The sequence below is a fragment of the Flagellimonas algicida genome (assembly GCF_049629585.1).
Classification (GTDB): domain Bacteria; phylum Bacteroidota; class Bacteroidia; order Flavobacteriales; family Flavobacteriaceae; genus Flagellimonas.
In genome coordinates this window covers 1-230,686 of the sequence record NZ_JBMYIX010000003.1, presented here as the reverse complement: position 1 = coordinate 230,686, position 230,686 = coordinate 1, and the positions used below count along the sequence as shown (strand labels likewise).

The following is a 230,686-nucleotide window of genomic DNA, read 5'->3' as shown; positions in this document are numbered from 1 at the left end:
TCAAACAACTGTCGGATGGCAGGTTGCATTAAAGTATATTGTCCTTTTTTGAACTGCGCATCGCCCCAAGACTCCAAGTAATGGGAAGCAGCAGCTACATAACCAGCCGCTTGGGCGGTTTCGTCGTTATTGAACGCAAATGCCACGGAAACATCAACCTTTTCAAGTCCGGATACGAACTCCTCGGCATTGGGCAATGTGTACGCAGGATTCACCCCGTCCATGATCAAAGCGCCAACTCGACCGGCATTCATATCGGCAATCAACTTGCCCACTTTGGCCGTATCACCCTGACGAACATATCTTGGGTTTTCCGCATCAAAAGCCTCACTGGCCAATAATTTGTTGATGGCCAAAACAACGGTCTGTGCATTTACATCATTAAGCCCAGTGACCACAACGGCTTTGCTTCCGGCTTTTTTCAACTCGGAAGCAACCTTATCCACAGCCTCATCCACATCGGAAGTTCCTCCACCAACACTACTGCCGTTCAATTTGCCATACAACTTGGCCAAGGCAATTTTTTGCTGGGTCGGGGTCATGGGATAACGTTTATCCGCATTGGCTCCGGACAAAGACATATTGGACTCCAATTGAATATGCCTGGACATTTTCCCATGTTTGGGCACACGTCCTTTGGCGTATCCACTATCATAGCCTCCTCCTTGCCAATCTCCCAAGAAATCAGCCCCGAAGGAAACGATCAATTCCGCTTTTTCAAAATCGTAATCAGCCAAGGCACGTTCGCCATAGGCTTCATTGAATGCGTTGAGTGCAGCGTCTTCGGAAATGGCATCATAAACCACGTGGTTCACATTTTCACCATAAGCTTCCTTGAACTCGGCAATCAATTTATCGGTAGATGGACTTGCATAGGTCTGGGTCAACAAAACAATTTGTCGGTTAGACCCTTTTAAACTACCCAATTTCGCTTTTACCGTAGCATCCAACACTTTCCACTCCACAGGCTCACCATTAGCACTTGGCCCTTGAACCCGCTTGCTATCATACAGTGTCAACACAGAGGCCTGAACCCTTGCATTGGCACTTCCATTCACCTTGGCATCGGTGTTGTTTTCTATTTTTATAGGTCTTCCTTCCCTTGTTTTTACCAAAACACTGGCAAAATCAAAACCATCCGCAATAGTGGTTGCGTAATAGTTGGCCACACCTGGAACAATATTGTCCGGCTGCACCACGTAGGGTATGGACTTATGGACCGGTCCCTCACAAGCAGCAACAGCCGCCGCTGCCGTACTGAACCCAACATATTTTAGAAAGTCCCTTCTGTTGGTATTTGAAGCGGACAGGTTCTCCTTGTCCCCCAAAAACTCATCAACGGGAATCTGTTCTGTAAATTCGTTCTGTCTTAGCGTCTCAACAATGGAATCGTTCGGATTCAACTCCGCTTCACTTTTCCAATATTTTTTGTTTGATGCCATACGATATATCTGAGATTATCTTCCTTTAATTCTTAATAGTGACACTTACCACATTCTATACCACCCATCATGGCCGCGGTCAACTGCTCAACGCCATACTTTTTGGACAATTCCTCATGAATGGCCTCATAGTAAGCATTACCCTCTATCTTCACATTGGTCTCCCTGTGACAGTTCACACACCAACCCATGGTCAATGGTGCAAATTGCTCCACAACTTCCATCTCTTCCACAGGACCGTGACAGGTCTGACAGGCAACGCCCGCAACAGAAACGTGCTGGGAGTGGTTGAAATAGGCAAAATCGGGCAGGTTATGGATTCTCACCCATTGTACCGGCTGTGTCTCGCCAGTGTAGGATTGATTTTCCTCATCCCACCCAACAGCTTTGTACAGCTTTTTGATCTCAGCCGTGTAGAACTCATTGGTGTGCCCTGCAGCCAAATCTTCAGCTGATGGCCCCTCGGGATTACCAGCATATTGGTAGATGGACTTGTGACAGTTCATACAAACATTCAAGGAAGGTATCCCCGATGTTTTTGAAACCCTTGCCGAAGAGTGGCAATATTTACAATCTATCTTATTGTCACCAGCGTGGATTTTATGAGAAAAGTGAATGGGCTGTACCGGAGCATATCCTTGATCGACACCCACCTGCATCATCCATCCATAAGCGAAATACGCACTGGCCAACAAAAGGAAAATGGCACTTACCAAGACCAAAAACTGGTTTTTGGCAAACGCTTTCCAAATGGGAAGACGTTTTTCTTTCTCTTGCTCCAACACAACTCCATTGGCCTCCGCGATGCGACGCAAGGTCTTGTTCACCAAAATCAACATCACGACCAACAGACCGAACACCAACGCCAAAGCCCCCAAAATCACTTCATTGGATATTCCACCAGACGCAACGGACCCTCCATCACCTCCACCTGACGCTGCCGGAGCAGCCGCAGGTTTCGCAGGCGGTGCGGCCGTATAGGCCAAAATATCATCGATGTCTTGATCGGACAAGGTTGGAAAAGGCGTCATTGCCGCCTGATTGTACTCGGCGTAAATTGCATTTGCATAGGAATCCCCCGAGCTTATCAACCCTGGACTGTTCTTGATCCAAGCATAAAGCCATTCCTTATCCAATCCCTCATCCTCCGACAAACGCGCTTCCACGTTAGCCAATGCAGGACCGGTCATTTTACGGTCCAGGGCGTGGCAAGCAGCACAGTTCTGGTTAAAGAGCTGTTTCCCTTTTGCCGGGTCGCCCCCACCTGCGTCGGCGGCAGCTTCTTCCTGCGCATAGAATGAAATGGAGAAAAATAGGAGAGAGAAACCTAAAATTTTAGAAAATAGATGGCGGTACAAAACCTTTTTCATATTAACGAAATTTCTATCGAAATCTTTGGCATGATTATTTCTATTGATATTGAGAACAATAGCTTCCAGTCCTACCAAAATTGGTCACAAAAGTACGACATAGCGCCATTTTTTGAAATGTTAAGGTATTTATAACTTCTAATTTATAAAGATTCTAAATAAAGTGGGTTCAGCGGGGTTAGACCATAAAAATTTACTTTTGCACCATGACCGCATGTCAAAACACTTGAATTATATGAAGACTCTTGTATTTATTGCTCTTTTTACAGGCTTTGCCCTACATATTTCCGCCCAGGAAGGAACCGTTTCCATACAGCAGGACCCTAAAATAGATGAGTTGGTGAAGCGCTATGCCGAAGTAAACTCAAAAGCTGAGTTTTATCAGATCCAAGTAGGTTTTGGCTCTTATCAAAAAGCACAGAACCTCAAGGCCCAGGTTGAAATTGATTTTCCGGGATGGGATTCCAAAATTGAATTTGAGTCACCCACCTACCGGGTTCGCCTTGGTCGGTTCAAGACCAAATTGGAGGCGGAACGAAAGTACCTTGAAGTCCGAAAAAAATATCCAGATGCCATGCTCCTCAAACCGGAGCATGATTCCAAATAAAAAAATCCCGTCTTGGACGGGATTTTTTGTTTCTATATAATTGGGTAACCTCTTAGAGTTTTTTCTTCACGGCCACCTCTTGGAAGGCTTCTACGATATCACCCTCCCGGATGTCGTTGTAGTTCTTGATCTGCAGACCACAATCGTAGCCTTTGGAGACTTCCTTCACATCGTCCTTAAATCGTTTCAAGGATGCCAGTTCGCCGGTAAAGACGACCACCCCGTCACGGATAAGTCTGATCTGTGAGTTTCTGAAAATCTTTCCACTAGTGACCATACAACCTGCAATGGTTCCGATCTTGGAGATCTTGAAGGTTTCCCTGATCTCGGCATTTCCGGTCACCTCTTCTTTCATCACTGGCGAAAGCATGCCTTCCATAGCGTCTTTCAAATCATTGATGGCATCGTAGATGATGGAATAGGTCCTGATATCGATTTCTTCTTTCTCTGCCACGATACGGGCGTTGCCCATTGGCCTAACGTTAAATCCTATAATGATCGCATCGGAGGCGCTGGCCAACAACACATCGGATTCCGTAATGGCACCCACACCTTTATGGATGATATTCACTTGGATCTCATCCGTTGACAGTTTTTGGAAGGAATCTGTCAAGGCCTCCACAGAACCATCCACATCTCCTTTAAGGATAATGTTGAGCTCTTTGAAATCGCCCAGCGCGATTCGTCTTCCAATTTCATCCAAGGTAATGTGTCGCTGTGTCCGTACAGACTGCTCACGCTGCAATTGCGAACGTTTGGCCGCAATCTGTTTTGCTTCCCGCTCATCCTCCAACACATTGAATCGATCCCCTGCTTGTGGTGCACCATCCAACCCTAAAATTGAGATTGGCGTTGCCGGTCCAGCCTTTTTCACATTCTTACCGCGCTCATCCTGCATGGCCTTTACCTTACCACTGCAAGTCCCGGCCAATACGTAGTCCCCAATCTTTAGGGTACCGGTCTGGACCAAGATTGTTGAAACATATCCTCGTCCTTTATCCAAAAAGGCCTCCACCACGGTACCTGAGGCCAATCGGTCTGGATTGGCTTTGAGTTCCAGTAGCTCTGCTTCCAACAATACTTTTTCCAACAATTCCTTGACACCTTGACCTGTCTTAGCAGATATGTCATGGGATTGGATCTTTCCTCCCCAATCTTCCACCAAAAGGTTCATCTGGGCAAGGCCTTCCTTGATCTTATCTGGATTGGCAGTCTGTTTATCCACCTTGTTTATGGCAAACACAATGGGCACCCCAGCCGCTTGGGCATGGCTAATGGCCTCCTTGGTCTGTGGCATGATATCGTCATCCGCAGCAATCACGATGATGGCAATATCGGTGACCTGGGCTCCACGTGCCCGCATTGCGGTAAATGCCTCGTGACCCGGTGTATCCAAAAAGGTAATCCGTTGTCCGTTTTCCAGCGTTACCCCGTAGGCACCAATGTGCTGGGTAATACCTCCACTTTCTCCGGCAATCACATTTTCTTCCCTGACATAATCCAACAAAGAGGTCTTACCATGGTCTACGTGACCCATAACGGTAACGATCGGCGCTCTTGCCACCATATCTTCCGGAGCATCTTCCACCTCCTCTATGGTCTCTTCGATTTCCGCAGTGACAAATTCCACTTCGTACCCAAATTCATCGGCAACAATGGAAAGGGTTTCTGCATCCAAACGTTGGTTCATGGTTACCATGATACCAAGGGACATACAAGCGGAGATAATCTGTGTTGTGGACACATCCATCATGGTGGCCACTTCGTTCACGGTAACAAACTCCGTTACCTTGAGGATTTTGCTCTCCAACTCTTGCTGTTCCAGGTCCTTTTCGGTCTGTTGACGGTGTTGATCCCTTTTCTCCCTTCTATATTTGGCTCCTTTGCCCTTGCTGGATTTCCCTTGGAGTTTTTCCAAGGTTTCCCGCACCTGCTTTTGTACTTCTTCCTCGGTAGGCTCCACTTTGGGAACAGCACCTCTTTGGGCACCTCTTCTACCGGGTCCGTTACCCCTATTCGGACGTCCTCCGCCAGACTGGGCATCGTTCTTTACAATTCGCTTCCTTCTCTTTCTTCTATCTGCGCTGCTATCAGATCCGTTGGCATCGGATTTTTTCTGATCTTCTTTCTTCTTTTTGGGCTTGTTGAATTGCGAAAGGTCTATCTTATCTCCCGTAATCTTTGGGCCGGACAGTTTCTTGTATTGGGTTTTGATGGTACCGGACTCCGCTGGCGCTTCTTCCTTCTCCTCTTTTACCTCTACCTTCTTGACCTCTTTTGGGGGAGCAGCCTCTTCTTTTTTGGGAGCTTCCACTTCCACTTTGGGAGCTTCCACCTTTTCTTCGGACTCCTTTTCCTTTTCTTTGGGCGTTTCCGGCTTTTTGTCCAAATCTATTTTACCCACAGTCTTGGGACCGGAAAGTTCAGCTTTGGCTTTTATCACCTGTTGTTCAGCCTCTCTCTTCTCCCTAGCCAGTCTGCGTTCTTCCTGTTCCTGCTCCATTTGGACCCTGATGGCTTCCTTCTCCTTGCGCTTTTCTTCACCAACCTCCTTGGAAGCTACCTTTTTACTCTTATCCGTCTGGAACTCATCCAACAGTACTTGATACACTTCGTCCGTAATCTTTGTAGTGGGACGGGCCTCTACCTCATGACCTTGTGAGGAAAGGTAGTCCACTGCTCGATCAAGTGAAATGTTCAATTCCCTGAGAACTTTGTTAAGTCGTATTGTTGGGTTTCCTGCCATAAATTGTTTTGCTTGCCCTAAAATTCGCTGCTAATATATAGTTTAATCTTCAAATTCTTCCTTGAGGATACGAACGACTTCCTGTACGGTTTCTTCTTCCAGGTCGGTTCGCTTCACCAAGTCACTTACATCTTGTTCCAAAACGCTTCGGGCGGTGTCCAATCCAATTTTCTTGAATTCCTCGATTACCCAGCTTTCTATCTCATCCGAGAATTCGGTCAATTCCACATCTTCCTCTACACCTTCACGGAATACATCAATCTCATAACCAGTCAATTGACCCGCCAATCGGATATTATGTCCTCCCCTACCGATAGCTTTGGAAACTTCTTCAGGTTTTAGGTAAACCTGTGCCGTCTTTTTCTCATCGTTCAACTTAACGGACGACACCCTCGCCGGACTCAACGCCCTTGTCACCATCAATTGTGCATTGTTGGTCCAGTTGATGACATCGATATTTTCATTGCCCAATTCACGGACAATTCCATGGATTCGGCTTCCTTTCATTCCCACACAGGCTCCTACGGGATCAATTCTATCGTCATAGGAGTCCACGGCAACCTTTGCTTTTTCGCCAGGGATACGAACCGCTTTTTTAATAGTGATCAATCCATCGAACACTTCCGGGATCTCTTGGAAGAACAATTGCTCCAAGAAAATAGGCGAAGTCCTTGACATGATGATGGTGGGCTTATTTCCCTTCAACTCCACACTCTCAATGATTCCCCTTACGTTATCACCTTTGCGGAAAAAGTCAGAAGGAATCTGCTTTTCCTTGGGAAGAATGATTTCATTCCCTTCATCATCCAACAAAATGATGGCCTTGTGGCGAATGTGGTGTACCTCGGCCGTGTAAATCTCACCCTCCAAGTCCTTAAATTGCTTGTAGATGGTGGTGTTATCGTGCTCATGGATCTTGGAAATAAGGTTTTGGCGCAAGGCCAAAATAGCCCTTCTTCCAAGGTCGATCAACTTCACTTCTTCGGAAACATCTTCCCCAACCTCAAAATCGGGCTCGATTTTTCTAGCTTCCGTAAGGGAGATTTCCTCGTTGGGATCTTCCACTTCACCGTCCTCTACCACAACTCGGTTTCTCCAAATCTCCAAATCCCCTTTATCTGGGTTGATGATGATATCAAAGTTATCATCGGAACCAAATTTCTTCTTGAGTGCATTTCGGAACACATCTTCCAAAATGGCCATAAGGGTCACCCTGTCAATAAACTTATCGTCCTTAAACTCCGAAAAGGATTCGATGAGCGCTAGGTTTTCCATTTTTTAACTACAATTAAAATTTTAAAATAACTTTTGCTTCTTGTATGTCAGAAAATGCAATTTCCTGCTTTTTCTGTACGGTAACTTTTCCTTTACCCACGGGTTTGGGCTCTCTGGCCTTCCACTCCAAGGTAATACTATTTTCCGAAGCCTGGACCAAGGTGCCTTCCAACTCTTCACCACCTGTCCTGACCTTTATTTTCCTACCAATATTCTTCGTATACTGACGTGGCAACTGCAATGGGGATGTAGCCCCTGCCGAAGTGACCTCCAAGGAAAAATCTTCTTCCTCACGATCCAAGTTGTGCTCTATGGCACGACTCACATTCATACAATCCTGAAGATCGACCCCTTGATCTCCGTCCAAAATCACCCTAATGGTGTTATCCCCCCCTACTGTAAAATCAATCAAAAACAAAGATGGGTTCTCTTCCAAGGCCTTGTTCAACAACGATTCCACTTTTTCTTTCAACATGAGCACATCAAATAAAGGTTGTCCCTTCACAAAAACTGAAGCGGTATCACTAGGCTTTTTTGGTGACCAAATAAGGGTTTTGCCAATAAAAGAGGGGACTCTAAGTCCCCTCATGAATACTTTTATATCCGTTCAGCTGCGCAAATATACGATAATTATATCAGTATGTGCAAACTAAGGCCACAAAACTGTTTTTGCGAATTGATTTCAAAAAAGCATACCGTTCCACACCGCATCAGTTCAATTCATTTTTCGAAACAAAAACCTCTTCAGGCATTCCTTATTTTTAGGGAATGCATGGGCATGACCCTGCAAATCCACACTAAACATCCATATTCCCCCATTTCACAACAAATATTTTCAACAGATTCCTCCGCGGTTAGTTTTGCACTCTTAAACATAAAAGCGGCTATGGGCTTAATCTTATACGGCAAACGGATAGCAAAAAGAGCACCGTCAAGGAACTATCTTTTCCTACTCCTTTTGTTGTTGGGCAGCTCATCCCTATCCTCACAAACCACACTTTGGAACGAAAATTTCACGTACAACAACAACACCCAAAGTGGAACCGCGACAGGCCCTTCTGCTTCGGATTGGACTACAGACCGAGGCAACAGACTATCCGTTAGGAACAATGCATTAAGAGGCAGAAACCTGGATTCCCAAGGCACTTGGCAAACCGACCCGATCGACATCACCGGATACGACTTCATAAGTTTCAGCATGGAAACCTGGGTGGATGATGAAGATGAAATGGACAATGGCAATGATTATTTCAGGGGAGCATACCGTATTGACGGAGGATCTTGGCAGCAATTTGTAAATGCCTCTGGATCGGATTCGGACCCACTGGACCCTTCTTATACGGTAAACCTATCCACTACCGGGAATTCCACCTTCGAAATCAGGGTGCAAATGCTCAACCAAAATAATGATGAGCAATATTATATTGATGATGTTTCGGTTGTTGGATATTCTGGAATATGCAACGGCGAGATTGATTTTGAATTTTATGATAGTGTCCCATCAGGTTACACCACAGACAATATCCCAACTTCCGGAGCCTTGGGAACAGGTGTGTTCTCCAGTTTTGATGTGGACGCCCTCCAAAATCAGGAAGATCCGGGGGATGCCGAAAGTTTTAGCATCAGATACTCTGGATATATCCAAATCAACACCGCAGGCTCCTATACTTTTTATACCTCATCGGATGATGGCTCCAAACTCTTCATTGATGGAACCCAAGTGGTGGACAACGATGGTCTGCACGGCACACAAGAAAGGTCGGGCTCCATATCACTTAGCGCAGGCTTGCATCTCATCACCGTCCTGTTTTTTGAAAATGGCGGTGGGGAAACCTTAAACGTCCAATACCAAGGCCCTTCCATTTCCAAACAAAACGTACCTTTTTCCATATTGTATTCCAATTGTAGCGTAGCCATAGCAGATTTGGATGGCGATGGCATTGAGGACAGTGTTGACGTTGATGACGACAACGATGGTATATTGGATACAGATGAATGTGGTGGATTGAGTGTAAATTATGCCATATCAGCTACCAATATCAGACACTTTAGCAATGACTCCAACGCCCAAGGAAATCCCGGGACAACATATGCCTCCAACTCGCCCACCACATATCCTGGAGCAAGCTCCATCCTACTTCTTCAGTTCCCAACGGCATTGCCCATAGGCACCAGTGTAAGTGTATTTTTAGGGGCAGATCCCGCAGTGACCGATACAGATATGCAATTACAACGTTCGGATGCCGCAGGAAACAGCAATGGCTGGATTGCCAATGCCGACAATACTGCACCGGGCTCCATACGGGAAGTTACCTTTACCGTAAGTGGAAGCTCCTTGGAGTATCTTCGTATTGAGGCCTACCAAATTGGAGCAAGAATCTATGGCGCCAGTTATAGTGGCACCGTGGATTGCACTACCGTAGATACCGATGGGGACGGCATCCCCAATTACCAAGACCTTGATAGCGATGGTGACGGCATTCCCGATAATGTGGAGGCCCAAACCTCTTTGGGATATACGGCCCCCACTGGCAGCGATTCAGACAATGATGGTCTGGACAACGCCTATGAAACAGGTGGGATTTCTTATGTGGATACTGATGGGGATGGCACGCCCGATTTTTTGGATACGGACAGCGACAATGACGGAACAAATGACACCACGGAAGCCGCCCTTTCCCTCTCCGGAACGGACAGCGACAATGATGGCTTGGATGATAATATGGATACTTCAACCGATTACGGTGACCCAGGTGGAACCATTGATGACCCCACCACAACCAGTGGAGGCAGCATTATGTTACCGGATTCCGACGGGGACGCTGCATCCGGTGGTGATTTGGATTTTAGGGACGATACCAATGATGGCAACCAACCGCCCTCCATTTCTGCTACCGGAGATCAGATATTCTGTCCCGGCAGTCCAATAGCCATTGCTGAAAGTGTATCCATTTCAGACCCAGATACCGCTACCTTGGATGCAGTCTATATACAGATTACTTCCAACTACGACAATTCGGGCGACCTCTTGAGCTTAACGGGTACACACCCCAATATCACAGCCAGCTGGAGCTCTTCGGAAGGAAGACTTACCTTGACCGGTCCAGCTACACTAGCAGAGTTTGAAACAGCTGTGGCTGCTGTCACATTCCAAACCACCGCAACAGTTACTTCTGGGGATACCCGAAGTTTTTCCATCGTATTGAATGAGGCCAATTACCTTGCCTCCACCGGACACTATTACGAATATGTGCCCGCTTTGGGCATCACATGGACCTCTGCCAGGGATGCCGCCACTCTCCGAACATTTTATGGACTCCAAGGATATTTGGCCACCATTTCCATTCAGGATGAATCCGACCTTTTGGGGTCGCAAGCTCCAGGAGCCGGGTGGATCGGGGCCAGCGACGCCGCCTTGGAAGGGGATTGGTATTGGGTAACCGGTCCAGAAGCCGGAACTTTGTTCTGGAGAGGAAATGCCTCAGGAACTGCCTTTGCCTACGAATTTTGGAACGGCGGGGAACCGAACAACTCAGGGAACGAAGATTATGCACACATCACAGCCCCGGGAGTTGGTCTTCCAGGTTCTTGGAATGACCTCTCCAATACAGGAGCCGCAAGCGGGGATTATCAACCTAAAGGATATTTGGTGGAATATGGAGGAATGCCCGGAGACCCACCTTACCCAAACCTTGCCGCAACCACAACCATTACCGTGGACAATGTTGCACCAACTGCCAGTAACCCGGCACCCCTAGCGGTGTATTGCACAGATGATATTCCAGTACCCGATGTCAACGTTGTTAATGACGAAGCCGATAATTGTGATGTGAACCCTACCGTAACTTTTATCAGCGATGTTAGTGATGGCGGGTCCAATCCAGAAGTCATTACACGTACCTATAGGATAACCGATGCTTCCGGGAATTTCTTGGATGTACAACAAACCATCACCGTTTCACCATTCAGCATTTCAAGTCAACCCACCGATCAAAATGTTGTTGCAGGGAATTCTGCCAACTTCTCCGTAACCGCCAGCAATGTTGACACCTACCAATGGGAGGTGAGCACTGACGGAGGCAGCAACTTTGTATCCCTTACCGATGGCCCGGAATACACCGGGACACAAACGGCCAATCTTTCCGTGGTCGGAGCTGGGACCGATAAAAACGGATACATCTTCCGAGTATTGGTTTCCAATTCCTCGGGGTCATGTAGCGCCCTTACTTCGGATGAAGCCACCCTGACGGTAAAAGTTGGGGCCGTGATTACCAATCGTAGGGTTACGTACCGGGTAAACAAGAATTGACCCAGTACTAAAACCGCTCCGTGTTGGACCAAGCCCTTGGCCAAAATCCAAGCGCTTTTTCATTCCAAATTCATGTTACCTTTACAGCATGAGGTTTTTTCAAAATCCGAAGACTGTATATTATTTTAAGCGGATTCTTCCTTTTGGAATCATTTGGCTGGTGCTCAGTTGGTTTATTTTGCTTATTGAATCCATGGCCACCGAATATAAAAATGTCCGTCCCGAAACGGACATAACGGTCACTTGGGGTGTTTTTCTGTTCGCCTCCCTTGCGGTCTTTGTAGTAGGTTTGGCCGTAGGCACCCTTGAGGTGTTTTGGCTGGGCAAACTATTTAAATTCAAAGGTTTTGGACAAAAGATCCTATATAAAATGGGGGTTTACCTCCTCTTCATGCTGGTCATCAACCTGATTGCCTATCCCATTGCGGCAAGTCTTGAACTAAATACCTCGTTGGGAAATCCGGAAGTATGGCAAAAGTTTTCAAATTATATGGTAAGTCGAACTTTTTTAAGCACCTTGATCTCATTGACCTTCAGCATTTTTGTGTCGCTGCTATATTCGGGAATCAGTGAACATCTTGGGCATGATGTACTGCTCAACTTTTTCTCTGGCAAATACCATCAACCCAAAGAAGAATCCCGTATTTTCATGTTTCTGGACATGAAATCCTCCACATCATGGGCAGAGCAATTGGGACACCAACAATACTTTCGTTTTTTAAGGGATTACTACAACCAACTTTCCAACGCCATCATTGCACACCGGGGTGAAGTGTACCAATATATAGGAGATGAAATTGTAATTACCTGGAAACAGGATAAGGGACTGTCCCAACAACATTGCGTACAGTGCTTTTACAGTATGAAAGAAGCGCTGGAGAAGAAGTCAGTCTTTTTCATTAAAACCTATGGGGCGGCCCCCTCGTTTAGGGCCGGACTGCATGTTGGCCATGTAACAACCGGGGAAATTGGGGCACTCAAAAAAGAAATATTTTTTACCGGGGATGTCCTGAACGTTACTGCCCGAATACAAAAGCTATGCAAATCACTTGATCAGGAACTTCTTCTCTCCGGGGAATTAAAAACCCTTTTGGAACCAACAGCCCCATTTAGCTTTAAAGCTCTGGGAACAATGGAACTGGAAGGCCGGAAAGAACAGGTATCGCTTTTTGCCCCACTTTGACCGGAACAAATTACCCTTCTTGAACTCCACTTACAAGCCTATAAAACTTCTACCTATACTTCGTTTGTTCTTACCAACTTTTTAACGAACCTGCGAGTGTTACTCAAATTTCACAAAAGAGTGTTAAATCCTTTGAATGTGTTTGAATTTCGTAACCCTTTTTTGACCAAATATTGATAATTTCATGCCAATCATTACAATTATGGCAAAACTCAATTTGAAAATCAACGGACAAGTAAAAGAGGTAGACGTAGATCCATCCACACCCGTACTGTGGGTATTACGAGATCATTTGAATCTTGTAGGCACCAAATACGGATGTGGCATCGCACAATGCGGGGCCTGCACTGTTCATTTGGATGGCACGGCCACCCGATCATGTATGCTCACCGTATCCATGGTAGGAAATTCCGAAATCACCACCATTGAGGGACTCTCCGAAAATGGGGACCATCCTGTACAAAAGGCATGGATGGATGTGGACGTACCCCAATGCGGCTATTGCCAAGCAGGCCAGATCATGACCGCGGCAGCCTTATTGGACAAGAATCCCAACCCAAACGACGAAGAAATAGAAATGGCCATGAACGGAAACATTTGTAGGTGCGGAACCTATTTGCGCATTAAAAAAGCTGTGAAAATAGCATCCGAAAACAGCTAGGTCTAACCAATAGTAAAAACAAACATCATGAACCAGATAGACAAACATATCGGGCGTAGAGCCTTTATACGAAATACCGGCCTTGCCAGTGGAGGACTGATCATTGGGTTTAGCTGGCTGAACTCTTGTAAACCCAAAAGCATTTCCGCCGAACAGGCTCTTGAAATGCCCAAAGAATGGTTTGAAATCAATGCCTATCTAAAAATTGGCGATAACGGAGTGGCCACCATTTACTGCCCAAACCCGGAATTTGGCCAAGGCGTCATGACCGCCATGCCCATGATCGTTGCCGAGGAATTGGACATCGCCTGGAAAGATGTATTGGTGGAACAGGCACCGTTCAACACTGAGTTATACGAACGCCAATTTACTGGAGGAAGCCAAGGGATCCGCCGCAGTTGGGAAGGTCTTCGAATGGCCGGGGCAACCGCCAAACAAATGCTCAAGCAAGCCGCCGCGGAGGCATGGCAAGTTCCCGTTTCCGAGATTTCGGTTTCCGATGGGGTATTGAGCCATGAAGCCTCAGGAAAAACCGCAGGGTTCGGGGAAATGGCCGCAGCAGCATCAAACATGGAGGTTCCCGAAAAGGTGGAAACCAAGGCTGTAAAAGATTTCAAGATCATCAGTCACTCAAAGAAAAATGTAGAAGGCAAACAGATTGTAACCGGCGAGCCCATGTTCGGCTTGGATTACCAATACGAGGGAACCCTGATCGCCATGGTCGCCCATCCACCTGCCTTTGGCTTGAAACTGAAATCATTTGACGATTCCGAAGTACGGAATATGCCCGGGATTGTGGATGTATTTCAAATCAATACCTACGATGACAATTTTGTACGGAATTTTTTTGACACCAATGCATTTCCCGATTTGGTGGCCATTGTGGGCAAGACCACTTGGGAGGTCATGAACGCCAAAAAGAAACTCAAGGCAGAATGGGAGCCCATATCGGAGAAAAAACTCACCATTGACCGTTTTGGAAGTATCAGCGAAATTACCGTTCCCAGTGGCTTGGAAAGCACCAATAAGCATAACGAACTCATGGAGAAGATGGCTTCCCAACCCGGGGAAATCGCCAGAAAGGATGGAGACCCGGAGTCCGCATTCAAAAATGCGGCCAAAGTATTGGAAAGATCCTATAGCTGCCCATTTTTGGCACACAACTGTATGGAACCCATGAATTTCTTTGCCCATGTGACCGATGAGGGAATTAAACTGGCCGGACCTTCGCAAGCCCCCAGTATCATTGAGTCCACCTTGGCGTCCCGTTTGGATGTACCTGCCGAAAAAATTGAGATAGAAATGACGCGAATGGGAGGCGGTTTTGGACGTAGGGCCTATGGGCATTACGCCATTGAGGCTGCCCTCATCTCAAAACAGGCCAAGGCACCCATCAAACTGGTGTACAGTAGGGAAGATGATATGACTTTTGGAATTTATCGTCCATCCTACCAAGCTACCTACCGCGCCGCATTGGATGAAAACAACAACCTCATAGCCTTCCACGTGAAATCTGGAGGCGTTCCTGAAAGTCCACTCTTCGCCAACCGTTTTCCAGCGGGTGCGGTGGACAATTATTTGGCGGAACAATGGGTCATCAATTCAAACATCACCATTGGTGCGTTCAGGGCACCCCGATCCAATTTTACCGCCGGCGTTGAACAGGCCTTCTTGGATGAAGTGGCCGAGGCGGCAGGAAAGGACCCCATCGATTTTAGATTGGAATTGCTCAAACGGGTCAAGGAAAATCCGGTAGGGGAAGAAAATGATTATGAACCGGACCGTATTGCCGGCGTATTGAAGCTGGTCAAGGAAAAATCCAATTGGGGACAAACCCCACCAGGAGTCCACCGAGGTGTTTCCGCTTATTTCTGCCATAATAGCTATGCCGCCCATGTAGTGGATGTGGTCATGGACGGGGACCAACCACGGGTTGAAAAGGTAACATGCGCCATTGATTGTGGTATTGTCATAAATCCGGATGCAGCCTCCCTCATGGCCGAAGGTGCCATTGTTGATGGCATTGGAAATGCCATGTACGGCAACATGTCCTTTACCGATGGGAAACCGGACCATTCCAATTTTGATACCTACAAGATGATACGACAAAACGAGGCTCCCAAAGAAATCGAGGTTCATTTCGTGCAAAACGAAATTGACCCGACCGGTTTGGGCGAACCACCATTCCCACCCGTATTTGGAGCTTTGGCCAATGCATTGTACAAAGCCACTGGAAGAAGATTTACCAAACAACCCTTTAGTACCGACAAACCACCTTTGGTGGGCTGACCCCTAAATCCCATACGCTCCAAGGACATACCAAATGACAGCTATAAAAACCAAAATCGGAAGACGCGCTTTTATCAAAAATACCAGTTTGGCCAGTGGCGGACTTGTTTTGGGCTTTAGCTGGCTGAATTCCTGTAAGCCAAAAGTAGGTCTGGACATAGCTGCCAAAGAACTGCCCAAAGAATGGTTTGAACTGAACGGATATTTAAAAATTGGAGAGAACGGTTTGGTCACCATCCTATCCCCCAACCCTGAAGCTGGTCAAAATGTAAAGACGTCCATGCCCATGATCATTGCCGATGAATTGGATGTGGACTGGAAAGATGTCATGGTTGAACAAGCCCCGTTGGACACAGGGGCCTTTACGCGACAATTTATTGGTGGGAGTCAAGCTTTACGTCAAGGATGGACCGGTCTGCGGATGGCAGGGGCAACGGCAAGGCAAATGCTAAAAATGGCCGCAGCCCAAGTCTGGAAGGTTCCTGCGGACGAAATAAAAACTTCCGGGGGAATGCTGAGTCATGAAGGTTCCGGTAATTCTGCTACATACGGTGACATGGCCTCCGCAGCGGCAAAAACGGAAGTCCCCGAGGAGGTTCAGCTCAAGGAGAAGAGCGAGTTTACCATCATTGGCACATCACAAAAGAATGTGGACGGTATGAATATCGTGACCGGCAAACCCCTTTTTGGTATCGACACCCACAAAGAGGGTATGCTCATCGCCATGATCGTGCATCCGACAGCTTTTGGATTACAACTAAAATCCATAGACGACTCAGAGGTAAGATCCATGCCAGGCATCCGGGATGTCTTTACGGTAAAAGTGTTCAATGATGATTATGTAAAGACCTTCTTTGACACCCGCACCTACAATGAAGTGGCCGTAATCGTAGGAGACTCCACCTGGGAGGTGATGCAAGCCAAAAAAGCCTTGAAAATAGAATGCGAACCCATCCAAAGTTCAACAGAAACCAGGGATAGATTCGGAACCACTTGGGAGCAACATACCCCAAAAGGCCTTGAAAACACGGAGGAACATTATATCCAAATGCTGAGTAGAGCCGAAAAAGGCGGGGAAGTCCGTCGTAGGGACGGAAATCCGGAACAAGCTTTCGCTACGGCAGCGAAAGTGATTGAACGCACCTATACCGCCCCATTTTTGGCACACAATTGCATGGAACCCATGAACTTCTTTGCCCATGTGAAAGACGGCAAAGCAGAATTGATAGGTCCCTTGCAAAAACCAGAGTTTACGGAGCAAACCCTTTCGGCCCGTACAGGTATCCCCTTGGAGAACATAGACATCAAAATGACACGCTTGGGCGGTGGTTACGGCAGGCGTTCTTATGCCCATTGGCTTGTGGAAGCCGCTCTGATCTCCCAAAGGATGGAAGCCCCCATAAAACTGATCTATACCCGTGAGGATGATATGACAGATGGCGTCTATCGTCCAACCTACCATGCAAAACTAAGGGCTGCGTTGGATGCAGACAACAACCTTATCGCCTACCATGTAAATGCCGGAGGTATTCCCGAATGTCCGCTTTATGAAAACCGATTCCCGGCTGGGACGGTAGACCATTATTTGGCAGAGGGCTGGACCATTGACAGTAATATTACCGTAGGCTCTTTTAGGGCCCCAAGTTCCAATTTCATGGCCTGCGCCGAACAATCCTTTTTGGACGAGGTAGCCGAAGTCGCTGGAAAAGACCCCATTGATTTTAGATTGGAACTGTTGGATAGGGTCATCAATAAACCTATGGAAGGCGTGACCAATGATTATGACCCAGCACGCTATGCAGGAGTTTTAAAGCTGGTCAAGGAAAAATCCGAATGGGGAAATCAAGATGCAAACATCAGTCGGGGTGTGGCAGCCTATTTTTGCCATAATTCCTATGCCGCCCAAGTCTTGGATATGGTCATGGAAGACGGGAAGCCCAAGGTACAGAAAGTGACCTGTGCGGTTGACTGCGGTTTAGTAGTGAATCCTGATGCCGCTACAAATTTGGCGGAAGGTGGTATTGTGGACGGGATTGGAAATGCACTTTTCGGCGAACTGACCTTTAAAGAAGGTATGCCCACCAAAAAGAATTTCGACACCTACCGAATGATCCGCATGCAAGAAGCCCCAAAGGAAATCGAGGTACATTTTGTAAAGAGCGATATAGACCCGACCGGATTGGGAGAGCCCACTTTTCCACCCATATTCCCAGCCTTGGCCAACGCCATCTACCAAGCAACAGGAAAACGTCTCTATAAACAACCTTTTTTTAAGAACGGAGCCATATAGTTTTAAAGCTATGGCAAGATGAAATGGAGAGAGCTAAAAGAACTAGCATCTCTTTTCTCGACCACAAAATCACCAAAGCTTAAGCTTGAAAGGGTTTATGTTTTCCCATACTGGAGAAATCCCCTCAATTATAAATTCAAGATGTCGAAGAAATTGGCCTTGTAGCTTTCACCTATCGGGATTCGGACATCATTGATCACAATTCTGTTCCTCTGTACTGTTTTAATGCAAGAAATATTGACCACAAAGGATTTATGCACTCTTAAAAACTGATGGGCCGGCAGCTTCTCCATGATCTCCTTGAAGCTCATCAAGGTCAGTATGGCCTTATTGGTTCCCTCCACATGTATTTTAAGATAATCCTTAAGCCCTTGGATATATTGCAAATCATTAAGATTGATCTTCACACTTTCATACTCTGCCTTTACAAAGATGTATTCCGAGGATTTTGTTCCTTCCCCGTGGGACGGAAAAACATTTTGGGGCTCAATGGGCCTTTTATAGCCCATAACTTCCTTGGCTCTTGAAATTGCTTTAATGAACCGATTGTACGGTATAGGCTTTACCAGATAATCAATGGCGTTCAAATTGAAACCCTCAACCGCATATTGCGAATAAGCCGTGGTGAAAATGAACATAGGGGTATTGTCCAAAGAGGAAATAAAATCAATTCCGTTGATCTGGGGCATTTCGATATCACAGAAAATTAGGTCCACCTTTTTTTCCTTGATTATGGAAATGGCATCCAGCGGATTGGTAAACGTACCTTCCAGTTCCACAAAGTCCAGCTTCTGGCAATATTCCATCAACAAATCTATTGCCAATGGTTCATCATCAATTATGATACATTTCATCCTTTACCAATTTACTACTCTTTAGGCCACAAGTCAAGAATAAGGGTCACTTCATAATTTTGGCCATCATTGACTATATCCAGGGTATGCCTGTTTGGATACAACAGGTTCAATCTATTTTTTATATTCTCCAGCCCCACTCCCGAGCTACCTTGTTCTGCCCTGTGTGTACCTATTCTATTCCTGACCTTGAACACAATTGACTCTTGTTCTATCTGAAGGTTTATTTCGACATGTGTTTTCCCTTTAAAATCCGTTCCGTACTTGAATGCATTTTCAATAAAGGAAATGAAGAGCAAAGGGGGCAATTCTTTCCCTTTTTCATCTCCGGACATTCGCAGTTTCACGTTGACACTATCGGACAAGCGCAACCTTTGTAACCTTACATAATTTTTAATATAGTCCATTTCTTTGCCCAAAGGCACTTTGTCCTTGTCCGCTTCATACAGCATATATCTCATAAGCTCGGAAAGGGTGATGATCGCTTCGGAGGTTATACTGGAATTCTTTACTGAAAGTGAATAAATGGCATTCAGTGAATTGAACAGAAAATGGGGGTTGAGCTGCGTTTTAAGGACTTGTAACTCTGAATGGACCTTTTCGTTTTCCACTTGGACCCGAAGCCCTTCGTTCTTTCTCCATTCCATATACAACCGAAGAAGCCCACTCACAAAAATCGGCGCGCTCAAATTAAGCATAGTGAATATCTGACGCATCGGAAAATCGGGGCCCCTCCCATGATCTTCAATAAATCGAGTAGGAACGCGAGGTCCAAAATCAAAACTTAAATTAATGACAAGTCCAATTCCCAAGACAATGGCCAAACAAGCAATAATGTAATAGGCCGTATGCCTTTTCAACAAAATCCGGGGTACAAGCAAATAATAGTTAATGTAAAAAAGGACAACCACAAAGGTAAGCCGCAAGGGAAGGTCTGGCGGAATCAGTCGGAACTGAAACAGAAATGGCAGCAAAAAAAGTCCATAAAGCAATATCCATAGTGATAAATGGATAATGAACGTTCTTATTTTTGGTCGCCCTAAAACCATACAATATTTGCTAAGGCGTTAAAATTACAACATCCAATGCTTTAATGTCTTCCAGGGAAAGCTCAGGGGATTGTTTCTCCATGATCTTTTCAACAACCAGTCCTGCCACGGAAGTGGCGTCTTCTGGACGTTGAAATGGGACGTTTCCCCTGAGCACTGGAATACACTCTTGTTGGATAAGCAGCCTATCCCCATAAAATATTTGATAGCCATACCCATTGCCAACCTTAATTACTTCTGTCCGAAATTGGGTTTTGTCTTTCTCTTCACTGCTCTCCTTAAAAAGGAAGCCCAAACCAATAATCGTAGCACCAATGAACATCAACAATACCATTGCCATGGTTTTCGTCATGGCATTGGACCCCATCCCCTTCATTCCCAAAAAATTTTCCTTGGACAAACCCCTATTATCACTTCCCATCCGGATCAATCCTCTTCATCATATTCCTCAAATGGCAAGAACTCATCCAAATCATCCAGATAAAGGGTTCCATTTCTACCCATCCCCACAAAAGCCCTTGTGGAATTGGAAAAGACAATGGCATCTTGCCGAGTGGAGCCTTCAAAACTGGTCTTGGATTCCCAGGTATCGGAAGATGCATCATACTCCCAAACACTGATGGTGGCCCCACTTCGTTCACCACAGGCAATGTATCCATAGCCATTCAATTCAAAACCAACAGCATTGCTTCTAGTGATCTCATACTCATCCTCCTCATCCAAATCTGTTTTTTTGGTCCAATCTTCGGTATCCGGGTCAAATGCCCAAAAGTCGTCCAGATATACCCCATTGGAAACCCCGGTCCCCATATATACGGTTCCATTTACCGTGAACGTGGTGGCGGCCCTTCTTTTGTCCCCACCAAATCCTTCCAGCTCGGTCCAAGTATCCGTAGAAGGATCATATTTCCAGAAATCCTTTCTATCGTTCTCTCCATCGTATCCAGTACCAAAATATCCATAACCGTTGGCCGAAAACGCCACCGCACTCCTCCGCTTTATACCAGGAAGCGAATCAATTTGTGTCCAACTATTGGTTGTTGGGTCGTAAGAATAAAAATCGCTCAGTTCGTCTACACCATCATAGCCAGAACCGATATAGCCTTTGCCATCAATATCGAATCCTACCGCAGCATTTCTGGGCGTTCCGGGAAAATCCGCTTTTTGGGACCAAAAATCGCCTTGAATATCATAGGCCCAAAACGAGTTGAGATAGTCATCCCCATCATAGCCAACCCCCATATACCCCATATTGTCAATTACAAATGCGGCGGCCCCACTTCTAGGGCTTCCATCAAATACGGATCGATCTATCCAATTACCCAAGTCTTCGACATCCTCATCGTTGGAACAACTTAAAAGAAACATCCCAAAAAGGATCACAACAAACATTTTACTTGTCACTTGTACTGTCTTGTCCATGTCAACCATTTAATTTTTGTCAAAAGTAATTTTAGGTCCCTTCTGGTTGAAAGAGAATATATGAACCCTACGTTTTAACCTTTCAATCCAAAAAAAACATCGACAAACGCTAACTATGGCCTTATAGGGAAAAAACAACGGCTTTGTCCCATAATTATCCAAGTTGGTCTATTCCCATTCCTAAGGGCTTTCGCAGCTTATACTTTTGGTGAAAACTAAATTTATGAGAAGATTATTGGGAATGATCACCCCTTTCATTCTACTGTTGACCTCCTGCACTTCCGAAAATTACAATTCTTCCGATTTCTTGGCAGGCGAGGCCTTTTCTGACAGCAATATGCGGGTTGTTTTAATCGACACCATGACGGTAGAAACCTCCACGATGAAATTTGACAGTATCCAAACCAGTCAATCCAATCGGATTCTGGTCGGGCAATATTCCGACCCCATTTTTGGAAAGGTCAAAGCCTCCAGCTATATGGGGTTGATTCCAAACTCATTCTCAATAGACAGTGAAGCGGAATATGACAGCATTGTCCTTTTTCTGAAACTGGACAACTACTATTACAATGATACCCTTGAGACCAATAACCTGCACATAAAGCGATTGACGAAGACCCTTAGACCCAATGAAGGTGATGCTCTTTACAATACGGCAAAGGCGTCCTACCTTGACGAGGACCTTGGGGTACTTTCCTATCAACCAAGGCCCATGGAATCTGACACTATTGCCATTAAAATCTCCGATGGGCTTGGTATGGAACTCTTCAACGGGCTTCAAGAAAAATTGATCACCAATACCGACCAGTTCAAAGACTATTTTAAGGGTATTGGGATACTTCCCGGAGACAATGACAATGGCTCTGTAGTCGGTTTTTCCAAAGATACCGGTGCCAGTTTTATGCGTTTGTACTATGGCATTTCAGAAGAGGATGAACGGGTTCAGGGCAACATCGACTTTGAGTTGGATCTTAGTGTTACCCCTGTGCCTTTTTTCAACCAAATTTTGGCTGAAAACCCTATTGAACAACTCCAAATGTTACAGGATAAGGAGTCCATACTTTCCAGTTCGGAAGCCGCCAATAGATGTTTTGTGCAATCCGGTGTTGGGGTAGCGGCCCGTATTCAGTTTCCGACCGTGAAGACCATTTACGATATAAGAGGGCAGGGTACCATACTGGACGCCGTTCTTAAAATTAAACCCGAACCGGGCAGCTTTGACGACAATCTCATACTTCGTGACACCCTATCCGTTTATGTGGTGGACCGTAACAATGACCTGATACAGCAATTGTTTTATCAAGAAGTATCCCCTGTACAAGCCACTCTCAACAGAGAAAAAGAAGAATTCAACGAAATATATTATGAAATCCAACTGGGCAGCTACATAGAACAGCTGTTACTGGCCGAAAGGGAAACCAATGAGGCATTGATCCTATTGCCCAATGACTACGACTCCACGGTGGACCGCTTTGTCCTGAACGGCATGGACAATTCAGATTTTAGAACAGTACTGGAACTTACCTACGCAATATATGATGAAGATGAAGAATAGATTTTGGATCCTTTGGCTCCCCGCCCTAATCGCCCAGAGTACCTTTTCACAGTCTGAAGGTTTAACCAGTTCACCCTATTCCCTTTATGGCCTAGGAACCATAAACCAAACCAGTATTGGTATCTCCAATGGTCTAGGGCATAGCGGAATTGGACTCAAACAGGAAACGGGGATAAACAACCTCAACCCAGCAAATTTTGCATTGGCTCCTAAAAATTCCTTTTTTTATGACATTGGAATCAAGGGTGAACTAAACCACTATAACAACCGAGGAGATGGCGAATCCAAAACAACCCTTAATTTCTCGAATTTGGCATTCGCCTTTCGAATCACGGAGGGCCTTGGGGCTGGAGTCACTATGATTCCCTACAGTGATGTTGGATACTCTCTTCTGGGATTATCCTCCAATATTGAAGGCTCCAATGAATCGTTTGAAAGCAATGTATATGGTCTTGGAGGGCTCAGTGACTTGAGCATAAATTTAGGGTATAGCCTTACAGAATCCTTAAGGCTCGGATTTACGGGTTCATTCTTATTTGGAAATATAGAGGAAACCGAATCCTTTGTGATAAGCCGGAGTTACTTGGAACTCACCGAAACCAACAATTATAGCGGATTTCGAATCGGATTTGGCACACATTGGGATATTGGTCAAAATATTACCTTGGGAGGTGTTTTGAAACTGCCCGTCACCCTGAATGGCAATCTCACACGGACGGTGGCCAAGATCCTCGATGGCGAGGAGATCGTTGTGGTGGACGCTGAAGCGGACAATGATGTTTCAGATTTTAAACTTCCCATGGAATTGGGGTTTGGAATAAGCGCCAGACTCAAGGATTCGTTTACCCTAACAGCCGATTATCGTAAAAGCTTTTGGGATGCCACCCATCAGTCCGAGCATATTGGAACCTACACGGACCAGGACACCTATGCCTTTGGCTTGCAATATCTCAATAATCAAAGGGCCTATAAATATTGGAAAAGGATTGGTTATCGCGCAGGGTTCAACTACGACAATGGGTATTTGGCACTTAATGACCAAAAGATAGATGGTTACACCTTTACTGCAGGACTGGGATTGCCTATTGGGGTGTTTTCCAACTCTATGATAAACTTATCGTATGGATACAGTTCCAAAGGGTATGTGCAAAATATATTGGTAAGGGAAAAATACCATACATTGGCCGTGAATTTAAGTCTGGAAGACCTTTGGTTCAAAAAAAGGAAAATAAATTAGTCCCCTCCTCTTTCACTAAACAAAAAAACCTGCATTACGAAAATGCAGGTTTTTTTGTTGGCCTACAAGGACTCGAACCTTGAACGACTGAACCAAAATCAGCTGTGTTACCAATTACACCATAGGCCAGTAAATAATTTAGCTGAACTTGATTCAGCTTTCGAGCGTGCAAATTTAAAACAAACTTTTGTTTCAACAAATATTTTGGGAAGATTACGAACTATTTTTCTGTATCGTGCTGTTAAAGCTTTTCCAAAAATGGGCAATCGTCTCTCCGATATTTACTAAATTCGCCCCAATCTGGTTAAGCACCATCCATTATGTTTGCAAAAGACTTCAAAAAATGGGACACCATCCTTGGGTGGGTTTCTTTCACCATAGCATTTATCGTTTATGCCCTAACCGTTGAACCCACTGGAAGTTTTTGGGATGCCGGGGAATACATTTCCACTTCAGCAAAACTGCAAGTGGGACACCCTCCAGGAGCACCGTTATTGCAAATGATCGGAGCCTTTTTTGCCATGTTCGCCTTTGGCGACACCTCCAAGATCGCACTGATGGTCAATGCGGTATCTATCGTATCCAGTGCCTTTACCGTACTGTTTACTTTTTGGACCATCACCAATTTAGTGAAAAAGATGGTGGCCAAGGGCAAACCCATCACCAATAGCAAGGCCATTGCCATTTTGGGAAGTGGTCTGGTAGGCGCTTTGGCCTTTACATTTTCAGACAGTTTTTGGTTCAATGCCGTGGAAACCGAGGTATATGCCATGGCCAGTTTGATCATGGCCCTACTACTTTGGTTGGGATTAAAATGGACCGACAACCTGGACGACCCAAGGGGACATCGTTGGTTATTGCTCATCTGCTTTTTGATCGGACTAACCTTTGGAATCCAGTTCATGGGCTTTTTGGCCATTCCATCCATAGGATTGCTCTATTATTTCAAAAAATACAAGCAGACCAATGTAAAAAACTTTCTTTTGGCCAATATGGCCGTTATCGGTGTTTTGATCCTGGTCTATAAATTCTCGCTCACCTACGTGCTCAAGCTTTTTGGATGGAGCGAGGTCTTTTTCATCAATGAAGTGGGCCTACCGTTCAATTCCGGGACCATCATCATGGCATTGCTCTTTATTGCAGCCTTCTATTTTGGGCTCCGATATACCCGAAAACACCATTTTTATACAGGCAACATCATTGTGCTGTGCCTCATGTTCATCTTCCTTGGTTTCTCCTCTTGGTTGATGTTACCCATTCGGGCCAATGCCAAAACCGTGGTAAACGAAAACAATCCGGCCGATGCCAGGGCCCTTTTGGCCTATTACAACCGGGAACAATACCCCGGTGTGGAAAGCCCATTTTATGGAGCCTACTACTCCGATACGTTTGCCCCTGCCGGCGAGGACAAGGATGAAAGCCCTAAATACGAGAAAGATCTTAAATTGGGCAAGTATGTCATTGTAAACCATTACGAAAATGCACTTCAGGGTCCCAATGAAAAGCATGTGGGCATCTTACCGCGTATGTGGAGTGATCAGCATGCCGAAAATTACATGCGCTATTTTGGCGCACTGGATTTCCGAATCAAATCCGAATACATCTCCAACAACGATCTCCGCGAAGCGGTAGGCCAATTTAAAACGGCATATGACCAAGGAGAGTTGGATACCGAACAATACATTCGCTTTTTACGTGAATTTGGGGAGTATATAGAAGTGGAGCCCCCTACTCTAGGCCAAAACCTACGATACCTTTTTGAGTTCCAATTTGGATATATGTACATGCGCTATTTCATGTGGAACTTTGTGGGCAAACAAAACGACGTCCAGGGCAGGTATGATGACAATGGGCATTGGCTCAGTGGCATTGGCTTTCTGGACAGCCTTCAATTGGGTAGCCAAGACAACCTCCCGAGCGAATGGAAGAACAACAAGGCGCGGAACACCTACTTCTTCCTTCCCCTGCTTTTGGGAATCATCGGCATTGTATTTCAGATTTCAAGGAATCCCAAGCATTTTTGGGTCTTGTTCGTGTTCTTCATGTTTACCGGACTGGCCATTCAGTTCTACACCAATCCATATATTTTTCAGCCTAGGGAACGAGACTATTCGCTCGTGGGGTCCTTCTACATCTTTTGCATTTGGATAGGTTTGGGTGTGTATGGTCTGTTCGAAGAATTTAAAAAATTGTTGTCCGCCAAGATAGCGGCCCCCTTGATCACATCCCTGTGCCTATTGGGCGTACCTCTCTTGATGGCTGCGGAGAATTGGGACGATCATGACCGTTCTGGGCGTTATACCGCACAATCCACGGCCAAGGCTTATTTGGATTCTTGTCAGGAAGATGCCGGGGCCATACTGTTCACTATTGGGGACAATGACACCTTTCCTTTGTGGTACGTTCAGGAAATTGAGCAGTACCGAACCGATGTCCGGGTAGTGAACACCAGTCTTTTTGCCACCGATTGGTACATCGACCAGATGAAACGCAAAGCCTATGAAAGTGAGGCCATCCCCTCCCAACTCACCCATGACAAATACCGTTATGGTTCCCGGGACGCCATCTATTATCAGAATGTTACCGATAGCCGTTGGAACATCAAGGATTTCATGAACTGGGTGGGAAGCGACAAGCCCCAGACCAAGTATAGGCACATTATGGAGAGTCGCGGAGCGGATATCAGTCAATACCCAGCAAGCACACTGGACATTGTATATTATCCCACCAACAAAATCCGTATCCCGGTCAACAAAAAAAACGTTTTGGAAAGTGGTTTGGTCAAGGAAAAGGATTCTGCCTTAATTTTGGATTATATCGATATAGACCTCCCACAAAGCGCCCTTCCCAAAAATAGGATCCTAATGCTGGACCTTATTGCCAACAACGATTGGAAACGACCCATCTATTTTTCCGGGGGTAGTTTTGACAGTGCCGAATATATCTGGATGAAGGATTACCTTCAATTGGATGGTCTGGTGTACAAATTGGTCCCCATCAAGACAAAAAGTCGAAATTCCTTTGAAATGGGACGCATTGACACCGACCTGATGTTTGATATTGTGAAGAAATGGGACTGGGGCAATTCGGGCAGTGATAAAATCTACCACGATCCCCAGACCCGTTCCCAAGGCCTTTCCTTTAGAGGGAATCTGGCCCGATTGATGGAAACCTTGATCGCGGAAAACAAAATAGACAAGGCCCGTGAGGTGATAGAAATTGCCATGACCAATATGCCGGTTGACAAATACGGTTTCTACGCCTTTGTGGAGCCTTTTGTGGATGGATATTACAAAGTGGGCGACACCGACAAGGCAAGGGCCCTATTTGAAAAACTGAAGAAAGTCTATCAAGAGCGATTGGAGTACTATGCCGGAACTCCCTTGGATGAACAATATGGCAAAATTGATGATATTCTGGCCGATATGCAGGCCTACAGAAGGAATATTGACATCCTTATTGAAAACCAGGACAGGGAACTGGCCGAATCCGAAACCCTCATTTTCAATGAGTATATCGACAAGTTTTCCCAATTTGTAGGTGATGAGGATGATACTTTTGAAGAACCGACCATGGAACCTAATCCAGATTTGGAAGACTCCATTCCCTTGGACACCTTGAATCCCGTAGAAGATTCCACAGCATTGGAATAACCATAAAAAAAGCGAGGTAAAAACCTCACTTTTTTATTAAATATATTCGTTGAGTATGCCGATGAGCGTATTGGCGTCCTGTTCGCCGCTCTGTCGCCAGACCATCTCTCCTTTTTTGTAGATCATCAATGTGGGCAATCCCTTTATTCTAAGGGCTTGTGACAATTCTTTGTTTTTGTCCACATCAATCTTAATTACTTTTCCCTTGTCGCCGAGGGCTGCCGCCACATCGCGCAAAACAGGATGCATGGAAGTGGATTGTTCGTTCCATTCTGCATAAAAGTCCAGTAGCACTGGAACCTTTAAATCTATGAGTTCACCAAATTTAGACATGTGTATTCTCTGGTTTACCAACCAAAAGTAAGAAAAATTGTTAAAGTTTTACATCAAGTCAAAGCTTTACCGCATTGACGCTCGTTAAATTCACGTTAAACCTTTCTCTGCTAAAGCATCAAGGAATACAAAGACCTATTCAAAAGTATAGAACCGCACCCAATCTATTTCCATTTCAACAGGCAATTCGGAGGGTTCCACCCCACCGACCCAACTGCCTCCCAATTGCATATCCAAAAGCAAATAATGATCTCCATCCGCATAGGGAAACTGTTCTGGTTGGTCCGTCTCGATCCTAGGATAGGCAAAGGTTCGTTTGTCGTTTACATAAAACACCACACTATCCTGATATTTTTCAACGGCATAGGTATTGTATTCATCTTTGTCGATGGGTGCCGTCCCGTAGTGTTTCGGATTGTCCTTGATCTTTAGATCGATCGTATATGTGGAATGGACCGTCTGGTAGACCGTGTCATCAAAATTAAGGTGCTCCATAATGTCGATTTCCCCCCCACCAGGGTATTTCTTCCCTTGGCCCAATAACCAAAATGCTGGCCAAGCCCCTGTGGCACTGTTTAATTTGGCGCGTATTTCCAACCTGCCCAGACCAAACCCCACCTTGTCCTTGGTATACACCCCTCCTGTGAGGTATTTGGAAGTATCTGTCGCAACGAAGGTGTTGTTGATCCCCCTCAGAACCAACTTCCCTTCCCGAAGGGCATAACAACTGTCATAATCACTCATATGGCGATTCCAATCCGCTCCACCTCTAGGGATTTTGGACCACTTTGTAGTGTCCAAGGATTCTTGATCAAAATTTTCTTCCCAGACCAATTTGGGATTTTGGGATGGGTTGTACCCTAAAAACGACCCGAACAATACAATTAGAAATAAAATGGCGGCAATCTTCAAAATCTTTAATGGCATTTCTTTTGGTTTAGACATTGCCCAAAGATAACCCATCAATTCTGCAATTGGATGTTAGGGTATTTCAATAAAAAATAAAGAAAGGTGTTTTGAAAAAGGGCTTTAGGACAATGCCTTTTTCTTCAAGGTTATTACGGAGATTTCGGGCCAAATACCAAAACGCCCCGGATATCCAATAAATCCAAAACCACGGTTCACATTGATAAACTGTCCCATTTCCTTATACAACCCTGCCCAATATTTGTAACGCCATTTAACAGGACTCCACTTTATCCACCCAGGGATCTCCACACCAAACTGCATACCGTGGGTGTGTCCACTTAAGGTCAAATGATAGTGATAGTCATCCTGCAAGGCCACATCTTCCCAATGGGAAGGGTCATGGCTCAACAGTATTTTAAAATCGTCCTTATCCACCCCTTCTTTGGCCATTTGGAGATCTCCGGCCTTTTTAAAGCCACCCCGGCCCCAGTTTTCCACACCCAAAAGGGCTATTTTTTGGCCGTCCTTTTCCAAATAGCGGTTGGAATTCAAGATAAGATCAAACCCCATTTCCTTTTGCATCACCTTAAGATCTTCCAAGTTTTGGGCCTTGGCCGCTTCGGATTCCCAAGAAGTGTAATCCCCATAATCATGGTTGCCCAAGATGGAAAACTTTCCATCCTTGGCTTCCAAACGGGAGAAGACCTCTTTCCAAGGTTCCATTTCAGAAGTCCTATCGTTCACCAAATCACCCGTAAAGAAAATCACATCACTTTGCTGGGCATTGATCAGGTCTATGCCATAGGCCACTTTTCTAAAATTATCAAAGCTCCCACTATGCACGTCGGAAATCTGGGTAATCTGATATCCATCAAAAGCATCTGGAAGGTCATCGAACTCTACCTCGTATTTGAGCACCTGATAATTATACTTTCCCCGGTACATGCCATAGAGCATAGCCCCAAACGGGATGGAGGCCAATCCCAGGGCCAAACCACTCAGGAACTTTCGCCTAGATGGAAAATAACCTGTCTCAGCTGGAGCACTCCCCACAATTTTGTTATAGCCGAATGCCACAATACGAACTACATCCTCAAGCAATAGAAAAAATCCAAGAACCAATGCCAAGAGGAAAAATGCCAAGAAAATCCCTGCGGATAAAGCTACCGCACCACGAATTCCATCACCGGGCACATAGGTGATGATCTTTATGGCCACAAACAACAGCGCGCCTAAAAACAGAATTCCATAGGCCCAATGCATCCACGGACTCTTAAACAACGTCCTGAAAGCCTGAAAGCCATAAATGGCAAAAACTATATAAAGAATTCCCAATAGGATAAAACGAGACATGCAATTTTTTTTACAAAATTATCGCTAAACTTCTAAAAAATAGGGTTTTTGGATTTATTTAACGGCTTGAATGATACGACGAACAACTGCTTCATTTGTTACCGCCACCTCATCCTCTGCTAAATGTTTGGAAGAATTCATACTGATTTTCCCAGCAACATCCGCTGGATTTCCAAAAGAAGTTCCCGAACAATGTATCGCACTCAGACCTATTGCTTTGAATATTGGTGCATTCTGTGGAGCCACCCCTCCCCCGGCCATAATGGTCATGGAGGTTTGTTGTTGCCATGCCTCAAGGTTCTTAATTCCTTTCTCAGCCGATGTCTTCCCGCCCGAGGTCAAAACGGTATCCACGCCCATGGCCTCCAATTCAGCCAAAGCCACAAGCGGATTGGGTATCCATTCAAAGGCACGGTGAAACGTAAAATGTAGCGGTTTGGCCAAGGTGACCAGTTCGCGGGTCCGTTCCACATCCAAAGTACCATCTTTCAAAAGCACTCCTGAGACAATACCTTTCACTCCCATTTTTTTGCATTGGACGATATCCGCCTTCATCACCTCAAACTCAGCATCGGAATAGGTAAAATGGGCACTTCGGGGACGGATGAGCACATGGACGGGAATCTTCAAGTCGCGTTGGACCAGCTCAAGCAAACCATGGGACGGGGTCACCCCGCCAACCCCCAGTTCCGAACATAATTCAATACGGTCCGCCCCTGCTTTTTGGGCATTCAATGCCGATTCCAACGAATTGGCACAAACTTCTACAAGCATATTCCTATCTTTAAAACCTAAAAATAAACAACCCTTCAATGCAAAGACGAAAATTCCTTAAAAATTCAAGCCTTACCACTGCAGGATTGCTGTCAGTTCCCGTATTGGCCTCATGCAAAGACGAAAATAAGACCCCCGAAGCCGTTCCCCCCATCCAAGCCGTAAAACCCATTGCGGTATGCACCTGGAACTTTGGCAACGCCACCGCCAAAGCTTGGGAAGTATTGAACAGCGGAGGTTCCGCTTTGGATGCCGTGGAACAGGGCGTCATGATAGAAGAAGCTGATGTGACCAACGAGACCGTAGGAAAAGGAGGCCGCCCCGACCGTGACGGCAACGTAACCTTGGATGCCTGCATCATGGACAAGGATGGTAATTGTGGTTCCGTGGTCTACCTTCAGAACATTGCCCACCCCGTTTCCGTGGCCCGAAAAGTAATGGAAGAAACCCCCCATATTATTTTAGCGGGCAAGGGTGCCGAAAAGTTTGCCTACGAACAGGGCTTTCAAAAAGAGGACCTGCTCACCGAAAGTACCCGGAAACAATATCAGGAATGGCTCAAGACTTCAAAGTACGAGACCACCATCAACATAGAAAACCACGATACCATTGGCATGTTGGCCATTGACGCCAACGGCGACATAGCCGGGGCCTGTACCACCAGTGGAATGGCCTACAAGGTGGCCGGTCGTGTGGGCGACTCCCCCATTATCGGTGCCGGATTGTATGTGGACAATGAAGTGGGTGGTGCTACGGCCACCGGTGTTGGTGAAGAAGTGATCCGTACCGTGGGCAGTTTTTTGATCGTGGAATTGATGCGACAAGGCATGAGCCCCCAAGAAGCCTGCGAGGTAGGTGTAAAACGCATCATGAAGAAAAATGAAGGCCGTAAGGATTTCCAAATTGGTTTCTTGGCTATCAACAAAAATGGGGAAACTGGAGGCTATTGTGTACATCCTGGGTTCACCTATCGCGAGTACAGTGAAAACGGCCACGAGAACAGGCAGGTGAGCAGTTTTTATCAAAAGTCGTAGGAGAAACAAGACCGCTGCGCTTCTAGATTTTAGAGCGCTTCGCTGTTAGATTTTTGGAACCAAGAAAGTTTGAATTGGACAATAAAATGCACAAATACCATTCTTCCTCCAGCTATTTTATTTTTGAAGCAATCTTTGCTTCGATAGCATGCATGGGAATTGGTTATACCATTTTCTCCACATCTGAATCAACATTTATTAAAACCATTACCGTTGGATTCTCATTATTGGCCATTGTACTAATTGTTCTGTATATCAGAAATATTGTTTTTGATATTTTTTTCAATGAAAATGAAATATTGATTGAATACCATTTGAAAAATCAAAAAATTAGATTGAACCATTCAGATTTGATTGGTATTGAATACATTTCAGCCCATAAACAGCCAGCCATGAACAGAATCAAGTTTAAAACTGAATCAGGTCTTAAATCCATAAAATTTCAAACTGTTGCATTTGATGATCAATTTGTTGAGTTTTTTAATTGGTTAAAGTCTAAAAATCCAAAAATCAAGATTTCTGTATTTCCTTCGGATCATTGTTTAAATGAAAAACTTTTTGGTCCCAAATACAGAAAATATGTTAAAGAAACACTTTGATCAACTCTTGGCTCCTGATTCTTTGTTCTTGAACTTGAAACTTGAACTTGACCCTTGATATTTTTAACCCACAATTCGTACTTTTAAAAACTGCCTATTGCTCATTGATAATTGCTTACTGAACATTGTTAATTGACCATTGAAAATAATATGTCCGAACAAAAACGACTTTTTCTACTTGACGCCTACGCCCTGATCTTTAGGGGTTATTACGCCCTCATTAAAAACCCACGGATCAATTCCAAAGGAATGGACACCTCCGCCATTATGGGGTTTGTGAACTCCCTTTTTGATGTGATCAAACGCGAACAGCCCGATCATTTGGCCGTGGCCTTTGACAAGGGTGGCAGTGTGGAGCGCACCGAACTTTTTGAGGATTACAAGGCCAACCGGGACGAGACCCCGGACGCCATCCGCATTGCGGTGCCCTATATCCAGGATATCCTCAAAGCCATGAAAATTCCCATTGTGGAGTTGGAAGGATATGAGGCCGATGACCTTATCGGGACGATAGCCAAACAAGCCGAAAAAGAGAACTACAAGGTCTTTATGGTGACCCCGGACAAGGATTTTGGGCAATTGGTGAGCGAGAACATTTTTATGTACCGCCCGGCGCGAATGGGCAACGGCATAGAAATCTGGGGCATCCCCGAAGTGCAGAAACGCTTCGGCGTGAAACGTCCGGAACAGGTAATCGATTATTTGGGAATGATGGGCGATGCCAGCGACAATATTCCCGGACTGCCCGGTGTGGGCGACAAGACCGCCAAAAAATTCTTGGAGCAGTTCGATTCTTTGGAAGGACTGTTGGCCAATACAGACCAGCTCAAGGGAAAAATGAAGGAAAAAGTGGAGGAAAACGCCGAGCTCGGCCGTTTGTCCCGCCAATTGGCCGAAATCAAAATTGATTGCGATGTACAGTTCCACGCCGAGGATTACGAAATGTGTCCCCCCGATGCCGAAAAAGTACAGGAAATCTTTGAGGAGCTTGAGTTCCGTAGGTTGAAGGAACAGTTCATTAAAATCTTCTCCGGGGAAACTGAGCCCAGCGCTCCCGTGACCAGCACCGAAACCGCCAAACAGGAGGCCAAAGTGGCCGGAAGCGGTCAATTTACCCTTTTTGGGGGCGACCCCGCCGAGGCTGCGGCCACCATCAAGGACCATAGCGGCCGAAAGACCGTTGCCGATGTGCCCCATTTTTATCAGACCGTGCAACATGGATTGGGCATGGAGCTGTTCTTGGAAATACTCCTGAAACAGCCCACCGTCTGTTTTGATACGGAGACCACCTCCATCAACCCCTTGGAGGCCGAGCTGGTGGGGATTGCCTTTAGCTGGTCGCCCGGAAAGGGATTTTACGTACCCTTTCCCGAAGGGAAAAACGATGCCATGCCCCTGATCGAAAAATTGCGTCCCTTCTTTGAATCGGAAAGCATTGAAAAGGTGGGGCAAAACCTCAAGTACGACATCAAGGTTATGCAGAACTATGGTGTGGAGGTCAAGGGCAAGCTGTTCGATACCATGCTGGCCCACTACCTCATCAACCCCGATATGCGCCACAACATGGACGTACTGGCAGAGACCTACCTCAACTACACCCCCGTTTCCATTACCGAACTTATCGGCAAAAAGGGCAAGAACCAGCTCAGCATGCGACAGGTGCCTTTGGAAAAACAAACGGAATATGCCGTGGAGGATGCCGACATCACCTTTCAATTGGGGCTGCACTTTGCTCCGGAACTGAAAGAGGCCCAAACGGACAAACTGTTCGAGGACATTGAAGTGCCCCTGCTCCGCGTCTTGGCCGATATGGAACGTGAAGGCATCAATCTGGATGAGGACTACCTAAAAGACCTCTCCACTGCCCTTGAAACGGACATTGCGGAATTGGAAAAGAACATCTACGAGCAGGCCGGGGAGCAATTCAACATTGCCTCTCCCAAACAGTTGGGCGACATCCTTTTTGACAAGCTGAAACTGGTGGACAAACCCAAAAAGACCAAAACGGGACAGTACTCCACCGCGGAGGACGTGCTCTCCTATCTGGCCAAGGACCATGAGATCATCCAAAATGTGTTGGACTACCGCGGACTGGCCAAACTCAAAAGTACTTATGTGGACGCCCTGCCCAACGAGGTACAGAAAGAAACGGGCCGCGTGCACACGGACTATATGCAGACCGTGGCTGCCACAGGCCGTTTGAGCAGCAACAACCCCAACCTGCAGAACATTCCCATCCGTACCGAACGGGGAAGGCAGGTGCGCAAGGCCTTTATCCCACGGGATGAAAACTACGTGCTGCTCGCTGCGGATTACTCCCAGATAGAGTTGCGCATCATTGCGGCCCTGAGCGAGGAGGACACCATGATTTCCGCTTTTAAACACGGGGAGGACATCCATGCCTCCACGGCATCCAAGGTATTCAATGTGCCGATTGGGGAGGTGACCCGCGAACAGCGTAGCAATGCCAAAACGGTGAACTTTGGGATCATTTATGGGGTATCGGCCTTTGGGTTGAGCAACCAAACGGACCTGAGCCGTACCGAGGCCAAGGACCTCATAGACACCTATTACAAGACCTATCCCAAACTGCGCAACTACATCAGTGAGCAGATAGATTTTGCCCGGGACCATGGCTATGTGCAGACCATTTTGGGCCGAAGACGCTATTTGAAGGACATCAACGCCGGCAACCAAGTGGTGCGTGGCGCTGCGGAGCGAAACGCCGTGAACGCGCCCATTCAGGGGAGTGCGGCGGACATCATCAAGATTGCCATGATCAACATCCACAAAAAGCTTTCCGAAGGAAAGTACAAGACCAAGATGTTGTTGCAGGTGCATGATGAATTGGTGTTCGATTGCTACAAACCCGAGCTGGAAGAGATGAAAAAACTCATTAAGGCCGAAATGGAAAACGCCTATAAACTCTCCGTGCCCTTGGATGTGGAAGTGGGCGTGGGCGAGAACTGGTTGGAGGCGCATTGATGAAAAATCGGCTTATTCTATGTTGAAAAAGTTTTTTTACATATCTCTTTTCATAATAATGGGATGCGAATCAAAAAATGATATTACCACCATATATTCAAGAGAACTTATTGTTTTTGATTTCGAGGAATTGGTTCGTGACAACTCGGTTGAACTGACCAAAATAGAGAATGATAGCTTAGTTCGATACAAGTACAAAAATCTGGCAGATTCGACAAAAAGCATGATTTTCAGTTATCTAAAAAATCAGGACAAGATATACTTTGGACCGGAGCAGTTTCATTTGAAAGAGAAAATATATCTTACAGAAGGATTGGTCTTTGATAAATATGAAACCGAGCCCATTCCAGATGGTATGGGCCCTCTACTTTTTAATAAAGATTATGGGGTTTTGGCTTTTGATAATGGTTGGGGATTGCAATTTCATTTTTTAACCGAAAACAATAAAGAAAACTTCCGTTTACCAATTATATATGATTACGCTGAAAAAATAGAGTAAAGCCATGTATTAGTAGAAGGCATATCTCCAGTCAAAAAATTATCCCCAAAGCCAAATCCTACAAAATGCTATCTTTAGCCTAGACACCAAAATCCTGAACAATTCTTCGTGGAAATTACCCGATCAGACATCATCCAATTAATCGAAGAAAGAAAAACCGATTCTTTTGAAACCCATTTCTGGAACATTTTAAAGAGAGATTTTCGACCATCCGGAGAAATTGGGAATCGAGAAATCAAAGTTTGGCGGATGAATTTTTGGAATGGATTTTTTTATCCCATTTTTCAGTTCGATCTAAACAAAGAAGGCCATTTGGTCAATATTTCGGATCGTATCAACCCAGTGGGCAGATTATTCCTGAGCCTATTCTGCCTTCTGACCTGTATTCCATGGTTTTATTGGATTTTCGACGATTTTGACGTATTGGAACACTGGCCACAAATCTTGATAGGCCTTATCTTTCTCGGAACTCTTATCCTGATTGGCTTCAAAATCTATAAAATGGAGATGAAAATGCAACTGAAAGAGATCTATGAACTTTTGGATATGGAAATCGAACATTCCGAAACCAAAAAAGAATGGGGCTGGAAAAAAATAATGGTTCGTTTGATCATGTACCCTCTTTCACTTTTTTTGATTCTTGTCTCTATTTTTTTCACCCTCCCCGCGAAAGGTTATTTTACAGTACTTGTCGTATTGATCATCGTAGGACTATACCTCTATTCCGATGTGAAAATCTTAATGCAAAAGAGACGGCGTAAATAATATCCAGTATATTTATTCTTATTGAAACCTCCCCAAACCCAAATCCTACAAAATGCTATCTTTAGAACATGGACATTAAACTCACTAAAGCCGAAAAGATCAAAATCCTCAACGCTTTCGATATTTATGGCATCATGCAGCGCATTCTGTTGCGTGAGGACAAGATAGACCAGGACCGCGAGCACTTTTGGGTCATCGGGCTGGCCAACAACAACCGCATCCTTTTTATAGAGCTGATCAGTCTGGGCACGGTGAACCGCGCCCTGGCCGAACCCATGGAGGTCTTTAGCCTGGCGCTCCAGAAAAGGGCCGTAAAGATCGTCCTGTGCCACAACCACCCATCGGGCGAGTTGGTGCCCACCGAGGTGGACAAGGACATCACCGACCGCCTTATACAAGTGGGCATTATTGTGAACACCGAGGTGCTGGACCACTTGATCATTACCACCGAGAGCTACGTGAGCTTTAAGAACATGGGGCTTATGGAAGAACTGGCCGAAAGCACCCAGTACGTGCCCAACTACGTGCTCAAGGAACGCTATAAAAAAGAGGCCGCCGCCCTAGCGCAACGGAAGGAAAAATTGGAAATCGCCCGGCAACTCAAGGCCAACGGAGTGGATGTGGAAACCATTGCCAACTCCACCGGCCTTACCGTAGAGGAAGTGAAAAAGTTGCGGGGGAAGCGGAAATAAATCCAAAATGGTTATCTTGAAGGCTTTTGTCCATTAAAACAAAAACTGTTCAACCTTAGCCTACATGAAGCCGATTATCCTCACCTTCCTTATTGCCTTTACTTTTTTTTCCTGTTCCAAAGACAGTTCCGATCCCATAGAAAACGAGACCCCGGTTGCCCTGCCCACGCTCACTACTTCAACGGTCTCGGAAATTGATGGGGAAACCGCCAGCAGTGGGGGCAATGTCACCAACGATGGTGGTGCCACGATTACGGCAAGGGGCGTTTGTTGGAGCACTTCGGCCAACCCTACCGTAGCGGACAGTAAGACCACCAATGGCACAGGGACAGGTAGTTTTACAAGCTCTTTGACCAATTTATCGGCAAACACGGAATACCATCTAAGGGCCTATGCCACCAACAGCAAGGGAACCGCATATGGCAACGAAGTGATCTTCACCACCGAAAAAGCTCCTTCCTTGGTTTATGAAGGGGATATCTATTTAAGCACCCAACAACAAGTCAATGATTTTGGAGATCAGGGCTACACAAGAGTTGCCGGTCATTTTGGAATTATTGCCCAAGAGAACAGTATATACAGTTTGGAGCCTTTAAAAAATCTGGAAACCGTAGATCAGAATTTCTATGTAAGAAGCGTATTTACCCTGACCAGTCTTGATGGCTTGGAGAATCTGACCAATATAGGAGGGAGCATTGAAATTCAATACAATACTGACTTGGCCGACCTAAAAGCTCTCCAAGGCATTCAAGAAATCGGAGGTTACTTGAGCATTGCTTCAAACCCTAAATTGAAGAACTTGGATGGGTTTGAAAATCTCACCACAATTGGTGGTTATTTGGCCGTTGATTTTAACGACATTCTAGAAAATATTGATGGGTTAAGCAGCTTGACATCCACTGGTTATGGACTTTATATTATTTCCAATCCTTTACTACAGAATATCAACGGACTTTCCAATCTGACTACGATAGGTTTAAACTTGACCATATACCTTAATCCGTCCTTGACCAATCTTGATGGATTGAGCAACCTCTCGACCGTTGGCACATTGGTTAGGATAAGCTCGAATGACATCCTTACAAGTATTGAGGGGCTCAACAAACTTGAGATAATCAATGGGGGATTGTTAATTTTCGAGAATCCATTATTGACCAGCTTGGAAGGGCTTAATAACGTTGTACAAATTGATGAGCAAGTAATGATTAACGATAATTCTTCATTGAGTGATCTCAGTGGGCTCAACAACCTTGAACAGATCATCGGCTCCCTAGTGATTTCCAGAAATTCTGCATTGACCAGCGTCGATGGACTCGAGAATATTGTGAGAATTGAAGCCGGATTAAAGATTGATGGCAATGACTCCTTGGCTAATTTGGATGGATTAAGTTCTTTAACCACCCTTAATGAGTCACTAACAATAGATGGAAACTCCACCCTAACCGATCTATGCGGAATTAAACCAATGATGGACAATGACTTTCCGGGTATTTATAGTATACAGTTTAATGCTTTCAACCCTAGCCTACAAGACCTAATTGATGGCAATTGTAGTCAGTAAGATGGATTCCTCAGCAACATTACCTGACAGCAATGAAATTTGACCCTAGCTGTTGGCTGATATATGGACATTAAAGACAACCTTCCCACCATGGAAACACAAAACATTGAACTCCTCTATTTTACCGGCAAAACCTGTGGGGTCTGCAAAGTGCTAAAACCAAAGTTGTTGGAAGCCGTTCAAGAAAATTTTCCCAAGGTAGCCATTCGTGTGGTGGATGTAGAGGAGGAAGTGGAGTTTACCGGGCAATCCATGGTCTTCACCCTCCCGGTCGTAATTCTCAAGGCAGACAGCAAAGAAATGTACCGCTTTGCCCGCAGCTTTTCAGTGTATGAAGTCTTGCAAAAACTCAAGCGCCTGAGTGGGGAATAGGATTTTTTACCCTAAAAAAATCACACAGTCACACCCCTAAAATTTCCATCAACGGATTGAACAATTTTATACCTTCAACTAAAAATTCAAGGATATAAAATGATTCATCCAGATACAGAATTAAAGTTTATCAGCAATGAGATCGGCTATGGCGTAGTGGCCACCAAGTTCATCCCTGCGGGCACCATCACATGGGTCTTGGACTGCTTGGACCGCGAGTTCACCCCTTTGGAGCTCCAACAAATGGACCCCATTTACCAAAACATCTTGGACACCTACACCTTTCGCAACAACAAGGGCAATTACATCCTCTGTTGGGACAACGGGCGGTACGTGAACCACAGTTTCAACTCCAATTGCCTGACCACGGCCTACGATTTTGAGATCGCCATCCGTGACATACAGCCCGGGGAACAACTGACGGACGACTATGGCTACCTCAACATTCCCCTGCCCTTTAGGGCAGCCGATGAGGGCACCCGCCGCAAAATCGTGTACCCGGACGACCTGCGGAAATACTACAAGGTGTGGGACAAAAAAATTGAAAAGGTGTTCGGGAACATCACCAAACGGCAACAGGCCCTTCGCCCCTTGCTCCCCGAAGCGCTTTGGGACAAAATTGAGGGCATTGTGGCCGGCAAGGAGGAACTGGAGTCCATCCTTTCCAATTTTTACAATGGGGAAAGTGTATAAACCACTTGTTTTGATTATGCAATAGTGTTTTGTACAATCCATCCCCAAAAAACAACAGTTGGGGTATTTACATTGCATAAACATGCTGGTCGGTTTTAGTTTTGGACCATAACACTAAATCAACCAACATGGAACAGGTCATTACCATTTTAATCTACATCCATGCCTTTTTTGGCGGGGTGGGACTGCTCACCGGCATTGGGAGCATTATTGTTAAAAAGGGAAGCTCCCTGCACAAAAAATTGGGTAGGGTGTTCTCCTATGCCATGATAACAAGTTCGTCCATGGCCATGTTCATTTCCCAAATGCCCAACCACAAAAACCTATTCCTGTTCCTCATTGGACTGTTCACCATTTATATGGTGCTGGCCGGGAACAGGGCCCTCACTTTTAAAGACAGGACCAAGAAAAAGGCAGATTTTCGGGATAAATCCATTTCTGGCTTGATGTTGGCCGCATCAGTGGTTATGATCGTAATCGGAAGCATTGGGGTATTCCAGCAATTGGACGGGGCCGTTCTCTATATTTTCTTTGGAGGGTTTGGGGCCTTTCTTTCGCTCAGTGATTTTTGGATGTTCCGAACCTTTTCCAAGAAGAAAAATGCTTGGCTCATCAGTCATTTAGGGCGAATGAACGGAGCTTTGATCGCATCTATAACGGCATTTCTGGTGGTGGGCACGGGCATACAATCGCTCATTGTATGGATTGCTCCTACCGTGTTGGGAACCCTTTACACCACCTATTGGAACATAAAAATCAGAAGGCCCAAAAGCAAATCTGCGCAAGCATAGGTCTTTGCAATCCCGATCATTAGTATCTTTAGGGCAGTTCATGAAAGAAGTGCTGCAACAGATATTGCCCAAGGACAAAGTGGAACAACTGCTCGCCATAGGTCAGGTGAAAACCCTACAAAAGGGCGATTACTTTGTCCGGGCAGGGGAAATCCCCAAAGGCTTTGCCTTTGTAAAATCGGGACTGTTCAGATATGTGTACATCACCCCCAAGGGGAACGAGTTCACCAAGGGCATCATCATGGAGCATGATTTTATCAGCTCCTACTCGGCCATGACCTCCAATACCCCTTCCCATTTTTTTATCGAGGCGATGGAAGATGCCGAAATTTTGGTCATTCCCTACCCAAAATGGCTCGCACTTTTTGAAACGGATGTGTTTTGGGTGAAATTCTTGTTGAAATCCATTGAAAAGGGATTTTCCAAAAAAGAAAAAAGGGAACGGGACCTCTTGCTCTTGAATGCCGAAACCCGATATCTGGATTTTTTAGAGGAATATCCCAACATCGACAAAAGGATCAACCAGACCATTATTGCCTCTTATCTGGGCATTCAGCCGGAAAGTCTCAGTCGAATCCGGAAAAATATGCAGACTTAACATACATCAATGCCGTGCCGGTTCCACCGATTTACTTTTGGTGCGTATCAACTGTAAATGCAAAAAACATGAAACTATCCGGCAACACCATTTTGATTACGGGCGGAAGTTCGGGCATTGGCCTTGAACTCAGCAAACGCCTGATCAACAACCAAAACAAGGTCATCATCTGTGGGCGTTCCCCACAAAAGTTGGAACGGGCCAAAGCAGAGCTTCCCCAACTGGAAACCATCCAATGCGACCTTTCCCAAAAAGAGCAATGCAAAGCATTGGCCCAAGAAGTGATGGAGAAGTACCCTGAAACCAATGTACTCATCAACAATGCGGCCTTGGTCCATAAGGTTGATTTTCTCACCACGGACCACATTATGGAAATGGCGGAACAGGAAGTGGAGACGAATTTTTTGGCCCCGCTTCGGCTGATCCATTTTCTGTATCCGCAATTGCAACAAAACGCAGATGCACACATCATCAATGTCACCACCGGCCTTATTTACACCCCTCGGGCAGATTATCCTTTTTACAATGCCACAAAAGCAGCCCTCCACTCCTTCACCCAAGTCTTCCGGAGCAAAACGGAAACTGGTAAGGTGCGGACCGTTGAGGTCATGTTCCCAGTGGTGAACACCCCATGGCACAAGGGTAATCCGCCCAAAATCGCCATCTCCACCGAAAAAGCTGTGGATGGAATGCTTGCAGGGCTACAAAAAGGCAGTCCCGAGGTGAGGATTGCAGGCGTAAAATTGCTTTACAAAATCTCAAGGATCGCCCCAAAGTTCGCTTTCAACAAAATAAACAGTCTTGCAAATGCGTGATTTCACATCCGTCCCAACCTCTAGAATCAAAAAAGGCACCTTAAAAGGTGCCTTTTTCATTTGCTCAAAACATGTTAGTTGCCAAAACTGTTGGCCAATCTGGGTTTGGGACTTTTGCTCCCTTTAAACAAATCCGATAACGGTTTAAAGTGTCGCTTCCACTGGTAGGGAGCAAAGTCAAACCATAATTTTGCCTCGGCCAATTCGTTTCCATCAATTTCAAAGCCATTTTCCACGGCAAAGTCCAAGCTGTCAAAAGAGTTGGCAGATTCTTCCACCCCATCCCTATAGATGAACTGGTTGCCCCAGCCGGCCAAATAAAAGCGTAGGGCGGTATATTTTCCCTTCGGCAGGGCTAGCAGGCTCTTGGAACGTAGGAAACATCCCGAAGAGATACCTTTTAGCACCACAGGATTCTGTCCTGGAAAATCCACGACCTGGTGTTCTTTCCCATCCATATCCACGGCTGCCAATTTTACAATGTTCAGGGTCATTTCAGAAACCTTGAGCGAGGTGGCCGCATTGTTTTTCATGATCAGCTCCTTGCTTCCGTTCTGTGGCGCGTACCAATCGGCCATGATGCTGGGCGTGAAAGGTACTGTGCTCCATATTGTTGGATAAAATCTTGTCTTTTTCATAATCCTGTATATTAAAATTATACAAGGGCAAAGTTGCGGTGGATTTGAAATGCGTGCGTCCATAGAATTCACCAGTTTCTATGCTGTATTACCCATATGATGGAATTTAGGCTTATTTTAGGTTAATATTTTGTAAACTATCCTTTCTTTGTGACGCAACAACCGACCAAAATCCCATGAAAGTCAATTATTTTTTTCTGCTTCTGGCCTTGGTTGCCGAAATCATTGGGACCATTGGTGGCTTTGGGTCTTCGGTCTTTTTTGTGCCCTTGGGCAACTTTTACTTTGATTTTTATTCGGTGTTGGGCATGACGGCCATTTTCCATCTATCCAGCAACCTGAGCAAGATCTTTTTGTTCAAGAAAGGGTTGGACAAAAAACTCTTGCTGTACATAGGGGTTCCCTCTGTATTTTTTGTGATTGTCGGCGGATTTCTCTCAAAACTGGTGGATGGCTATGCCCTTACCTTGGTTCTCGGTGTTTTCTTGGTGGTCTTTAGCCTATTGTTCCTCATTAAAAAAGAGATCGTGGTGCTGCCCAATAAACGGAATGCGGTCATCGGGGGGACACTTTCGGGCTTTTCCGCAGGGCTTTTGGGAACCGGCGGTGCCATACGGGGGTTGACGATGGCCGCTTTCAATCTGGAAAAGCATGCGTTTATTGCCACTTCGGCATTTATTGATTTTTTGATTGATTTTTCCCGAACCTTTGTCTACTATAACAACGGATATATCGGGAAACAGGAACTCACCTACCTCCCCTTTTTGTTCGCCATTGGGTTGATAGGGACCTATTTGGGCAAAAAGATACTGGCGTACATTCCACAAGACAAATTTAGGAGCTTGAGCCTGCTGTTCATTCTTCTAATCGGTCTGGCCACCTTGATACAGTTGATGGTGGCAAAGTGACCTTAACTTTGCTCGTAGTTCTCCCCTATTTGGTCCAAGACCTTTAAAAAGATCTCAAACTCATTTGGCCCCAGATTTTTTACTGCCAATTTCCGCAATTGGAGCGCGTGCGGCAATACGAGGTCAATCACCTCTTGACCTTTGGAGGTAAACTCCAGCTTAAATCGTTTTTGGTCGCCATCAAAACGGGTTTTGGCAATCCAGCCCTTTCGTTCCAACCCACCAATGACCCGTGAAGTTGTGGCCCTATTTCGGAAATTGCTACGTACAATGTCCCGTTGGCTGGCCTCATCGCCCAACTCATAGATGCGGTGCAAGATCACCCACTGTTCAATCGTCATTTCAACACCCAACTCCTCAAAGGTTCTCAAATAAGCGTCTTGAATCTTGCGAAGGACCAAATCCAAGTGCAATCCAATCCCCTGTATGTCATCTATATGGTTAAGCATCAGTTTTTATGTTCCAACAAAAATAGGGATTCCCTTTTTATGGGTCTTGCCCTTCCCTGTACCATGGCTCCCAATTTTAACCTAAAATTTAACGGAGAAAACGATTCCGTTCCATTTAAATAATTATTTTTGTTGCATTGACAACAAAATTATTTGAGAACTCAAAATATTCATCATCATGGAAACATCAACACTTCACAAAACATCCGATCAGGCAACAGATTTTATGCCGATAAACGGTACAGATTATATTGAGCTTTACGTAGGCAACTCCAAACAAGCCGCCCATTTCTACAAAACCGCCTTTGGTTTCCAATCTCTGGCCTATGCCGGGCTGGAAACTGGGTTAAAAGACCGTGAAAGCTATGTGGTGGTACAGGATAAAATCCGATTGATCCTTACCTCTCCCCTAAAAAGCGGGACCCAAATTGGAAAACATATTGACCAACATGGCGATGGGGTAAAAGTAGTAGCCCTGTGGGTAGACGATGCTACCTATGCCTATAATACTGCCATGGAACGTGGCGCCAAATCGTACATGGAGCCCAAAGTGGAAGAAGACGCTACGGGAAAAGTGGTACGCTCCGGTATATACACTTATGGTGAAACCGTGCATGTTTTTGTGGAACGCAAAGATTACGATGGGGTATTTCTTCCTGGCTTCAAAAAATGGGAAACCCCGGATTACAACCCTACTTCCACCGGTCTAAAATATGTTGATCACATGGTGGGCAATGTAGGTTGGAACAAGATGGACCATTGGGTAGGGTTCTACGAAAACGTCTTGGGCTTTAAGAACATCCTTTCTTTTGATGACAATGACATCTCTACAGAATACACTGCCTTGATGAGCAAGGTGATGAGCAATGGCAATGGCCGTATCAAATTCCCCATCAATGAACCTGCGGAAGGAAAGAAAAAATCACAGGTAGAGGAGTACCTCGATTTTTATGAAGGCGAAGGGGTACAGCACATCGCCGTGGCTACGGATGATATCATCCAAACCGTCCGAGATCTTAGAAGTCGCGGAGTTGAATTCCTACGTGTACCGGACACCTACTACGAGGCCGTGACCGACCGTGTGGGCAAAATAGATGAAGATATTGCCCCTTTGAAAGAGCTGGGTATTTTGGTAGACCGTGATGATGAGGGCTATTTGCTACAGATCTTCACCCGTCCCGTGGAACCCAGACCCACCATGTTCTTTGAAATCATTCAAAGAAAGGGTGCACAATCATTTGGAAAAGGTAACTTTAAGGCACTGTTCGAAGCCATTGAGCGCGAACAAGAGCTTCGGGGAACATTGCATTAATAGTTGTAAATTATAAATATTGAATTTTAAGTAGGGCAGTGTACCCACTATTCAACACTTAGCACTGATAACTTAAAACTTAAAAAATGCCTATCTATCATAAACTCGGGAAAATACCGCAAAAGCGACACACCCAATTCGAGAAACCCAAGGGTGGGCTCTATTATGAGCAATTATTTGGCACTATAGGTTTTGATGGGATGTCGTCCTTGCTCTACCATATCCATCGCCCTACGCAGGTCAAGGAGATTGGCCAGGCCGTGGATGTACGCCCAAAGATTGCTATGGACAAGAACATCACCAGCCGCAAGCTCATTGGTTTTGATGTGAAACCCAAGGACGATTTCTTGGAATCCCGTGAACCGCTTTTGGTCAACAATGATGTCCATATTGGACTGGCGGCTCCCAGAAAATCCCTTACGGCGTATTTCTATAAAAATGCCGATGCGGATGAAATGTTGTTCATTCACAAAGGTTCTGGGACCCTAAAGACCTTTTTGGGCAATATCCCTTTTGAATATGGGGATTACCTCATCATTCCCCGAGGAATGATCTATCAGATTGAGTTTGACACGGAGGACAATCGCATCCTCTATGCCGAATCTTTTCACCCCATGTACACACCAAAGCGCTATCGGAATTGGTTCGGTCAATTATTGGAGCATTCGCCTTTCTGCGAACGGGACTATAAATTGCCACAAGACTTGGAGTCCCATGATGAGACCGGGGAGTTTTTGATGAAAATCAAAAAGGAAGGCATGTTGCACCAGTTGGTCTACGCGACCCATCCTTTTGATGTTGTGGGTTGGGATGGCTACAATTATCCGTACGGTTTTTCCATTCATAATTTTGAACCCATCACGGGCCGGGTACATCAACCACCACCAGTGCACCAAACCTTTGAAACGAGTGCCTTTGTGGTATGCTCCTTCTGTCCACGGTTGTATGATTATCATCCAAAGGCCATTCCAGCACCTTATAACCACTCCAACATAGATTCTGATGAAGTGCTGTACTATGTGGATGGTGATTTTATGAGCCGTACCGGAATTGGACCAGGGTATATTTCATTGCACCCTGCCGGGATCCCACACGGACCACACCCCGGAACCTACGAAGCCAGTATTGGTAAAAAGGGCACTGAGGAACTCGCCGTGATGATAGACACTTTTAAACCATTAAAGATAACCGAGAATGCCCTCAAGATTGATGATGGCAAGTATTACAAATCTTGGGTAGAGTAAAATTAAAGTACGGTCATTTCGAAATGAGTCCTGATAGCATCGGGACGATTGAGAAATCCCAATTTACAGATTTCTCACGTTCGTTCGAAATGACATAAATAGATTCCCACCTACGCGGGAATGATATAAACACCATTTATGATCATAGATATCCCTGAAAATTCAGACTTTTCAATCCATAATATCCCATTTGGGATTTTTTCCACCAAAAACCGAAGCCCACGGGCCGGAGTTGCCATAGGAGACCATATTTTGGATTTGGTCGCAGTCGCGGAATTGGACGTTTTTGATTTCAACGTGGCCGTTTTGGAGCGGGAAGACCTCAATGATTTTATCTCCTTGGGAAAGGAAATCACTTCAAGGGTCAGAAAGAAAATCCAATATTGGCTCAAGGACGATACTTCCCCATTGGCAGGTAAACCTGAATTGTTCGTAAAACAATCCGAAGCGCAAATGCACATGCCGGTCTGCGTTGGTGATTATACCGACTTTTATTCCAGCATTGAGCATGCCACCAATGTGGGCAAAATGTTCCGTGATCCGGAAAATGCCCTGTTGCCCAACTGGAAGCACATTCCTGTGGGCTATCATGGCCGGGCCAGTTCCATTGTGGTGAGCGGCCAACCCATTCACAGACCTAAAGGGCAAACCCTGCCAAAAGACGCCAACACTCCTGTTTTTGGACCCTCCCAACGACTGGACTTTGAACTGGAGATGGGATTTGTGGTGGGCAAGAACACCAATTTGGGCGAAAGTGTATCCACCAAGGAAGCGGAAGACTACATTTTTGGACTGGTGTTGTTCAATGATTGGTCTGCACGGGATATTCAAAAATGGGAATATGTACCATTGGGTCCATTCTTGGCCAAGAACTTCGCTTCTTCCATTTCCCCCTGGATCGTTACTTTGGATGCTTTGGATCCATTCCGGGTGGCCGGACCTGAACAAGAGCCCAAAGTGCTTCCCTATTTGGAGTACGAAGGAGAAAAAAACTACGACATCAACCTTGAAGTGGGCATCACCCCGGATGGAGGTGATGAAACCACTGTTTGCCATAGCAATTTCAAATACATGTATTGGAATATGGCACAACAATTGGCGCATCACACCGTGAATGGTTGCAACATCCATGTGGGTGATATGATGGCCTCCGGCACTATTTCCGGAAAAGATGAAAACTCCTATGGTTCCATGTTGGAGCTGGCCTGGATGGGTACCAAACCTGTACAACTGAACGATGGTTCCGAGCGCAAGTTCATCAATGATGGCGATACCGTGACCCTTCGCGGTTATGCACAAAAAGAAGCCATACGGGTTGGTTTTGGAGCCGTTTCCACTAAAGTATTGCCTGCAAAATGACCAAGACCGTAGACCCAAACCAAATTTCGCAACCTGAGCTCCACAGTATCATGCTGACTGCAGTGGCGCCAAGGCCCATCTGTTTTGCCAGTACCGTGGATAAAGAGGGCAATGTAAACCTGAGCCCGTTCAGTTTTTTCAATGTATTCAGTTCCAATCCACCCGTGATGATCTTTTCACCTGCACGCAGCGGTAGGGACAATAGCCTGAAACATACCCACGAGAATGTCAAGGAGGTCCCCGAAGTGGTCATCAATATCGTCAACCACGACATGGTGGAACAAATGTCCTTGTCCAGCACAGCCTATGACAAAGGCGTGAACGAGTTCATAAAAGCTGGCTTCACCCAAGTGCCTAGTGAAAAAGTAAGACCTCCCCGTGTGGGCGAAGCCCCTGTTTCATTTGAATGTAGTGTAATGGAGGTCATTGAACTGGCCCAAACCCCGGGAGCTGGCAATTTGATTATGGCCAAGGTGGAACTGATCCATATCAACGAAGCCTATTTTACCAATGGTATTTTGGACACCGAAAAATTGGATTTGGTAGGCCGTATGGGAGGCAGTTGGTATATCAGGGCCTCGAAGGATGCCCTTTTTGAAATTCCCAAGCCACTTCGCACCAAAGGTATGGGCGTGGATGCGCTGCCCAAGGGTATTCGGGAAAGTGAAGTACTCACGGGAAACAATCTAGGGCGATTGGGAAATATGGAACAACTTCCTTCCAAGCAAGATGTGAAGAACATCTCCCAAGCACCTGAAGTAAAAACATTGTCCAAGATTGATTTGCACCGCTTGGCACAGCGAGTTTTGGAAGAAGGAAATGCCCAGAAGGCCATGTCCATTTTGTTGCATGCAGAAACACTATAATTCATGAAAAACGGAATAGAATCCATTTTCAAGGCCCATTTGGTGCCCAAAGACGTATATAAAGGGGGTAAGAACATCCCTCCTTCCAATAAAAAGATATATAAACTTTCCTCCAATGAAAATCCATTGGGGGCCTCACCCAAAGCGGTTGAGGCCATAAAAAAAGTCGCCAACCGGATTGATTTATATCCCGATCAGACCGATATCCGTCTCCGACAGGTCCTTGCCCAAGATTTTGATGACAAACTGAACGAAGACCAATTTCTTTGTGGTAATGGTGGTTCCGAAATCATAGATATGATTCTACGGGCCTTTATCAATGAAGGGGACGAGGTCATTTATTCCAATCCCTGCTTTTTGCCCTATTCGGTCTTTTCAAGGTGGTATGGCGCCAAACTGATTGATATTCCGTTACTTCAGCCCAATTACACCTTGGATGTGGAAGGAATCCTCAATGCCATTTCGGAACGGACCAAGGTCATTTTCCTGACCAGTCCCAATAATCCTACGGGAACCTATATCCCCAGACCGATCATGGACGACTTTATCTCCCGTATCCCCAAAAACATTGTGGTGGTGTTTGATGAGGTCTACCGTCATTTTGCCGATGCCGAAGACTATGTGACCGCGCTCCCCTATGTGTTGGGCGGTCATAATGTGATAGGCCTAAACAGCTTTTCAAAAACCTATGGATTGGCAGGCCAACGGGTAGGCTATTGCTACACCACAGCAACCATTGCGAACTACATTCGGTTGATCCACAAACCCTTTTTGTTGCCGCAGACCTCGTTGGAAGCAGCTCTCTGTGCTTTACATGACCATGTTTTTATCGAAAAAACCGTTCAAACCATACGTGAAGGCCGAAAGTTTTTGGCCAAAGCCTTTGACGAAATTGGAATTACCTACTGGCCCAGTCAGGCTAACTTTTTCATCATAGACCCCCCGCTTCCTGAAATGGAATTCACCGATAGAATGATGGACGAAGGCATCATGGTACGGCCGGTGTCCCAATTTGGGGCACCTGGAAAGGTCCGCATTACCATTGGGGACCATGAGGCCAATGTGGCCTTGACCAATGCGCTTAAGAAGGTTATTTAGCTTTCAATCATAATACAAAACGGTAGGTAGCCTTCAACAGGAAGATATTCTGCGGTTTCTGTCCAAAAATGTTATCGTTCAAACTGGGCAATAATCCGTTTGTGGGATCTCCATCGCGGGACACGTCTTGGGACCATACCAAGAACAGTTCGGAACCTGGGATGTATTCCCATCGAATTACCAAATTGGAGCGGAACTGCACAAATGAAAAGTCTGGATTGTCAAAACTGAAATCTTCGGTACCGTCCAGATTTTCATCAACGGAATAGACATCATCCATTAAGGTAACCTGATCTTGACCATAGGTCATGATCCTATCTTCAAACCGTTTGGCCGTGGCATCGGTCACATGTTTAAAGTTCGTATACCTACCTCTGGAAATAAAAGGTTGCCCCCAATATTGAATGGTAAGGTTAGGGTTGATGGTATAGTTCAATCGGATGGACATACTCAAGGTGCGCTGGTCAATCTCACCATTTAGGTATCGGGGTGACCCGTTCACATCATCAAAATTGTCCACAAACTGGAGTTTATCATGGTTGATACGTAGCGAGGGAAAAGCCGAGACACTCAAGGCATTGATCGGTTGATAGGTTACCCCTCCCTCCATATAATAGGACTTGTATGAATTATCCAGTGCCTTTTGGCCATTGTGGAAATAGAAAAACCGCATTTTCTTCCGGTTATCCGTCTCAATATTGTTCCAAAAGCTCACCCAGGGCGATAGCCGTAGTCTAGGGCCTCCCCGCAAGGCAAAGTTGGAATATTCAAGAGGTGCATAATTCAAACCAATATTACTGAACCAATTGCCTTTCCAGTTTTGCCAGCTGTTGGTATTGAATTGCAAATAATTGTGATTGCCCCCATAGTCCCAAGCGGTGTAATGGTTGTAATTGATGCCCAATTGTCGAAACGTGTTGTCCGGTTTCAAGGTGCGATAGCCTATCCAGGTGTAATGCCGAATATCATCGGACTGGCGTTGAAAGCCAATATCGTTGAGTTCGAGTTCCGGGGAACGCCAGGTTGCCCCACTTTCAAATCTAAAATTACCTTTACCGAGCTTCCCTATCTGAAGATTACCTCCTGTACCGGTCAAGGAAGTCCTGGTTGAATCCAGCTCCAAGTAGTCGGCATCAACACGGTGAAACAGGTGGGTGATGGATTCTTGGGTATTCTTGATGGCAGCTTCACCCCCTTTTACATGGCTAAAAGTGATGTTTCCCTCCAAGTACCAATCCCTATTGTTCCATTGGTGCTTAAAATCGACTCCTCCTGTAAACGCAGATCGATGTAAAAAGTCAAGGGCTTGGGGCAATTCTTCCCGATGGGTAGCCGTAAAGATACCTCCTATATATGAGTTCCGGTCATTGAAGTCTTTCTGCAATCTTCCCACAAAATAATTGGTCATGGGCTCTACCATCTCCTTTCTACGATCACCGTTCACTCCCGAAACGGTGGCCCGTCTTTGGGCGGTGACACTTTCCAAAACACCAATGGCCCAACCATTCTTGGTCTTACCACTGAACTTGGCCGCTCCTATGATCGGGGTATTGGCCGGTTGGTCCACAAACTCACCATCTTCGGTATCGGGGCTTCCCTGTGGGCTTCTACCGATACGCCTCGAATAAAATATATTGTCGGAACCAAACGTGTTGCCGGCCTCGGATTGGGAAACATTAAAATCAAAAATGTTTTTGTTCTCGACAAAAAAGGGTCGCCTTTCTTGAAAGAAAATTTGGAATCCATCCAGAGCAATGGCCGAAGGGTCCGCTTCCACTTGCCCAAAGTCGGGGTTGACGGTCAAATCCAAGGTAAGGTCATTGGTCACCCCTATCTTGGCATCCAGCCCTACGGTAATATTGCTATCGCTGCCATCCTCAAAGGGATTCCCCTCCTCTGCTTCAAAGGTCTCGGTCTTGGCAACCGTGTAAGGTTGAATTTCCACTTGCCTTTGGGGTTCAATGTTCTTAAGTCCATGCAATTCTCCAAACTCACTGGTCCATCCAGCAACATCCCTAGGCAAACGCTGCCACACGGAGCGCTCCTCGTTCCTAAAATACCTTCGCATCACCTGAAATCCCCAGACCTGATCTTCGGCATGGCCAAACTTGATTTGACTGAGCGGTATTCGCATTTCGGCGGTCCATCCTTCTTCATCCGTCTGTGTTTTTACATACCATATGGGATTCCAACTATCGTCTTCATTGGCCCCATTGTTGGATCCAAAAACATCTCCTTTTACCCCTGCTGCGGTGACAATGAAGCCAAAAGAGGTCCGCTTGTCCAAATAACTATCTATAAAAACACCGATCCAATCCCCTTCAAAACCATCCCTTCGGGACAGACGTTTTACAATTTTCCCCGGCTCGTCATCAAAACATCGGATACCTATATATAATGACTTGCTATCATAGAGTACTTTAAATGTGGTCTGTTGGCTGGGCGGTGTGTTCTCATCTGGGCGCTGTTCAATAAAATTATCCCCCCACTCCACCAGATTCCATGAAGGATCATCCAAGACACCATCAATAATGGGTGCTCCCTCCATACCCAATGCTTGGGTCCTATATCTCTTTTTGGGAACTACGGTAGTTGAATCCTGGGCTTGTAGAATTTGGATAAGGAAGATACATACAAGGGAAAGGCATGCTTGTTTCACTATATTATTTTTTGATTGATTGAGGTAAAGACCCATGAAGAAAGCACCAGTTACAGTTTGAGATGACTTTATATTTTTTTTAACAAAAGATGGTGGATTTAGCCGTTGTTTTGCCTCTTTCCCATATAAAATGGAAAAAGCAAAAAAATATTCCCAATCAACCATTTGTAATTCAATCTAATAATTGTACATTTGCAGCCCGTTTATCGGGATAGGTTATTAAATCAATACTATTAGAGAAGTGGACACATTAAGTTATAAGACTATTTCCGCCAATAAATCTACCGTTGACAAGCAATGGTTATTGGTTGATGCTGAAGGACAGACATTGGGAAGATTGGCGTCAAAGGTAGCCAAATTGCTTAGGGGAAAATACAAGACCAACTTTACTCCCCATGTGGATTGTGGTGATAATGTCATTGTGATCAATGCCGAGAAAATCAACTTGACCGGCAACAAATTGGATGACAAAGTATATTTAAGATATACTGGATATCCTGGAGGACAGCGTTCTGCTTCCGCCAAAGAGGTATTGGAAAAGCATCCTGAGCGTATTATCGAAAATTCGGTAAAAGGAATGTTGCCCAAGAACAGACTTGGAGCCGACCTTTTCCGAAACCTTAAGGTATATGCCGGATCTGAGCATGGCCAAGAAGCACAAAAACCCAAAGCAATAAACTTAAACGACTACAAATAATGGAAGTGGTTCATAAGATTGGTAGAAGAAAGACTGCAGTAGCAAGAGTGTATGTTTCCGAAGGAAAAGGGAACATCACCATCAATAAAAGAGATTTGAACGACTACTTCTCCACAGCTACATTGCAGTATAAGGTAAAGCAACCTTTTGCTTTGACCGAAACTGAAGACACCTACGATGTAAAAGTAAATGTTTACGGCGGTGGAATCACTGGTCAAGCAGAGGCCGTTCGTTTGGCTTTGTCCAGAGCCATGTGCGAAATCAACGAAGAAAACAGAACTGTTCTTAAACCAGAAGGACTCTTGACAAGAGATCCAAGAATGGTGGAAAGGAAGAAATTCGGTCAGAAGAAAGCCCGTAAGAAATTCCAGTTCTCCAAACGTTAATATTTCGGTGCAATTGCACCTATATATAAAGTTCATTGAAAACCCTGGAATCCATTTTTCAGGGTTAAATTTTTAACCAAGTTGTCGTTGTTCCAAAAAGGAAAAAAATGGCTTTTTGGAATTTAGTTTAGCATCTAAATGGAGAGGGCGAACTTTTGTGACCACCTTTCTATTGCTACTACAACGGAACGTAAACTAAGTACAAAAAATGGCAAGTAAAATCGAAGTCAAAGACTTATTGGAAGCAGGTGTACACTTTGGACACCTTACCAGAAAGTGGAATCCCAACATGGCGCCCTACATCTACATGGAGCGTAACGGAATCCACGTCATCAACCTTTACAAAACAGTTGCAAAAATTGAAGAGGCCAACGAAGCCCTTAAGAAAATTGCAGCTTCTGGACGAAAAATCCTTTTCGTAGCCACAAAAAAACAAGCCAAGGATATTGTTGCAGACAAAGTATCCAAGGTAAACATGCCCTACATCACTGAAAGATGGCCCGGTGGTATGTTGACCAACTTTGTCACTATCCGTAAAGCCGTTAAAAAAATGGCTTCCATCGACCGCATGAAAAAGGACGGTACCTTTAACACCCTTTCCAAAAAAGAAAGATTGCAAGTAGACCGTTTGCGTGCCAAGTTGGAGAAAAACTTGGGTTCCATTGCAGACATGACCCGTTTGCCCGGTGCCATCTTTATTGTGGACACCATGCGTGAGCACATTGCTGTAAAAGAGGCCCAAAAATTGAACATCCCCATTTTTGCCATGGTGGATACCAACTCAGACCCAAGACCCATCGATTATGTTATCCCTGCCAATGATGATGCCGGGAAATCCATCGAAGCCATCTTGTCACACGTAACCGATGCCGTAGCCGAAGGTTTGGCCGAGCGCAAGAACGATAAGCAAGACGACAAGGAAGAAACCGAAGCTCCAAAAAAGGAGAAAAAAGCAGAATCCAAAAAAGAGGAAACTGTCGAGGCTCCAAAGAAAGAGAAAAAAGCTACAGCCGTTGAGGCCGAAGATTTGACCAAAATTGAAGGTGTTGGACCTAAAGCCGCCGAAGCATTGGTAAACAGCGGTGTTGCCACCTATGCCGATTTGGCAAAGGCAGACCCTGAGAAAATCAAGGAAGTTTTGACCGAAGCCAGTTCCAACTTGGCCCATCTAGACCCAACCTCTTGGCCAAAACAGGCTAAAATGGCCGCTGATGGTAAGTGGGACGAACTAAAGGAATGGCAAGACAGCGTTAAAGGTGGGGTTGAATAATCCAAAACCTGATTTAACATTGAGCTAAAACGAAACACTTTTTTTGTGTTTTACTTTACATAAATTTTTAAAAAAGCAAAGAAAATGGCTAAGATTACCGCCGCAGAAGTAAATAAACTAAGACAGACCACCGGAGCTGGTATGATGGATTGCAAAAAAGCTTTGGTTGAAGCTGAAGGTGATTTTGAAAAAGCAATTGAAATCCTTAGAAAAAAAGGTCAGAAAGTTGCTGCCAACAGAGCCGACAGAGAGTCTTCTGAAGGTGCTGCCATCGCAAAAGTAAATGCCGATGCCACAGAAGGTGTTGTGATTTCATTGAACTGCGAGACCGACTTCGTTGCCAAAAACGAAAGTTTTGTCAAGCTTGCCACCGATTTGGCCGATTTGGCCTTGGGTTATGGCAGCAAAGATGATTTCCTTGCCGCTTCATTTGAGGGCATGACCGTTGCTGAAAAATTGACGGAGCAAACTGGTGTAATCGGTGAGAAAATCGAGATTGCAAGTTTCGAAAAATTGAGCGCTCCTTTCGTAGGTTCATACATCCACGCAGGAAACAAAATCGCTACTTTGGTAGGACTTTCCGCCAATGTGGATGGTGCAACAGAAGCCGCCAAGGACGTTGCCATGCAGGCAGCCGCCATGAACCCGGTTGCGCTTAACGAAGAAGGTGTTGACCAATCCGTTATCGACAAAGAAATCGAGATTGCAAAAGACCAATTGCGTCAAGAAGGAAAGCCCGAAGCCATGTTGGACAATATCGCCAAAGGTAAATTGAAGCGTTTCTTCAAAGACAACACCTTGGTGAACCAAGATTTCATCAAAGACAGCAAACAGAGTGTTGCCCAATACGTAAAATCGGTAAATGCTGATTTGCAGGTTACTGCATTTAAAAGGGTAGCCTTGGGTTAATACACCCAATACAATAATTAAAAAACCGCTTCTTCAGGAAGCGGTTTTTTTGTTTCTATTCTCTTTATCCATCCTATTTTCTCTTCGTTCCCCATAAATTTTTTTGATTATTTTTGTCCGAACTTCAAGACACCCTCAATGCAATACAAAAGAATCCTGTTAAAACTTAGTGGCGAAGCGCTCATGGGCGAGCAACAATATGGTATCGACGCAAAGCGTTTGGCCGAATATGCCGAAGATATCAAAGCCGTAGTGGAAAAGGGTGTTGAAGTGGCCATTGTCATTGGCGGCGGGAACATTTTTAGAGGACTTTCCGGAACCAGTCAGGGTATGGATCGTGTCCAAGGAGACCATATGGGCATGTTGGCCACCGTAATCAATGGATTGGCCCTGCAAAGTGCCTTGGAACATCAAGGCGTGGAAACCCGCTTGCAATCCGCCATCAAAATCAATGAAGTGGCCGAGCCTTTTATTAGAAGAAGGGCCATCCGCCATTTGGAGAAAGGAAGAGTGGTCATTTTTGGTGGAGGTACTGGAAATCCCTATTTCACCACCGACTCTGCCGCAGTATTGCGCGCCATTGAGATTGATGCCAATGTTATCCTTAAGGGAACCCGGGTAGATGGAATATACACTTCGGACCCCGAAAAAGACAAGAATGCCACCAAGTTCGATTCCCTTTCCTTCAAGGAGGTACTCTCCAAAGGATTAAAGGTAATGGACACCACTGCCTTTACGCTGAGTCAGGAAAACGAACTTCCCATTGTGGTCTTTGATATGAACACAAGGGGCAACCTTATGAAAATAGTTTCCGGTGAAAATATTGGAACCGTGGTCAATATTTAAATTGGCACACGCTTTGATTTGAGACAATTAAACTTAAAAAATTATGGACGAAGAAGTAAAATTTGTACTTGATAGCGCTAAGGAAAGCATGGATGGAAGTATTTCCCATTTGGAAAAAGCCCTCGTAAAAATCCGTGCCGGAAAGGCAAGTCCAGTAATGCTTTCCACTGTAATGGTGGAATATTATGGTTCCAAAACCCCACTTTCACAGGTGTCCAACATCAATACCCCAGATGCCAGGACCATTTCGGTACAACCTTGGGAAAAAAACCTTCTTGGAGAAATCGAAACGGCCATCATGAATGCCAATTTGGGCTTCAATCCCATGAACAATGGTGAAATGATCATCATCAATGTCCCCCCCTTGACCGAGGAAAGAAGGATTCAGCTTTCCAAACAAGCCAAGAGCGAAGCGGAAGATGCCAAAGTAAGTATTAGAAGCGCCCGACAGGAAGCCAACAAGGAGCTTAAGGCCTTGGATATTTCCGAAGACTTATTGAGCAATGCCGAGGTCGATGTACAGGAACTGACCGATTCATACAGCAAAAAAGTAGACGCTATTTTATCCGTCAAGGAAGCAGAAATCATGAAGGTGTAAAACCAAGGTATAGATTGCCTGCTTTCCTAGGAACACAGCCGATCATTTTCTACCTTTGCGCCCAACAAAACCCAAATGGTAGCAAAGCTCACTAAAGGATTTTGGCCTAAGGTCGCACGGATTATTCTTCGCAATAGGATTCTGATTCTTATCGCCATTGCCGCATTCACGGTCTTTTTGGGATTCCAGTGGAAAAACATGCAGTTTTCCAATACGGAGGCCAACATTCTTCCGGACGACCATCCTGCCACCGTTCAGTACAAAGCCTTTACCAAAATTTTTGGGGAAGAAGGCAATGCCATAGTATTGGCCATTCGGGATACCGCTTTGTTCACACCCCAAAATTTTAACCGATGGAATAAGCTCAGTAAGCAACTGGAGGCTTTCCCAGAGATTGATTTTGTTTTATCCACAGATAACCTTAAAGTTCTGGTCAAGGATGATGAAACCCAGGCTTTTATCATGGAGCCTTTCCTTAAAAACCCTCCAGAGACCAAGCAGGAGATTGATTCCCTGACCCATCACTTGTTCAATGAATTGCCTTTTTACGACAATCTAATTTACAATCCCAAAAGCGGTACTATACAGACCATTGCCTATTTGGACAAGGACATCATGAACACCGCGGTACGTAATGAGTTTATCCTGAACGACCTCGGTGATTTGGTAAAGAGCTTTGAAGATGAGACCCAGTTGGATGTAAGGGTCTCCGGCATGCCCTACATACGCACTTGGAACACCAAATCCATTGTGGACGAAATCGGGATATTTATCGTGGCGGCCCTTTTGGTCACTTCGATTATCTTTTTCTTTTTCTTCCGCAGTTTCCGAGCCACATTCATTTCCATGTGCGTGGTAATCATTGGAGTGATGTGGGCCTTTGGCTTTTTGGGGCTCTTGCAGTATGAGATTACCATCTTGACCGCACTGATTCCCCCACTCATCATTGTTATCGGAATCCCGAACTGTATCTTCTTGATCAACAAATATCAACAAGAGGTCAATAAGCACGGTAATCAGGCCTTATCCCTTCAACGGGTCATTTCAAAAATTGGAAATGCCACCTTAATGACCAACATCACTACCGCATCAGGGTTTGCCACCTTCATTATTTTGGATAGTGACCTCCTTAAGGAATTTGGCATCGTGGCCTCCATCAATATTGTAGGGATTTTTATCCTTTCCCTATTGATCATACCCATCATTTACAGTTTTATGCCGCTTCCCAAAACCAAGCATTTAAAGCATCTCAACAAAAAATGGATGGACTTTTTTGTCAATTGGATGGAACGCATGGTACGGCACCATAGAATAGCAGTTTATATCACCACGGTAGCAGTTTTGGTCTTGAGCATCATTGGTATTTACCAAATCAAGATTACGGGTAGTCGGATTGAGGATCTTCCAAAAAACACGCATTTTTATAAAGACATACAGTTTTTTGAACAGGAGTTCGATGGAATCATGCCTATGGAAATTGTTGTCGATACCGAACGTAAAAATGGGGTAATAAAACCGGCCACCCTAAAGCGGATGGATGAATTGGGCATGACTATCAACGAAATTCCCGAACTATCCAGACCCATTTCGGTTGTAGACCTGATCAAATATTCCAAACAAGCTTTTTATAACGGAATTCCAAAATACTATCAGCTGCCCACTTCCCAAGAGAACACCTTTATTATGGATGCCGCCCGGAAATCTTCGGGCAATGACAACCTATTGGAGAGTTTTGTGGACAGCACGGGGCAAACGGCAAGGCTGACCACCTACATGCAGGATGTAAAGATTGACCGTATGGAAGAGATTGAACGGGATGTACAGCAGGCCATCAACAAGTTTTTTCCATCCGAACGATACAAAGTCTTTATGACCGGAAAGGCGCTCTTATTTTTAAAGGGCACCAAATATCTGGTCAAAAATTTATTGCTTTCATTGGCCTTGGCCATTGGGCTGATTTCGCTCTTTATGGCCTATCTGTTCCGCTCATTTCGGATGGTGATCATCTCTTTGGTCCCCAACCTACTGCCCTTGGTCATAACCGCCGGGGTGATGGGGTATTTGGGCGTCCCCATAAAGCCTTCCACCATTTTGGTGTTCAGTATTGCCTTTGGTATTTCGGTTGATGACACCATTCACTTTTTGGCCAAGTACCGGCAAGAATTGGCCGCACACAAATGGCATATCAAAAGATCGGTCTATGCCGCCTTGCGTGAAACCGGGGTAAGTATGTTCTACACCTCCATTGTGTTGTTTTTTGGCTTTTCCGTATTTATCATTTCCAGTTTTGGAGGCACTAAGGCTTTGGGAGGACTGGTATCGGCCACCTTGTTGTTCGCCATGCTTTCCAACCTGATCTTGTTGCCCTCATTGCTGCTATCATTGGAAAGGAGCATTGCCAACAAGCAGGTCCTTAAAAAGCCTCAAATTGATATTCTGCCCAAGGAAGAGGACGGCCCCAAGGACAAATAATCCACGGAACAGCTATAAATTAGGCCGTTCCATTGCTTTCATTTTTTATCAAAAACCTATCTTTACGGCTTAAATTACGATAGCCTTACAATGAAGTCTTATTCCATAAAAGAATTGCTAGAAAAGCAACCCGTAGGAGAACCTGTTGAAGTAAATGGATGGGTAAAAACATTTAGGAGCAACCGATTTATTGCCTTGAACGATGGTTCAACCATACATAATCTGCAGTGCGTTGTCGATTTTGAGAATTTTGACGAAGCCTTACTCAAACAAATCAGCACTGGAGCAGCCTTAAAAATATCCGGCACCTTGGTGGAAAGCCAAGGAAAGGGACAAAGTGTGGAAATCCAATCTACCGATGTCTTTGTACATGGTACTGCCGACCCGGAGATCTACCCTATTCAACCCAAAAAACACTCCTTGGAGTTTTTACGGGAAAAAGCTCATTTACGGGTACGCACCAACACCTTTTCGGCGGTAATGCGGGTGCGCTCTGCGCTATCATTTGCCATTCACAGCTATTTTCAGCAGAATGGTTTTTACTATATGCATGCCCCTATCATTACGGGTTCCGATGCGGAAGGGGCCGGGGAAATGTTCCGGGTCACCACCCTTGACGACAAAAATCCTCCTGTTGATGAACAGGGCAAGGTGGACTATTCCGAAGATTTCTTTGGAAAGGAGACCAACCTTACCGTTTCAGGACAGTTAGAGGCCGAAACCTATGCCATGGCCTTGGGTAAAGTATACACCTTTGGCCCCACATTTAGGGCCGAGAACTCCAATACCTCCAGACATTTGGCGGAGTTTTGGATGATCGAGCCCGAAGTGGCCTTCAATGACTTGGATGCCAACATGGATTTGGCCGAAGATTTCATCAAATGGATCATCCAATATGTATTGGACAACTGTGGTGATGATCTTGAGTTCTTGGAAAAACGTTTGTTGGATGAGGAGAAATCCAAACCCCAAGCCGAGCGCTCTGAAATGAGCCTGACCGAGAAACTGAAGTTTGTGGTCGAGAACAACTTTAAGAGGGTTTCCTATACCGAAGCCATCGATATTTTGCGAAACAGCAAGCCCAACAAGAAGAAAAAATTCCAATATCCCATTGATGAGTGGGGTGCCGATTTACAGAGCGAGCACGAACGCTTCTTGGTGGAAAAGCATTTTAAGTGCCCCGTAATCCTTTTTGATTATCCGGCCAACATCAAGGCGTTCTATATGCGTTTGAACGAAGATGGCAAAACTGTACGCGCCATGGACGTGCTTTTCCCAGGTATTGGGGAAATTGTTGGAGGCTCCCAAAGGGAAGAACGTTTAGATGTACTTCAAGACAAAATCAAAGCGTTGAATATTGATGAAAAAGAACTTTGGTGGTACTTGGACCTGAGACGATTTGGTACGGCCACACACAGTGGTTTTGGGCTTGGTTTTGAGCGAATGGTACAATTTGCCACAGGCATGGGCAACATCAGGGACGTGATTCCCTACCCTAGAACTCCACAGAGCGCTGAGTTTTAAAAGGAATTCTTAAATTTATAAGTAGGAAGATTGTAAATCAATCCCCATGCTAAAACAACATCTACAGTTTAAGCTTTCCCAGAAACTGTCTCCACAGCAGATTCAGCTCATGAAGCTCATTCAATTGCCCACGCAGGCATTTGAGCAACGATTGAAGCAGGAACTGGAGGAGAATCCCGCCCTTGAGAGTGGAAAGGCGGAGAGCGACGCCATGGATGATGTTTATGAGGATACCTATGATGATTCTTCGGACAACGAGACCATTTCCGCAGAGGATATCAATATTGATGATTATCTGAGCGATGATGAAATCCCAGATTACAGGACCCGTACCAACAACTACAGCTCAGACGATGAGGAAAAAAGTATTCCGTATGCGGCCGGCACTTCTTTCAACCAACACTTGATCAACCAACTTAACACGGTTTATTTGGATGATGAGGAATGGGCGATTGCGGAGTTCTTGGTGGGAAGTGTGGATGAAAGCGGGTATATAAGACGTCCCATTGCCGATATTATGGATGATTTGGCCTTTACGCAAAACATCTATGTGGACGAGAAAAAGATTCAATCCGTGCTTAAAGTGGTCCAAGAGTTGGACCCTCCGGGGGTGGGCGCAAGATCGTTGGACGAGTGCCTGATCATCCAACTCAAGCGCAAGGAGCAAAAGCCTTCCGTTGAGCTGGCCATCAACATCTTGGAAAAATCGTTTGATCAATTCACCAAAAAGCACTATGCCAAGCTCATTCAAAAACACCACATCAGTGAAGAAGAGCTCAAGGCCGCCATTTCCGAGATTGAAAGACTGAATCCCAAACCAGGAGGCTCCTATTCGGGCAACACCCGGATGATAGAACACATTGTCCCCGACTTTTCCATTCGAATCGTGGATGGGGAACTGGAACTCACCCTGAACGGAAGAAATGCCCCTGAACTGCATGTTTCCAAAGAGTACAACAACATGCTCCAAGGGTATAAGGATTCCAAGGAAAAATCAAAATCGCAGAAGGATACCGTGCTCTTCATAAAGCAAAAGCTGGATGCGGCCAAATGGTTCATTGATGCGATCAAGCAACGGCAGCAAACCCTGTTTGTGACCATGAGTACCATCATGAACTATCAAAAGGAGTACTTTTTGACCGGTGACGAACGAAAATTGCGCCCCATGATCCTAAAGGACATTGCAGACCAAATAGACATGGACGTTTCCACGGTTTCGCGAGTGGCCAACAGCAAGTATGTGGATACCCCTTATGGGACCAAACTTATCAAGGACTACTTTTCCGAGGCCATGAAGAATGAGCAGGGAGAAGATGTATCCACCAAAGAAATCAAAAAAATATTGGAGACCGTTATTGGTGATGAGGAAAAGAAAAAGCCTTTGACGGATGATAAACTGGCAAAAATCCTGAAAGAGCGTGGCTATCCCATAGCTCGAAGAACCGTGGCCAAGTACAGGGAACAATTGGGCCTCCCGGTGGCCCGGTTAAGAAAGGAAATCTGATGCGCCACTTCTTCAACGTTGTCTCCTATCTTTTTCATCCACTGTTTATCCCTGTTGGAGGAACCATACTCTATTTTTTAGTGGCCCCCTACAGTACTTTGGAGATTCAAAGCGGGAACATCCTACCCATTTTCATCCTCACCGTGATCATCCCTATCATCTTTTTTCTAATCCTGAAAAACCTGGGGGTGATCCATTCCATTTTCCTGCCCACCCTCCAAGAACGCAAGTACCCGCTCTATATAAGCTGCGCTTTATTTTTGATGATATTGTACAAAGTCATCCCCAACAATTATGTACATGAGCTGTTCTACTTCTTTATAGGCTTGCTCACCGCCACGGCAACAGCCCTTATCCTCCTTTTCCTGAAATTTAAGACCAGTATGCACCTTTTGGGCATGGGAAGTGTTTTAATGTTCATGATCGGGCTTAGCATCCATTTTGAAGTGAACATTACCTTGGCCATTAGTATTTTCACCCTATGCACGGGATTGGTGGCCACTTCACGACTGTATCTGCAGGCCCACAACAAGGCTGAATTACTGATAGGGTTTCTGGTGGGCGTCTGCTCCCAACTTATCATCTTAAAGTATTGGTTATAGAATGTAGAAGATCAAACCAATGCGAAGCACCTTGGTATCTATCTTTTCACCGTTCTGCAGTTGAGCAGTTTCTTCCAATAAGGGGCTTAGGCCATAATACGTATGGATATTCCAGGTGTTGTACCCAAAGTTGAGCATTAGTCCGTATTGGAACGATTGGATATCGTCATTGGAAAAGCTGGTTGAGCCACCTTCCATAACCAATTTGGATCTCCCTGAAAACACATACCCCAACTTAACGCCAGCATAAATACGCCAGAACTTATATTCCTCAACCGTCGAGGTCCTCCATCTCAATTCCAAAGGAAATTCAACGGCATGGGTCTCCAATTTGCTACGGTTAAAATCAGCTTGGTCCATGACCTCATAGGAAACAACATTGTTTGTCTTGGTAGCCACAATGTTGCTGTAGTAGGAGTTTACCGCATACCCCACACCAATTCCTAAACCTACATTCCTACGGAAATTAAGAGGGATATCTTTGATGAAACCGGCCTGAAGGTTATAGGAAAGGTTACGCTGCACTGTGTTTTCCGGTCTATTGAACAGCACGTTGTACCCCAACCCGATATAAAATTGATCTTCCAGATAGCGCCTATCAACATCCACATTGGAATCCTGCACTTCCTGTGATTGTGCCACAAAAAGGGAAAATGATAATAGGACCAAAACTACATACTGCTTCATTACAATGCTCTCCAAAATAAAAACAACCCAAATTACACATTTGGATTGTTTTTGACTCTACTCTTTTCCTCAAAGTTTTCTTTATTGTGGATTTCCCTGGAAGACGGTATAGTTTACCTTAAGAAGGTTGACTTTACGGAGCTCTTCCTTTATATCTGACACCACCCCAACATTTACATTTTTATCTATTTTAAGGGAAACGGTGACCAGGTTTCGGATGGCATCGGGTTTTTGTGCCAGTTCCTGTAAAACATAGGGGCCCACTTCATTCATATGGGCAATTTTATTGTTCAACTGGATTCTGGGTTCTGACCCCAATACTTTTGCCAAATCTTGATTGGGCCTTCCAACATATATTTCAATCACCCTATCCTTTTTCTCAAGCTTTTTGACTTGGTTTGCCTGGGGTAAGTCATTGTCCACTAACAACGTTTCCGACTTGATCGTGGTGACCGTCATAAAAAAGAACAATAAAATAAAAACAATGTCCGGTAAAGCTGCCGTTGATATGGCTGGCTGTGCTTTTTTATTATTTCTAATGCTTTTCATGATGTCCTAGTTTAGTTTGGATATGGTCTCCGCTTCCGAAAGTTTCATGGGAAACATTTCCCTAATCGTTTCAATCTCGCGTTGTAGGGCCATCTTCTCCCCATCGGACATCTCACTGGAATAATACGATTCCTCCATATCCACATAATTCTTACCATAAAGCCTTTGCGATTCCCTGTTCCTCAATTCATTATATGCAGCGGTTAAGGCATCTTGCACACTCACATACATCCCATATGAAGCTTCACGGTCACTATTGAAAGATATGACGGCCTTTATAGGATTATCGGAAGCATCAGGGCTTCCAGCTCCCTTACAGTACCCACAATGATTCTCATTTCCTTTTGGAATGCCTCCATTATCCAAAAAAGCCATTGCAGCCATTTTAAGATCTTTCAACTCCATAATACCATCCTCAACGAAGAGTTCGTCATTTTTATTTAGGCTTACCCTAAATATATTACGTTCGTTTACAGGAGGAGGTGGAATGGTTTCCTTGGGAGGTAATTTTCTGTCCAGACCAACATCGGTCTGTATGGTTGCGGTAACCAAAAAAAAGATCAATAGCAGAAAAGCGATATCTGCCATTGAGCCCGCATTCACTTCGGGATTCTCTCTGTTTCTGTTCATAACTTAATGTTTAGCTGGGATTAATATTCCTTATTGGTTCTCAAGAACATACATCACAACAATTATTCCAAAACAGAGAAAGGAAAATCGTACACAAACAAAAAACGCCCCAAATCTTTCAATTTGGAGCGTTTCCCACTAAATCTAAGTTATTGTTTACTGCAAGTTATTAAACGCATCCCCTTCGTAGGTCGTATAATTGACCTTAAGGGCATTAACTTCTCTTAGTTGTTGTTTAATATCGGTAATAAGACCCATATTGGCATTCTTATCAACCTTTAGAGCAGTAGTCAATACATTTTGAAGTTCCTGTGGTTTCTTGGCGCGTTCGGCCAAGATGTATGATCCAACCTCGTCCACATTCGCAAACTTGTCATTCAATTGAATCCTTGGTTCAGTCCCAAAAACACTTTGGTATTCTTGGGTGGGCTTTCCAACGTAGATATAGATCACACGATCCTTTTTCTCCAACTTTTTGATTTCAGTTGCATTGGGAAGTGTATTCTCAACCAATAGGGAACTATCTTTCATGGTCGTTACCGTCATAAAAAAGAACAGCAACATAAAGACAATATCCGGAAGTGACGCGGTGGATACCGCAGGCAAATCCCCATCTTTCTTTTTTGTAAACTTAGCCATATTAAATTCTAGTTTTAATTGGTTGATGTTTCCGCTTCGGATAGTTTCTGTGGAAACATATCCTGAATACGTTTTACCTTATCCTTCAAATCGTCCCGCGTTGCAGTTGGAGTTTCTGGGTTAAGGTACTCAGATTCCATCTCAGTAAAGTCCCTGTTGTATAAACGTTGGGCCTCCCGGTTACGCAAATCGTTATAGGCACCTACCAACTCGTTCTGTACGGTAATGTAGGTACTGTATTTGGTCTCCCGGTCATTCTTCAAAGAGATGATCGCCTTTGTTGGATTATCGGATGAAGCTGCATCCTTTCTTCCTTTACAATAGTTACAAGATCCATCCGCGTTGTTCTCCAAGAATGCCGTTGCAGCCTTCCTCAAGTCCTTCAGGTTCATCAACTCATCTTCCACCAACAGTTGTCCATTTTTATTGATATTAACCGTAAAAATGTTCTTCTGTCTAATGATTACATCCGTTTCTGGCGGCTCTATGGGCGGTAACATACGATCCAAACCTGCATCTGTTTCAATGGTTGTGGTAACCAAGAAAAAGATCAGCAAGAGGAACGCAATATCCGCCATGGAACCGGCATTTACTTCCGGTGCTCCTTTTCTTCTAGGCATAATTCAGCTTTTTACTTGACGAACATTTTCTTCAACCCTGGCAACACCATAAGAAGTACGGCCACTACCGTTAGGATGAAGAAGACGTTAAGTCCCATTCCAATATTCTTTACAGTACCCTCGGTGGTCTCTATACCTCTTTCGGACATAGCTTCAACTACAGCCATGTTATCGGAGGAAAGTCCGTAAGATACTGCCACAACTATAGCCAGTCCACCAATGGCGAACAGGGCTTTCTTAATGCTTCCCGGTGTGGTAAACAGTTTTTTGAGTCCAAAAAATACCGCTGCCACCACCGCAATGGCCAACAAAATGTACATGATCACGAACATAAAGTTCATGGCACCACTATTGATGGCACTTGGGTCATCTGCAGAAGGTAAGGAGAACCAGAGAACGGCCGCTACCAACCCGATGACAATGAGTGCTATTTTTATTACTTTATTCATGATTCTCGATAGTTTTTAGTTTCGTAATTATTTCTTGTGCGCTGCCAACATATCAATCAATGATATGGAGGAATCTTCCATGTCGTTTACGATACTATCGATTTTAGCAATGATATAGTTATAGAAAATCTGAAGGATGATCGCAACAATAAGACCAAATACCGTGGTCAACAATGCTACCTGGATATCACCTGCGATCAAAGAGGCACTCAAGTTACCTACAGCTGCAATTTTCTGGAAGGCCTGAATCATACCGATTACCGTACCCATGAACCCAAGCATGGGAGCAATAGCGATAAAGAGCGACAACCAAGAAACGTTTTTCTCCAACTGTCCCATTTGAACACCTCCATAAGCTACAACAGCTTTCTCTGCAGATTCCAAACCTTCTCCTGCCCTATCCAAACCTTGGTAAAAGATGGAGGCAACAGGACCTTTTGTGTTTCTACATACTTCTTTGGCCGCTTCAACACCACCGGAAGCCAAGGCATCTTCAACCTGTTGCTTAAGTTTGGCGGAGTTTGTGGTAGCCAAATTCAAATAAATAATTCTTTCAATGGCAACAGCCAATCCCAATATCAAACAAAGCAATACGATACCCATAAAGGCAGGACCCCCTTGGATAAACTGTTCTTTCAACACTTGGGTGAAACCTTTGCTGGCTTCAGCAGCAGCTTCTTCTTGTAACATGGCAGCCGATGCAGTTGTTGTTCCCAAAACAAACATTCCGGCAGCAGCCAGAGTAAAGGATACTTTTTTCATTTTTCTCAAACTTAAATTTAGTTAGTTAATAATGTTAAAGATATAAAAATTTTATAATTGAAAAATTAAAATACCTAGCAGAGAGGAAGGGATTCGAACCCTCGATACACTTTTGGTGTATACACACTTTCCAGGCGTGCGCCTTCGACCACTCGGCCACCTCTCTATTTTCCCAATTGGGTCGACCAATAAACGAAAAAATAATCAGTTTTAGAAATTTGACGCGTTAATTTTACTGCATTTCACCGCGTAGTGAGGTTTCAAAAATCGTTTTAAACAATTTGCCCGAAACACCAGTCCCCAATAGGTACATGGCCTTGGTTATAGCTGCCTCCGTTGTAATATCCTTTCCATTAACCAGTTGCATTTCCCGAAGCTTTTCACTGGTCTCATAATGACCCATGGATACGCTGCCCCCGGAGCACTGAGTTACATTGATAACATGTAGACCTTTTTTTATGGCAATTCCCAATTCCTCCAAAAACCATGCATCCATTGGAGCATTTCCTGCCCCATAGGTTTCCAAAACAAGCGCTTTGAGACCGGGAATGTTCAAGACCGATTGCAGGACTTCCTTATTAAGTCCGGGGAATAGCTTCAAGATGGCCACATGATCATCCATGGCTTTATGGACCTGCAAAGCCTTATGCTTGGAAACTTTAGGCAATAGGTTGGCATAATGTACATTCAAGTGTACACCGGATTCCACCAAAGGCGGATGGTTCAAGGAAGCAAATGCCTCAAAATGTTCCGCATTGATCTTCGTGGTCCTATTGGCACGGTACAGCTTATATTCAAAATACAGCCCCACCTCCTGCACCACGGGCTTGCCATTCTCCCTTAAGGCCGCAATTTGGATGGAAGTGATCAAATTCTCCTTGGCATCTGTACGCAAATCCCCAATAGGCAATTGGGATCCCGTAAAAATCACGGGCTTGGCCAAATTCTCCAACATAAAGCTCAAAGCCGATGCGGTGTAGCTCATGGTATCACTGCCGTGGAGCACCACAAATCCATCATACGAAGTATAATGTTCCTCAATCATGGAAGCTATTTGCGCCCAATAAACAGGGTTCATATTGGAAGAATCAATGGGCTTCTCAAAGGATATGCTCTTTAGCGTACAATCCAACTGGTTAAGTTCGGGGATATTCTTGATCAGCTCATCAAAATTAAAAGCCCTCAAGGCCCCGGTCTTATAGTCCTTGACCATACCAATGGTACCCCCAGTATAAATTAGCAGAATATGGTTTCTTTCCTTCATGGTTATATGCCAAATATGTTTTTGGAATTCTCCGTGGTAATCTCTGCGATTTCTTCAATGGATTTCCCATATATAAGGGATAGCTTCTCCAGAACCTCAACAATATAAGCACTTTCATTCCGCTTTCCCCTATAGGGAACCGGGGCCAAATAAGGGGAGTCTGTCTCCAAAACGATGTGCTCCAAATCAACTTGATCCAAAAACTGGTCGATTTTTCCATTCTTGAAGGTGGCCACGCCCCCAATCCCCAATTTCATTCCGTAAGAAATAGCCTGATGTGCCTGTTCCAAAGTTCCCGTAAAACAATGGAAAATTCCATACAGACCATCCCCTTTTTCCTGTTCCAAAATCTCAAAGATTTCATCGAAAGCCTCACGGCAATGGATCACAATGGGCAACTGGTGTTTTTTGGCCAAACGGATTTGATATACAAATGCCTCTTGCTGTTGCTGCAAAAATGTCTTGTCCCAATACAGGTCGATGCCGATTTCACCCACAGCGTAAAACTTCCGCTTGGATATCCATTGCTCTACATGGGCCAATTCTTCCTTGAAGTTTTCCTTGACATGGGTGGGATGCAATCCCATCATCAAAAACACATTTTCGGGATAATTGGATTCCAAATCCAACATGGCTTGGGTATAGGTTGAATCGATGGCGGGTATAAAAAAACGTTCCACCCCGGCATCAAGGGCGCGTTGCATCATTTCATCCCTGTCCTCATCAAAGGCCTCACTATATAAATGGGTGTGGGTATCGGTTATGATCATATCGCAAAAATAGGTTTATCTTAGATGCTGTAAAACTTTTAAACACCCCTATCCTTTGACAGAGTTTATCTTGAGCGCAGTCGAAAGGCTCAGGACGACACCTTTCATTCAATACTATGGCATCACTCAACAAGTTTCTCAAAACCAAAAGCTACACCAAGGTGCCCTTAACGCTCACCGAGACCAACCATTTTGAAATTGCCGCCAAGATCAATGGGGTCACCGGCAGATTTATTTTGGATACAGGCGCCTCCAATACTTGTGTGGGAATGGACAAAACGGCCTTTTTCAATATGGTGTCCGAAGCTTCGGATGTAAAAGCTGCCGGGGCCGGGGCCACCGGAATGGAAACCTTGGTCTCCACCAAAAATAAAATCCAGATAGGGGATTGGAAAAAAAGCCGACTCAAGATAGTCCTCTTCGACCTGGTCCATGTAAACAAGGCCCTTACCTCACACAATGCATTGCCGGTGGACGGCATCATTGGGGCTGATATCCTTAAAAAAGGGAAAGCGGTGATTGATTACAACAAAAAATGCCTGTATTTGAAACTAAAGTAAATGCGTTTATCCCAACTTCTTTTCAAAAAAGCAAACATCGGCATTGTGATAATGGGAAGGCAAATCTGAGGTATTCTTTAGTTTTCGCACTCCCAAGAACTCAAATCCACATTTGGTATAGTGCTCTATTAGGCCATCATTTTTTCCACAAGTGTCCATCCGAACAAAGGTTTTACCTTTCCCTTTTGCAAAATCAATTGACCAATCCACAATCCTTTGCACAAAATTATTTCCTCTAAAATTAGGGTTGGTAGCGATTCTGTGAATATAAATGGAAGCATCATTCTCATCCTCTTCCCAAATTTGAGGGTCGCTATAGGTTATGGCCCAAACGCAGGCTATTTCACCATCCATCAACAATTTAAATTGTCGATTATCATCAACCTCCGTCAAAATCAAATCTTGACTAAACTCCGGCCACTGGTTTTCTGGAAATTTTACTTTCTGAAAATCTGTGGCCAGTTTATAAAGCCTAAAAATTTCGGGAATATCACTTCTGCTGCTGTTGGCAATCAACATTCCAATATTATTAAGTTACCCGAATACAGAGCATATGCATCAGCTCTATTGCAGATTAAAGCTCCAAAGCTTTCTTCACATCACCATCCATCAACAACTCCACTGGACTTTCCAAAGCTTCCTTGACCGCCACCAAGAAACCAACGGATTCTTTTCCGTCGATGATTCTATGGTCGTAGGATAGGGCCACATACATAATGGGCGCAATAACAATGGCGCCGTCCCTTACAATAGGGCGCTCCACAATGTTGTGCATCCCTAAGATTCCACTTTGGGGTGGGTTGATGATAGGCGTGGACAACATGGAACCGAACACCCCGCCATTGGTAATGGTAAAGGTTCCGCCGGTCATTTCATCCACAGTGATCTCGCCTTCCCTAGCTCGGATGGCCAAACGTTTCACTTCGGACTCAACACCTCTGAACGTTAGGTTTTCGGCATTTCTGATTACGGGAACCATAAGACCTTTGGGGCCGGAAACAGCGATACTGATATCACAGAAATCATACGTGATCATTTCCTTGCCATCAATCATGGAGTTTACGGCAGGATACATTTGCAATGCTCGGATAACCGCCTTGGTGAAGAAAGACATAAAGCCCAAACTAACACCATGTTTATCCTTGAATTCTTCTTTGTACTGCTTGCGCAATTCAAAGATGGGCGACATATCCACTTCATTGAAGGTGGTCAACATCGCGGTTTCGTTTTTGGCGGACACCAAACGCTCTGCTACTTTTCTACGTAGCATGGAAAGTTTGGAGCGGGTCTCCCCCCTACTTCCACCGGTTGGCGTACCCATGGATGGAACCGCTTGCACAGCATCTTCCTTGGTTATGCGACCATCCCTTCCCGAACCGGAAACGGATGAAGGCTCAATACCCTTTTCATCCAAAATCTTTTTGGCTGCTGGTGAAGGCGTTCCGGAAGCGTAGGTTTCCTTGGCAGGCTCTGCCTTTTTGGGTTCCGCTTTGGGCTCCTCCTTTTTAGGTTCTTCTTTCGCTTCCGCTTTTGGAGCGCTCCCTTCTGGTTTTTCGGCGCTGGTATCGATAAGACACACCACTTCACCTACGGCGACGGCATCCCCAACTTCAGCCTTTAGGGTTATAATCCCGCTTTCTTCCGCAGGAAGCTCCAATGTTGCCTTGTCCGAGTCAACCTCTGCAATGGCTTGATCCTTTTCCACATAATCTCCATCCTCGACCAACCATTCGGCTATCTCAACCTCTGTAATGGATTCCCCAGGAGAGGGAACTTTCATTTCTAATACCATGCTATACGCGTTTATACTTTATTATCGAATTAACATATTGTCCTTTCTCTTATCAAAGACATACTCCAACACCTGGGCATGACGTCTTTGGGAACGCACCGCACTTCCTGCCGCGGGAGCTCCATAAAATCTACGTGAGGCCACCCTAAATTGTTTGGCTTCCTCAAAATGCATCAGCATATGCCCCCAAGCTCCCATGTTCCTAGGTTCTTCCTGGGCCCAAACAATGTCGTCCGCATTTTTATATTTCTTGATGATGTTCCGCATTTCACCCGTTGGTAATGGGAACAATTGCTCCACACGTACCAAGGCCACATCATCCCTTTTCAACTCTTCCCGTTTGTCCAAAAGATCATAATAGAACTTTCCGGTACAGAACACCAATGTTTTGACTTTGGAAGCACTTGCTTCGGCATCATCAATCACCATTTGGAAACTTCCGTTGGCCATTTCCTCTTTGGTGGAAACCACTTTTGGATGTCGCAACAAACTCTTTGGTGTAAAAACTACCAAAGGTTTTCTGTAATCGGCCTTCATCTGCCTGCGAAGCAGGTGGAACAGGTTGGCCGGGGTGGTGACATCCGCCACGTACATATTGTCCTTGGCACACAACTGAAGATAGCGCTCCATACGTGCCGAAGAGTGCTCAGCACCCTGTCCTTCATATCCATGGGGCAGCAACAACACCAAACCGTTCTGCAGTTTCCACTTGTCCTCAGCTGAAGACAGGTATTGGTCTATAATAATCTGGGCCCCGTTACTGAAATCCCCAAATTGGGCTTCCCAAATGGTAAGGGTCTTTGGACTTGCCATGGAATACCCATAATCAAAGCCCATTACCGCATACTCCGACAGCAAGGAATTATAGATATGGAACTTTCCATTTTGGTTGTCCCCAAGTTCATTCAACAAAGTCACCTCTTCCTCATGCATCTCGGTTTTGATCACGGCATGACGGTGCGAAAAAGTTCCCCGCTCCACATCCTGACCGGTCATACGCACATCAAAACCTTCCTCGATCAACGAGCCGTAGGCCAGAAGTTCTCCCATGGCCCAATCCAACTGATTGTCCTCAAAGTACATCTTACGACGTGCTTCGACCAATCGCTCCAGTTTTCTCAGGAATTTTTTCCCTTCGGGAAGCGCAGTAATCCCCTTGGCGATTTCCGTCAATTTTTTGAGGTCGTACGAAGTATCCATGGTTTCCAACATGGTTTCTTCGGTCACTTGGCCAAACCCTTCCCATTCATCTTGCATGAAAGGGGTTATTCTTGTTTTCTCGATCTTTCTGGAATCCAAAAGATCTTCTTCCAAGTTCTTTTTATATTCTTCCTCCAGACTTTTTACGTAATCTTTATCAATGATGCCTTCGGCAATCAGTTTCTCTGCGTAGATATCCCTCGGGTTCTGGTGCTTGGATATGGACTTATATAGCAAAGGTTGGGTAAACTTTGGCTCATCCCCTTCGTTATGTCCATATTTTCGATAGCCCAATAGATCCAAGAAAATATCGCGCTTGTATCGCATCCTGTACTCCAATGCAAAAATGGAGGCATGCACCACAGCTTCTGCATCATCCGCATTAACGTGCAGTACGGGGGATAGGGTAACCTTGCCCACATCGGTACAATAGGTAGAGGAACGGGCGTCCAGATAGTTGGTGGTAAACCCGATCTGGTTGTTCACTACAATATGGATGGTCCCTCCGGTGGCATAGCCATCCAAGCGGGCCATTTGTATGATTTCATACACCACACCCTGAGCCGCAAAGGCAGCATCGCCATGCACCAAGATAGGCAACACTTCCGATACATTGTCGGTATGGTCACGGTCTTGTTTTGCACGGGTTATCCCTTCAACAATGGCATTTACGGTTTCCAAATGTGATGGGTTGGGTGCAATGTTCATGTTCACCATTTTCCCGGAATCGGTCTCCCTTGCGGAGGTCCATCCGAGGTGATACTTTACATCCCCATCAAAAATGGTCTCTTCGTAATCCTTTCCATCGAACTCACTGAAAATGTCCCTTGGGGATTTTCCGAAGATATTGGTCAACACGTTCAAACGACCACGGTGGGCCATTCCCATCACAAATTGTTTTACCCCACTGTCCGCAGCCTTTTCTATGATGACATCCAAAGCAGGAATCAAAGACTCGCCACCTTCAAGGGAGAATCGTTTCTGACCCACATATTTGGTATGTAAAAAGCTTTCAAAGGAAACGGCCTCATTCAATTTTCTAAGGATGGCCTTTTTTTCTTCCGGACTGAAATTGGGATGGTTATCGTTTACGTTGAGCCAATCCTGTATCCATTGAATGCGCTCCGGGGTACGGATATACATATACTCCACCCCAATGGAATCGCAATAGATACGCTCCAAATGGGCAATGATCTCCTTCAAAGAGGCAGACCCAATACCCAGAATCTTCCCGGCATCAAAAACGGTCTCCATATCCGCTTCGGACAAGCCAAAGTTGGCAATATCCAAAGTGGGCTCATATTTTCTTCTTTCCCTGACCGGATTGGTCTTGGTAAAAAGGTGGCCTCTGGAACGGTAGCCATCGATCAAACGGATGACCTGAAACTCCTTTTGCAGGGTCTCGGGCATTTCCACCTGTTTTCCATTGGCGAGGATTACCGTACCGGTATTGCCTGAATCAATCCCCAAATCTTCCAAGGAACTTTCCATTCCGAAATCAAATCCTTGAAAAAAAGCCCTCCAACTGGGCTCCACACTATCGGGGTTCGTAAGATATTTATCGTACAGCTCCGCAAAAAATGAGGTATGTGCTGCGTTTAAAAATGAATATTTGTCCATGGACAGCTAATAGCTAAAAACCTATCTAAAAATTTTATCAAAAATACAACAAATACAACAGTTGGCCTACAAAGTTGCATTTAATCAAAAAAAAGTTTTAGGTGTGATATTTATGTCTGTACCAAACTTTCTGCCATTCCCTTTTTAAAAGTAGGAACGATACTTCGGCGGACAGGTCGACCACATCGGAAAGGGGCATATTGCGAACCTGTTCTTCCGGGATATCCACTACATACAATAGATTGAGGTATTCCTGAAACTTTTCCACCATGAGCACATAGATTTTCTCATGCAGAAGGCTTTTCAGCTCGGAAGGCAATATATCTTTATGGAGCTTAAACGGCACATTGGCCAAGCCAAAATCCTTTTCCAGCTGCACCAAAAGATTCTGGTACAGCTGCTCCTTTTGGGCCACTTCCAATAATTCCAGACTGTTGTTAAAGTTGGACAGCATATGATATGTACGTCCAATCCGTTAAAAAGGATTTACTCGGACTTGAATATTTTCCCTTCTTTCATCACAAAAACCACATTCCTCAACGTATTCACATCATCCTCAGGGTTCTCGCCCACGGCCACGATATCAGCCAAAAAACCGGCTTTAAGCTGACCCAGATTGTCTCCCATTCCCAAAAGTTCGGCATTGGTGACGGTCGCGGACTTGATCGCCTCAACCACGGGCATCCCCGCCTCTACCATGTACACAAACTCCCTTGCATTTTCTCCATGTGGAAAAACGGCCGCATCGGTACCAAAGGCAATGGGCACTCCCTTTTTATAGGCTTTCTGGAAGGTAGCCTGAATCTTTGGTCCTATTTCACTGGCCTTTTTTGCTACTACCTCAGGAAAATACCCAGGTTTTTTGGCATTTTCGGTCACTTCCTTTCCAGCGGTGATCGTGGGCACCAAAAAGGTATTGTGTTTCACCATAAGGTCCATGGTTTCCTCACTCATCAGCGTGCCATGTTCTATGGTCTTTATACCTCCCAAAATAGCCCTTTGCATCCCTTCATCGCCATGGGCGTGGGCCGCAGTGAGCATATTGTAGTCTTTTGCCGTCTCTGTTATGGCCTTTATCTCTTCAATAGTAAATTGCGGATTCTGTCCACTCTTGGCGACACTGAGCACCCCTCCGGTAGCGGTGATCTTAATGACATCCGCCCCATCTTTATAGCGTTGCCTTACCGCTTTTTTCCCGTCTTCTTCCGAATTCACCACACCTTCTTTGGGACCTGGGTCTCCCATCAAATCTTTTTTCATGCCATTGGTAGGGTCTGCATGGCCACCGGTCGTACCTATGGCCTTACCTGCCGTGAAAATTCTGGGCCCTACAATAACTCCTTTGTTTATGGCATTTCGCAATGCAATGTTCACTCCGCTTCCACCTAAATCACGAACTGTGGTAAATCCTGCCATTAAAGTGTTCTTGGCATATACCGTGGATTGAAAGGCCACATCGGCATCGTTCAGGGTAAACCTTTGGATATAGGTATTGGGGCTGGATTGCCCTTCAATGTGCACATGCATATCTATGAATCCGGGAAGCACGGTCTTGTCTTTTAAGTCCACGACCACATCTTGAGAGCCACCCGTTTTGTATCCATTCTCAATGGATTTGATTGAATTTCCTGAAACCACTATGGTTTTTTCTGAGAGCATTTTACCTGATTTCACGTCCAATATGCGACCGCATTGGAGGTAGGTTTCCTGGGCCAATGCCACAGTACCAAAAAGTAAGAGAGAAAGGAAGATAAGTTTTTTCATTTTCAAAAAGTTTAGTCAATTAGTTTGACTAATGTAAGCATCCCTTCCATGATAACCTAAAAACGAAACCATTGGACCTTAACCAAAAAAAGCCCGTCAAAAGACAGGCTTTATTATTGAGATAAAATTTTTCAACTTCTGATTTTACACTCCCAATCCCATGCAGATTTCATGGCTTCATCCAATGTTGACTTGGCTTTCCAGCCCAAAACCTCATTCGCTTTTTGGGTGTTTGCATAAGCCTGTACCACATCACCAGACCTTCTGTCCTCTATTTTATAATTCAAGGACTTCCCTGACACACGCTCAAAACTTTGAATCACTTCCAACACTGAACTTCCTTTTCCAGTACCCAGATTAAAGACCTCATAATTTTTTTGGTTATCGCCTTGAATCAATCGCTGCAGGGCAATGACATGGGCCTTGGCCAAATCCACCACATGAATATAATCCCGGATACAGGTTCCATCCGGGGTTGGGTAATCATCCCCAAACACGGACAGTTGCTCCCTTAGTCCAACACCCGTTTGGGTAATGTAGGGCACCAAATTCTGGGGGACTCCAATGGGAAGTTCCCCTATTTGGGTAGACGGATGTGCTCCAATAGGGTTAAAATAACGGAGCGCTATAGCTTTCAAATTGGGGTTTACCCGACACGTGTCGGATATGATCTCCTCACCAACCTGCTTTGTGTTTCCATATGGTGACTCCGCCGATTTAATAGGAGCATCTTCCGTAATAGGCATCTCATCGGCTTCGCCATATACGGTACAAGAGGAACTGAAAATGAAACTGGTATTCTTCTTCTTGATCAATTCTTGCAAAATGTACACCAAAACCCCAAGATTGTTCTCGTAATAGAGTAAGGGTTTTTCCATACTTTCCCCAACAGCTTTGGACGCCGCAAAATGGATTACGCCTGCAATATCATTATGTCTTTTGAAAAAATCTTGGACTTTGGACTTCTCCCGAAGATCCAGCTCCTCAAAAACGGGCTTCTTTCCCGTAATGGCCTCGATACCATCCAAAACATTTAGGGAAGAATTGGAGAGGTTGTCTATCACCACCACCTCAAAACCTTCGTTCTGCAATTCAACAACAGTATGGGAACCTATGTATCCCAATCCCCCTGTTACCAGTATCTTCATGTTTAACGGTTTACGAAATCTATAACCAAATCGGTTATAAATTGGATTTGCTCATCATCCAGCTCGGTATGCATCGGAAGCGATATCACCTCATTGACCAATTGATTGGTGACTGGAAAATCAGCTTCATTGTACCGGGTATCCACATACGCCTTTTGCCTATGTAAGGGAACTGGATAATACACTCCACATGGAACGTTGTTATCGTTTAAATGTTGCACCAATCCATCTCTTTTACCGTTCAAGATTTTCAAGGTGTACTGATGGAACACATGACAATCGCATACATTTTGACTATCATCACATCCGCAGACAATCTTGGGGGCCACAATATGCTCTTGCCCCTGAAAGGCTTTGGAATACTTGGATGCGGCTTCCCAACGCCTCTTATTGTAAGTATCCAATTTTGGGAGTTTCGCCCTTAACACGGCCGCTTGGATGGAATCCAACCGCGAGTTCACCCCAACCACATCATGATAGTAACGCGTGTACATCCCGTGGTTTACCATACCCCTTAGTGTGTGGGCCAACTCATCATCATTGGTAAAGATCGCGCCACCATCACCATAACAGCCCAAATTCTTCGATGGAAAGAAAGAAGTCGATGCCACATGACCTATGGTTCCTGCCTTTTGTTTTTTACCATCCACAGAGGTATACGTAGCTCCAATGGCTTGGGCATTGTCCTCAATCACATATAAGTCGTGCTTTTGGGCCAAATCCATCAAGGCATCCATATTGGCACATTGGCCAAACAAATGTACCGGCACAATGGCTTTGGTCTTGGGAGTAATGGCCTTCTCCACAGCCTTGACATCAATATTGAAGGTATCAGGTTCCACATCCACCAAAACAGGCGTCAGGTTTAATAGGGCAATTACCTCAACGGTGGCCGCAAAGGTAAAATCGGCCGTGATCACTTCGTCACCGGGCTGCAACCCCAATCCCATCATACAAATTTGAAGGGCGTCCGTGCCATTGGCACATGGAATTACATGTTTTATTCCCAAGTATTCCTCCAATTCCTTTTGAAAGGCATGCACGTGCGGACCGTTGATAAATGCCGAAGAATCCAGGATTTCGGCTATGGAATCGTTGACCTCATTTTTGATGCCTTGGTATTGGCCTTGGAGGTCGACCATTTGTATTTTTTTCATGTTGATAAGTTATGGTTCAAAATTAAGAAATAAAGATCCCATAATGTGCTATTCCCGAAAGAATGTATTTTAGCAAAATATGTTGATCCTACGCTTTGTCTATAACCTCTTAATACATCTTTCTTGGTACATCTTGAAAGGCATTGCACTCTTCCAACCCAAGATGAAGCTATTTGTTTCGGGACGAAAAAGTACTTTTAAGCAATTACGGTCCTCCATACCTTCGGGTTCCAAATGCATTTGGATGCATGTGGCCTCATTGGGTGAATTTGAACAAGGATTGCCCATTTTGGAACAGTTGCGCCACCAGTACCCCGACCATAAACTGGTACTTTCCTTTTTTTCCCCTTCCGGTTATGAGGTAAAAAAGAACACTTCTGCAGCCGATGTGGTGGTATACCTTTCCATGGACACCCGTTCCAATGCATCACAATTTGTGGATTTGGTGAATCCTGCCATGGCCATTTTCATCAAATACGAAATTTGGCCCAACTACCTGCGCCAACTACAACAACGAAAGGTTCCCACTTTGTTGGTTTCTGCCATATTCTCCAAACGACAGGTCTTTTTTAAACCCTATGGCGGTTTTATGCGAAACAGTTTGCATAGTTTTTCCCATTTCTTTGTTCAGGATGAAAGCTCAAAAACCCTTTTGGAATCCATTGGCTTTACCAATAGTACCGTAAGTGGTGACACCCGTTTTGACCGAGTACATGAAATCCTGAAACGGAACAACCATCTGGATTTTATGGAACAATTCAAAGGAAGCCAACCTTGTTTGGTGGCAGGGAGCACTTGGCCGGAAGACGAGAAGATTTTGGCGGATTACATCAATTCCTCCAACAATGGGATGAAATTTGTGCTTGCTCCCCACAAAATAAAGCAAGACCATATTGACCGACTATCGGAATCCATTTCCAAAAAAACACTCTGCTATTCCAATATGGGCAATCAAGACCTTTTGGATTTTGATGTGTTGATCATTGACACCATTGGCCTGCTCACCAAAATTTACAGTTATGCCCAGATGGCCTATGTGGGAGGAGGTTTTGCAACGGGCCTGCACAATACTTTGGAACCCGCTGTTTACGGTATTCCGGTGGTCATTGGCCCCAACTACAAAGGCTTTAAAGAAGCCGAAGATCTTGTGGCATTGAAAGGGATAATTCCCATATCTAAAGCGAACGAACTCAAATCCGTATTGGATAACTTCATCGAAAATCCTGATGTCTTGGAAGAAACCGGAAAAATCAACTCCACTTACATTGCCCAAAACGTGGGAGCTACCCCATTGATTATGGAGCACATAGACCAAATACTTTAATTTTTTTTGGTTAGTTTTAGCTAAAACTGACCCTCATGGACAAACGTATTTTCAGGATTTCCTTGACCGCTGCCTTGGCGGGTTTTCTATTTGGATTTGACACTGTGGTCATTTCCGGGGCCAACCAACCCATAAAAGATCTTTGGGGCACCAATTGGTTTTTGGGGGACTCCATTTTTACCTTCCATGGTATTTTTATCATGTCCATGGCACTTTGGGGAACGGTCTTGGGTTCTCTTTTGGGCGGTATTCCCTGCGACCGGTTGGGACGTAAAAAAACCTTGTTCTGGGTCGGTGCACTTTATTTTATCTCCGCCATAGGTTCCGCCTTGGCTCCCGAAGCCTATAGTTTTTCCTTCTTTAGGTTTATTGGGGGCGTTGGTGTAGGTATCTCATCAGTAGCGGCTCCTGTGTATATTTCCGAAATATCGACCCCGGAAAACCGTGGAAGGCTTACCGCCCTTTATCAATTTAATATTGTCTTTGGAATCTTGATCGCGTTTGTCTCCAATTCTTTGATCGGGGCAATTTTCAACGAAGATGTTGCATGGCGATGGATGTTGGGCATTGAGGGACTTCCTGCGCTGATGTATACCCTTATGGTCCTTAAGATTCCCCATAGCCCCAGATGGCTTTTGCTCAAAGACCATAAAGAGGCCATCGTTCTGCGTTCTTTGACCTTATTGGGCATTGATCAAGATCAAGCCACTGTCCACCTCACCCAGATAAAGGTGGCCCTTCAGGAAACCGCACATAAGCAAAAGGACAACCTTTTTTCGGGCAAGTACAACCGACCACTTATTCTAGCCTTTTTGATTGCTGCCTTCAACCAGCTTTCGGGAATCAATTTTGTACTGTACTACGCTCCCGAAATATTGGAACGCGCCGGATTGGCTTCCGGGGAATCGCTTTTCAGCTCCATATCCATAGGCATCATCAACCTTATTTTCACTTTTGTGGGCATTTCCCTGATAGACAAACTGGGGCGCAAACAATTGCTATACATGGGTTCCATTGGCTACATCATTAGCCTTTCCATGGTGGCGTGGTGTTTTTATTCCGGTGCAAGCTCGGTCCTGCTCCTTATTTTCATTCTTGTTTTCATTGCATCGCATGCCGTTGGACAAGGGGCCGTGATATGGGTATTCATTTCCGAGATATTCCCGAACAAGGTACGGTCATACGGCCAGTCGTGGGGAACCGGAACCCATTGGGTGTTCGCAGCCCTTATCACCTTGATCACCCCAACGTTCCTTGATGCGGAGATCGGGATTTTCAAGGACAATCCTTGGCCCATTTTTATCTTCTTCGCCTTTATGATGGTCCTTCAATTTTTCTGGGTGATTTTTATGATGCCCGAGACCAAAGGGGCAAGTCTGGAGGAACTGGGAAAACTGCTCAGTGGAAAAAAGAACGGGACTCCTTAATTGGGATACGACACACACGAAAAACCATTCCGTTAATCGAATATAGATCCACAGAACGTGACAGTTACCTGAATAATTCCTTACCTTGATGGGAAATTACACTATTATGACTGATGAAGTTTCTTTTGGCAATAGACTCATGGTTGCTTTCTTGCGGTTCATGGTCTTTGTCCTGGTTATTATCTTGATTGCGATTCCCGTTTGTATTATCTTGGATATTTTAGGGGTACTGGATGCCCTTGGGCTGGCTTAATAAAAAATTATATCCTGCTTCTCCATCTCATCGGTGATCAGTTTAATGTAGGCATCAATGGTCTTTTCAACATTTGGGGATTCGGTCACGTCTATGTTTCCCCTCCAGATCAGTTCCCTTTCCTTTCCCACACAGATACAGTATAGGGAAGTCTCTAGATGATAAATGTTGAAGGAGTCATAGGATTCCGGATCATAATAAATGTCTTGATGTTCCAGATAATCGGTACTGAACCGCATGAACATCCTATCAATATTGTTTATTCTTTCCTTTAGGGTGCGCTTGCTATCGGCCTTAAGGATCTTGGTGAACAAGATGGCATCAAAATCTTTATCCAACAATTGCTGTTCCACTTCGGACAGTTCTTCTTCCGACTTTTGGGATGCCGTGAACTCCACATCAAAAAGGTCAATGCTGCGCATGGCCTCTACCCCTTTATCCTCCAACTTCTTGACCAATTTGCTCTCAAAGTCCATCCGTACATTTTCATCCTTGGCCATGCCCACTACGAGCACTTTATAGGCATCAAAGATGACATGGTCCGGATTCTTCCAGGTCCCCACCAGTTTCGCCGTGGAACAACCCGTGAGCAGTAGAAGACTTAAGGCAACATATTTAAATTTCATGGGAAGTGGTTTAGGATCATGCACAGCAAAGATCTAATTTCCATTTAATGTGACACAAACTTACCCTGTCTTTTTTCCAATTGTCTTTGCAATTCTTCAATGGTCTCTGCCAAGGATTTTTCAAAATCGTCCGTTTTGGCCTTGGCAAAAAGTCTAGGTCCGGGAGCACTCATTTCTATTTCGCATATTTTTCCTTCCCCAGCTTTGTCATTCTCCATTTTAAAGAGCACATTGGCCTTGATCAACCAGTTGTACTTTTTCTCCAGCCCATCCAACTTTTTCATCAAGATTTCGGTCAATGATTCGCTGGTCTGCATTTTTAGATATTGAACTTGTACTTCCATGATTCTTGTTTTGATTTTCTCCAAAGCTATGGAGTGAAATTAGGAAATTAAATGACAAATGTCAGCTTGGTCGATTATCCCCATGAAAAGGGCTGACCTGTACTCTGCAATACGGAAAACCAAAATTCGCCCTCCATATCTATTTTCTTTCTTTTTTGGGTCACCTCTGCAATGGGTACATACACATACTTGTTATTGACCTTGCTACTCACAAACCGGGTCTTTCCCGCCATGGCCCCATGAACGGCATGGTAGGCCAACCTACTACAATAGACACTATCGCTTGAGTTGGCGGGCGCACTCCGAATGATGTAACTGGGGTCTATGTATTTGATGGTAACGGAGGAGCCCTTAAAGTGTTCGCCTATTTTTTCCTTTAAAAAAAGGCCGATATCTTGATGTTTCACATTCCCCGATGCGTCCTTGACCCCGCTTTTCTCTTGGAACAAATGCTGCCCAGCGCCTTCAGCCACAACAATGACCGCATGTCTTTTCAGTTCCAACCTCTGTTCCAGGGCTTTTAGAAATCCATTTTCACCTTCAAGGGAAAAATCCATCTCGGGAACCAGCACAAAATTCACCACAGGCATGGCCAAGGCGGCAGAAGCTGCTATAAAACCACTGTCCCTTCCCATCAATTTCACAATGGAAATCCCATTGAAAGCCCCAGTAGCTTCATTGTGGGCATCGCGTAGAATGGGGCTTGCCACATCAAATGCCGTTTCAAACCCGAAAGATTCATCAATAAGATCAATATCGTTGTCTATGGTCTTGGGAATCCCCACCACGCTGATCTTGGCATTCCGTTTTTTGATTTCCTGCCCAATGGCATCCACTCCTTTTAGGGTACCGTCGCCCCCAATGGCAAAAAGGATGTCGATGTTGTTAGCCTGCAAGGTATCCACCATTTTGGACACATCTTGACTTCCTCGGGACGACCCTAAAAAAGTGCCCCCAAACTGATGGATATCCTTTACTTTGTCCGGAGTGAGTTCCACAAAGCCGTGTCCTTTCTCCGGATTAAGTCCTTCATACCCATAGGGTATGCCCAAAATTTTCTTCACCCCATAAAAATAGTGGAGCCCCATGACCACCCCACGAATCACATTGTTGATCCCTGGACACAAACCTCCACAGGTAACAATGGCAGCCGTGGTCTTTTGGGCATCGAAAAAAATATCCTGACGGGGGCCCGCCTTTTCCAAGCACAGGGGAGCATCACCCGTTTTGAGACAATGATTGTAATACTCCATCGAAAGGTCAAAGACCAATCGATCGGCATCGCTCACAAAATCAAAGATATTATCCCCTTTGACCGTACTAAGTTTCAAGGGCGATTTATGGTGTGGCGTTCCCAAACTTTCTATTTGGAATTTTCCCATAGGGTCCATATTAAATTGAGGATTTATACAATGCCATCAATCCAAAGCCAAAACCGGAATTTCGGAATGCAGGGTCAGCAGCTTTGTCAATCGGCCTTCAGAAGGGGTACTGTTCTGGGCATGGTTCCTTGGCAGGATAACCAAAAGGTCGATTTTCTTCTCGTTGATGTAGTTGAAAATACCTTCTTCCACATCCTGGTTTTTATTGAACGTATGCTCCACATAAAAGTGCTCCAAATAGTATTCCAATGAGTTTTCGGTACTATCGGCCGTGGAGTGCTCCTCATAAATGGATTCTTTATAGATGGTAAGTACGTGCACTCTTGAGTCAAAAGTGCGTGCTATGTCCAACAAAGTATCCAAAAGTTTTTTGTTGTCGATCAACTCCCCCCCCATGACCAGGGCAATATCCTTGGGCTCCTTGATACCACAGCCATAGGGAATGGAAATCACAGGGCAATCGGCATCCAAAACCAATCTTGAGGTATTGGTAATGGCCTCATCGGTGATTTTATCTCCCATGGTACCCATCATGATCAAGTCAGCATCACTGGATTTTTGTGCTGCCAAAATAGTACTGATCATCTTGCCTGTAGCGGTTTGGAATTCGGGTTCAATATTTAACCTAACGTCCATGCCTTTGAGGACGTTTGAAAAATCTTCCTTGAGTTCATCCTCTTCCGAAAGACTTATGGGCATTGCACTAACGTACATGGCCAAAATGGTTATGGGACGTTCGGGACCCACAAAATTGGCCACGTATTCCAATGCATTCAACGAGGCTTCCGAAAAATCAAAAGGAATCAATATTTTATGTATACTGCTCATACCAAAAAATTTAAAATGTCAACTAACTCTTGTCCCAAAATTAGATGGGGAGCATGAGCTAAAATATGATAGAAGTCATATTTGTGGCTTTTGCCCCACTGTTTACCGCCTTAAATCAGAACCAAGGGGTATTTTTATACATCTTGGTTTTTGAGGTTCTCTCCCTGTTTTTGACCACCAAATGGTCTTCATTGAACCTTCTAGCCCTATACCCCAACAAATGAAAAAACGATCGTGCCATATACCGGGCTATCCGCTGATTCACGACAAGGGTGTCCTTTTGATCGGATTTCCACCGCACCCCGGGCAACTTTGCCAACAGGTGATCTACCTTAAACCGCCTCAATTCCCGTGAAATCTGCAACCATATTTTAGGAATTACCCGGATAAAGTAAAATCCCTCACTGCCCTGATCTTGGTACAGGGGCATAAAAATCTGCTTATGCCTATTGGCCTTCACGATTTCACCGTTGTATACGGCTATTGACTCACCTTTGGGAACATGCTGAAAGTTAATGAATCCGGGGTACATTTTAAAATTATCCCCGGGAGCTATTTTATGCTCATGATAAATCTCATAAAACCGCTGCGCCACGGTTCCATTGGTTTGTTTGATATGGTTGAACAAATCCGCTTGCTCCTTTTCCGAAGCTTGGACCGAAGAAGTCAAATACAGCGAAAACCGAATAAAGTCCGCATGGTTCTGGATGGCTTTTATATCATTGTGCTGACCGCTTTCAAAACCCAGTGACACATAACCCAACTCATTGATGTAGCTCAACAAGGCCCCTTCCAAATATTCCTCTATCCCTAAAATTATGGGCAAAGGATAGTTTGCGGCGTAGTTACGGTTCAGCAGGCTATCGTTCAAAACCATGAAGGGCGTCGTATCACTGGAGGTAGTATGCAGGTCCATAAAATAAAAAGGGGACTTGCCCTCTTCAAGAATCCTGAAAAGTACTTTACGAATTTCCAAGAGTTCTTTCTCCTCATCGGAGCATTCCACCACATCGGAAAAACTGCAATCCATTCGCTCGGGAGTCCAGATACGGTTAAGGTCCTCCTTTTGGAAGCGTACATTCTTGCCAAGCGCCCCAAGGTTTCCTGCTATGGCGTATATTTCACCGTTTACTTTGGTCTTTTGAGCACTTATTTCATCCAAAACCTCTTTTAAGGCAAATACTCCCGCAGGTTCATTGCCATGGATTCCCGCAAAGAAGACCACTGTGGGACCACTGTCCGTCCCCTTGATATGGTCCATGATTCGGTCCACCTCCAAGGTCTGGCCCAGGGCTTCGCTGTACGCCACGGACTTACTCATAAGTCTACTTTACTGATGATTCCTACCAAGCTGCTCCCTTCGCAGACAGGCAAACAACCAATTTGATGGTCTTGCATCATCTTTTTAGCGGTCTCGATCTCCGTCTTTGGCGTCGCGGTAATTACTTTTTTGATCATAATGTCTGAAACCCGGGCCTCGGTTTTATCCAATGTTTTCATTTGGTCGATATGGCTCCATGTCAACAACCCCACCAATTCACCTTTGGTGTTCTCCACGGGAAGGTGGTGAATGTTGTTCCACTGCATAATGGAAAGCGCTAGATTGGCATAGTCATCCCCGTACATTTTCAGGAGCCGGGTCGACATGATCTGGCCTACCCGCTGAAACGACTCCCTTTTTTGTACAATTCCCTGCACCGGTCGCCATTGATGCACGGGAACATTGTTTTGTTGTTGCTCAAACTGGGCTTTTGTCAATTGTACCAAGGCACTGTCCAGCTTCATTTGTTTCCGCAATCGCCTAAAATTGTTTATTTGCCATTCAGCACCTGTGGGGCCATTTACCCTGGCCTCGATAATCCCCAAAAGCCTATTGATGTCATTTTCATTTATTTGATGCTTTTTTAATCCTTTATGGGCAATGGGCAATAGCTCATTCTTGATCAATTTCTTTAAAGTCATATTCTTTCCCTGCCAAGAAAACTGGGCCTGTCTTCCATTTCGTGCGGCATTTATAAAATTCTGCCGCACTTCTTTAAAATCCATAACATTGGGTAAATCATCATATGCCTTGGGCCTACCTTCCATCAATCCGACCCAGAAAGCAAAATTGGCCATTTGATCGATCATTGAAGGCCCTGCTGGAATGTACCTGTTCTCTATGCGAACATGGGGTTTGCCATTGCCTACGCCATAACAAGGACGGTTCCAGCGGTATACGGTCCCGTTGAACAGGTTCAACGCCTCGAGCTTGGGTATTTTTCCTTCCTCCAAGAGTTGCAATGCGCTTTTCCCAATCGGTTTGGTAAGAACAATACGGTGCGTGGAAATGTCCTCCTTAAAGATGTTGACCACCGAGCCTTTTTGCCAATGTTCCCCAAACCCTACCCGGGCCACTTGCTCCTTCACGGCATGGGACCACTTTCGGGTATCCAAACTCTGCTGAAAAAGGGCGATTCGGGTTTCCTTCCAAAGTTCCTTGCCCAACAGAAGGGGGGAATTGCAGGATATCCCTAATACAGGACCGGCAATGGCCTGCGACCAATTGTAGCTTTTGATGAAATCCTCAGGGGCCACTTGCAAGTGCAATTGAAAACTGGTGTTACAGGCTTCAAACAACACCGAATCATGATGGATGGACAGCTCATCCACTCCCCTGATCCTTACACTGAAATCATCGCCCCGCCACATCTTTAGGGTATCATTGAGCTTATAGTATCTGGGGATAGGCGTCATGTAATCCATACCAAGCTCTTCCTTACCAATGGTGGGAAGGATTCCCGTGAGTACAACTTTACTCTGATGTTCTTTAGACGCTGCCTTGGCCTTATCCAACAACTGACCCAACTGCCGTTCCACTTTTTGAAAACACTCCTTCTCCAAAGGAAATGGGTCGAGGTTGGCCTCCAAATTATAGTTCGCCAACTCCGTGGTAAAATGTGGATCATCTATGGTCTCAATGATGTCAAGCGATTTTGGGGAGGGTCTAAATTCATCATCCACCAAGCACATTTCCTGTTCCGCGCCAATTCGCACCACATCATCTTCCACCAAACCCCGCTCCAAGAGAATTTCGAGAGCCTTAACATCATCAATCAAATGCCGAACGAAGGCCTTCCGCTCTTCGCCGTCAAATACACTTTTGCTGATATGCTCTCCCATTACACTGAAAATTAACTCCTTCCGGATTCCCTAAAACTACAAAGGCCATAACGCACAAAATATGATGGTTGTCATGTTGGGATTTGGGGACAGACTGACATTTATCATGTTTTATCCCAAGGAGCACTTCTAATTTTGACCTATAATCCAAAGGTATGTAGTTATGTGTGAATTAGTTCAGAAGTATAATGTCCCCGGCCCCAGATACACCAGTTACCCCACGGTACCGTATTGGGATTTGGAGAGTTTTTCGGGCAAAAAATGGAAATCCAGCGTATTGAAGGCATTCCAGGAAAACCCTGAGGAAGGGATAAGCCTGTATATACACCTCCCCTTTTGTGAAAGCCTGTGCACCTTCTGCGGATGCCATAAACGCATCACCAAAAGACATGAAGTGGAATTGCCCTATATCAAATCGGTTTTAAAGGAATGGCAGTTGTATGTTGAACTTCTTGGAACCAAACCGACCATAAAAGAATTGCACTTGGGTGGAGGCACACCTACGTTTTTCTCACCCGAACATTTGACCCAGTTGGTCAAAGGCATTCTTTCACAGGCCAAAAAAGCAGCAGATGCCCAATTTAGTTTTGAGGGACATCCCAACAATACCACAAAAGCACATCTACAGGCCCTTTTTGATGTAGGGTTCAGAAGGGTCTGCTACGGTGTGCAGGATTACAACCTAACCGTGCAAAGGGCCATCAACAGGATTCAGCCTTTTGAAAATGTAAAGAACGTGACCGACTGGGCCCGGGAAATTGGCTACACCTCAGTAGGCCACGATATCATATACGGCCTTCCCTTTCAGGACTGTGCCCATGTGGAAGAGACCATCATTAAAACCAAGGCCTTACAACCTGATAGGATCGCCTTTTACAGCTATGCCCACGTGCCTTGGCTGAAAGGCAATGGACAGCGGGGCTATAAAGAGGAAGACCTGCCTTCATCCGTGGAGAAAAAAGCACAATACGAAATGGGCAAAAGAATGCTCACGGAGTTTGGATACAAAGATGTGGGTATGGACCACTTTGCCCTCGCTACGGACAATTTGTATACCGCCCTTACCAACGGCACCCTGCATAGAAACTTTATGGGCTACACCCCTTCCAAGACCAAATTAATGATTGGCCTAGGGGTTTCCAGCATCAGTGATAGCTGGTACGGATTTGCCCAAAATGTAAAAAGTGTTGAGGAGTACCAACATTTGGTATCCCACGGACTTATCCCTATTTTTAGGGGACATATCCTTAACCAAGAGGACGAGATTGTGAGACAGCATATCCTTAACCTTATGTGCCAGTTTGAGACCTCTTGGACCAAGGAGGAAGAAGAAGTGGTCGATTTCAAAAAAATCATTGAAAACCTGATGGAAATGGATGCTGACGGACTTATTGAAATCGGAAAAAACAGTATCCAAGTAACCCCAAAAGGACGACCCTTTATACGGAACATCAGCATGGCATTTGATGTAAAACTACACCGAAAACAGCCAGATACACGAGTATTTTCCATGACCGTTTAACCTAAAAAAGAAAAAAATGAAAAGCATAATCGTACCCATTGATTTTTCAAAACAGTCCGAGCGGGCACTCAAAGTAGCGGCCTCCCTCGCAAAGAAAAACGACGCAGAGCTATTGGTGCTGCATATGTTGGAACTATCCCCGGCCCTTATGACCGAATCCGGCTATATTTCCCAGGAACAGGTGGTCCATTTGATCAAAATAGGGGAGAAAAGGTTCGCCGAGTTCTTGGACAAACCCTATTTGAAGGGCGTTAAGGTCGTACCCGTGATCAAACATTACAAAGTTTTCAGCGAGGTGAACGAAGTCGCCGAAAAACACAATGCGGACCTCATCGTTATGGGATCGCACGGTACAGACGGTCTGGAAGAAATCTTTATCGGCTCCAATACGGAACGGGTAGTACGTACCGCTAATGTACCTGTTCTTGTCATCAAAGGCGAGGTTGAGGAGTTTCGCGCAGAGCGATTTGTCTTTGCCTGTGATTTTGCCGAGGAAAGTATTCCCGTGGTAAAAAAGGCCGCGGAAATGGCAAAATTGCTCAAATCCGAGCTTCTCTTGGTCTATGTAAACACACCCGGTGATGAGTTCCTGAGCACAGATGATGCCTATGCCAAAATCACCAAATTCCTTAAAGAAGCCAATTTGGGACTTCAGGTAGAGATCCACGATGACTACACCGTAGAAAAAGGGGTACTCAATTATAGTGAAAAGGTCTGTGCCGATTTGGTGGGCATCCCAACCCATGGAAGAAGAGGGCTTTCCCATTTCTTTATGGGAAGTATTGGAGAGGATATCGCCAACCATTCCAAAGCCCCCGTCATGACCTTTAAAATCTAACCGATTACATCACATAATTCCAAAAAAAAGAGGCTGATAAATTCAGCCTCTTTTTTTTATGGGGTTCCATGATCATCCATTAAACCGTTCGTATGCTGCCTTCTCCAATGCCTCCCTATGGTCTGGATGGGCAATGGAAATCAAGGCCTGTGCCCGTTGTTTCAAATTTTTACCATAGAGGTTCACCACCCCATGCTCCGTGGCCACATAATGCACGTGGGCGCGTGTGGTGGTCACTCCAGCTCCCTGCTTCAGGTAGGGCACAATCTTGGAAACCCCTTTATTTGTAATTGAGGGCATGGCAAAAATGGGTTTCCCCCCATCTGAAAGTGAAGCCCCCCGAATAAAATCCATTTGTCCTCCTACCCCGGAAAATTGTCTGCTTCCAATGGTATCTGCACAAATCTGTCCAGTAATATCAATCTCAATGGCACTGTTGATCGCTGTAACTTTTGGGTTCTTTCTGATTACGGCCGTGTCATTGGTATAGGCTGCCTCCTTAAAGTGGCACAAGGGATTGTCATCGATAAAATCATACAATTTCCTGGACCCCACGGCAAAACAGCTTACCACCTTGCCTTGTTTCACCTTTTTCTCCTCTCCCGTAACAATGCCTTGCTCTATTAGGGGCAAAACCCCATCGGAAAACATTTCGGTATGGATTCCCAATCGCTTATGATTACCCAGTTTGGACAACACGGCATTGGGAATGTTCCCTATCCCCATCTGCAAGGTGGCCCCATCTTCAATCAAAGAAGCCACATGCCCCCCTATTTGAAGCTCCAAGCCTGAAATCTTTGTTTGTTCATGCTCATGGATGGGTTGGTCCACCTCAACGGCCTGATCAATTTGGCTGATATGGATAATACCATCCCCATGCGTCCTAGGTACTCTTGGATTGATCTGCGCCACCACTTTTTTGGCCATTTCAATGGCGGGAAGGGTCACATCCACCGAAACCCCCAAAGAACAATATCCATGCTTGTCCGGCGGGGAAACCTGAATGAAGGCCACATCCAAATCGATGATATTCCTTCGGAACAACAAGTGGATCTCACTAAGGAAAATTGGGACATAATCCCCTTTAAAACCATTGACAAAGTTGCGGACATTACCTCCTACAAAAAGGCTGTTCAACCGAAAACTTTCATTGCAGGGGGCTTGGGTATACCTAGCCTCCCCTTCGGTATGGATGGACACTATTTCTACATCCTTGAGCTCTTCGTATCTATCGCAAAGGGCATCAATAAGTACATTGGGGGTCATGGCCGCGCCTTGAAAAAATACTTTGTCCCCCGATTTTATGATCTGTACCGCTTCTTCTGCAGATGTTATCTTCATATGATTGATTTATTAGGTTGGACAATTCTTGCCCAACCAAATTCTTATTCTTTATTGTTCTATGGATTTAAGGCTGATGGCACTCTATGGTGGCCGAAGCCAAGTTGGTGGGCACTGGCTTGGGGGAAACATAGGGAATGCCCAGCCCTAGTCCACGGATGATAAAAAGTACCCCTATGATCACCACAAATACCGGAATCAACTTTTGCACACGAAACTTGAACGAGTTTCCCATCCATCCTTTGGAAAAGACCACCAGACTCATCAAGGGCACCGTACCCAGTCCGAACAAGACCATGTACAGTCCACCTTGCAACGGACTTCCCAATGCAATGGCGCCCAATACGGCCATGTAAACCAATCCACAGGGTAAAAAACCATTTAGGAAACCTATGGTCAGAAAAGCATCGGGGGTCTTTTTCTTGAGTTCCGTACCCAACTTTGCTTTTACCTTGCCCAATAAGGAGTAGATAGGCCGTAAAAACTTATGCCCATTGAGATATCTTCCTGGAATCAGGACCAACAAAATCATGATGGCGCCTATGGCGATGGATAATTTTTGCTGCATACCAAACAGGGACAGTCCCTTGCCCAAAACCCCAAAGAGCATTCCAATGACCCCATAGGCCATGAGCCTTCCTGCATGGTAAATGGACAGTTGAGCTGTTTTCTTAACTGTGTTCTGCTGGTCCAAGGGCAACATAAAAGCTATGGGGCCGCACATGCCCAAGCAGTGCAGACTTCCCAACAACCCCAATACCAATGCAGATGACAACATAGCTTAATAGATCAATTTCTGTTTATGAAAAAAGGTGTCACCCTCGTACTGCCAATTTACGGTAATGTCCCATCGACCGCCCACCAAGCTGTTGTCAGGTATGAGCAAATGTGTTTTGGACAAACTTATGGGAAAGTCAGTATCCAAACGCTTGTTGGACGGTCTGTACAAGGACACTTTTCCTGTTATCTTTTGGGGGTCGAACTGCTCGGGAAAGAAAATCACAACCCCTTCAGGTGATTTTTCCACCCGTAGGACGGCATCCATTTGCTGAGCTGTTTTGGAAGCATCGATATCTTGCTGATAGCTAAGTTCTTTTTTGTAGTATTCCTCCGTGACCAGATCATGGTTGACCCTATCATCGGTACTCATCCGAAATACAAAGTATAGGATGAAAGTGATAAACCCTATAAAAGCCAATACAATTCCAGTTCCCCAATTTATCTTCATCTTTTTATCCTTTTAGGCTTACTATTCTATTCAACAACTCCCTAATTGTAACTTCTTGGTGCCAAAAACTGGGTGGTGGTGGTCTCAATGACCTCATCCCCACTATAGACCACTATCTTCAGTTTGTCTTTGTCCCCGGTCAGTTCCGAAGCATTGATCTCTATAAACAAAGTACCTTCGGTAAGTTCTTCCGCTGGCACCGTGAAGGTATCCTGGGACACCATTTTGATGGTTCCCCTGTGCGAAATCAATTTAAAGGATACATTCTCAATATCCTTGGTGGTCTTGTTCACCAACTTGTAGGTGTACACATTGCTGATCATATTGTTCTCCTTGCGCTCATACAATTGTCCGGGTAAGCGAAGTATGTTCGCTTCCACCTCGTTTCGAAGGAAGAGCATCCCAATCAATATTCCAATGAGTACGGCAAGAACGGCTGTATATCCTTTCATTCTGGGCGTGAACCTGAACTTGTTGTTGTTCACGATTTCATCCTCACTGGCATACCGAATCAAGCCTTTGGGCTTGTCTATGCTTTCCATGATATGATCGCACTCATCAATACAGGCGGTGCAGTTAACACATTCCAACTGGGTGCCATTACGGATATCTATTCCTGTGGGGCATACATTCACACATTGGAAGCAATCTATACAATCGCCATGGCCCAGCGCATTCCTATCTTCATTTTTTCGGAACTTTTTGCGGCCATTCTCGCCTTCCCCGCGTTTATGATCATAGGCCACAACAATGGATTTATCATCCAACAAAACACCTTGGAGTCTTCCATACGGACAGGCAATGATACAGACCTGTTCCCGGAACCACGCAAAAATAAAGTAGAACACTCCTGTAAAAATCAACAAGGGTACCATGGTGCTCAAATGGGCCATTGGACCTTCGGTGATATACTGAATCAATCTATCGCTACCGATCAAATAGGCCAAAAAGACGTTGGCTATCAAAAAAGAGATGATGAAAAAGATGATCCATTTCAACAAGCGTTTTCTAATTTTCCGGCCATTCCAGGGCGACTTGTCCAATCGCATCTGGGCTCCACGGTCACCATCAATCCAATACTCGATTCTCCGAAAGACCATTTCCAAAAAGATGGTCTGGGGGCACATCCATCCGCAAAAAATACGGCCATAGGCCACGGTAAAAAGTGCAATGAAGACCACTCCTATGATCATGGAGACCACCACCAGGTGAAAATCCTGGGGCCAAAATGGAAGTCCAAAGATATTGAAACGTCGTTCCAACACATTGAACATCAAAAATTGGTGTCCATTGATCTTGATAAAAGGGGCGGCCACCAAAAAGGCCAATAGCGCATAACTGACATACTTACGATAATCGTAATAGTGTCCACTTGGTTTTTTTGGGAAGACCCATGCCCTTTTACCCTCTTCGGAAATGGTTCCTATGGAGTCCCTAAAATTCTCTTCCATTGCATTTTTATTTGGCGAAAACCTATTGTTTTCCAGGCCCTGTTCTTACTCCATTACCACATTGGTGGAATCCAAAACCTGCTCCTCAGGTTGGGTCTGTGCAGGTTCCGGTGCATCCGGATCTACCCAAACATCGCCTTCAGGGGCTTTTGGATTGGCGGGAGTGGTTCCTCCCAAGCTTATCACATAACTGGCCACCTGGGCTATCTCTGCGGGCTTGAAGCTTTGCTTCCAGGCCACCATTCCCTTACCATCACGTCCTCCTTCTGAAATGGTATTGAACACATTCTTGATGCCTCCACCCAAAATCCAATGATCATCGGTCAGGTTGGGGCCAATTCCCCCACCACCATCAGCCATATGGCAAACCACACAGCTAGTGGTAAAAATCTTTTCCCCTGCACTTAAATCAGATGCGTCTGTCAACAATTCTACCGTACTGGCATCCACCAAATCCTTGGCATTTTTCTTGTACTCTTCAATCTCAATTTTGGCAGCGGCCACTTCTTGGTCATACTCCTCCGCTTGGGTATACTCCCCAACAACATGGAACCTGACCAGATAGATAACTCCAAAAACAATGGTACCATAGAAAAGGTATACCCACCAAGGTGGCAATACGTTGTCCAACTCCCGGATTCCATCATAGTTGTGGTCCATGATGATTTCCCCTTCACGCTCTATGGATTTGGTCTTGGTTAGGCGTTGATACAGGTTTTTGGCCCATTTCCACTCCAATTTCCTGTTCTTACTGGCGAGGTACTTCTCCTTACCTTCTTCACTAAGGGTCTGGAACATGATGTTCTCAATGGAACTCAGGATAAGTTCAATGGCGATGAGAATCATCAACACCAAAAGCAGGAAAAACTGCGTGATGGGGTATTCAATGATGGCTGGTTTATCACCAGAGTCTATAAAGTACTCCATCAATCCGAAGATTAGAAAGAAGAGTACGGGTACGCGTATCCACCAGGGTGTTCTTGTGCTCATAATATTATAGTTTGTTGTGTTGATCGTTATGGTCCAATGGCAATTCTCCCATCTCCTTCACATGCTCTTTGGAGGCGGTAAACACCCACCAAAAGAGAAGTACAAAAAACACGAAGAAGATCAAGAGGGAAATCATGGGGTAGTTGGCCACCCCTTCAATAGTTTCCATATGGTTCTTTACAAATTTCAACATGGTTATGTTAGATTATAGAGACAAGAATCAATACGTAAGACTTTAAAGTCATTTTAATTTTAGTCTTGCTTCTTGACTCTTGATTCATGATTTCTTTTTACTCTTTATTTTCTGATAACAGTTATTCTGCTTCCTTGATCTTGATATCCGTACCCAAACGTTGTAGGTAGGCTATGAGTGACACAATCTCACGATCTTTCATTTCCACAAAGTCCTCACCATTTTCCTCCGCATATTTCTTATCGGCCTCATAGGTCTTCACAAATTCAGGATCGGCATATAGATTTTTCTCTATCTGCTCTGCTTGTTCTGCCATGGATTGTGGAGCATTGGCAATATCCTCATCTGTATAAGGCACTCCCAATTTGACCATGGCCTCCATTTTGGATTGGACCCCACTACGATCGTGCTCGTTCTTCACCAACCACTGGTAGGCGGGCATAATGGACCCTGCGGAAGTACTTTGCGGATCGTACATATGGTTCAAGTGCCAGTTGTCCGAATACTTTCCACCGACCCTCAACAAATCGGGCCCTGTACGTTTACTTCCCCAAAGGAAAGGGTGATCATACACAAATTCTCCGGCCTTGGCATATTCACCATAGCGTTCCACCTCGCTTCTGAAGGGTCTTACCATTTGGGAGTGACAGCCCACACATCCTTCCCGGATATAGAGGTCACGTCCCTCCAACTCCAATGGGGTGTATGGTTTTACACTGGTAATGGTTGGGATGTTCGACTTCACCAAAATGGTTGGGACAATCTGTACGATACCACCGATCAAAATGGCAATGGTGGCCAAGATGGTCAATTGCACAGGTTTTCTCTCCAACCAGTTGTGGAAGGTTTCCCCGGCCACACGTTTTTTGGACACACGCTCCAAGGCGGGTGCTTCGGCCAATTCGTCCTCTACCTTGCTACCTGACCTGATGGTCTGTACCACATTGTACAGCAACACGAACATACCCAAAATGTACAAACTACCTCCTATGGCCCTCATCCAATACATGGGGATGATCTGGGTAACCGTCTCCAAGAAGTTACCGTATACCAAGGTTCCATCTGGGTTGAAATCTTTCCACATCAAGGCTTGGGTAAATCCAGCCACATACATGGGCAGTGCATAGAGCACAATACCCAAGGTACCTATCCAAAAATGGAAGTTGGCCAATCCTTTGGAGTATAGGGTGGTCTTGAACATTCTGGGAACCAACCAATAGATCATTCCAAAGGTCAAGAACCCGTTCCAGGCCAACGCCCCAACGTGTACGTGGGCAATAATCCAATCACTGAAGTGGGCAATGGCGTTCACATTTTTCAGGGAAAGCATGGGACCTTCAAAGGTGGCCATACCATATCCTGTAATGGCCACTACCATAAACTTCAGGGTGGCATCACTTCGAACCTTATCCCAAACACCTCTTAAGGTCAATAGTCCATTGATCATACCTCCCCAAGAAGGTGCTATCAACATTACAGAAAAGACCACACCAAGATTTTGGGCCCAATCGGGCAGTGAGGAATACAACAAGTGGTGAGGCCCAGCCCAGATATAAATGAATATCAACGACCAGAAGTGTACTATGGACAATCGATAGGAATAGATGGGTCTATTGGCCGCTTTGGGCACAAAGTAATACATCAATCCCAAGAAGGGCGTAGTCAAGAAAAAGGCCACCGCATTGTGTCCGTACCACCACTGTACCAAAGCATCCTGTACCCCGGCATAAACGGAGTAACTCTTCAATGCTGACACGGGCAGCTCCAAACTATTGAAAATATGTAATACCGCAACAGTTACAAAGGTGGCCAAGTAGAACCAGATGGCCACATACAGGTGTCGTTGTCTACGTCTTAGGATGGTCCCGATAAGGTTCCAACCAAAAACCACCCAAACCACGGCAATGGCCAAGTCAATGGGCCACTCGAGCTCAGCATACTCCTTGGAGGTAGTGTACCCCAACGGGAGCGTAATGGCCGCCGCCACAATGATCAATTGCCAGCCCCAGAAGTTGATATTGCTCAGGGCATCACTGAACATCCTGGCTTTTAGCAAACGCTGGGTGGAATAATAGACTCCAGCAAAAATGGCATTTCCCACAAAGGCAAAGATGACCGCATTGGTGTGCAACGGACGTAAACGCCCAAAGCTCAACCACGAAATGCCATCCGTGACATTGGGAAATAAAAACATGAAGGCCAATAAAAGCCCCACGGCCATACCTACAACGCCCCAAAGCATGGTGGCGTACAAGAACTTTTGCACGATTTTGTTATCGTAGCGAAACTGTTGAATTTCCATATTTATTGGTTTGTACTTTCTGTTTGTTTGATTTGTTTTTTATTCTGATCGGGATTGTCCGTATCCTTGCGAAGCTCATCATCAAAAAGCATCCGTACCGAAGGGGTATACACATCATCATACTGTCCTTTTTTCACCGAAAACACAAAAGCGGCAAAAAAGCAGACGGCAACCGAGATGCTGATGGCCAGTAAAACATAAATAACACTCATACCTTATCCTAATTTAGGCGTAAAACTACTATGGTGACGCTGCGCAAAAAATGACATATGTCAGCTTTCGTCTTATTTTAATCTTTTGCCCAAAATATTGGTGCAAACGGTTGTAAAAGCCACTATACTGATGGAACTCAACGGCATCAAAATAGCAGCTATCACAGGTTGTAATTGACCTGTTACGGCAAAGTACAGCCCTACAATATTGTAGCACAAAGAGAGCATAAAGCTCAACTTGATGACCTGAATGGATTTTTTGGACAGTTGCATAAAGGTGGGCAGCTTGCCCAAACTTGAGGCATCCATAATGCCATCACAGGCTGGCGAGAACACATTGACATTTTCCGAAACGGCCACCCCAACATTGCTCTGGGCCAGTGCCCCGGCGTCATTCAATCCGTCCCCAACCATGAGTACCTGATGGGATTTCTGCATTTTCCCGATATATTCCAATTTATCCTCCGGTTTCTGATTGAATAGCAGTTGCGCTTGGGATGGAAGTATCTTTTCCAGTTGCTCCCTTTCACCGTCATTGTCCCCAGAAAGGATTCCCACTTCCATGTAGGAGGCCAAGTCCGCAAAGATTTCCTTTACGCCATCCCGATAAGTGTTCTTGAATACAAATCGACCCTTAACATCCTCATCCGAGCTTACATAGACTGCCGTATTGGCCAATTCCGCGGTTGTTTCTTTTCCCACATAGGTGGCCGATCCCACTTTTATGGAATGCTGATTGGCCCTACCCTCGATACCCTTACCCGTATGTTCTTGGAACTCATCCAGGGTCATAATGGCGTTGGATTTCAGGATATCGTATAAAGAACGGCTCAACGGATGGTTGGAGGCCCTAAGTGTGGTCTTCAACAAGGCAGTCTCCTCCGTTGTCAATTCTACCCCTTCATACAAAATAGTTTCGCGCTTCGTGGTGGTCAAAGTCCCTGTCTTGTCAAAAATGGCCATGTCTATTTGGGCCAATCGCTCAATGACATTGGTGTTCTTTAGATAAAATCTGTGCTTTCCAAAGATGCGAAGCATATTCCCCAACGTAAAAGGGGCTGCCAGTGCAATGGCACAAGGACAGGCTATGATCAACACCGCTGTAAACACATTGAGTGCCATACTGGAATCATGGTACAACCAAAATGCCGTTGCCAAAAATGCGATGGTGAGCACAGCAATGGTAAAGCGTTTGCCAATGCGGTCCGTGAGGGTCTGGAACTGACTTGCTTTGTCTTTTGAGAAAACGGAATTTCCCCACAACTGGGTCAGGTAGCTTTGTGATACGGATTTGAGCACCTCCACTTCCAAAACTCCAGATAGTTGTTTGCCCCCGGCGAAAAGTTTTTCCCCAGATTCCTTGAAAACCGCTTGGGATTCCCCCGTCACAAAACTATAATCCACTTCGGCCGTGCCCTTGATCAAGATACAGTCCACAGGAATAATTTCCTGACTTCGGATCAGAATACGGTCACCCTTCTTTATTTTGTATATCTGGATATCCTCTTCCTTTCCATCCGTACCCAATCGGGTCACCGCAATGGGAAAGTAGGATTTGTAGTCCCGCTCAAAAGATAGGTAGGCATAGGTCTTTTGCTGAAAGAATTTCCCCAGCAACAAAAAGAAAACCAGACCCGTTAGGCTATCGAAGAAGCCAGAACCCAAATCCAAGGCCACATCCATGGTACTTCGCAGAAAAAGCACCAAGATTCCCAAGGCAATGGGCACATCTATGTTCAGCAGTTTGGAGCGAAGCCCTTTGTAGGCGGAAACAAAGTAATCCTGCGCCGCATAAAATACAACGGGCAGGGAGAAGGCGAACATCAACCAACGGAACACTCCCTTGTACTGATCCAACCAAAACTCCTCCACTTCAAAGTATTCAGGAAAGGAAAGTAGCATTACGTTGCCAAAGGCAAATCCGGCAACCCCCAATTTGTAGATAAGTGACCTGTCTACCGTATTCTTTTTACCCTCCAGAGTCTCCAAGGATATATTGGGTTCATACCCTATGCTCCCCAATAACAACACTAGGGCCTTTAATGAGAAATCCCCAGTTTTATAGGTAACCCGGATGGTTTTCTTGGGAAAGTCGACCTGCGATACCGTAATCGCGGGATGCAGACGGTTTAAGTTTTCCAGCACCCAGATACAGGAACTACAGTGTATGGAAGGAATCATCAGACTGACCACCTGTACCCCCTCTTCATTGAATTCCACCAGCTTTTCCACAATCTCCTGGTTGTCCAGAAAATTGTACTTACCGCGCAATTCATTGGGTGTGGTCCCGGCCTTGGCCTCTATCTCATAGAATGTGGACAGACCATTGGACGAAAATATTTCATAGACGGTCTTACAACCGTTGCAACAAAACTCCTTTTCGTCAAACTGCACCCCATTTTTTCCGCACTCATCCCCACAATGATAACAGGTTGTGTTTGCCATTTACATTTGCTTTACCTAGTGCAAATTTGTAATACTCTTCTTCCTAAAAATATGACATTTATCAGTAGCCTATAAAATTATAAGCCTTAAATTTGGGAGGTCAGGTAAATAATTTGGTATGGAAAGTAGATGTGAAAATTGTATCATAAGACAATTCAATTCGTTGCGCGCGATGAGCAAGGAAGAATTGAAACAAGTTTCCGATTCCAAAACCACCAAAATCCTGAAAAAAGGCGAATCTCTCTTTGAGGAGGGCGATAAGCTCAATGGGGTATACTGCGTCCGTAACGGAGTTTCCAAACTCTCCAAACTCAGCGCCAATGGCAAGGATCAGATTGTAAAACTGGCTTCGAAAGGGGAGGTCATTGGACAACGATCGGTCATTGCCCAGGAAAACACCAACCTTTCAGCCATTGCGGTCAGTGACATGGAGGTTTGCTTTATTCCAAAAGAGACCATTACCCATACGCTTCAAAAAAATCCAAACTTCACTTTGGAGGTTCTACGTCATATGGCCCATGATCTTAAAGAGGCTGATGATGTGATTGTGAACATCTCCCAAAAAACGGTAAAGCAACGCATTGCGGAGGCCATCCTATACTTGAAGAACAATTTTGGTGAGGACAAAGATGGGTTCTTGGCCCTGACCCTTTCCCGTGAGGATATTTCCAACGTGGTGGGAACGGCCACCGAATCTGCTATCCGTATTATTTCCGAATTCAAGAAAAAGGGACTCATCCATACGTCTGGAAAGAAAATCGGCATCAAGGACGAAAAAAAACTCCAGGATATGGTCGAAGGATTTTAAGCTCCTCTTAAAACCTGACAATTATCATAGTATCACCGAGGCTGCGAATATAATTTTACCTCACATTAATCGCTGCCCAGATGCAAAAGATTCTCATACCTACGGATTTTTCAGAAAACGCATGGAACGCCATAGTGTATGCCATGCAGTTGTTTCGCAACAAACCGTGCACATTTTATTTTTTGAATACCTATACCCCGGTGATTCCCAGCAGCCGATTTATGGCCAAAATGGTAGATGGTGTGCGCATTGAGGACGCCTTACGGGATTCCTCTGAAATGGGGTTGAAAAGAACCGTGGAGCGTATCCAAAAGAAATTCAACAATCCAAATCATGAGTTTGAGACCATTTCTTCCTTCAATCTTTTGACCGAAGAGATAAAGGAGATTGTGGATGCGTTCAGCATCAATTTGGTGATTACAGGCACCAAGGGAGCTTCCGGCGTAGATGAGGTGTTCATGGGAAGTAATACGGTACGCATTATAAAGAGCGTTAAAAAATGTCCCGTGTTGGCCATTCCCAGAAATTTTGGGTTTGTGGCCCCCACTGAAATTGCATTTGCAACGGATTTCAATCGATTTTACACCACTTCGGAACTGGCACCTTTGGTGGATATGGCCAAAATGTTCAGGGCCACCATACGGATTGTACACGTACAGTACGGCATCAAGGCTTTGTCCGAATTACAGCAATTCAACCTAAACATGCTCCGCCGCTACCTTAAAGATGTGGAACATTACGTACATACGGTATCCGAGCTCAATTCTGTTTCACAGACCTTGGAAATCTTCTCCAAAGAGCTGGACATCCATTTGTTGGCCATGCTAAATTACCAGCACAGCTATATGGAAAAAATGACCCGGGAACCTATCGTAAAAAGGACTGCTTTCCATACCCAAATCCCCTTGTTGGTCATTCCTGAATTGGGCATGGAAGGAAGTTCCCCAAGAACCAAGGCCAAAGAGCACTCGGTACCTTCTTCCTAAATTGCCTTCGCCTGCCTATATTTACCATTCGGTTTCCCTCTAAAGCAGTCGTATGGACCAAAAGCAACTTCAGGAGTGCCATGAACGGATAAAACCTTTTATCCATAATACTCCCGTTCTCACTTCCCGACTTATTGATCAAATGGTTGGGGCATCCGTTTTCTTCAAGTGTGAAAATTTTCAGCGAATGGGGGCCTTTAAGATGCGGGGTGCCGCCAATGCCATTATGCAACTTCCCAAAGCCCTGCAGCAAAAGGGTGTTGTGACGCATTCTTCGGGTAATTTTGCCCAAGCTTTGTCCTTAGCAGCTCAGAGTTTAGGGGTTAAAGCTTTTATTGTGATGCCAAAAAGCGCTCCCCAGGTCAAGAAAAATGCTGTGAAGGGGTATGGAGGCATCGTGGTTGAGTGCGAATCCACGTTGGAAGCCCGGGAAAAGGAAGCCCAAAAAATAGAAGAAGAACTAGGGGCTACTTTTATACACCCCTCCAATGACGATGCCGTAATCTTGGGGCAGGGAACCGCCTGCAAGGAACTCTTGGAAGAACAATCGGAGCTGGATTACGTATTTGCCCCTGTTGGTGGCGGTGGACTGATTGCCGGAACTGCTTTGGCCGCACATTATTTTGGAAATTCCTGTAAGGTGATTGGCGGGGAACCCTTGGAAGCCGATGATGCCTATCGTTCGCTAAAAAGTGGGACCATTGAAACCAATATCAGCACCAATACCATTGCAGATGGATTGAGGACACATCTGGGAGATAGAAATTTTCCCATTATCCAGCGTTATGTGGACCACATCACAAGGGTAACCGAAGATGAAATTGTTGCTGCCATGCAGATACTTTGGGAGCGACTAAAAATTGTCTGTGAGCCCTCAAGTGCCGTGGCCTTTGCGGCCACACTCAAGGAAAAAGAGTTGTTAAAAGGCAAAAAAATCGGAATCATCATCTCTGGCGGCAATGTGGATGTAAACCGCCTGCCTTTTTCCGGCATGAATTCCTAGGCTTATTTTTTAAAGTGGATGGCAAAGGTGGTTCCCACGTCTTTCTGGCTCCGTACCTCAATTTTCCCTTCCATGGCCTCCACTTGGGTCTTTACCAAATACAGTCCCAACCCTTTTCCTTCGGTAACGCCGCTCAACCTACCGTACAAATCAAAAATTTTCCTTTCACGCTCAGGGGTGAGTTCCATTCCAATACCATTGTCTGAAACCTGCAAAGTAATGGTATCATCTGTTTCCTTGGTATTGATTTCAATCACTGGGGAGACACCTTCCTTACCATAGTGGATGGCATTCAAGATTAGGTTGTACACAATATTGACCAAGTATCCCTTTAGCCCCAAAACCGTTCCAGCCTTGGAAAAATCTGTATGGATCATTGCTTTTGACTCGATTATCTCCTCGGCCAGAAGCCCATCCACGTCTTTCATAACATCAGTCAGTGCAATGTCCCTGAATTGTTCCTTTTCCGCATTCTTCAAGGAAAGGGAAAGGCTAAGGTCTTTTATGGTCTGGTCCAAAGCCTCGGTGGTCTGCTCTATTTTACGTACAATATCATCGTTCATTTCATCCTTGCCCCAATCGTAGATTTTGGACAGCATCAACAGGTTGGATATGGGCCCCCGGAGATTGTGGGAAATGATCCTGATAAAATTCTGCAACTCATTGTTCTGTTGCACAATTTGTTGGTTGGCCAATATATCCTTTGTCACATCACGGGTAATTCCCGCCATCCCTGTTGGATTGCCATTGGCATCATAAAAGGCTCGCCCTTTGTGCTGTACGTACCTAATCTCCCCATCGCCCACAATGATTCTATTGGTTGAGTCATGTGGCAGTTTTTCATTGATGCACCGATGTACATCTTCATTGAAGGCTTCGCGGTCTTCCGGATGGATCAATTCCACCAAGGCCGCGTAGGTAGCTTCGAACTTTCCGGGCACTTGACCATGGATACTAAAAATTTGGTCGGACCATGTGATTTCGTCCTTGATCATGTCCCAACTCCAGTGACCTACATTTCCAATGGCCTGGGTCTCTTTGTATTTTCGTTCACTTTCCTTTAGCCTCAGAATATTCTCGACCTCATGGGATAGACATTTTTGCCATATACAACATCCGGCAACCTCCCCAGATGTATCCATATAAGGTTGAAAGAAAAATTCAATGACCTCTGCATCTTCATTTACCCCAACAGATTGTCTTGCCGAAGTGGCATATCTGTCCAAAGCCCTCTCACAGCCCTTTTCACAAGTCCTGAAAAAAATGCTCTTTTTATAATAGGCCCTTAAATTGATACCTACATGGGGGTCCTCCTGAAATTCCTTTTTGAATCTTTCCTTGAACGCTTTGTTGAAAGCCGTTAATAGGAAGTTCTTATCCATGGCCCAAATAGCATCATTCTTTGCTTTTAAGGCTTCCTTGTCATTATTGATCCTAACCTGCTTTTCTTTCAAGGCTGCGTATTTTCACAGAGGGAACTGTGTCATTGGGCATTTCGGGTCATATTTTGCCGAACCGTTCAGGCATTGAACGAACCCTGTAGATATTCCTCCAAATGCTCAATACGCAAGGGCTTGGTAATAAATTCCTTTACGTATTTTTTATACTTATCGGCTTCTTCACGATCGGCATCGGATTCTGAAGAGGTAACCAAGAGCACCTCATTGGTATCCGGAAAGCTTTCCAGATCCATAAATTCCAAAAACTCAAAGCCGCTCATTTCTGGCATATTAATATCGAGGAGAATCAATGTTTTGATATTTGGGTTTTCCCTGTACCGAAGATCATCGAGAGCCAATTCTGGATTGGTAAAACTTTTGATCCTATCTTCCAATCCCAGTTTTCTAAAATGGATTGTATTCACGGTGTTCACTAGGTCTTCATCATCGACCAAATAAATTTCCTTGTACATGATTTGGTAGTAATAACAGTTAGTTTGGTTTTTTGGTAATTCATGTTAAATATCGTAAAAAAACGATAGCTCACGACTATGAGAACATTTTTTGAAGGGAATTATTGTCGATATGATGTAAGAAAAACAATGATACGAAATTGACAAATATCAATTTTCATAAGAAAACGTCCCCTTTCCTTTTTCTTTTTAAACCCTTTATCACCTCACATCCAATAACTAAGGTAAAAATCGTATCAACCTAAAGATACAAAACCACATTGATATGCAATGCCTACCCATGCATTTCCTGTAAGAATTTTTTCTTCATCTTTTTGCAACATCAATACCCAAACAGACCTTCTCTTTTACTTTTTAATGGAACTTTTCATCTGTTTCATCCGAAGGGAATCAATGACTTGAAGCACATCATTTCCATTCCATACGCTGTAGTCTAATCGCATTTAGAATGGCCAATAAGGCCACACCCACATCGGCAAAGACAGCTTCCCACATGGTGGCAAGTCCACCGGCACCCAAAATAAGGACCAATGCCTTCACACCAAATGCCAATGCAATGTTCTGCCAAACGATCTTGCGGGTGGATCGTCCAATTTTTATGGCCTTGGCTATCTTGCCGGGCTGATCGGTCTGGATGACCACATCGGCGGTTTCAATGGCTACATCACTGCCCAGACCGCCCATGGCCATCCCCACATCACTTGCAGCAAGCACGGGAGCATCATTGATGCCATCGCCCACAAAGGCCACCTTGGCATCTGGGTCTTTCTTGAGCTGTTCCACCTCTTTGAGTTTATCTTCGGGAAGCAATCCTCCCTTGGCCCAATCCAGTTGGAGTTCCTTGGCCAGTTTTTGGGTGATGGAATCTTTATCCCCGGAAAGCATCCCGATCTTTGGGACACCTGCCTTCCGTAGTTGTTGAATGGCCTCATGGGCATCCTGCTTAAGCTCATCGGCAATGATGACATATCCGGCAAAACGACCTTCAATGGCCACCAAGACCATGGACTCTACCACATCATCCATTTCCTGAGGCACCTCAATATGGCTTGAAACCATCAAAGCCCTGTTCCCAACCCATACGGATTCTCCATTCACCAAACCTTTCAAGCCCTTTCCTGCAATTTCGGCAACCTCGGTGGCGGTATATGCTTCACCTTTAAGCTTATATTCCATGATAGCTTTAGCAATGGGGTGGGTGGATTGCCTCTCCATGGCCATAAGGTATTTCATAAAATCATTTTCCTGCATTGGAGCATAGATCACCACCTCTTTTATTTTGAACACGCCTTTGGTCACGGTTCCGGTTTTATCCATCACCACGGTATTTACTTTTGTCACCGCATCCAAGAAAGAAGCCCCTTTAAAAAGAATACCATTTCGAGATGCAGCACCCAATCCGCCAAAATATCCCAAAGGGATGGATATGACCAATGCACAGGGACAGGACACCACCAGAAATATCAGAGCCCTGTACAACCAATCCCCAAACACATATTCGCCCACAAAAAAGTACGGCAGAAACGTAAGTCCAATGGCCAGAAAAACCACAATGGGGGTGTAGATTCGGGCAAACTTTCTGATGAAAAGTTCTGTTTTTGATTTTCGCGCGGTGGCATGTTGCACCATTTCCAAAATCCGTGCTATGGAGCTATCCTTGAACACTTTGGTTGCCCGAACTTCTATCACGCCATCCAAATTAATGCTTCCGGCATACACCTCTTCATCCTTTTGAAGCGTCTGGGGTTTGCTTTCACCGGTTATGGCCGCGGTATTCAAAGATGCCTTGGAAGATAGCAACACGCCATCCAAGGGCACTTTCTCCCCAACACGTACTTGAATGCGCTCCCCGATCTGCACCATTTCCGGGTTTACCGCAATAAAATTCCCATCCCGAAACACCAAGGCTTCATTGGGGCGCACATCCAACAAGGCCTTTATATTTCCCTTGGCACGTTTTACAGCGGCTTCCTGAAACAATTCCCCTACAGCATAGAACACCATGACCGCAACACCCTCTGGATATTCCCCAATGGCAAATGCCCCCAGCGTGGCTATGGACATCAGGAAAAACTCCGTGAAGAAGTTCCCTCTTTTGATACTGTTCCATCCTTGTTTTACTACCGGAAATCCTACGGGCAAATAGGCGATTACATACCAGACTATCCTCATCCATCCCTTAAAAAATGGAAAACTGTCAAAATAATCCGCGGTTATACCCAATAGGAGCATTACAAAACTGAAAAGTGCGGGCAGGTAGGTCCTAAAATCTGAGGTCTCCCCGGAACAACAGTGATCGTGATTATGGTCGTGGTCTAAATTTTGCGGTTGAATTTTTTTCTTTTGTGCCATATGGGTGCAAGTTCACCAAAATAGCCATGCAACGGAAGTGCATTTATTTTTCGCTGCATTTATCGCACAGACCTTTGAGCACCACATTGGCGTCCTCGGCCACAAAGCCTTCGGGAAGATTGATATGCGGTATCTTATGCTCTGTTAAGCAAACCGTCTCATTACAACGGGCGCAATGAAAGTGTAGATGAAGGTCCTGCTCCAATTCACAATTGCAGCCAGGTTCGCAAAGCGCGTATTTTTTGGTGCCCGTACCATCATCTATTTGGTGCACCACGCCCTTCTCCTCAAAAACCTTCAAGGTGCGGTATAAAGTGGTGCGATCTGCCTTATCAAAGGCATTTTCCACATGCGTCAATGAAACTGCTGCATCCTGGCCCATAAAGTATTGGTAGACCAACATCCGCATGGCCGTGGGGCGGACCAGTTTGTTTTCCAATATGTTTTCTATTTCTTCCATGGCAGACACCCAAAATTAACCATTTTCGGGGAGTGGTCTTTCAAGTTATGCTCGGAAATTCAGGGAATAAAAAAAGACCTAGACAATGTTTTCCATCGAATAGGCCTTAGCTTTCAGTGCGGGTGAAGGGAGTATAAACCCCACAATTGGCAAACCTCAACAATCACAATCAAACTAAGCATAAAGCCTATAAATACAATATTTACAATACTTTATAAGGAATATTAAAGGTTTAAAACAATCTAAAATGATATTATACTTAATTAAATTGGTTGACAAAACGTTGACAATTTAAAAAAATAAGGTTATTTTGGTAGTGTTCAAATGCAGACACAATGGCAACCATTAAATATTCCCTATCCGGCAAGCCCGAAAACTCATCCATCAGGATTTCACTTTCAGCAGGAAGGGGAACGACCCTAAAAGCCCCGACAGGATTTTACACACGAAAAGAATTTTGGTCTTTCACAAAGAAGAACGGGAAGGAAATAAACAATGGACAGTTTAAGCATTCCATACTTGCCCCTGAAAGAAAAATCAAGAACGACCTTATAAAACTCGAAAAGTATATCCTTGATGCCTTTAATGATACCCAATCCAATGGATCAAAAGTGAACAACGATTGGTTAAAGCATCAAATTGATAGATGTTTCGACAGGGTTTCCGCTTCTGGGCAAAGTGAATTTGTCATTGACTCCATTGAAAGCATCATTAAAGATGCTGAGGTGAGAAAGAACCAAAAGGGAGGTATTGGGTTGTCCAAATCAAGAATAAACGATTACAAGGCCTTAAAACGAATCTGGATGGAGTTTGAGGGCAATATCCAAATCAAAGTCAAAGAGGTCAATGTACCCCTATCCAAAAAGTTCCTTTCATTCATGTTGAAGGACAAAAAGTACGGCAAGGGGTACGCGCAAAGAATGATGGGAAACCTCAAGACGGTTTGTTATGATGCCCAACTTGCAGACATAAAGACCTCTCCCCAATTGAAGAAGATAGATGCAAGCCAACTAAAGAACGACCATATTATTTTCCTGGCCCCTGACGAACTTGACAAAATCAAAAAGGCCAACCTTTTGCACGATGGACAAAGGAACGCCCGTAAATGGCTTTTACTGGGTTGTTGGATCGGGCAAAGGGGCAATGACCTTTTGAACCTCACGGAAAACAACATCAAGGAAAAAGAGGGTTTTCGATATATTGAACTGGTACAACAAAAAACAGGCAAAAAGGTTGCCATCCCCATACTTCCAGAGGTTGAGGAAATCATTGAATCTGGGTGGCCTCGAAAAATATCCTTGGTCAAGTTCAACGACCATATCAAGACCATTGCGGAAAAGGCCAAATTACACCAACCAACAGAGGGCATTTTGAACGACCCGGAAACAAACCGTAAAAAATTAGGTTCATACCCAAAATGGCAACTATTGGCAAGCCATGTTTGCAGGCGTTCCTACTGTTCCAATATGTACGGAAAAATGCCGACCCCAATTATAATGCAAGTAACTGGCCATGCCACGGAAAAATCTTTCTTGAACTATATCGGCAAAAAGGGAACGGATTACAAGGATGAATGGATGAGGTTCATTGAACTTGAAAAGCAAAAGGCCAAGAAAGTGTCCAATCTGGAAATAGTCCCCAAGGCATCAAACGAGTAACATTAAAACCTTCTATATGAACACAGAACAGATTAACAAGTCCTTGGAAAAACTAAAGGATTATGGATCAACCCAAACCATCAAAAAGGAATTGAGAATCCTTGAAAGAGAAAACCTTCTGAAAAATGCCTACCTAATCGATTTACAGCGTAAACGCCGTCATTGCTATGACAAAAGCGGAAATATTGACCTAAAGGGAGTTAAAGGGTTTTTATCCTATTTGGAGGTAAATATCGATGGAGTAAATCAAGGCATAGGCGAACTGTATGATATTTCCTCAACGGTTGATATAGTATGCGAACATTTGGATTCACTACAATTAATATAAACTATTTGACATGGAAATAACTAAAGCAATCATTTTGATTAAATCCTACATTAAGCAATATGCACTACATAATAACTTGATGCAAATTGGATTTGGGCCGGAAAACTATGAACCAGACTATACAGATGTCCTATGTTCTATTTTTAATTTCGACATTGAGCGTATTGATGAGGTTGGTGATATTTTCTTTGATGAATCCAACAAATTACTTAGTGATCATAATTTCACAACTAGTATTCCAGACAGCAAACTAACTTCAACAGCATTAGAAATCTATTCAGGATTTAAGGCATTGAGGCGAAATTAACAGGCCAATACACCAACAAAGGGCTGCAATTGAGCAGCCTTTCTTATTTTTAGAACGGCAACGATTAAATAATGTTCAAATGGATTTTGAAGAATTAACAGAATATCTTGTTCAAAACTGCTTTATAGAATTAGAAGAAAATTCGGTAGATATTTTAGAGCATATTCATTTAAATTTTTGTCTATGTGAAACCGATGAAGAAAAGATGAATTTCTTAAAGGGGGAACTGAACAAAAGAAAAATTAATCTTGGGAAACAAAAGGGACTGATTGCTGCATCAATGTCTCAAATTTATACTCAATTTGAGAAATTCTCTGACTATAAACACTTCTATGATATGTTACACAATCTATATGAAGATTCCTTGGTTGAGTATATTTCATGGACAATAGACGAGACAAAAACCACTATCCCTAATAACAAAAACATTGACACAACGTCAAATGCAGCAGACAAGTATGAGTTATTAAACCCTTGGATTCTTGCCGCAACCGATTTACTTGCAATTTTGTATCTGAAGGATGATTTAGTGAGATTTGAGAATACGGGAGTATACGGACCTAATCCATTAGCACCAAGTAAACCATCTTCAAGATTTTTAAGGTTTAATGGGAAAAGGCCGTTAAACTTACGGGAACGGTATTACTTTATTGACCGTTTTACGGAACTTGAAAAAAACCTATTTACAGTAATAAAATCTTCCGAAAAACGTGAAGAGGTACTGGCGTTTATTTTGCATTGTAATCCTAAAAATGCTCAACAAATATTGAATGGCACATACGATGCCAAACTTCGAGATCAGGAAATACTTGATTACATTAAATCCTTTGAAAAGGAGTAGGTTTTTCTACACCTAATTTTACACCACCCTCTACATTGATTGAAATTGCACCAAGTTTAATTTAAAATACTTGGTAAAATGCAGCAATTACAATTCATCGGCACAACGCCGGAACAACTACAAAAGGCCATTACTGAAAACGTAAGAGGTCAATTAGAGGAACTTAAAAAGAGTTTCCAACCCAAGACCCCAGAGGAATATTTGACTCGCACACAAACCGCGGAACTACTTAACATCAACCTTAGTACTTTATACTTATGGACGAAGAAGCGCATACTCCAGTCCTATGGTATTTCAGGAAAAGTCTATTACAAACGTAGTGAAGTGGAATCTGCATTGATAGAACTCTAGGACTATGGCAACGATACCCATTCCCGTTGTCATGGAGTTTGAGCAGGACACGGACAAGTTATACAAAGAGGTGCGACATTATAACCTCATCAAGGGCAAAGACCTATTTTCCCAAAAATTGAACATAGGAGTTAACAGGGGCTTCTCAAAAGCCACCTATGACTATTCTTTGAAGATTAGACAGGGCAATAAGTGGTCAAAACAGATTACGGGGCTTTTCCCCACCTACGACCCCGACATTTATTACGGTGACACGAAGAACAAAACGAATCTCATCATTGTAAGGTTCATTAACGACCGCAGAAAGTTGAGGTTATATTTCTTCCAGAACTTCTATACAAGCCGTTTAACGGCCTTTCTAAATTCATTCAAGAAACATACTGAAATAAAAGAGGGGTGCGCCTAACACCCCTCAATTTTGTTCAAATGCTATCGGCAACGATAACACATCAAAAATAGCACTTTTTACCCCTAGTATAGTATAGGGTAAAAAAAGACAAAAAATTATCACTTTCTATCCTTTGTTCAGATAACATATCGGTGGCCATACCAAGGGACTATATCAAGGATATAAGACCGGGCTATTTCATTGAAGAAAAAGACCTATGGATAAAGAGCCAATGTAAGCCCAAGGGATTGAACAAACTGTTCACAAGGAAGGATTATTTGAGATTGGACGTGAACGCAAGGATATTGAACGAAAACTATAAAATGGGAATCAGTTTGAATACTCTTGATCAACTATTGGACACCTTGGACATAAAATGCGGTCTTCGATTGGATGCCTCTTTTGTAAAGGAATCAAAGGTAAGCACCATCCATGTAAAGAACGACCTCGATATTGAACCCCTGGACATATTTGATGAACTAATGTTGATTGGACATTGGTCAAGATACCAAAGGGTCAGAAGGGAAAACTCGGTCAGTTACGAATACCTGACCAAGCACGATAAAATGACCACTACTTTTTATGGCAAGAAATTCCATATGAACAAGTACAAGGAGGATTATGAAGGACTGGGGATTAATTTGAAGGAATTTGACGGTGTGACCAGAATGGAGACCAAATATGAGGGATGGAAAACGGTAAAAAGAAGATTGGGAACGAGAAACCTTGAATACATACTCAAACAAGGGAACATAAACTACATAACATTGACCAACATTCTAAAACAACAACCCATGCAAATTGAAAAAATCGATTTGGGCCAATTTAAGAGCCTTACACAGTACCAACACTACACAATGGTAAAAGACCTCAACGATAGATACAATGGCGATATAACAGCCATTAAATCATTCATTCGGGGCTATACAAAAAGACCCAAACATCAATATGAAATTGTAGATAGGTACTTACCCATGATAAAGGCCCCAAGGGGCAAAAATCTAACCGCGATCCAAACAGCAAAGGAGCAGTTAAAGAAATGACCAACGGCAAAAGATATTATCAGATAGGCTGTAAAGGTTCAGGGTCTGGAAAATCACAGGGAACTTCGATTTGCCTGTTACCACCCATCTGTTGGTTACCGTATAGTGTTTGGGTCTTGGTACAGTTATCATCATCCGAACAGGAAAAGCAAAATGCAAGTACCGCGATCAAAAGTATTTTTTGGGTCATTTTCAAAAAGTTTGGTCTTCAATAATAACAAATAACCTCATAATGTCCGACAAAAAAAGTTTACAAAAGGTAACAGAATTAGAACAAATAGTTGATAGGAAGTCCTTTGACGCCTACATGAAGAACAATGGCCCCTCAAATGAATTGATTGATCATATCTATTCACAAATGAGCAAAGCGTACATGGACGATGATATGGATGAATCAATCTATCATGATATTCTGGTTGACACTTTCTCCGAGTCTCCCGAACTCAAGCATAAGGCCGAAAGGGTCAGGAACCTTACCTATGAGGTAAACCAACAGATAATAAGTGCCTGCATACACAATTACGTAAGGGAAAAAGGGTGCTTCCCGCAAGTTACAGCAATAAGGGAAAAGACCGGGTTGAGCAGGACCACCATTTACAGACATCTGAAATTGGACGATTACACCCCTGCCAACAAATTGATCAAAGGCAAATTAGATGTAATGGCCACGATGGCACTAGAGCAACTGTATAAAATCGGTATCAATGAAAACAACCATACAGCCCTAAAGACTTTCATTGAATTGGTCAATGGCCCCAATGGGACAAGATGTGTAAACAACTATATCCAGATCAACAATCTTCAATTGACGAAGGAGGAGTTTGAACAATTGCCCGATGAGGTCATTCTTCAAATAGAAAGCATCATCTCAAAAAACAAGGTAGCACAATCAAACGTTTAACCCACCCGTAAAAATGAAATCAACATACGGTATAATACCAAGACCTAACATCAGGAAAAGAGAGTTTACAGGCAAGCCCATTGACAACACAAGGCGAGTGGAAAGGGTACTAAAGTTGATTGTACTACTCAATGACTTCACGACCATAAAGGAAATAAAGAACCATTTGGGAATCCACGAAAAGAGTGTGCAACGGTATTTGAATTTACTGGTACAACTTGGTTTTGACGTTGAGGTAAAATTTGGAAAGCATTACTCTTATCGGATAACCAACACCAAAGACTTTTTCAAAGTAGCATAGTCAAAGATTAATTTGGGGTCAATACGCGTACACGAAAGCGAAGTTGTTGGCGAACAATTAAAAGTTCACTTCAAGTATTCTTTCAATAGTTCACACTTAGAAGACTTCTTTAGACAAGTCAAGGCCCTTATTTTAATTTGTCTCACCCTTTCCGTCGTTAAATCCAAATCATTCGCAATCTGATTTACCGAAAGGGCTTCCTCCGTTCCAATCCCAAATAACATCCTAATGATATATGCTTCTCGGAGAGAAAGAATTTCCAATAATTCACTTATCTCATCCTTCAAAGAATCCTCAATAAGACTAGACTCGGGGTTGTTCAGGTCACCAGAACCCAATCTATCATAAAGAGTGGCACTTCCTTCATCCGGTTTAAGAGTCTCATCCATTGATAGTGGCCAAGACGAATGTTTCATACAGACTTTGATTTCGGACAAGGTAATATCGGTCATTTCGGAAACCTCTTCAGCAAACGGAGGTCTTTGGTGAACCTGCTCAAAATAGGCTGTGATAGTTTTTATTTTATTGATCACATTTATTTTGTTCAATGGCAATCTCACCATTCTTGAGTTTTCCGATAATGCTTGTAATATTCCTTGGCGAATCCACCAGACAGCATAAGAAATGAATTTAAACCCTCTTGTCTCATCAAACTTCATTGCTGCCCTGACCAATCCAAGATTCCCTTCATTGATGAGGTCATGTAGGGTCATTCCTCTTTGCTGATATTGCTTTGCCACGGATATGACAAACCGAAGATTGGCCGTCACCAATTTTTCCAATGCTTGGGAATCCCCGTTCCTGATACGGATCGCCAAACCCACCTCCTCATCCTCAGTGATCATGGGGATACGGCTCACATCTTTTAAATATCGGGAAAGGGCGGGGCTTTCCCGGTCTGTCAACTGCTTGGATATTGTAAGTGGTCTCATATGGATATATCTTTGACTTAGGACAAGGCCCTTACGTAAACAAGATTGCCGTTACCTTTAGGGTTGTTCCTTTGACCTATCTCTATTTTATCTATGGATTTGACCAATGGCATCAATTTTCTGAAACCATAGTTCCTTGCATCGAAATTGGGCTGTTTTTTCTGTAAAAGAGTGCCTACTTCCCCTAGAAAAGCCCACCCTTCTTCATCCTCGACATCGGCAATGGTGGCAAGGATCAGGTTTATGACCTTTGGGGTAACTCTATCTATTTTGGTTTTGGTTTCTTTTGATGAAGAAGGTGATTCCCCTGCATCGGTCTTCTGTAAAATCTCCAAGTATATGAACTTGTCACAGGCAACAATGAATGGATTGGGGGTCTTTCTCTCCCCTATTCCAAAAACGGTCATTCCCGCTTCCCTCAATCTTATTGCCAATCTTGTAAAGTCACTATCACTTGAAACCAATGAAAACCCATCTACCTTTCCTGAATAAAGGATATCCATGGCATCTATTATCATTGCACTATCAGTTGCATTTTTACCCGTGGTATAGCCATACTGTTGTACAGGGGTAATGGCATACTTAAGCAGTACATCTTTCCACTTTGCCAAACTTGGCTTGGTCCAGTCACCATAGATTCTTTTGACACTCGGATTTCCATACTTTGCAATTTCCTCCAACATTTCCTTTACATACTTTGAAGGTATATTGTCGCCGTCTATCAAAACGGCAAGGTTTAAATCTTTGTCCATAAAATCACTCCTCCATCTTTTTCAAATATTCATTTCGATATTTGGCCTTAGCAATCTTTTCCCTGTTCATTTTGGATTTTTTTGTAAATTCCTGATTGTCCCTAATCCGCTCCAACTGTCGGGTGTTCCTTACCTTACGCTTGTACCTTTTCAAGGCCCTTTCTATGTTCTCCCCTGGAACTATTTTTATTCTCAACATATATTTCAGTTTTTTTCTATCCCATACAGACACTTGCGGGCAAGTATCCACCATTCATTTTGAAATGAAACTGATGAAAATCGCAACTTTTGGTTTTGGCCTAAAAAGGCCATCAAAACCCAAACATTGGTACTAGTAAAAAATAATTAAGAAGTGGCCTCGAGGGTAATCGGAAATGAGAATTGAGAGGGCTGTCTTTTTTATTTAAGGACTGGTGTTATCTTCGTCCAAGGTCTGTAACGTTCAGTAAAGGAACACATTTTAATTGGATATAAACCGATTGAGGACATTTATTTTGTTCGAGCCACACAATGAAGGTTACCCCTTAACTCTCCATTAGCAAAGACTTTCTGTGAATGGATTGATACTTATGAGCAGAAAAGTAAAACTACACTCCCAAGGAAACAGATTCACATATATTCATCAATTAAGATATATCGGGATTGAATCGCCCCCGAAAATCCACGAATCAAAAATCATATCCAACTCCTAAAAAATACTCGAAATAACTCGAATCAAAATCATATCGCACTATCTGTTCATGTGTATAGGACTTAACAATACTTAACCTAAGAATACCTAAGATTGAAAGTGTATTGGGGTCATAACCCGTATAGTGGCTTCAAGTTTTCGAGCCATAGAAAGTAATATTTCCCTATCTGTTCGCGCGCAATGGTTCATTGGTATCTGTCGCGCATACTTAGACATCTTTTTACACATCTGGAACTTAGTAAAACCCAACTTTCATTATCAACCTTTCTTAACCCGGTAACCTCATAAAACCTAATTTACCAAATGTTAGCAATTGTTGGCATAGCACCACACAAAAATGATAAGTGCACTAAGTATTCGGAAGTCATAACACGCGTAAAAAAACAGTCGAAAGGAAAAGACCATTGAGAATCTTTGAATAATCAATTTTTTTCAAAATCCGACCAGTACGCGCGCCTAGTTGTTCAATTATTAATAATCTTTTTTAATTCATTAATGATTTTATTTGATTTTGGAATCAACTATTGATATGTATTGATTTACGAAGAAATACTCACAAATCATTTTCGAGCCACAAAAGAAAAAGTGACCAATACGCGCATGGGAAAATATATTCTTGCACGTCTTTAAGGCTTTCCCTACTTTTAGAACACTCCCCCTCTTTTATTGTAATTCAATTATCGTATTCTCATGGATTTATTCAACAAGAAAAAAATCAAATCTATTTCGGAGGAATTGGAGAAATGTAAAAATGACAGAGATTCTATTCTATCTGAAAAAGAAAGCCTACTATCTAAGTATTCTCCTATAATTGACCTTGAAAAAGAAGTTGATTTGATTACTTCCAGTATTGAAGATTTAAAAAATAAAAAAAACGATTTAGCACAAAAGTATGACTATGGAAAAAGGATTTATGATGAACTTGTTGAGGAAACAAAACTCTATGAAAGCAAACTAGATTTAATTTCTTATGGTCATTACGAACCAATATTCAGTTATGAAGATTCAGATGCTTACAAAGAAAATATTCTAGAGGTCAAAGAAACCCAAAGAGAATACATAAATTCCGATCTCGCTATAAAATGCAATACTACGTGGCATGTTGATGGAAGTTTAAGAAAAGGAAAGACCATGACCAATAGACAAATGAAATTGATGCTAAGGGCTTTCAACAATGAATGTGAAGCCCTTATTTCAAAAGTCAAGTGGAACAATATTGAGAGTCTAGAAAAGAGAGTAGAAAAATCATTTGAAGCAATGAACAGATTGGGCCAATCCAATCATATAGAAATCCAAAGGCCGTATCTGAGTTTAAAACTAAAAGAACTGAAATTAACCCATGAATATAATTTAAAGAAACACGAAGAGAAGGAGGCCCAAAGAGAAGAACGCGCAAGAATTAGAGAGGAGGAAAAAGCGCAACGAGATTTTGAAATTGCAAAGAGGAAGGCTGAAAGAGAAGAGGCCCTCTATAAAAAAGCACTTGAAAAGGCAAAGCAGGATTTAGGTCTTGTAAGTGGTGACGAATTAATCAAACTACAACACCAAATTTCCGATTTAGAAAACAACCTTAGAGAAGCATACGAACAAAAAGAAAGGGCATTGTCAATGGCCCAACAAACAAAATCTGGATATGTATATGTAATTTCCAATATTGGCTCATTCGGAGAGAACATTTACAAGATTGGATTGACAAGGAGGCTAGAACCTTTAGATAGAGTAAGGGAACTAGGGGATTCTTCTGTTCCATTTACATTTGATGTACACGCACTAATATTTTCTACTGACGCCCCAGCACTTGAATATCAACTTCATCAAGTCTTCAAAGACAGGAGCGTAAATCTTGTGAATTATAGAAAGGAGTTTTTTAGGGTCTCCCTAGAAGAAGTTGAAAAGGAGGTAAATAAAATACTCGATAAAAAAGTAGAGTTCATCAAACTTAGTGAGGCACAAGAATTTAAAGAGTCAATAAGCATAAGGGAATCTCTATTGGAGCAAAATCAAATAGAAGAAACTCAACATAAATTCCCAGAGCATTTATTTGAAGAAGAATAACAGACCTATGATCAATCCTATGAAACTGGCAATAAGAATCAGTAAGTCAAAAAGATTCCAAGAAGTCTTGTTTGCAAACTATATGGATTTTAGCAACGGAATTACATTAAACGAATACGCAGAAAATGAAAGAAAGATTTTGGCAATGGGCTTTTATGGGGTTGAAGACTTCCACATAAAAGTAAATGAGTATTTGAAGTTCTTGGATGAAATAATACTTCGCAACAAAATAACCAAATACCCTAAATAGTTGACAACGAGTTGACAATTGATGAAATAAAAAAGACCTAAACAATTGTTTATCAACTGAATAGGTCTTTAACTCGGTGCGGGTGAAGGGAGTCGAACCCCCACGCCTTGCGGCACTAGATCCTAAGTCTAGCGTGTCTACCAATTCCACCACACCCGCGAAATTGGAGTGCAAATATAGCTCAATTTTCCGATTTGCAAATGGACTACATGCAAAAACTTGTTTTTTGTACTTTTAGGGCACTTTTTAAATAAACTATGGAACAAATCAATACCTACATCAATACCCACAAAGACCGATTCATCAATGAGCTCAACGACCTGCTACGGCTTCCCTCCATTAGTGCCGACCCAGCTTATGCAGAGGACGTTTTGGCCACGGCAAAGGCTGTCGAGGAATCGCTCTTGGCCGCGGGTTGTGAAAACACCGAAATCTGCGAGACCAAAGGCTATCCTGTTGTTTATGGTGAAAAAATTATAGACCCAAACCTACCAACGGTATTGGTGTATGGGCACTACGATGTACAACCACCGGACCCCATGGACCTGTGGGACTCCCCTCCGTTTGAGCCTGTGATCAAACCTACCAAACTGCACCCTGATGGTGCCATTTTTGCCCGTGGGGCCTGTGATGACAAGGGACAGTTTTTTATGCATGTGAAAGCTGTGGAGTTCATGATCAAAAACAACCAATTGCCCTGCAATGTCAAGTTTATGATCGAAGGTGAGGAAGAAGTGGGCAGCGATAGTTTGGGCGATTTCCTAAAGGAAAACCGCGAAAAATTAAAGAACGACATTATTCTTATTTCCGATACCGGAATGATTGCCAACGATGTCCCATCCATCACCACGGGACTTCGGGGACTTAGCTATGTGGAAGTGGAAGTGACCGGGGCCAACCGCGACCTGCATTCGGGAATTTACGGAGGCGCGGCACCTAATCCCATCAATGTGCTAGCCAAAATGATCGCCACCTTGCACGATGAGAACAACCACATCACCATTCCCGGTTTCTATGATAAGGTTGAAGTCATTTCCGACGAGGAGCGGGCCGAGATGGCCAAAGCTCCTTTTAATCTTGAGGAATACAAAAAAGCCTTGGATATTGGCGATGTGCATGGCGAAAAAGGCTATACCACCACAGAACGTTTTGGCATTCGCCCTACACTGGATGTCAATGGCATTTGGGGTGGCTATACGGGCGAGGGAGCCAAAACCGTAATTGCCAGCAAGGCATACGCCAAGATTTCCATGCGCTTGGTCCCTGACCAGGATTGGCATGAAATTACGGACTTATTCACCAAATATTTTGAATCCATTGCCCCAAAAAGTGTCAAGGTAAAAGTAAAACCACACCACGGCGGTCAAGCTTATGTGACCCCCATAGACAGCATAGGATACCAAGCCGCCGCCAAGGCCATGGAAACCACTTTTGGAAAAACCCCTGTACCCCAACGTACCGGTGGAAGCATCCCCATTGTGGCACTTTTTGAAAAAGTATTGGAAAGCAAGACCATTTTGCTGGGGTTTGGGTTGGACAGTGATGCCATACACTCCCCTAACGAACATTTTGGTGTTTGGAATTTTCTAAAGGGAATTGAGACCATCCCTTACTTTTATAAGTACTTTACGGAAATGAACGCCTAAAGCTTCTTTACGTATTTGGTGATGATCACTATGTGCTGACCATCCACTTTTCCTTCAATATATTCGGCATTATCGCGATCCAGGGAAATCCGTCTAACGGCGGTTCCCTGTTTGGCGACCATGCTGGAGCCTTTTACTTTCAGGTCCTTGACCAACACTACACTGTCCCCGTTTTCCAGAATAACCCCGTTCACATCCCTGTGGATGACCTGTTCACTCTCTTCCTCTCCTTCGCCGGTAGCCTTGGCCCACTCCAGAACCTCATCTTCCAGATACATCATATCCAAGAGATCTTGGGGCCATCCTTCGGACTTTAACCGGTTCAGCATACGCCATACCACCACCTTTACGGCATCATGCTCGCTCCACATACTGTCGTTCAGACAACGCCAATGGTTGGCATCTGTGGTTTCCGGGTTTTCTATTTGGTTTTTGCACGTGGCACTTATCAAAATACTGCCATCCAATCCTCCAGTAGATATGGGCGGAACTTCATAAATAACCAAGTCATCGGTAGCACCACTTAGTTCACAAACGCCTCCACTTCTTTGTTGCAAATCCTCAAAAAGACCCATTTTATTTTGTTTATGATGCGCAAACTTAGGTTTTTAAAATGACCCCAACCAAAGGTTCATGCTCAATTTCCCGGTTGTTTGTGTAACAAATCACCACAAATCGCGTTCTAATACTCTATCAATCAAAGAGAACACAATCATGTTGCAACGTTTTTTTATTTTCTGCTCTGGGGCAGATACAGACCTTCTATCCACTTGTTCCAATGGGGAACAAAACAAATATGCCGGAATTGGCGCCACCGTATTCTTTACCGCCGTCATGGCATTCATCGCCAGTGGGTATGCCCTATACACCGTTTTTGACAATATCTACACTTCCCTATTCTTCGGATTGATTTGGGGACTGTTGATTTTCAACCTGGACCGATACATTGTATCGACCATAAAAAAGCGGGACCATATTAAAAGTGAACTGCTCCAAGCAGCCCCAAGAATCCTTTTGGCACTGATCATAGCAGTGGTCATCTCAAAACCTTTGGAGATGAAGATTTTTGAGAAAGAGATCAATCAAGTGCTCCTCGAGGAAAAAAATACGATGACCTTGGCCAATAAGGAACAATTGGCTTTGCAATTCACTCCAAAGATTGAAAGCTTGAATCAAGACATCGTCAAGTTGAAGGGTGAAATTGCCGCCAAGGAAGCCGAGACCAACCAACTCTACGACACCTATATCTCCGAAGCTGAAGGTACCGCAGGAACTGGTCTGTTGGGCAAAGGTCCCGTATACCAAGAGAAACGCGAAAAGCATGATGCCGCCTTAGCGGAATTGAACAGCTTGAAAGAAACCAACGCTTCCAAAATTGAAGATATAGAAGCCCAAATTGCGGCTTTGGAAACCGATTACAATACAGCGGTCTCCAACTCGCAGCCTATTATTGATGGTTTTGATGGGTTGATGGCCCGTATCAATGCTTTGGGCAAATTGCCATGGTTTCCCTCGTTCTTTATTTTCCTGTTGTTCCTGGCCATTGAAACGGCCCCCATCATCGCCAAACTATTGGCCCCAAGAGGCGAGTACGATTACAAATTTGAGGAACAGGAAAGTGTGGTGGCCACATGGGTGACCCAAAAAGTGGAACACCGAAAGTTACTGTTGTCCACCGATGGTGAAATCAACCAGCAGATTTACGCCGACATTAAAAATGAAGAGGAACTGTACCGATACAAAAAGGAAAAGGCAGAGGAATTGCTTCGTCTTCAGGCGGATTCTTTTCATAAAGTGCAGGTAAAAGGACTTTAATCCACTATTCCCATATTCTTGAGCAAGAACGAGGCATTCATATTTTGACAAATGCCCTCTTTAAATTGGTAGTCGAAGTAGAGTTGTCCATTTACAATCTGAGCATCAAAATATTTGTTTTCCACTTGTGAAAGTTGATCGGACAATGTGCATAAGCTCAAATCGTGGGTGGCCACCAAACCTGTGGCGCCAATCCGAACCAAACGCTCCACAAACTTTTTGGAGCCCTCGGCCTTGTCCACACTATTGGTGCCTTTCAAAATTTCATCGAGTACCACAAAACAATTCCCTCTCTGCAATTCTTCCACGATAAATTTCAAGCGCTTTAGTTCAGCGTAAAAATAGGAGGTTTCATCCGCCAACGAATCCGAAGAACGCATGCTCGTCAACAATCGGACGGGCGCATATTTTACCTCTTTTCCTTTTACGGGCAATCCCATGTTTGCCATAACAATTTGCAAGGCAACCGCCCTCAAAAAGGTACTCTTCCCCGCCATATTGGCTCCGGTAACGATACAAAAACGCCCCTTTCCTATTTCAAAATCGTTCAGTACATTCTTTTTTGGGTCTACCAGCGGATGTCCCACAGCTTTGGCGGTTAAAACAGTATCGCCTTCCACCAAATCGGGATAGGTATGATCGGGATGGTTAAAGGCATAATTCCCCAAACTGATGTACGCATCAAATTGCGCAATGGCAGCAAACCAATCCTCGATATCCTTGCCGTATTTTTCTATCCAAGATTCAACCTTATAGGTGTAGTAAAGACTCCATAAACCAAGGCCTTGTGCAAACATTGAAATGAGCAGGTTTTGCTGCTGTTCCAACATCATCATATCTTGATAGAAGCGTTTTACAATTTTGGAGGTCTTCTCCCCTTCTACCTCCAACTTCTTTTGAAGTTTCTTCAGCAATTCCGAAGTAAATTGCTGCCCTTCCAGTTCGGAAATCAGCCTTTGATGTTGCTGAATGGTTTCCTGTGCCTCCGAAACCTTTGTTGCAAAACTTAGAATCTTCTTGGCGTATCGCATCACAATTCCCAATCCCAAAAAATACCATACCAGCACCAAACTTTCGGGCACTTTTCCCAAGAAGGCCAAGATGATCCATAAAATGGAGAGCAATACAAAGATCGGGGCCACTATCCCAACCCATTTTGGCGTGAATGTTTTGTGGTCTTTCATCCATTTGGAAACCACGCTAGGCGATATTTTGGGCTTTGTTTCCCCGGCCAAGGCCAAAAAATGTTGCCTCCATTCAGGAAGCTCTGCCAATTCCTTGATGGCCTCCTGCTTTTTGAGAATATCCTTGGGTTTATCATCCAACAACAGTTGGGCCAGCACGCCGCTCCCCTGTTTCAAAACGGTTCGGTTGCTATACTGATAGAAAGACCCCCTACCGAACAAATCCAGATCTTGTGCATAGGGATGCTCGGGTTGCAAAAACTCCCTTCCATCTGGCAAATGATGAAACTTACGGTCCAGCACCTCCAATTCCGTCTCATTGAGGGCCACCAACCGTTCCAAATAGGCTTTTTCCTTTTTCAGGTTGACAAACCGGGCCACGAGATATAAAAACAACGTGACGCCAAACACAAAAATTCCAAATACAGCGGATTGCCCCCAAAAGAAATAGATGCCTGCCACTAGGGCCACAAAAATGGCGAGTCGGATGGTAGCCAAAAGGCCCAATCGTTTTTTTACTTGTTGAAGATGGGCAGTATGTTTATCCCGTTGTTGGGTATAGAACTGTTTTACTTTGCTCATTCAAAAATCAATCTAAATCCTCTAATTCCTGCTTTAGTTTTTTGGTAAGACTGGCCACTACCAAATCATAGGAATGGTCCAGCAATTCTTTGATCAACTGTGGCGGAAGATTGTCCAAAAACAAGGTATTCCAATGCTTTTTACTCATGTGGTAGCCTGGAATGATGTCCCCATCGTGTTCTTCCCGAAGTTCTATGGCTCTTTCCGGGTCGCATTTTAGGTTGCACTGGGCCGGAAGGCGTTCCAAGGCCACCAAGGCAAACATTTTTCCCATCACCTTGAATACCAAGGTGCTCTCGTCAAAAGGAAATTCCTCCGTAATCCCTTTTTTATTCAGGCACAGGTTGCGAAACTCTTCAATGTTCATGGTCTCACGCCTTCGGAATCATACACAATCACCTTTTCCCACAAGTCTTTGCACTCCTCAATAAAAATCAGATGGGCCTCCTCTTCCTGATAGGCTTCTTGGGCCTCTGCAGATTCAAAAGTCACGATAAGGGAATAGGTAAAGGAATCGTCCACCACATCCCTGACCGCTTTGGGCGGAGTGCCCATAAAATTGGTCTTCGCGTATTTGGAGTTGTCCAAAAACTTCTGCAACGAAGCTTCAAACTTGGTCCTCTCCGCATGACTGTCCGGATTCTTCAACCAGAAGTAAACGGTGTGTGCAAAAGCGTGGTCAAAATTTTCCTCGCCGTTTTTGATCTGTACGCAATTCGTAGCAAATACCCCAACCAAAAGCAGGGTCAAAATTTTTGTTTTCATACTGTTATTCTTCTAAAAAGTGTTTTTCCCTATTGGAGATTTCCAAAGCGGAGTAGTCCAATCTCCATCCGATGGTCTCCACAATTTTTTCCACCAAAAGAACGGCCTGCAACGCTTCTTTGCGAGCGGTATCCATCAATCCACTTTCCGGAATTTTCTGTTTGATGTGTTCCTTGGCCTCTTGATTGAGTTTGGTAAGATCATCTGGCGAAAAGCTGTTGAACAATCCATTTTTAATGTCATAAAACTGCAGGTCCGGCTCAATGGAAAGCACTTCGGGCTCTGGAAAATTATTTAAAATGATGCGCTTCTTCTCCGTATCGGCCTTCAGGTCCAATTTGGTCAAATCGTACCCAATATGTGCCTTTGCCTTGACCACGATCAGTGCCTTTTTTTTGCTTCGCAACAGGCTCATGAATCGGTCTTTGGTGTTTTCGTAATGGTAGATTTCGGCGAAATCCCCTTCCACCGAAACCAGTTTGCAGACGCTCCTGATCTTGTCCAGCAAGACGGTGGACTGCTGTTTGGTGAGTTCTTTACTTCTCTTCTTCCGGAATAGCGAGAACAGCCAATACATGAGTATGGCCCCCAGTATCAATCCAAGAAGTACGTCGATGATATCACCCATTCTTTTTTCCTATTTCACCCAAATGGGTAAACTTAAATCCCTTTTCATATTTTAATCCGTAGCCCAAGGCCCTGTCCAAGGCCGAATGGGAAAACAAGATGATCCCAATGAGCTGGCATAAAGGTATTGAAAAGTAACTTCCCAGCAGATATACCAAAACGGCCACTCCCTTATGGTGAAAGAAATTGTACGCAAACGTCCCTACCTTGTTCCCAAAAAGGTAGCCCAGCGCACCAATGTCCGGGGCCAGGATCAAGACCGGGAACCACCACCAAGCGTAATCCAAAAGGCTGAAAAGATAGATACCCAGAACGAACATCATCACCTCTTCCAATTTCAATGTTGTTTTCACTTGTCCTCGATTTTATATAAGATAGGCCTGCTGGGGCTGGCATCATTCTCGAAAGGGGCCACCTGAAGGTCTAAAAAATAGGTGCCGTCCAATACGGTGTTGGGCACATAGATGAACTCGGTAATGGTCGCCGCTTTTCTCTGCTTCCCATTCACATTCCAAAAGGCTTTATGGGCCAATAATTCCCCGTTGTCCCGTTCCTTGTCCACGGAAGGAAGGTCCACCAACAAGTGATCCACTCCTTTTTTCATCAAGTACTGCACCGCTTCTTCCAAAAGGTATGGCGGGTTGGTATCCGAATATTGTTTGGAACGCTTATCGCCAAGGTTGGGCAAGGTTCGGATGACCAGCGCTTCCCTTTTCTTGTTGCCCAAGGCGTATTTGAGCTGTTTTTCGGAAATGACAAAATCTTCTCCCTGTTGTTCCGGGGCCACGGTGATCACCTCGGCCAGAAAAAAAAACCGTTTCATTTTCTGGTTGATGGAATGGAACGCTTCGGTGATATGGCCCAGACACTCGGTATGGGTAATATGGGAATGCGGGTTGAACCAGATATCGTTAAAGTTCACTGGCGCCCCTTGGGCCACACTCCCCACAAAATCCCCTTCTTGATGTGCCTCAATCCTGGGTGGCCCCAAATACCAGGCGTTCACATTGGTTTTCTTCCCGGTCAAGGGAATGGAAATATCCAAAGGGCTGGCCAAATCTATCTTGTAATTCTTGGAATTGTGTTTTATGGTTGCAATCATCTACGCTGGACTTATTGTAGTAATTAAGTCAATTCCTTTGATAAATCCAATAAATACGGATTTTATATCAATTGAAAATAAGGTTCTGTCAACCCAAAACAGGCATCTGTCCAATTCAATCGGATTCTTGGTTGAAAAAAGCTTACTTCACTTATCGGTCGATATAATTCATTATGAACGAATCATATCTTAGAACGTTGTAACACATTTTGCAAAAAAATGAAAAATAAAATTTCCATAATAAATATTACTCTCATATTAATTTCTTTTTTTATTATTTATGGTTGGTCTTTTATACCTTATCCGAAATATTTACAACAGAATACAGGGATGCTAAATAATCAATACATATTAATGTATAATATTGCTTCCATAATTATTTCAATTAGTTTAATATCTATAGTTATTCCACAAATCGGAAATAAAAAGTGGATGAAAATTTTGACAATTTTAATTTCTACAATTGTGTTATTAACAAATTTTGGTTATTTAATTCTTTCACTTATATCACAAAAAATATTTGTAAATACCTCCCAAAAACTATGGATGATAAATATTTTGATTGTGAATATAATTGTTGGAGTATTATTTGTGAGAATTGGAATGAGATGGTGGAAAGAAAATGAAAGATATGAATCTCATTTGGACTGAAGCTGAAAAAACGAAATGCAACTAAAGAAAATCACAGATAAAGGAAAGACGGGAAACTTCTATGTTGGTAATTCTGAAATTCTGATTATAAGTTGGAATAACGGGACAAATCCCGACTTTTTTGCATTTGGTGAATCAAGAGAACTTCAACAAGTTGACAAAGGATATTTTGCAATCGAGACAGTCGGAGAGAACTATAGACTAATCGAAGAACAACTTCCCTCAAACATAGAAAGCTATAAATCGACAAAAGATGGAAAGGGAAATCAATACTTCTGTTTTTACCAAGAAGGAATAATTCACGGGTTTGACAAAAACGCTGAAAGAATACTTGAGTGGGGAGCTGATGAAATAGGACTAGGACACCCCATTTACGATATTGACTATCAATTTCCAGATTTTCTTTGGCTTGCATTTCCGACAGGACAGACAGTTGCTCAGGCTTCAATTTCCGAACAAAAAGAGACTTATAAAATTGGAGATTACACTTGGGAAGATAAGTACGACCCTTTGAGCTATCCTGAGAGTTTGTTTGTAAAGGGAAATTTCGTTTTTATCCCGAATATGGGAAACAACAAGCTATTCAGGTTTGACAATGAAGCTAAGAAACTTGAACTAATTGAAACCTTTGAAAAAAAGCTTTGGCAATACGAAGAAACTGACTTAGGAACATTTATCGTGACTGACACAGGAATTTATGAAATTGAAAAATAAAAAAGCTAGCCGCTAACAACGACTATAGTGCATGCCCTACGGGACCCGCAGCATAGCCAAACCGATAAGTGTACCTCACCCAATTGTTAGGATTGAACTGGATACCGTTACTTAACAAAAAACAGGTCACTGGCAATCCCATCCACCAAAAACTTGCTTTTTTTAGTGGCCAACAGTTTCCCTTCACTTTCAACCAATAGGCCATTATCCCTATATTTTTGGGATTGAAGGACCAAATACTCTACATATTTTTCACCAAAATCGGAGGCCACCCATTCCAAATCAACACCCCAAATGGTGCGCAGGCCTGTCATCACAGCCTCGTTGTACCTGTCGGATTGGGAAAGGGTCTCAATTTCCATGGGCAATATCCCTTCGGTAATTTTTTTAATATAGGTAGGGTTATTTCGGATGTTCCAACTGCGGTTTTTGCCATCAAACGAGTGGGCAGACGGACCTACCCCCACATAGGTTTTCCCCAACCAGTACGCTGTATTGTTCTTGGAAAAAAAACCGGGTTTTCCAAAATTGGAAATTTCGTAGTTCACAAATCCCTGGGCTTCCAACATATCCACCAAAATGTAAAACTGTTCTTGGGCCTGTTCGTCGTCCACATTGGGCACCACTCCCTTTTCTATAAATTTTTGGAGTGCCGTGCGTGGCTCCACTGTTAAGGCGTAGCTGGAGATATGGGGCAATCCAAAATCGAGGGCTTTTTGGATGTTGGCCTTCCATCTTTTGTTATCCATTCCCGGGATGCCGTAAATCAGGTCGATGGTGATGTTATCGAAATACTTGGTGGCTTCCTGAATGCATTTTTCGGCTTCGGAGGCATTGTGGGCCCGGTTCATCAGTTTCAGGTCTTCATCAAAAAAAGATTGGATGCCGATGCTGAGACGGTTTATGGGACTATTGGATAGTTGGATGATTCGATGGTTGGATAAATCATCAGGGTTGGCTTCCAAAGTGACTTCGGGCCGGTCCATTACTTTGTAATGGTCATATACGGTTTGAATCAGAAACTCAATCTCTTCATTGGAAAGCACCGATGGGGTACCTCCTCCAAAATAGATGGTCTCCACCACATCATCGACCTCCGATTTCCGCAACACCAATTCCTTGGCAATGGCCTGTACCATAGCTTCCTTTTTTCCCAATTGTGTGGAAAAATGGAAATCACAGTAATGGCATGCTTGTTTACAAAACGGGATGTGGATATAAATACCGCTCATTCAATGGACAATTAACAATTAGCAATTTACAATGATCATTTACTTATAAATCAGATTTCAGATGTCTGATATCTGATATCCATTGTAGATTGTTAATTAATTTTATTCGGATTTTGCTTCACAAAAGCCTCCCATCCCGAATAGCTTTTCCCAACTTCTACCCTGCCCTCATTGTAGAAATGACAGACAGCCGCGGCCAGACCATCGGTACTATCCAGATTTTTGGGAAGTGATTTCAATTTTAAGACACTTTGAAGCATTCGCGCTACTTGCTCCTTACTGGCGTTTCCGTTTCCCGTAATGGCCATTTTTATCTTCTTGGGCATGTACTCAGTGATAGGGACCTGTCGGGAAAGCCCAGCGGCCATGGCCACGCCCTGTGCACGACCCAATTTGAGCATGGACTGTACGTTCTTTCCATAAAATGGGGCTTCAATGGCTATTTCATCGGGGTGGTAGGTATCGATGAGTTCCAAGGTGCGTTCAAAAATCAGTTTGAGTTTGGTATAAGGGTCATCGTATTTTTTGAGCATCAACTCGTTCATCTGCACAAAGTGCATCTGTTTGTTGACGACCTTGATGATCCCGAACCCCATGATGGTGGTTCCCGGGTCTATCCCTAAAATGATTTTTTCTGTTGCCAAATCGTTATTGGGTATTTAGTACCAAAGGTAGCCTAAATCGAAGACCAACTGGATTTCCCTGTTTTAGGGCCGGTGCCACGGTGGTCAAATCGTTCAAGCGTTCGGAGACCCGTAAGTTAAAATCCGATATTTCATTGAGCACGGTGTTCTTTTCCTCCACGTTCAACACGGAGATAAAACCATGTTCATCAATGAGAAAATCAATGTAGACCGTATCGTTCATATCGTTATCCACCTGAAATTCCAAACCGGAGAGCGCTTCGGAAAAATAGTCCAACATCACACTTTGAAAGCAATCCCGCTGGACAGGTTTTGTGGCCATTTCATCACAATCTTCAAAAAGAGGGTATTGGTCCACATCGTTCCAGTCTATGGCCAACAGTTTTTCATTGACCACTTTCTGGGTCTGTTCTTCCTTGGACATAAAGAGTTCACAGGAAACCAGCAAACCAAAAAAGGATAACAACATGTACTTCTGCATAACAGCCCCGAGAATTTGGCTGAAATTACGACTTTTTACCGAAGAATGGTAAAAGCAAAGAGGCCTGAAAATGTTTCAGGCCTCCCTACTTCCAACTATTCCGACTACTGAAGTTTAAAGCTTATGGGGATGGAGAAAGGAACACCTACCACATGCCCTTTTTGTTTTCCGGGCTGCATGACCGGCAACTTTTTTATGATCCGCTCCGCTTCCGCCTCCAACAACTCATGGGGTCCCCTGCTTCTGATATCCGTGATGGCCCCATTGGTATCAATGACGAAAATTAAACTGACCCTTCCCTGAATTCCCATTTCTTGGGCTTCCTTTGGGTAATTGAAGTGCTTTCGGATATGCTTTTCCACATTTTCCGTGAAGCAGGCTCTTTTGTCCGTAGCATCTTCACAGCCGGGGAAAATCGGAACTTCTTCAATAAAGGCAAAAGGAACTTGAACTTCTTCAGAGATATTTATACCCGCTCGAACATTCCAACCATCAACATTTTTCGCTGACTCATTCAATCTTTTTACCATGACTTGGGCCATTTTCGCAATTTGGTCTTGTTCACTCTTTGTTAAGGAATCTTTGTTTTCTATTTCTTCATTTAGGATGGTCAACCGTTCCTCTAATGAAAGTTCATTCGTTGTTGATGTCCCTACATTGGAATCCTTTTCACATGAAGTGTACACCAACATCCCCAAAACAAGGGGGAGCAATACCACATACTTTAGCTGCCAAATGGCCTTGGATCGTTTTTTTTGTAACATGACTATTCGTTTTTTGATTAATGATTGATTAAAAAATTGATTGACAAAGCTGATGTTCTGTGTTTGGAACGCTTCGGACAACAGCATTTGAAAATGGGCTTTTTTATGATGTTTCACCGCTTTTGCATCGGCAATGAATTCATGCAATTCTGCCATTCTATTTTGGTACACATAGACCAAAGGGTTGAACCAAAAAGCGATCCGGGCCAACTCAAAAAAAAGAAGGTCTAGAGAATGCCATTGTTTGATATGGACCAGTTCATGGGCAATAATGCGGACTTCCCTCTCCTTCTCAATATTTCCACCCAAGAAAATATTCCTGAAGAATGAAAAGGCCACTACGCTTTCTTTTACCGTAATCTTGATAAAATCCGGGTGATGCTCCACAACCCCGTCCCTCTTCAGTTTTATGATCTGAAACAGCTTATGTGCCAACCAACCTGCAGCGACAACGCTGCCCAATCCCATTATCCAATAGTACCATGGCAACACTTCCCAAAACCGGGTTGCGCTTTCCACTCCCAATACCACCCCATCCAGTTGGTACATAAAGACCGGGATTTCGGCTAACTCTTGCGGCATGGTCGTTTTAAATGCCTCTATCTTGACCCAAGGCAATACCAAGGACAGGGCAAAAGTGACCAAAAGATATACCCTGTTCCATTGAAAGAAGGTTTCTTTCTTCAAAAAAAGATCATAGGCCAAGAGAAAGACCAACTGAAAGATCAGACACTCCAAGATATAGGTGATCATTGCTCCTTGTCTTTAATGTTTTTCATGATGTCTTCGAGCTCCTTCAGGCTGATGTCGTTCTTCTTCATAAAAAAAGAGACCATGCTGGAGAAGGAACCTTGAAAATACCCATCAACCAAGGTGTTCAATCGTTGGTTGCTATATTCCGATTTCTGTACCAAGGGAAAATATACATGTCCCTTACCCACTTTTTCATGGGATACAAAGCCTTTGTCTTCCAAAATCCGAACAATGGTCGAAATGGTGTTATAGGCCGGTTTGGGTTCGGGCAGTTCCTCCAGAATGGCCGCTACATTTGCCTTTTCTAATTGCCAGAGCAACTGCATCACTTCTTCTTCTGCTTTGGTGAGTTGTTTCATTTTTCAACTAACTTTTTAGTTCAATACGAAACAAATATAACTAAATTTTTAGTTTAAACTAATTTTATAGTTAAAAAGTTCAAAAAGAATCCGCTGAAGTATACCTCCCCAGCGGATTTTTCTTTAGAAGGTAAGACTGACCTTCCCTCGAAGATAAAAAGGCATTCCCGGGGTAAAATGTATCTCTTCCACGGGGCTAGGTTCACTGAACAGTCTACTCTCAGTAGCAAATTGGGTCTCATTCCATTGCGTGTCGAACAGGTTTTCCACAATCACACTGAACGTCCAATTGTTGAGGCCGTAGTTCAGGGTGGCATCGGTCACAAAATAGCCGTTGGCCACAATGGAATTGTCCTCGTTGGCCGGTCTGTCGTCCACATATCTGTAATTAAGTCCCCCTGAAAACCCTTGGTCGGTTCCTGCAGTAAATCCACCTACCACGGTAAAATCCGGGGCCAAAGGAATATAATCTTCCCCATCGGCCTCTTCAGTACTTCTGGCATGGGTATAATTGGCATCGGTATAGAGGTAGAGTCCCTCAAAAGGTTGGTATCTGGCCCCCACTTCCAATCCCAATCGCCGCGTCTTGCCACTAGGCTCCACCACTCCAGCATCTCCCACATACACAAACTCTTGATCTAAGAACAAGCTCCATAAAGTAGCATTCAAGACCAATTTATCAGCCGGTTTTATGATGGTTCCCAAATCCACACCATAGGCCGTGGGAAGAATATCCTCGCCTTGATTGGCCACTACGACCCTGGCATCGTTGGAATGGAATCCCATTCCTGTTTTGAGGAAGAACTGGGTGTTTGCCGTTGGGCTAAAAATAGTATTGAACTTGGGACTGAAGGCTACTTTTTCCTCACTTCGGTTATCATACAGTTCACTGAGCTTGTTCACATAATCAAACTTGAAATAATCCAACCGTAAGGCAGGTTCAAATGTAAATTTCCCGGATTTGAATGCTGCCCCGGCAAACGCATAGGTATTTACTTCATCCACATCACCATAGGCCAAACGCTCCAAAAGCTCTTGACGGTTCAAGGTGTGCGAAAGTTCATTGTCATCCACATTGTCGTACCGAAACCCTACTCCTGCCTGATACTTGAAATTGGTGGACCCTAATTGCGCCGTATTATTTTTAAATACGGTCCTGGCCCCCAGCATCAAGCGGTCTTCATATTGTTTGATTTGATCTCCGTTTACTGGGTCGTCCAAGAAAAAGGTAAAGTTGGAGTACAGTTCAAAATCGTAGTGCGACAAAAAAGCCATGGTGTTGAGCGATTTCCCATCGTTTAGATTTTTATTGTGGTTCACCACAAAATTGGTCCGGCTGGTCTGCCCTCCTTCGGTATCGTCAATGGAGCCAAACCGACTTATCAATCCTTGATCAACAGCTCGTTGCGGAATCTGTCCCGAGGCATCCCACTTGCTTTGAAAATGCGAAGCGGTCAACAACAATTCCTGATCGCCGGGCAAGGCATAGCGATATCTTCCCAAAATATTAAGGCGATTAAAATTCTGTGGCGATTCCACCGGGCCATTGGTCAGATACAGCTCGGATGCCAAATAGGCACTGCTATTCCCTTGCTCCAACACATTGAACATCCCCAAAAACCGTCGCGTATCAAACTGTCCCACTTCTGTGGATACCATACTGTTTTGCAAGCTTTTTCTCAGTCTTAAATCCACATAACCGGCCGTGTTGAAATCGCCTTGCTCCATATAGTACGGTCCCTTGCCAAAGTTGACGTTTTCAATGGTTTCCGGAATTACAAAGTGAAGGTCGGCATACCCCTGACCGTGGGCATGTGATACCATATTCACCGGCATCCCATCCACATTGATGGCCACATCGGTCCCATGGTCCACATCAAAACCACGCAAAAATATTTGCTCTGCCTTTCCACCTCCGGCATGTTGCCCTATGATCAAGCCGGGGACTTTTCTCAGGATTTCCTGTGATGATTTTACCGGGTCGGCCTTTACATCCACATCCACCAAACGGCTCAAAGCGTTCACCTCGGAAACCAAAACCACTTGGTCCAAGGAAATGGAACTTTCATTGAGCACGATCCGAACGGGTTGCTGTAAATCTTGAGCACTCACTACCCTAGTTTGAGTGGCATACCCTAACCGTGAAAAATAAATGGTATCGCTCACCGAAGTACGGTCCAGAACAAAATGTCCGGTACCATCGGTATGGCTGTGTTGGCCATTGGTCTTATTGAATATGCCCGCATCTTCCAACGGGGAGCCATCGGCAGTTACCAATTGACCCTTATAATCTTGCGCGGCAATTGCCCCCATGACAAATAGGGAACATACCGCCATAAAATATTTCATGTCGTTGTCTTTTTAATTTGATTTATATAAATAGATCTGAACCTTAAGAACACTAGACCCATTCCAAAGAAGATTGGAACCTGTTCAAAAAAATTTGGCCTAGCCTTTTTCAGCAATATTTAGGAGGAGGCGTAATCACATTTTGGCGCCAAAAAGAAGTTATGCCTTGGTACGCCCAATTTCTATCATTGACTTCCAACGTATATATTTCCGATGTAATACGGGTTTCTTCACTAAAATGTTTGTCTAATTTAAAGAGGACTTCATCTTTCGACTTTTGTTCATCAGGCTGATTGGCCTCCAATAAATCCTTTAAGGCCTCCAAAGCTTCGTGCGAGTGGCCTGCCATGGCTTCCAAGGACGAATAATCAATTGTTTGATGATTTGCAAAAAAGCTATGGTGTTCCTCATTCCCATGTTGATGGGTGCTGGCATCCAGTGCATGGGATACCTCGTGCAATACTTCAATTAAAAGTCCATTGAAAAGTCCCAACAAATAAAATAGGCATAGTGCAAGGCAGCTTGCTCGTGTGAGTCTCGATTTGGAATATGTCGGTATCGGTTTCAAAAGCATAACTTCCGGCGTTTCAAATCTACTTACGAAATCTTTACCAAGTCGGTTTTATTCCACTTTCTTTGTAACAATTGTGTCCTACATTTGTCTAACCATAAACACCATACCATGGATATTGTCTTATTGATTTTGGGATTTGTTCTGATGCTGGTTGGGATATTGGGCAGTTTTTTGCCTGTACTCCCCGGACCGCCCATAAGTTGGGTTGGACTATTGCTATTGTATCTGACCAAGGCAGTCCCCGATAATTGGTGGATTCTTGGAATCACTTTTGTCATAGCTATCACTATCACAGTTCTGGACTACGTGATTCCCGCCATGGGCACCAAAAAGTTCGGAGGAAGCAAGGCGGGCATGTGGGGTACCATCGTTGGGTTACTGGTGGCCATCTTTTTTCCGGTTTTTGGCCCATTCGGAATCATCATTTGGCCCTTTATTGGTGCCTTGGTGGGCGAATTATTGAACAAGGCCAATCAAAAAACCGCCCTTAAGGCGGCTTTTGGTTCATTTTTGGGTTTTTTAACGGGCACCTTCATGAAATTGGTACTGACTGTTTTCTACGCTATATTTTACGTTTACATTGCCGTAAAATATGCGGGTGATATTTTCACTTTCAGTTAATCCAACCACTCTACTTTTTCTGTAATTGGAGTTCTATCGGAAGATTCCACATCTCCTTCATAATGGCCCATATAGAAAAAGCCCAAACATTTTTCTCCGTCATTCAAATTGAAGAATTCATCCATGTATTTAATAAGTCCGGGAGAAGACCAATAACAGCCGATACCCAGTTCCGTACAGCACAACCACATATTTTGGACGGCCATGGCCACGGAGGCGATTTCCTCCCATTCCGGGAGGCTCTCTTTTGGGTCCCGCTGCATACAAATGGCAATCACCGCTCCCGAATTGGATGGATTAAATTGTAGCTTTTTAATCTTTATTTGCTTTGGATTGGGGTCCGTTTCTTCATATTTATTGGAAAGAAAAATACCCAACTCTTGCTTCTTATCCCCTGTCAACACCTTGAAGCGCCAAGGTTCGGTCTTTTTATGGGTAGGAGCCCAATTAGCGGCTTCCAAGATTTTTTCCAAGGTTACCTTGGCGATGGGCTTATCAATATACTGGGCAGGAAAAATACTTCTCCGTTCTTTTATCAAGTCAAAAATCATAGCCATTCTTTAAGATGAAATCCAAAGGTACTTCCCAAAAGATTCCCATCATAATTTCATGAGCAAATCCATACATTTTTGGAGCGCCGGATTTCTATTGTCCGTTTTCCAGACCATGCTCAACACCGCGCGTTGTGTTATTTTTTTCATTTCTATGAACTTCACCTTCATCTGAAACCCATGTTGAAGGGTAGTCGGCACAATGGCAATCCCCAATTTATTTTCCACCAGTTTAAAAATGGTCTGTGCATGTACCGATTTGTGTGAAACATGGGGTACAAAGCCGCTATCCTCACAAATACTCAGCACCGTATCGTAATACATTGGGCTGTAGTCTTGGGAAAAAAGGATAAAATCTTCATCCGCTACCTGATTGATATTCTTAAAATGCTTTGCCTCCAAAGGATGATCCTCGGGCAAGACCAAGGAAAAGGTATCCTCAAAAACCGGTTTCACATCCAATCCTTTGGGTACGCGGGACAATCGCACGAAGCCCAAATCCAAACGATCCGCCAATATCGCATTGATCTGCGCCCGGTTGGACAGTTCTTCCAAAGTGGTGTGTACCGTGGGATATTTCTCCTTCAATCCCAATAATAAATTGGGGACCACATTTTGCATGGCAGAACCCAAAAAGCCAATGCGCACCTCTCCCAATTGTCCATCGCCAATAAGTTTTACATGCTTTTTGGTTTGGTCCAGATGGTTCAGGATAAACTCCACCTCTTTTTTTAAAAACTCTCCCGCAGGGGTCAGACTCACCTTCTTTTTATCCCTCACAAAAAGTTGGGTTCCCAATATCTCTTCCATCTGTTTGATTTGCGTACTCAGACCTGGTTGGGAGATAAACAACCTTTCCGCCGCTTTTCTGTAGTGGAGTTCTTCGGCCACGGCCAAAAAATAAATGAAATGTCGAAGCTCTATTTGATAATTCATACTTATCGATTATTACAAAAATAAGTATTGGTAATTATTAAACCTAATCTGTAAATTTGATTGACAGTAATCAATATTCATTCGCTGTCACTTCGAGCGCAGTCGAGAAGTAATTGAACCCACTGCCCTAAAAATAAGGTCTCGACTGCGCTCGACCTGACACCTTTTTATCAATAGGATTGATTACGAATAATCAGTTAGTGAATTAATTCAAAAGCATGACGATAGACCAAACATTTCAATTTGGCGAGGACCATTTAACTGCAAGCATAGCTTTGGGTTTGGCCAAAGGTTCCATCAAAGGCATTTTCTCTGATGAATGTCTGAAAAATGTAAATGCCAGTTACCAGCGGGTGCAGCGTATCGTGGAAAAGGGCGATACGGTATATGGCATCAACACGGGTTTTGGGCCTTTATGCAATACCAAGATATCCAAAGCCGACACTAAAATCCTTCAATCCAATATACTGCAAAGTCATAGTGTGGGTGTGGGAGACCCCATTTCCACCGAATTGGCTAAAATCATGCTGATTCTTAAAATCCATGCTTTGGCCAAAGGCTATTCAGGCATTGCCGAAACCACCCTGCAACGCATGCTATGGCATTTGGAAAACGATGCCATTCCCGTAGTTCCCTCTCAAGGTTCGGTTGGGGCTTCAGGGGATTTGGCTCCCCTCTCCCATCTATTCCTCCCACTGATTGGTTTAGGTAAGGTGGAATACCAAGAAAAGACCATCCCAACCCAGGAACTTTTTAAGCAAACTGGATTACAACCATTGGAATTAGGCCCAAAAGAAGGGCTTGCATTGATCAATGGAACCCAATTTATTGCCGCCCATGGAGTGATGGTCGTTCACAAACTACAACATTGTTTACGCCATGCCGATATTATCGGCGCCATGATGCTCGAAGGATTACAAGGCTCCATGAAACCATTTTTCAAAGAGTTGCATGAATTACGTCCTTTTAAAGGCAACCAACATGTGGCAGGTAGAATCAGAACATTGCTCCAAGGTTCAGAAATTTTGGAAGACCATATTGATTGTGAACGGGTGCAGGACCCCTACTCCCTCCGCTGTATGCCCCAAGTGCATGGTGCCTCACGCAATGCTTGGCTTCATTTGAAAGAGCTTTTGGAAATCGAACTCAACTCAGTGACCGATAACCCTGTCATTATCAATGATGAACTTACCATCAGCGGTGGTAATTTCCACGGACAGCCTTTGGCCATGGCTTTAGATTATGCCGCTTTGGCCGCTTCGGAAATTGGAAATATTTCTGACCGACGCATCTATCTTGCATTGGAAGGCAACAGCCCTGGAGTTCCCAAATTGTTGATGCACGATACGGGTATCAATTCAGGCTATATGATTTTGCAGTACACTTCCGCTGCCTTGGCCAGTGAGAACAAAAGCTTGTGTTTCCCTGCAAGTGCCGATAGCATTCCCACCTCATTGGGGCAGGAAGACCATGTGAGCATGGGTTCCATCAGCGGTAGAAAGGCACTCAATATCATTAACAACGTAGAGAAAATCCTTGCCATCGAATTACTGACCTCAGCTCAGGCATTTGAGTACAGAAAACCTTTAAAATCGGGTGTTCTGTTGGACGAAATCCATACTTTCCTGAGAACCAAGGTTGCTTTTGCCAAGAACGACCGCGTTTTTGCGGATGACATCGAAAAAGGAATCGAAATCATTCAAAATCGAGAGATCATTGATTTGGTGGAATCGGTCATGAAAGAAAAAGAACTGACTTGGGATGCACCCCATCTTGATGAATTTGAAACATACTAGCATGAACAAACCACTCTTAATAGGACCCTTTGCCCAATTGCTACCCATGACGGGACTTCCTTTAAAGGGAGCGCTCAAAGATGAGCAACTACCCATCATTGAAAATGGAGGAATTCTGGTTTCCGAAGGAAAAATTCTCAAAGTAGGCGTTTTTGAGGATTTAAAATCCAATGATGTCGACATTCACCATATTGAAGGAGACCATGTTTGTCTACCCGGATTTGTGGACTCCCATACCCATATTTGTTTTGGAGGCAGTCGGGCCCGCGACTATGCTTACAGAAATGCTGGAAAAACCTATTTGGAAATTGCCAAAGCCGGTGGCGGCATCTGGGATACGGTGACCCAAACCCGAAAAGCATCACAGGCAGAGTTAGTGAAAAACATCATTTCCAGAAGTAAAAAGCACCTCAAAAATGGCGTCACCACCATCGAGGTAAAAAGTGGTTACGGGCTTTCGGTTAATGAAGAACTAAAAATGCTACGCGCCATCAAACAGGCGAATGAAACTTCAAATGCGACGTTAGTCCCTACCTGTTTAGCGGCCCATATGAAACCTAAAGATTGGCATCAAGAGAAGGATTATTTGGATGTTATCATAAACGAATTGTTTCCCATCATCAAAGCAGAAAACCTAGCCAATCGCGTGGATGCCTTTGTAGAGGAAAGCGCTTTTTCTCCAGAAGAAATCAAACCCTATTTTCAAAAAGCAAAGGAAATGGGATTCGATATCACTGTACATGCCGACCAATTTACCACAGGAGGCAGTCAAGTAGCCGTAGATTTTGATGCCGTGAGTGCCGACCATTTGGAAGCCAGCACCGAAAAGGAAATTCAATTGTTGGCCAAGAGTAATACCATTGCCACAGCTTTGCCGGGAGCATCTCTCGGTTTGGGATGCGCTTACACCCCTGCCCGCAAAATTTTGGATACTGGCGGTGCTTTGTCCATTGCCAGTGACCACAATCCAGGATCAGCTCCCATGGGCGACCTGTTGACCCAAGCCAGTATTTTGGGAACTTTTGAGAAGCTATCTAACACCGAAGTACTTTCTGGAATCACCTTTAGAGCGGCCGCGGCATTACGAATGGCAGACCGAGGAAAACTGGAAACCGGTGCACTAGCAGATTTTGTGGTTTTCCCAACCGATAATTATCAAGAAATTACCTATCACCAAGGGCAATTAAAACCAAGTGCCGTATGGAAAAAAGGAATTAACGTTTGCAAATAACTTTGTCATTCCTCACGGTTGCTGAACGTAGTCGAAGCTAGATGCGGAATCCACTACCCTATTTTGGATTCCTGCTTTCGCAGGAATGACAAATCATTCTTTAAACCAATGAAAAAAGATCATTTCAAATCACAAATTCTTCAAGGAATCCCTTCGGAATTACCTGTCACCAAAACCTATCCAAAAAATGGTAATCCAGCTCCAAAACGGAAAGACATTCTTTCCAAAGAAGAGAAAAAACTGGCCGTGCAGAATGCACTGCGATATTTTCCTGAGGCTTGGCATAAAGAGCTGGCTCTAGAATTTGCCGAGGAGTTAAAAACCTATGGTCGTATTTATATGCATCGGTTCAAGCCCAATTATGAAATGTATGCACGACCTATTTCGGATTACCCAGCGAAAACGCATCAGGCAGCAGCCATTATGCTCATGATCCAGAATAATTTGGACCCTGCCGTGGCACAACATCCTCAGGAACTCATCACTTATGGAGGAAATGGAGCAGTGTTCCAAAATTGGGCACAATATCTGCTCACAATGAAATATTTGGCGGAAATGACCGAGGAACAGACCTTGCACATGTATTCGGGTCATCCGATGGGACTTTTTCCATCTTCTAAAGAAGCGCCAAAAGTGGTAGTTACTAACGGAATGATGATTCCCAACTATTCTCAACCCGATGATTGGGAGAAATACAACGCGCTTGGCGTCACCCAATACGGGCAAATGACCGCAGGCTCCTATATGTACATCGGGCCACAAGGTATTGTCCACGGAACGGCCATCACGGTCATGAATGCCTTTAGGAAAGTCTTGCGGAAAAATGAATCCCCCGAAGGCAAGATTTTCTTGACCGCTGGACTTGGAGGGATGAGTGGCGCTCAACCCAAGGCCGGAAATATTGCAGGCGGTATCACTATTTGTGCAGAGGTCAACACCGAAGCGGCCAAAAAACGCCACGACCAAGGTTGGGTTGATGAGTTGTTGGTGGATTTAGATCTATTGGTGGTTCGCACAAAGGAAGCTGTTGAAAACAAAGAAGTGGTTTCCTTGGCTTACATCGGTAATGTGGTAGATGTTTGGGAGCGGTTTTACGAAGAGAACATTTTTGTGCACTTGGGGTCAGACCAAACCTCCTTGCACAATCCTTGGGCAGGTGGTTACTATCCTGTTGGACTTTCTTTTGAAGCATCCAACGCCATGATGGTAGAACATCCAGAGGTTTTCAAGGAAAAAGTGCAGGAATCACTTCGACGACAAATCAATGCCATCAACAAACACACCGCCAAAGGCACCTACTTTTTTGATTATGGCAATGCCTTTTTATTGGAAGTTTCCCGAGCGGGTGGTGATGTGATGGCCGAAAACCATATCGATTTCAGGTATCCGTCCTACGTGCAGGATATTTTGGGACCCATGTGTTTCGACTACGGATTTGGGCCATTCCGATGGGTTTGTACCTCGGGCAATCCAAAGGATCTTCAAAAAACGGATGCCATTGCCCTTGAGGTGATGAAAAAGATAAAATCCGAAGCTCCCGAAGAAATACAACAACAAATGCAGGACAACATCAAATGGATCTCGGAAGCGGAACAGAACCAATTGGTAGTGGGTTCACAAGCGCGAATCCTTTATGCCGATGCCGAGGGCCGAAGCAAGATTGCCGATGCTTTCAACACAGCAATTGCCAAGGGAGAAATAAGTGCCCCCGTGGTTTTGGGACGTGATCATCACGATGTAAGCGGAACCGATTCTCCTTTTCGGGAGACGAGCAATATTTACGACGGTAGCAAGTTTACCGCCGATATGGCCATTCAAAATGTGATTGGCGATAGTTTTAGGGGAGCCACTTGGGTTTCCATCCATAATGGCGGTGGTGTAGGTTGGGGCGAAGTGATCAATGGAGGATTTGGCATGGTACTCGATGGTTCCAAAGAAGCTTCGAACCGATTGAAGAAAATGCTGTTCTTTGATGTCAACAATGGGATTTCCCGCAGAAGTTGGGGCAGAAACAAAGAAGCCCGCTTTGCCATTGAACGAGAAATGGAACGCACCCCGGATTTAACAGTAACTTTGCCCTATCTTGTAGAGACTGATATATTGGACGACCTTTTTTAATGTGATGAAACACTATACTCCCCCGAAAAAAGACCTTTGGACAGGAAGAATTTCCAATAAGTGGTTATACCTACATGAAAAAGTGCATTGTACGCCCTTGGAAGAACTACCGGAAGCCCAGAAAAAAACGATTGCGCTTTTGGGCTATGCCTGTGATGAAGGAGTCCGTCGTAATCAAGGTAGGGTTGGCGCAGCGGATGGCCCGGACACCATTAAAAGTAGTTTTGGGAAAATGCCCAATCATCTGGCCAGTCATGTATTATTGCAGGATGTAGGCTCCATTACCTGCACCCATAGCGATATGGAGTCTGCCCAGGAACAACTTGCTGAAGCAGTTACTACTCTTTTGGAGAAAAAACAGTTTCCCATCGTTTTGGGAGGTGGGCATGATATGGCCTACGGCCACTACAAGGGTATCAAAACCTATTTGGACAGCAAAAAAGAAGGACAGACCATTGGCATCATTAATTTTGATGCACATTTTGATTTGCGGAAAAATTCGGAGCAAAGCAATTCGGGAACGCCTTTTTACCAGATTGCCAAGGGTTGCCAAAAGGAGGCCATCGATTTTAACTATCTCTGTTTGGGTATTCGAAAAGATGCAAATGACCGTATTCTATTTGAAACCGCCCGTGACCTTAAAGCCAATTATATTCTTATTGACACCTTCCAAATCCCATTTTTGGAGGAAATCACCACATGGATCAATGCCTTTGCGAAAAATGTGGACCACATTTATGTAACCATCGATTTGGACGGATTTTCATCGGCCTACGCGCCAGGGGTAAGTGCCGCTTCTCCCATGGGCTTTACCCCCCACATTGTTTTGGAATGTTTGAAAACGATCATAGGTTCTGGAAAGCTGATCAGCTTGGACATTGCCGAGATGAATCCCAAGTATGATATTGATGGACAGACGGCAAAATTGGCTGCTTCCTTGATGCATTATGTGGCGCATAGTGTTTCGGGCAGTTGATTGGTTTGTGTCAGGTCGAGCGCAGTCGAGACCCTTATTTAAATGAATATCTGGTTAGAGATTTCTCACGCTCCCTTAGCTCCCTCGCATGCTCGGGACAGGGGTTCGAAATGACACTATCATAAAAAGAGAATTAACCTGTCATTTCGAGATGAGGAGCACAGCGACGATTGAGAAATCCAATTGTCATTCAGAACTAAGCAAAGAATCTTCATCAAGGGTAGTGGTTCGACACGAATTGCACAAACTTCCATTAACCGTTTATCCTCTGTGGGACAAGCGAAGTTGATACCGCAGACAATAAGACCTCTCGACTGCGCTCGAGGTGACACACTATTACTTAAATTCATAAGGTGAAGATTCCGACCTACTTCGGAATTTGTTCAACCATCAATCTTGAATTACAATCAAAATCGGGTTTCACAAACAAAAAAAGCCTTCCAAACGGAAAGCCTTTCATTGGCAAGCATCGGTCTGATGCTTCAACCTGATTCCAATCGTCGCGACTGGAATCCAACACAACGGGACAAAGATAGCAAAGGTTTTCGATTAATGGGATTGGAGACGATTTTTTTCATCAAACCGCCTTTATAACGTAAGTCACTATCCCCCATATCAACAAGTCGCTATCCTTGGATACCTTGATAGGCTTATACGCATTGTTTTCCGGCATCAGTGTGATGGAATCCTTTTCCATCAGCAATCGTTTTACGGTGAATTCCCCTTCCAAAAAACAAACTGCTATTTTTCCGTTTTCCGCTTCCAAGCTTCTGTCAATGATCAATAAATCACCATCATCGAGCCCTGCCCCGGTCATGGATTGCCCACTGACCCTTGCATAAAACGTGGCTTCCTTGTTTTTGACCAAGGTCTTGTCCAGACTGATCCGTTTCTGCTTGAAGTCCTCGGCCGGGGATGGAAACCCTGCGGAGACGGTATTTCTAGAAATGGGAATACCCAAACTTAGCTCATCATCTGGGGTAAAAAACGTGAGCGAATTGGTTTCTTGAGGTTTTTTTGAGGTCATTTTACTACAATGATGTCATTGATGTCCGTTGTATATCTTGGGGAAAGATGCTCTTGGCGCATTTTCCAGGTCCGTTTTAAATCTTGATTGGCTATTTTCATTTTATAGTCCCCATACCTATCATTCATGTTGTCCATCACCTCCATGATTTTATGGTGTTTTGGATTTTCTGATGAAAACAGGTCCAACTGACGCTCGTTGGTGGGAATCAGACCAGATACGATTACCCCTGCCCTTTTGTACTTGATCCCGGCTTTGAAAATGGTATCCACCGCCTTAACCGCATAACGACTTATGGTAAGGCTGGAATCCGTAGCGTAGGGCAAGGTTATAATGGCCGTACCCCTGTCTTGGGGCTCATCCTGCTTATGTCGGTCACTTCTTAAAATGACCACAATATGGTTACAACTGCTCTCTTGGGCCCGTAGTTTTTCGGCGCAACTGCTGGCAAAGGTGGAAATCCGCTCCCGAATATCCTCGATATCGGAATAGGTCCGTTCAAAACTTCGCGTGGTGGCAATTGCTTTTTTGTCCCGGGCATCATTTTCCAAATCCAAGGTAGGTATGCCCTCCAAGTCTTTTTTCAACCGCAACCCAACAATGGCCATTTGCTTTCTCACCCACTCATCGGGCAACTGGGTAAAATCAAAGGCATTCTTTACGTTTCGGGTCTGAAGTCGTTTTAAGTTTCCGTGGCCAATACCCCAAACCGTCTCTATTTTTGACCATTTGAGTGCTTTTATTCGCCCCTCTTCGGATTGGATCACAAAAACTCCTCCGGTCCGGGATTTTAATTTTTTGGCAATCTTGTTGGCCACCTTGGCCAGTGCCTTGGTCGGTGCTATGCCTATACTGATCGGGATTCCTGTGCTTTTTTGCACCTTGTATTGCATCTCCCTTCCATATGCCTCAAAATCATAGTCCTGGAATCCATCAAACTTTAAAAAGGCCTCATCAATGCTATATACTTCCATGTCCGGGGTAAACGTTCCCAAAATATTCATCACCCGGGTACTCATATCGCCGTACAAAGGATAGTTTGACGAGAATACCTTTATCCCGTTTTCTTCACAGAACTTCCTGTACTTGAATGCCGGGGCCGCCATGGGGAGGCCCAATTTCTTGGCCTCATCGCTACGCGAGATAAAGCAACCGTCATTATTGGAGAGAATGGCCACAGGGATGTTATTGAACTGAGGCTGAAAGGCCCGCTCACATGACGCATAGAAGTTATTGCAATCCACCAACGCAAACATGCCTCAAAGTACTCGATTTTTGCTAAATTACCTAGTAAATCAACTTCAATGAAAATTAGGATACGAGGCAATTCGGTACGTTTTAGACTGACCCAGAGCGAAGTAAAACAGCTTTGTGAAAAAGGTTTTTTTATGGAGACCACCTCTTTCGGGGAAAATGTATTCGGCTATGCCGTACAACTCAGTAAAACTGAACCGACCCTCTCGTCTTCGTATGAAAACAACCGGATTACCCTAAATGTTTCTGAACAGCTGGCAAAAAACTGGGATTTGGATGAACGTGTTGGCTTTGAACACACTCTTACCACCAAGAACGGGACGGAACTCCTCCTCCTCCTCGAGAAGGATTTTACCTGTCTGGACAATACCCTGGAAGACCAATCGGACAATTATCCCAACCCCAAACTGCAACATTGAGCCCCATGGAAAAAGAATTTGAACGAAATATTTCCCTCACGGGCGATATCCAATTTACCGGATTGCGCCTTAAGGAACCTATGCATACCGCCGCTGGTTTTTTAGGGGTAAAAGAAGCTTTGAGACACAGTTTCAAGGAAATGGGCATTGTACGATCCATGAAGGCCTTGCTCGAAATGAACCAAGAAGATGGTTTTCGGTGTCCCAGTTGCGCTTGGCCGGTTCCTGAACACCCCTCCAAGATTGCGGAGTATTGCGAAAACGGGGCAAAGGCCTTGGCCGACGAAGCCACCCATGAACATATAGGTGCCGAGTTTTTCAGCAAACATTCCGTGGAGGAGCTGTCCCAACTCAGTGATTATGAACTCAACAAATTGGGTCGGATCATAGAGCCCATGGTCCTTAAACCGGAAAAAGTACATTATGAGCCCATTGCATGGCAAGAGGCTTTTGATTTACTATCTAATGAACTCCATCAGTTAAACGACCCCAATGAGGCCATTTTTTATACCTCTGGACGATCCAGTAATGAAGCCGCCTATTTGTACGGCATGTTTGCCCGCGCTTTGGGCACCAACAACATGCCCGATTGTTCCAATATGTGCCATGAGTCATCCGGTGTGGCACTGTCCGATACCCTCGGCATTGGAAAAGGTTCGGTAACCTTGGATGATCTCTATGGCGCCGAAGTTATTTTGGTCGTGGGCCAAAACCCGGGGACCAATCACCCCAGAATGCTCTCTGCCCTTGAAAAATGCAAAAAGAATGGGGGAAAAGTCATTAGCATCAACCCTTTGGCGGAAACAGGACTGGTAAACTTTAAAAATCCGCAAAACGTTTCGGATATGTTGGGCAGTGGGCAGCCCATTGCGGACCTACACCTTCCTGTTCGCATCAATGAGGACATTGCACTCGCCAAACTGATCTTGAAGAAATTGGTGTCCCTCGACGCCAAAAATAGTACTGTTCTGAACCATGAGTTCATTGTGGAATATGTGGATGGCTATGATGAACTGCTCAAAGATTTGGAGCACTTCGATTACGAAACACTTCAGCGGAGAACTGGGGTTTCCATGCGAAAAATTGACAAGACCGTTCGGTTATTGGCCGAAAACTCCAAAATTGTAATCTGTTGGGCCATGGGCATCACCCAACATAAAAATGCCGTGGAATGCATCCAGGAATATGTGAACATTTTACTGCTGAAAGGAGCCATCGGGAAACCATTTGCGGGCACTTGTCCTGTTCGGGGACATAGCAATGTACAAGGGGACCGCTCAGTGGGCATCCATCACTTTGTCAATGAAGGATTGAACAATAGGATTCGGAAGCATCTCGGTTTTGAGCCTCCGACCCAAAGAGGGTATGATGTTGTAGAGGCCATCCATGCCATGCACGAAAACAAGGCCAAGGTCTTTGTCTGTCTGGGCGGGAATTTTGCAATGGCCGCTTCGGATACGGCATACACGGCCAAAGCGCTTCAGAATTGTAGTTTAACGGTACAGATCAGCACCAAGCTCAACCGCAGTCATTTGATCACGGGCAAAACTGCGCTGTTGCTTCCCACTTTTGGTCGCTCTGAGAAGGATGAGAAGAACGGCTCCCTTCAATTTCTGACCATGGAAAGCAGCACGGGAAAAGTCCGCCAAAGCAAAGGTTTGTTGAAACCGGCTTCGGAGCATATCAAAAGTGAACCGGAAATCATCGCATTGATGGCCCACACCTATTTTAAAGGGAAACATACGATGGACTGGGAGGCTTTGGGAGCGGATTACGACCTCATCCGAAGTTTAATCGATAAAACCGTAAAGGGATTTAAAAACACCAGTGAACAATCCAAAGGGTTTGGGTATTACCTGCCCAACAATGTACGGGAACGGGACTTTAGAATGCTGCCCAACGGCATGGCACAGCTTACCATCAATACATTGCCGGACCATGGTCTACAAATGAATGAATTCTTGCTGATGACCATTCGGTCCCATGACCAGTTCAACACCACCATTTATGGATTGAACGATCGCTATCGAGGTGTTCACAATGAGCGTCGCGTGGTGTTCATGAACCAAGATGATCTGGAACAGCATCAACTGAAAAAACTGGATATTGTGAATCTACATAGCGAGTATGATGGTATCCAACGGACCGCAGAACAATTTTTGGTCATTCCTTATGAAATTCCCAAAGGGAACATGGCCGCTTATTTTCCAGAAACCAATCTGCTGGTACCCCACAACCATTTTGCGGACAAGAGCCAAACCCCTATCAGCAAATCCATCAAGGTAACGGTTGAAAAAATATAGTGTCGATTATTTAAATGCAGGAATTCCGGTAATATCAGCCCCAGTGATCAACAAATGGATGTCATGGGTACCTTCGTAGGTAATCACACTTTCCAGATTCATCATGTGGCGCATGATGCTATATTCCCCAGTGATTCCCATTCCACCCAGAACCTGTCTCGCCTCGCGGGCAATCTTTAGGGCCATGTCCACATTATTACGTTTGGCCATAGAAATTTGGGCCGTGGTGGCACGTCCTTCATTTTTTAATTGCCCCAAACGAAAGGCCAACAACTGGGCCTTGGTGATCTCGGTGATCATTTCGGCCAATTTCTTTTGCTGTAGTTGATAGGCGGCTATGGGTTTTCCAAATTGGATGCGCTCCTTGGCATATCGCAAGGCTGTATCATAGCAATCCATGGCAGCTCCGATGGCTCCCCAGGCAATACCATATCGAGCGGAATCCAAACAGCCCAACGGCGCACCCAACCCACTCTTACCGGGCAACAGGTTTTCTTTGGGCACCTTTACATTGTCAAAAATAAGTTCCCCCGTAGCTGAAGCGCGAAGCGACCATTTGTTATGGGTTTCCGGGGTGGAAAAACCTTCCATGCCCCTTTCCACGATCAAACCATGGATACGACCTTCTTCATTCTTGGCCCAAACTACGGCAACATCGGCAAAGGGAGAATTGGAAATCCATAATTTTGCTCCGTTCAACAGGTAATGGTCTCCCATATCCTTGAACTTGGTTTCCATCCCACCAGGATTGGATCCGTGATTGGGCTCTGTTAACCCAAAACACCCCATCCACTCCCCTGTGGCCAACTTGGGCAAATATTTCTTGCGCTGTTCTTCGGAACCGTAGGCAAAAATGGGATACATGACCAAGGAAGACTGTACCGAAGCTGTGGAACGCACCCCGCTATCCCCCCGTTCAATCTCCTGCATGATCAAACCATAGCTGATCTGATCTAGTCCCGCACCTCCATATTCTTCTGGAATGTACGGACCAAAAGCACCTATTTCGGCCAGACCTTTGACAATCTGTTTGGGAAACTCTGCCTTTTGGGCGTATTCCTCTATGATGGGGGAGATATCCCGTTTTACCCATTGGCGGGCAGCATCCCTTACCAGCTTATGCTCTTCGGAAAGAAGATCGTCAAGATTATAATAATCCGGTGCTTCAAATAAATCAGGCTTCATTCGGAAAAAATTTATCTAAAAGTTATGCCGAAATTTAACAATTTAATCTATCACTGTTGCATTTTTAAATAAAATGATTTGGTCAAATCCGTATACTGCTCGGTGTATTGGTGCCGTTCAGTCTCTATGATGAGCTCATCCACTGAAGTGTTCGCTTCTGAGCGTCCAAATTCCAACAAACTCCTCTTGAAATTTGCTTTTGGGTTTCCCTTCACCCTAGTAATTCTCTTGATGAACAATCCAGATGTCTTGGCCAAGGACACAAAATCTTCTTCTTCCTTAAAAGGAACAATGACCGAAAAAACACCCGTATCGGAAAGAAGTTTTGCCGCTCCCTCAATAAGTTCATCAAAGGGCAATGAGCTATTTTGTCGGGCTTGATCCCTTGAAGCATCCCCACTGGACACATTCTCCGAATAGAACGGCGGATTGGAAACGATCAAATCATATCGATCATCAATCTCATCCACAAATTCATCCAATCCGGCATGGTAACAGAACAGCCGGTCTGACCATGGAGAGGCCTCGAAATTGGCAACACATTGTTCGTAAGCGTCTTCATCCAACTCAATGGCATCAATAAGTTCGGCAGGGGAGCGTTGCGCCATCTGTAAGGCAATCAATCCCGTACCTGCACCAATATCCAAGATGGAATCGGGTTGGTGCTCCAAAGAGGTCCATGCCCCCAACAAAACCCCATCCGTACCCACTTTCATGGCACAGCGGTCTTGGTGTACCGTGAATTGCTTGAATTGAAAAGGCTTACTCATCCACTCTGCCCGGCTCCCGGGTTTCAGAACCTTCCAGTTCCATGAGGGAATCCCCTAATCGTTGCCTCATTGTGTTGGCCCGCGCCTTTATCTCGGCCACAATCTCGGGATGGGCTTCGGCCACATTGTTGGTCTCACTGACATCGTTGACCACATCATAGAGTTCAATTTCCTCCATATCAACGTATCGGTAGTTTCCTGGCTGTCCATCTTTTCCAGGTTCTTGACCATCCATGGTCCGGTAACGATGTGGGAAATACATTTTCCATTTCCCATAGCGCACCCCGAACATTTCGTTTACCCGATAGTAGAAAAAGTAGGCATCTTGCACGGGCTGCGTGCGCTCTCCCGTTAAAATAGGCCATGCATTTTTACCATCGATCACTTGCTCCGGCAATTTGGATCCGGTGACATGGGCAATGGTAGGCAGTATATCTATGGCCATCATGGGTACATCCACTGTTCTCCCTGGCTTGAGCTTTTTAGGGTATTTCATAATAAATGGCTCGCGCTGTCCACCTTCCCAGGCAGTACCCTTTCCTTCACGAAGGGGAAGGGCACTTCCCGCATGGTTTCCATAGGAAAGCCAAGGTCCATTGTCCGAGGTAAAGATGACCATGGTATCCTCTTCAAGCCCATTGTCCTTAAGCGCTTGTATGATCTGACCCACAGACCAGTCAATCTCCATGATCACATCACCATACAAACCTCTTTCCGACTTGCCTTTAAACTTATCCGAAACGAACAGTGGAACGTGGGGTTGTGGATGTGGTACATATAAAAAGAAGGGCTTATCCTTGTTTCTCTTGATAAAATCCACACTTCGCTCTGTAATCTGTGTAGTCAATCGGGATTGCTCCACCAAGGTGTCGATAACGGTCTCGTTTTCGTAGAGTGGGAGGTCCGGAAAATTAAAAATAGGTCCCTGTTGGGGATGATAGGGCCACATATCATTGGAATATGGAATTCCGAACCACTCATCGAACCCGTGTCGAGTGGGCAAAAACTTTTTGTGGTGTCCCAAGTGCCATTTTCCATAAATGGCCGTTGCATATCCCTTCTCCTTCAACATTTCGGCCAAGGTGGTCTCAGTTTCATTGATGCCGTGGGTGTTATCGGGCCCCAAAGCATTATGGATGCCAATCCGATTGGGATAACAACCGGTTAAAATTCCAGCTCTGGAAGCTGAGCATACGGCTTGGGCCGCATAATAATGGGTCATTTTAACCCCATCTGCCGCCATCTGATCCAGATTGGGAGTTTTTATATTGGGCGAACCAAAGACACCAACATCTTGGTAGCCTTGATCGTCCGTAAAAATCAACACTATATTGGGCGAACGCTCTTCCTCCTTGACGGGAGCCTTCTTTTCCCCACAAGAAATCAGTCCTAAAACAAGAAATACAAAGAAATATCGAAACATATCGTAAAATAAAAGGTTGCCCTAAATATAGGTGAAAACCACAAATCTTACGAATCCATATACAATTCCACGAGACCTTCCGGTGTTCTTACATGGATTTCCCTCTTCTCCCGATCTACTTTCTTTATGATGTCATCGGTGATGGGAATCAAGAGTTCCTTCCCATCCTTTTCAGCTTCAAACAGTTCCTGCGAAGCGCTATCGTTTATAGAGACTATGGTCCCAATATTTCCATGGACCTCATCCATCAATGCAAACCCAATGACTTCATGGAAATAAAACTTATTTCCGGTAAGGGGCGGGAGCATTTCCAAGGGGAGATACAATTCCGAACCTATGATCTTATCCGCGGTGGCCTCATCCTTGACTTCTTCAAAATCGATGCGGAGCAGGTTGGATTTGTGCAATCGGCAACGGTCAATAAAAAATGGAATCAGATTGTTTCCCAATGAAACAAAAACTGATTCCATGTTTTCGTAGATTTCAGGTTCATCGGTGTCCAATTTGACCAACACCTCACCTTTAAAACTATATTTTGAAACGACTTTGCCCAGGTAGAAGCAATCTTCCTTGCGCATCGCCTTCTCTTCTATTCTTCTTCTTTGGCAGCTTCCTCAGCGGCAGGAGCCTCCTCAGCAGGAGCTTCAGCGGCAACTTCTTCTGTAGCGGCCTCAGCAGTTTCCTCGGTAACTTCCTCAACTACTTCCTCTTCTGGCAAAGCGGCAGCGGCTCTTTTCTCGTTGACTTCCTTCTCAGCTTCCAAAGCTTTTGCCCTTGCTTCAGCCTCAGCCTTGCTCAATCCATCTTTTTTGGCTTGGATAGCACCTTCTTTTTCTTCCAACCAAGCTTTGAATTTCTCCTCAACTTGCTCTTCGGTCAAAGCGCCTTTGCGAACACCGCCCAAGAGGTGGTGCTTCAACAAAACTCCTTTGTAAGAAAGAATGGCTCTGGCAGTATCGGTAGGCTGTGCACCATTTTGCAACCATTTTACAGATCCGTCAATATCCAAATCGATGCTGGCAGGATTGGTATTAGGGTTGTAGGTACCCAATTTTTCCAAAAATTTACCGTCTCTTTTTGCTCTGGAATCTGCGGCAACCACCCAATAAAATGGTTTACCTTTTTTACCGTGTCTCTGAAGTCTAATTTTAACTGGCATATCACATTAATTTGTAGGGTGCCCGACCCTTGTTATTAATTCTTTTTAATCGCTTGTCTCTTAAGCGGGTGCAAATATACTTGATTTCTTTTAATGCACAATGTTTGCGCAAACTTTCTATTCCCTTTCAGCCAATTGATCCTCGCCCCTTACCAATTTTGTTTGATGCTCTTGGACCACAGTATTGATTTGCTGGATGATGGAGTCATTTCCTTCAGCAATATTGAATTGTTCAGCCGCATCATGATTCAGATTAAAGAGCAAGGGTATTGCATGTTCTGTTCGCTCTCCAAATTGCCCATAGGCACCCTGGGTAATAAAATGCGCTTTGTAATCTCCTAATCGGGCCGCGTACAGATCAGTACCCCGATAGTATAAAACACTTTTTCTAGGGCTTGGATTTTTATTTAACAAGGTTCCACTCAAATCTACGCCATCCATGATGCGGTCTTTTGGAATATCCACCCCGGCCATCTTGCTAAACGTGGTAAAGAGGTCCATGGTCGACCCCAAATCCGTGACCAATCCCGGCTTGATGTACCCTGGTCCCCAAAAAATGGTGGGTTCCCGCATTCCACCTTCCCATGTGGTACCTTTACCCGCTTTCAACAACCCGGCACTACCCCCATTGGTTTTAAAAGGTAGCCAAGGACCGTTATCAGAGGTGAAGACCACGATGGTATTTTCAGCCAACCCTTCCAATTCAAGGGCCTTCAAAATTTTTCCGACACCGTCATCAATCTCTTCGACCACATCGCCATACAATCCACGCTTACTCTTGCCCATCGCTTCTTTGGAAGCGAACAAGGGGATATGCGGTAAATTATGCGCTAAATACACAAAAAATGGCTTGTCTTTATTCTCTTTGATATAAGAAATGGTCTCTTCCGCATATCGTTTGGTAATAGTGTTTTGATTGGCAGGTCTTTCTATGATTTCTGTCCCGCGCAGCAAAGGCACGTTAAAGTGTTCGGTTTTGATGTCCTCATTCTTCTGATTCCAATAACCTCCTTTCGGATAGTCCACTACCCGGTCCATATCATTGGAATAGGGAATCCCAAAATAATAATCGAACCCATTGTTGGTGGGCAGGTATTGTTCTTTATGCCCAAGATGCCATTTTCCGATACATGCAGTGGCATACCCCACCTTCTTTAGTTGCTCGGCCAAAGTGATCTCGCTACTGGGCAACCCATTCTTTGAATCCGGGAAGAGCACACGATGTTTGTTACTGGCCATACCGCTTCTAACAGGGAGTCTACCCGTAAGCAAAGCTGCCCTGCTGGGGGTACAAACACTGGCCCCCACATAAAAATTGGTCCATTTTTGCCCCTCAAACGCCATTTGATCCAAATGGGGCGTATGGATGGTCGGGTTTCCATATACGCTTAAATCCCCATACCCTAGATCATCAGCAAAAATAATGATGAAATTTGGAGGACGTTCTGGGCTTTCTTGGGCATTCCCACTAAAAAAGCTTCCCAAAAAGATACAGTAAAAAACAAAGAGTATTGGCTGCGATAACTTAGTGCATGTTTTCATTCAAACGGACTTTATTCCTTAAATATAGGGAATGCCCAGTATAAAACGTGAGACCCAAAGATCAGTTGATAAATCCTAAAAACTACATTTTATAAAACCTCCATGTTTGTATATTTTTAGACATTGATTTTTCCACTCCGAAAACGGCGAGCACATGTACCTAATATTTGATACCGAAACCACAGGATTACCCAAGCGCTGGGACGCCCCCATAACCGATACGGACAATTGGCCAAGGTGTGTACAGATTGCGTGGCAGCTGCACGATGAAATGGGCAATGTGGTGGAGCATCAAGATTTTTTGGTGCAACCCGACGGGTTCAACATCCCCTATGAATCTGAGCAAATCCATGGCATCTCCACGGCTTTGGCGGAACAAGAAGGAGAATCATTGGACCATGTGTTGGATGCTTTCAAAAAAGCTTTGGAACGCACCAAGTTTGTTGTGGGGCAAAACGTAGGTTTCGATGTCAATATCATGGGGTGTGAATTCCATCGAAAAGGGATGGACAGCCTCTTGACCGAACTACCCGTTCTGGACACCTGTACGGAGCATACCGCAGAACTCTGTAAAATTCCTGGGGGCCGCGGGGGTAAATTCAAGCTGCCCACCCTCACCGAGCTTCACGAATTTCTTTTTGGGGAACCTTTTGCCGAGGCCCACAATGCCACCGCCGACGTTGAAGCCACTACGCGATGCTTCTTGGAGCTGGTTCGAAAAAAACAGTTCACTGCCCAGGAACTGGATGTTCAACCCGACTATTTTGAACATTTTTCCGAGGCCAATCCGCAGGAAATCCAACTGATTGGATTAAAGCACATCAACCTAAAAGCGGCATCCAAAAAAATTGCTGATGCCCTTTGGGCACAAGATACCGGGGACATTTCCGAAGCGGAAATCCAAGAGAACATAGAAACCTTGGAAGATGCCCCTTTTGTGCATCTTCACAACCACTCCCAATTTTCGGTCCTCCAATCCACCATCAACATAAAAGATTTGGTAAAGGCCACTTCCAACAATGGTATGCCGGCCGTTGCCTTGACGGACCATGCCAATATGATGGGCGCCTTTCACTTTGTGAAAGAAATCATGGCCCACAATAAAGGCGTCAAGGAACGAAATGCCGAACTGGAGGAAAAAGGAGAGCCTGTCACCGAAAAGGAAATCACTCCGATTGTGGGATGCGAATTTTACGTTTGTGAAGACCACACCAATAAAAATGTAAAGGACTACGGCTATCAAATTGTGCTATTGGCCAAAAACAAGGCAGGTTACCAAAATCTGGCCAAAATGTCCTCCATTGCCTACACCAATGGGTTTTATTATGTACCCCGTATCGACAAAAAGGTTGTTGAACAGTACAAAGAAAATGTCATTGCCCTCACCGGAAACCTTTATGGTGAGGTGCCCAACAAAATATTGAACGTTGGTGAGAAGCAAGCCGAAGAAGCCCTGTTGTGGTGGAAGGAACAGTTTGGCGATGACCTCTACATAGAAATGATGCGCCATGGACAGGAAGATGAAGACCGGGTGAACCAGGTCTTGGTGCAGATGGCGAAAGACCATGATGTAAAGCTGGTGGCCACCAACAATACCTATTATTGTGATAAAAAAGATGCCGAAGCACACGATATCCTCCTCTGCGTAAAGGATGGGGAAAAACAGGCCACACCCATAGGACGAGGTCGGGGGTACCGTTACGGATTGCCCAATCAAGAATACTACTTCAAGTCTTCCGATGAGATGAAGGAGCTCTTCAAGGATATTCCTGAAGCCATCCTCAACATCAAGGAAATCGTGGACAAAATAACCCCATATGACCTGGCGAGTGACATCCTTCTCCCCAAGTTTGAGATTCCAGAGGAATTCAAGGTCGAGGAAGATGAGGCAGATGGTGGAAAACGGGGCGAGAATGCCTATTTAAGGCATATCACCTATGAAGGGGCCAAAAAACGATATGGGGAAATCACCCCTGAAATCTCGGAACGTATCGATTTTGAGTTGGCCACCATAGAAAATTCAGGATATCCGGGGTATTTTCTTATCGTGGAAGACTTTATCCGCGAAGCTCGGAACATGGGGGTTTCCGTTGGACCGGGAAGGGGTTCGGCAGCAGGCTCGGTTGTGGCCTACTGCTTGACCATCACCAACATTGACCCCATCAAGTACGACCTGCTTTTTGAGCGTTTCTTGAATCCGGACAGGGTATCCATGCCCGATATTGATATTGATTTTGATGATGAGGGCCGTGGAAGGGTCATGGATTATGTGATCAACAAGTATGGGGCCAATCAGGTAGCACAGATCATCACCTATGGTACCATGGCGGCCAAATCCTCCATCAGGGATACGGCAAGGGTCTTGGATTTACCCTTGAATGATGCCGACCGCATTGCCAAGCTTATCCCCAACATGTCCAAATTGGGTAAAATATTTGGGGTTGATGAGGCCGATTTACGCAAAAAGTTCCGATCCGATGAACTGGAAAAGGTCCATGAATTACTGAACATCTCTGAAGGGGATGATTTGGAAGGACAAACTGTGAACATGGCCCGGGTTCTCGAAGGATCTTTGCGAAACACCGGGATCCACGCTTGTGGTGTTATTATCACTCCGGACGACATTACCAACTTTGTTCCCGTATCCGTCGCTAAAGATTCCGATCTGTACGTCACCCAATTTGACAACTCCGTGGTGGAAAGTGCCGGACTCCTAAAGATGGACTTCTTGGGATTGAAGACACTGACACTCATCAAGGATACGGTGAAAATTGTAAAGGCACGGACCGGGTTGGATTTGATTCCCGATGATTTTCCGCTGGACGACGAAAAGACCTATGAACTTTTCCAACGCGGGGATACGGTAGGGATATTCCAATACGAATCACCCGGGATGCAAAAACACATGAAAAACCTGAAACCTACGGTTTTTGATGACCTTATCGCCATGAATGCCCTGTATCGTCCGGGGCCCATGGAATATATCCCCAGCTTTATTGCCCGTAAGCACGGTGACGAGGAAATCACCTATGACCTTCCCGAAATGGAGGAGTACCTACAGGAAACCTACGGTATCACCGTGTATCAAGAGCAGGTGATGTTGCTTTCCCAAAAGCTGGCCGGTTTCTCCAAAGGTGACGCAGATGTGCTGCGTAAAGCAATGGGAAAAAAGATTTTCGCCCTGCTACAAAAATTGAAACCCCAATTCTTGGACGGTGGTGAGAAAAATGGACACCCCCGCGATATTCTGGAAAAAATCTGGAAAGACTGGGAAGCATTTGCCTCCTACGCGTTCAACAAAAGTCACTCCACCTGCTACGCCTATATTGCCTATCAAACTGCCTATCTAAAGGCCCACTACCCTGCCGAATACATGGCCGCTGTACTGTCCAACAACATGAACGACATTAAGCAGGTGACCTTCTTTATGGAGGAATGTAAGCGCATGGGCTTGGAGGTTCTGGGGCCGGATGTCAACGAATCCTATTACAAGTTTGCCGTGAACAAGGACAATGCCGTGCGTTTTGGCATGGGAGCCATTAAAGGTGTGGGACGTTCCGCAGTGGAAACCATTGTGGAACAAAGAAAAGAAGGTGGCTCCTATAAATCCGTATTTGATTTGGCCAAGCGGGTCGATTTAAGGGCCGCCAATAAAAAAGCTTTTGAAAATCTGGCCTTGGCCGGTGGGTTTGATTCATTCGGGGATACCCACCGAGCACAATATTTCCATCATGAAGGGGACGAGGTCACCTTTTTGGAAAAAGCCGTCAAGTATGGGGCAAAATTCCAAGAAAATGAAAATTCTTCCCAAGTAAGTCTTTTTGGGGATGCCAGTGAGGTGCAGATTCCCGAACCCGTGGTACCGCCTTGCGAGGATTGGGGCACCATGGAAAAACTGCGTAGGGAAAAAGAAGTGGTGGGCATCTACATTTCTGGTCATCCTTTGGATGATTTTAAAAAGGAGATCACGGCTTTTTGCAATAGCAGCGTATCCGCATTTACCAGCTTGGAGGACTATGTAAATCGAGAACTCTCGGTCGCAGGAGTCATTACGGACGTGCAGCACCGCGTATCCAAGAACGGAAAGGGATGGGGTCTTTTTACCCTTGAGGACTACACCGATTCCCATGAATTTCGGATTTTTGGGGAAGAGTACCTCAAATTCCGCCATTTCTTAATGATCAACTCCTTTGTCTATATCAAAGCGTTTGTCCGTGAAGGATGGGTAAACCGGGAAACAGGCAAAAAAGGGGATCCCCGTTTGCAGTTCAATGATTTTAAACAATTGCAGGATGTCATGGATGCCTATGCCAGAAAACTTACCATAAAATTGGATATAGCCCGTTTGCAGGAAAACAGGATTCAGACCCTGAAAGACACTCTTCGTTCCCACCAGGGCGACCATCCCCTGAATTTTGTGGTCTATGAGATGCAGGATGAGATAAAGCTGAACCTATCCAGCAGAAAACAAAAGGTAAAGATCAACAGTGAACTTTTGGCCGCGTTGGAAGAAAATGACATCCATTACAAGTTAAATTAGCGCCATAGCTTAAGCTGATGGCACAATAATTAAAACGAATACTTTGACGGTAAGGATGATGCGCAATATTTGACTAACTTTGCGAAACAATAAAACAAATGAGATGGCACTAGAAATAACAGATGCAACTTTTGACGAAGTAGTTTTGAAAAGCGACAAACCTGTCGTAGTGGATTTTTGGGCAGCTTGGTGCGGCCCTTGTAGAATGGTCGGACCGATCATCGAGGAGGTAAGCCAAGAATATGAAGGAAAGGCTGTGGTAGGAAAGGTTGACGTTGATGCCAACCAACAATATGCTGCCAAATACGGCGTACGTAACATTCCTACCGTTTTGGTTTTTAAAGATGGTGAAATCGTGAACCGTCAGGTAGGTGTATCCCCCAAGAAAGTATATACAGATGCTATTGATGCGGCACTGTAAAACAATATTCCTATTTGGATTTTAGAAAAGGTTTGGCAAATGCCAAACCTTTTTTGTTTTATATTGAGACCAGAATCTGTTTATGGACATCCGATCAGAACTTCATAAGGCCCCTCTTTTTAAAAACCTTGAACTTTTGGCCAATCAAATTGTTGAGGGTTTTATCAGTGGCATTCACAAAAGTCCTTTCCATGGGTTTTCCGCTGAATTTGCCGAGCACAAAATCTACAACCCCGGAGAGAGCACCAAACATTTGGATTGGAAGCTTTTTGCCAGAACGGACCGCCTCTACACCAAGCGATATGAGGATGAGACCAATCTCCGATGCCATATGATCTTGGACAATTCGGCTTCCATGTACTACCCAGAGGTGAAAAATCCATCCATTGGCAACCTCAACAAAATAGGTTTTGGGGTTCTATCCATAGCCGCTTTGATGCAAATCTTAAAAAAACAGCGTGATGCCGTGGGGTTGAGTATCTACTCGGACGCCTACAATTTTTATGCGAACGAGAAAAGCAGCGAACGCCATTTTCAGATGCTGTACTCCAAATTGAACGAGGTATACGCCAATAAGGAGGAATCCCAGATGACCAAGACCTATACCTTTCTACATCAAATTGCCGAAAAAATGCACCGTCGCAGTCTTATTTTTCTGTTTTCGGATATGTTCCAAACCGAGACCGAGGAAGAGAAGCTGTTTGAAGCGCTCCGTCATTTAAAATACAACAAACACGCCGTGGTCCTGTTCCACCTTTTGGACCATGAGCATGAAATGGACTTTAATTTTGAGAACACCCCCAAACGTTTTGTGGATGTGGAAACCGGAGCCCATATAGACCTCTATGCGGAAAACATCAAAAAAAGCTATGCCCAAGAAGTAGAAAGTTACACAAAAACCCTACGGTTGAAGTGTGCCCAATACAAGATAAAATATGTAGGCGTGGATGTACGTTCCAATTTCTCACAGGTGCTGAACACCTTCATGGTGGAACGACAAAAATTTGTTTAGTCATTATTTTTAAAAAATGTTTTGTTGAATACGAAATGAGAATGTATATTTGCACTCGCTTTAAAAAAGCAAATGAACAAGATTTGAATCCCGCTGTTGCGGGAGTCTAACAAGATAAAATCATTGGTCTGGTAGTTCAGTTGGTTAGAATACCTGCCTGTCACGCAGGGGGTCGCGGGTTCGAGTCCCGTCCAGACCGCACCAGTAAACACAAGGCTTCCGAGAAATCGGGAGCCTTTTTTCTTTCCCTTGGGTACAACATAGGTACAACACTTTCCAAAGGTAATTTCTTTTGTTTACATTTAGGTTAATCTTGTGATTTTCATTAGAATGAAAGGAGTTATTGAGGCAATAGGAAAGTTTTTTTACAAGTTTCTGAAGAAAAAGGAAAGCTTTTATCATTCCTTGGATAAAAGTGAAGGGAAGAAAATCCTTTTTCTTTTGACCTGTATGACACCTGTCGCTTTCATCGCGGCCTTCACTTTTTCCGATTCATTCAAGACACAGCTTTTAATTTTTACTGGATATTTGGGCATGGCCTTTCTGACCATTATTCTTTCCGCTGGCTATCAGTCCGGGCTAAAAAGATTCCACCGGGACAAACACGGATTGGAAATGATTAAAATCAATCTCTACGGAAAGGATTTCCCAAAATTATTGTTGACGGATGAAGACTTGGACAATTTTCATCTGTTATTGATGGGATACGTTCCCCAAACCAAAATAAACAACCGTAACCTCATAAAAAATGGCAGCTCGGCCAATTATTTCTTTGTGTTTTCATTGATGCATCGTTTTGTCAGGGATGGAATAATTGACATCGATACACCCCGTCGGAAAATGCTTTTCGAAATAATCAAAGAATCCTTCTCGATGAACGGGAATCCTGTTAATCCCAACACACTAGAATCAAGTTTCAGTCGGTGGAACACTTCAATGAAGGACAAGCAACTGGTGGTTCTTGAGCATGAAAAGATAATTGAAGTGTTCGGGGAACAATAAACTTACCGCAATTCTTTGACAAGCCCCCTTTATTGTTCCGGTTAACGTGATTAGCTTTCTTATGTTTGCCTTGCGCACTCAAAGTAAAGGCCTTTACTCAATCATTAATTTAAATCGAAAATCTAATGACTGAGGAAAAGAAAGTCGTAGGGCTATTAACAGAGATTAAAACCCTGCTTTCCCAAAACAAACGGGTAATGAACGTAGATGATTTGGTGGCCTATACTGGCTTGTCAAAAAGTAAGATCTACAAACTCACTTCGCTCCGTTTGATTCCCATGGGTCAAAATGCCCATGTGCGACAGAAATTTTTTGATAAGGAGGCTATTGACGCTTGGCTTTTGGGCAAACCAGATTTATCAGATGAGTTTTTGGAACAAAAGTTCAATGAGCAGCTGTTGAAAAGAAAAAGAGTTTAGCTCAACAATCTGAAAGTCTAATTATGGAAACAATCCCCTATGTAAGGGTGGGTACTACATATTATAAACTAGTAAAATCGCCCACTATTTCAGGCCACTTTAACGAACAATTGGTTTCGTGGAGTGAACATACAATCAAGCAAGACCATGGTAAGGATTTTTTGAGCAAGGTTCCAAAGTATGATGGTTTCACCTGTATTCCCAACCATTTGGATTTCAAAAAAGAACACCATGGCTTCTATAATATATACTCTCCCTTGAGCTTTATCCCAAGGGAGGGCACCATTGATAAGACATTACAATTCTTGGAGCACATCTTTGGGAGTCAAAGGGAATTGGGCTTGGATTATCTACAGTTATTATATGTAAGACCTATCCAAATTTTACCCATTTTGTGTTTGGTCTCTTCGGAACGCAGCACAGGAAAAAGTTCTTTCTTAAAGTGGCTAAAGGAAATCTTTGAAAATAACCTTACGTACCTAACCAATGACAGTTTTGGCAGTCAGTTCAATGCAGATTGGGCCAACAAACTTTTGATATGCATCGATGAAGTATTGTTCAATAAAGAGGAACTGACCGAACGCATAAAATACCTGAGCACTACCAATAGAAACAAACTGGAGGCCAAAGGGAAGGACAAACGCGAAGTGGAGTTTTTTGGGAAGTTTATCCTCTGTAGCAACAATGAGGATAACTTCATAAAAATTGATGGAAATGAGACCCGTTTCTGGGTTCGCAAAGTTCCTCCCATCAAAAATGAGGAAACGGACTTTTTGGAAAAGCTCATCGCTGAAATCCCAGCATTTCTATCCTATCTGGGCAATCGTAAAGTCAGTACGATTCAATCCACTCGAATGTGGTTTTCACACAACCAACTATTTACTCCAGCACTAAAAAAACTGGTGAACAACAACCGTAACAGGGTTGAAAAGGAATTGGCCAGTCTATTGCTTAGTGCGATGGACAAGTTTGAGTTGAGCGAGATCCAACTATGTCCCATGGATGCCCTCCATATGCTCAACAAGACCAGGGTGAAAACTGACCTGACCCAATTGCGCAGACTGTTAAAGAAGGAATGGAAATTGGAAAACCAGAAAAACTCAAACAGCTACCAGCGGGCAACCATTTGGAACAACGGTGAAATCAACCTGGAGGATGCAAAAGGCAGGTACTTTTCCATCTCCAAGCATTTTCTTCTAAAAAATTTTGATGAAATGATGACGTCCTAGCACCATCCCTCTATTTATGGGATTTAAATCTGTCATCACTTTGTCATCATTCCGTCATCAAAACAAAGAATGATGACAAAGCCAGAACCAAAAAAAGATGAAATGATGTATCGATGAAAAAATGATGAAGCCAGCGAGACCAACAGGAATAGCCCTTTTGAATGATTCTTCATCAAATCATCAAAATTTAAATGTAAATAGAGCCATGAAAGAAAAAAGATTTAACTGTGAAAGAGCCCGTACCGTTAGCATCGTTGACACGATCGCAAAGCTAGGGCGCTTTCCAGTAAGGGAAACGGATAAAGAAGCTTGGTTTATGAGTCCGTTCCGGTCAGAAACCCAAGCCTCTTTTAAAGTCTCCAAAACCCTGAATAGATGGTATGACCATGGGGAGGGCCTTGGAGGAAATGTAATCGACCTTGTTTGCCGATTGAAAAGCTTTAGTGTCGCGGAAACCTTGAAATGGCTGCAGGCCCAAACAAGTTCTTTTTCTTTTCATCAGCACCCAACAGTTGTGGGAGAGAAAAAAATCAATATTCATGATATAAGGCCAATAAGTCATGTGGCCTTAATTGATTACCTACAAAAGCGTAAAATCCCATTGACCTTGGCTTATGGATATATAAAACAAGTACACTATAGAATTGGTAAAAAATCCTTCTTTGCCCTAGGGCTGCAAAACAAAAATGGAGGATGGGAACTACGCAATTGTTTCCAGAAATACTGCGCATCTCCCAAAGCCATCACCTTAATTGAAAATCACAATCCAAGTCTTGCCGTCGTTGAGGGAATGTTCGATTTTTTATCGCTTTTGGTCATCCGACCCAAATGGTTCATTGAATCCGATGTACTTATTCTGAACTCTCTGACCTTTGTCACAAAAGTCAATTCCATTCTAGAAAAATATTCCGCTCTCAATCTAGCGTTGGACAATGACAGCGCAGGAGATAAATCGACACACTATTTAATCGGATTGTATCCAAAAGCTATGGACCGAAGAAATTGTTATGCCGGATTCAAGGATATAAACGAAAAGTTGATGCATCATGCGCAGTAATAATTTGGAAAAAGAATTTGATGCACTCGAAGTTGCATTACGTCGTTGGGCAGAAAAAAATAACGTACCCCTCACCCAAGAAGAAGCCGTATCTACCGTGGTATTATCAGAATTAATAGATGAGACGGGCAACCCAAAACGTAATTCTGTTAAGAATTCGAGATGTGTGTCTGTGGACACAATCTCGCCTGCTCCCGATGGTCGCAGGGGAAAAAAAGAGTTGTTTAAGGGAAAAAACCAGTTAGTGAAATTCCGTTGTACCACGTATGAAAAAAAGCTGCTAATGGCCAAAGCCAGACTCTGTGGTTTGTCGTTAAGTGAATTCCTGCGCAGGGCGGCCATGGAACAAGCTACGGTTGAACGGTTGTCGGATGAGGAAATCGAAATCTATCAAATGCTGGCCAAATACCACAACAACTTCAAATCGATTGGCAATATGTTCCGGAAGAAAAGTCCAAAGCTCACTGAAATGGTCTACGAAACTGCTAAGCAAATCAAGGAACATCTTAAAAGATTCAACAAATGATCGGCAAAGGAAAATCTATATCACATACCCGTGCCTCAATGGGTTATGGTTGGAACCAGGAAAAGAATGCCGAGGTAGTACTTAGACAGCATTTGGTTGGAGAAAACCCCGAAGAGATTACCGAAGAATTTAAGCGCATACAGGAATTGAACCATAACTGTGAACGCAACACACTATCCTTTGTACTCAGTCCGACAATCAACGATGGGAAACGCCTAAAAAAACGAGAACTTGAAAGGGTGGCCAAAGAGTTCATGGAGAAAATGAAGCTAGGGGAACGACAGGCCATTGCATTTGTGCATAGGGATAAAGAGCATACCCATATCCATTTATATGTGAACCGGATTGACTTTAAAGGAATCGCTTACAATGACAGCTTTATTGGTAAACGGAGTCAACAGGCCGCCGAAAAAACTGCGGAACAATTGAAATTGACTACGGTAAAACAGGTGCAATTTGAGAGAGACTTTCAGACAAAGGATTTGCGGAACGAAATCAAACGAAGACATGAACTCACCATAAGACATCAAAAACCTGAAAACTACCAACAATATCTCGCGGGAATGAAAGCCAATGGAGTTGACGTCATTCCCAGCATCAATAAACAAGGAAAACTACAAGGTTTTCGGTTTGAGTTTCAAGGACACAGTTTTAAGGGAAGCGAGATACATAGAAACATGGGCATGGCTGGAATTGGCAGGGAGTTGACACGCTACAATGTGCCAAATAGAATCATCTCACCAAAGAACACTATCAAATTGTTGGACAAAGTAGTCCCGGTTCCTCAAAAGCTAGCAATATCCCTGGCTAAAAAAGCAATTAAGAAATCCATTGATCTAGGAATGGGCATTTAAATTCTATACTATGAATAAACTTGAAACGATTACACAACTTTTGGTCAATGAACTGACCGATTTTGAGGCCAACGTAAAGAGGCTGGAAAATGGTCTGCAGAGAGCCGAGGATTTAAGGGTCAAGTTTGATTTGGGCCCCATTGACAACCTAGTATCTGAACTAAAAAGTTTTCAGCAAAAGGAAACCAAAAATCGGGAGGCTTATGTTACTAGATTGGACCGAAAATTAGAAAATGCCAAAATCTATCCAAAATGGGCGGTAATTACTTTCATATCCGCATTGATAATTTCGTTTGGAGGAATCTTATATAGCTATGCCCAGAATCAATCTATAGCTGTAAAAGAAAAAAAGGCTTATAATCAAGGAATAAAGGCCTATCAAGCTCATCTGGATACATTTTTTGAGGAGTATCCAAAAACCTTTGAGGTTTACAAGGATTGGAATAAAAAGCAATAAGTAATTCCTTACTATCTCAAATGCTTAAAAAAAGATAATCCTTGTGCACGTTTTCATTACGTGCACAAAAAAATAGATTTTTTGTGCACAAAACAGCCTATATGCACAAAAAAAGTTGTTTCTTGTATAGCAAAGCAAATACGATTAGTTGGAAACAGAAATTCAAATTCCTTTTCTACCGCCAAAAGTTCAAATAGAGACGGTTGCTGTCTTGAAAAATTTAAATGCAGCAAGCCGTGCCCTGGCCCAGTTAAAGGGAGAGGTAAAAAAGATACCCAATTCACAAATCCTTATTGATACCATTTCATTACAAGAGGCAAAGGATAGTAATGAAGTTGAAAATATTGTGACTACGGATGATGAGTTGTACCAAGCTGCCATTGAGACCAAAAATATCTCGCAAGCGGCTAAAGAGGCGCAAAATTATGCACAGGCCTTAAAATTGGGATTTAAAATCATACGGGAAAAAGGAGTGCTTAGTATTAACGACATCAAACGGATACAAGAGCTTGTTTCGCCCAACCATCCCATAAGAAAAGTGCCCGGAACGGTTCTAAAAAATCCAAAGACCCAAGAAGTGGTATTTACACCCCCCCAACAATACAGTGAAATTCTAGCCCTATTCAATAACCTGGAAACCTACATCAATGACCCTAAGTTACATCCTGTAGACCCTTTGCTTAAAATGCCCGTCGTGCATTATCAATTTGAGAGTATACACCCTTTTTATGATGGTAACGGTAGAACCGGGAGAATACTGAACATGCTGTATTTGGTTCATCAAAACCTATTGGACATCCCTGTTTTGTATTTGAGCAGTTACATCATTAAAAACAAAGCGGACTATTACAGATTATTGCAAAAAGTTCGAACGGATGAAAGCTGGCAAGAATGGTTGTTATGGATGTTGAAGGGAGTGGAAATTACTGCTAAGGATACCATTGTGGTAGTCAATAATATCAAACACCTAATGGATGAATACAAACAGAAGATAAGACGTGAATTCAAGTTTTATAGCCACGATTTGATCAATACCCTTTTTAAGCATCCCTACACTAAAATTGATTTTTTAGAGCGTGAACTCAACGTGCATAGAAACACGGCAAGCAGCTATTTGAATGCGCTTGCCCAACACGAAGAACAGTTTTTGACCAAGTTGAAAATTGGGAAGAGCAATTATTTTATCAACCATAGATTGCTTCAAATATTAAAAAGTAGATAGTCTAGAATGATGTTGAATGGATAGGGGCAGGCCTCTTTACTCTGCGGAACATTTTTTGACTACGTAAGCTGCCTTCCATTGTCCCTGTCCCTATCCTCATCATTCCATCCAAAAAGAAACCTGAACATTTTGTCCATAAGTCTGTCAAAGTCTGATTTTGACTTTTCATTATCCATTAAATATCGATTTGTGATGTACAGGAAAATTGCATAGATCAGTAACATCACAGACATTCGATTGCTAAAGTTCCCATAATCCGATTTTTTATGTCATTCCATTTATCTCTCCTTTAAAATCATCATCTTTGTTTTTATTGCAACCACTCGTCCAATTTTCGATTGGCACAATCGTAGCCAATGGTAAACGCCCTATCGATACCCTTTTTGTCCAAAACTCCTATTCCGCCAAGTTCGTCCGGTACAAAAAGTAGATCCGGCACAAAAAGTTTGTCCATGGCATTGGCGTGGAGCATCAATAGGTTGGCCCGCTGCGAGATTTGAAGGGCGTTCTTAATTTCCCCTTTTCCAATTTGACGTCTGGAAGAGGCATAGCATCCAATGATGATGTCACACCCCCCTGTCAAGGGTTCGATTGGAAAATTGTTCATAATCCCACCATCGGCATAGAGCTGTCCATCCAGCGAAACAGGACTGAAAACTGGGGGCAATGCAGCTGATGCCAACAAGGGTTTGAACAGTTCCCCCCGTTCAAAATAAACGGGTTCCCCGCTCAGCAGATTTGTGGCCACCACTGTAAGCCGTTTTTCCAGATCTTCAAACCTACGGGCGGTAAAAACACCTTCAAAAAAGGGAAGATATTTGTCTGTATCGAACAGCCTCGGCTTGTTAACAGTTACAAAGTTGTACTTCAGCAAAGGGGTTTCCTTGAAAAAATGGAGCATATCTTCAACTGCAACACCATCCGCGTAAAGTCCGCCAACCAGGGCACCCGCGCTAACCCCCGAAACGCAATCGGGATATATATCACGCTGTGTCAAGGCCTTTATGAGCCCGATATGGGCCATTCCCTTTACCCCACCACCGGAGAGCACCAGCCCAAGCTTGCTATTGGTCAAGGTTTCAATTTTCATCGTTTTCGTTTTTTAAACGAAGGGGGCGTGTGCCCCCTTCAAGTCAAGTGTTGAACCTAAAGGGTTATGAGTCCAACCCGATGGCGTAATAGTACTTACCTGGCATGTCCTCATAAACACCTTCCAACATTACCCCGCCTTGTTTGTCTTCCAAGGCGTTCATGACATCTTCCACATCATTGACACGTTGACCGTCAATATGGGTGATTATGAAACCTTCACGTACCTGTGTAAACTTTCTCAGCTTCCCTGCGTACAATGCGGTAATCTTTACACCGCTTTCCACACCCATTTTTTTGGCTTCCTCTTTGTCAAGTGCTTCCAGTTCGGCACCCAATAGGTTCAAGATTTTGGCATGTTCCTTCTTCTTCACCTTGGTATTGCCGATTCGATTTTGGAGGGTCACCTTGAATTCCTTCTCTTTGCCCTCTCTATTTACCATTAAGGTCACCTGATCCCCGGGTCTCTTTAAGGCGATGAGTTCTTGTAGCTCGGGTGAGGTCTTGACTTCACGGTCATCTACCTTGAGGATTACATCTCCTTCCTTCAGTCCGGCTTTTTCCGCAGCAGAACCCTCTCCTACTGATGCCACATATACCCCTTGGGTCAGGTCGACCTCTTTCTCTTTGGCCAAAGTACCGTTCAGGGTCACAATATTGATGCCCAACATGCCCCTTTGTACCGCTCCATAGTTCAAAAGGTCTTCCACTACCTTACTGGCAATGTTACTTGGCACGGCAAAACCATAGCCATTATAGGTGCCCGTTCTCGTGGCAATTGCGGTATTGATACCAATGAGGTCGCCATTGAGGTTGACCAAGGCCCCACCGCTGTTGCCCGGATTGATGGCCGCATCGGTCTGGATAAAGCTTTCAACGGCAAACTGGTCCTTGTTTATATTGATGTTTCTGGCCTTTGCGCTCACAATACCGGCGGTCACGGTTGAATTGAGGCTGAACGGATTGCCCACGGCCAACACCCATTCACCGACTTGTACATCGTCAGAATTGACAAAAGGGAGCGCCTTTAGGTTTTCCTTTTTGATTTGAAGCAGGGCAAGGTCCGTAGACGGGTCCGTACCAATAACAGTGGCCTTGTAGGTACCATTGTTGTGCAACGTCACCTCGATTTCATCAGCATCCTGAATTACATGGTTGTTGGTCAAAATGTACCCTTTTTCGTTGATGATGACACCCGAACCACTTCCCATAACGGGCATTTCCTCGGGCATCTGGTAATCTTCCGAATCATTGGGTGACTGGGGTTGACCATTATAGTATCTCCTGCCAAAAAACTGCCCGAAGGGACTCTCCCCAAAGAAATCACGGAACGGGTCCGGCAGCTCTCTATATTGAAACATCTTATTGCTTCCTGCTGGCATCATTTTCTTGGCAGAAATGTGCACTACAGCATCCAGGACCTTTTCTGTGGTCTTTGTGAAATCCAATGGCGTAATTTCACCTTCTGCATTAGCGGCATACAATACTTTATGACCAGTCGCTGAGTTAACATGCCTTATGGCCACCTCTTCCTTTCCAAAATAATGATAACCACCGATGACGCCGAAGCTTATCATCAGTGAAACAATTGCAGATATAAAAACTGTCTTTTTCATTGTTTAAGTTTTATTTATTGTTTTTTAAACTATCTCTCTCTTTGCCGTAAAAATCTGAACGGTACTTCTCCAAAAACTTTCGATGTCTGTCCATCATCCGTGTATGGACCTTGTCCAGTTCCATAAAGTCCATGCCGAAGTCACTTTCAAAAAAATCATCGTTGAAAAAGTGATTCCCAAAAAGGGAGTCCCGTCCAAAAATATCTTCAAACCCCTGGTCTTTGAAAGTCGAGAAACGTCGATAGAACTTCGATTCAAAATTGTTCAATAAACTGTCCTTATCCATAGTAGCCAAGTCATTGATTGTGTCACTTGACGACCAGGAATAGATGCTGTCATAGCGAATCAAATTTCCGTTTTCGTCAAATTCCTTGTCCACTTTCCAAGTTCCCTTGGGCTGTTCCATTTCTTTTTTGTCACCCTGTTTGGTGACCACATCCTCTTTCTTGTCCTGGCCCTTGCAACTGGTCAGGCTAAAGAGGATTGCCATAAAAATTGTCATATACGTTTTCATTGTTCTTGTTTTGGTTCAACATGTATCCATACTAGGTTTTGTAAATTCCTCCTGACTCCTGCAGCTTTAGCAGTCGGTTCTGATGGAAAATCTGCGACTTTCGCTCACCGTCACGATACCATACGCATTCCACGTAGGTGTCGTTGTCAACGAATCCAAAAATGGGTTCCTTCTTAGGGACGTATTTCAAAATTTCCATTTTGGGACCGTTGGTATCCCCCTTAATCTTTACCCAGTCACCTGCTTTGAATTTTCGTGCCATATCACCACTCGATTTAATTTAAAGTGAGTGGGCAGTTGGTGACTGCCCACTTTCACCATTGTCCAACCAAATACGCCATTCCCCGTTATGATATACGCTCTTTGAATTTGTCAAGCTTGGCACGGAGGTTTTTGAGCAATCCTTTTTCATCCGTGTTTGAAGTGTCCACTATCACTTTGCCAATCTGCTTTATTGCATCATGGAGTTCCTTGAATTCCTTGTCCTTTTTACCATAGCCCAAGGTTTCGGCAAGTGTCAATTCATAGGTTGCATTGTCAAGAAGCTGATTGGCAAGTTCCATATCAAAATCCTCTTCTTGGATCATTTCGTCGAGCTTTTGGAGAATAAACTCGGTTCTGATCAGTGGCAGCGGAATGCGCTTTTGTTCCACCACAATGGTGTTCAATGTGGCATTCAACAAAGTACTTGCCGCTTCATAGTCCCCATCCTTTGCCAGTACCAATGCTTTTTTCAAAGCTACTGGATAGGTTAGTATGGGAAGGCTATAGGTGTCTATTTCAATTTCACTCTTAAGCCCGTCCAAAAGTTCAATGGTTTCTTGGATTTTCCCTTCCTCAAGGGATTTTTTGGCCAATACCTTAATTTTCTTAATACTAGAAATATCAGCAACCAGATCATTCGTTCCAATTTTAAAGTCAACAGGTGCCAGCGATAGTTCCGGATTTAAGGCAGTCAAAGCCTCTGCCTTTCCAATCCCCAATTCAATGGAGCTCTTTGCCTTGGCATAACTGCTGTCCGCAATGAATGTGATGGCTTCTTTGGTGGCATTGACCACATCCAATGCGTCCTGCATCAGTTCGTCACTGCTCAACCGGATATTGCGTTGGATCTCTTCATCAAAGGCCGTTTGAAACTGTGCCTTGTTAAAGTAATGGCTTACTTCCGGGGCTGTTTCGCCCACGACTTCCATTTCATTGTTCATGGCCAGGTCCTTATCTTCTTTTTTATCTTTGTTGCAACTTAAAACAAGGACCGCCAACAGGGTCAGTAATCCAAATTTTAAGGTTTTCATTTCTATTCAAATTTTATGGTTAAACAATTCTATTTAGGCAACCTTTAAGGTTTGTTTTTTACGTACTCTATCTTTTTTTACAATCCTTATCTGCAGCAGGCCATCCTTCATTTTTGCATTGATTCTATCGGGATCTGCATTCGGTGGCACCTCAAATGCCCTATAAAAAGCATTTCTTACAAACTCTTTTCGTACCCAATGTTTTTCATTTACCTCCTGGGATTGTTCTTTCTCACCACTTATTATCAGCGTGTTTCCCTGCAACTGAATGTTCACGTTCTTTTTATCCAGTCCGGGTAGTGCCACGGAGAGTTCAAAAGCGGTCTCTTCATCACTGATATTGGTCGAGGGCACTGAGACCAACTCATTGATGCGGCCTTTCAGCCTTGGCAAAACCTTGCCTGCAAATCTTTCAATAAATGGTGGGAATTTAATCGCTTTACCCACCTCTTTGCCAAATACTTTCATTGTACAAAAATTTAGGTTCAACAATTAGGAAGGAAAGGGGCTGGGGAACCAGCCCCCAACTTCAATCAATCAAAAAACAAACCAACCCATTACGAAATCTTGATGGTTCTTGCAGGCTTTTGTTTGGCCTCTTCTTTCTTAGGCAAGTGAATGCTCAAGATACCATCTACATATTTCGCATCAATCTTACCATCATCTACGCTCTCTGGCAAGGTGAAAGTTCTCTTGAACGAAGAGTAACCAAACTCTCTGCGAGTGTAGTTGTCTTCTTGTTGTTCATTTTCTTCTTTCATCTCTGTAGAGATGGATAATAGTTGATTGTCTAGGTCAATGTGGAAATCAGACTTCTTAAGACCGGGAACTGCCATATCAACCACAAAGGCATCTGCGGTTTCTTTGATGTTTACTTTTGGAAGTGTCATACCAGTGTTGAAATTAGAAGTAAACACCGATGGTAGGTCGTTGTTGAAAAAGCTATCAATCCAACTTGACCAGGTTGGGAAGTTTAAACCTGAATTAACATTTGATAAACTTCCATTCTTAGGAACATTAACTAAAGTGCTCATAATCACAAAAATTTAAATTAAACATTAAAACAAATTGTGAAATCTTGATTGACTTCAAAATTCCTTTGGGCAAATTGAATGCCAAATTGGAAACAGGCCTTGTTTAACCAATTTTTTTTAGGATAAATTCAACAATCAAACCAATAAAAGACATAATGTCACGATAAAAACATTATAAGCTGTCATTATGACAATCTTTTAACATTTGATTTTAAAAATCTCTGTCATTTCTACCTCCTTATATGCTTTCCTTATATGTTAAACAAAATGGTACTCATTTTGCCAATTTCACAATAAAAACGAATAAAATTCTAATACGATGAGAGCAAAATATAAAACCTATGCTCGAAGTGTATTGGTGGAGCTTCGAGCTTATAAAAAAGATAACAACCGTAGCCATTTTAAGGAAGCATTTATGAAGTTAATGCCAGATGTAAGGGCATATATTTCTAAGAACTTAAATATAGCAGAACGGAAAGGAGTAATTGCCAAAGGCAGTTATCAGGCAGACGATTTTATCAATGACTTATATCTCTACACCTATGAGCATATTGACAATGTTTCAGAAGAGACAGACTTTCACTCTTGGCTGTATGAGCAAGCTGATGAATTGTTGAATGACACCTTTATCTATGAAAGTCTGGAAGAATCAAATATGGAGGACCTAGAGGCTTTGAGTGAGAGTGAGTGGCAACTGTTAGAAGAAAGATTTACACAGGATACGGACGGCGATCTAATAATGATGGATGAACTTGATGACCCCTCGTACCCGAAAGTGAATTATGGAGTTGCTGATTTTTTTGCAGAAGACCAAGAAAAGGAATTGATTGAAAGACTAGATGAGGAAATTTCCGAGGAACGCTTGCATAACCATGTAAGCATCGTTCTGGAAAAATTACCGGTTTCAATGCATTCTATTTTTGATTTAAAAACCGTCAGAGGATTTGAACTTAAAGATATAGCAAAAATAAAGCGGATGCATCTATCACAGGTTAATGAGATATTACAAGAAGCTCAAAATCAAATCAGAAAAAGTATAGATAGTAGATTTTTAAAATAAATAATGACTGTTCAACACCTAAACAATAATGACAAGAGCAAATGGAATACAAAGATTATTACAAGATTCTTGGTGTTGAAAAAAGTGCAACACCAAAAGACATAAAAAAGGCCTATAGGAAACTGGCCGCTAAATATCATCCCGATAAAAATGCAGGTGACAAAAATGCTGAAGAGAGATTTAAGGAAATCAATGAGGCCAATGAGGTATTAAGCGACCCTGAGAAAAGAGAAAAATATGACACGCTGGGTGCTAACTGGCAAGCTTATGAACAAGCAGGCGGAGACTGGAGGCAATATGCCAATCAATCCCGAAATAATGGCGGACAGACCTTTTACTATGAAGGAGACCCTTCAGAATTTTTTGGTGAAGGTGGAGGCAGTGGTTTCTCCAGTTTCTTTGATATGTTCTTTGGCGGCGGTGGCCAACAAGGTTTCGGCGGGCGTTCAAGAAGAAGTCAGCAAGGTTTTTCTGGTGGCGACATACAGGCAGAACTGCCCATTTCCTTACTAGAGGCCTATCGAGGCAGCAAGCGAACTTTTGAACTCAATGGTCAGAAATTACGAATTACCATAAAACCCGGTTCTTATGACGGGCAACAACTTAAGATTAAGGGAAAAGGACAACCCGGAGCTAATGGAGGTAAATCTGGAGACCTTTTTATAGTGTTAAGGGTAGAAAATGACCCCAGGTTTCAACGAAAAGGAAACGACCTGGTCATTAATAAGACCATTGACCTTTATACAGCCATTTTAGGAGGTAAAATAGAAATTCCTACCCTAACAGGAAGTGTAAATATGTCAGTGCCGAAAGGAACCCAAAGTGGAAAAACCTTGCGTTTGAAAGGCAAGGGAATGCCTGTTTATGATTCTAAGAACTATGGAGACCTGCTTGTTCAAATACAGGTGGAGCTTCCCAAGAACTTAAGTAAGGAAGAAGAGGAATTATATAAAAAGTTACGCCAGATTTCTGAAAGGAAACAGGGCACAACAGTTTAAAAAAACACATAGAGATGAAAGGAAATTTTAATACCATAATAAACGACAGCAAACCTGTTTTGGTCGATTTCTTTGCCGAATGGTGTGGCCCTTGTAAGGCGCAAGCACCGGTGCTGAAAGAATTGGCCAAGGAGTTGGACAATATCCGAATCATAAAAATCGACATCGACAAAAATCCGCAGATTGCCCAAAAGTACAATATCAGAAGTGTGCCCACGCTAATGCTTTTTAAGGAAGGGCAAAATCTCTGGAAACAATCTGGAGCCTTGGGTCTAGCACAACTCAAGGCCGACATCGGACAAAAACTATCTTAAATTTAATAGCGTTGAAAAATGAAAATAACTGTTTATCATAAAAATTACGAATACGGAGGTCGGGGAATCAATGATTTTCTCGATGTTTTTTTGATGTCTCGAATGAAGTATCTGGCCAGTGATTTGGTGTACGAGGGTGTGCCGAAAGATGATATAGTCCACGCGGTCAAAGAAGCTATGGCCGTACTGGACCGTTCGGGCATTAAAGTAAAAGAACACTTCAGACCAGTTTATACCCAGCTAAAGGGAACATTGTTCAAAGATTTTAGGATGACACAAAAAGGCTGGTTTGTGGTGCTCCTGAATCTCCCACCAAGAAGTGACTTTGGTAGGCGAATGCAGCTTCACATCAGTAATTTTTTGGAGGGTAGAATAGATTTGTAGCCTTAGGAAGAGTAGCGATGAAGGAATTGTTTTCAAATCATTATCTCGTAATTCCACTATCCCTTTCTTTAGGTCTGGTGGTCGGTAAGTTTATTCTCAAACCTGTGCTAAACCTTTTTCAGAGATTCTCTGAGCGAAAAGAGTTTCAATACGTTTCCGTAATGTTCAAATCCTTGCGATCCATCGCTATTTTCCTTGGAATGGCTCTGGTTGTAGACTTAATTGATATAGTGCTTAAGGTTTATGCTCCTCCCGATTGGTTCCACAAAGTGGTAATAAGCCTCAATGTCTTTGTCCTTACCTATGTGTTTACCGAGTTTTTGATTTTTATCTATGACAGGTACACAAAGGCCAAGCAGGGCAAGGCCACCTCTCTATACCATATACTGATTCGCATTCTCAGCTACATAGCTGGTTTTGTAATATTCACCCATCTCATCGGGTTCGAGCTGGCTCCAGTCCTAACAGCATTGGGTGTTGGGGGTTTGGCCGTTGCACTGGCATTACAGGACACCCTGGGCAATCTGTTTGCAGGGCTGCATATCCTTGCCGCAAAACAACTTCAACCGGGCGACTATATTAAATTAGATTCGGGGGAAGAGGGTTACGTATTGGATATCAACTGGAGGAACACGGTCATCAAGACACTGTTGGAAAATGTGGTCATCATTCCCAACTCGAAAATTTCCAGTACCATAACCACAAACTTCTTCACCCTTCAAAAAAACCTGTTCTTTCAGGTCGTGGTGGGCGTCCATTATGATAGCGACCTCAAGTTTGTGGAAACGGTCACCTTAGAGGTGGCCGAGGAACTACTTTCGGAATATCCCCCACTACCCAAAAGATTCGAACCCATAGTCCGTTTTTATGAATTTGCCGATAGTAGCATCAATATGAAGGTATGGTTGGCAACCGACCTTTACGAAAATCAATTCAAGATGCGGCACCAGTTTATCCAAAGGCTTCAAAAAAGATTTAAGGAAGAGGGTATCGTGATTCCCTTTCCCATCCGCACCATTGAGATTTCGAAGGATTCTATTTTAAACCTGAGGCAAAAGGACCCCTCATCTGCGGAAAACAAAATCATCCATACAAAAACTGTATAATAGAAAATATGTCTAATCAAAAAATAGAGAATTATGAATGCAATTGGATTGGATACGGAGAAAAGTAAGGAATTGGCAAACAAGCTTGGGGACTTATTGGCTAATTATTCGGTATTCTATCAAAACGTTAGGGGCTTCCATTGGAATTTGGAAGGGGATAAATTCTTTGAACTGCACACCAAATTTGAGGAGCTCTACAGTGATTTGGTCTTAAAAATTGATGCCATAGCCGAAAGGATAAGGACCCTTGGATTCCCATCCGAGTATCGATTTACGGAATATCTAAAGCAATCGGAAATCAAAGAGGCCGATAAGTCCGATGATGGTTTCAACGCCGTAGAAGATATTTTGAAAGCTTTTAAGATTCTATTGTCCAAACAAAGGGAAATTTTGGATTTATCGGACAAAATGAACGATGAGGGGACGAATACCTTGATGTCCGATTACATTATGGAACAAGAGAAATCGGTCTGGATGTATTCCGCATTTTTAAATTAGAATCTACATATCCTTAATCAACTCCACGACCTTCAGTCCATCCGAAATTTGGACTGAAGGTCTTTATAGCTATTTCATTTCTTAAAGCTATCAAAACTTCCGGAAGTTTCCGAAATCGATTTTTTTTAGCACCCTTAAAATTAAGGCTAGTTAAAAAGCACTTCCACCGCATCGTCTACAATTTCATTGCCCAATTCCTTAAGGTAGACTTGGGTGATTTTTATATCTGCATGCCCAAGCGATTCTCCAATAATATCCGTAGCCACTCCCTTTTGTTTAAGGCAATTAGCATAACTGTGCCTAGCCACATAAGAGCTTAAGGCCTGATTGATACCACACAGTTTAGCAATTTCTTTTAGGCCCCTGTTATATTGGGCAAGGGTTTTCTTTTTCCGATGGTCTAATTGCAAAGGGGTTAAATCGTTATATAGAAGAATTGGAAAAATATACTTTGTCCCCAGGGAGTGTTCTCTGTAATAATCCAAAATAGCCCTCAAGGGTGGATTGATTTTTACAGAAAATGGGCGTTTCGTTTTATTACGGATATACCTAATTCGCTCTCCGTGGATGTCGCTCCATTTCAAATCAATCATGTCGGCAAAGTTCATCCCTCTAGAATAGAAACTGAACATAAAATAATTTCTGTAATCAATCAGATGTGGATACTCGGTTAAATCAAGATTGTGAATCTTATTGATCTGTTCCAAATTCAAGGCTCTCTTAATGCCTTTCCCTTTTAGTTTTGAAATTTTATAAATATGGAAGGGATGCTTTTCTACTTTAAAGATATTCCGTTCTAAGGCTTTATTGTACATAGCACGAACCGTTCGCATTTTCACACCTATTCCACCATCCGTACCTCCCCGAGAACGCAAAAAGGCATCATACTTGTTTAAAAAGGTAACATCAATCTCAGAAAATCGTAGACTTTTAAAACCGATAAATCTCTTGATTGAATTGGAAGCATCGTGGTACAATTTTGCATTGCCCATTCTTCCTGCATCTCGCATTTCTTGAATAATTTCCTCCCAAAATCGGAATACGTCTTGTGAAGCCGGATTTGTATCTACTCGAAAATGCTTATCAAAATCGTCAAGAGTAAAATCTTCTTTTTCAAGCTCCAAGTTATAATAGGTTTTTAAGGCTCTGTCTTTTATTTTCAGAAGCACTCTATTCTTTTGGATATAGTTCGCATTTTTTCCATTGAAAGAACCTGTATCTTCGTTCCACTCTTCCAAATTGGTATTCAAAGGAGTGCGGTAATATTTGGTTCTACGGTTTTTGGTTACCCTTAAAAAGATGGGAAATGAGCCATTGGCCAATGCTTTTTTTCTTAAAACGACTTTGATTGAAGACATACTTTTCTGGTTTTGGGTACAACATAGGTACAACAAATGGGTACTTAAATGTAGTCTCAAGGAAGCTAAAAGAAAAGCGAAAAATCATAAAATACTGATTTTCAAAACAAAAGAAATCAAATGCAACCATTTGAAAATCAATAATTTGCGACTGTCACGCAGGGGGTCGCGGGTTCGAGTCCCGTCCAGACCGCAAAAAGCTCCGATTTCTCGGGGCTTTTTTGGTTTTTAATATCCTGTGTGTTCCACTTTTCCTATTTCTGGAAGAAAACAGTACCTTGATTCCTTATTCAACCCAAATGGAGAATAATCCAATAGAAACGTATAGGGAATTTATCACAGGGGTGTTCAATCGATACAGCCCGATCAGTGATGCATCCATTTCCTTGTTGATCTCCATAGGTAAAATCCAATATTTGGACAAAGGCTCCACGTTACTTTCCATTGGGGAAAAGTCAAGACATATCCATATGCTGCAGCAAGGAGCCATTGTTTCCTATTATTTGAGCAAAGAGGGTGATATGTACCACAAGAATATTTTTCTGGAAGGCAACATTGTGGGCTCCATGGTTTCAGCCTTAAAGAATGAACCTTCCCACTTTGCGCTTGAGGTTGTTGAAAAAGCAATCCTCGTTAGTTTTGATTACAGAAAATATAGGGAACTGATCGACACCCAACCGGACCTCAAGAATTTTTACATTTCCTACCTTGAAAAGAATTGGGTCATTGATAAGGAAAAAAGAGAAGTCGAAATTGTATTGAAGGAGGCCAAGGAACGTTATCTTGATTTCATCACCCTTCATCCCAATATAGAAGATCGGATTCCGCTACAATTTATTGCCTCCCATTTAGGCATTACCCCTACCCAATTGAGCCGTATTCGAAAAAAAATCAAAGAAAAAAGCTCCAATCAACATATGTAAAGACAAAAGTCCATTGCCTTACAGACCTTTGTCCCATGAAATTAATCGTACTTTATGTTTTGGCCTTCACAGGCGGTGTCTTTCTTGCTGTTCAGGCTGGTTTTAACACCCAATTGGGGGCTTTGGCGAAACATCCCGTGGTCGCAGTAGTATCCACCTCCATTGCCAGTGCCATTTTCGGGAGCTGTTTTATATTTTTCACGAATAAAGGGGAAGTATCGGCACAGATGGTATATGAAGTACCTTGGTATTTGTGGTTTGTGGGCGGGTTGTTCAGTATGATAGGCATCTCGCTTTACTTCTATACCATTCCCAAATTGGGAATTTCCAAAATGATTGCCTTGGGACTGTGCGGACAATTACTCTTTTCCATTTTAGCGGGTAAGTTTGGTTGGTTGAACCTCCCCGTTGAACCTCTCACCTCTAGAAAATTAATAGGCGTTGGAGCCTTAATCACCGGAATATTTTTAATCAATTCAAAATGAACACCACAGTATTAAATATTGACAACTTAACCCAATTGTGGAGCCTTGCAGGGGAAACGTTTCATGGTTACCACAACCATACAGGCATCCACACTTCAACCATAGAAAATTCACAGTGGCCCAATCGGATTTGGACCGATGCCGTCCTTTCCGAAAAATCGCTGCAAAAAATTGAGGCTCAAATGAAGAGCAACAAGGGTATGACCTTTTCAAACTTCAACTTGGATTCATTGAGAAGTCCATCCATAAACAGAGCAGGCTTATCCCTTAAATCCATACAATACGGAATGAGCCTTCCGCTCGATACAGCGTTTGAAACCCAGAAAAAAATTGAATTGGTCCGTGTAGCCCATGATTTGGAAGCAGAAACATGGAGCAACACATTTTATAGGGCCTTCCAGTATAGGATAAGCCCGGAGACCCTCTTAAAAACCGCAAGCAAGATTCCTTATTTCTTGGTTTATCATGGAAAACAACTAGTTGGCACCGTGATCATGTACACCACTGGGAAGACCTTGGGAGTACACGCCCTGGGCATTGACCCCGACCACCGCAAACAGGGCTATGCCACTGAAATCATGCACCATGTTTTGAATATAGGTCTTGCCCAAGGAGCATCTCTGGCAACTTTACAGGCCTCGGAAATGGCCAAGAACATGTATCTAAAAATGGGGTTCTCACATGATTTTTTAATGGAAAATTACGAATTGGAAACACAAAACAACTGATATGCAATTTAGTACAACACCCAAAACCACAGGAATGGAATTCATCAAGAATCAAGAATGGCGGTATGCCACCAAGAAGTTCGATCCCAACCAAAAAGTGTCCGATGATAATCTGGAAATCATAAAACGTGCTGTGCAGCTATCCACGTCCTCATATGGACTGCAACTGTACAAAGTATTGATCATAGAGAATCGGGAGATCCGTGAAAAATTGTTACCCGCGTCATGGAACCAGAGTCAGATCGTGGACGCCTCACATCTATTTGTTTTCTGCAATTACGCTGAAGTGAAGCCACATCATATTGACCAGTATATAAATCTTACGGCAAAAACAAGGCAACTCAATATGGAAGATCTAAAAGGCTATGGAGATTTCATGAAGTTGAAAATTGGGGAGCAATCCAACGAGAACCAAGCTTCTTGGACCAAACATCAGACCTATTTGGCCTTGGGCAATTTACTGGCCGTTTGCGCTGACCTACACATTGACGCCTGCCCCATGGAGGGTTTTGAAGCCGAAAAATACAATGAGATATTGGGGTTGACCGAAAAAGGCCTGAACGCCTCCCTAGTGGCTCCCATTGGCTATAGGAGTCCCGACGACAAAACCCAGAGCCAACCGAAAGTCAGAAAGCCTTTAGAGCTATTGTTTGAAAGCATCTAAAGTCGAAATGGCAGAAATCAAAAAGGCCCATAACTTTGTTATGGGCCTTTTTATTGGTATTCTCTCTATGTTTTAGTAATGATATCGGACAAAGGCCTCCATAGCCGCATAACTTGCCAAGCCCAAGGCCTGATATTTTTGCGCGGTTTCTTTGTTCCTGTCCTCGGCCCTTACCCAGAATTCCCTGAGATCTTCCCCTTGGAACATTACCCCATCTTTTTGGGTCTGGTGGTAAAAAATGGCCTTTCGCTTTCTAAGTACCTGTGCAGGACTCATGGGGACCGCCATTTCTATCTCATGGATCTCCCACTCGTGCCAAGCTCCCCTGTACAACCATACCCAGCAATCATCCATAAAAGGTTTCGCCTTCAATTCCTTTAGGGAAGCGAACAAAGCCTCCAGACATACGCGGTGCGTGCCGTGTGGATCGGCTAAATCTCCTGCTGCATAAATTTGATGGGGCTTGATCTTCTCAATGACATCATTCATGATCTTGATGTCATCCTCTCCCAAAGGCTTCTTACGGATGGCCCCTGTTTCGTAGAATGGCAGGTCCAAAAAGTGCACTTGGCTGTCAGGAATCCCCATATAGCGGGTGGCTCCATAACTTTCACTTCTTCTGATATTCCCTTTTATCTTTCTGACCAATTCCGAATCAAAATCTTCCTCGGTTTTACCATTCAGGTCCTCGATGACCTTTGAGAATGTATCTGTCTTTGTAATGGAATTGGCCACCTCAGCAATTTTCAGCGCTTCATGATCGGCCACGGCGATGTTCCCTGAAGTTTGATAGACGATATGCACTTCATGCCCCTGGGAAACCAATCGGTCAAAAGTACCCCCCATTGATATTACATCGTCATCCGGATGCGGACTGAAGATGATCACACGCTTCTTTTCCGGTGTAGCCCGTTCTGGACGGTTGGTATCATCCGCATTGGGCTTACCGCCCGGCCATCCAGTAATGGTATGTTGCAAGCGATTGAAGGTTCTAATATTGATTTCGTAAGAGGATTGCTCCGTACTCAATAAATCGGACATTCCTGAATCGTTATAATCCTTGTCCGTCAGTTGCAATACAGGCTTTTCTTTTTGTAAACTGAGCCAAACCACAGCCTTGTGGGTAAGGTCTTGCGTCCAGTCACAGGTGCGCACCAACCAAGGCGTATCAATACGGGTAAGGTGGGCCGCAGCCTCCTTATCCAACACAAAGGTGGCATTGGAGTGTTCCTGAAGATACGTAGCGGGCACTTCGGGGCTTATTTCTCCTTCAATGGTGTCCCTTACAATTTCCGACTTGTTCTGGCCCCAGGCCAAAAGAACAATCCGTTTTGCCTTTCTAATGGTGCCTATACCCATGGTAACGGCCTTTCTTGGCACATTTTCCAAGCCTTTGAATGCGGGTGCCGCATCCACTCGGGTAATATGGTCCAAGGTAATATCCCGGGTAGCTGAATTAAAGTGAGATCCCGGCTCATTAAAACCGATATGCCCAGTACGGCCTATCCCCAATAACTGGAAGTCCAATCCTCCTGCCTTTTCAATCTGGCTTTCGTAACTGCGACAATATTTTTGTAGTTTATCCGATGGTACAGTTCCATCAGGTATATTCACATTTGCGGGATCAATATCAATATGATCGAACAAATGCTGGTGCATAAAGTAGTGGTAGCTTTGGATATTGTTCCGCTCCATGGGATAGTACTCATCCAAATTGAAGGTGACCACATTCTTAAAACTAAGCCCTTCTTCCTTGTGCATGCGCACCAACTCTTCATAAACCTTAATAGGTGATGATCCCGTTGCCAACCCCAATACACATTTTTTTCCAGCCTCCTGCTTTTTCCGAATCAGCTTTGCAATTTCCTTGGCCACCTCCAACGACCCTGCCTTGGAATCATTGAAAATAACATTGTGGATTTTCTCAAAGCGTGTGTCCTCAAATTGACCCGCAGGTTGATATTGGATTGATTTTGGTTCTATGGCTACTTCCATAACAGTTGCTTATATTGTTAATTGACAAAGATACTTCAATTTTTCGCCAAGTCCTTATTAAATGGAATGGAATAGGTTATGATAACGCTATGTTTTTAACACATTTGTTGTATTCCAGATTTCCATTCCGCGATCATTGGACAAAAGGACATCCGTAATGAAGTCATTACACAAACATCTTATCACTCCCCCATAAAAAAAGCGAAGGAAGAGAAAACCTCTTCCTTCGCCCAAAATTAACTATAAATAAAACTAACTCAAACTATGAGAAATCCTTTAATGGACTGCTTCACATCATTTGGTTTATTGTGCAAACCACAATGTGGTTCCTTGCAAATCTTCTCCTTGTGCTGGCGCAACAGCAGAGAAATTTGGGTTGTCTTGAGCACCGGAGCCATAACGTAAACGCTGTGGGTAATCTCCATTTAGTGTACCCAATGCAAAAATGGTCTGATCGGACACACCTGCAGCCAATTCAGAAGGATAGCCTGTATCACGTACAACAGCCCAAGCCTCAAAACCATCTGTATAGCTCACCAACCATCTTTGGTGGGCAATCTTCTCAAGCTTTTCATCCAAGGTGCCTACTGTGATATCCGCAGCAGCTTCATTAGCGATATATGTATCGGCATCACCACCAGAAATTCCCCATAGCGCCATGGCCTCTTTAATTCCTTTGGCAAACAAATCTTGGGCATCGCCAGTGGCTCCTTGAAGTCCCTTCAAGACAGCCTCTGCTTGCAAGAAATAAGCTTCTGCACTGGTAAGGATAATTTCTGGATACCCATCCACTTGGGAAGAGGTCTTTGGTTGGGTCACCGCATCACTTGGCGTACTGAACAAATCGTAACGCACATAGGAATAGGTATCCCCATTGATACGGGATGGTTGCCCTACATACTGACCAGTTGCCAATTCAACGATCGTGGTATCTCCAGACATTGACGTTGTATAATCCGCTCCAGCATCATCCAAGGCGCCTATGATAAAATCTACCCTTTCCTGATAATTCACATCTGGAGTTTCTGGGTTATCCACAAACTTAAAGATTCCACCCTTCGCAGGCTTCACATATGCCGCCAATCTAGGGTCGTTGTTGTCCTGTAGCATGTTCACCAAAGCACTGCTCACGGTCCAATCGGAACCCGTTCCGAAATTGTGCCAAACATCTCCGTAAGCTGCTGCAGCCCACTGACTGATCACAAAATCCTTGTTCATGACAACACTACCGGTAGTATCATCCAATAGTGGAGCACTAAGGGCTTCGTTGATTGCAGATGCCGCAAAATCATCGCCAGGAGCTCCCAAGGCCCTCATCCCTATTCTCAACTTCAAGGTATTGGCCAAACGCTTCCATTTCTGTAGGTCTCCACCACAGTATACATCATTTTCCCCAGCATCATCCACACCAAGACCGGTACGTTCCGCTGATCCAATGATGGCCATAGCCTCATCCAATTCTGCGATCACACCTTTGTAAACTGTTTTTTGATCATCATACTTTGGCGTTAAAATACCTTCAACACCAGCTTCAGTATAAGGAACCATCCCAAAAGTATCAGTATACATTTGGTAATACAGTCCCTTGATGATCAAGGCCATGGCGTACATGTACTCATTTTCAAGCTCCCCGCCTTCCTTAACAAAATCGGTGAACCCTTTTATATTCCCCAAGTAACCGGCCAACCATCCATAAGCAGCATCGGTATATCCGGCATTATAGGTATACCCCAATTCATCGGACCACCAACAACCGTTGAATCCAAATGTGAAATGGCCGGCGAACCTATCGGTATGGATCAAATGTGCCCTCCAATAAGGAAAACGGTCTGGAGAATACAATTTGTACTGGGTATCCGTCAAAAAGAACTTGGCACTCACCTCTGTGGAGAGAAATCCATTTTGATCGGTATTCATCTCGTCAAAATTTTTCGTACAGGATAGTATTGTGACCATACTCAGAAGGCCAAATACCATAAATTTCATTTTTTTCATCGTAGCAAATTTTTTAAAAGTTTACATTTAATGTAAGTCCAAAGCTTCTTGTTGTAGGTAGTGCATAGAACAACACCCCTTGACCAAGGTTGGAAGTGGAGTAGCTTGACTCAGGATCAAAGTTATCCACGTTCTTATAGATGAACAACAAGTTTCTTCCCACTGCACTCAATGAAGCGCCTTTGATAAAGGTCTTTTCCAATATCTTTTTAGGGAAGCTATAGGTAAGGCTCACCTCACGCAATCTCACATTGGTTTGATCGTACACATACTCGGAACCAATATTGCTAACCGCACCCCAGTAATCTTGGGCACTGATGGTAGTTGTATTGGGAGTATAGGTACCATCTCCGTTATCTATGACACCATCCACAAGAATCCCTCCTTCTCTATACTGAAGAGACCTTTCGGAAACCCCGGCAGCATCCAAGCCAGCATCTGTAGCCGAATATACTTCACCACCGATCCTAAAATCGATCAAGGAGTTCAGGGTAAAGTTTTTGTAGCGGAAGGTATTGGTAAAACCACCCGCAGCGTCGGGCTGGTAGTTCCCAAATTTCTCTCTTTCCGAAGTAGCCACAGGTCTACCTTCAGCGGTAACGATCAACTGTCCGGCATCATTTCTTTGCCAAGTGGTCGCCTCAATATCCCCATATCCAGCACCTACTCTAGCTACCGTGGAAACCACTCCTGAGTTACTGCTACTGAACTGGAAAAGATCTTGCCCTTCGATCAAGCTTATCAACTTGTTTTCGTTACGGGAAATATTGGCAGAAACATCCCAAGAGAAATTTTCTGTTTGAATGGGTGTTCCTCCAATAAGTATCTCAAAACCTTTGTTGCTGATTTCCCCCACATTGGTTCTGAAATCATCAAATCCAGTACCTGGATCCAATGGCACATCAAAGATCAAATCTTTAGAACTGATGTCATAATATGATGCATCTAAAAAGAATCTATTATTGAAAGCCCTGAACTCCAATCCAAATTCCGTGGATGTAACATCCTCAGGACGAAGACTCTCGCTAAACAAGGTTTTTTCCCTGCTCACGGTAACATTGTCCAAGAATCCGTTGGCTGCAATCCTGAACAGGTTCACCAACTGCTGCGGATCGGTGTCGTTACCCACATTGGCAACACTACCTCTCAACTTCAATAGGTTCACCTTGCTTCCCAAATCAAAAGCTTCGTTCAACAGCACACTCAAACTGGCAGAGCTGTAGAAATAAGAACGGTTTTCGGCCGCCAAGGCAGAAGACCAGTCGTTTCTACCGGTAACATCCAAATAAATGGTGTTGTCATACGCCAAGGAAAGTGCTCCATAAGCAGAGTTGATGCTCTTTTTGATAAGGGCACTCTGGCTAGCGAACAATTCCTCCGTATTGTCCAAGAAAGGTCTTCCAGGGATTTTGATATTCTCTCCCCTTGCGCTTGAACGAATGTTAGACAAGCGCAATGCATTTGCACCAACATTGGCATTAAGGTTGAACTTGTCACCCAAATCTTTGTTGAACATCAACAAGAAATCATAGTTGGTCTCAGTTCTATCGTTCTTACCGTAATTTACCCTTCCTGAAGGGAAGAAATGGTGTCCTGTTCTGGTAACGGACTCGGTATCTTGCGTGATCGCATCGGTACCTACCCTTACAAAAGCAGACAACCAATCGGTAAATTCATATTGCAATTTGGCAAAACCAGTAATTCTGGAACGTCTATCCTGATTGGAATCATGCTGTAGAATCCAGTATGGGTTACCTCCGGATGATGTAGGGGCGATTACCCGATATGGATCACTTGGATCAATGGGATTGTCCAAATCTTGGTAGATCTTAAGATCGTTGGTACGAACGTTCCTTGCCAAAGGCCATAGGTAGGCCATAACCCCTTCTGTACCTTGTGTTGGTCTGTTATTGGCAGTTTGCAAGAAGTAAGTCACCCTTGCATCCAAGCTCAACTTGTCAGACAAATTGGTGAAGGCACGCAAGTTAAAGTTGTCCCTGTCCACTCCAGAATTTGGCAAAATAGACTCCAAATCAGAATTGGTGTACGAGAAACGAACCGAAGTATTCTCATTTCCTGAGCTCAATGCAACCGTATTGATAAAGCTTGTCCCGGTCTCAAAGAAGTCTTCCACATTATTGGGCTGAGCCTCATAAGCCCTCATCTCCCCATTGTAGGCCAATTGCTGGCTGCCATCAAAGCGAGGACCCCATGAACTGCTACTTCTAACCGTGTTCACTTGGTTGGCCAATGGAGCTCCTGTATCCACCTGTGGAAACAGACCATCGGTTCCACGACCATATTGATTTTGGAATTTAGGCAGGATAAATGGACTTTCAAAAGTGGCACTGGATGTAAGGGAAATACCCAATCCGGTATCCAATTTTCCTTTTTTGGTGGTAATGATCACCACACCGTTACTCGCCCTTGCCCCGTACAAGGCGGCAGCATTGGGACCTTTAAGTACGGAAATTGACTCAATGTCGTCTGGGTTGATATCCGAAACACCAGTACCCAAATCCGGCACACTGTATTCACCAGCCCCAGCAGTACTTAAACCACTGTTGTCAATTGGCACACCATCCACAACATACAGTGGCTGGTTGTTCCCGGTAATGGAGTTGTTACCCCGAATAACCACACGGGTACCACCACCAGGACCAGAAGTGGTCTTGGAAACCACGACCCCGGCAACTTTACCGGCAAGAGAGTTCACCACGTTAGGCTCTTTTACCAAAGACACCTCATCGCCCTGAACTTCCGTTACCGCATAACCCAGTGATTTTTTCTCCCTGCTGATACCAAGGGCAGTAACCACAACTTCCCCAAGTTGCTCTGCGTCTTCCTGCATCGTTAGGTTGATGGTCGATCTTCCATTGATCGAAACTTCGATGGTTCTCATCCCCAAAGATGAAAACACCAAGGTAGCACTGCCATCAGCTACGGTGATGCTATAATTTCCATCAAAATCGGATGACACACCATTACTGGTTCCTTTTTCAACAATGTTGACTCCAGGAAGCGGAACACCCGCTTCGTCAGAAACCGTTCCGGTAATTGTTTGCGCCAAAATCCCTTGCATAGAGAGCAATGCCGCAAAAACAAATACATACTTTAGTTTTTGAATCATGTTAGTTTTTTTGTTTTGATTGTTAGATTAAAGTCGAATTTACATTAACTAAAAGTTAACATAAGAGGTGAAAATCCCCAATACTTGAAGATTCCTGAAAAAATTTCGACCAACAACGGAGGAGAAAGGCCGAAGAGCATTTTTATTTCTTAAAATGACAAATAGGCGATATTAAAAACGGGAAAACCACAAAATAGCATGGTTTAAATTACGTTTTCCTTAATTTTTCAAGAAGATTGTACGGAAGAAAAGACTCTGAAACATATTCTTTTTCAGTTAATTACATTCAATCTTTCAGATTTTGAAACACCAACCCTTTTACACAAAACAAAACTGGTCGGAACAATACTGCACCGACCAGTGTTTAGGCAATTAACTAAAACTAAAGTATTCATACTGATTACTTTTTAAAGATGTAATAAAAGTACTTTTTACTGAAAATTTTTAGACCAATGACCTTGCTTGATAGCTCAACATCAAGGAGCTATAAAAAAACAACCGCAAAGGTCAGAACCGTCTCTCCGGTTTTAATCCCAAAAAGCATCTTTGGGTTTCCCTCAAATCTTGGTATAACCTTCCTTGATTTCCATGGCAGGTAATCTCCAATCCATTCCCTCCTTTTCTTGCCCTCTACGTGAAAGCAGTTGCATCAAATCTTCCTGTGCACGGACAAGCCCTTCGCTGGATGAAGATTCCACGACAATACAGTTGGGCGTGACCGACAGAAGATACACCCCTTCTTCCAAATTTGGGTTTATTTTAAGCCAAATATAATTTTGCTGTGGCCTGTGCGCCTCCACCTTTAATTCCCAACCTACTGTTTTTTGAAATAAGGATTTCAGCACAAGGGAGGACGTATCCCTAACCCCAAGTCCCTCGTCAAGAACATAGCGCGTATCCGCGGTAAACTCAAAATATTGCCCACTGCCCATCTCGCCGTGCACGGCCTTTGGTGGTGCACCTATATTGTCCAAGCAAGATAGTGCCGACAAGGACAAAACAATTACTAAGACTTTGACAATAGGTACCCTCATTTGGTATTGAGCTTACGGATGGTATTTCCCATCTTCCTTGATCAGGTATAATTTTCCGGTGAACGGACTCTTTGCTTGGATTGACCAACCGGCCCGGTGTACTTCCAAATCAACCTCTACCTTGGTACCATCGGCCAATACAGGTTTTATTGAAAGCTCACTTAGCTTCTGGGCCCATTTCTTATTTTTTGAAAAATATTTTTTTTGATCTCGGTAGAACTTATATAGCAGCCATCTAATCTGTTCGTCCTTTGGGATTTTGAAGGTATCCGGGTTCCCAGCTTCGTTGGGTGAAAAATAAGCATAACCCCAATGCTCCGGTTCATGCATATTAATGACCCCTTGGGGAGACCAGACCCAATTGTATTCCCTAAGAAATTTACCGTTGGCATCCTTCTTACGGTAATATTTCCCATCAATAAGGTCAAAATCCCAATTGACCCTAGAAAAATTGATCCTCCAAAAATCTCCTTCAGGAATCTTGTTACTGCCACTGGTTTCTTTCAAAACAGCCCAAGGCATGGCCACTTCCACACTCCATCCCTTATCAATATCAGATGGATCATTCAAGGTACCATCTACATGGACCCCGGTTTTAAGACCCAGTATTTCCCAACTGTCCACAATGGCTCCCGGCTCCCGATACGGTTTTGTCAACAAAAGGTCCCAGACCGTGTTCAAGGCATTCATTTCAAATTCGTAATAATTATGGGTATCCCCATCCGGGTCTATAAAAATTTCAAAGTCGTTGTTATAAAAGATGACCGTATCCCGTTGCTTTAAGTTTGCCCAGACATGGGGCTCCTTGAGTTCGGCATAGAAGTATAGATAGTTTTCATCCCAAAGCATCCGGACATTGGTCTGGTAGGTCGGTGTTTTTATACCTTCTATATCTATAAAATTTTCTGAAACCTGGGCCTTGTCCCAAACCTCCTCCTTGGCCATTCCATCTATTTGCATGGGCTCATTGGTCTTATAAACCACCATGGACCGAGGTTCCCCGATATTTTGGCCCCAACTGACCATACACACCCCCATCAACAAACCAAACAATATCTTTTGGGCCATGCCTTTCATTTTTAACATCCTTATCCTTGTATTACGCATTAATCATCCCCACCCCTTCATGGTCCAATATTCCACAATGGAAATAAATTCCTTTCTTTGCCAAAAAAGGAAGGCCTTGGCCGAAGTTGCATCGGGATATTTGTAAAAATTCCTAATTTAATCTGTATTTCAGGCTCTTTATTAGACCAATGACAGCTATCCGAAGCCAAATGTTAAAATAAAGCAACCTTTTGTTCCATGTATTTGCAAAAACAGCTCAAGAATAAATTTTTGGTGAATGCCGTTGCGGATTATAAAATCACAGCATGGCACCACGTTGTGTTCTGGGCCATTTATTTTACTTTCAATTTTTTGAGGTGGGGCAGCTATTTCAATGACTACCTATACTCCTTCAAATCGAACCTTTTAGGATTCCCCATCCATATTACACTTACCTACTTTACCATTTACTACTTAATCCCAAAATTCATATTCAAACGGAAAATTTTCACTTTCATCATCATCTTGGTATCCAGTATTTTTTTGATGGTGTATCTTAAGTTTCTCCTCACCTATTATTTAATAAGTTATAATGTTTGGCCCGAAGGGCCTGAAACCCATACCCTCACCTTTAATTTCACTGTTGTTATGATGTTGGGGGAACTTTACGTGATCTCATTTGTGACCTCCATTAAACTGACCATGGATTGGTTGCGGGAGACCGGGAGGGTGGCCAAATTGGAAAAAGAACAGTTGGAAACTGAGCTACGGTTTTTACGGGCGCAGATATCTCCGCATTTCTTCTTCAACACCCTTAACAATATTTACTCCCTCAGTCTGGAAAAATCCGACAAAACCCCGGAGACCATAATCAAGCTCTCCGACCTTATGCGCTACGTATTGTATGAGACCAAGGACAAGGACCAAAGCTTGGCCAAGGAAATTGTGTTCATACAAAACTACTTGGACTTGGAAAAAATACGCTACACCCAAAACTTACAGCTTGATTTTGAAGTCATTGGAAATCCAAAAGGAAAAAAAATTGCCCCCATGTTACTGGTTCAATTCATTGAAAATGCCTTTAAGCATGGGGCCAATCAAAATATTGGAAAAGTCCGGATAAGTATCCAAATCAATATTGAGGACAAGTTTCTGCACTTTAAAGTCAGCAACACCAAACCCAAAAACCCTGCCGTTCCGATCAAAAAGAAAACAGGGGGTATTGGACTTTCCAATGTGGAGAAAAGATTGAAACTACGATATGGCGATGATGAATATCGATTGGGTATCCATGAAGAATTGGATGAATATATTGTAAACCTAAAGCTCAAGCTCAGATGAAGCTCAAATGCGTAATAATAGATGATGAACCTTTGGCTGTAAAGGTGATACAGAACTACATTTCCCAAATCAAGGAATTGGAGGAAATCAAGTCTTTTAACAATGCCATTGACAGCCTTCCCTTTATCAGGGAACACAAACCCGATTTGCTTTTTTTGGACATCAACATGCCCGTTATTGACGGTTTCAGTTTTTTGGACAGTCTGGACAGCAAGCCCATGGTGGTGATCACTTCAGCCCATGCCGAGCATGCCGCCAAAGGTTTTGACCTGGAAGTATTGGATTATTTGGTAAAACCCATAGCCCTTCCCCGATTTATCAAAGCGGTGAACAAAGCCGTGGCCAATGTCCAAAAAAATCAAAAATGGGACGGCCTGCGAGAGCATGTTTTTGTAAAGGTGGACAAGAAAAAAATGAAGAAAATCCATCTGGATGAGATCATTCTGGTGGAGAGCCTCAAGGATTATATCAAAATCGTGACCATCAATGGCAACCATGTGGTACATAAGACCCTAAGCGCCTTTACCGATGAGATTTCCAACGAAAGGTTCATACGGATCCACCGATCCTATACCGTATCCTTGGACAAAATTGAAGCCTTGGAAGGGAATAGTGTGGAAATCGGAGGAAAGCGATATGTCATTGGAAGGAGTTATCTGGAAGATGTTAAGGCCCGTATTTTGGATCAGTCCATCTCTCCGGGAAATAAATCGGATTCCACAGATTAGGTTTACTTTAGCCCTATCTGCACTTTTACGTATTTGATCTTTGACCTATCGTAGGTATAGGATATATGTATCATACCTTGAGCATCTTGGATGATGGCAGGATAGCTGTATTCCCCTTCATCGTGGTCTTCCAGTTTCAGGACATCGACCCATTCATTTCCATCATCACTATAGGCTAGATTTAATTTTTCGCGCCCATTGGACCAATCCTCCCCACTAACCCCGGGATTGTACACGAGCAAATATCCTCCCTCCTTCAAAGAAACTGCATCTATGCCACTATTAGGATTGGGAACGGAAGTTTTGGATGCCATGGACCAGGTCAACCCAGAGTCACTGCTCACACTTTCCATAATCACATCTTGATTACTTCGCAACAGCGCTTTTATGTCTCCATTCGGGAGGCGTAACAATGTAGGTTGAATTGTTTTAACACCTTCCTCTGAGGGGATATGTGCCTTGGTCCAAGTAGTTCCACCATCAGCGGATATTTCCACATGGGATTTCCAAATGGCGCCATCCTCAATTTCCACACTGGATGGACTCAAGACAAGCTCATTCCCAACCTGTATGGGTTTATTCTTTATGGGCCCTAATATTCCTTCGGGCAATCGATGGGATTTAGACCAAACTTCTTTTTGGGTATCCATGATGGAGTACATGCCCCACCATGTCGAAGGAGAAGGTCCTACCTTGTAGAACATTACAACCTCATCCTGATGATTTCTAAACAGTACTGGGTTCCAACAAGGGTATCTGAGGGTATCGTTGACCACCCCGTCGGCAATTAACGTAGGGGCACTCCAATTTCCGGTACTGTTGGAGCTCGCGTAAATGGCTACATCAGGGTGCCTTTCGTGGGTACCTCCAAACCAAGCCGCCAATACCGAACCGTCATCCATCCCAATCAAAGTGGAGGCATGGCACTGGGCAAAAGGGGCTTCTTCAAAAATAAATTCTTCCGAAAGCACCTTTACTTTCGGAACAGGAAAATCTTGGGAAAAACCAAAGGCCCAGAACAGACACATCAATGTCCACATACCGGGCCTTATCATTTTATACATTCCTGTACTGAACAGGATCAACGAAATATTTTTCGAAAACAAAATCAGCTAATGAGATTACCGTCTTCATCCCATTCAGCCACAATGTTCCGTTTGCTTTGGTCCACACATTTGGCCAACCACTCGGGCTCGTAGGACACCCCATGCTGATCAAGGACATCTTGGGGAACACCGTCCCATACATTGGGCATGTTTCCTTTGTAACCCAGTTCCTCTATACCAATTTTTGAAGTATAGAATCCTGTCATGGTATGGTTCCTCACCAAAGAGAAGAAGTTCACCTCAAAGGGTCTTTCACTTGAAGGCACATCTGGATCGTAATAGGCAATCCCGTCCAGAATACTTTTTTGCTGTTCTTCCGTGGCTGATTTGAACTCGGTTCCAAATTCGGTATTGCTCTTGTGGTCCAACCACATTAATCCACCTCTAAGATCCACCTGCATTTGTGGTATGTCCTTGGCCATGAACTCTATAAAGGGTACCACTTCGGCATCGGAAGCACTTTTGAACTCTGCGCCTCCCGGTAAGATCAAATCACAAAGCACGGTCATGGTGGCCGCTTCATGATCATTGAAAAAGCGCTCCCTTTCCAACTCGGCCACATGCTCATTTTCCCTATCGGTGCGCCATTTTACCGCAGTGGGGTCCAAAGCGACCTCTTCAACCGGGGTTTCCGCTCCAGGCTTACATCCATTAATGGCCAAACCTCCGGCCACGGAACCCAATACAATCGATTTTAAACTTTTCCTTCTATCCATGACCTACAGGTTTTGCTTTTTCAATTGATCCACTATATACTCTGAAGCCCTCCATGAGAGTGCCAAAATTGTCCATGTACAGTTTTTGTCGGCTTGGGACACAAAAGGTCCTGCATCCACTACAAAAACATTGTCCGCATCGTGCAGTTGTTGGTACTTATTGGTTACCGATGTTCTTGGGTCGTCTCCCATACGGGTGGTTCCCACTTCGTGGATGATACGCCCCGGGGTGTGCAGACCGTAATCCGCCTCTTTTCCGGGCTTGCTTCCGAGCACTTCCCCACCCAGATTGGTCAGTATTTGCTCAAAGGTATCGTGCATGTGAATGGCTTGCTTATGCTCATATTCGGACCATTTATAATGGAAACGCAATACGGGTATCCCCCACTCATCGACCGTGTTCGGGTCTATTTCACAATAGTTGTCCTTATAGGCGATGGACTCACCACGTCCACTTAGGCCCACCAAGGCACCATAGTATTTTTTGGCATCGCTACGGAGCACATCTCCGTATCCACCGACCTTGGTCCCGAAGAATTTATTGAACTCGTTGACATTAAACCCAAAACCGTAGCTAGGCATACCCATACCGCCCCATATTTCAATATGGTAGCCCCGTGGGAAATCCAATTTGGAGTTATCGCCCCACCAGGGTGAGTATACGTGCATTCCGCCTACCCCATCTTCGTTGTAAGATACCTTTCGGTTCATCAAATCGGGAACGAAGGCCATTCTGTCCGCACCCGTGGAATCATGGAGATATTTACCCACAATATCACTACTGTTCCCCAATCCATTGGGATGTTGCGGACTTTTGGAATTCATCAGAATCCTAGCGGTACTACAGGCAGATGCACCCAATACCACTACTTTGCCCTTGAGCTTATATTCTTTTCTGTCTTCTTTATTGATATAGGAAACTCCCGTGGCCTTACCTTCATCATCAACCGTTACTTCACGCACCACACAGTTCACGAACAAGTCCACCTGCCCCCTACTCTTTTGGGCCGGGAAAATTAAACAGGTCCCTGCTGAAAAATCAGCATATACCTGACAAGCCCGACTACACTGTCCACAATAAAAACAAACCCCTCTGTCATTGTTGATCCGTTTGGTGAGCATGGACATCCGCGAAGGATATACCGGAACACCGGTTTTTCTCGCTCCTTTGATATAGAAAAGTTCGTGTAGTCTTGGTTTTGGTGGGGGAAGGAAAAATCCATCTGGATTGTTATGGATATTTTCCTTGGTTCCAAACACCCCGATCATTTTGTCCACCTTATCGTAGTATGGCTTTACGTCATCGTAGCTTATGGGCCAATCATCTCCGTGACCATCAATACTTTTATGTTTAAAATCGTCCGGACCAAAACGCAAAGAGATACGCCCCCAGTGGTTGGTACGCCCTCCCAACATGTGTGAACGGAACCAATCGAACTTGGTGCCATCCTTGTGGGTATAAGGCTCACCTTCTATTTCCCAACCTCCATAAGCAGAGTCAAAATCTCCAAAGGGCCGTACGGTACTAGCTCCCCGTCTGGGTGACTCATAGGGCCATCGTAGCTGGGTTTTTTGTTCTGGATCGGCGGGGTCGAAAAACGGACCTGCCTCTACAACGGCCACTTTCAGGCCGGCATCGGCCAATACTTTTGTGGCCATACCTCCACCTGCACCAGAGCCCACGATTATGGCATCATAGACTGTTGAATTTTCTATTATCTGCATTGCGTCAAAACTTCTTTTTTATGAATTAAATGTAGGAATCGGCTCCCCAAGAACGAAAAATAGGGGTAAAAATTCAATACGGCAATAATTGCACATCAAAATCTTGAATTTTCACAGCCAAACCAACTTTTTTATGGCATATTGATAATATTCCCAATTTTCCACAAAGCATCTTTAATTTTTTAGACCAACGACGGGTTCAAATAGATTAACGCATAAAAAAAGTATATAAAACCTTTTAAAACCAGCTTATGCACTTTTGCAAAAACCCCATTTCCCATTCCATCCATCACAATCCCGTTTACTTACCTATCTACGCCATCGAAACGTACTTTTTTTACCTAAATGTGTTTGTTTTTATTTAATATGTATATTTATGCGCATTGAATTTGATATCCCATGAAACTTCACTTGCTGAACCGTAGGAGCAATACTGGCTCCTCCTTTACCATCACGCACAACCGATATCCCCATTTTTTAAAGATTTGGCACTATCATGCTGAGTTGGAACTGGTAATGATCAAGAAGAGTACAGGCACCCGGTTTATTGGTGACAGCATCCAAAAATTCCAAGTGGGCGAAGTAGTGCTTTTAGGGAAGAACCTACCCCATATGTGGTTAAATGATGAGTCTTATTTTGAGGAAGACATCCCTGATGCCGCCGAAGCCATATCCATCCATTTCACCGAGGATTTTTTAGGTGACCCCTTATTCAAGTCCCCTGAATTTTCGCATATTGGACTCATGCTTCGGACCGCATTGAGAGGCATTAAGTTCCATGCCATTCCGCCAGTCATTTACGAGTCTTTTGAAAACATGCTTTCCTTGGATCCCTTTTCCAAAGCCATAGCACTGATTGAATTGTTGAATCAATTGGCCAGACACAAAGAATACGAATTATTGTCCAGCATTGGATACGTGAACAGCTTTGGACAAATTGAAAATGAAAGACTTCGTAAAGTATATGAATACATTTTTGACAATTTCAAGAGTGATGTGAACCTAAACAATGTGGCCGAATTGGTCGGGATGAACCCATCAGCATTCAGCCGATTCTTTAAACGAATACACAGAAAACCTTTTACGCGATATCTCAACGAAATACGCATTGGGTACGCCTGTAAACTTTTACTTGAAAGTGAGAACAGCATTGCAGGAGCTGCTTATGAATCAGGGTTCAATAACATTTCCAACTTTAATCGACAGTTCAAGGCCATAAAAGCCATTTCCCCTACTGATTACATCAAATCATACAAAAAATCCGGATGATTTTGCATTAAGGCAAAAAAAGTACTGAATTCGGTACTTTTTGAGGTAGCGTATAAGCCCCAGCACTTCTAATTTTGGTAAGATTCACACTAGTTTAATCTTTATGCCTACAATTACAGCCCTTGAAGTGCGCGATATCCGCTTTCCTACCAGTAAATCACTGGATGGTTCGGATGCCATGAATCCTGACCCCGATTATTCGGCGGCCTATGTCATTTTAAAAACAGATCATCCCCAGAACCTGGAAGGCCATGGGCTTACCTTTACCATTGGCCGGGGCAATGAAATCTGCGCCGCTGCCATCAATGCCATGTCCCATTTGGTTGTAGGCAAAAGCCTAGAAAGTTTTACGGCAAATATGGGTGCTTTTTGGAAAATGGTCACAGGCGACAGCCAATTGCGATGGTTGGGGCCCGAAAAAGGAGTCATACACTTGGCAACCGGGGCCTTGGTCAATGCCGTTTGGGACCTGTATGCCAAAATCGAGGGAAAACCACTTTGGAAACTCATAGCGGATATGAGCCCAGAAGAACTGCTCTCCTGCGTTGATTTCACATACATTACCGATGCCATTACGCCTGCAGAGGCCTTGGAGATCCTTAAAAAGCAAGAATCCACCAAAAAAGAACGCATTGACGCCCTATTGAGCAACGGTTACCCTGCCTACACCACCTCAGCAGGTTGGTTGGGCTATTCCGATGAAAAAGTGAGACGCTTATGTCGTGAAGCCAAGGAAGAAGGTTTTACCCATATGAAAATGAAAGTGGGTTCCGACCTAAAGGACGATATGCGTAGAGCCGCACTCATCCGGGAAGAAATTGGCAATGACCTTAAACTGATGATGGATGCCAACCAAAAATGGGATGTACAGGAAGCCATCGATAATATGGCCCAACTCAAAAAATTCAACCCATATTGGATTGAGGAGCCTACAAGCCCTGACGACATATTGGGACATGCCAAAATAGCCCAAGCCGTAGCCCCCATCAAAGTGGCTACCGGAGAGCACTGTCAAAATCGGGTCATTTTTAAACAATTTATGCAAGCTGGGTCTTTTGAGATTTGTCAGATAGACAGCTGCAGGGTTGGTGGTGTCAATGAAAACTTGGCCATATTGCTCATGGCCGCCAAATTCAATATTCCCGTATGCCCCCATGCCGGCGGAGTGGGGCTATGCGAGTACGTACAGCACCTCTCCATGATAGACTACATCTGCATTAGCGGCAGTATGGAAGGCCGGGTAATCGAATATGTGGACCACCTCCACGAACATTTTCTGGACCCTGTGGTCATTAAAAATGGCGCTTATATGCCCCCCAGCATGCCTGGGTATAGCATCCAGATGAAAGAACAATCTTTGGAAGACCATGCCTTCCCTAGTGGAAAAGTGTGGAACACCCTTCAAACCTCAACGATATGAAACATCTAACAAAAATCTGTACTGCCCTAATTCTTTTTTGCAACCTATTGGTCCAAGGCCAAGGCCAAAAAAACTATCAACCCTCCCCCGAGAACCTTGAGGCCAGGCAATGGTTCCAAGACGCCAAATTTGGATTATTCGTACACTGGGGGGTCTATAGCATTCTAGGAGACGGCGAATGGGTCATGAACAACCAGAACATCCCCGTTGACGCTTATGAGAAATTGCCCGCATTTTTCAATCCCATAGATTTTGATGCCGAGGAATGGGTAAAAATGGTAAAGGATGCCGGGATGAAGTACATCACCATCACCAGTAGGCACCACGATGGGTTTTCCATGTTCGATACCAAGGCTAGCGATTACAATATTGTGGACAGTACTCCCTACGGAAAAGATGTATTGAAGCAATTGGCCGATGCCTGTAGAAAAGAGGACATCAAGCTATTTTTCTATTACTCCCTATTGGATTGGAACCGTGATGATTACTATCCAAGGGGAAGAACAGGCACAGGCATCCCTGGAAGAGGTGAAGGGGAATGGAAAGACTATATTGAATTTATGAAGGCCCAGCTCACCGAGCTTTTGACCAATTATGGGGATATCGCCGGAATTTGGTTTGATGGTCATTGGGACCAAAAAGAATGGGACGGCAAGAAATTTGGAAAATTGAAGGTAGATTGGCACTATGATGAGATCTACAAATTGATCCATGACCTTCAGCCCCAATGCTTGATTGGGAACAACCACCATATTGCCCCTATTGAAGGGGAGGATTTCCAGATGTTCGAAAAAGACCTGCCCGGGAGAAATACCACAGGCTTTGGCACCTCGGAATCCGATATAGGCCAACTGCCCTTTGAAGTTTGTGAGACCATCAATGGATCATGGGGTTTTAACCTTCAGGACAGAAAACACAAATCTGAAAAAGAGTTGGTACAGTACATTGTAAAGGCCGCTGGCTATGGTAGCAACCTATTGTTGAACGTTGGCCCAATGCCCAATGGAAAAATTCAGGACGAACACAAGGAATCCCTAAAACAAATGGGAGACTGGTTGCGTAAAAATGGAGAGACCATTTATGGGACCAAAGCGGGCCCTTCGGGCCCAACCGATGAATATGCCACTACCCAAAAAGGCAAAACAATCTACGTGCACCTGTTGCAGAACAAGGACGTGGTCTTTATTGAAGGATTCAACCAGCGAATCAAGCAAATAACCTATTACGGTACCCAGCAAAAAGTGACCCATGAACTCAACGATTATGGCCTTTTGTTGAAAATTCCGGAAGGCCGTCAAGACCCCATAGATACTATCTTGGAAATAACCCTCAGATGATCACGTATGGCAAACATATAATCACACTGCTGCTATTGGCGTTGCCCATCCTGGGTTGCAAAAAGACCGTACAGGAGAGCAGTAAAGTTCAGGCACATCCCAATATCATTTATGTATTGGCGGATGATTTGGGCTACGGGGACATTGGGGCCTTTAATCCCCACGGGAAAATAAAGACCCCGGCCATAGATCAACTGGCCGCAGAGGGAATAAGGTTCACCGATGCCCACACTTCGTCAGCGGTATGTACGCCAACCCGTTATGGAATTCTCACCGGTCGTTACAACTGGCGAAGCCCATTGAAAAGCGGTGTGCTCACCGGGGCTTCAAAAGCACTCATCCCAAAAGAGAGGACCACCGTGGCTTCCTTGCTCAAAAAGCAGGGCTACCATACCGCTTTTATTGGAAAATGGCACTTGGGTTGGGACTGGGCACTCAAATCGACCGATAGTACCCTTGGAGAAGGATGGAACTACGAAGATTTCAGCAACATCGATTTTTCAAAACCGATTACCAACGGTCCCAATAGCCTTGGTTTTGATTATGCCTATGGCCATTCGGGCTCTTTGGACATGGCTCCCTATGTCTATGTTGAAAATGGAAAGGCCACCATGGTTCCGGATTCCGTCACGGAAGATACCGGAAAGTACACGTGGTGGCGAAAGGGCCCTACCTCCAAGGATTTTATCCATGAAGATGTGACCCCCAACTTTTTCAGAAAGTCTTTCGCGCACATCAAGGAAAGGGCCAACAAAGAGGAACCTTTCTTTTTATATCTGGCCTTGCCTTCACCACATACGCCCATCCTTCCCACTGAGGAATGGCAGGGAAAGAGCGACATAAATCCCTACGCGGATTTTATGATGATGATCGATGATTATATGGGGCAACTGGCCGAAGTTTTAAAGGAAACCGGGATAGAAGAGGAAACTATGGTCATCTTTACCAGCGACAATGGGTGTTCCCCCCAAGCGGATTTTGCGGTTTTGGCCGAAAAAGGACATGACCCCAGTTATGTGTTCCGGGGTCATAAAGCGGATATTTATGAAGGAGGCCATCGGGTTCCCTTTATCGTGAAATGGCCTAAAAAAGTGCAGCCCGGCAGCTCTTCGGACCAGACCATCTGTACTACGGATTTCTTTGCCACTGCTGCAGAAATCACCGGGGCTCAACTTCAGGAAAATGAAGGCGAGGACAGTTTTTCCATGCTTCCCTTATTAATGGATTCCCCTTCATCCAACTACGAACGTACTTCAATCGTCCATCATTCCATAAACGGGAGTTTTGCCCTACGAAAAGGAAAATGGAAATTGATTTTTGCCCCGGGTTCTGGGGGATGGAGTTCTCCCAAACCAAATTCTGAGGAAGAGAAAGGCCTTCCGGCGTATCAATTATATGACCTGACCACGGATATATCAGAACAAGAAAACCTTCAGGGAAAGTATCCTGAGGTTGTGAAAGAACTAAAAGCGGAGATTATATCCTTGATCGCCAATGGACGAAGCACGCCAGGCAACACCCAATCCAACGAAATGCCCTTGAATGGGAAGCCTTGGGAACAGATAGTACAATTTACCGACGCGAACAGTTCGGCTTCAAACTAAAATCAATTTACAGATGAGCGCATTCAATTTAAAAGGAAAAATAGCTTTGATCACCGGTGGTGCCAGTGGTATTGGAAAGGCCATTTCCTTAAAGTTTGCCGAAAATGGGGCCACGGTGCACCTTTTGGAATACAATAGTGAAGAAGGAGGGAAAACCGCCCAAGAAATACAGGATTTGGGAGGCATTGCCCATTTCCACCAATGCGATGTTTCCAATCACCAACAGGTAAAGCAAGTCATCAACGAAATTCCCAAAGTGGATATTTTGGTCAACAATGCCGGAATAGCCCATGTGGGGAATATAGAGGGCACTTCGGAAGCTGATATGGACCGGCTGTACCAAGTGAACATCAAAGGGGTCTACAACTGCATCCATGCTGTTATTGGCAAAATGAAGGAACAGGGTTCCGGGGTTATCCTGAACATGGCCTCAATCGCTTCATCGGTGGGTATTCCCGATAGGTTTGCCTATTCCATGACCAAGGGGGCCGTACTGACCATGACCTATTCCGTAGCCAAGGATTATGTGGAAAATGGCATCCGATGCAACTGCATATCCCCAGCTCGGGTGCATACACCTTTTGTGGATGGTTTCTTGGCCAAAAACTATCCGGGAAATGAAAAGGAAATGTTTGAAAAATTGTCCAAGACCCAACCCATTGGCCGTATGGGAAAACCAGAGGAAGTGGCCAATCTTGCCCTTTATCTATGTTCTGATGAAGCCTCGTTCATTACGGGCACGGATTTTCCCATTGATGGTGGGTTTATCAAATTGAACGCATAATACACAACAACATGACCCAACTAAAAACTATAGCTACCCTTTGTCTCTTGATGATGATCGGAGAACTTTCCGCACAAGCCGTTTATGAAGATGAGCGTTACGTACCTGAGACCGACCCCTTGGTCCTAAAAAAACTGGACGAATGGCAAGATTTGAAATTCGGATTGCTGATGCACTGGGGACCCTACAGCCAATGGGGCATTGTGGAATCCTGGTCCATCTGCCCTGAAGAATATGGCTGGTGCGAACGAAAAAAAGGTGACAATCCAGATAATTACTTTGCCTACAAGAAAGAATACGAAGGGCTTCAGACCACCTTCAATCCTGTAAAGTTCAACCCAGAAAAGTGGGCCAATGCCGCCAAGAATGCCGGGATGAAATATGTAGTGTTCACCACGAAGCACCACGATGGTTTCAGCATGTTCGATTCAAAATACACGGATTATAAAGTCACCGATTCCAAAACCCCATTCAGTACCCACCCCAAGGCGAATATCACCAAGGAAATTTTTAATGCGTTCCGTGGTGAAGGACTCTGGGCCGGGGCTTATTTTTCAAAACCGGATTGGCACCACCCCAGCTATTGGGACCCCTATTATCCGCCAAGGGACCGAAACGTGAACTATGAACCTGAAGCCAATCCTGAAAAATGGAATCAATTTATTGATTTCACCCACAACCAAATTTTGGAATTGCTCACGGATTATGGGAAAGTGGACATTTTATGGCTCGATGGCGGATGGGTGGCCAAGACCCCAAAATCCCAAATCAACAGTTGGTACGACCAACAGTTGGTGAACAATGACAATGGCTATCTGAAACACCGTATCGTAAACCAGGACATCCGAATGGACGAATTGGTGGAAAAAGCCCGGGAAAAACAACCCGGCCTCATTGTGGTGGACAGGGCCGTTCATGGAAAAAACCAAAACTACCTCACTCCCGAAAATAGGGTTCCGGAAAAAGCATTGCCTTATCCATGGGAATCCTGCATCATCGCTGGGGGCGGATGGTCCTATGCCTTCAATGCGAAATACATGACCACAAACAAAGCGGTTCACACTTTAGTGGACATTGTGGCCAAAGGGGGGAACCTATTGTTGAACATTGCCCCAAGTCCAGAAGGCGAATGGGACCAAGGCGCCTATGACCTACTCCAAGGTATCGGGGATTGGATGGATGTCAACAACGAGGCCATCTATGGCACCGAGGCCATTGCTCCATACAAGTTTGAAAAGGTATGCTTAACCTCCAAACCGGATGGAAGTCTGTACCTCATCTATCTAATGGACGAAAATGAGGAAGTGCTCCCGGACACCGTGGTGTTTAAAGACCTACCTATGGAAAAAATCCGAAAAGCAACGATTTTGGGGGCCAATGGCAGGGTGAAATGGCAGAAAAATGGGGACAATACCGTATTTACCATTCCATCTTCGGCCAAAACCAGCCTAAAGGGAACCGTTGCCTTTACAATCAAGTTAAAATAAAACACAAATAAAGAACACTTATCTATGAAACTGATACGATTTGGTGAAGAAGGAAAAGAGAAACCCGGTATACAGACCGAAGATGGCAAATGGTTGGATGTTTCCGCTTTTGGCCAAGATTATAATGAGGAGTTTTTTGGGGGTGATGGGCTGTCCAGATTAGCAGATTGGCTGGAAAAAAATGGTTCCAATTGCCCAGAGGTTTCCAAGGAAACCCGTTTGGGTGCTCCATTGTGCAGACCGTCCAAAATGGTTTGTGTAGGACTCAATTATGCCAAACATGCTGCCGAAGGCGGCATGGCCGTACCCAAGGAACCTGTATTGTTCTTCAAGGCCACCTCGGCCATTGTGGGACCCAACGATGATTTGGTCATCCCCAAGAACAGTGAAAAGACCGACTGGGAAGTGGAACTTGCCATTGTCATCGGCAAAAAAGCATCCTATGTTTCCAAAGAACAGGCCTTGGACCACGTGGCGGGTTATGTATTGCACAACGATTACAGCGAACGCGCATTTCAGTTGGAACGTGAAGGTCAGTGGGTAAAAGGAAAAAGCTGTGACACCTTTGCTCCTCTTGGTCCCTTTATTGCCACTCCCGATGAAATCAAAGACCCTCATGCACTCCGCCTGTGGCTCAAGTTGAATGGGAAGATGATGCAGGACAGCAGCACTTCGGATTTCATTTTTGACATTCCAACACAGATCAGTTACATCAGTCAATTTATGACCCTGCTGCCCGGTGATGTGATTTCCACAGGAACTCCATTTGGAGTGGGACTGGGCTTAAAGCCCCCTACTTACTTGAAACCGGGTGACGTAGTGGAATTGGGCATTGATGGACTGGGAAGTTCAACGCAAACGGCGAAAGCTTACGGACAATAATTATTTCAACAGTAAACATGAAAAAATGAAGTGGCCCAAACCAACATACACACTTTTAATCAGCACTTTAGTCTTTTTGGGATGTAAAGACACTCCTAAAGACCAAGTGGATATTTCTGTGCAAAAGCCCAACATCATTTTTCTGTTTACGGACGATCAAAGTTATCGCGACCTTCATGCCCTTGGCAATTCGGAGGTCCGCACCCCGGCCATGGACCAATTGGTGGCGGAAGGCACCACCTTTACCCATGCCTATAATATGGGCGGTTGGAACGGTGCCATTTGTGTGGCCTCAAGGGCAATGATCATCAGTGGACGGTCGGTTTGGCGCGCCCAAGAGGTTTCCAAATCCTTTTCCCAAAACAAGGATTTCGATAAGACTTGGCCCCAGTTGCTGAAAACGGTGGGCTATGAAACCTATATGACGGGCAAGTGGCATATCTCTGCCCCTGCCGATAGTATTTTCGACCACGTGGCACGTTCGCTCCGGGGCATGCCCTTTGATACCCCGGAAGGTTACAATAGACCGCTAAGTGTAAACGACACCCTTTGGCAACCATGGGATACGGATAGAGGAGGATACTGGCAAGGCGGAAAGCATTGGTCCGAACTGGTTCGGGACGATGCCCTTGGTTTTATTGACACGGCGGCCAATGCCGATGAACCTTTTTTCATGTACATTGCCTTTAATGCTCCGCATGACCCACGACAATCGCCCCGGGAATACGTGGAAAGTTATGATGTTGAGGATATTGCCCTTCCCAAATCGTTTTTACCCAAATACCCCTATGCAGAAGCCATGGGAGCAGGTCCAAACCTACGGGATGAAAAACTGGCCCCTTTTCCACGTACCGAGTATGCCATTAAAAAGAACCGTCAGGAATATTACGCCATCACCACCCATCTGGATGACCAAATTGCCATGATCCTTTCCAAACTGAAAGAGAAAGGGCTCGACAAAAACACCTACATCTTTTTCACCGCCGACCACGGGCTTTCTGTGGGTGAACACGGCCTACTGGGAAAACAGAACATGTACGACCACAGTGTACGGGTACCCTTAATGGTCGTGGGTCCTGATATTCCCAAAGGGAAAAAGGTGGAAAACGACGTATACCTGCAGGACATTATGGCCACAACCTTGCAATTGGCCGGAGTTGAAAAACCCGATTATGTTGAGTTCAGCAGTTTGTTACCCCAAATCAATCAAGATACCGAAGGGTTGGCAGAGGTATATGGGTGTTATGAAAAAGGATCACAGCGTATGATTCGAAAAGACGGTTGGAAACTCATTGTTTACCCACGGGCCGCAAAGCTTCGCTTGTACGACCTTACCAATGACCCCAATGAGCTGTTGGATGTGTCGGAACATCCAGACCAACAAGAAAAAGTGAAGACATTATTTACCGACTTGGTAAAACTCCAACAAAAAATGGGCGACACTTTACAACTTGATCCAGACACATATCCACAAACCAAGGAAATGAAAACACTATAAGATCGGAGCGGATGAAAATTGACAGCCATCAACATTTTTGGAGATATAACCCTAGCAGTCATGCTTGGATAGATTCCACCATGGGAGTCCTTAAAAAGGACTTTTTGCCCGAGGATTTGGAACCTTTGCTCCAAAACCATGAATTGGATGGTTGTGTTGCCGTACAGGCCGATCAATCCGAAGCGGAAACCGATTTCCTGTTGAAATGCGCCGAGGAACATCCCTTCATCAAGGGAGTGGTAGGTTGGCTGGATCTCTGTGCCGAAGATATCGAGGAAAAATTACAGGAATATTCAAAAAATCCTTTGTTGAAAGGCTTGCGACACATTGTCCAAGATGAACCAGATGAGTATTTTATGCTTCGTCCAGAATTCCTAAGAGGCATTTCCCTTTTGGAAAAATATGGGCTTACGTATGACATCCTCATATTCCCAAAACATTTATCCTCTGCCTTGGAACTCGTAAAATTATTTCCCAACCAACCTTTTGTGGTAGACCATATTGCCAAACCCAAAATAAATGGCAAAATAGAACCCTGTTGGGAACACTACATGAACCAACTTGGCCAACAAGACCATGTATATTGCAAGGCTTCCGGCATGGTCACCGAGGCCAAATGGGGCAAATGGTCCAAAAGTGATTTCATCCCCTATTTGGATGTGGTGTTCCAGTCCTTTGGCGCTGAGAGGCTCATGTTTGGTTCGGATTGGCCTGTTTGTCTGCTTTCGGCCGAATACAAGCAGGTAAATTGTATTTTGACCCAATATCTGACCAAATATCCGAGGGAATCTCGAAAGCAGGTCATGGGATTAACCGCTCAAAAGTTTTACAAACTATGATGATCAAATGCTCTTCTTTTGTTCCGAAGAACCCCATCCCATTAAAATTGAAAATGGGGCTGGTTTTCATTTTGACTGGTATCCTATCCAGCTTGAATGCTCAGGATTCCAAAGATATTTTATGGTATTCCAACCCCGCTGAAGAATGGATGCAGGCCCTTCCCATTGGTAACGGCCGTTTGGGGGCCATGGTTTTTGGAGGCCCTCTCAAGGAGCGCCTTCAACTGAACGAGGATTCCATGTGGGCCGGAGGACCCGATTGGGAAGACGCACAGGGAACTCCCGAAGACCTCGAAATGTTGCGGCAATTGTTGCGAGAAGGTAAAACTGCGGAAGTAGATAGCTTGATCGTTGAGAAATTCTCCAACAAGACTGTCCTACGCTCTCACCAAACCATGGGCGACCTTTTCATTGATTTTAAAGAAAGAGGGGAAATCACTGATTACCGCAGGGAACTGGACCTCAATCAAGCATTGGCCTCTACCTCCTATACCCTTAACGGCAACCTTTACACCCAAAAAGTATTCGCCTCCCAGCCCGATGATGCCATGGTGATGGAAATCACCACCACCTCCCCGAAAGGGTTGAATCTGGAACTTTCCCTAAGCAGACCTGAGGATCATGGCAAAGCCACAGTGAGTATTTCCAACCCTTCCCAAAATCAAATCAGTATGTTGGGGCAAGTGACCCAATATGGCGGAAAGCGGTTCTCCAAACCCTTGCCCATTGATCATGGGGTGCGTTTTGAGGTACGACTTCAGGTGGTGACCCCTGATGGAAAAATCACCGCCAAAGAAGGCAAGGTTTCTATAAAAGGAGCTCAAAAAGCCTTGATTTTTATTGTGGGCAATACCTCTTTCTATCAAGGCGACAATTTTCCTGAAAAAAATAACGAAACCCTTTCCAAAATCACGCAGAAGTCGTTTACATCGCTTTTGGAACAACATGTTTCGGACTACCAAAAACTTTACAACAGGGTCACTTTTGAATTAGGTGAAGACCATTTGGACCACATTCCTACCGATGAGCGCTTAAAACGCTGCAAGGATGGAAGCACAGATCTGGGATTGCAATCCCTGCTCTTTCAATATGGAAGGTACTTGTTGATTTCCTCTTCACGACCCAACACCAATCCGGCCAATCTGCAGGGGATTTGGAACGAACATCTTGAAGCACCTTGGAATGCCGATTACCACCTCAACATCAACCTGCAAATGAATTATTGGCCAGCAGAGGTCACTAATCTTAGTGAACTCCACCAACCTTTTTTCAATCTTATCGATAGAGTATTGGAACGAGGAAGAAAAACAGCCAAGGAACAATACGGTATTACCAGAGGTACCATGGCCCACCATACTACAGACCTTTGGGCCACCCCATTTATGCGGGCCGAAAGAGCCTATTGGGGATCGTGGATCCATGGGGGCGGATGGTGCGCCCAGCATTATTGGGAACACTATCAATTCACCCAAGACAAGGATTTTTTGCGTGATAGGGCCTATCCTGTCCTTAAGGACATTGCCTCTTTTTATCTGGATTGGTTGACTTGGGACCCCAAAAGCGAAAAATGGATCTCCACCCCGGAAACCTCACCGGAAAATTCCTATTACAACCCAGACGGAAAATCGGCCGCAGTTTCCATGGGAAGCGCCATGGGGCATCAAATCATTGGAGAGGTGTTCGATAATTTCTTGGAAACGGCCCAGATTTTGAACATCGAAGACGAGCTTGTGGAAGAGGTAAAAACCAAGAGAGCTGCACTACATCCCGGAGTGATCGTTGGAAAGGATGGACGCATCTTGGAATGGAACGAACCCTATGATGAACCTGAAAAAGGACATCGGCACATGTCGCATCTCTATGCCCTTCACCCTGGGGACGACATTACAGAAAACAATCCCGAAGCTTTTGCCGCTGCGCAAAAAACCATTGATTACCGATTGGAACATGGTGGTGCGGGAACCGGTTGGAGCCGTGTCTGGATGATCAATTTGAACGCCCGCCTATTGGATGGCACCTCAGCAGGGGAAAACATCCAAAAATTCTTTGAGGTCTCTTTGGCAAGCAATATGTTCGACATGCACCCCCCTTTCCAAATTGATGGTAATTTTGGATATACCGCCGGGGTGGCGGAACTGCTGACCCAATCGCACGAAGGTTTTATTCGATTGTTGCCTGCACTTCCTCCCAACTGGAAGGACGGAAAAATAACTGGCCTAAAGGCCAGGGGAAATATTGAGGTGGACATGAACTGGAAGAATGGTATCTTGGAGGAAGTTGCTTTTCGTTCCCCATCCGACACGAACATTACCATAAAATATGGCTCGTCCATGATTGACCTACCAATGAAGGCCAACGAAGAAATCAAGCTAAATACAAACCTTACAAAGACAAACGATTAAATGACCCCATATAAAATGACATCACCATTGCAAAAGAACATTATCCAGATAGCCCTTGACAAGTTGACCCAATTAGGCCTTCTAACCTTGCTATTTTTGACATCACTTCCCGGACATGCGCAGAACAATACACAACCGGAAGAAGAGAAGATGCAGTGGTTCCAAGATGCCAAACTGGGTATTTTTATCCACTGGGGCCTATATGCCGTAAACGGCATTGATGAGTCTTGGTCTTTTTTTAACGGGTATATTTCACACAACGATTACCTGAAACAGACCAATGGATTCACCGCCAAAAACTATGACCCAGTAGCTTGGGCCGACCTCATCAAAAAGAGTGGGGCGCGTTACTCGGTCATCACCTCTAAACACCATGATGGGTTTGCCCTTTGGGACAGCAAGTTTGGTGATTTTAACGCCAAAAAGGCTTCAGCCGCCAAAAGGGATGTGCTTTCCCCTTTTGTGAACGCCCTGAGAAAGGAAGGATTAAAAGTGGGCATCTATTATTCACTTCCTGATTGGTCCTATCAAGACTACACCCACCACACTAGGGACTCCATGCGGTATAAACCCGCGGATGACCCCAAGCGATGGAACACTTTTTTAAACTATTACCAAGGACAGCTCAAGGAACTTTCAAAAACCTACAATCCGGATCTATGGTGGTTTGACGGGGATTGGGAGCACAGTTCCGCGGAGTGGGAAGCCCCCAAGGTACGGCAAATGCTGCTCGACCGAAATCCCGGCACCATCATCAATTCCAGATTGCAAGGACATGGGGATTATGCCACTCCCGAGCAGGGTATGCCCGTTACCCGCCCCAAAGACAACTATTGGGAGCTCTGCATGACCATGAACAACTCGTGGGGGTATCAAAAAAATGATCATGACTATAAAAGTCTTGACCAATTGATCGGCATTTTTACCGATGTCATTTCATCGGGTGGAAACTTGTTGTTGGACATTGGCCCCAAAGGAGACGGTTCCATTCCCAAGGAACAGGAAGAACTATTGACTGGTTTGGGACGTTGGACCCAGAAGCACAAAGAGGCCATTTTTGATACAGGCGCGGGTATCCCAAAAGAACACTTTTATGGGCCCACTACGCTTTCAAAGGATAAAAGCATCCTGTATCTGTTCGTAAAGGGAAATCCAAACGGGGAAATCGTACTCCGGGGAATAAAGAACAAAATCAACCGCATATGGGTGGTTGGCGATGGCACCAAACTATCCCACAAAGTGGTGGGAAAAATATATTGGAGTCATTATCCAGGCATCAAATACATTCAAGTCCCCGATTATGTTTTGGATGAAAACATGACCGTTCTGGCCGTACTCTTGGATGGTAAAATAGACTTGTACCGCGAAGACGGTTCTGTAATTGAAAGCAACTAAGATGAAAACCGCACTACAACATTTTGGCTTTGTCCTACTCTTTGGAGCACTGCTTTTGGGCTGCAAGGAGCAAGAAAAAAAGCAAGAAGTATCACAACCCAATATTGTTCTCTTTTTGGTGGATGACATGGGGTGGCAAGACACCTCTGTCCCCTTTTGGAACAAGAGAACCCCGTTCAATGATCGGTACCGAACCCCCAACATGGAGCGTTTGGCCGCCGAGGGCATGAAATTTACCCAAGCCTATGCCACTCCCGTCTGTTCCCCTACACGGATAAGCCTTATCACCGGTATGAATGCCGCCCGACACCGGGTCACCAACTGGACCTTGCACAAAAATGCCATCCAGCCCATGGAGAACAACCATCCAACCTTGGGCTTTCCAAAGTGGAACACGAACGGCATCAACCCACAAGACAATACCGACTCACTAGCGGTATACGCTACCCCATTTCCACAAATTTTAAAGGACGCTGGCTACTTCACCGTCCATACAGGAAAAGCACATTTTGGGGCTATTGGAACCCCTGGCGAAAACCCATTGAATTTAGGTTTTGATGTGAATATTGCCGGACATGCCGCTGGCGCACCAGAAAGCTATTACGGGATGCAAAACTTCGGCAATGGAAAAAAAGGGAAGGAGATTTGGGCGGTACCCGGATTGGAGAAATACCATGGCAAGGACATTTTCCTCACAGAAGCATTGACCCAAGAAGCCTTGCAAAAATTGGATTCAAACCTTGACCAAAAGCCTTTTTTCCTATACATGGCGCACTACGCCGTACACACCCCCATCATGGGTGACCCAAGGTTTGTCCAAGGGTATTTGGACAAGGGCTTGGACAGCACCGAAGCCAAATATGCTTCCATGGTGGAAGGAATGGACAAAAGCTTGGGGGACATCATGGACTATCTGGAGGAAAAGCAGCTTGCAGAAAATACCATTATTCTCTTCATGTCGGACAATGGAGGATTGAGCGCCGTGGCCCGTGGTGGGGAACCTCATACCCACAACAAACCTCTGGCTAGTGGAAAAGGATCTATCTACGAAGGGGGAATCCGAGAGCCCATGTTGGTGAAGTGGCCCGGAAAGACCACTCCTGGTTCCGTGACCAATACCCCGGTCATCATAGAAGATTTCTTCCCTACCATTTTGGAAATGGCCGGTGTTGAAAGTCCAAAAGTTGTACAAGCGGTGGATGGACAAAGTTTCACTTCCCTATTGCAAGGTGACGACATCTCTGCCGATAATCGCCCCTTTTTCTGGCACTACCCCAATGAATGGGGACCCGAAGGACCCGGAATCGATGCGTTCAGTGCCATCCGATTGGGAGATTGGAAGTTGATTTATTTCCACAAAAACCAACAAATGGAACTCTATAACATCAAAGAAGATATTGGGGAAACCCAAAATAAGGTGGAGGGACATCCTGAAAAGGTAACGGAATTGGCCAAAATCCTTACGGAACATTTGATTGCAGTTGACGCCCAAATGCCTTTTGACAAAGCAACTGGGGAGCAAGTTCCTTGGCCCAATGCAACACAAACAGAATGAAGTTGAACCAAAAAAATAGTGTCCTGTTCCTCATACTACTTTGTAGTATGGTCTCTTTTGCCCAAGTCCAAACGGATTGGCTTCTGCAACCGGACACCTATAAAGCAGAAATAACGGAATCGGAAAATACCATCTTGTTGACCAATGGATTGGTACTTCGGAAAATTCAGTTGTCGCCCAATGCGGCCACGGTAGAGTTTAAAAACCTTACCACACAAGAAACCATGCTCCGTAGCATCAAGCCGGAAGCGGAAGTCACACTGAACGACAGTATTTATCACGTTGGTGGACTATATGGGTTGAAAGAGCATGGCTATTTCAAGGAATCGTGGTTAAAAGACCTAAAGTCCAAAACTTCCGATTTTCAATACACAAGCCATGTCATTGAAGATATAGAACCACGCATTGCTTGGAACCCCGAGCAACGATACAACACTGCGAAAAGTTTCTTTGCCACAGGAAAGCGCCTCATCCTAAAGTTCACCAACGCATCAAAAGAATTGGAAGGCGTTGAAGTCTTGATTCATTATGAAATTTTTGATGGGATGCCGTTGATCTCAAAATGGATTTCTGTGGAAAATCATGGAAAGAACACCATCACCCTAAACCGATTTAAAAGCGAACTGTTGGCCTTTCCAGAAGTGGAAAATCCAGTAGAGACTCCCAACACATGGCGAAAACCCAACTTGCATGTGGAGAGCAATTACGCTTTCGGTGGGTTTACAGCTGGCGAATCTACCGTAACCACATTTTGGGAGCAAGACCCGGAATACACCTCCCAAGTCAACTGGAAGATGGAGACCCCTTGCCTATTGGTGAGTCAACTCCCTGTAGGTCCCAACCTTGACCTAAAACCCGGAAGCACTTTTGAGAGTTTCAGGACCTACGAATTATTGTTGGAGGAACGGGGCAATCGGGAACAAACCGCACTCAGCCTCCGAAAAATGTATCGAAAACTGGCGCCATGGGTCACCGAAAATCCCATTTTCATGCATTTGACCAGCACGGACGAAAAAGAGGTGAAAGCCGCCATTGACCAATGTGTGGATACTGGTTACGAAATGGTAATCCTTAGCTTTGGAAGTGGGCTGAACATGGAGGACAATTCACCGGAAAACATCAAAAAATATAAGAAGCTGGCCGATTATGCCCATAGCAAGGGTATCGCCTTGGGCGGCTACTCCCTATTTTCTAGCCGAAGCATCAACGAATCCGTGGATGTCATCAACAAAGAAACCGGGAAACCGGGCGGCACCAAGTTTGGAAACGCTCCTTGCTTGGCCAGTGAATGGGGCAAGGACTATTTGGAAAAACTCAAGTTTTTCTTGAAAAATACAGGTTTTGATCTCTTGGAACATGACGGGCCCTACCCCGGCGACCACTGTGCATCCACCTCGCATAAATACCACAAAGGGTATGAGGATTCGCAATGGGTGCAATGGAACATGTCCGTGGATTTTTACCATTGGTTGCGGAAAAACGGCATCTACCTGAACGCTCCTGACTTTTACTTTTTGGAAGGCTCCAACAAATGCGGCATTGGTTATAGGGAGGTGAACTGGTCGCTTCCCCGGGAGCAACAGATTGTACTGGGGCGACAAAACATCTATGACGGCACTTGGGAAAAAACACCATCCATGGCTTGGACCTTTGTGCCGCTTACCGAGTATCACGGAGGCGGAAAAGCAGCTACTTTGGAGCCGCTAAAGGACCATTTGGATTCTTATGAGGCACACATGGCCCAAAACTATGGTTCCGGGGTGCAGGCCTGTTACCGTGGTCCCCGCTTATACGATTCCAAGGAAACCAAGGATCTGGTAATATCACAGATTGAACATTATAAAAAATACCGGGATATCCTAAACTCTGACATCATCCACCTCAAAAGACCCGATGGAAGGTCTTGGGACGGGTTTATGCATGTCAATCCAGATATAGAAAATAAAGGTCTGGTGATGCTGTTCAACCCCACGGATAAAACCATCACCGAAACCGTGGAAATCCCCATTTACTATACGGATGTTCATACTATCGCCCAAGTATCACACGAAGGAAAAAACCCAAAAGAATATACTGTCAATAGAAATTATACCCTTCCACTAAAAGTGGAAATAGCCCCGAACGGCTATACCTGGTATCTCATAAAATAAAACCCTGAAAATGATTCGAAAAGCACACCTCCTAACCCTTGCCCTGACTCTTTTACTGATGGCTTGCCAAACCGTGGAACCGCCAAAGGCTGTTGGCCCTACCCCTTCGCAACGCCAAATGGATTGGCATGAACTCCAATACTATGCCTTTATCCATTTCAACATGAACACCTTTACCGATATGGAATGGGGCACTGGAGGGGAATCTGTAGATCTCTTCAACCCAACCCAATTGGATACCCGCCAATGGGCCAAAGTGGCCAAAGAGGCAGGCATGAAGGGAATCATTTTGACTGCAAAGCACCACGACGGATTCTGCTTATGGCCCACCAAGACCACGGAGCATTCCGTTAAAAATTCGCCTTGGAAAGATGGAAAAGGCGATGTAGTCCAAGAATTGGCCGATGCCTGCAAAGAGTACGGGCTTAAATTAGGGTTGTACCTCTCTCCTTGGGACCGTAACAACGAGCATTATGGCAAACCGGAATATGTGGAAATCTTCCATGAGCAATTACGGGAACTGTTGACCAATTATGGGGAACTCTTCGAGGTATGGTTTGATGGTGCCAATGGAGGTTCTGGATACTACGGCGGTGCCAACGAAACCCGAAAAATAGACAACAAAACTTATTACGAATGGGAAAAGACCACCAAGATGATCCGGGAATTACAGCCCAATGCGGTCATTTTCGGTGATGGCGGACCGGACGTTCGTTGGGTGGGCAACGAGGAAGGTTGGGCCAAGGAGACCAACTGGAGCGTGATGCGCAGGGATGAGATCTATCCCGGATGGCCACGGTATGTGGAACTGCGCTCCGGCCATGAAGATGGGACACATTGGCTACCCGCCGAAGTGAACACCTCCATACGTCCCGGGTGGTACTACCATCCCGGTGAGGACCATCAGGTAAAAACCTTGCCCCGTTTGGTGCGAACGTATTACGAATCCATTGGTAGGAACGGGAACTTTTTGTTGAACCTACCTGTCGACGACAGAGGCTTGGTGCATGAAACCGATGTGCAACAATTGATGGCGCTGAAGGCACAAATCGATAAGGATTTTGCACAAGAATTGGCCAAGGGAAGTACCGCTGAGGCCTCCAATGTCCGCGGCAACAGTTCCACCTTCAATGCAGAAAAGGCCATTGATGGAAACTTTGACACCTATTGGGCCACTGATGACGGAACAACTCAGGCTTCCATTACCATACGTTTTAATGAACCCACCAAAGTCAATCGCATACTCCTCCAAGAGTATATTCCTTTGGGACAACGCATCAAAAAATTCAAAGTCAGTGCCGAAGTCGATGGAGCATGGCAAGTTTTGGATGAGCAAACCACGGTGGGCTATAAACGTATCCTAAGGTTTGAAACAGTTACCACTTCCCAAGTAAAAGTGGATATTTTGGATGCCAAAGGCCCCATCACCCTCTCCACTTTGGAACTTTACAATGCCCCTCCATTTTTGGTGGACCCAAAAATCAACAGAAACAGAGAGGGAATGGTCTCCATTGAAGTACCCGATGACGAAGTAGATCTTTATGTGACCACCAATGGGGATGACCCAACCACAGCTTCACAAAAATATGAGGGTCCTTTTCCTGTTTTGACACCCGCCACCATAAAGGCCATTGCCGTGAATCCAAACAATGGACAACAGACCCAAGCGGTAAGTCAATATTTTGACTTGGCCAAAAAAGATTGGAAAGTCGTTGGTGCCTTAGAAAACAATGCGGATGTAGTTAAACTCATGGATGAAGACCCCTATACCTTTTGGGCCACGGATAAGGACTCATCCAATATCAATGAAATCACCATCGATTTGGGAGCATCCCATACCCTTACCGGATTTAGCTACTGGCCCATCCAAGAACGGTATCCGTTTGGAATGATCACCAAGTACGAATTTTTGGTCAGTCCAGATAACCGCACATGGAAATCCGCAACAAAAGGAGAATTTGGCAATGTGTTCAACAATCGCATTGAACAAAAGGTTAAATTCGAGCCGGTTTCGGGCAGATACATTAAATTACGTGCTTTGGAAAAGCATAATGGGGATGTCCGGACTTCCTTTGCGGAAATAGGGGTATTCACCACAAATCAATAATACATGGATTTAGGATTGAAGGATAAGGTGATTATGGTCACTGGAGGTGACAAGGGCATTGGCAATGGTATTTGCCAAGTGCTCGCCCAAGAAGGGGCCATCCCAGTAATTATTGGACGAAAGGAAAGTGATGTACTGGCTGCTGTGGAAGAAATCACCAAAACCGGAGGCAAAGCCTTTTATGCCATCGCGGAACTCACCGACCCCCAACAATGCAAAAATGCCATTGAAAAAACTATTCAGGAATTCGGAAGAATCGATGGACTGGTAAACAATGCAGGGGTCAATGACGGCGTGGGGCTTGAAAATGGCAATTATGACGATTTCAAAAGTTCTTTGGAGCGCAATGTTGGCCATTATTATGTGATGGCCCACCATGCCTTGCCCCATCTGAAGAAAAACAAGGGCAGTATTGTGAACATAGGTTCCAAAACTTCGGTGACGGGCCAAGGGAACACCTCTGGTTATGCAGCTGCAAACGGGGCCAGGAATTCGCTTACCCGGGAATGGGCCGTAGAGCTGCTCCCCTATTCCATTCGGGTGAACGCCGTAATTGTTGCCGAATCCTTTACGCCATTATACAAAAGATGGATAAATTCGTTTGACAACCCAGAAGAAAAACTCAAAGAAATTACCGACAATATCCCTTTGGAAAAAAGAATGACCACTCCGGAAGAAATTGCGAATACTGTAGCTTTTCTCCTTTCGGAAAAATCCAGTCACACCACCGGCCAACTGATCTATGTAGATGGTGGCTATACCCATTTGGACCGTTCGCTTTAAAAAAACACATATGACCAAACCAAAAATTGTATCCAAAAAAGTTCTCTTACCCTTTATCCTGATCACTTCGCTCTTTGCGCTCTGGGGTTTTGCCAATGCGGTGACCGACCCCATGGTCCAGGCCTTTAAGAAAGTGTTGGAGTTGTCCAACTCCCAAGCTGCATGGGTACAGATGGCTTTTTATGGAGGGTATTTCTGTATGGCCTTGCCAGCGGCATTGTTCGTCCGAAAGTATTCCTATAAAGTTGGGGTACTGATAGGTTTGGCGCTATATGCCGCAGGAGCCTTGATGTTCTACCCTGCCGCCATCACCGAAAAGTTTTGGTTTTTCTGTCTGGGGCTATACGTCCTGACCTTTGGACTGGCATTTTTGGAAACCACCGCCAATCCATACATTTTGGCCATGGGCGACAAGGAAACGGCCACCCAGCGGTTAAACCTTGCCCAAGTCTTCAATCCGGTTGGGTTGATTTTGGGGCTACTCATTGCCCAGCAATTCGTTCTTAAAAAATTACAATCCGATGACATCGCTGATTATTCGTCCTTGGATGAAGCCAAAAAAGCCTTGATCCGCACATCGGACCTTATGGTCATTAGAGACCCCTATGTTATCCTTGGATTGGTGATCATGGCAGTTTTTGTGTTGATCTTGGTAAGTAAGATGCCCCAAGCCAAAGGCGATGGCACCATTCCTTCACTCCAAGAAACCGGAAAGGCGTTGTTCCATAGACCCAAATACATCTTGGGCGTATTGGCCCAAGTTCTGTATGTAGGAGCACAAATCATGTGCTGGACCTACATTTATCAATATGCCGAGGCCATGGGCATGGCCAGCGATGTGGCCGCCAACTATCAATTTGTGGCGTTCATCGTCTTTTTGGTGGGAAGGGCCATTGGCACCTATATGCTCCGTTTTATCAGTTCAGGAAAACTGTTGATGTGGTTTGCCGTGTTGGCAGGTGCCTGTGCCGCAGGAACCATTTTTATCGAGGGACATTTGGGATTGTACTGCCTAGTGGGTGTTTCGTTCTTTATGTCGCTCATGTTCCCTACCATTTATGGCATTGCCCTGAACGGATTGACCGAGGAGGAATCCAAATTGGGTGCCGCCGGATTGGTTATGGCCATCGTTGGAGGTGCCTTGATGCCCAAACTACAAGGTATGATCATTGATGTTGGCGGAAATGGTGTGGCCGATACCAAAATGATGGGGGTTTCAGAGGTGAACTTCTCGTTTATACTACCGCTCTGCTGTTTTGTTTACATTGCATGGTTTGGTTTCAAAACCTTCAAAAATGAACACATATGGGAGATTTAAGAAGATTTTGCCTCGCCTTGGATCTTGTGGACGATGAAGAAAGCATTCGAGCCTACGAAGACCATCATAAAAAAGTGTGGCCTGAAATCTTGGAGAGCATCACCGATTCCGGAATCCAAAATATGGAAATCTACCGAATCGAAAATCGCCTGTTCATGATTATGGAGGTCGATGCTTCCTTTTCGTTTGAAGCAAAACAACAGGCCGATGCTGAAAACCCCAAAGTGCAGGAATGGGAAAAATTGATGTGGAACTACCAACAAGCATTGCCTTCGGCCAAGCCCGGGGAAAAATGGTTGTTGACCAAAAAAATATTTGAATTATAATTTGTAACCCTATGAAGAAAGTGATTATAGCCGTAGGGGCCATTTTTATAATGGCCTGTACCGGAAAGTACGACAACGTTCAAAACACAGCGGAAGACTATCAAGTAATTCCTAAACCTGCAGAGTTGACCATGCAGGTCGGAAAGTTTGTGATAGATGGCAGCACCTCCATCAGCGCTGCCGAAGACCTTAAGGAAGAGGCGGCTTTTCTTGCCGAGTCCATTCAACAGTTGACCCAAGTAAGTCCATCCGTTACAGACCAAAAGGCCAGCATCGTTCTGACACTGAACGATCAAATTGAAAATGAAGAAGGGTACACACTGGAAGTGACCCCTGACCAAATCAACATTTCTGGAAAAAATGCCAAAGGTGTTTTTTATGGCATACAGTCCCTCGTACAATTGATCAGCCTACCCGAAGAAGGATCATCCATTACCGATGTTACCGTACCTGCGGTGACCATCAAAGATCAACCCCGGTTCATTTACAGGGGAATGCACTTGGATGTGGCACGCCATTTCTTCGATGTGGATTTTGTGAAAAAGTACATCGACATGATCGCCATGCACAAAATGAACACCTTCCACTGGCACTTGACCGAGGATCAAGGATGGCGTATAGAAATCAAAAAATATCCTGAACTGACCAAGGTTGGAGCCTACCGAAATGGGACCATAACCGGTCATTATCCTGGAGAAACCAACGACAATGAGCGTTACGGTGGTTTCTACACCCAAGATGATATAAGGGAGGTTTTGGCCTATGCCCAAAAGCGCCATGTTGAGGTCATTCCAGAAATTGAACTTCCCGGTCACAGCCAAGCAGCCATTGCTTCTTATCCATACTTGAGCTGCTTCCCTGAGGAACCTACTGAAGTGCCCAACGGTCTAATGTCCGAAGCTTCAAAGGAACAACAGAAAAATGGCCAACCCAAGGTAGTTCAAGAGTCATGGGGGGTATACAATGATGTATACTGTGCCGGAAAAGAAGAGACCTTTGCCTTTTTGGAAGGGGTATTGGACGAGGTAACCGCCCTTTTCCCATCCAAATACATCCATATTGGAGGGGACGAGTGTCCTAAGAAAAACTGGGAACGCTGCCCCAATTGCCAAAAAAGAATCAAAGAGGAAGGTCTTGAGGACGAACACGCCCTACAGAGTTACTTTGTAACCCGAATGGAAAAATACCTCAATAGTAAAGGCAAGCAGATCATTGGATGGGATGAAATCTTGGAAGGTGGTTTGGCCCCCAATGCAACGGTTATGTCCTGGAGAGGTGTAAAAGGAGGCATCGAAGCTGCAAAACAAGACCATAATGTGATCATGACTCCAAATTCCCATTGTTACTTTGACCATTATCAGTCCAAGGACACGGACAATGAGCCTTTGTCCATTGGTGGTTTCTTACCGGTTGAAAAAGTATATAGCTACGAGCCTGTTCCAGAGGAATTATCGGCCGATCAACAACACTATATCTTGGGAGCCCAAGGGAACATTTGGTCCGAGTATATCCCAACGGATGAGCATATGGAATATATGGCCCTACCAAGAGCCACTGCACTATCTGAAGTGGTTTGGTCGCAAAAAGAGGATAAGGATTTTGAAGATTTCAAATCCAGATTGAACCATATGCGAAAACTGTACGAAACCAAAGGCTACAACTACGCCAAACACGTTTTTGATACAGCGGAGAACACTCCATCGGAGTAGCCGCATAACAATTGGAACCACGCAGATAGAAGAAACACACAGTAAGTATGGCCCGGTATACCCCAAAATTCAATCCTAGATATCCCTCCATTGAGGACCTCCGAGAAGGGGCCCGCAAACGTATTCCCAGATTTGCCTTTGAATATCTGGACAGTGGATGCAATGAAGAGGTGAATCTGAGAAAGAACACCCGGGAAATTAGAGAGGTTGAGTTGTTACCCAGGTATTTGGATGCCTACAAAGAGGCCAACATGACCACTAAAATCTTTGGTCAGGAGTATGATGCCCCTTTTGGGATATCTCCCATAGGGCTTCAAGGGTTGATGTGGCCCAATTCCCCCGAAATTCTGGCCAAAGCTGCCTTTGACCACAACATCCCCTTTATTCTGAGTACGGTGACCACATCGAGCATAGAACGCATCAGTGAAATTACCGAAGGTAAAGCGTGGTTCCAATTATACCATCCCACGGAAAAATCGGTCCGTGACGATTTGATTCAACGTGCCGAGGCAGCAGGCTGCCCCGTATTGGTCCTTTTGTGCGACACCCCTGTTTTTGGATTTCGTGCCAAGGAAATCAAAAATGGGCTGTCCATGCCCCCAAAGATGAACATTGCCAATATTCTCCAAGTATTGGGTAAACCCAAATGGGCCTTTGAAACCCTAAAGCATGGCCAACCCAATTTTGAGGTATTGCGACCCTATATGCCCAAAGGGCTCAACTTAAAACAATTGGGATTGTTCATGGACCAGACCTTTAGCAAGCGTATGGATATGGATAAAATTGCCCAAATCAGAGACCTATGGAAAGGAAAACTGGTTCTAAAGGGAGTCGCCACAGAAGCCGATACCGAAAAAGCCATATCCTTGGGATTGGACGGCATTATTGTATCCAACCACGGAGGCAGACAATTGGATGCCGGGGAATCCACTATAAAACCCTTGACCCGGATAGCGGCAAAATATGGAGATCAACTCACCGTGATGATGGACAGCGGGGTACGCTCAGGACCGGACATTGCCAGAACCTTGGCCAGTGGGGCGCAATTTGCGTTTTTGGGCCGTTCCTTTATGTATGGAGCGGCGGCTTTAGGGAAATCCGGAGGTGACCATACCGCCATGTTGTTAAAGACCCAATTGAAGCAAGTAATGGAACAAATAGGTTGCCCAGATGTTTCCCAATTGCCCAATTTTAAAAACCTATAGTCCCGTAAACCATCGCCTAAAAAACTGTTAACAAAAGCGTGACACAAACGTTATAAAAAGCATAAAACCCAGTATAATTGGCATATACCGTTTGCATTGGCTACCTTTGCAGCGATGAAGATCAAACTCCACGAAAGGAAAAATTGCAGGATCCTTAGCTTTCAATATCTGGTTTTTAGAAACCAACCGGATAAATTCATCCCACCTACACTTTAAATTTTAGACCACTTCAGTGGTGATTTTTGCGATGTAGCATTGTGGAAAAACTCCGCAATCACCTGCATCGTTCCTATGCAATTGTACGTACCCTAAACTATCAAAAAAACATTTTAGACAAGCATCAAAGCATGGTGATTAAAACCTATGACGCTTATACACGGCTTTCCACCATGGAAACCGCCCGATTGACCAATTTTATATTTGACCACCAAGATGGAAAAAAAGCATCAAAAAATGCCATCCGCAAAGCCATACAGTATTCGGCAAAGGAAATACCGGGCTTGGGTGGATATGTATTTGTCATTGAGGAACGGGAAAAAATCCTTGGTCTGGCCGTGGTCAACAAAACAGGGATGGGCGATTATATCCCCGAGAACTTCATGGTCTTTTTTGTGGTGCACCGGGAGCATCGCGGCAAAGACATTGAACCAAAGCTCTTGGAATACACCCTTCAATACTGTAAAGGCGACGTAGCCGTCCATATCACCAACGAAAACCAATATCCGAAAGAAGCGTTTTTTAAAGAGAATGGGTTTGACGTGACCCACACAGAAATGAGATTGAACAGATAAATCAAAATATGCTCAAAATAGAAGTAAAATCAGGTGAAAGTATAGAACGTGCCCTAAAACGCTACAAGAGAAAGTATAGAAATACCAAACGATTGGAGCAAATCAGGGATCGTCAGGAATACACCAAAAAATCGGTACGGCGAAGAAAGACTATCAAAACGGCCGAATACCGGGAAAAATACCTAAACAGGGAAAACGAATAGTCATCAACACATTGACCATATCATGAAACTTACAAAAATCAAGCGGAAGACCAAGTACGAAAAACGGTATAGCGTTAAAATGGGGGAACTCACTACCCAGGTCACCTATATCAAAGAGTACATTTTTGGCCTTCCTTTTCGCACGTTGCACAGATACCGTGAAACTTATTACGGAGAAGTAAAAGACTGTAAGGATTGCAATGTATCCGCTTAACAATATTCTAACCCTTTATATAAAACAATGAAAGTATTGGTTATTGGCGCAGGTAACATGGGGCTTACCTACGCCACAGGTATGTCCAAGTCCAAGCTATTGAAAAAGCGCAACATCATGGTGTTGGACAAATCAAAGGAAAAAATGGAAGAGGTCGATAAAATCGCCCATTTTGATGCCATAGATCGTTTGGAGGACTGTGTTCCCCAAGCGGATATCATCTTTTTGGCGGTTAAACCTTTCCATGCCGAAGAACTATTTGAACGCATGAAAAAATTGGTGAACCCAGAACAACTGTTTATTTCCATAATGGCCGGGGTCACCATCGGCTTTATCCAAGAATCGCTTGGTATTAAAAAAGTGGTACGGGCCATGCCCAATTTACCCGCTCAGGTTGGTAAGGGTTTAACCAGCTATGTTTCTTCCGACGAAGTTTCCCGTCTAGAGCTTTTTATGGTGGAAGGCCTATTGGATACCACTGGAAAATCCCTCCGCGTAAAAAATGAAAAATTTATTGATGCCTCTACAGGCATTTCGGGGAGTGGTCCCGCATACGTTTTTTACTTTATGCAAAGTATGATGGAGGCCGCCCTGCAAATGGGCTTTTCCGAAAATGTTTCCAAAGTACTGGTAAGCCAAACCTTTACCGGGGCCGTGGAACTGTTCAACCAGAACAACCTTAATCCAGACACTTGGATGGAAAGAGTGGCCTCCAAAGGAGGAACTACCAGGGCCGCCTTGGACTCCATGGAAGATAACAATGTAAACGAATTGATAAAAGAAGCGGCCTTTGCCGCCTTTAACCGCGCCGTGGAACTCGGCGAAGAATATTAAACCATGTATAAAGAACTCGTGGTCATTAAGGTAGGAACCAATGTAATGACCAACAAGGACAATAGAATTGTAAGACCCGTACTCAATAGTTTGGTGCAACAGATTGCCGAACTCTACGAACGTGACATCATGACCATTTTGGTCTCCTCTGGCTCCGTAATCGCGGGAAAAGAGGTGCTGGGAAAATCCAAAATAAAGGACAAGACCCAACGCAGACAGGTATACTCTGCCATAGGACAACCCAGAATGATGCGGCACTACTACAACATTTTTAGTGATTACGGGATGAAGTGTGCCCAAGTGCTGCCCACAAAACGGGATTTTAATCCTGGGGTACACCGGGACAATATGATCAATTGCATAGAAGGTTTACTGTCGGAAGGTGTTGTGCCCATTGCCAATGAGGACGATGCCGTTTCAGTGGCCATGTCCATGTTCTCGGACAATGACGAATTGGCCACATTGATTGCCCAATTGATGAATGCAGACAAACTGATTCTCATGACGGATATTGATGGCCTGTACAATGGGCATCCCGAAAAGGAGGAATCCGAGGTCATCCAAAAAGTCGCACCCAAAGAAGATCTGGACAAGTATATTGAAGAGGGCAACAAAGCCGAAGGCGAAGGCCGTGGCGGAATGGGCTCTAAATTGAACTACGCCCAAATAGCGGCGGCCAATAACATCCCGTCCTACATTGTGAACGGGAAGAAAGAGAACATCATTATAGACATTGTTGAAGGAAAAAAAGTGGGAACCAAAGTTTCCCTTTAAAAAACGACTATGAAATTATTGAACACAGATATAAAGAATAAAGTATTGGCAGACATGGAGCACATCCTGGACAAAAACCGGGAAGAGCTCCTACAAGCCAACCAAAAAGATTTGGATGCCTTTGACCGGGACGACCAAGCCCTCTATGATCGGTTGGTAGTAGACCAAAAAAAGGTAGATCAAATGATACAGGCCGTAAAGGAAGTGCGGTTGCAATCGGACCCTGTAAATCAGGAAATATCTACCCGACATTTGGACAATGGTTTAAAGATCATCAACAAAACGGCTCCGTTCGGGACCATCATGATCATTTATGAATCCCGTCCGGATGTAACGGTGGAAGCTGCGGTACTGGCCTTTAAGGCCAATAACAAAATATTGTTGAAAGGCGGTAAAGAAGCCTATCATAGTAACAAAGCGCTGGTAAAGTTCTGGCATCAGGCCTTGACGGAGAACAATCTCCCTTCCGATTTCATCCAGTTCTTGGAAATGGACCGAACCCAGACCCAAGAATTTTTGAAAAACCCGGACCAAGACCTAGATCTGATTGTCCCACGTGGTGGTGAACGATTGATCGCTTTTGTGAAAGAACATGCCAAATGTGCCGTTCTGGTCAGTGGTCGAGGGAACAATTTCCTCTATGTACACCCGGAAGCGGATTGGGAAAAAAGCTTGGAGGTCATCATCAATTCCAAGACCCATAAGATTTCGGCCTGTAATGCCTTGGACAAAATATTGATTGATACAAAGATTAAGGGATATGGGGATAAGCTCAAAGAGTTAAGACAACTATTGACTGACAAAGGCGTATCGATTTTGGTCGATAAAAAGGTGAAAACCATCTTATCTGAAGAGAATGTCATTCCTGACCCATCGGTTTGGGAAGAGGAGTTCTTGGCCATGAAATGTGTGATTGGGGCCGTGGACAATTTGGATGAGGCCATTGAAAAGATCAATACCCATTCCGGAGGGCACTCAGCCAGCATCATGACCGAAAACAATGCCGTGGCCCAAACCTTCATGGAAAATGTGGATTGTGCGGCGGTATATCAAAATGCGTCAACCCGTTTCACCGATGGCGGACAGATGGGTGTCGGTGCAGAGCTCGCCATCAGTACCGATAAATTGCACCATCGGGGTCCCTTGGGACTAAAACAATTGGTAACCAACAAATACTATGTATTTGGGGATGGGCAAGTACGTGTGTAACCTATCTTTTGCTGTTCCGTACTGGCATTGATCGGTTCAAGTATTGTGCAAAAGACCATTATCTGTTAGCTTAATGGTAATTTTACACCTATTTATTGGTCATTTTTTAAGAAAATATCTAGATTTAAGACACAAAATATATTCAGTATGGGAAAATTTGAAATCAAAACAGATAAATCTGGTCAGTTCAGGTTTAATTTAAAGGCCAATAACGGCCAAGTGATCTTAAGCAGCGAAGCGTATACCACCAAAGCCGCCTGCGAGAATGGAATTGAATCTGTCCGAAAGAATTCTCAGGAAGATGGTAGGTTCGACAGAAAGACTGCCAAGGACGGTAGCCCTTACTTCAACCTGAAGGCTTCCAACGGTCAGGTAATAGGCAATAGTGAAATGTATTCCAGCACGGCGGCCATGGAAAACGGGATTGCTTCCGTAAAAACCAATGCTCCGGATGCTGGTGTGGATGACAATTCGTAATTCACAGGAATACCTATTTCAGATATAAAATAAGACAGCCCCATTTTGGGGCTGTTTTTTTATGACAAATTTCGACCCCAAATTATATTCCACCAATTCAAATGGCCCATCCGTAAGATCAAATGGGGCATTGGTTAATTGGGACACCTTTAAAAGCAAATAACATCATATGTTTGTTGTGCAAGTAAGCGTTAAAGCCAAATTGAAAAGCAAGATCAATTTTTAACGCATGCACATATAGCAATGCACTTTTCAAGACCATAGGTCAAAAAAGTGTTTAGTTTAGTTGAGGTTTCCGTTACGCCAAGGAATTTAAACAAATTCCTTGGTCGTAATGGTTTTAAGGATCAAGTTGATTATTTGTTGATATCAGGCTCTAATCAAACTACCCCTTGCTCTCCATAAGCTATAATAATAGAATACCACTGACCAAAGTAACTATCCTGTCCATAATTCAACTGAGCGTGTAAGGTTTGGTTTCTCTCAGTACTGTTGGCCATGGTAATAGTTAAGCCGTCAAACTTATTTGACGGCTTTTTCATTGTATAGCTTAGATTTTAATTCCCGATTTTCAAATTGATGACCCTGCCCGAGATATGCACAAAAACCATAAAATTTTAGGGTTGTGGATTTTTTCGTCAATTCTAAACGCCCTTTCGTCAATTCTAAACGCCCATTGGTTAATTGACCCCCTTTTGGTAACACAGTAGTACTTTATTTTATAATACCAAATCCATTTCTTGATTTAACCCCAACAAGAAATGCACCATAAACCTACTTGTTATGACAAAACTTTTACTACACTACAACCCCGCATGGACCACATCAAAACCGGTCCCCTTCTTTCGTTACATCATTAAACTACTTCGGCCTCTATGCGTACTATGCTTTCTGTTTTTAAGTACTGCCGCACTTGGACAACAGGTCGATACTTGGCTTACTGCAGATAGAGCAGTCAATTCCGCACCTACTCCCAACGGACAATTTCAACTCTTTACTCCATTGGCCCCTGCTGATGGCACTCCCGTGACAACGTGGTACGATTTCATTGATGGGACTCCCCAGGATGCTGTCCAACATCCAACTCCCGCAGATTACCCCCAACCTTACCCCTTAGGTTTTGAACATTCATTTGGCTCACCAGCATACCTAAACCCCATTGGTTCAGTTCCACGTGTTCCAACGCTACGCAGAGACGATATGAACTTTAATCCTTCCATTGAATTTGATGGAAGTGGTGATGGACAAGCTTTACATTTTAGATCATCTACTAGAGAAGAGATTACAATCTTTATTGTATTTCATGCCCGGGGCATGGGTAATACTGCAGAAACCCAGCGTCTCCTATTTGGCGGGGATATAGATACCTATCATAGCTCCACCACCAATCTTTCCATTGGAATCTCGGATGGTAATCGATTCTCACTCGGAAGAACTTGGACTCCATGGAGTGATTTTGAGAGTGGCAATATTGACCTTCAAGGATTACCTACCATTGGTGTCTTGATACGGCAAGTGGACACAAACCCTTTTTTAGAAGATGAGGTTTTGAGAACACAAGTCAATGGTTTGCCCGATATCAACATCATGAAAAACCTTCCAGATATTGAACGGGATTTATACTTATTCAATAGACTAGGGAAGCATTTCAACAGCAATGATTCCAATAGAAACTTAACAGGAAACATTGCCGAAATCCTATTGGCCGATGGCCCTTTGGATGCCAACTCCATACAACGAGTGGAAAGTTATTTGGCCATTAAATATGGTATCACCTTGAACAATACAGGGCAATTGGGAAGTACTGTGGGTAACCAAGGATATACCTATCTGGCTGCGGATGGCACCACTATATGGCAACCCGACCCAGTATATCTATATGACATCGCAGGATTGGGAAGGGATCGATTTGATGATATAGATGGCGGAGATGACAACACATCTTATGACGATTTAAAACTACGATATAACCTACATCAACGCATTGCAAAAAGTGAAAATAGTGAAGCAGTTGTAACTATGTCAACGGACACTAATTTTGCAACGGATAACCTAGACCAATCCAGACCAATAATTGACAACACCACTGCAAATAGCCTCTCGGTAACAACCACATCCACGCTACATAACTATCTATTATGGGGAAATGACCATGGCGATATCAACCAATCTCTCGTTGAACTTCCTACGGATTACAGTGCTCGAATTGGAAGGGAGTGGAAAATACAAAAAACAGTTTCCCCCGGTGGAGTCGACCCAATTGCGAATGTAAGTGTCCAGATAAATCTTTCCGGTTCAGATATCCTAAACAATGGTAACTGCGGCGATGTAACACTATTGATAGATACTGATGGAGATGGAGACTTTTTGACCGGTACTCTTACCGAAATTCTTGCCACAAGCATTGATGCGGGCCAAAATGCCTATTTCGATAATGTGAATTTTGAGCACCAAGATGTTTTTACCATAGCCATTGTAGACAATATTCCTCCAACCGCCAGTAACCCATTGACCTTGACCGTTTGCGGTGTCGCCCCTCTACCAGACCCAAGTGTTGTCACGGATGAAGCTGATAACTGCGCTGTGGATACCGTTATACATATTGGTGATGTTTCAGATGGCCTAATCAATCCCGAAACCATTACGCGTACATATAGAATTACGGATATCTATGGAAACTATACCGATGTCCAACAGATTATTTATATCTACCTCCAACCCAATGTGAATGATATTCCTGATCAAGAAGCATGTGAATCCTATATACTTCCTCCTATAACAGGAACCAACCTTTCAGGCAATGAATCTTATTACGATTTACCTGGAGGTCCATTAGGCGGCGGCGGTACCTATAATGAAGGAGATGTCATCACTTCTGATATAACCTTATACATATATGATGAAACGGGAGGAGTTTCAACGGTCTGTTTTGATGAGGAAAGTTTCATCATTACTATCACACCACAGCCCGATGCAGGCAACGACGCCAACATCAACATCTGTGAGGGCAACGTACTGACCGATGCCGACCTTTTCGCACAGCTCGGGGGAACCCCGGATGCCGGAGGAACATGGAGCCCAGCCT

The 230,686-nt window shown here is 44.2% G+C and carries 213 protein-coding genes and 4 tRNA genes (1 of these 217 cut by a window edge); 119 read left to right on the top strand and 98 right to left on the bottom strand.

Going from position 1 to position 230,686, the window contains the following annotated elements; genetic code table 11:
* Together ACPD8L_RS14880 and ACPD8L_RS14875 are read right to left on the bottom strand one after the other, a co-directional pair.
* On the bottom strand, positions 1-1,442 hold the beginning of the coding sequence (locus ACPD8L_RS14880; protein ID WP_421810841.1) for a TAT-variant-translocated molybdopterin oxidoreductase. Its footprint begins 1,690 nt before the window's first position; only the first 1,442 of its 3,132 coding nucleotides appear in the window; its start codon is at positions 1,440-1,442; its stop codon lies beyond the left edge, outside the window.
* 32 nt (positions 1,443-1,474) lie between these two features.
* The gene (locus ACPD8L_RS14875; protein ID WP_423944206.1) at positions 1,475-2,812 is read right to left on the bottom strand and encodes a c-type cytochrome; all 1,338 of its coding nucleotides are present in this window, start codon (positions 2,810-2,812) and stop codon (positions 1,475-1,477) included.
* Between the two features lie 235 nt (positions 2,813-3,047).
* Between ACPD8L_RS14875 and ACPD8L_RS14870 the strand changes: the two genes are divergently transcribed.
* Positions 3,048-3,419: an SPOR domain-containing protein gene (locus ACPD8L_RS14870; protein ID WP_116217215.1), complete on the top strand. Its 372-nt coding sequence runs from the start codon at positions 3,048-3,050 to the stop codon at positions 3,417-3,419.
* A gap of 52 nt (positions 3,420-3,471) precedes the next feature.
* Here ACPD8L_RS14870 and infB read toward each other — a convergent pair whose 3' ends face one another.
* From infB to rimP, 3 genes are read right to left on the bottom strand one after another with little or no spacing between them, the layout of a single operon-like run.
* Positions 3,472-6,165 carry a translation initiation factor IF-2 gene (gene infB / locus ACPD8L_RS14865; RefSeq protein WP_423944203.1) on the bottom strand — a complete coding sequence of 898 codons (2,694 nt, stop codon included), beginning with the start codon at positions 6,163-6,165 and terminating at the stop codon, positions 3,472-3,474.
* 42 nt (positions 6,166-6,207) lie between these two features.
* Positions 6,208-7,440, bottom strand: coding sequence for a transcription termination factor NusA (gene nusA, locus ACPD8L_RS14860; RefSeq protein WP_116217213.1), 1,233 nt, complete (start codon positions 7,438-7,440; stop codon positions 6,208-6,210).
* A gap of 13 nt (positions 7,441-7,453) precedes the next feature.
* Positions 7,454-7,915: a ribosome assembly cofactor RimP gene (gene rimP / locus ACPD8L_RS14855; RefSeq protein ID WP_116217662.1), complete on the bottom strand. Its 462-nt coding sequence runs from the start codon at positions 7,913-7,915 to the stop codon at positions 7,454-7,456.
* 411 nt (positions 7,916-8,326) lie between these two features.
* Between rimP and ACPD8L_RS14850 the strand changes: the two genes are divergently transcribed.
* The 5 genes from ACPD8L_RS14850 to ACPD8L_RS14830 all read left to right on the top strand — a co-directional run bounded on the left by ACPD8L_RS14850 (position 8,327) and on the right by ACPD8L_RS14830 (position 18,172).
* A complete protein-coding gene (locus ACPD8L_RS14850) occupies positions 8,327-11,749 on the top strand; it encodes a PA14 domain-containing protein (protein ID WP_423944200.1) in 3,423 nt (1,140 codons plus the stop codon).
* 88 nt (positions 11,750-11,837) lie between these two features.
* Positions 11,838-12,932 (top strand): adenylate/guanylate cyclase domain-containing protein, encoded by a 1,095-nt coding sequence (locus tag ACPD8L_RS14845; protein WP_423944198.1) that lies wholly within the window; start codon positions 11,838-11,840, stop codon positions 12,930-12,932.
* A gap of 202 nt (positions 12,933-13,134) precedes the next feature.
* A complete protein-coding gene (locus ACPD8L_RS14840; protein ID WP_116217211.1) occupies positions 13,135-13,593 on the top strand; it encodes a (2Fe-2S)-binding protein in 459 nt (152 codons plus the stop codon).
* Positions 13,594-13,620: 27 nt separating this feature from the next.
* A complete protein-coding gene (locus ACPD8L_RS14835; protein ID WP_116217210.1) occupies positions 13,621-15,882 on the top strand; it encodes a xanthine dehydrogenase family protein molybdopterin-binding subunit in 2,262 nt (753 codons plus the stop codon).
* A gap of 34 nt (positions 15,883-15,916) precedes the next feature.
* Positions 15,917-18,172, top strand: coding sequence for a xanthine dehydrogenase family protein molybdopterin-binding subunit (locus ACPD8L_RS14830; RefSeq protein WP_116217209.1), 2,256 nt, complete (start codon positions 15,917-15,919; stop codon positions 18,170-18,172).
* A 128-nt stretch (positions 18,173-18,300) separates the two neighbouring features.
* Here the strand turns inward: ACPD8L_RS14830 and ACPD8L_RS14825 are convergent, their stop codons facing one another.
* The 4 genes from ACPD8L_RS14825 to ACPD8L_RS14810 form a co-directional block, all read right to left on the bottom strand.
* Positions 18,301-19,026: a LytR/AlgR family response regulator transcription factor gene (locus ACPD8L_RS14825; protein WP_116217208.1), complete on the bottom strand. Its 726-nt coding sequence runs from the start codon at positions 19,024-19,026 to the stop codon at positions 18,301-18,303.
* Positions 19,027-19,040: 14 nt separating this feature from the next.
* Positions 19,041-19,886, bottom strand: coding sequence for a sensor histidine kinase (locus ACPD8L_RS14820; RefSeq protein ID WP_423944194.1), 846 nt, complete (start codon positions 19,884-19,886; stop codon positions 19,041-19,043).
* Between the two features lie 199 nt (positions 19,887-20,085).
* Positions 20,086-20,475, bottom strand: a complete 390-nt coding sequence (locus ACPD8L_RS14815; RefSeq protein ID WP_423944191.1) for a DUF4907 domain-containing protein — start codon at positions 20,473-20,475, stop codon at positions 20,086-20,088.
* A 26-nt stretch (positions 20,476-20,501) separates the two neighbouring features.
* Positions 20,502-21,497: a Kelch repeat-containing protein gene (locus tag ACPD8L_RS14810; protein WP_423944189.1), complete on the bottom strand. Its 996-nt coding sequence runs from the start codon at positions 21,495-21,497 to the stop codon at positions 20,502-20,504.
* A gap of 223 nt (positions 21,498-21,720) precedes the next feature.
* Here ACPD8L_RS14810 and ACPD8L_RS14805 point away from each other — a divergent pair, with 223 nt between their 5' ends.
* Complete coding sequence (locus ACPD8L_RS14805) at positions 21,721-23,052, top strand: DUF4270 family protein (RefSeq protein WP_423944187.1); 1,332 nt, start codon at positions 21,721-21,723, stop codon at positions 23,050-23,052.
* On the top strand, positions 23,042-24,289 hold the full coding sequence (bamG, locus tag ACPD8L_RS14800) for a BamG family beta-barrel-assembly machinery protein (protein ID WP_423944184.1): 1,248 nt from the start codon (positions 23,042-23,044) through the stop codon (positions 24,287-24,289). Before ACPD8L_RS14805 ends, bamG begins: the two co-directional genes overlap by 11 nt.
* Before the next feature lie 57 nt (positions 24,290-24,346).
* Here bamG and ACPD8L_RS14795 read toward each other — a convergent pair.
* A tRNA-Gln gene (locus tag ACPD8L_RS14795) sits at positions 24,347-24,418 on the bottom strand.
* Positions 24,419-24,609: 191 nt separating this feature from the next.
* On the opposite strand from ACPD8L_RS14795, the gene ACPD8L_RS14790 reads away from it, so the two are divergent.
* Positions 24,610-27,942, top strand: coding sequence for a glycosyltransferase family 117 protein (locus tag ACPD8L_RS14790; RefSeq protein WP_423944181.1), 3,333 nt, complete (start codon positions 24,610-24,612; stop codon positions 27,940-27,942).
* 36 nt (positions 27,943-27,978) lie between these two features.
* Here the strand turns inward: ACPD8L_RS14790 and ACPD8L_RS14785 are convergent, their stop codons facing one another.
* The 4 genes from ACPD8L_RS14785 to ACPD8L_RS14770 all read right to left on the bottom strand — a co-directional run bounded on the left by ACPD8L_RS14785 (position 27,979) and on the right by ACPD8L_RS14770 (position 31,311).
* On the bottom strand, positions 27,979-28,275 hold the full coding sequence (locus ACPD8L_RS14785; protein ID WP_036382448.1) for a thioredoxin family protein: 297 nt from the start codon (positions 28,273-28,275) through the stop codon (positions 27,979-27,981).
* Positions 28,276-28,410: 135 nt separating this feature from the next.
* A complete protein-coding gene (locus ACPD8L_RS14780) occupies positions 28,411-29,202 on the bottom strand; it encodes a glycoside hydrolase family 16 protein (protein ID WP_423944176.1) in 792 nt (263 codons plus the stop codon).
* Positions 29,203-29,304: 102 nt separating this feature from the next.
* Positions 29,305-30,537: a metallophosphoesterase gene (locus ACPD8L_RS14775; protein ID WP_423944174.1), complete on the bottom strand. Its 1,233-nt coding sequence runs from the start codon at positions 30,535-30,537 to the stop codon at positions 29,305-29,307.
* A gap of 54 nt (positions 30,538-30,591) precedes the next feature.
* Positions 30,592-31,311, bottom strand: coding sequence for a copper homeostasis protein CutC (locus ACPD8L_RS14770; RefSeq protein WP_423944171.1), 720 nt, complete (start codon positions 31,309-31,311; stop codon positions 30,592-30,594).
* Between the two features lie 38 nt (positions 31,312-31,349).
* Here ACPD8L_RS14770 and ACPD8L_RS14765 point away from each other — a divergent pair, with 38 nt between their 5' ends.
* From ACPD8L_RS14765 to ACPD8L_RS14710, 12 genes are all read left to right on the top strand, one after another.
* Positions 31,350-32,345 carry an isoaspartyl peptidase/L-asparaginase family protein gene (locus tag ACPD8L_RS14765; RefSeq protein WP_423944169.1) on the top strand — a complete coding sequence of 332 codons (996 nt, stop codon included), beginning with the start codon at positions 31,350-31,352 and terminating at the stop codon, positions 32,343-32,345.
* A gap of 74 nt (positions 32,346-32,419) precedes the next feature.
* Positions 32,420-32,944: a hypothetical protein gene (locus tag ACPD8L_RS14760; protein WP_147300823.1), complete on the top strand. Its 525-nt coding sequence runs from the start codon at positions 32,420-32,422 to the stop codon at positions 32,942-32,944.
* A gap of 150 nt (positions 32,945-33,094) precedes the next feature.
* Positions 33,095-35,929, top strand: coding sequence for a DNA polymerase I (gene polA, locus ACPD8L_RS14755; protein WP_423944165.1), 2,835 nt, complete (start codon positions 33,095-33,097; stop codon positions 35,927-35,929).
* On the top strand, positions 35,886-36,428 hold the full coding sequence (locus tag ACPD8L_RS14750) for a hypothetical protein (RefSeq protein WP_423944162.1): 543 nt from the start codon (positions 35,886-35,888) through the stop codon (positions 36,426-36,428). The genes polA and ACPD8L_RS14750 overlap by 44 nt, the downstream gene beginning before the upstream one ends.
* 249 nt (positions 36,429-36,677) lie before the next feature.
* The gene (locus ACPD8L_RS14745) at positions 36,678-37,193 is read left to right on the top strand and encodes a hypothetical protein (RefSeq protein WP_421810825.1); all 516 of its coding nucleotides are present in this window, start codon (positions 36,678-36,680) and stop codon (positions 37,191-37,193) included.
* Between the two features lie 68 nt (positions 37,194-37,261).
* Positions 37,262-37,885: a JAB domain-containing protein gene (locus ACPD8L_RS14740; protein WP_423944159.1), complete on the top strand. Its 624-nt coding sequence runs from the start codon at positions 37,262-37,264 to the stop codon at positions 37,883-37,885.
* 64 nt (positions 37,886-37,949) lie between these two features.
* Positions 37,950-39,446, top strand: a complete 1,497-nt coding sequence (locus ACPD8L_RS14735) for a hypothetical protein (protein WP_423944156.1) — start codon at positions 37,950-37,952, stop codon at positions 39,444-39,446.
* 90 nt (positions 39,447-39,536) lie between these two features.
* The gene (locus tag ACPD8L_RS14730) at positions 39,537-39,818 is read left to right on the top strand and encodes a thioredoxin domain-containing protein (protein ID WP_421810823.1); all 282 of its coding nucleotides are present in this window, start codon (positions 39,537-39,539) and stop codon (positions 39,816-39,818) included.
* A 99-nt stretch (positions 39,819-39,917) separates the two neighbouring features.
* Entirely contained in the window at positions 39,918-40,511 is a 594-nt protein-coding gene (locus tag ACPD8L_RS14725) for an SET domain-containing protein (RefSeq protein WP_423944153.1), read from the top strand.
* Between the two features lie 128 nt (positions 40,512-40,639).
* Positions 40,640-41,302 (top strand): DUF2306 domain-containing protein, encoded by a 663-nt coding sequence (locus tag ACPD8L_RS14720; RefSeq protein WP_423944151.1) that lies wholly within the window; start codon positions 40,640-40,642, stop codon positions 41,300-41,302.
* 40 nt (positions 41,303-41,342) lie between these two features.
* A complete protein-coding gene (locus ACPD8L_RS14715; RefSeq protein WP_423944149.1) occupies positions 41,343-41,900 on the top strand; it encodes a Crp/Fnr family transcriptional regulator in 558 nt (185 codons plus the stop codon).
* Positions 41,901-41,968: 68 nt separating this feature from the next.
* Entirely contained in the window at positions 41,969-42,715 is a 747-nt protein-coding gene (locus ACPD8L_RS14710) for an SDR family oxidoreductase (protein ID WP_423944146.1), read from the top strand.
* Positions 42,716-42,789: 74 nt separating this feature from the next.
* On the opposite strand, the gene ACPD8L_RS14705 is transcribed toward ACPD8L_RS14710, so the two are convergent.
* Positions 42,790-43,353, bottom strand: a complete 564-nt coding sequence (locus ACPD8L_RS14705) for a hypothetical protein (protein WP_421810818.1) — start codon at positions 43,351-43,353, stop codon at positions 42,790-42,792.
* Between the two features lie 176 nt (positions 43,354-43,529).
* Here ACPD8L_RS14705 and ACPD8L_RS14700 point away from each other — a divergent pair, with 176 nt between their 5' ends.
* Positions 43,530-44,261 carry a sulfite exporter TauE/SafE family protein gene (locus ACPD8L_RS14700; protein ID WP_423944143.1) on the top strand — a complete coding sequence of 244 codons (732 nt, stop codon included), beginning with the start codon at positions 43,530-43,532 and terminating at the stop codon, positions 44,259-44,261.
* Positions 44,262-44,263: 2 nt separating this feature from the next.
* On the opposite strand, the gene ACPD8L_RS14695 is transcribed toward ACPD8L_RS14700, so the two are convergent.
* Complete coding sequence (locus ACPD8L_RS14695) at positions 44,264-44,710, bottom strand: MarR family winged helix-turn-helix transcriptional regulator (protein WP_116217186.1); 447 nt, start codon at positions 44,708-44,710, stop codon at positions 44,264-44,266.
* Positions 44,711-44,888: 178 nt separating this feature from the next.
* Here ACPD8L_RS14695 and hppD point away from each other — a divergent pair, with 178 nt between their 5' ends.
* The 5 genes from hppD (at position 44,889) to hisC (ending at position 50,589) form a co-directional block, all read left to right on the top strand.
* Positions 44,889-46,022 (top strand): 4-hydroxyphenylpyruvate dioxygenase, encoded by a 1,134-nt coding sequence (hppD, locus tag ACPD8L_RS14690; RefSeq protein WP_423944140.1) that lies wholly within the window; start codon positions 44,889-44,891, stop codon positions 46,020-46,022.
* Positions 46,023-46,108: 86 nt separating this feature from the next.
* Positions 46,109-47,266: a homogentisate 1,2-dioxygenase gene (locus tag ACPD8L_RS14685; protein WP_421810816.1), complete on the top strand. Its 1,158-nt coding sequence runs from the start codon at positions 46,109-46,111 to the stop codon at positions 47,264-47,266.
* Positions 47,267-47,404: 138 nt separating this feature from the next.
* Positions 47,405-48,625 carry a fumarylacetoacetase gene (gene fahA, locus ACPD8L_RS14680; protein WP_423944137.1) on the top strand — a complete coding sequence of 407 codons (1,221 nt, stop codon included), beginning with the start codon at positions 47,405-47,407 and terminating at the stop codon, positions 48,623-48,625.
* The gene (locus tag ACPD8L_RS14675) at positions 48,622-49,491 is read left to right on the top strand and encodes a flavin reductase family protein (protein WP_293303227.1); all 870 of its coding nucleotides are present in this window, start codon (positions 48,622-48,624) and stop codon (positions 49,489-49,491) included. The genes fahA and ACPD8L_RS14675 overlap by 4 nt, the downstream gene beginning before the upstream one ends.
* 3 nt (positions 49,492-49,494) lie before the next feature.
* Positions 49,495-50,589 (top strand): histidinol-phosphate transaminase, encoded by a 1,095-nt coding sequence (gene hisC / locus ACPD8L_RS14670; RefSeq protein WP_423944135.1) that lies wholly within the window; start codon positions 49,495-49,497, stop codon positions 50,587-50,589.
* A 7-nt stretch (positions 50,590-50,596) separates the two neighbouring features.
* Here hisC and ACPD8L_RS14665 read toward each other — a convergent pair whose 3' ends face one another.
* A complete protein-coding gene (locus tag ACPD8L_RS14665; protein ID WP_423944133.1) occupies positions 50,597-53,248 on the bottom strand; it encodes a DUF5916 domain-containing protein in 2,652 nt (883 codons plus the stop codon).
* 241 nt (positions 53,249-53,489) lie between these two features.
* Here ACPD8L_RS14665 and rplM point away from each other — a divergent pair, with 241 nt between their 5' ends.
* The 10 genes from rplM (at position 53,490) to ACPD8L_RS14615 (ending at position 64,056) form a co-directional block, all read left to right on the top strand.
* Positions 53,490-53,945 (top strand): 50S ribosomal protein L13, encoded by a 456-nt coding sequence (gene rplM, locus ACPD8L_RS14660; RefSeq protein ID WP_116217180.1) that lies wholly within the window; start codon positions 53,490-53,492, stop codon positions 53,943-53,945.
* Positions 53,945-54,331, top strand: coding sequence for a 30S ribosomal protein S9 (gene rpsI / locus ACPD8L_RS14655; RefSeq protein WP_116217179.1), 387 nt, complete (start codon positions 53,945-53,947; stop codon positions 54,329-54,331). The genes rplM and rpsI overlap by 1 nt, the downstream gene beginning before the upstream one ends.
* A gap of 208 nt (positions 54,332-54,539) precedes the next feature.
* Complete coding sequence (rpsB, locus tag ACPD8L_RS14650; RefSeq protein ID WP_423944129.1) at positions 54,540-55,601, top strand: 30S ribosomal protein S2; 1,062 nt, start codon at positions 54,540-54,542, stop codon at positions 55,599-55,601.
* Between the two features lie 84 nt (positions 55,602-55,685).
* On the top strand, positions 55,686-56,510 hold the full coding sequence (gene tsf, locus ACPD8L_RS14645; protein ID WP_116217177.1) for a translation elongation factor Ts: 825 nt from the start codon (positions 55,686-55,688) through the stop codon (positions 56,508-56,510).
* Positions 56,511-56,648: 138 nt separating this feature from the next.
* Positions 56,649-57,356 (top strand): UMP kinase, encoded by a 708-nt coding sequence (gene pyrH / locus ACPD8L_RS14640; RefSeq protein WP_116217176.1) that lies wholly within the window; start codon positions 56,649-56,651, stop codon positions 57,354-57,356.
* A gap of 43 nt (positions 57,357-57,399) precedes the next feature.
* On the top strand, positions 57,400-57,954 hold the full coding sequence (gene frr, locus ACPD8L_RS14635) for a ribosome recycling factor (RefSeq protein ID WP_293303236.1): 555 nt from the start codon (positions 57,400-57,402) through the stop codon (positions 57,952-57,954).
* A gap of 75 nt (positions 57,955-58,029) precedes the next feature.
* The gene (locus ACPD8L_RS14630; RefSeq protein WP_293303237.1) at positions 58,030-60,426 is read left to right on the top strand and encodes an efflux RND transporter permease subunit; all 2,397 of its coding nucleotides are present in this window, start codon (positions 58,030-58,032) and stop codon (positions 60,424-60,426) included.
* Positions 60,427-60,516: 90 nt separating this feature from the next.
* Positions 60,517-61,950, top strand: a complete 1,434-nt coding sequence (asnS, locus tag ACPD8L_RS14625; protein ID WP_423944123.1) for an asparagine--tRNA ligase — start codon at positions 60,517-60,519, stop codon at positions 61,948-61,950.
* A gap of 46 nt (positions 61,951-61,996) precedes the next feature.
* On the top strand, positions 61,997-63,454 hold the full coding sequence (rpoN, locus tag ACPD8L_RS14620) for an RNA polymerase factor sigma-54 (protein ID WP_116217172.1): 1,458 nt from the start codon (positions 61,997-61,999) through the stop codon (positions 63,452-63,454).
* Positions 63,454-64,056 (top strand): hypothetical protein, encoded by a 603-nt coding sequence (locus ACPD8L_RS14615; RefSeq protein WP_423944120.1) that lies wholly within the window; start codon positions 63,454-63,456, stop codon positions 64,054-64,056. Before rpoN ends, ACPD8L_RS14615 begins: the two co-directional genes overlap by 1 nt.
* On the opposite strand, the gene ACPD8L_RS14610 is transcribed toward ACPD8L_RS14615, so the two are convergent.
* The 10 genes from ACPD8L_RS14610 to ACPD8L_RS14565 all read right to left on the bottom strand — a co-directional run bounded on the left by ACPD8L_RS14610 (position 64,051) and on the right by ACPD8L_RS14565 (position 70,426).
* A complete protein-coding gene (locus ACPD8L_RS14610) occupies positions 64,051-64,743 on the bottom strand; it encodes a porin family protein (RefSeq protein WP_421810808.1) in 693 nt (230 codons plus the stop codon). The genes ACPD8L_RS14615 and ACPD8L_RS14610 overlap by 6 nt on opposite strands.
* Before the next feature lie 81 nt (positions 64,744-64,824).
* Entirely contained in the window at positions 64,825-65,292 is a 468-nt protein-coding gene (locus ACPD8L_RS14605; RefSeq protein ID WP_116217169.1) for an ExbD/TolR family protein, read from the bottom strand.
* A 6-nt stretch (positions 65,293-65,298) separates the two neighbouring features.
* On the bottom strand, positions 65,299-65,922 hold the full coding sequence (locus ACPD8L_RS14600) for an ExbD/TolR family protein (RefSeq protein WP_116217168.1): 624 nt from the start codon (positions 65,920-65,922) through the stop codon (positions 65,299-65,301).
* 156 nt (positions 65,923-66,078) lie between these two features.
* Positions 66,079-66,561, bottom strand: coding sequence for an ExbD/TolR family protein (locus ACPD8L_RS14595; RefSeq protein ID WP_116217167.1), 483 nt, complete (start codon positions 66,559-66,561; stop codon positions 66,079-66,081).
* Between the two features lie 14 nt (positions 66,562-66,575).
* Positions 66,576-67,181 carry an ExbD/TolR family protein gene (locus tag ACPD8L_RS14590; protein ID WP_116217166.1) on the bottom strand — a complete coding sequence of 202 codons (606 nt, stop codon included), beginning with the start codon at positions 67,179-67,181 and terminating at the stop codon, positions 66,576-66,578.
* An 11-nt stretch (positions 67,182-67,192) separates the two neighbouring features.
* The gene (locus tag ACPD8L_RS14585; protein WP_116217165.1) at positions 67,193-67,630 is read right to left on the bottom strand and encodes a hypothetical protein; all 438 of its coding nucleotides are present in this window, start codon (positions 67,628-67,630) and stop codon (positions 67,193-67,195) included.
* A 27-nt stretch (positions 67,631-67,657) separates the two neighbouring features.
* On the bottom strand, positions 67,658-68,392 hold the full coding sequence (locus ACPD8L_RS14580; protein ID WP_116217164.1) for a MotA/TolQ/ExbB proton channel family protein: 735 nt from the start codon (positions 68,390-68,392) through the stop codon (positions 67,658-67,660).
* A gap of 78 nt (positions 68,393-68,470) precedes the next feature.
* Positions 68,471-68,558 (bottom strand) — tRNA-Ser (locus ACPD8L_RS14575).
* A 66-nt stretch (positions 68,559-68,624) separates the two neighbouring features.
* Positions 68,625-69,656: an asparaginase gene (locus tag ACPD8L_RS14570; protein ID WP_423944115.1), complete on the bottom strand. Its 1,032-nt coding sequence runs from the start codon at positions 69,654-69,656 to the stop codon at positions 68,625-68,627.
* 2 nt (positions 69,657-69,658) lie between these two features.
* The gene (locus tag ACPD8L_RS14565; protein WP_421810804.1) at positions 69,659-70,426 is read right to left on the bottom strand and encodes a TatD family hydrolase; all 768 of its coding nucleotides are present in this window, start codon (positions 70,424-70,426) and stop codon (positions 69,659-69,661) included.
* Between the two features lie 116 nt (positions 70,427-70,542).
* On the opposite strand from ACPD8L_RS14565, the gene ACPD8L_RS14560 reads away from it, so the two are divergent.
* Complete coding sequence (locus ACPD8L_RS14560; protein WP_423944112.1) at positions 70,543-70,986, top strand: retropepsin-like aspartic protease family protein; 444 nt, start codon at positions 70,543-70,545, stop codon at positions 70,984-70,986.
* A gap of 6 nt (positions 70,987-70,992) precedes the next feature.
* Here ACPD8L_RS14560 and ACPD8L_RS14555 read toward each other — a convergent pair whose 3' ends face one another.
* The 7 genes from ACPD8L_RS14555 to ACPD8L_RS14525 form a co-directional block, all read right to left on the bottom strand.
* Positions 70,993-71,505: a GNAT family N-acetyltransferase gene (locus tag ACPD8L_RS14555; RefSeq protein ID WP_116217160.1), complete on the bottom strand. Its 513-nt coding sequence runs from the start codon at positions 71,503-71,505 to the stop codon at positions 70,993-70,995.
* 55 nt (positions 71,506-71,560) lie between these two features.
* Positions 71,561-72,778: a 2-oxoglutarate dehydrogenase complex dihydrolipoyllysine-residue succinyltransferase gene (gene odhB / locus ACPD8L_RS14550; protein WP_423944109.1), complete on the bottom strand. Its 1,218-nt coding sequence runs from the start codon at positions 72,776-72,778 to the stop codon at positions 71,561-71,563.
* A gap of 21 nt (positions 72,779-72,799) precedes the next feature.
* Entirely contained in the window at positions 72,800-75,598 is a 2,799-nt protein-coding gene (locus ACPD8L_RS14545; protein ID WP_423944106.1) for a 2-oxoglutarate dehydrogenase E1 component, read from the bottom strand.
* 97 nt (positions 75,599-75,695) lie between these two features.
* Positions 75,696-76,052, bottom strand: coding sequence for a hypothetical protein (locus tag ACPD8L_RS14540; protein WP_116217157.1), 357 nt, complete (start codon positions 76,050-76,052; stop codon positions 75,696-75,698).
* Positions 76,053-76,084: 32 nt separating this feature from the next.
* Complete coding sequence (locus ACPD8L_RS14535) at positions 76,085-77,362, bottom strand: metal-dependent hydrolase family protein (RefSeq protein ID WP_423944103.1); 1,278 nt, start codon at positions 77,360-77,362, stop codon at positions 76,085-76,087.
* Positions 77,363-77,493: 131 nt separating this feature from the next.
* Entirely contained in the window at positions 77,494-78,510 is a 1,017-nt protein-coding gene (gene galE, locus ACPD8L_RS14530; RefSeq protein WP_423944100.1) for a UDP-glucose 4-epimerase GalE, read from the bottom strand.
* 2 nt (positions 78,511-78,512) lie between these two features.
* Positions 78,513-79,667: a DegT/DnrJ/EryC1/StrS family aminotransferase gene (locus tag ACPD8L_RS14525; RefSeq protein ID WP_293303266.1), complete on the bottom strand. Its 1,155-nt coding sequence runs from the start codon at positions 79,665-79,667 to the stop codon at positions 78,513-78,515.
* 163 nt (positions 79,668-79,830) lie between these two features.
* On the opposite strand from ACPD8L_RS14525, the gene ACPD8L_RS14520 reads away from it, so the two are divergent.
* From ACPD8L_RS14520 to ACPD8L_RS14510, 3 genes are all read left to right on the top strand, one after another.
* Positions 79,831-80,991 carry a 3-deoxy-D-manno-octulosonic acid transferase gene (locus tag ACPD8L_RS14520; protein ID WP_423944097.1) on the top strand — a complete coding sequence of 387 codons (1,161 nt, stop codon included), beginning with the start codon at positions 79,831-79,833 and terminating at the stop codon, positions 80,989-80,991.
* Between the two features lie 35 nt (positions 80,992-81,026).
* Positions 81,027-82,418, top strand: a complete 1,392-nt coding sequence (locus ACPD8L_RS14515; protein ID WP_116217152.1) for a sugar porter family MFS transporter — start codon at positions 81,027-81,029, stop codon at positions 82,416-82,418.
* 106 nt (positions 82,419-82,524) lie between these two features.
* Positions 82,525-82,671 carry a hypothetical protein gene (locus tag ACPD8L_RS14510; protein WP_181898167.1) on the top strand — a complete coding sequence of 49 codons (147 nt, stop codon included), beginning with the start codon at positions 82,525-82,527 and terminating at the stop codon, positions 82,669-82,671.
* On the opposite strand, the gene ACPD8L_RS14505 is transcribed toward ACPD8L_RS14510, so the two are convergent.
* The 6 genes from ACPD8L_RS14505 to ACPD8L_RS14480 form a co-directional block, all read right to left on the bottom strand.
* On the bottom strand, positions 82,668-83,297 hold the full coding sequence (locus ACPD8L_RS14505; protein ID WP_293303271.1) for a hypothetical protein: 630 nt from the start codon (positions 83,295-83,297) through the stop codon (positions 82,668-82,670). The genes ACPD8L_RS14510 and ACPD8L_RS14505 overlap by 4 nt on opposite strands.
* A gap of 44 nt (positions 83,298-83,341) precedes the next feature.
* The gene (locus ACPD8L_RS14500) at positions 83,342-83,641 is read right to left on the bottom strand and encodes an HPF/RaiA family ribosome-associated protein (protein ID WP_423944093.1); all 300 of its coding nucleotides are present in this window, start codon (positions 83,639-83,641) and stop codon (positions 83,342-83,344) included.
* Positions 83,642-83,715: 74 nt separating this feature from the next.
* Positions 83,716-85,023, bottom strand: a complete 1,308-nt coding sequence (locus ACPD8L_RS14495) for an ATP-dependent 6-phosphofructokinase (protein WP_423944091.1) — start codon at positions 85,021-85,023, stop codon at positions 83,716-83,718.
* A gap of 36 nt (positions 85,024-85,059) precedes the next feature.
* Positions 85,060-85,851: a universal stress protein gene (locus tag ACPD8L_RS14490; RefSeq protein ID WP_421810795.1), complete on the bottom strand. Its 792-nt coding sequence runs from the start codon at positions 85,849-85,851 to the stop codon at positions 85,060-85,062.
* 115 nt (positions 85,852-85,966) lie between these two features.
* Positions 85,967-87,172 carry a succinylglutamate desuccinylase/aspartoacylase family protein gene (locus ACPD8L_RS14485; protein WP_423944088.1) on the bottom strand — a complete coding sequence of 402 codons (1,206 nt, stop codon included), beginning with the start codon at positions 87,170-87,172 and terminating at the stop codon, positions 85,967-85,969.
* Complete coding sequence (locus tag ACPD8L_RS14480) at positions 87,169-89,013, bottom strand: glutamate-cysteine ligase family protein (protein ID WP_423944085.1); 1,845 nt, start codon at positions 89,011-89,013, stop codon at positions 87,169-87,171. Before ACPD8L_RS14480 ends, ACPD8L_RS14485 begins: the two co-directional genes overlap by 4 nt.
* Before the next feature lie 163 nt (positions 89,014-89,176).
* Between ACPD8L_RS14480 and hemN the strand changes: the two genes are divergently transcribed.
* Entirely contained in the window at positions 89,177-90,535 is a 1,359-nt protein-coding gene (gene hemN / locus ACPD8L_RS14475; RefSeq protein WP_423944082.1) for an oxygen-independent coproporphyrinogen III oxidase, read from the top strand.
* A gap of 16 nt (positions 90,536-90,551) precedes the next feature.
* Complete coding sequence (locus tag ACPD8L_RS14470; protein WP_116217145.1) at positions 90,552-91,373, top strand: universal stress protein; 822 nt, start codon at positions 90,552-90,554, stop codon at positions 91,371-91,373.
* A 72-nt stretch (positions 91,374-91,445) separates the two neighbouring features.
* On the opposite strand, the gene ACPD8L_RS14465 is transcribed toward ACPD8L_RS14470, so the two are convergent.
* From ACPD8L_RS14465 to ACPD8L_RS14425, 9 genes are all read right to left on the bottom strand, one after another.
* The gene (locus ACPD8L_RS14465) at positions 91,446-92,714 is read right to left on the bottom strand and encodes an acetyl-CoA hydrolase/transferase family protein (RefSeq protein WP_423944078.1); all 1,269 of its coding nucleotides are present in this window, start codon (positions 92,712-92,714) and stop codon (positions 91,446-91,448) included.
* Positions 92,715-92,781: 67 nt separating this feature from the next.
* The gene (locus tag ACPD8L_RS14460) at positions 92,782-93,492 is read right to left on the bottom strand and encodes a sulfite exporter TauE/SafE family protein (RefSeq protein ID WP_421810790.1); all 711 of its coding nucleotides are present in this window, start codon (positions 93,490-93,492) and stop codon (positions 92,782-92,784) included.
* A 3-nt stretch (positions 93,493-93,495) separates the two neighbouring features.
* Positions 93,496-93,942: a FixH family protein gene (locus ACPD8L_RS14455; protein WP_421810789.1), complete on the bottom strand. Its 447-nt coding sequence runs from the start codon at positions 93,940-93,942 to the stop codon at positions 93,496-93,498.
* Positions 93,943-93,983: 41 nt separating this feature from the next.
* The gene (gene ccoG, locus ACPD8L_RS14450; protein ID WP_423944074.1) at positions 93,984-95,393 is read right to left on the bottom strand and encodes a cytochrome c oxidase accessory protein CcoG; all 1,410 of its coding nucleotides are present in this window, start codon (positions 95,391-95,393) and stop codon (positions 93,984-93,986) included.
* A gap of 45 nt (positions 95,394-95,438) precedes the next feature.
* Positions 95,439-96,383, bottom strand: coding sequence for a cbb3-type cytochrome c oxidase N-terminal domain-containing protein (locus ACPD8L_RS14445; RefSeq protein ID WP_116217140.1), 945 nt, complete (start codon positions 96,381-96,383; stop codon positions 95,439-95,441).
* Between the two features lie 4 nt (positions 96,384-96,387).
* Entirely contained in the window at positions 96,388-96,576 is a 189-nt protein-coding gene (locus ACPD8L_RS14440; RefSeq protein ID WP_116217139.1) for a CcoQ/FixQ family Cbb3-type cytochrome c oxidase assembly chaperone, read from the bottom strand.
* Positions 96,577-96,697: 121 nt separating this feature from the next.
* Positions 96,698-98,878, bottom strand: coding sequence for a cytochrome-c oxidase, cbb3-type subunit I (ccoN, locus tag ACPD8L_RS14435; RefSeq protein ID WP_423944071.1), 2,181 nt, complete (start codon positions 98,876-98,878; stop codon positions 96,698-96,700).
* 2 nt (positions 98,879-98,880) lie between these two features.
* Positions 98,881-99,090 (bottom strand): cbb3-type cytochrome oxidase assembly protein CcoS, encoded by a 210-nt coding sequence (gene ccoS / locus ACPD8L_RS14430; RefSeq protein WP_116217137.1) that lies wholly within the window; start codon positions 99,088-99,090, stop codon positions 98,881-98,883.
* Positions 99,091-99,162: 72 nt separating this feature from the next.
* Positions 99,163-101,535 (bottom strand): heavy metal translocating P-type ATPase, encoded by a 2,373-nt coding sequence (locus ACPD8L_RS14425; protein WP_423944068.1) that lies wholly within the window; start codon positions 101,533-101,535, stop codon positions 99,163-99,165.
* A 118-nt stretch (positions 101,536-101,653) separates the two neighbouring features.
* Between ACPD8L_RS14425 and ACPD8L_RS14420 the strand changes: the two genes are divergently transcribed.
* The 3 genes from ACPD8L_RS14420 to ACPD8L_RS14410 all read left to right on the top strand — a co-directional run bounded on the left by ACPD8L_RS14420 (position 101,654) and on the right by ACPD8L_RS14410 (position 104,332).
* Positions 101,654-102,343 carry a Crp/Fnr family transcriptional regulator gene (locus ACPD8L_RS14420; protein ID WP_152132462.1) on the top strand — a complete coding sequence of 230 codons (690 nt, stop codon included), beginning with the start codon at positions 101,654-101,656 and terminating at the stop codon, positions 102,341-102,343.
* 80 nt (positions 102,344-102,423) lie between these two features.
* Complete coding sequence (locus ACPD8L_RS14415) at positions 102,424-103,329, top strand: universal stress protein (RefSeq protein ID WP_116217134.1); 906 nt, start codon at positions 102,424-102,426, stop codon at positions 103,327-103,329.
* Positions 103,330-103,381: 52 nt separating this feature from the next.
* Positions 103,382-104,332, top strand: a complete 951-nt coding sequence (locus ACPD8L_RS14410) for a threonine ammonia-lyase (RefSeq protein ID WP_423944064.1) — start codon at positions 103,382-103,384, stop codon at positions 104,330-104,332.
* A gap of 2 nt (positions 104,333-104,334) precedes the next feature.
* Here the strand turns inward: ACPD8L_RS14410 and ACPD8L_RS14405 are convergent, their stop codons facing one another.
* The 4 genes from ACPD8L_RS14405 to ACPD8L_RS14390 form a co-directional block, all read right to left on the bottom strand.
* Entirely contained in the window at positions 104,335-105,786 is a 1,452-nt protein-coding gene (locus ACPD8L_RS14405) for a sensor histidine kinase (protein ID WP_423944061.1), read from the bottom strand.
* A gap of 65 nt (positions 105,787-105,851) precedes the next feature.
* Positions 105,852-106,244: a response regulator gene (locus tag ACPD8L_RS14400; protein WP_116217131.1), complete on the bottom strand. Its 393-nt coding sequence runs from the start codon at positions 106,242-106,244 to the stop codon at positions 105,852-105,854.
* A 408-nt stretch (positions 106,245-106,652) separates the two neighbouring features.
* The gene (locus ACPD8L_RS14395) at positions 106,653-108,596 is read right to left on the bottom strand and encodes a heavy metal translocating P-type ATPase (protein ID WP_423944057.1); all 1,944 of its coding nucleotides are present in this window, start codon (positions 108,594-108,596) and stop codon (positions 106,653-106,655) included.
* 43 nt (positions 108,597-108,639) lie between these two features.
* The gene (locus ACPD8L_RS14390) at positions 108,640-109,056 is read right to left on the bottom strand and encodes a Fur family transcriptional regulator (RefSeq protein ID WP_293303301.1); all 417 of its coding nucleotides are present in this window, start codon (positions 109,054-109,056) and stop codon (positions 108,640-108,642) included.
* 335 nt (positions 109,057-109,391) lie between these two features.
* Between ACPD8L_RS14390 and ACPD8L_RS14385 the strand changes: the two genes are divergently transcribed.
* The 7 genes from ACPD8L_RS14385 (at position 109,392) to ACPD8L_RS14355 (ending at position 113,972) form a co-directional block, all read left to right on the top strand.
* Positions 109,392-110,714, top strand: a complete 1,323-nt coding sequence (locus tag ACPD8L_RS14385; protein WP_423944054.1) for a phage integrase SAM-like domain-containing protein — start codon at positions 109,392-109,394, stop codon at positions 110,712-110,714.
* Positions 110,715-110,730: 16 nt separating this feature from the next.
* Complete coding sequence (locus ACPD8L_RS14380) at positions 110,731-111,042, top strand: hypothetical protein (protein ID WP_423944052.1); 312 nt, start codon at positions 110,731-110,733, stop codon at positions 111,040-111,042.
* Positions 111,043-111,052: 10 nt separating this feature from the next.
* A complete protein-coding gene (locus tag ACPD8L_RS14375; RefSeq protein WP_423944049.1) occupies positions 111,053-111,349 on the top strand; it encodes a hypothetical protein in 297 nt (98 codons plus the stop codon).
* 79 nt (positions 111,350-111,428) lie between these two features.
* Positions 111,429-112,190: a hypothetical protein gene (locus ACPD8L_RS14370; protein WP_423944047.1), complete on the top strand. Its 762-nt coding sequence runs from the start codon at positions 111,429-111,431 to the stop codon at positions 112,188-112,190.
* A gap of 78 nt (positions 112,191-112,268) precedes the next feature.
* Complete coding sequence (locus ACPD8L_RS14365) at positions 112,269-112,541, top strand: helix-turn-helix domain-containing protein (RefSeq protein ID WP_423944045.1); 273 nt, start codon at positions 112,269-112,271, stop codon at positions 112,539-112,541.
* A gap of 4 nt (positions 112,542-112,545) precedes the next feature.
* Positions 112,546-112,947, top strand: a complete 402-nt coding sequence (locus ACPD8L_RS14360; protein ID WP_423944043.1) for a hypothetical protein — start codon at positions 112,546-112,548, stop codon at positions 112,945-112,947.
* A 134-nt stretch (positions 112,948-113,081) separates the two neighbouring features.
* Positions 113,082-113,972: a hypothetical protein gene (locus ACPD8L_RS14355; RefSeq protein WP_423944040.1), complete on the top strand. Its 891-nt coding sequence runs from the start codon at positions 113,082-113,084 to the stop codon at positions 113,970-113,972.
* A gap of 19 nt (positions 113,973-113,991) precedes the next feature.
* On the opposite strand, the gene ACPD8L_RS14350 is transcribed toward ACPD8L_RS14355, so the two are convergent.
* Entirely contained in the window at positions 113,992-114,162 is a 171-nt protein-coding gene (locus ACPD8L_RS14350) for a hypothetical protein (RefSeq protein ID WP_181898166.1), read from the bottom strand.
* 42 nt (positions 114,163-114,204) lie between these two features.
* On the opposite strand from ACPD8L_RS14350, the gene ACPD8L_RS14345 reads away from it, so the two are divergent.
* Positions 114,205-114,873, top strand: coding sequence for a LexA family transcriptional regulator (locus tag ACPD8L_RS14345; protein WP_423944037.1), 669 nt, complete (start codon positions 114,205-114,207; stop codon positions 114,871-114,873).
* 13 nt (positions 114,874-114,886) lie between these two features.
* A complete protein-coding gene (locus tag ACPD8L_RS14340; protein WP_423944034.1) occupies positions 114,887-115,174 on the top strand; it encodes a hypothetical protein in 288 nt (95 codons plus the stop codon).
* 65 nt (positions 115,175-115,239) lie between these two features.
* Here ACPD8L_RS14340 and ACPD8L_RS14335 read toward each other — a convergent pair whose 3' ends face one another.
* From ACPD8L_RS14335 to ACPD8L_RS14325, 3 genes are read right to left on the bottom strand one after another with little or no spacing between them, the layout of a single operon-like run.
* On the bottom strand, positions 115,240-116,106 hold the full coding sequence (locus ACPD8L_RS14335; RefSeq protein ID WP_423944031.1) for a sigma-70 family RNA polymerase sigma factor: 867 nt from the start codon (positions 116,104-116,106) through the stop codon (positions 115,240-115,242).
* A gap of 17 nt (positions 116,107-116,123) precedes the next feature.
* Positions 116,124-116,858 (bottom strand): NYN domain-containing protein, encoded by a 735-nt coding sequence (locus tag ACPD8L_RS14330; RefSeq protein ID WP_423944028.1) that lies wholly within the window; start codon positions 116,856-116,858, stop codon positions 116,124-116,126.
* Positions 116,859-116,862: 4 nt separating this feature from the next.
* A complete protein-coding gene (locus ACPD8L_RS14325; RefSeq protein WP_423944026.1) occupies positions 116,863-117,057 on the bottom strand; it encodes a small ribosomal subunit protein bS21 in 195 nt (64 codons plus the stop codon).
* Between the two features lie 1,182 nt (positions 117,058-118,239).
* Here ACPD8L_RS14325 and ACPD8L_RS14320 point away from each other — a divergent pair.
* Positions 118,240-119,604, top strand: a complete 1,365-nt coding sequence (locus ACPD8L_RS14320; RefSeq protein ID WP_423944023.1) for an SNIPE associated domain-containing protein — start codon at positions 118,240-118,242, stop codon at positions 119,602-119,604.
* A gap of 19 nt (positions 119,605-119,623) precedes the next feature.
* On the top strand, positions 119,624-119,854 hold the full coding sequence (locus tag ACPD8L_RS14315; RefSeq protein ID WP_423944021.1) for a hypothetical protein: 231 nt from the start codon (positions 119,624-119,626) through the stop codon (positions 119,852-119,854).
* A gap of 77 nt (positions 119,855-119,931) precedes the next feature.
* Here ACPD8L_RS14315 and ACPD8L_RS14310 read toward each other — a convergent pair.
* A tRNA-Leu gene (locus tag ACPD8L_RS14310) sits at positions 119,932-120,013 on the bottom strand.
* A gap of 98 nt (positions 120,014-120,111) precedes the next feature.
* Here ACPD8L_RS14310 and ACPD8L_RS14305 point away from each other — a divergent pair.
* Positions 120,112-121,500 carry a dipeptidase gene (locus ACPD8L_RS14305; RefSeq protein ID WP_423944018.1) on the top strand — a complete coding sequence of 463 codons (1,389 nt, stop codon included), beginning with the start codon at positions 120,112-120,114 and terminating at the stop codon, positions 121,498-121,500.
* On the opposite strand, the gene ACPD8L_RS14300 is transcribed toward ACPD8L_RS14305, so the two are convergent.
* Positions 121,497-122,075 (bottom strand): PhnA domain-containing protein, encoded by a 579-nt coding sequence (locus tag ACPD8L_RS14300; RefSeq protein ID WP_423944015.1) that lies wholly within the window; start codon positions 122,073-122,075, stop codon positions 121,497-121,499. The two genes, ACPD8L_RS14305 and ACPD8L_RS14300, sit on opposite strands and share 4 nt — an antisense overlap.
* A gap of 139 nt (positions 122,076-122,214) precedes the next feature.
* On the opposite strand from ACPD8L_RS14300, the gene ACPD8L_RS14295 reads away from it, so the two are divergent.
* Positions 122,215-123,315: a DUF4407 domain-containing protein gene (locus tag ACPD8L_RS14295; protein WP_423944012.1), complete on the top strand. Its 1,101-nt coding sequence runs from the start codon at positions 122,215-122,217 to the stop codon at positions 123,313-123,315.
* Here the strand turns inward: ACPD8L_RS14295 and ACPD8L_RS14290 are convergent.
* Genes ACPD8L_RS14290 through ACPD8L_RS14265 form a run of 6 tightly spaced genes read right to left on the bottom strand, consistent with a single transcriptional unit; the run spans position 123,312 to position 127,575 of the window.
* Positions 123,312-125,081 carry a MutS-related protein gene (locus ACPD8L_RS14290; RefSeq protein ID WP_423944009.1) on the bottom strand — a complete coding sequence of 590 codons (1,770 nt, stop codon included), beginning with the start codon at positions 125,079-125,081 and terminating at the stop codon, positions 123,312-123,314. The genes ACPD8L_RS14295 and ACPD8L_RS14290 overlap by 4 nt on opposite strands.
* 7 nt (positions 125,082-125,088) lie before the next feature.
* A complete protein-coding gene (locus ACPD8L_RS14285; protein WP_423944007.1) occupies positions 125,089-125,448 on the bottom strand; it encodes an MmcQ/YjbR family DNA-binding protein in 360 nt (119 codons plus the stop codon).
* Positions 125,445-125,846, bottom strand: coding sequence for a Dabb family protein (locus ACPD8L_RS14280; protein ID WP_423944004.1), 402 nt, complete (start codon positions 125,844-125,846; stop codon positions 125,445-125,447). The genes ACPD8L_RS14285 and ACPD8L_RS14280 overlap by 4 nt, the downstream gene beginning before the upstream one ends.
* A 4-nt stretch (positions 125,847-125,850) precedes the next feature.
* A complete protein-coding gene (locus tag ACPD8L_RS14275) occupies positions 125,851-126,474 on the bottom strand; it encodes a DUF4230 domain-containing protein (RefSeq protein ID WP_116217112.1) in 624 nt (207 codons plus the stop codon).
* On the bottom strand, positions 126,467-126,826 hold the full coding sequence (locus ACPD8L_RS14270) for a DUF4260 domain-containing protein (RefSeq protein ID WP_423944002.1): 360 nt from the start codon (positions 126,824-126,826) through the stop codon (positions 126,467-126,469). The genes ACPD8L_RS14275 and ACPD8L_RS14270 overlap by 8 nt, the downstream gene beginning before the upstream one ends.
* On the bottom strand, positions 126,823-127,575 hold the full coding sequence (locus ACPD8L_RS14265) for a cyclase family protein (protein ID WP_423943999.1): 753 nt from the start codon (positions 127,573-127,575) through the stop codon (positions 126,823-126,825). Before ACPD8L_RS14265 ends, ACPD8L_RS14270 begins: the two co-directional genes overlap by 4 nt.
* 219 nt (positions 127,576-127,794) lie before the next feature.
* Here ACPD8L_RS14265 and ACPD8L_RS14260 point away from each other — a divergent pair, with 219 nt between their 5' ends.
* Positions 127,795-128,226 (top strand): hypothetical protein, encoded by a 432-nt coding sequence (locus ACPD8L_RS14260; protein ID WP_423943996.1) that lies wholly within the window; start codon positions 127,795-127,797, stop codon positions 128,224-128,226.
* A 15-nt stretch (positions 128,227-128,241) separates the two neighbouring features.
* The gene (locus ACPD8L_RS14255) at positions 128,242-128,940 is read left to right on the top strand and encodes a hypothetical protein (protein WP_423943994.1); all 699 of its coding nucleotides are present in this window, start codon (positions 128,242-128,244) and stop codon (positions 128,938-128,940) included.
* A 107-nt stretch (positions 128,941-129,047) separates the two neighbouring features.
* On the opposite strand, the gene hemW is transcribed toward ACPD8L_RS14255, so the two are convergent.
* From hemW to ACPD8L_RS14220, 7 genes are all read right to left on the bottom strand, one after another.
* Positions 129,048-130,172 carry a radical SAM family heme chaperone HemW gene (gene hemW, locus ACPD8L_RS14250; protein WP_423943991.1) on the bottom strand — a complete coding sequence of 375 codons (1,125 nt, stop codon included), beginning with the start codon at positions 130,170-130,172 and terminating at the stop codon, positions 129,048-129,050.
* A gap of 92 nt (positions 130,173-130,264) precedes the next feature.
* Positions 130,265-130,816 (bottom strand): crossover junction endodeoxyribonuclease RuvC, encoded by a 552-nt coding sequence (gene ruvC / locus ACPD8L_RS14245; protein WP_421810775.1) that lies wholly within the window; start codon positions 130,814-130,816, stop codon positions 130,265-130,267.
* Positions 130,817-130,820: 4 nt separating this feature from the next.
* Entirely contained in the window at positions 130,821-131,297 is a 477-nt protein-coding gene (locus tag ACPD8L_RS14240) for a hypothetical protein (RefSeq protein WP_116217105.1), read from the bottom strand.
* A 104-nt stretch (positions 131,298-131,401) separates the two neighbouring features.
* A complete protein-coding gene (locus ACPD8L_RS14235; RefSeq protein ID WP_423943988.1) occupies positions 131,402-132,814 on the bottom strand; it encodes a TonB family protein in 1,413 nt (470 codons plus the stop codon).
* The gene (locus tag ACPD8L_RS14230; protein ID WP_293303320.1) at positions 132,811-133,173 is read right to left on the bottom strand and encodes a BlaI/MecI/CopY family transcriptional regulator; all 363 of its coding nucleotides are present in this window, start codon (positions 133,171-133,173) and stop codon (positions 132,811-132,813) included. Before ACPD8L_RS14230 ends, ACPD8L_RS14235 begins: the two co-directional genes overlap by 4 nt.
* A 123-nt stretch (positions 133,174-133,296) precedes the next feature.
* Positions 133,297-135,522, bottom strand: a complete 2,226-nt coding sequence (locus ACPD8L_RS14225; protein WP_423943986.1) for a TonB-dependent receptor — start codon at positions 135,520-135,522, stop codon at positions 133,297-133,299.
* Positions 135,523-135,631: 109 nt separating this feature from the next.
* The gene (locus ACPD8L_RS14220; protein WP_423943983.1) at positions 135,632-136,018 is read right to left on the bottom strand and encodes a hypothetical protein; all 387 of its coding nucleotides are present in this window, start codon (positions 136,016-136,018) and stop codon (positions 135,632-135,634) included.
* A gap of 186 nt (positions 136,019-136,204) precedes the next feature.
* Between ACPD8L_RS14220 and ACPD8L_RS14215 the strand changes: the two genes are divergently transcribed.
* Complete coding sequence (locus ACPD8L_RS14215) at positions 136,205-136,717, top strand: DUF456 domain-containing protein (protein ID WP_116217100.1); 513 nt, start codon at positions 136,205-136,207, stop codon at positions 136,715-136,717.
* On the opposite strand, the gene ACPD8L_RS14210 is transcribed toward ACPD8L_RS14215, so the two are convergent.
* Positions 136,714-137,268 (bottom strand): nitroreductase family protein, encoded by a 555-nt coding sequence (locus ACPD8L_RS14210; protein ID WP_421810772.1) that lies wholly within the window; start codon positions 137,266-137,268, stop codon positions 136,714-136,716. The genes ACPD8L_RS14215 and ACPD8L_RS14210 overlap by 4 nt on opposite strands.
* Before the next feature lie 48 nt (positions 137,269-137,316).
* Positions 137,317-138,204, bottom strand: coding sequence for a LysR family transcriptional regulator (locus ACPD8L_RS14205; protein ID WP_421810771.1), 888 nt, complete (start codon positions 138,202-138,204; stop codon positions 137,317-137,319).
* 218 nt (positions 138,205-138,422) lie between these two features.
* On the opposite strand from ACPD8L_RS14205, the gene hutH reads away from it, so the two are divergent.
* From hutH to hutG, 4 genes are all read left to right on the top strand, one after another.
* On the top strand, positions 138,423-140,000 hold the full coding sequence (gene hutH / locus ACPD8L_RS14200) for a histidine ammonia-lyase (protein WP_423943979.1): 1,578 nt from the start codon (positions 138,423-138,425) through the stop codon (positions 139,998-140,000).
* Between the two features lies 1 nt (position 140,001).
* Positions 140,002-141,231, top strand: coding sequence for an imidazolonepropionase (hutI, locus tag ACPD8L_RS14195; protein ID WP_423943977.1), 1,230 nt, complete (start codon positions 140,002-140,004; stop codon positions 141,229-141,231).
* 108 nt (positions 141,232-141,339) lie between these two features.
* Positions 141,340-143,349, top strand: coding sequence for a urocanate hydratase (locus ACPD8L_RS14190; protein WP_423943974.1), 2,010 nt, complete (start codon positions 141,340-141,342; stop codon positions 143,347-143,349).
* 4 nt (positions 143,350-143,353) lie between these two features.
* Entirely contained in the window at positions 143,354-144,325 is a 972-nt protein-coding gene (gene hutG, locus ACPD8L_RS14185) for a formimidoylglutamase (RefSeq protein WP_423943972.1), read from the top strand.
* A 577-nt stretch (positions 144,326-144,902) separates the two neighbouring features.
* Here hutG and ACPD8L_RS14180 read toward each other — a convergent pair.
* Both ACPD8L_RS14180 and ACPD8L_RS14175 read right to left on the bottom strand, forming a co-directional pair.
* Positions 144,903-145,352: a LexA family protein gene (locus tag ACPD8L_RS14180; protein ID WP_116217093.1), complete on the bottom strand. Its 450-nt coding sequence runs from the start codon at positions 145,350-145,352 to the stop codon at positions 144,903-144,905.
* Positions 145,349-146,608: a Y-family DNA polymerase gene (locus ACPD8L_RS14175; RefSeq protein WP_423943970.1), complete on the bottom strand. Its 1,260-nt coding sequence runs from the start codon at positions 146,606-146,608 to the stop codon at positions 145,349-145,351. Before ACPD8L_RS14175 ends, ACPD8L_RS14180 begins: the two co-directional genes overlap by 4 nt.
* Before the next feature lie 48 nt (positions 146,609-146,656).
* Between ACPD8L_RS14175 and ACPD8L_RS14170 the strand changes: the two genes are divergently transcribed.
* Together ACPD8L_RS14170 and ACPD8L_RS14165 are read left to right on the top strand one after the other, a co-directional pair.
* The gene (locus tag ACPD8L_RS14170) at positions 146,657-147,025 is read left to right on the top strand and encodes a DUF7009 family protein (protein WP_421810765.1); all 369 of its coding nucleotides are present in this window, start codon (positions 146,657-146,659) and stop codon (positions 147,023-147,025) included.
* 5 nt (positions 147,026-147,030) lie between these two features.
* Entirely contained in the window at positions 147,031-149,328 is a 2,298-nt protein-coding gene (locus ACPD8L_RS14165; RefSeq protein ID WP_423943968.1) for an FdhF/YdeP family oxidoreductase, read from the top strand.
* A gap of 6 nt (positions 149,329-149,334) precedes the next feature.
* On the opposite strand, the gene ACPD8L_RS14160 is transcribed toward ACPD8L_RS14165, so the two are convergent.
* The 6 genes from ACPD8L_RS14160 to ACPD8L_RS14135 form a co-directional block, all read right to left on the bottom strand.
* Positions 149,335-150,513 (bottom strand): acyl-CoA dehydrogenase family protein, encoded by a 1,179-nt coding sequence (locus ACPD8L_RS14160; protein WP_421810763.1) that lies wholly within the window; start codon positions 150,511-150,513, stop codon positions 149,335-149,337.
* A 50-nt stretch (positions 150,514-150,563) separates the two neighbouring features.
* Positions 150,564-151,283 (bottom strand): tRNA1(Val) (adenine(37)-N6)-methyltransferase, encoded by a 720-nt coding sequence (locus ACPD8L_RS14155; RefSeq protein WP_421810762.1) that lies wholly within the window; start codon positions 151,281-151,283, stop codon positions 150,564-150,566.
* Complete coding sequence (locus tag ACPD8L_RS14150) at positions 151,276-152,706, bottom strand: sulfatase family protein (RefSeq protein ID WP_421810761.1); 1,431 nt, start codon at positions 152,704-152,706, stop codon at positions 151,276-151,278. The genes ACPD8L_RS14155 and ACPD8L_RS14150 overlap by 8 nt, the downstream gene beginning before the upstream one ends.
* Positions 152,707-152,753: 47 nt before the next feature.
* Positions 152,754-153,284, bottom strand: a complete 531-nt coding sequence (gene rimM / locus ACPD8L_RS14145) for a ribosome maturation factor RimM (RefSeq protein ID WP_421810760.1) — start codon at positions 153,282-153,284, stop codon at positions 152,754-152,756.
* Positions 153,285-153,295: 11 nt separating this feature from the next.
* Positions 153,296-153,865: a 30S ribosomal protein S16 gene (locus tag ACPD8L_RS14140; RefSeq protein WP_421810759.1), complete on the bottom strand. Its 570-nt coding sequence runs from the start codon at positions 153,863-153,865 to the stop codon at positions 153,296-153,298.
* A gap of 117 nt (positions 153,866-153,982) precedes the next feature.
* Positions 153,983-155,407 (bottom strand): sulfatase family protein, encoded by a 1,425-nt coding sequence (locus ACPD8L_RS14135; protein WP_423943965.1) that lies wholly within the window; start codon positions 155,405-155,407, stop codon positions 153,983-153,985.
* 154 nt (positions 155,408-155,561) lie between these two features.
* On the opposite strand from ACPD8L_RS14135, the gene dnaE reads away from it, so the two are divergent.
* From dnaE to ACPD8L_RS14075, 12 genes are all read left to right on the top strand, one after another.
* Entirely contained in the window at positions 155,562-159,947 is a 4,386-nt protein-coding gene (gene dnaE / locus ACPD8L_RS14130; protein ID WP_423943962.1) for a DNA polymerase III subunit alpha, read from the top strand.
* Positions 159,948-160,050: 103 nt separating this feature from the next.
* Positions 160,051-160,368 carry a thioredoxin gene (trxA, locus tag ACPD8L_RS14125; RefSeq protein ID WP_116217082.1) on the top strand — a complete coding sequence of 106 codons (318 nt, stop codon included), beginning with the start codon at positions 160,051-160,053 and terminating at the stop codon, positions 160,366-160,368.
* A gap of 82 nt (positions 160,369-160,450) precedes the next feature.
* Positions 160,451-161,380, top strand: coding sequence for a DUF58 domain-containing protein (locus tag ACPD8L_RS14120; RefSeq protein WP_423943958.1), 930 nt, complete (start codon positions 160,451-160,453; stop codon positions 161,378-161,380).
* A gap of 125 nt (positions 161,381-161,505) precedes the next feature.
* Positions 161,506-161,579, top strand: a tRNA-Asp gene (locus tag ACPD8L_RS14115).
* A 131-nt stretch (positions 161,580-161,710) separates the two neighbouring features.
* Positions 161,711-162,382, top strand: a complete 672-nt coding sequence (locus ACPD8L_RS14110; RefSeq protein WP_423943955.1) for a hypothetical protein — start codon at positions 161,711-161,713, stop codon at positions 162,380-162,382.
* A gap of 125 nt (positions 162,383-162,507) precedes the next feature.
* A complete protein-coding gene (locus ACPD8L_RS14105; protein WP_423943953.1) occupies positions 162,508-162,801 on the top strand; it encodes a helix-turn-helix transcriptional regulator in 294 nt (97 codons plus the stop codon).
* 23 nt (positions 162,802-162,824) lie between these two features.
* Positions 162,825-164,030 carry a primase-helicase family protein gene (locus tag ACPD8L_RS14100; RefSeq protein WP_423943951.1) on the top strand — a complete coding sequence of 402 codons (1,206 nt, stop codon included), beginning with the start codon at positions 162,825-162,827 and terminating at the stop codon, positions 164,028-164,030.
* A gap of 205 nt (positions 164,031-164,235) precedes the next feature.
* Positions 164,236-165,087 (top strand): toprim domain-containing protein, encoded by an 852-nt coding sequence (locus tag ACPD8L_RS14095; protein WP_423943948.1) that lies wholly within the window; start codon positions 164,236-164,238, stop codon positions 165,085-165,087.
* The gene (gene mbpA / locus ACPD8L_RS14090) at positions 165,077-165,613 is read left to right on the top strand and encodes a mobilization protein MbpA (RefSeq protein WP_423943946.1); all 537 of its coding nucleotides are present in this window, start codon (positions 165,077-165,079) and stop codon (positions 165,611-165,613) included. The genes ACPD8L_RS14095 and mbpA overlap by 11 nt, the downstream gene beginning before the upstream one ends.
* Positions 165,610-166,467 (top strand): relaxase/mobilization nuclease domain-containing protein, encoded by an 858-nt coding sequence (locus ACPD8L_RS14085; protein WP_423943943.1) that lies wholly within the window; start codon positions 165,610-165,612, stop codon positions 166,465-166,467. The genes mbpA and ACPD8L_RS14085 overlap by 4 nt, the downstream gene beginning before the upstream one ends.
* Positions 166,468-166,477: 10 nt before the next feature.
* Positions 166,478-166,924, top strand: coding sequence for a DUF6730 family protein (locus ACPD8L_RS14080; RefSeq protein WP_423943940.1), 447 nt, complete (start codon positions 166,478-166,480; stop codon positions 166,922-166,924).
* A gap of 148 nt (positions 166,925-167,072) precedes the next feature.
* Positions 167,073-168,146, top strand: a complete 1,074-nt coding sequence (locus ACPD8L_RS14075) for a Fic family protein (RefSeq protein ID WP_423943937.1) — start codon at positions 167,073-167,075, stop codon at positions 168,144-168,146.
* Between the two features lie 310 nt (positions 168,147-168,456).
* Here ACPD8L_RS14075 and ACPD8L_RS14070 read toward each other — a convergent pair whose 3' ends face one another.
* From ACPD8L_RS14070 to ACPD8L_RS14040, 7 genes are all read right to left on the bottom strand, one after another.
* A complete protein-coding gene (locus ACPD8L_RS14070) occupies positions 168,457-169,236 on the bottom strand; it encodes a patatin-like phospholipase family protein (RefSeq protein ID WP_423943934.1) in 780 nt (259 codons plus the stop codon).
* A gap of 64 nt (positions 169,237-169,300) precedes the next feature.
* A complete protein-coding gene (locus ACPD8L_RS14065) occupies positions 169,301-170,851 on the bottom strand; it encodes a Do family serine endopeptidase (protein ID WP_423943932.1) in 1,551 nt (516 codons plus the stop codon).
* 10 nt (positions 170,852-170,861) lie between these two features.
* A complete protein-coding gene (locus ACPD8L_RS14060) occupies positions 170,862-171,365 on the bottom strand; it encodes a hypothetical protein (protein ID WP_423943929.1) in 504 nt (167 codons plus the stop codon).
* A gap of 31 nt (positions 171,366-171,396) precedes the next feature.
* The gene (locus ACPD8L_RS14055) at positions 171,397-171,627 is read right to left on the bottom strand and encodes a YodC family protein (RefSeq protein ID WP_423943927.1); all 231 of its coding nucleotides are present in this window, start codon (positions 171,625-171,627) and stop codon (positions 171,397-171,399) included.
* 85 nt (positions 171,628-171,712) lie between these two features.
* On the bottom strand, positions 171,713-172,660 hold the full coding sequence (locus ACPD8L_RS14050) for a YfdX family protein (protein ID WP_423943925.1): 948 nt from the start codon (positions 172,658-172,660) through the stop codon (positions 171,713-171,715).
* A 33-nt stretch (positions 172,661-172,693) separates the two neighbouring features.
* On the bottom strand, positions 172,694-173,128 hold the full coding sequence (locus tag ACPD8L_RS14045; protein ID WP_423943922.1) for an Hsp20/alpha crystallin family protein: 435 nt from the start codon (positions 173,126-173,128) through the stop codon (positions 172,694-172,696).
* A gap of 89 nt (positions 173,129-173,217) precedes the next feature.
* On the bottom strand, positions 173,218-173,694 hold the full coding sequence (locus ACPD8L_RS14040; RefSeq protein ID WP_423943919.1) for an Hsp20/alpha crystallin family protein: 477 nt from the start codon (positions 173,692-173,694) through the stop codon (positions 173,218-173,220).
* Between the two features lie 319 nt (positions 173,695-174,013).
* Here ACPD8L_RS14040 and ACPD8L_RS14035 point away from each other — a divergent pair, with 319 nt between their 5' ends.
* From ACPD8L_RS14035 to ACPD8L_RS14010, 6 genes are all read left to right on the top strand, one after another.
* On the top strand, positions 174,014-174,754 hold the full coding sequence (locus ACPD8L_RS14035; RefSeq protein WP_423943917.1) for a sigma-70 family RNA polymerase sigma factor: 741 nt from the start codon (positions 174,014-174,016) through the stop codon (positions 174,752-174,754).
* 41 nt (positions 174,755-174,795) lie between these two features.
* The gene (locus ACPD8L_RS14030; RefSeq protein WP_423943916.1) at positions 174,796-175,752 is read left to right on the top strand and encodes a DnaJ C-terminal domain-containing protein; all 957 of its coding nucleotides are present in this window, start codon (positions 174,796-174,798) and stop codon (positions 175,750-175,752) included.
* A 14-nt stretch (positions 175,753-175,766) separates the two neighbouring features.
* Complete coding sequence (gene trxA / locus ACPD8L_RS14025; protein WP_423943914.1) at positions 175,767-176,066, top strand: thioredoxin; 300 nt, start codon at positions 175,767-175,769, stop codon at positions 176,064-176,066.
* A gap of 18 nt (positions 176,067-176,084) precedes the next feature.
* Positions 176,085-176,450 (top strand): hypothetical protein, encoded by a 366-nt coding sequence (locus tag ACPD8L_RS14020; protein WP_423943913.1) that lies wholly within the window; start codon positions 176,085-176,087, stop codon positions 176,448-176,450.
* A 161-nt stretch (positions 176,451-176,611) separates the two neighbouring features.
* Entirely contained in the window at positions 176,612-177,556 is a 945-nt protein-coding gene (locus ACPD8L_RS14015) for a mechanosensitive ion channel family protein (protein ID WP_423943911.1), read from the top strand.
* 33 nt (positions 177,557-177,589) lie between these two features.
* Positions 177,590-178,054 (top strand): Dps family protein, encoded by a 465-nt coding sequence (locus ACPD8L_RS14010; protein WP_423943910.1) that lies wholly within the window; start codon positions 177,590-177,592, stop codon positions 178,052-178,054.
* Between the two features lie 146 nt (positions 178,055-178,200).
* On the opposite strand, the gene ACPD8L_RS14005 is transcribed toward ACPD8L_RS14010, so the two are convergent.
* A complete protein-coding gene (locus ACPD8L_RS14005; RefSeq protein WP_423943908.1) occupies positions 178,201-179,412 on the bottom strand; it encodes a site-specific integrase in 1,212 nt (403 codons plus the stop codon).
* Between the two features lie 299 nt (positions 179,413-179,711).
* Between ACPD8L_RS14005 and ACPD8L_RS14000 the strand changes: the two genes are divergently transcribed.
* The 4 genes from ACPD8L_RS14000 to ACPD8L_RS13985 are packed head-to-tail and all read left to right on the top strand — an operon-like array spanning position 179,712 to position 182,212.
* Positions 179,712-180,335 carry a Crp/Fnr family transcriptional regulator gene (locus ACPD8L_RS14000; protein ID WP_116217655.1) on the top strand — a complete coding sequence of 208 codons (624 nt, stop codon included), beginning with the start codon at positions 179,712-179,714 and terminating at the stop codon, positions 180,333-180,335.
* A gap of 35 nt (positions 180,336-180,370) precedes the next feature.
* Complete coding sequence (locus tag ACPD8L_RS13995) at positions 180,371-180,820, top strand: DMT family transporter (protein ID WP_293303342.1); 450 nt, start codon at positions 180,371-180,373, stop codon at positions 180,818-180,820.
* Positions 180,817-181,548 carry a GNAT family N-acetyltransferase gene (locus ACPD8L_RS13990; RefSeq protein ID WP_421810685.1) on the top strand — a complete coding sequence of 244 codons (732 nt, stop codon included), beginning with the start codon at positions 180,817-180,819 and terminating at the stop codon, positions 181,546-181,548. The genes ACPD8L_RS13995 and ACPD8L_RS13990 overlap by 4 nt, the downstream gene beginning before the upstream one ends.
* Before the next feature lies 1 nt (position 181,549).
* On the top strand, positions 181,550-182,212 hold the full coding sequence (locus ACPD8L_RS13985) for an NAD(P)H-dependent oxidoreductase (RefSeq protein ID WP_423943905.1): 663 nt from the start codon (positions 181,550-181,552) through the stop codon (positions 182,210-182,212).
* A 72-nt stretch (positions 182,213-182,284) separates the two neighbouring features.
* On the opposite strand, the gene nagB is transcribed toward ACPD8L_RS13985, so the two are convergent.
* From nagB to ACPD8L_RS13960, 5 genes are all read right to left on the bottom strand, one after another.
* Positions 182,285-184,207, bottom strand: a complete 1,923-nt coding sequence (gene nagB / locus ACPD8L_RS13980; RefSeq protein WP_421810683.1) for a glucosamine-6-phosphate deaminase — start codon at positions 184,205-184,207, stop codon at positions 182,285-182,287.
* Between the two features lie 303 nt (positions 184,208-184,510).
* Positions 184,511-186,202 carry a SusD/RagB family nutrient-binding outer membrane lipoprotein gene (locus ACPD8L_RS13975; RefSeq protein ID WP_116217067.1) on the bottom strand — a complete coding sequence of 564 codons (1,692 nt, stop codon included), beginning with the start codon at positions 186,200-186,202 and terminating at the stop codon, positions 184,511-184,513.
* A 13-nt stretch (positions 186,203-186,215) separates the two neighbouring features.
* Positions 186,216-189,332: a SusC/RagA family TonB-linked outer membrane protein gene (locus ACPD8L_RS13970; RefSeq protein ID WP_116217066.1), complete on the bottom strand. Its 3,117-nt coding sequence runs from the start codon at positions 189,330-189,332 to the stop codon at positions 186,216-186,218.
* Positions 189,333-189,889: 557 nt separating this feature from the next.
* Positions 189,890-190,324 (bottom strand): glycoside hydrolase family 20 zincin-like fold domain-containing protein, encoded by a 435-nt coding sequence (locus ACPD8L_RS13965; protein WP_423943903.1) that lies wholly within the window; start codon positions 190,322-190,324, stop codon positions 189,890-189,892.
* Positions 190,325-190,378: 54 nt separating this feature from the next.
* Entirely contained in the window at positions 190,379-191,434 is a 1,056-nt protein-coding gene (locus ACPD8L_RS13960) for a carbohydrate-binding family 9-like protein (RefSeq protein ID WP_423943902.1), read from the bottom strand.
* 237 nt (positions 191,435-191,671) lie between these two features.
* On the opposite strand from ACPD8L_RS13960, the gene ACPD8L_RS13955 reads away from it, so the two are divergent.
* Entirely contained in the window at positions 191,672-192,754 is a 1,083-nt protein-coding gene (locus ACPD8L_RS13955) for a sensor histidine kinase (RefSeq protein WP_423943900.1), read from the top strand.
* Complete coding sequence (locus ACPD8L_RS13950) at positions 192,751-193,482, top strand: LytR/AlgR family response regulator transcription factor (protein WP_293303350.1); 732 nt, start codon at positions 192,751-192,753, stop codon at positions 193,480-193,482. Before ACPD8L_RS13955 ends, ACPD8L_RS13950 begins: the two co-directional genes overlap by 4 nt.
* A gap of 2 nt (positions 193,483-193,484) precedes the next feature.
* Here ACPD8L_RS13950 and ACPD8L_RS13945 read toward each other — a convergent pair whose 3' ends face one another.
* From ACPD8L_RS13945 to ACPD8L_RS13935, 3 genes are all read right to left on the bottom strand, one after another.
* Complete coding sequence (locus ACPD8L_RS13945) at positions 193,485-194,522, bottom strand: sialidase family protein (RefSeq protein ID WP_421810679.1); 1,038 nt, start codon at positions 194,520-194,522, stop codon at positions 193,485-193,487.
* A gap of 68 nt (positions 194,523-194,590) precedes the next feature.
* Positions 194,591-195,304 carry a gluconate 2-dehydrogenase subunit 3 family protein gene (locus ACPD8L_RS13940; protein ID WP_116217062.1) on the bottom strand — a complete coding sequence of 238 codons (714 nt, stop codon included), beginning with the start codon at positions 195,302-195,304 and terminating at the stop codon, positions 194,591-194,593.
* A 3-nt stretch (positions 195,305-195,307) separates the two neighbouring features.
* Positions 195,308-197,029, bottom strand: a complete 1,722-nt coding sequence (locus ACPD8L_RS13935; protein ID WP_116217061.1) for a GMC family oxidoreductase — start codon at positions 197,027-197,029, stop codon at positions 195,308-195,310.
* A gap of 399 nt (positions 197,030-197,428) precedes the next feature.
* Here ACPD8L_RS13935 and ACPD8L_RS13930 point away from each other — a divergent pair, with 399 nt between their 5' ends.
* The 27 genes from ACPD8L_RS13930 to ACPD8L_RS13800 form a co-directional block, all read left to right on the top strand.
* On the top strand, positions 197,429-198,298 hold the full coding sequence (locus ACPD8L_RS13930) for an AraC family transcriptional regulator (protein WP_423943898.1): 870 nt from the start codon (positions 197,429-197,431) through the stop codon (positions 198,296-198,298).
* Between the two features lie 103 nt (positions 198,299-198,401).
* Positions 198,402-199,718: an L-fuconate dehydratase gene (locus ACPD8L_RS13925; RefSeq protein WP_423943897.1), complete on the top strand. Its 1,317-nt coding sequence runs from the start codon at positions 198,402-198,404 to the stop codon at positions 199,716-199,718.
* The gene (locus ACPD8L_RS13920) at positions 199,715-201,055 is read left to right on the top strand and encodes an alpha-L-fucosidase (protein ID WP_423943895.1); all 1,341 of its coding nucleotides are present in this window, start codon (positions 199,715-199,717) and stop codon (positions 201,053-201,055) included. Before ACPD8L_RS13925 ends, ACPD8L_RS13920 begins: the two co-directional genes overlap by 4 nt.
* Complete coding sequence (locus tag ACPD8L_RS13915) at positions 201,052-202,659, top strand: sulfatase family protein (protein ID WP_423943893.1); 1,608 nt, start codon at positions 201,052-201,054, stop codon at positions 202,657-202,659. The genes ACPD8L_RS13920 and ACPD8L_RS13915 overlap by 4 nt, the downstream gene beginning before the upstream one ends.
* A 13-nt stretch (positions 202,660-202,672) precedes the next feature.
* Positions 202,673-203,443, top strand: coding sequence for an SDR family NAD(P)-dependent oxidoreductase (locus ACPD8L_RS13910; protein WP_116217057.1), 771 nt, complete (start codon positions 202,673-202,675; stop codon positions 203,441-203,443).
* 11 nt (positions 203,444-203,454) lie between these two features.
* On the top strand, positions 203,455-204,930 hold the full coding sequence (locus tag ACPD8L_RS13905; RefSeq protein WP_423943891.1) for an alpha-L-fucosidase: 1,476 nt from the start codon (positions 203,455-203,457) through the stop codon (positions 204,928-204,930).
* Positions 204,931-204,954: 24 nt separating this feature from the next.
* Positions 204,955-205,812 (top strand): fumarylacetoacetate hydrolase family protein, encoded by an 858-nt coding sequence (locus ACPD8L_RS13900; protein ID WP_423943889.1) that lies wholly within the window; start codon positions 204,955-204,957, stop codon positions 205,810-205,812.
* A gap of 25 nt (positions 205,813-205,837) precedes the next feature.
* Positions 205,838-207,310, top strand: a complete 1,473-nt coding sequence (locus tag ACPD8L_RS13895; protein WP_423943888.1) for a sulfatase family protein — start codon at positions 205,838-205,840, stop codon at positions 207,308-207,310.
* A gap of 11 nt (positions 207,311-207,321) precedes the next feature.
* A complete protein-coding gene (locus tag ACPD8L_RS13890) occupies positions 207,322-208,149 on the top strand; it encodes an amidohydrolase family protein (RefSeq protein ID WP_423943886.1) in 828 nt (275 codons plus the stop codon).
* Between the two features lie 53 nt (positions 208,150-208,202).
* On the top strand, positions 208,203-210,551 hold the full coding sequence (locus ACPD8L_RS13885) for a glycoside hydrolase family 95 protein (RefSeq protein ID WP_423943885.1): 2,349 nt from the start codon (positions 208,203-208,205) through the stop codon (positions 210,549-210,551).
* Positions 210,552-211,946 (top strand): alpha-L-fucosidase, encoded by a 1,395-nt coding sequence (locus ACPD8L_RS13880; RefSeq protein ID WP_423943884.1) that lies wholly within the window; start codon positions 210,552-210,554, stop codon positions 211,944-211,946.
* A 1-nt stretch (position 211,947) separates the two neighbouring features.
* Complete coding sequence (locus ACPD8L_RS13875; RefSeq protein ID WP_423943882.1) at positions 211,948-213,501, top strand: sulfatase; 1,554 nt, start codon at positions 211,948-211,950, stop codon at positions 213,499-213,501.
* Positions 213,498-215,651 carry a glycoside hydrolase family 36 N-terminal domain-containing protein gene (locus ACPD8L_RS13870; RefSeq protein WP_423943880.1) on the top strand — a complete coding sequence of 718 codons (2,154 nt, stop codon included), beginning with the start codon at positions 213,498-213,500 and terminating at the stop codon, positions 215,649-215,651. Before ACPD8L_RS13875 ends, ACPD8L_RS13870 begins: the two co-directional genes overlap by 4 nt.
* 10 nt (positions 215,652-215,661) lie before the next feature.
* Positions 215,662-217,758, top strand: a complete 2,097-nt coding sequence (locus ACPD8L_RS13865) for an alpha-L-fucosidase (protein ID WP_421810668.1) — start codon at positions 215,662-215,664, stop codon at positions 217,756-217,758.
* A gap of 3 nt (positions 217,759-217,761) precedes the next feature.
* The gene (locus ACPD8L_RS13860; protein ID WP_423943878.1) at positions 217,762-218,541 is read left to right on the top strand and encodes an L-fucose dehydrogenase; all 780 of its coding nucleotides are present in this window, start codon (positions 217,762-217,764) and stop codon (positions 218,539-218,541) included.
* A 10-nt stretch (positions 218,542-218,551) separates the two neighbouring features.
* Entirely contained in the window at positions 218,552-219,859 is a 1,308-nt protein-coding gene (gene fucP, locus ACPD8L_RS13855; protein WP_423943877.1) for an L-fucose:H+ symporter permease, read from the top strand.
* Positions 219,847-220,185, top strand: a complete 339-nt coding sequence (locus tag ACPD8L_RS13850; protein ID WP_116217047.1) for an L-rhamnose mutarotase — start codon at positions 219,847-219,849, stop codon at positions 220,183-220,185. Before fucP ends, ACPD8L_RS13850 begins: the two co-directional genes overlap by 13 nt.
* Before the next feature lie 11 nt (positions 220,186-220,196).
* Positions 220,197-221,894 (top strand): beta-N-acetylhexosaminidase, encoded by a 1,698-nt coding sequence (locus ACPD8L_RS13845; protein WP_421810665.1) that lies wholly within the window; start codon positions 220,197-220,199, stop codon positions 221,892-221,894.
* A gap of 47 nt (positions 221,895-221,941) precedes the next feature.
* Entirely contained in the window at positions 221,942-223,099 is a 1,158-nt protein-coding gene (locus ACPD8L_RS13840; protein ID WP_272608759.1) for an alpha-hydroxy acid oxidase, read from the top strand.
* A 347-nt stretch (positions 223,100-223,446) separates the two neighbouring features.
* Positions 223,447-223,890 carry a GNAT family N-acetyltransferase gene (locus tag ACPD8L_RS13835; protein ID WP_136564665.1) on the top strand — a complete coding sequence of 148 codons (444 nt, stop codon included), beginning with the start codon at positions 223,447-223,449 and terminating at the stop codon, positions 223,888-223,890.
* An 8-nt stretch (positions 223,891-223,898) separates the two neighbouring features.
* Positions 223,899-224,093, top strand: coding sequence for a 30S ribosomal protein S21 (rpsU, locus tag ACPD8L_RS13830; RefSeq protein WP_116217044.1), 195 nt, complete (start codon positions 223,899-223,901; stop codon positions 224,091-224,093).
* Positions 224,094-224,115: 22 nt separating this feature from the next.
* Positions 224,116-224,307, top strand: coding sequence for a hypothetical protein (locus ACPD8L_RS13825; protein ID WP_116217043.1), 192 nt, complete (start codon positions 224,116-224,118; stop codon positions 224,305-224,307).
* 27 nt (positions 224,308-224,334) lie between these two features.
* Complete coding sequence (gene proC, locus ACPD8L_RS13820; protein ID WP_116217042.1) at positions 224,335-225,141, top strand: pyrroline-5-carboxylate reductase; 807 nt, start codon at positions 224,335-224,337, stop codon at positions 225,139-225,141.
* Positions 225,142-225,144: 3 nt separating this feature from the next.
* Positions 225,145-225,915, top strand: a complete 771-nt coding sequence (gene proB, locus ACPD8L_RS13815; protein ID WP_116217041.1) for a glutamate 5-kinase — start codon at positions 225,145-225,147, stop codon at positions 225,913-225,915.
* 9 nt (positions 225,916-225,924) lie between these two features.
* Positions 225,925-227,124 (top strand): glutamate-5-semialdehyde dehydrogenase, encoded by a 1,200-nt coding sequence (locus ACPD8L_RS13810; protein ID WP_423943874.1) that lies wholly within the window; start codon positions 225,925-225,927, stop codon positions 227,122-227,124.
* A 147-nt stretch (positions 227,125-227,271) separates the two neighbouring features.
* Positions 227,272-227,601 carry a YegP family protein gene (locus ACPD8L_RS13805; RefSeq protein ID WP_116217039.1) on the top strand — a complete coding sequence of 110 codons (330 nt, stop codon included), beginning with the start codon at positions 227,272-227,274 and terminating at the stop codon, positions 227,599-227,601.
* A gap of 783 nt (positions 227,602-228,384) precedes the next feature.
* The coding region (locus ACPD8L_RS13800; RefSeq protein WP_481129035.1) for a DUF8202 domain-containing protein at positions 228,385-230,686 on the top strand (2,302 nt) is incomplete at its 3' end.

Excerpts from the sequence above, each read along its gene's own strand:
- ACPD8L_RS14745 (WP_421810825.1), top strand. The coding sequence starts at position 36,678 with ATGAATTTTTGGAATGGATTTTTTTATCCCATTTTTCAGTTCGATCTA.
- hisC (WP_423944135.1), top strand. The coding sequence starts at position 49,495 with ATGAAAAACGGAATAGAATCCATTTTCAAGGCCCATTTGGTGCCCAAA.
- ACPD8L_RS13900 (WP_423943889.1), top strand. The coding sequence starts at position 204,955 with ATGAAACTGATACGATTTGGTGAAGAAGGAAAAGAGAAACCCGGTATA.
- asnS (WP_423944123.1), top strand. The coding sequence starts at position 60,517 with ATGAAGTCTTATTCCATAAAAGAATTGCTAGAAAAGCAACCCGTAGGA.
- ACPD8L_RS14110 (WP_423943955.1), top strand. The coding sequence starts at position 161,711 with ATGAAAGGAGTTATTGAGGCAATAGGAAAGTTTTTTTACAAGTTTCTG.
- ACPD8L_RS14850 (WP_423944200.1), top strand. The coding sequence starts at position 8,327 with ATGGGCTTAATCTTATACGGCAAACGGATAGCAAAAAGAGCACCGTCA.
- ACPD8L_RS14005 (WP_423943908.1), bottom strand. The coding sequence starts at position 179,412 with ATGTCTTCAATCAAAGTCGTTTTAAGAAAAAAAGCATTGGCCAATGGC.
- ACPD8L_RS14705 (WP_421810818.1), bottom strand. The coding sequence starts at position 43,353 with ATGAAAAAGACAAGATTTTATCCAACAATATGGAGCACAGTACCTTTC.
- proC (WP_116217042.1), top strand. The coding sequence starts at position 224,335 with ATGAAAGTATTGGTTATTGGCGCAGGTAACATGGGGCTTACCTACGCC.
- ACPD8L_RS14160 (WP_421810763.1), bottom strand. The coding sequence starts at position 150,513 with ATGAAGCCTGATTTATTTGAAGCACCGGATTATTATAATCTTGACGAT.
- ACPD8L_RS13975 (WP_116217067.1), bottom strand. The coding sequence starts at position 186,202 with ATGAAAAAAATGAAATTTATGGTATTTGGCCTTCTGAGTATGGTCACA.
- ACPD8L_RS14100 (WP_423943951.1), top strand. The coding sequence starts at position 162,825 with ATGGAAACAATCCCCTATGTAAGGGTGGGTACTACATATTATAAACTA.
- ACPD8L_RS13970 (WP_116217066.1), bottom strand. The coding sequence starts at position 189,332 with ATGATTCAAAAACTAAAGTATGTATTTGTTTTTGCGGCATTGCTCTCT.
- ACPD8L_RS14065 (WP_423943932.1), bottom strand. The coding sequence starts at position 170,851 with ATGAAAAAGACAGTTTTTATATCTGCAATTGTTTCACTGATGATAAGC.
- ACPD8L_RS14055 (WP_423943927.1), bottom strand. The coding sequence starts at position 171,627 with ATGGCACGAAAATTCAAAGCAGGTGACTGGGTAAAGATTAAGGGGGAT.
- ACPD8L_RS14380 (WP_423944052.1), top strand. The coding sequence starts at position 110,731 with ATGAACACAGAACAGATTAACAAGTCCTTGGAAAAACTAAAGGATTAT.
- dnaE (WP_423943962.1), top strand. The coding sequence starts at position 155,562 with ATGTACCTAATATTTGATACCGAAACCACAGGATTACCCAAGCGCTGG.
- ACPD8L_RS14215 (WP_116217100.1), top strand. The coding sequence starts at position 136,205 with ATGGATATTGTCTTATTGATTTTGGGATTTGTTCTGATGCTGGTTGGG.
- bamG (WP_423944184.1), top strand. The coding sequence starts at position 23,042 with ATGAAGAATAGATTTTGGATCCTTTGGCTCCCCGCCCTAATCGCCCAG.
- ACPD8L_RS14495 (WP_423944091.1), bottom strand. The coding sequence starts at position 85,023 with ATGGGAAAATTCCAAATAGAAAGTTTGGGAACGCCACACCATAAATCG.
- ACPD8L_RS14515 (WP_116217152.1), top strand. The coding sequence starts at position 81,027 with ATGGACAAACGTATTTTCAGGATTTCCTTGACCGCTGCCTTGGCGGGT.
- ACPD8L_RS14320 (WP_423944023.1), top strand. The coding sequence starts at position 118,240 with ATGGATTTATTCAACAAGAAAAAAATCAAATCTATTTCGGAGGAATTG.
- rimP (WP_116217662.1), bottom strand. The coding sequence starts at position 7,915 with ATGTTGAAAGAAAAAGTGGAATCGTTGTTGAACAAGGCCTTGGAAGAG.
- ACPD8L_RS14500 (WP_423944093.1), bottom strand. The coding sequence starts at position 83,641 with ATGGAAGTACAAGTTCAATATCTAAAAATGCAGACCAGCGAATCATTG.
- ACPD8L_RS14275 (WP_116217112.1), bottom strand. The coding sequence starts at position 126,474 with ATGGGTGATATCATCGACGTACTTCTTGGATTGATACTGGGGGCCATA.
- ACPD8L_RS14605 (WP_116217169.1), bottom strand. The coding sequence starts at position 65,292 with ATGAAAAGCATTAGAAATAATAAAAAAGCACAGCCAGCCATATCAACG.
- ACPD8L_RS14780 (WP_423944176.1), bottom strand. The coding sequence starts at position 29,202 with ATGCCATTAAAGATTTTGAAGATTGCCGCCATTTTATTTCTAATTGTA.
- ACPD8L_RS13895 (WP_423943888.1), top strand. The coding sequence starts at position 205,838 with ATGAAGTGGCCCAAACCAACATACACACTTTTAATCAGCACTTTAGTC.
- ACPD8L_RS14330 (WP_423944028.1), bottom strand. The coding sequence starts at position 116,858 with ATGGACAAAGATTTAAACCTTGCCGTTTTGATAGACGGCGACAATATA.
- ACPD8L_RS13875 (WP_423943882.1), top strand. The coding sequence starts at position 211,948 with ATGAAAACCGCACTACAACATTTTGGCTTTGTCCTACTCTTTGGAGCA.
- ACPD8L_RS14490 (WP_421810795.1), bottom strand. The coding sequence starts at position 85,851 with ATGAGCAGTATACATAAAATATTGATTCCTTTTGATTTTTCGGAAGCC.
- ACPD8L_RS14030 (WP_423943916.1), top strand. The coding sequence starts at position 174,796 with ATGGAATACAAAGATTATTACAAGATTCTTGGTGTTGAAAAAAGTGCA.
- ACPD8L_RS14290 (WP_423944009.1), bottom strand. The coding sequence starts at position 125,081 with ATGAGCAAAGTAAAACAGTTCTATACCCAACAACGGGATAAACATACT.
- rpsI (WP_116217179.1), top strand. The coding sequence starts at position 53,945 with ATGGAAGTGGTTCATAAGATTGGTAGAAGAAAGACTGCAGTAGCAAGA.
- ACPD8L_RS14445 (WP_116217140.1), bottom strand. The coding sequence starts at position 96,383 with ATGAGCACAAGAACACCCTGGTGGATACGCGTACCCGTACTCTTCTTT.
- ACPD8L_RS13995 (WP_293303342.1), top strand. The coding sequence starts at position 180,371 with ATGAAATTAATCGTACTTTATGTTTTGGCCTTCACAGGCGGTGTCTTT.
- tsf (WP_116217177.1), top strand. The coding sequence starts at position 55,686 with ATGGCTAAGATTACCGCCGCAGAAGTAAATAAACTAAGACAGACCACC.
- galE (WP_423944100.1), bottom strand. The coding sequence starts at position 78,510 with ATGAAGATACTGGTAACAGGGGGATTGGGATACATAGGTTCCCATACT.
- ACPD8L_RS14580 (WP_116217164.1), bottom strand. The coding sequence starts at position 68,392 with ATGAAAAAAGTATCCTTTACTCTGGCTGCTGCCGGAATGTTTGTTTTG.
- ACPD8L_RS14015 (WP_423943911.1), top strand. The coding sequence starts at position 176,612 with ATGTTCAAATCCTTGCGATCCATCGCTATTTTCCTTGGAATGGCTCTG.
- rpoN (WP_116217172.1), top strand. The coding sequence starts at position 61,997 with ATGCTAAAACAACATCTACAGTTTAAGCTTTCCCAGAAACTGTCTCCA.
- ACPD8L_RS13845 (WP_421810665.1), top strand. The coding sequence starts at position 220,197 with ATGAAGAAAGTGATTATAGCCGTAGGGGCCATTTTTATAATGGCCTGT.
- ACPD8L_RS13920 (WP_423943895.1), top strand. The coding sequence starts at position 199,715 with ATGAAACATCTAACAAAAATCTGTACTGCCCTAATTCTTTTTTGCAAC.
- ACPD8L_RS13885 (WP_423943885.1), top strand. The coding sequence starts at position 208,203 with ATGGGGCTGGTTTTCATTTTGACTGGTATCCTATCCAGCTTGAATGCT.
- ACPD8L_RS14035 (WP_423943917.1), top strand. The coding sequence starts at position 174,014 with ATGAGAGCAAAATATAAAACCTATGCTCGAAGTGTATTGGTGGAGCTT.
- ACPD8L_RS14465 (WP_423944078.1), bottom strand. The coding sequence starts at position 92,714 with ATGAAGATAACATCTGCAGAAGAAGCGGTACAGATCATAAAATCGGGG.
- ACPD8L_RS14235 (WP_423943988.1), bottom strand. The coding sequence starts at position 132,814 with ATGATCACCTATATCTTGGAGTGTCTGATCTTTCAGTTGGTCTTTCTC.
- ACPD8L_RS14525 (WP_293303266.1), bottom strand. The coding sequence starts at position 79,667 with ATGAAAAAAATACAAATGGTCGACCTCCAAGGCCAATACCAAGGCATC.
- hutI (WP_423943977.1), top strand. The coding sequence starts at position 140,002 with ATGAACAAACCACTCTTAATAGGACCCTTTGCCCAATTGCTACCCATG.
- ACPD8L_RS14875 (WP_423944206.1), bottom strand. The coding sequence starts at position 2,812 with ATGAAAAAGGTTTTGTACCGCCATCTATTTTCTAAAATTTTAGGTTTC.
- ACPD8L_RS14535 (WP_423944103.1), bottom strand. The coding sequence starts at position 77,362 with ATGAAAAAACTTATCTTCCTTTCTCTCTTACTTTTTGGTACTGTGGCA.
- ACPD8L_RS14785 (WP_036382448.1), bottom strand. The coding sequence starts at position 28,275 with ATGTCTAAATTTGGTGAACTCATAGATTTAAAGGTTCCAGTGCTACTG.
- ACPD8L_RS14165 (WP_423943968.1), top strand. The coding sequence starts at position 147,031 with ATGGAAAAAGAATTTGAACGAAATATTTCCCTCACGGGCGATATCCAA.
- ACPD8L_RS14365 (WP_423944045.1), top strand. The coding sequence starts at position 112,269 with ATGCAGCAATTACAATTCATCGGCACAACGCCGGAACAACTACAAAAG.
- ACPD8L_RS14150 (WP_421810761.1), bottom strand. The coding sequence starts at position 152,706 with ATGTTTCGATATTTCTTTGTATTTCTTGTTTTAGGACTGATTTCTTGT.
- ACPD8L_RS14155 (WP_421810762.1), bottom strand. The coding sequence starts at position 151,283 with ATGAGTAAGCCTTTTCAATTCAAGCAATTCACGGTACACCAAGACCGC.
- ACPD8L_RS14175 (WP_423943970.1), bottom strand. The coding sequence starts at position 146,608 with ATGTTTGCGTTGGTGGATTGCAATAACTTCTATGCGTCATGTGAGCGG.
- ACPD8L_RS14390 (WP_293303301.1), bottom strand. The coding sequence starts at position 109,056 with ATGGAAGAAATAGAAAACATATTGGAAAACAAACTGGTCCGCCCCACG.
- ccoN (WP_423944071.1), bottom strand. The coding sequence starts at position 98,878 with ATGGAAATTCAACAGTTTCGCTACGATAACAAAATCGTGCAAAAGTTC.
- ACPD8L_RS14730 (WP_421810823.1), top strand. The coding sequence starts at position 39,537 with ATGGAAACACAAAACATTGAACTCCTCTATTTTACCGGCAAAACCTGT.
- ACPD8L_RS14260 (WP_423943996.1), top strand. The coding sequence starts at position 127,795 with ATGAAAAATAAAATTTCCATAATAAATATTACTCTCATATTAATTTCT.
- ACPD8L_RS14010 (WP_423943910.1), top strand. The coding sequence starts at position 177,590 with ATGAATGCAATTGGATTGGATACGGAGAAAAGTAAGGAATTGGCAAAC.
- ACPD8L_RS14400 (WP_116217131.1), bottom strand. The coding sequence starts at position 106,244 with ATGTACAAGGAAATTTATTTGGTCGATGATGAAGACCTAGTGAACACC.
- ACPD8L_RS14710 (WP_423944146.1), top strand. The coding sequence starts at position 41,969 with ATGAAACTATCCGGCAACACCATTTTGATTACGGGCGGAAGTTCGGGC.
- ACPD8L_RS14505 (WP_293303271.1), bottom strand. The coding sequence starts at position 83,297 with ATGAAATTTAAATATGTTGCCTTAAGTCTTCTACTGCTCACGGGTTGT.
- ACPD8L_RS13825 (WP_116217043.1), top strand. The coding sequence starts at position 224,116 with ATGAAACTTACAAAAATCAAGCGGAAGACCAAGTACGAAAAACGGTAT.
- ACPD8L_RS14040 (WP_423943919.1), bottom strand. The coding sequence starts at position 173,694 with ATGAGCACTTTAGTTAATGTTCCTAAGAATGGAAGTTTATCAAATGTT.
- ACPD8L_RS14715 (WP_423944149.1), top strand. The coding sequence starts at position 41,343 with ATGAAAGAAGTGCTGCAACAGATATTGCCCAAGGACAAAGTGGAACAA.
- ACPD8L_RS14370 (WP_423944047.1), top strand. The coding sequence starts at position 111,429 with ATGGATTTTGAAGAATTAACAGAATATCTTGTTCAAAACTGCTTTATA.
- ACPD8L_RS13940 (WP_116217062.1), bottom strand. The coding sequence starts at position 195,304 with ATGGATAGAAGGAAAAGTTTAAAATCGATTGTATTGGGTTCCGTGGCC.
- ACPD8L_RS14440 (WP_116217139.1), bottom strand. The coding sequence starts at position 96,576 with ATGTTGAAATTTGTAAAGAACCATATGGAAACTATTGAAGGGGTGGCC.
- ACPD8L_RS14410 (WP_423944064.1), top strand. The coding sequence starts at position 103,382 with ATGGACCAAAAGCAACTTCAGGAGTGCCATGAACGGATAAAACCTTTT.
- ACPD8L_RS14840 (WP_116217211.1), top strand. The coding sequence starts at position 13,135 with ATGGCAAAACTCAATTTGAAAATCAACGGACAAGTAAAAGAGGTAGAC.
- ACPD8L_RS14000 (WP_116217655.1), top strand. The coding sequence starts at position 179,712 with ATGGAGAATAATCCAATAGAAACGTATAGGGAATTTATCACAGGGGTG.
- ACPD8L_RS14300 (WP_423944015.1), bottom strand. The coding sequence starts at position 122,075 with ATGGGTCTTTTTGAGGATTTGCAACAAAGAAGTGGAGGCGTTTGTGAA.
- ACPD8L_RS14205 (WP_421810771.1), bottom strand. The coding sequence starts at position 138,204 with ATGAATTATCAAATAGAGCTTCGACATTTCATTTATTTTTTGGCCGTG.
- ACPD8L_RS14770 (WP_423944171.1), bottom strand. The coding sequence starts at position 31,311 with ATGCTTGTAGAAGTTTGTGCCAATTCGTTGGAATCGGCATTGAATGCC.
- ACPD8L_RS14070 (WP_423943934.1), bottom strand. The coding sequence starts at position 169,236 with ATGAAAATTGAAACCTTGACCAATAGCAAGCTTGGGCTGGTGCTCTCC.
- ACPD8L_RS14375 (WP_423944049.1), top strand. The coding sequence starts at position 111,053 with ATGGAAATAACTAAAGCAATCATTTTGATTAAATCCTACATTAAGCAA.
- ACPD8L_RS13810 (WP_423943874.1), top strand. The coding sequence starts at position 225,925 with ATGAAATTATTGAACACAGATATAAAGAATAAAGTATTGGCAGACATG.
- ACPD8L_RS14170 (WP_421810765.1), top strand. The coding sequence starts at position 146,657 with ATGAAAATTAGGATACGAGGCAATTCGGTACGTTTTAGACTGACCCAG.
- fahA (WP_423944137.1), top strand. The coding sequence starts at position 47,405 with ATGATCATAGATATCCCTGAAAATTCAGACTTTTCAATCCATAATATC.
- ACPD8L_RS14765 (WP_423944169.1), top strand. The coding sequence starts at position 31,350 with ATGCAAAGACGAAAATTCCTTAAAAATTCAAGCCTTACCACTGCAGGA.
- ACPD8L_RS14085 (WP_423943943.1), top strand. The coding sequence starts at position 165,610 with ATGATCGGCAAAGGAAAATCTATATCACATACCCGTGCCTCAATGGGT.
- ACPD8L_RS14845 (WP_423944198.1), top strand. The coding sequence starts at position 11,838 with ATGAGGTTTTTTCAAAATCCGAAGACTGTATATTATTTTAAGCGGATT.
- rimM (WP_421810760.1), bottom strand. The coding sequence starts at position 153,284 with ATGCGCAAGGAAGATTGCTTCTACCTGGGCAAAGTCGTTTCAAAATAT.
- ACPD8L_RS14095 (WP_423943948.1), top strand. The coding sequence starts at position 164,236 with ATGAAAGAAAAAAGATTTAACTGTGAAAGAGCCCGTACCGTTAGCATC.
- ACPD8L_RS14560 (WP_423944112.1), top strand. The coding sequence starts at position 70,543 with ATGGCATCACTCAACAAGTTTCTCAAAACCAAAAGCTACACCAAGGTG.
- ACPD8L_RS14695 (WP_116217186.1), bottom strand. The coding sequence starts at position 44,710 with ATGCTTAACCATATAGATGACATACAGGGGATTGGATTGCACTTGGAT.
- ACPD8L_RS14295 (WP_423944012.1), top strand. The coding sequence starts at position 122,215 with ATGTTGCAACGTTTTTTTATTTTCTGCTCTGGGGCAGATACAGACCTT.
- ACPD8L_RS14740 (WP_423944159.1), top strand. The coding sequence starts at position 37,262 with ATGGACATTAAACTCACTAAAGCCGAAAAGATCAAAATCCTCAACGCT.
- hemW (WP_423943991.1), bottom strand. The coding sequence starts at position 130,172 with ATGAGCGGTATTTATATCCACATCCCGTTTTGTAAACAAGCATGCCAT.
- ACPD8L_RS14120 (WP_423943958.1), top strand. The coding sequence starts at position 160,451 with ATGGACATCCGATCAGAACTTCATAAGGCCCCTCTTTTTAAAAACCTT.
- ACPD8L_RS14485 (WP_423944088.1), bottom strand. The coding sequence starts at position 87,172 with ATGAGTAAGTCCGTGGCGTACAGCGAAGCCCTGGGCCAGACCTTGGAG.
- nagB (WP_421810683.1), bottom strand. The coding sequence starts at position 184,207 with ATGGAAGTAGCCATAGAACCAAAATCAATCCAATATCAACCTGCGGGT.
- mbpA (WP_423943946.1), top strand. The coding sequence starts at position 165,077 with ATGCGCAGTAATAATTTGGAAAAAGAATTTGATGCACTCGAAGTTGCA.
- ACPD8L_RS14045 (WP_423943922.1), bottom strand. The coding sequence starts at position 173,128 with ATGAAAGTATTTGGCAAAGAGGTGGGTAAAGCGATTAAATTCCCACCA.
- rpsU (WP_116217044.1), top strand. The coding sequence starts at position 223,899 with ATGCTCAAAATAGAAGTAAAATCAGGTGAAAGTATAGAACGTGCCCTA.
- ACPD8L_RS14805 (WP_423944187.1), top strand. The coding sequence starts at position 21,721 with ATGAGAAGATTATTGGGAATGATCACCCCTTTCATTCTACTGTTGACC.
- ACPD8L_RS13835 (WP_136564665.1), top strand. The coding sequence starts at position 223,447 with ATGGTGATTAAAACCTATGACGCTTATACACGGCTTTCCACCATGGAA.
- ACPD8L_RS13870 (WP_423943880.1), top strand. The coding sequence starts at position 213,498 with ATGAAGTTGAACCAAAAAAATAGTGTCCTGTTCCTCATACTACTTTGT.
- ACPD8L_RS14080 (WP_423943940.1), top strand. The coding sequence starts at position 166,478 with ATGAATAAACTTGAAACGATTACACAACTTTTGGTCAATGAACTGACC.
- polA (WP_423944165.1), top strand. The coding sequence starts at position 33,095 with ATGTCCGAACAAAAACGACTTTTTCTACTTGACGCCTACGCCCTGATC.
- ACPD8L_RS13850 (WP_116217047.1), top strand. The coding sequence starts at position 219,847 with ATGGGAGATTTAAGAAGATTTTGCCTCGCCTTGGATCTTGTGGACGAT.
- ACPD8L_RS14540 (WP_116217157.1), bottom strand. The coding sequence starts at position 76,052 with ATGCTGTCCAACTTTAACAACAGTCTGGAATTATTGGAAGTGGCCCAA.
- ACPD8L_RS13990 (WP_421810685.1), top strand. The coding sequence starts at position 180,817 with ATGAACACCACAGTATTAAATATTGACAACTTAACCCAATTGTGGAGC.
- ACPD8L_RS14255 (WP_423943994.1), top strand. The coding sequence starts at position 128,242 with ATGCAACTAAAGAAAATCACAGATAAAGGAAAGACGGGAAACTTCTAT.
- ACPD8L_RS14350 (WP_181898166.1), bottom strand. The coding sequence starts at position 114,162 with ATGACCCAAAAAATACTTTTGATCGCGGTACTTGCATTTTGCTTTTCC.
- ACPD8L_RS13925 (WP_423943897.1), top strand. The coding sequence starts at position 198,402 with ATGCCTACAATTACAGCCCTTGAAGTGCGCGATATCCGCTTTCCTACC.
- ACPD8L_RS13910 (WP_116217057.1), top strand. The coding sequence starts at position 202,673 with ATGAGCGCATTCAATTTAAAAGGAAAAATAGCTTTGATCACCGGTGGT.
- trxA (WP_423943914.1), top strand. The coding sequence starts at position 175,767 with ATGAAAGGAAATTTTAATACCATAATAAACGACAGCAAACCTGTTTTG.
- ACPD8L_RS14360 (WP_423944043.1), top strand. The coding sequence starts at position 112,546 with ATGGCAACGATACCCATTCCCGTTGTCATGGAGTTTGAGCAGGACACG.
- ACPD8L_RS14830 (WP_116217209.1), top strand. The coding sequence starts at position 15,917 with ATGACAGCTATAAAAACCAAAATCGGAAGACGCGCTTTTATCAAAAAT.
- trxA (WP_116217082.1), top strand. The coding sequence starts at position 160,051 with ATGGCACTAGAAATAACAGATGCAACTTTTGACGAAGTAGTTTTGAAA.
- ACPD8L_RS14280 (WP_423944004.1), bottom strand. The coding sequence starts at position 125,846 with ATGAAAACAAAAATTTTGACCCTGCTTTTGGTTGGGGTATTTGCTACG.
- ACPD8L_RS14225 (WP_423943986.1), bottom strand. The coding sequence starts at position 135,522 with ATGAAATATTTTATGGCGGTATGTTCCCTATTTGTCATGGGGGCAATT.
- odhB (WP_423944109.1), bottom strand. The coding sequence starts at position 72,778 with ATGGTATTAGAAATGAAAGTTCCCTCTCCTGGGGAATCCATTACAGAG.
- ACPD8L_RS14135 (WP_423943965.1), bottom strand. The coding sequence starts at position 155,407 with ATGAAAACATGCACTAAGTTATCGCAGCCAATACTCTTTGTTTTTTAC.
- ACPD8L_RS14210 (WP_421810772.1), bottom strand. The coding sequence starts at position 137,268 with ATGATTTTTGACTTGATAAAAGAACGGAGAAGTATTTTTCCTGCCCAG.
- ACPD8L_RS14675 (WP_293303227.1), top strand. The coding sequence starts at position 48,622 with ATGACCAAGACCGTAGACCCAAACCAAATTTCGCAACCTGAGCTCCAC.
- ACPD8L_RS14335 (WP_423944031.1), bottom strand. The coding sequence starts at position 116,106 with ATGAGACCACTTACAATATCCAAGCAGTTGACAGACCGGGAAAGCCCC.
- ACPD8L_RS14585 (WP_116217165.1), bottom strand. The coding sequence starts at position 67,630 with ATGAATAAAGTAATAAAAATAGCACTCATTGTCATCGGGTTGGTAGCG.
- proB (WP_116217041.1), top strand. The coding sequence starts at position 225,145 with ATGTATAAAGAACTCGTGGTCATTAAGGTAGGAACCAATGTAATGACC.
- ACPD8L_RS14180 (WP_116217093.1), bottom strand. The coding sequence starts at position 145,352 with ATGACCTCAAAAAAACCTCAAGAAACCAATTCGCTCACGTTTTTTACC.
- ACPD8L_RS14835 (WP_116217210.1), top strand. The coding sequence starts at position 13,621 with ATGAACCAGATAGACAAACATATCGGGCGTAGAGCCTTTATACGAAAT.
- ACPD8L_RS14570 (WP_423944115.1), bottom strand. The coding sequence starts at position 69,656 with ATGAAGGAAAGAAACCATATTCTGCTAATTTATACTGGGGGTACCATT.
- frr (WP_293303236.1), top strand. The coding sequence starts at position 57,400 with ATGGACGAAGAAGTAAAATTTGTACTTGATAGCGCTAAGGAAAGCATG.
- ACPD8L_RS14140 (WP_421810759.1), bottom strand. The coding sequence starts at position 153,865 with ATGCCAGTTAAAATTAGACTTCAGAGACACGGTAAAAAAGGTAAACCA.
- ACPD8L_RS14510 (WP_181898167.1), top strand. The coding sequence starts at position 82,525 with ATGACTGATGAAGTTTCTTTTGGCAATAGACTCATGGTTGCTTTCTTG.
- ACPD8L_RS14425 (WP_423944068.1), bottom strand. The coding sequence starts at position 101,535 with ATGGCAAACACAACCTGTTATCATTGTGGGGATGAGTGCGGAAAAAAT.
- rpsB (WP_423944129.1), top strand. The coding sequence starts at position 54,540 with ATGGCAAGTAAAATCGAAGTCAAAGACTTATTGGAAGCAGGTGTACAC.
- ACPD8L_RS13935 (WP_116217061.1), bottom strand. The coding sequence starts at position 197,029 with ATGCAGATAATAGAAAATTCAACAGTCTATGATGCCATAATCGTGGGC.
- infB (WP_423944203.1), bottom strand. The coding sequence starts at position 6,165 with ATGGCAGGAAACCCAACAATACGACTTAACAAAGTTCTCAGGGAATTG.
- ACPD8L_RS14870 (WP_116217215.1), top strand. The coding sequence starts at position 3,048 with ATGAAGACTCTTGTATTTATTGCTCTTTTTACAGGCTTTGCCCTACAT.
- pyrH (WP_116217176.1), top strand. The coding sequence starts at position 56,649 with ATGCAATACAAAAGAATCCTGTTAAAACTTAGTGGCGAAGCGCTCATG.
- ACPD8L_RS14595 (WP_116217167.1), bottom strand. The coding sequence starts at position 66,561 with ATGGCTAAGTTTACAAAAAAGAAAGATGGGGATTTGCCTGCGGTATCC.
- ACPD8L_RS13930 (WP_423943898.1), top strand. The coding sequence starts at position 197,429 with ATGAAACTTCACTTGCTGAACCGTAGGAGCAATACTGGCTCCTCCTTT.
- ACPD8L_RS14825 (WP_116217208.1), bottom strand. The coding sequence starts at position 19,026 with ATGAAATGTATCATAATTGATGATGAACCATTGGCAATAGATTTGTTG.
- ACPD8L_RS14630 (WP_293303237.1), top strand. The coding sequence starts at position 58,030 with ATGGTAGCAAAGCTCACTAAAGGATTTTGGCCTAAGGTCGCACGGATT.
- ACPD8L_RS14590 (WP_116217166.1), bottom strand. The coding sequence starts at position 67,181 with ATGCCTAGAAGAAAAGGAGCACCGGAAGTAAATGCCGGTTCCATGGCG.
- ACPD8L_RS14545 (WP_423944106.1), bottom strand. The coding sequence starts at position 75,598 with ATGGACAAATATTCATTTTTAAACGCAGCACATACCTCATTTTTTGCG.
- ACPD8L_RS14340 (WP_423944034.1), top strand. The coding sequence starts at position 114,887 with ATGAAATCAACATACGGTATAATACCAAGACCTAACATCAGGAAAAGA.
- ACPD8L_RS13865 (WP_421810668.1), top strand. The coding sequence starts at position 215,662 with ATGATTCGAAAAGCACACCTCCTAACCCTTGCCCTGACTCTTTTACTG.
- ACPD8L_RS14190 (WP_423943974.1), top strand. The coding sequence starts at position 141,340 with ATGAAAAAAGATCATTTCAAATCACAAATTCTTCAAGGAATCCCTTCG.
- ACPD8L_RS14420 (WP_152132462.1), top strand. The coding sequence starts at position 101,654 with ATGGAAAGTAGATGTGAAAATTGTATCATAAGACAATTCAATTCGTTG.
- ACPD8L_RS13890 (WP_423943886.1), top strand. The coding sequence starts at position 207,322 with ATGAAAATTGACAGCCATCAACATTTTTGGAGATATAACCCTAGCAGT.
- ACPD8L_RS14105 (WP_423943953.1), top strand. The coding sequence starts at position 162,508 with ATGACTGAGGAAAAGAAAGTCGTAGGGCTATTAACAGAGATTAAAACC.
- ACPD8L_RS14610 (WP_421810808.1), bottom strand. The coding sequence starts at position 64,743 with ATGAAGCAGTATGTAGTTTTGGTCCTATTATCATTTTCCCTTTTTGTG.
- hemN (WP_423944082.1), top strand. The coding sequence starts at position 89,177 with ATGTGTGAATTAGTTCAGAAGTATAATGTCCCCGGCCCCAGATACACC.
- ACPD8L_RS14060 (WP_423943929.1), bottom strand. The coding sequence starts at position 171,365 with ATGAAAACGTATATGACAATTTTTATGGCAATCCTCTTTAGCCTGACC.
- ACPD8L_RS14520 (WP_423944097.1), top strand. The coding sequence starts at position 79,831 with ATGAAGCTATTTGTTTCGGGACGAAAAAGTACTTTTAAGCAATTACGG.
- ACPD8L_RS14565 (WP_421810804.1), bottom strand. The coding sequence starts at position 70,426 with ATGATCATAACCGATACCCACACCCATTTATATAGTGAGGCCTTTGAT.
- ACPD8L_RS14385 (WP_423944054.1), top strand. The coding sequence starts at position 109,392 with ATGGCAACCATTAAATATTCCCTATCCGGCAAGCCCGAAAACTCATCC.
- ACPD8L_RS14470 (WP_116217145.1), top strand. The coding sequence starts at position 90,552 with ATGAAAAGCATAATCGTACCCATTGATTTTTCAAAACAGTCCGAGCGG.
- ACPD8L_RS14395 (WP_423944057.1), bottom strand. The coding sequence starts at position 108,596 with ATGGCACAAAAGAAAAAAATTCAACCGCAAAATTTAGACCACGACCAT.
- ACPD8L_RS14230 (WP_293303320.1), bottom strand. The coding sequence starts at position 133,173 with ATGAAACAACTCACCAAAGCAGAAGAAGAAGTGATGCAGTTGCTCTGG.
- ACPD8L_RS14790 (WP_423944181.1), top strand. The coding sequence starts at position 24,610 with ATGTTTGCAAAAGACTTCAAAAAATGGGACACCATCCTTGGGTGGGTT.
- ACPD8L_RS14775 (WP_423944174.1), bottom strand. The coding sequence starts at position 30,537 with ATGTCTCGTTTTATCCTATTGGGAATTCTTTATATAGTTTTTGCCATT.
- ACPD8L_RS14555 (WP_116217160.1), bottom strand. The coding sequence starts at position 71,505 with ATGTTGATTGCCAACAGCAGCAGAAGTGATATTCCCGAAATTTTTAGG.
- ACPD8L_RS14460 (WP_421810790.1), bottom strand. The coding sequence starts at position 93,492 with ATGTTGTCATCTGCATTGGTATTGGGGTTGTTGGGAAGTCTGCACTGC.
- ACPD8L_RS13985 (WP_423943905.1), top strand. The coding sequence starts at position 181,550 with ATGCAATTTAGTACAACACCCAAAACCACAGGAATGGAATTCATCAAG.
- ACPD8L_RS13840 (WP_272608759.1), top strand. The coding sequence starts at position 221,942 with ATGGCCCGGTATACCCCAAAATTCAATCCTAGATATCCCTCCATTGAG.
- ACPD8L_RS14720 (WP_423944151.1), top strand. The coding sequence starts at position 40,640 with ATGGAACAGGTCATTACCATTTTAATCTACATCCATGCCTTTTTTGGC.
- ACPD8L_RS14600 (WP_116217168.1), bottom strand. The coding sequence starts at position 65,922 with ATGAACAGAAACAGAGAGAATCCCGAAGTGAATGCGGGCTCAATGGCA.
- ACPD8L_RS13905 (WP_423943891.1), top strand. The coding sequence starts at position 203,455 with ATGACCCAACTAAAAACTATAGCTACCCTTTGTCTCTTGATGATGATC.
- nusA (WP_116217213.1), bottom strand. The coding sequence starts at position 7,440 with ATGGAAAACCTAGCGCTCATCGAATCCTTTTCGGAGTTTAAGGACGAT.
- ccoG (WP_423944074.1), bottom strand. The coding sequence starts at position 95,393 with ATGGAAGAGAATTTTAGGGACTCCATAGGAACCATTTCCGAAGAGGGT.
- ACPD8L_RS13945 (WP_421810679.1), bottom strand. The coding sequence starts at position 194,522 with ATGTGGACATTGATGTGTCTGTTCTGGGCCTTTGGTTTTTCCCAAGAT.
- ACPD8L_RS14315 (WP_423944021.1), top strand. The coding sequence starts at position 119,624 with ATGAAACTGGCAATAAGAATCAGTAAGTCAAAAAGATTCCAAGAAGTC.
- ACPD8L_RS14685 (WP_421810816.1), top strand. The coding sequence starts at position 46,109 with ATGCCTATCTATCATAAACTCGGGAAAATACCGCAAAAGCGACACACC.
- ACPD8L_RS14455 (WP_421810789.1), bottom strand. The coding sequence starts at position 93,942 with ATGAAGATAAATTGGGGAACTGGAATTGTATTGGCTTTTATAGGGTTT.
- ACPD8L_RS14700 (WP_423944143.1), top strand. The coding sequence starts at position 43,530 with ATGAAAGTCAATTATTTTTTTCTGCTTCTGGCCTTGGTTGCCGAAATC.
- ACPD8L_RS14615 (WP_423944120.1), top strand. The coding sequence starts at position 63,454 with ATGCGCCACTTCTTCAACGTTGTCTCCTATCTTTTTCATCCACTGTTT.
- ACPD8L_RS14415 (WP_116217134.1), top strand. The coding sequence starts at position 102,424 with ATGCAAAAGATTCTCATACCTACGGATTTTTCAGAAAACGCATGGAAC.
- hutG (WP_423943972.1), top strand. The coding sequence starts at position 143,354 with ATGAAACACTATACTCCCCCGAAAAAAGACCTTTGGACAGGAAGAATT.
- ACPD8L_RS14325 (WP_423944026.1), bottom strand. The coding sequence starts at position 117,057 with ATGTTGAGAATAAAAATAGTTCCAGGGGAGAACATAGAAAGGGCCTTG.
- ACPD8L_RS14240 (WP_116217105.1), bottom strand. The coding sequence starts at position 131,297 with ATGCAGAAGTACATGTTGTTATCCTTTTTTGGTTTGCTGGTTTCCTGT.
- ACPD8L_RS14285 (WP_423944007.1), bottom strand. The coding sequence starts at position 125,448 with ATGAACATTGAAGAGTTTCGCAACCTGTGCCTGAATAAAAAAGGGATT.
- ACPD8L_RS14020 (WP_423943913.1), top strand. The coding sequence starts at position 176,085 with ATGAAAATAACTGTTTATCATAAAAATTACGAATACGGAGGTCGGGGA.
- ACPD8L_RS14050 (WP_423943925.1), bottom strand. The coding sequence starts at position 172,660 with ATGAAAACCTTAAAATTTGGATTACTGACCCTGTTGGCGGTCCTTGTT.
- hutH (WP_423943979.1), top strand. The coding sequence starts at position 138,423 with ATGACGATAGACCAAACATTTCAATTTGGCGAGGACCATTTAACTGCA.
- ACPD8L_RS14480 (WP_423944085.1), bottom strand. The coding sequence starts at position 89,013 with ATGGGAGAGCATATCAGCAAAAGTGTATTTGACGGCGAAGAGCGGAAG.
- ACPD8L_RS14725 (WP_423944153.1), top strand. The coding sequence starts at position 39,918 with ATGATTCATCCAGATACAGAATTAAAGTTTATCAGCAATGAGATCGGC.
- ACPD8L_RS14810 (WP_423944189.1), bottom strand. The coding sequence starts at position 21,497 with ATGGACAAGACAGTACAAGTGACAAGTAAAATGTTTGTTGTGATCCTT.
- ACPD8L_RS14265 (WP_423943999.1), bottom strand. The coding sequence starts at position 127,575 with ATGATTGCAACCATAAAACACAATTCCAAGAATTACAAGATAGATTTG.
- hppD (WP_423944140.1), top strand. The coding sequence starts at position 44,889 with ATGGAAACATCAACACTTCACAAAACATCCGATCAGGCAACAGATTTT.
- ACPD8L_RS13950 (WP_293303350.1), top strand. The coding sequence starts at position 192,751 with ATGAAGCTCAAATGCGTAATAATAGATGATGAACCTTTGGCTGTAAAG.
- fucP (WP_423943877.1), top strand. The coding sequence starts at position 218,552 with ATGACCAAACCAAAAATTGTATCCAAAAAAGTTCTCTTACCCTTTATC.
- ACPD8L_RS13915 (WP_423943893.1), top strand. The coding sequence starts at position 201,052 with ATGATCACGTATGGCAAACATATAATCACACTGCTGCTATTGGCGTTG.
- ACPD8L_RS14345 (WP_423944037.1), top strand. The coding sequence starts at position 114,205 with ATGTCCGACAAAAAAAGTTTACAAAAGGTAACAGAATTAGAACAAATA.
- ACPD8L_RS14305 (WP_423944018.1), top strand. The coding sequence starts at position 120,112 with ATGGAACAAATCAATACCTACATCAATACCCACAAAGACCGATTCATC.
- ACPD8L_RS13805 (WP_116217039.1), top strand. The coding sequence starts at position 227,272 with ATGGGAAAATTTGAAATCAAAACAGATAAATCTGGTCAGTTCAGGTTT.
- ACPD8L_RS13880 (WP_423943884.1), top strand. The coding sequence starts at position 210,552 with ATGACCCCATATAAAATGACATCACCATTGCAAAAGAACATTATCCAG.
- ACPD8L_RS14750 (WP_423944162.1), top strand. The coding sequence starts at position 35,886 with ATGTGGAAGTGGGCGTGGGCGAGAACTGGTTGGAGGCGCATTGATGAA.
- ACPD8L_RS13960 (WP_423943902.1), bottom strand. The coding sequence starts at position 191,434 with ATGGCCCAAAAGATATTGTTTGGTTTGTTGATGGGGGTGTGTATGGTC.
- ACPD8L_RS13860 (WP_423943878.1), top strand. The coding sequence starts at position 217,762 with ATGGATTTAGGATTGAAGGATAAGGTGATTATGGTCACTGGAGGTGAC.
- ACPD8L_RS14735 (WP_423944156.1), top strand. The coding sequence starts at position 37,950 with ATGAAGCCGATTATCCTCACCTTCCTTATTGCCTTTACTTTTTTTTCC.
- ACPD8L_RS13955 (WP_423943900.1), top strand. The coding sequence starts at position 191,672 with ATGTATTTGCAAAAACAGCTCAAGAATAAATTTTTGGTGAATGCCGTT.
- ccoS (WP_116217137.1), bottom strand. The coding sequence starts at position 99,090 with ATGAGTGTTATTTATGTTTTACTGGCCATCAGCATCTCGGTTGCCGTC.